This is a genomic window from Bradyrhizobium sp. USDA 241, from assembly GCF_049739505.1.
GTDB lineage: Bacteria > Pseudomonadota > Alphaproteobacteria > Rhizobiales > Xanthobacteraceae > Bradyrhizobium > Bradyrhizobium liaoningense.
The window spans coordinates 3472504-3691916 of sequence record NZ_JBMGPZ010000005.1 but is presented as its reverse complement, the minus strand read 5'-3'; the positions used below and the strand labels follow the sequence as shown (position 1 = coordinate 3691916).

The following is a 219413-nucleotide window of genomic DNA, read 5'->3' as shown; positions in this document are numbered from 1 at the left end:
CTGACCGTGCCCGGTGCCAAGACTGCCGCCGTCGCGGCGCCTGCGGTACCGGCCACAGCTGCGCCCGTTGCGGGGACGCTCCAGCCCGTCGCGGCCGCTCCCGCGCCTGCCACCAAGATGGCGGCGGCCGCGCCGGTGCAGAGCGCGCGCCTGGCCCAGGCCACGGCCAATGTCGAAGAGAAACCCGCCGAGACGCCGGCGAAGGCCGCGGACGCCACCGGCGCGCTGCCGACCTTCCGCTGGCCGGTCCGCGGCAAGGTGGTTACGAGCTACGGCGCCAAGACCAATGGCAAGGCCAATGACGGCATCAATCTCGCGGTGCCCGAAGGGACGCCGGTCAAGGCGGCCGAAGACGGCGTCGTCGCCTATTCCGGCAACGAGCTGAAAGGTTACGGCAATCTGGTCCTGGTTCGGCACTCCAACGGCTACGTCACCGCATATGCCCATGCGAGTGAGCTGTTGGTGAAGCGCGGCGACACCATCAAGCGCGGCCAGGTCATCGCCAAGTCGGGTCAATCCGGAGAGGTGGCGTCGCCGCAGCTCCACTTCGAGATCCGCAAGGGATCGAGCCCGGTTGACCCGCTTCAATTCCTGAACGGGGCGTGAGGCGCACCGCTTCGGTCGGGCACACCCTCGCAAAACACGCTGTCATCGTCCGCCTTGTGCGCACTCGCGCACTGGAGCGGACGATCCAGTATTCCAGAGACGCCAGTTGTGTGAGCCGACAAGCCGCGGCGTACTGGATTCCCCCGCCTGCGCGGGGAATGACAGTTGTGGGTGAGGTGATAGCGAGCCTTTACTCCGCCGTCAGCTTCACGCCGAGCCGTCCCGCCAGCTCCTGCACGAACTGCCAGGCGACGCGGCCCGAGCGCGAGCCGCGTGTCGTTGACCATTCCAGCGCCTCGCGCTCCAGTGCTTCGTCATCGATCCTGATGCCGAAATGGCTGCAATAGCCCCGCACCATGGCGAGATATTCGTCCTGGCTGCAGCGGTGAAAGCCGAGCCAGAGGCCGAAGCGATCCGACAGCGACACCTTCTCCTCGACCGCCTCGCCCGGATTGATCGCGGTCGAGCGCTCGTTCTCGATCATCTCGCGCGCCAGCAGGTGGCGGCGGTTCGAGGTGGCGTAGAGAATGACGTTCTCGGGCCGGCCTTCGATGCCGCCTTCGAGCACGGCCTTGAGCGACTTGTAGGAGGCATCGTTGCCGTCGAAGGAGAGGTCGTCGCAGAACACGATGAAGCGGAAGGACGAGGCCCGCAGCTGCTCCATCAGCGCGGGGAGGCTCTCGATGTCCTCGCGGTGGATCTCGATCAGTTTCAGCTTGTCGGCCGGTTTGCGCTCCGCGTTGATGCTGGCATGCGCTGCCTTCACCAGCGACGACTTGCCCATGCCGCGCGCACCCCAGAGCAGAGCGTTATTGGCCGGCAGGCCATTGGCGAAGCGCTCGGTGTTCTCCATCAGGATGTCGCGCATCCGGTCGACGCCCTTCAGCAGGAACAGCTCGACGCGGCTGACGCGGGGCACGGCCGCAAGGCGCCCGTCGGGATGCCAGACATAAGCATCCGCCCGTTCGAACGATTCGCGCTCGGCGGCCGGCATGCCCTGGGCGGAGAGGTGCGCCGCGATCGTCTCCAGCGCGCGGACGATGCGCTCCTGCGAGAGATCTGGGGTTGCCTTGGCGATGGCTTTGGAGGCTGCCGTGGGGCGTTTTGCCGCGACGCGGGCGCGCTTCTTGGCAGGGGGGCGGGGGCCTTTGCCGGCCGGGCTTTTGCTTGGTTTTTTGGGCATGTCCGAAGTTCCTGAGAACGCAGCCTTATCGGGCCTCACGGCGCGCCGCAAGGTGGCCAAAAGGGCGGTCTGGCAGCGTTGCAATTGGGGCAATGGCCGCTATAGTCCGCGCGAATTTGACCGAACCGGTCGCCTTGAGGGGCTGACCGGCTTTCCCCCGTTCTCACGAGGATCGTCCGAATGCTGATTACCCCTGCGTATGCCCAGGCCGCGGGCGCCGGCGACACCAACAGCATGTTGATGTCGCTGCTGCCGTTCGCCCTGATCTTCGTGATCATGTACTTCCTGATTCTGCGTCCGCAGCAGAAGAAGGTCCGCGACCACGCCGAGCTCGTGAAGAACATCCGCCGCGGCGACACCGTCGTGACCTCGGGAGGCCTCGTCGGCAAGGTCACCAAGGTCGTCGACGACGACCAGATCGAGTTCGAGATTTCCGACGGCGTGCGCGTGCGGCAGATGCGCCAGATGATCTCCGGCGTGCGAGCCAAGGGCGAGCCGGCGAAAGAAAGCTCGAAGGATAGCGCCAAGGACGACACCGCGGCGAAGTGAGCGCTCGCGCGAGTCTCTCAAGTCTCCTGATCTGACAGGTCCAGTCGATGTTGTATTTCACGCGGTGGAAGGCGCTGGGGATTATCCTGACGGCGCTGATCGTGTGCCTCTGCGCGGTCCCCAACTTCTTCCCCGAGGCGCAGGTCAAGACCTGGCCCGCCTGGGCGCAGCGCAGGATCGTGCTCGGCCTCGACCTCCAGGGCGGCTCCTATCTGCTGCTCGAGGTCGATTCCAACTATGTGAAGAAGGAGCGGCTCGACCAGGTCCGCGACGACGTTCGCCGGACGCTGCGCGATGCCAAGATCGGCTTCACCGGCGGCGTCACCGTGCGCAACGACGCGGTCGAGGTTCGGATCACCAAGGAATCCGATGCGCAGGCCGCACTCGCCAAGCTGCGGGAGCTGTCCCAGCCGTTGGGCGGGCTGATGGGATCCAGCGGCCAGCGTGACCTCGAAGTGACCGATGCCGGCGGCGGTGTGATCCGCCTGAGCATCCCGCAGGCCGCGATGCTCGACCGCATGCGCAAGACCATCGAGCAGTCGATCCAGATCGTCGAACGCCGCGTCAACGAGCTCGGCACCGTCGAGCCCGTGATCCAGCGCCAGGGCAATGACCGCATCCTGGTGCAGGTGCCGGGTCTTCAGGATCCGACGCGCCTGAAGGAACTGCTGGGCAAGACCGCGAAGATGGAATTCCGCATGGTCGACACCTCCGTGCCGCCGGACCAGGCGCAGCAGGGGCGGTTGCCGGCGGAATCCGAGCTGCTGATGAGCGCATCGCCGCCGCCCACGCCCTACGTGGTCAAGAAGCAGGTGCTCGTCGCCGGCGGCGACCTGACCGACGCCCAGGCTAGTTTTGACCAGCGCACGGGCGAGCCGGTCGTCAGCTTCAAGTTCAACACCTCGGGCGCGCGCAAGTTCTCGCAGGCCACGACGGAGAACGTTGGACTGCCCTTCGCGATCGTGCTCGACAACAAGGTGATCTCGGCGCCGGTGATCCGCGAGCCGATCACCGGCGGTCAGGGTCAGATCTCCGGCAATTTCACGGTGCAATCCGCCAACGATCTCGCGATCCTCCTGCGCGCCGGCGCGCTGCCGGCGCCGCTCACGGTGGTCGAGGAACGTACCGTCGGTCCGGGCCTCGGCCAGGATTCGATCGAGAAGGGAGAGCTTGCGGCCTATGTCGGCTCGATCCTCGTCATCGTCTTCATGCTGCTGACCTACCGTCTGTTCGGCGTGTTCGCCAACATCGCGGTGGCGATCAACGTCGCGATGATCTTCGGCCTGCTGTCGCTGCTCAATGCCACGCTGACCTTGCCCGGCATCGCCGGCATCGTGCTCACCGTCGGCATCGCGGTGGACTCCAACGTGCTGATCTACGAGCGTATCCGCGAGGAATTGCGCGGCGGCCGCAACGCGATCTCGGCCATCGACGCCGGCTTCAAGCGGGCGCTCGCGACCATCCTCGATTCCAACATCACCACCTTCATTGCCGCCGCGGTGCTGTTCTACATCGGCACCGGCCCGGTGCGCGGCTTTGCCGTGACGCTCGGCATCGGCATCATCACCACGGTGTTCACCGCCTTCACCATGACCCGGCTGATCGTCGCCTGGTGGGTGCGGTGGAAGCGGCCGCAGAGCGTGCCGATCTAGGAGCCTGATAGTGACTCACACTGTTCTCATCGGGCTCGGCGTCCTCATTGCCATTCTCACCGTGGTCTCGGTGTTCGGCTGGCTGCCGTCGCTGCGCATCGTCCCTGACGATACGCATTTCGACTTCACGCGCTTCCGCCGCATCAGTTTCCCGATCTCGGCGGCGCTATCGATCGTCGCGATCACGCTGTTCTTCACCCATGGCCTGAATTTCGGCATCGATTTCAAGGGAGGCACGCTGCTCGAAGTGCGGGCCAAATCCGGCGCCGCCGACATCGCGGCGATGCGCACGACGCTGGATGGCTTGCGTCTTGGCGAAGTCCAGCTGCAGCAGTTTGGCGGACCCGAGAACGTCCTGATCCGCGTCGCGGAGCAACCGGGCGGCGACGCCGCCCAGCAGGAGGCCGTGCAGAAGGTTCGCGCCGCGCTTGGCGATTCCGTCGAATACCGCCGCGTCGAGGTGGTCGGCCCGCGCGTCTCAGGCGAACTGCTGGCCTACGGCATGCTCGGCCTGATGCTCGCGATCCTGGGCATCTTGATCTATCTCTGGTTCCGCTTCGAATGGCAGTTCGCGCTCGGCGCCATGATCGCGAACGTGCATGACATCGTGCTGACCATCGGCTTCATGTCGATCAGCCAGGTCGATTTCGACTTGACCAGTATCGCCGCACTGCTGACGATCCTGGGCTATTCGCTCAACGACACCGTCGTCATCTACGATCGTATCCGTGAAATGCTGCGGCGCTACAAGAAGATGCCGATGCCGCAGCTTCTCAACGAGTCCATCAACTCGACGCTCTCGCGCTCCATCATCACTCACTTCACGGTGACGCTGGCGCTGCTCGCGCTGCTGTTGTTCGGCGGACACGCGATCCACAGCTTTACCGCAGTGATGATGTTCGGCGTGGTGCTGGTCGGCACCTACACCTCGATTTTCATCGCGGCCCCGATCCTGATCTACCTCGGCGTCGGCGAGCATCGCGAAGATGCGGTGGAAGCGACTACGCCGGCGAAGAAAAACAAGGCATGATCCGAACCTCGTGCCCTCGCAGGAGTTTGCGAGGGCAGTAAGCCCATTCGGACGAAGCTCATGGCCGGCGATCCCAATGCTCCGCATTTCCCGCGCTCGGCGCCGATCGATGCCTATGGCAAGGGCGGCTTCGCCTTTGCCGGCATGTCGCATCGGGGCTCGCTGCTCTGCCTGCCGGACGCGATCTGGGCCTGGGACGTGACGGACCCCGCGAAGATCGACCGCTATTCGCTGGATCGGGTCTTCACGGCGGCCAACAGCATCGACACGCTCCTGGTCGGCACCGGAACCGGGCTGTGGCTGCCGCCGCCGGAGCTGCGTCAGGCGCTCAAGGCGGTGAGGGTGGTGCTGGACACGATGCAGACCGGACCCGCCGTACGCACCTACAACATCATGATCGGCGAACGGCGGCGGGTTGCCGCTGCGCTGATCGCCGTGCCATGAGCAGCCCAGCGGCGCCGCCCGATTCCGTTGCCTTCTGCGCCGATCTGGTGCGCAGCCATGACTTTCCGCGTTACGCCGCGACCCTGTTCACGCCGGCCGCCGAGCGCCGCGCGTTGCTGGCCCTGTATGCCTTCAACGTCGAGATCGTCCGCGTCCGCGACCAGGTGAGCCAGCCCTTGCCCGGCGAGATCCGCCTGCAATGGTGGACCGACATGCTGTCGGGCCATGTCCATGGCAGCGCCGAGGGCAATCCCGTGGCAGCCGAGCTGCTCCGCGCGTTTCGTGATTTCAACCTGCCGGTCGAGCCGCTGTCGCTGCTTGCCGACGAGCACCAGTTCGATCTCTACAACGACCCGATGCCGACCATGGCCGCGCTGGAAGGCTATCTGGCCGCGACCTCATCGGCGCTGTTCGGTCTGGCGGCGCAGGTCTTGGGACCGCCGTCGGAGGCGGTCGATCATCTCGCCCGCCATGCCGGGCTGGCGCAGGGCATCGTGCAGGTCGTCGCCAACTTGCCGCGCGATGCCGCACATCGGCAGTTGTTCCTGCCGCAGCAGCTGATGGAGAGGCACAATTGCAGCATCGAGGATGTCTTCGCCGGCAAGGAGACACCCAATCTCCATGCGGTGCTGAAGCAGCTTGCGGGTGAAGCCCGGCAGCATCTGACGACGGCTTCGTCGCTGCTGGCGCAGGTGGCACCGTCCATGCGGCCGGCGTTTCTGCCGCTGAGCCAGGCGCAGGCCGATCTCGAGCGCCTGTCGCGTCCGGGACGCAACCCGTTTACGCTGCAGCCGTCGTCGCGGCTGCGGACGCTCTGGACATTGTGGCGCGCCTCGCGATCGCGTGAATTTACCAAATAGCGGCTGGCTTATCGCCTGAGCCGGCCAAATGCTCTATGCTGTCCTATGGCTGACTTATCCCGAAGCACGTCCGATCTGAGCGGCTTTCCGGTCGCACCAAGCGACATTCTTGCGGCCGCCGAGACCATCCGCGGCGCCGTCGTCGAGACGCCCTGCAGCCACAGCCGAACACTGAGCAGTATCTGCGGCTGCGACATCTGGCTGAAGTTCGAGAACCTCCAGTTCACCTCCTCGTTCAAGGAGCGCGGCGCGCTCAACCGGCTCACCGCGCTGACGCCGGAAGAGCGCGTGCGGGGCGTGATCGCAATGTCCGCGGGCAACCACGCGCAAGGCGTCGCCTACCACGCCAAGCGGCTCGGCATTCCCGCCACCATCGTGATGCCGATCGGCACGCCCATGGTGAAGATCGAGAACACCAGGCACCACGGCGCCGAGGTGGTGGTCACGGGTGCGACGCTGGAAGAGGCGGCCGCCTTCGCGCGCAGCCACGGTGAAGCGCGCGGGATGATCTTCGTCCACCCATATGACGATCCGCTTGTCATCGCGGGACAGGGCACGATCGGGCTGGAAATGCTGAAGGCGGTACCGGATCTCGACACGCTGGTCGTTCCGATCGGCGGCGGCGGGTTGATCAGCGGTATCGCCATCGCCGCGAAATCGATCAAGCCGTCGCTGCGGATATTGGGCGTCGAGGCCTGGCTGTATCCCTCGATGTACAACGCGATCCATGACGGCAATCTGCCGGCGCGCGGCGATACGCTGGCCGAAGGCATCGCGGTGAAATCGCCGGGGAAGATCACCACCGAAATCGTCCGTCGTCTCGTCGACGACATCGCGCTGGTCAACGAAGCCGAGCTCGAGCGTGCGGTCGCAACCCTGATCTCGATCGAGAAGACGGTGGTCGAGGGCGCCGGCGCCGCCTGCCTCGCCGCGCTGATGTCCGATCCGTCCCGCTTTGCCGGCCAGAAGGTCGGCCTGGTGCTGAGCGGAGGCAATATCGACACGCGGCTGATTGCCTCCGTCCTCACCCGAGAGCTGGCGCGCGAGGGGCGGCTGACGCAGTTGTCGCTCGATATTCCTGATCGCCCCGGGCAGCTCGCCGCCGTGGCCGCGCTGCTGGCCGAAGCCGGCGCCAACATCATCGAGGTCTCGCATCAGCGGACCTTCTCAGATCTTCCGGCCAAGGCGACGCTGCTGCAGCTGGTCATCGAGACCCGCGACAGCGCGCATCTCGACGAGGTGATGGCGAGATTGAGCGCATCCGGACTGAGCGCGCGCTGCACCTGAGCGGTGCGCGGGCATGCCGCTATCGCGACGCCAGAGCCGCGAGGTGACCGATCAGCCGATCGATCTCGGCTTCGGTGTTGTAATAGTGCGGGGATGCCAGAGCTGGCCCCGGTTGTTTGGACAGCGCCCCGCTGGATTTAAGTGGATTCCTGCCGGGTTATGCTGAACGCGGGGCTTTACGGTTTTGTCGTTGCGTCGGGAGGGCGTAGCCCGACCAGAGCGACGACAAAACCGTCGGCGACGGTCATGCGGCCATCACCATAGCTTGCGTGCCGAAGTAAGCCTCGTCGGGCGTGCGCCCGTCAAGGCTCGAGTGAGGGCGCCCCGCGGGTCACTTCAAATTCCTCCGGGTGTGGTCAGTCAAATTCCTCCACCCGCGAGGCAGGACAAGGGACTGTTAGTTTGAGTTTGTTTCCCGGGCAAGAGCTTCAGCGGCTTCTTTGAGCCGATAGCTGCGTCCGTCGAACTCAAGCAGATGGCAATGATGCATAAGGCGATCGAGGATCGTCGTGCTCATAGTGTTGTCCCCAAGGTATGCCCCCCAATCCTGCACGACGCGATTGGAGGTGACGATGACGCTGCGGCGCAGTTTGTAACGCTGATGGATCAGGGTCTGCAGCAAAGTGCCGGCGTCGTCGGGGATGGCGCGTGCGAGGAATAGATCGTCCAGCACGAGGAGATCGCAGTCGATGATGGTTCGCAGCCGGACCTCGCGTTGTGCCGGAGAGTTCAGGGCGTAGCGGTGGAAGAAGTCGTCGGTCTCAAGATACTGGACCTTGTGGCTTTGCAGGATCGCCTGATAGGCAATCGCCTTGGCGATGTGCGACTTCCCGGTGCCAGGTTTGCCAACAAGCAGAGCGTTCTCGCCAGCGGCAATGAACGCCAGGGTGTGGAGCTGGAAGCAGGTCTGACGTGGCAGTTTGGGATTGAAGGACCAGTCGAACTCGGCGAGCGTCAGCTTTTCGTCGAGCCCGGATTGCTGGTATCGCCGCTCGATAAGACGGGACTGACGACGGTCCAGTTCATCCTGCAGGATAAGGGAGAAGGTCTCGAGGAAGGGCTGGTTGGCGCCCTGCGCCTGGAGCACGCGCGTCTGCAGCGTGTCGCGGACACCCGACAGGCGCAGCTGTCGTAGGCAACGCTCAATTTCCGGCATGGTCATCATGTGGCTAGGTCTCCAGTTTAAGGTGAGAAGGTGCAGCGGGAGCGCTCGTGGCGCCGGAGTTGGCCGGGGTTGCGCAGGCGACACGAGCGCGGATTGCCGTGGCGTGATCGTCGTGAGCCTCGGCCTGCCGACCATTGTCGTCGGCGTCGCGCCGCACAGCGCGGCTGAAGAGGTCGCCGTATTCCGCGGGGGTACGGATCAGCGGATGATCCTGGGTGAGCGGCGATGCCGGCTGTGGCGTCACTCCAACCTGCTCGATCGCCTGTTCGAACAACCGCTCGACGGTCGCACGCACGTGCTTGTAGCGGTAGATGCGGTTGTCGATGGCGTGCGCGCAGGCCTGCTCGACCAGCCGCGCCGGATACTTCCGGCCCAGCCCGACAATGCCCCACATCGCGCGCTGTCCGGGGCGCCCTTCGGTGTCGAACACCTGCTGGCACAAGGCCCTGGTCTGCGGTCCGATGCGCTCGGCGCTCGCCAGCAGCACGGCGGTTTGCCGCGACGGGTTGAACGGCCGTTCGCTGGTCGGCAGGACGACAGAACCGGGGTGCGCCATCCGGGAATGAACACGCAGCAGCGCACGGGTGTGGCGATCACGGATCTCGATCGTGGTGGTGTAGATGCGCACGACGACCTGGCTGCCGATCGGCGCGGGCCGCGCGGCGTAATAGCTGTTGTCGACGCGTACGGTGGTGTCGTCGCAGACAGTCCGGACGACTTCGGTGAAGATGCGGAAGGGAGCGACAGGCAGCGGCCGCAGGTGCGGCTTCTCTTCCTGGAACATCGCCTCGACCTGACGGCGCGTGCTGCCGTGGATGCGTTTGGAAGCCCAGTTCTCCTCCCAGTGCCTCAAGAACTCGTTTTGCGCCTCCAGCGTCTCGAAGCGCCGTCCGGCCAGCGCAGTGCCCTGGGTATGTTGAATCGCATTCTCGACGCATCCTTTCCGATTTGGATCGGCCACGCGCGCGGGATCGGCGACCACGGCGTAATGAGCCAGCATCGCGCTGTAAATCGGGTTGAGCTGGGGCTCGTACAAATCCGGCTTGAGGACGCCTTCCTTCAGGTTGTCGAGCACGACATAGCTGGGGACCCCGCCAAAATACCGGAACGCCTCTTCGTGGAGCTGCGCCCAGACTTGTTGGCTGGACTTCCAGACTACCCGCCGGAAGCTGCGCCGCGAGTAGCGTAGCGTCATCACGAACAGGCGGGGACGACGGTACCGCCCGCTCTTCGGATCAACCGTCGGCGCGCCCTCGCCATAGTCGACCTGAGCTTCCTCGCCGGGGAGGAACTCAAGACGATCAAACTGCTCAGGATCAGCGTGCCGCAACCGGCGCACAAACCGCTTGACACTCTGGTAGCTGGACGGAAAGCCAAATTGATCAACCAGGTCCTGGTAAATCGCCTGCGCGTTCCGCTTCAGCCGGACCTGTTCTTCGATCCACGTCCGATGCGCTTCGCAAGCCGAACGGGCCAGGCTGCTGGTGACCGTCGCTTCCGATGTCCCAAAAGCCGGTGGTCGGGGTGGAGGAATTTGGCCGTCCGCGCTCACCGAGCCGGTGGTCACTTCCCCGGGGGAATTTGCCTCCGCACCGGCCCGCAGCGCCTGATAACGCCGGATCGTCTTGCGATCGACACCCGTCAGCCGGTGAATCTCGCGCTGGCTGGTGTTGCGATCAAGTAATGTAAGTACGGTGCTTTGCAGATGTCGCTTCAAGACGTTCAACTCCCCGGCCCCTTGCTGGCTAAAGGGGTCGAACATAAACGTCCTGCCTGACCGGCTACTGCTGTTCAGCGGCGCTGACGGCGATCATCAGGTGGGGGAGTTTCAAGTGACCATACCCGGGGGATTTTGACCGACCCACGGGGGGCGTCCCTGATTGTAGAAGGCCAGATACTTGGCAATTGACGCTCGCGCCTCGGACACGCTGTCGTAGGCGCGGAGATATACTTCTTCGTATTTGACCGTGCGCCAGAGCCGCTCGACAAACACGTTGTCGCGCCAGGCGCCCTTGCCGTCCATGCTGATGGCGATCTTCGCGTCCAGCAGCACATCGGTGAACTCGAGGCTGGTGAACTGGCTGCCCTGATCCGTGTTGAAAATCTCGGGCCTGCCGTGCTTCGCCAACGCCTCCTGGACCGCTTCGACGCAGAAGGCCGCCTCCATTGTGATCGAGACGCGATGGGCCAGGACCCGTCGGCTGAACACATCGACGACCGCCGCGAGATAGACGAAGCCACGCCGCATCGGAATGTAGGTGATGTCCATTGCCCACGCATGGTCGGGCCGCTCGATCTTCAATCCGCGCAACAGGTACGGGTAGATCTTGTGACCCGGAGCCGGCTTGCTCGTGTTCGGGCGACGATAGACCGCCTCGATCCCCATGCGCTTCATCAGCGTCGCGATGTGGCGGCGACCGGCGTATACGCCCTCCCGCCGCAGCAACGATCGCAGCATACGCGCTCCCGCGAAGGGATAATCGAGATGCAGCTCATCGAGCCGACGCATCAAGGCAAGGTCCTCGGCCGAAACTGGCCGAGGTTCATAGTAGACCGTGCTGCGAGCCAGCTTCAGGACCTTCGCCTGGCGCACGATAGAAAGATCATGACCGCGGTCGATCATCGCTTTGCGCTCAGCAGGCCCGCCTTGGTGAGCGCGCCGGACAAAAAATCGTTTTCCAACGCCAGCTCGCCGATCTTGGCATGTAACGCCTTCAAATCGACCGGCGTCTCGGCCGATGTCTTGTCATGCCCAAACACGCCGGCGGCGCCTTCCAGGAGCTGGTTTTTCCAGATCGTGATCTGGTTCGGATGAACATCAAACAGTTGCGCCAGCTCCGCCAGTGTCTTGTCGCCTTTGACCGCAGCCAAAGCAACCTTCGCCTTGAATGCCGGAGAATGCGTCCGGCGGCTCTTCTTCGTCATCTTCGCTCCTGATTCGCAGCAAGAATCCTCGCCGCTGTCAGGCAGAAAATCCACTCAAGCTACTGTCCGAATTTGCGGGGCCAGCTCTAATATGCGGTCTGGGCCGCGGGTATTGCGAAGGTCGATGAGCAGCCGTCCAACGAGCGGCTGTCCTATCTCGGCCTCGGACTTGCCGGCGAAGCCGGCGAGGTCGCCGAGCACATCAAGAAGCTCCTGCGCGATGATTGGCTCGACAAGGCGGGTCTCGTCGAAGAGCTCGGCGATGTCGTCTACTACTGGGCCTGCCTGTGTGACGCCACCGGCCAGCAGCCATCCGCGCTGCTCGATGCCAGTGCCGCCAAGATCAAGCGACGTATCAGCGAAGCGGCGAGCCGCTGAGCGGAGTATGCGCCCCGCGAGCGCTGTACCTCTCCCTACGGGAGAGGTGAAGCGGGCCGTCGCTCACGTCGATGTCAGAATATCCACCTTCGCGTTGGCGACGATCAGGCGGTCGGCCAGCAGCTGGGCGAGGTTGCGCATGATGCATTCGCTGGCACGTGGATGCTGCTTGCGGAAGCGTTCGAAATCCTTCAGCGACACCTCGCATGCGGTTGCTGCCATGTCGGCGAACACGTCGGCAGAACGCGTTGCCTCCAGCAGTGCCATCTCGCCGAACGCCATGCCGGCGGTGAGCGTCGCCAGCCGTATGCCGTCTGGCAAGGTGACGTGCACCGCGCCGCTGCGCAGGAAATACAGGGCATCCGCAGGATCGCCGGTCGTGAGAATCTTCGCGCCGGACTGATAGGTCCTGATGGTGCACAGCGAGGCCAGATCGGTCAGTTCTTCCTCGCTCAGCCCTGCCAGCAGGGGCTGCTCGGCGAGCTCTGTGGTCTCGTGAAAATCGATCGAGCCGCCGTAGCGATACACGATCTGATCTTCGGCCCATTCGATCGCGGTGTCGAGCAGGTAGAAATCGCGGACGTTCTTCAACTCGGCGGTCCATTCGCGCAACGTGTTCCACTCCTTCGAGGCACGCCTAACGCCTGACAGCACGACGGTCACGTTCAGCACCGCAAGCTCCTCGAACGCTTCGGCGACCAGCCGCGCGCCGGCACGCGTGGTCGAGGTCACTCGGTGCAGATCGAAGATCACGAATTGCGGCCGCGGCCGGCCGGCAAGGCGCCGCGAGACGTAATCGACCGCGGACAGCGACAGCGTGCCGACCAGCTCGATGATCCGCACCTCCTGCTCGTGTGCCGCCAAAATCTCGCGCTCCTGCGGGCGGCGCACGCGGCGCGACGGGCTCTTGCCGATGTCGTAGTCGGCGATGACGGCGTTGCGCGCGTCGTCGCTGCGGTTGAGCATGTGCAGGTCGTAGTGTGAGGACAGCGCCTCGCACACCTTGATGCCGCGCACGCTGTTGCCATGCTTGTCGAGGCGCGGTGAATAGCTGCCGAGTCCGAGGCGGGCGGGGAGGGCGGCCAAGATGCCGCCGCCGACGCCGCTCTTGGCGGGAATGCCGATCCGGTAGATCCACTCGCCGGCATAGTCGTACATGCCCGACGACGTCATTACCGAGAGCGTGCGCGAGATCGCGTAAGCGCTGAGCACCTGCTCGCCCGTGACAGGGTTGACGCCGCGATTGGCGAGCGTCGCCGCCATCACCGCGATGTCACGCGCGGTGACGAGTACGGCGCATTGGCGGAAATAGACGTCGAGGACGCCGGCGACATTGTCCGAGATGACCGCATTGGTCTTCAGCAGATAGCCGATGGCGCGGTTGCGATCACCGGTCTGGCTTTCGGAAGCATAGACGGCCTCGTCGAGCGCGAGGTCGCGTCCGGCAAAGCGGCTGAGCGCAGTGCGAATCTGCTCGAAGGCCTCCACGCCTTTGCTGTCGTAGATCAGCCCGGTGCAGGCGATCGCGCCGGCATTGACCATTGGGTTGAACGGATGGTTGTCGGAATTGAGCCGGATCGAGTTGAAGGGATCGCCCGAGGGCTCGACGCCGATCGCGCTCTCGACCGTGGCGGCACCGAGCAGGTCCAGCGCCAGTGCGAACACGAAGGGCTTCGACATCGACTGGATGGTGAAGGGTACCCGGCTGTCGCCGACCTCATAGACATGGCCGTCCAGGGTCGCCAAGCTGATGCCAAAATAGGCAGGGTCGGCCTTGCCGAGCTCGGGAATGTAGTCGGCGACATGGCCCGAGGTCTCGGCGGAGAATTCGCTGAGGCAATTGTCCAGGAACCGCAGCAAAGGCGGTTTCGAGCGGGTCCAGGCGGACGCGGCGGGCAGGTGCGGCTTCATCGCCGCACTTGTGCAACGCAATTAAGGCACGCGCAACCCGTCCGGCATCACAGGCTGGCGTCGGACCAGAAGAAGCGCGATCAAGATCGTCGGCAGCAGGATCGCAAGGCCCAGCAAGGTCACCTGCATCTGTGAAAGCGGCATGATCCCGCCGCCGGGGGTCGCCACCACGAAGCCGCCGATCACGAGCAGCACGCGAATGGGCCATTCCAGCGCGCCGGCACCGCGGAGATCGCCGACGAAGGGCTGGTAGCCCTGGATGCCGCCGCAGATGAACAGCGTGCCGAAAGCGGCGAGGCCCATCAGGCCGAGGCCGGCGAGATAGGGGCTCGGCCCTTGCAGCACCAGCGCCGGATTGAGCACGAAGAAGAACGGCAGGAAATAGATGATGCTGCCGACCCACATCGATTCCCAGCCCGTCTTCATCGCCGGCGAACCGGCGATGCCTGCGGCCGCGAAGGAGGTGATCGCAACCGGCGGGGTGATCGACGACAACATGCCCCAGTAGAAGATGAACATGTGCACCGCCATGCGGTTGAGACCGAGCTTCTCCAATGCGGGCGCGACCAGGATGGCGAGGAAGATGTAGCAGGCGGTCGTCGTCAGCCCGAGGCCGAGAATGAGGCTGGTGAGGGCGCACATGCCGAGCAGCAGGAACGGATTGTCGCCGGCGATGTGCAGGAGGTCGTTGGCAAGGCTCGAGACGACGCCGGTCATTGAGAAGGCGCCGATCAGCAGGCCGCAGCCGGCGAGGATGCCGACGAGCTCCACGAAGGTGCGTCCGTTCACTTCCAGGAATTTGCCGATCGTCGCCAATGTCCAGCGCGTGTCCTTGGAGAAGAACTGGTTGAGGACCAGCAGCAGCGCGGTCGCATAGAACGGCGCGTGGCTCTCGCGCTTGAAGTAGAGCAGCATCACGATCAGGAGCGCGATGACGAAGACGTAGTACCAGCCGTCCTTGATCGTATCCATGATCCGCGGCAGCTCGGCGCGCGGAATGCCCTTCAGCTTGTGGCGGGCTGCATAGGCGTCGACCTGCATGAACAGGCCGGCATAGTACAGCACGGCGGGGATGATGGCAGCGATTGCGACGTCCGCATAGCTGACATTGAGGAATTGCGCGATCACGAAGGCGGTCGCGCCCATCACCGGCGGCGCCAGCACCGCGCCTGTGGAGGCGCAGGCCTCGATCGCGGCAGCATAGGAGGCGCGGAAGCCGCTTTTCTTCATGACGGGGATGGTCATGGTGCCGGCGGTCAGCACGTTGGAGATGATCGAGCCCGACATCATGCCGAGCAGGCCGCTGGCAAAGATGCAGACTTTCGCCGCGCCGCCACGGAAAGTGCCGCACAGCGCGAAGGCGAGGTTGATGAAGAATTTTCCGGCCCCGGTCATCATCAGCGCGGTGCCGAATACGAGGAAGCCGATGACGGTGTCGGCAAAGGCCTGGATGGGAATGCCGAGCAGGCTTTCGCCCGACAGCACGTGATAGGCGGTCGCCTGCTCCAGGGTCGATTGCGTGCCGCGGAACGGACCGAGCCAGCGTGCCTCGGCGAACAGCGGATAGACGGTGAAGGGCAAGACGCTCAGCAACAGGCTCCAGCCGCCGGTGCGCCGCAGCGCCTCCATCAGCATCGCCCACATCACGAGGCCGGCGGCGATGACGCCCGTCGGCGCGCGGCCGAATTCCCAGCCGGCCTCCGCCGCCTTGCGCACGTTCGACATCAGCATGAGCGCCGCCGCGAAGGTCGCGAGGAACAGGACGAGGTCGTACCAGGGAATGCGATCGAGCGGGGCACGCCCCGTGCCGGGAAAGATCAGGAAGGTGAAGGGCAGCATCAAGGCGATCAGGAGATAGAAATACTCCGTGTTGAGCTGGGTGTAGCCGATGAAGAAGCGCAGCGAGAATTGCTGATTGATGCAGAGCAGGATCGTCGCAGCGGTCGCTGCCACCAGTGCCCAGCGCCAGGCGCCCCGCAGGGAGCGCACGCGCGTGACCTCCGCCTCCTGCATGTTGGCGGCGGCGCCATGCGGATCGTCGAACACGATCCGCCTGGTCTCGTCTTGCGGGGCGGTGGTGGTGGAAGAAGACATCATCGATCCCGCGCGTGGGCTAGCTAACTAGCGACTAAAGCAGAGAGGCCGTTGGTTGAATCGAGGGCGGCCGCGAACTCGCTTAACCTCTCCCGCTTGCGGGAGAGGTCGCGCCGAAGGCGCGGGTGAGGGCTCTTTCCTCTGGGGGAATCCCACCGTGGAGACACCCTCTCCCCGACCCTCCCCCGCAAGCGGGGGAGGGAGCGCACTTCCTTCTTGGCATCAAGCCTGAGCCCATTGGTTCTATTCCTCGAACCCGTTGGGCATGCCGGCCTTGGCAAGCGCCGTCGCGCGCGCCTTCATCCAGCCGTCCAGGAAGGCCTTGTCGTCGGACGGCGGATTGGACTTGCCGTAATCGGCCCACGCGGCTGCCAGCACCTCCTGGCGCTTGATCAGCTTGTTGTTGTGCGCCTCCTGCGAGTCGCTCCATTGGCCGGCTTCCTTCAGCGCCTTCACCGCGCCGGGATGCACCGGCACCACCCAGTTCTTGGTCTGGCGGTTGGCCGCGAGTCCGCCGGCGCCGGGCGCGGAGTCCTTGTAAGCGTCGTAGTTCACGATCATCGCCTTGGTCACCGCGTAGACCTGATCGGCCGGTTGCGACGCGTAGGCGACGAAGATCGGATAGGGATAGTTGCCGAGCTCGACCGGTTTCTCGGGCGAGATGCCGGCGCCGCAGGTTGCAAGCTGCGGGAAGAAGAACGAACCGACCTTCTGCATCCGCGCCCAGCCTTCCTTGTCCTTGGCGGGCAGCGGTGGCCAGATCAGTCCGCGCGGCGAGGTCTCGGCCTCCTTGGCGGGACCGGTGATGGTGGTGCCAAAGGCGGCATCGACGTCGTTGTTGATCAGCCCTTTCCACATTGCGCCGTAGCTGGCGAACTCGACGACCTTGACGTCCTTCTGCGTTAGTCCGGCGAAAGCGAGCACCGCGAGCGAATTCTGATTCAGCGCGGGCGAGCCGACGACGAAGCCGACACGCTTGCCCTTCAGGTCCTTCAGCTCCTTCACGCCGGTGTCGGCGGCGACCCCGAGCGAGGCGCAATTGCAGTCGACGGTCGAGAGTAGGGTCTGCAGCGGCTGTGGCCCCCATTCCCTAGAGCCGAACTCGAACACACCTTCCTGCGCGAAGTAGGTGCCCGATCCCATCGCCGATGAGGCTGCGCGCTTGGCGCGCAGCGGCGCAAGGCGGGCGACGTCGTTGCCTGCGGGCAGCACGCGCACGTCGGTGCCGTACTTGTCCTTCATCATCTTGCCGACGCCGACCGCGATGTTGAAGCCGGCGGTTCCGGTGTCATAGGCCGTGAAGGTCAATGTCGCCGGCAGCTTGATGTCTTCGGCGAACGAGTAGCGTGTAGACGCAAAAGAAATGCCCGCCACCAAGGCAGGCGCGAGCATGAGCAGCCCACGAAGCATGATTCCCTCCAATGATCCTCGCTTGCTTGCGAGGATTTTCTTTCTTTGTTTGAAACAACGTTTTGTTTGCAACAGATCATGTCACCGCAATCAAGCGATGGCAACGCCGTACCGTGCATTCGGGAATGAGCCTGACAGATTGTCGCGGAAACCGCGAAGAATACAGTCAATTCGCGACGATCGCGATTGCCTGTCCCTCGGCAACGACGTCGTCGAGCTTCACCAGAAGCGATGTGATTGTGCCGCTCGCGGGCGAGGGCACCGGAATCTCCATCTTCATTGCTTCGACAACTACAACGTCATCGCCATCCGCGACGGTTCCTCCAACTTGCACGGGAGTTGCGCAGACGCGTCCCGCGATCTCCGTGACGATCTTAATTTCTGGCATGCCATCGCCTTTTTGTTGTCGCCGCAAAATGCGTGAGGTAGCGTCGTCTGCAAGTGGAATTTAATTCCGCACAGCGGAACAAGTGGTAGGGAACATGGGACGACGATCGGAGCGGTTGAGTAGGCAAGGCGCACTCGCTGGCGATGCCGGCGAGGGAGATGTCATCCAGGTGGTCTCGCGCGCGTTCGACGTGTTGCGGTGCTTCGAGGGCCACGATAGCAGGCTCGGCAATCTCGAGATTTCAAACCGCTGCGGTCTGCCGCGTTCGACGGTGTCGCGGCTCACGCACACGCTGACCCGCATGGGCCAGCTCGTCTATCTGCCGCGCGATCAGAAATATCGCATCGGCCCGAGCGCGGTGGCGATGAGCGCCTCGATGATGAAGGGCGCACAGCTGCGCAGCATGATCCGGCAGCGGCTGCAGGAAGTGGCCGAGCAATTGCCGGGCACCGTCGGCTTCGTCGTCCCCGATCGCTTCCATCTCGTCTATCTCCAGTTCGCGCGCTCGCCCTCTGCACTCGGCTTGCACGAGGGCACCGGCAGCCGCATCGCGATGGCCTCGACCGCAGCAGGCGCGGCCTACACGGCGGCGCTCGCGCCGGAAGTCGGAGATGCCTTCGTCGCCGACATGGCGCGCGAAGCTCCCGAGGCTGCGAAGGTTCTCAAGCCCCGCATCGAGGCCAACCGGCAGATGCTGCGCGAGCGCGGCTATGTCGTCGCCTGCGGCCTGTGGAGCCCGCACATCAACGGCCTCGCGGTGCCGATCTGGTCGCCGCAGTACCAGACCTTCGTGGTCATCACGATCGGTCTTCTGTCGGCGATGTATGACGAGCAGCGTCTGCACGACGAAGTCGCGCCGCTGATGCTCCAGCTTGGCCGCTCGCTCGGCAGCCTGATGGAAGGCGCGGAAGGCGACGCCTTCAACAACCGTATCTCGCGTAAGCCGGTCGCCATGGCCGTGCACAACAATAACAAGCCGATCCATTCGGAGGGAGTGAATGAACTGGAAGCCGGAACTCGACGAGCTCGCCCGGCGCGAAGCCTTCGCGCGGGAGATGGGCGGCGTTGACAAGGTCAAGCGACAGCATGACCAGGGCCGGCTGACTGTTCGGGAACGTATCGACAAGCTGATCGACAAAGGCAGCTTTCACGAGATCGGTGCCATCTCCGGCATCGGTGAGTACGATCCCAGCGGCGAGCTGCAGAAACTGACGCCGGCCAACTGCGTGTTCGGCCGCGCGCGCGTCGAGGCCCGCACCGTCGTCGTGGTCGGCGACGATTTCACGGTGCGCGGCGGCTCGGCCGATGCGTCGATCTCCGCAAAGCCGCTGATGGCGGAAGAGATGGCACACGATTTCCGTCTGCCCATCGTCCGCATCATCGAGGGCTCCGGCGGCGGTGGCTCGGTCAAGACCATCGAGACCAAGGGCGCGGCGAACCTGCCCGGCGGCATCGGCGGCACGCGCTGGTATCGCTTCACGACGGAAAATCTGTCGCGCGTGCCGGTGGTCGCACTCGGCCTCGGCTCGGTGGCGGGCTTGGGTGCGGCGCGTCTTGCCGCCAGCCACTATTCCATCATGACCCGGAAATCCGCGATGTTCGTCGCCGGGCCGCCGGTGGTGAAGGCGCTGGGGCAGGATCTCACGAAGGAGGAGCTCGGCGGCGCCGACATCCAGACCCGCGCCGGCGCGGTCGATCATGCCGTCGACACCGAGGAGGAGGCCTTTGCCTGCGCGCGGCGTTTCCTCTCTTATCTGCCGTCATCGGTCTACGAGCTGCCGCCGACATTGCCCTGCACCGACAATCCGGAGCGCGGCGACGAAGCGCTGATGAATGCGGTGCCGCGCAACCGCAAGCAGGTCTACAAGATGCGGCCGATCATCGAGTCCGTCGTCGACAAGGGCTCGTTCTTCGAAGTTGCCAAGAATTTCGGCAAGCCGATCATTGTCGGCCTCGCCCGGCTCGAGGGCAGGGCGGTGCTGCTGCTGGCCAGCGACAGCTTTCACTATGGCGGCTCCTGGACGGCCGATGCCTGCCAGAAGGTGGTGCGCTGGGTCGATTTTGCCGAAACCTTCCACCTGCCGATCGTCTATCTCATGGACTGCCCCGGCTTCATGATCGGCCTCGACGCCGAGAAGGCGGCCACCATCCGCCACGGCGTCCGTGCCATGGCCGCGGTCAACCAGACCACGGTGCCCTGGTGCACCGTGATCCTGCGCAACGCCTTCGGCGTCGCCGGCGTTGTGCATCAGCCCGCCGACCGATTCTCGATCCGCTATGCCTGGCCGTCGGCCTATTGGGGCTCGCTCCCGCTCGAAGGCGGCATCGAAGCCGCCTACCGCGCCGACATCGACGCGGCAGAAGACAAAGCCGCGAAGCTGAGGGAGATCGAGGAACGGCTCAACAGGCTGCGCTCGCCGTTCCGCTCGGCCGAGAAATTCTGGGTCGAGGAGATCATCGATCCCAGGAAGACGCGGTCGCTGCTGTGCGAGTTCGCCCGGCTGGCGGAGCCCTTGCGCAAGCCGGGGCCGCCGGAGAATTTCTCGATCCGGCCGTAGCAGCCGCCGTCATTGCGAGTGTCGCGAAACAATCCAGAATCTCAAGAACGCGCGACACTCACAGGAAGAGAACAAGAGGAAACGCGAGACGTGTACGACTTCATCATCGTGGGCGGCGGCTCGGCCGGGTCCGTGCTGGCCCATCGACTCTCCGCAAGAAGCGCCAACAAGGTCCTGCTGTGCGAGGCCGGACAGGACACACCGCCCGGCAACGAGCCGGCCGAGATCAGGGACAGCTATCCCGGCACGGCCTATTTCGATCCGCGCTTTCACTGGACCGAGCTCAAGGTCACGACGCAGGTCGTCAGTCACAACAATCCGAACGAATCGCGTCCCCCTTTACGCAAATACGAACAGGCGCGCGTGCTGGGCGGCGGCTCCTCGATCAACGGCCAGATGGCCAATCGCGGCGCGCCGACCGATTACGACGAATGGGAGGCGCGGGGCGCCGAGGGGTGGCGCTGGAACGACGTGCTGCCCTTCTTCAAGAAGGTCGAGCGCGACCTCGACTTCGACGGACCGTATCACGGCAAGGACGGCCGGATCCCGGTGCGCCGTATCCCGCGGGAGCATTGGACGCAGCATTCGCAGGCCTTCGCCGAGGCCTTCCAGCAGGCCGGGCATCAATTCGTGCCCGACAGAATGGCGAGTTCGTCGACGGCTATTTTCCGGTGACGCATTCCAACCAGGCCGAGCAGCGCGTCTCCGCCGCGATGGGCTATCTCGATCGCGACACCCGCAAGCGCGCCAATCTCACCATCTCCACCAACACGCAGGTGCGCGAGCTTTTGTTCGAAGGCACGCAATGCGTCGGCGTGAAGGCTATCGTCGACGGACGCGAGCAGGAATTCCGGGGCCGCGAGATCATCCTCTCCAGCGGAGCCATTCATTCGCCGGCGCATCTGCTTCGCGCCGGCATCGGTCCGGTCGGTCACCTCAAGGATTTGGGGATTCCCGTGCTGATGGGGCTGCCGGGCGTCGGCCAGCGCCTGATGGATCATCCCTCGATCTCGCTGTCGTCCTTCGTCCGCCGCGGCGCCCGCATGAACGGGCACACCAGGCGCCACATGCAGCTCGGCCTGCGCTATTCCTCGGGTCTTGCCGGCGTGCCGAAAGGCGACATGTTCGTGGTCCTGCTCTCCAAGTCGGCCTGGCACGCGGTCGGTGAACAGATCGGCTCGCTCCTGACCTTCGTCAACAAGACCTATTCCGAGACCGGACAGGTCAAGCTGGCCTCGCGCGATCCTGCCGCGGAGCCGATCGTCGAGTTCAACCTGCTGTCCGACCGGCGCGATCTCGACCGCCTGATGAGCGGCTTCCGCAAGATGGCGGCCATTCAAATGAGCGACATCGTGAAGAAGGTGACGGACAAGCCGTTCCCGGCTGCCTACACCGACAAGGTCCGCAAGATCGGCGTGGTCAACACCAGGAACAGGATTTTGACCAAGATCGCCGCGACGCTGATGGACGGGCCGGCAGCGCTACGTCACTACATGATCGACAATTTCGTGGTGGAAGGCTTTACCTTCGATCAGGTGATAAACGACGACGAGGCGCTCGAAGCTTTCGTGCGCAAGGCAACCATCGGCGTGTGGCACGCCTCCTGCTCGTGCCGCATGGGCCGCGCCGATGATCCGATGGCGGTGGTCGACATTCAGGGCCGGGTCAAGGGCATCCAGGGCTTGCGCGTCGTCGACGCCTCGATCTTCCCGGTGGTCCCGTGCGCCAACACCAACTTCCCGGTCCTGATGTCGGCGGAGAAGATCGCGGCCGCGATGATGCAGTGAGCGGCAGCCGGTTTTGCCTTCGCAACGCTCCAAATGCGAATCTGACTTGATTGCATGCCGCAAGATTGACCCGCTGAGCGGGCATTCGTGCGCCGCGAGTTAATCATCTCGGTCGCTACGTGTAGGCTATGACGATTGCCGGCCGTGTCGCGCAATGCAGTCGGGTTTCAGCCGGCCTTTAGCCCGTCCTATTCGTGAGAGTGCGGCTTTTGGGCCCGATTGATGCGGCCGCACATCTTGTCTGACGAGGCGCACAGGATTGCCTTCGGCTTTTCGCCGCCTGACGACCGGTACTTTGCAACGCGCTTGAGGGATGGGTTGGGCGAACGGGGGCGGACGCCCCGCCGGTCAAGGACCGAGCGGCAGCAGCGCGCCGGGCAAGCCGCAGATCAGGTCGGCTTCGGGACATGCCGCGGCAAACGCAAGGCGAATGCGGCTCGTGGTCTCGACGACACGGGCGGCGATTTTCAAGAGCCGAAGACGCAGCGTCGCGAACTCGGCAGCGGCCAATTCCCGGGCTTTGGGAATGGCGTCGCGCACGGTCAGCATCAGCCAATAAGCGGCCGTATGGAGCACGAGACGGACCTGGTTGGCGAGCGCCGAACGGCAGCTGGTGCGATCGGAGGCGAGCTGCGTCTTATGCAGCTTGATCAGATTCTCGGCTTGGCCGCGCGCGCAATACAGGCTGTCGTAGATCCACTCGGCCGAGCCGACATCGAGGCTGGTGACGACGAAACGGATGTCGAGGCCGAGCATCGTCGCCTCAATACGGGCGACGGTGCGCCGTTCGCGATCCCAGGACTTTGCCTTGTGGCGCGTCTCGGTATAGCCACGCAGAACCGGCAGGTTCTCGATGGCGCGTCGCGTGCGGATGTCGTCGGCGACCTCGTCGACTTTTCTGGCGAGAGGCTTGGTGCCGGACAGACCGAAGATGTAGTCGATGCCGTTGGTCTCGCACCACGCCATTGCCTCCGGCCGGGCATAGTGCCCGTCGCCACGGAACGTAATTTGCGTGTTGTGCCATCGCGTCCGGATATGCCGTACCAGGCGGCGCAGATGGGCACGCACCTCGACGCCGCCCGGCGTCTTGCCGGGCCTCAGCACGACCGCCACGGGCCGGCTCTTCTCCGTGTCGTAGACGTGGATCGGCAGGAAGCAGCGTTCGTCATAATGAGCGTTGAACAGCGAGAGCTGCTGATGGCCGTGGACGACGTCGCAGGTATCATCGATGTCGAGCGTGACGGATGCCGGCTCGCGCGGGTAGCTATCCATCCATGCGTCGACCAAAGTGTAGGTCAGCCGGATCACGTCGCGCAGGCGCGGAGCATTCTCCAGCCGCGACAGCGTCGGCTGGGAACACAAATCCCGGCCCGTGTCCGGTAGGCGACCGCAGGCCAGTTTGAATGCCGGATCGGACCTCAGATGATCGAGGTCGTCGGCGTCCTCGTAGCCGCAGCAGATCGCGAACATGCGAGCGCGGAACATATCGACCAGGCTGTGCACGACCCGCGTCGGATCGGAGCTATGCGGGATTTTGGGTGACGAGGCGATCAGGCGGCGTGGTTTTCCGGCACTTGGATGACCTCGATGCCGTTTTCGAATCTGACACCTGCGCTGACCTTCGGCAACTGATTTGTGCCTTTCAGCCGCCGCCAGGTCTTTGATGCGGCGCAGAGCAGCTTGAACACCATCAACTTGGCAGTCGTTGACGATAACGAACCTTTCGTGCGCACCGTTCTGTGCCGGACCGTCGCGAACACGCTTTCGATGGGATTCGTCGTCCGCAAGTGGTCCCAATGCTCGGCGGGGAATTCGTAGAACGCAAGCATTGCGTCGCGATCTTTCGTCAGGCACTCGACCGCCTTGTCGTACTTCGCTCCGTATTTCTCGGCAAAGACATCGATCGCCACTTCGGCCGAAGCTCGGTTGGACGCCAAATAGACCTCGCGCAGATCCTTCTTCATGCTGGCCTGTACCGACACTGCGACTTTGTTCAAGATATTCGCGGTTTTGTGCACCCAGCACCGCTGATGTCGCGTGGCGGGAAAGACCTCGTCGAGCGCCTTCCAGAAGCCGAGCGCGCCGTCACCGACGGCGATTTCCGGGGCGATCTTCAGCCCTCGGGTTTTCGCCTCGACGAGCAGTTCGTGCCAGCTCTGCGTGCTCTCGCGCACGCCGACCTGGAAGCCGATGAGTTCCTTCTTGCCTTCCGGCGTCGCGCCGATCAGCACCAGCATGCATTCGCTGTGGTCTTCCATGCGAGCCTGCAGGAAGACGCCGTCCGCCCACACGTATACGTACCGGCGCGCCGACAGATCGCGCTTCTGCCAACGCTCGTACTCGAGCTGCCACTCCGTCGTCAGTCTGGAAACCACCGCCGGAGAAAGATTCGGCGCATCCTTGCCCAAGAGCGCCGCCAGCGCCTCCTGGAAGTCGCCCGTCGAGATGCCTCGCAGGTACAGAACCGGCAAAAGTGCATCCAAGCTCTTCGTGCGCCGTGCCCACAACGGCAGGATCGCCGAGGTGAAGCGGATCCGCTCGCCATCGCTGGTCACCGCGCGATCGCGAATCTTTACCCGGGCGACTTCGACGGCGCCGATCCCCGTCTGGATCGTCCGCACTGGACCATGGCCGTGTCGCACGAGGCGGTCGCGGCCATCGGGAAGCTTCAAGCCCTTCATCGCGGCGAGAAACGCCTCGGCTTCCATCTCGACAGCCTGCGCAAGCAGCTGCCGAGCTCCAGATCGCAAAATATTCGTCAGTGGATCGTCGATCTCATCGGGCTGACGCAGTGGGACAATGTTGCTATGCTCGTTCATGGCGTATCGCTCTCCTTGAGGTTCTGGCAGGCTCGACACCCGCCTCGATACGCCGCCTATCTCATTCCGTCATCACCCAGTTTCCCGCATAGCTCGTCGGATCGCGCCGATCCGGGAACACCCGGGCCAGATTGTTGGCCAAACCGAGACGCCGCTCGGCCATCGCCAGAAGCATCACGCCCCCGTTCGAGGTTAGGCGCCCACCATCGAAGGCAGCTGTGACTTTCTTGGCGTGAACGGCTGGAAACGAGAAGGGCGGAATCGTATCGTCGGTCATGGCGGGCGTGGCGTTCGCGGTTGGAGGTGATGGGGTTGGCTTCGCAACCGAATCCTACGCCGCATCAGCGCTTTACCCCTCAGGCGCACTCTTACGAATAAGACGGGTTAAGTTGAAGAAAGATTGAGTGACTCCCGATCATTTCTGTGCCGAAACGTGGAGTCGCGGTCGTGCCGCGTCCAAAGAAACCGGCGCGAGCGGCCTATTAGACGCGGTAGGTGCTCAGCCTCCGAAACGAGACTATCAAGCATGAAGAGATCGAGCGCGAGGCAGAGGTTTTATTTGTGTTGAATTCTTGCTTCTCGATAGTGGTCTGAAATCGTATCATCGGTCATGGCGGGCGTGGCGTTCGCGGTTGAAGGTGATGGGGTGGCTTCGCAACCGAATCCTACGCCGCATCAGCGCTTTACACCACGCTCGCCAGCCTCTCAGGCGCCCTCTCGCGAATAAGACGGGTTAGTCCCATTTCAGCCAAACTGTATTTGTTTCTCATGATCCGGGGCAGGTGGTCTGAGCCCCTCGCTTCATCCAGCAATGGAAAGAGTCCCGGTTGAATATGAGCCCAAGGGGCTCGGTGAAGCAACGGGGCGGGGCGCGGAGCCCTCGGCATAGCGCAGCGTCCCGTCCCGTTGCGGCCCAAGAGCGTTGCGTTTGGCGTATTCGGTCGGCGTGAGGTTGCCCAGGGCGCTGTGCGGCCGGGCGTTGTTGTAGTCGTCTTTCCAGGCCGCCAGCACGGCTCGCGCCTGTGCGAGCGAAGTGAACAGCGTCTCATTGAGAAGTTCATCGCGCAGGCGGGCGTTAAAGCTCTCGATGAAGGCATTCTGGGTCGGTTTGCCGGGCGCGATGTAGTGCCACTCGATCTGCCTCTCTTGGCTGAAGCGCAGCACGGCCATTCCGGTCAGCTCAGTGCCGTTGTCGGACAGGCACATCGCCGGCCGGCCGCGCCAGGCAATGATGACATCGAGCTCGCGTGTGACCCGCAGGCCCGACAGCGAAGTATCGGCGACGAGCGCCAGGCATTCGCGAGTGAAGTCGTCGACCACAGCCAGAATCCGGAACCGTCGGCCATCGGCGAACGCATCCGACAGAAAGTCGAGACTCCAGCGCTGGTTGGCGCCTTGCGGGATCGCCATTGGCGCCCTGCTGCCGAGCGCCCGTTTACGGCCGCCACGCCGGCGGACTTGCAGCCGTTCCTCGCGATACAGACGTCGAAACTTCTTGTGGTTCATGACCAGCCCCTCGCGGCGCATCAGCACCAGCAGACGACGGTAGCCGAACCGGCGGCGGATGGCCGCCAGCTCGCGCAGGCGGGCGCGTACGGCCGCATCATCGGCTCGCCCGTTGCGATAGCGCACCGATGCGCGATCTGCCCCCAAGGCTTTGCACGCCCGCCGTTCGCTCACTTCGAAGTTGGTCCGCAGATGAGCGACGGCCTCTCGCCTCGCGGCGGGCGTCACCATTTTTTTGACGCAACGTCCTTGAGCATGGCGTTGTCGAGCATTGCCTCGGCCAGGAGCTTCTTCAGCTTGGCGTTCTCGTCCTCCAATGCCTTCAGCCGCTTGGCATCGGATACCTCCAGGCCACCGTACTTGGCCTTCCATTTGTAGAATGTTGCGCTCGAGATCCCGTGTTTGCGGCAGACATCAGCCGTCGCCACACCCGCCTCCTGCTCCCGCAAAATCCCGATGATCTGCTCTTCCGTGAACCGACTTGGCTTCATGGTCCATCTCCTCAGAGGTGACGGACTCTACCCATTCTTGGAGGAGTTTGCGGGGCTCAGACCACAGGGTCTCTCATTTGGAGTCCTTGCAATGTTCAAGCGAGTATTTTCTGCGTGCCTCTTCATTGTTCTCGGTTCTGTCGCTTCGGAAGCCCGTCCTTATCGCATCCATCAAGCCCCTGAATGTAATGTCACCATGCCCTGCGACTTCTCGTATTCGCAGACGCGACGCGAGCGGACTTCGCGATCCTTATCAGCTTCCAGATCTTCACCGGTTTCCAGGTCCTCGCTGCAGGCCTACCGCTCGACGCAACTGACGGTAACTGAAGAGCTGGCCCCGCAAATTCGGACAGTAGCTTGAGTGGATTTTCTGCCTGACAGCGGCGAGGATTCTTGCTGCGAATCAGGAGCGAAGATGACGAAGAAGAGCCGCCGGACGCATTCTCCGGCATTCAAGGCGAAGGTTGCTTTGGCTGCGGTCAAAGGCGACAAGACACTGGCGGAGCTGGCGCAACTGTTTGATGTTCATCCGAACCAGATCACGATCTGGAAAAACCAGCTCCTGGAAGGCGCCGCCGGCGTGTTTGGGCATGACAAGACATCGGCCGAGACGCCGGTCGATTTGAAGGCGTTACATGCCAAGATCGGCGAGCTGGCGTTGGAAAACGATTTTTTGTCCGGCGCGCTCACCAAGGCGGGCCTGCTGAGCGCAAAGCGATGATCGACCGCGATCATGATCTTTCTATCGTGCGCCAGGCGAAGGTCCTGAAGCTGGCTCGCAGCACGGTCTACTATGAACCTCGGCCAGTTTCGGCCGAGGACCTTGCCTTGATGCGTCGGCTCGATGAGCTGCATCTCGATTATCCCTTCGCGGGAGCGCGTATGCTGCGATCGTTGCTGCGGCGGGAGGGCGTATACGCCGGTCGCCGCCACATCGCGACGCTGATGAAGCGCATGGGGATCGAGGCGGTCTATCGTCGCCCGAACACGAGCAAGCCGGCTCCGGGTCACAAGATCTACCCGTACCTGTTGCGCGGATTGAAGATCGAGCGGCCCGACCATGCGTGGGCAATGGACATCACCTACATTCCGATGCGGCGTGGCTTCGTCTATCTCGCGGCGGTCGTCGATGTGTTCAGCCGACGGGTCCTGGCCCATCGCGTCTCGATCACAATGGAGGCGGCCTTCTGCGTCGAAGCGGTCCAGGAGGCGTTGGCGAAGCACGGCAGGCCCGAGATTTTCAACACGGATCAGGGCAGCCAGTTCACCAGCCTCGAGTTCACCGATGTGCTGCTGGACGCGAAGATCGCCATCAGCATGGACGGCAAGGGCGCCTGGCGCGACAACGTGTTTGTCGAGCGGCTCTGGCGCACGGTCAAATACGAAGAAGTATATCTCCGCGCCTACGACAGCGTGTCCGAGGCGCGAGCGTCAATTGCCAAGTATCTGGCCTTCTACAATCAGGGACGCCCTCACTCGAGCCTTGACGGGCGCACGCCCGACGAGGCTTACTTCGGCACGCAAGCTATGGTGATGGCCGCATGACCGTCGCCGACGGTTTTGTCGTCGCTCTGGTCGGGCTACGCCCTCCCGACGCAACGACAAAACCGTAAAGCCCCGCGTTCAGCATAACCCGGCAGGAATCCACTTAAATCCAGCGGGGCGCTGTCCAAACAACCGGGGCCAGCTCTGACCAGCAATCCCCGCCAATCCGTCACGAATGGCTGTTTACCATGCTGGTCCTCGATCAGGCCCTTCTCGCCGATGATCGCGCGCAGTGAATCGCGTATTCGGGCGGTTAGCGGAGCGGTTGGAATGATGGGTTCGGACGGACCGGCAGCCGGCATTTGCTTAGGGCATTGTCCACGTTTGCGCCGTGGATTCTAACGGCAATAGGGTTCTTGGCCCGGAAAGCCCGGCAAGCAGGGCGTTTTCTGCGTCGACAGCTGTTCTAGGGGGGCGTTTTCGGCGGTTTCGTTTGAGCCGCCGTCCGCGCCAGGCGCGCTTGACGCGCTCTTCGTCTGTCGGTGCACGTCGTGTACCCGCCGGCACCTTGCGCATCATCCCGTTAACCGTCGATCTCTGCGATCGCGTTTAAGCCACGTTAATGATGCTTTCTCAATACGATACATCGCACTTTGTTGCGGTCCATGTTTGTCGATCGCCCGTAAGTGTTGATTAAGAAGGCCAAATCCATATTGCAGCCTGCGATGTGGGGGTGATCGCAGCAATGCTGCGGCCTCTCCCATCACGAGATTTCAGGGAAGTTTTTTGCCGTAACGACGGCAATCAGGATGAAGGTCATGCTCCGCCGCGCAGTGCTCCGTTTCGGGAGTGATCGGAAGGCCAACGTCGCCATCATCTTCGCGCTCATGATGGTTCCGACCATCTTTCTTTTGGGCATGACGCTCGACTACACACTGGCATTGCGTAAGCGCGAGCAGTTGAACGCCGCCGCCGCCGACGCCGCCGCGATCGCAGCCGTACGGCCGGCGATGCTGGTGCAGAGTGACACGGCCGTGGTCAAGGCGACCGCGGAAGCTGTTTTCGCTGCGAAGGCGAATCTTCCCGGCCTGTCTTCGGTCCCGACGCCGACGGTCACCGTCACTGATACCGGTCTTGCTCGCACGATCACGGTGTCCTACACCGCGCAGTCCATCAACAATTTCCCCGGTGTTCTCGGCAAGCAGACCTGGCAGGTCAACGGATCCGCCACGGCGCGGGCGTCCAGCGCGCCCAACATGAATTTCTATCTGCTGATGGATGACTCGCCGTCCATGGGAGAGCTGGCCCCGGTTGTTTGGACAGCGCCCCGCTGGATTTAAGTGGATTCCTGCCGGGTTATGCTGAACGCGGGGCTTTACGGTTTTGTCGTTGCGTCGGGAGGGCGTAGCCCGACCAGAGCGACGACAAAACCGTCGGCGACGGTCATGCGGCCATCACCATAGCTTGCGTGCCGAAGTAAGCCTCGTCGGGCGTGCGCCCGTCAAGGCTCGAGTGAGGGCGTCCCTGATTGTAGAAGGCCAGATACTTGGCAATTGACGCTCGCGCCTCGGACACGCTGTCGTAGGCGCGGAGATATACTTCTTCGTATTTGACCGTGCGCCAGAGCCGCTCGACAAACACGTTGTCGCGCCAGGCGCCCTTGCCGTCCATGCTGATGGCGATCTTCGCGTCCAGCAGCACATCGGTGAACTCGAGGCTGGTGAACTGGCTGCCCTGATCCGTGTTGAAAATCTCGGGCCTGCCGTGCTTCGCCAACGCCTCCTGGACCGCTTCGACGCAGAAGGCCGCCTCCATTGTGATCGAGACGCGATGGGCCAGGACCCGTCGGCTGAACACATCGACGACCGCCGCGAGATAGACGAAGCCACGCCGCATCGGAATGTAGGTGATGTCCATTGCCCACGCATGGTCGGGCCGCTCGATCTTCAATCCGCGCAACAGGTACGGGTAGATCTTGTGACCCGGAGCCGGCTTGCTCGTGTTCGGGCGACGATAGACCGCCTCGATCCCCATGCGCTTCATCAGCGTCGCGATGTGGCGGCGACCGGCGTATACGCCCTCCCGCCGCAGCAACGATCGCAGCATACGCGCTCCCGCGAAGGGATAATCGAGATGCAGCTCATCGAGCCGACGCATCAAGGCAAGGTCCTCGGCCGAAACTGGCCGAGGTTCATAGTAGACCGTGCTGCGAGCCAGCTTCAGGACCTTCGCCTGGCGCACGATAGAAAGATCATGATCGCGGTCGATCATCGCTTTGCGCTCAGCAGGCCCGCCTTGGTGAGCGCGCCGGACAAAAAATCGTTTTCCAACGCCAGCTCGCCGATCTTGGCATGTAACGCCTTCAAATCGACCGGCGTCTCGGCCGATGTCTTGTCATGCCCAAACACGCCGGCGGCGCCTTCCAGGAGCTGGTTTTTCCAGATCGTGATCTGGTTCGGATGAACATCAAACAGTTGCGCCAGCTCCGCCAGTGTCTTGTCGCCTTTGACCGCAGCCAAAGCAACCTTCGCCTTGAATGCCGGAGAATGCGTCCGGCGGCTCTTCTTCGTCATCTTCGCTCCTGATTCGCAGCAAGAATCCTCGCCGCTGTCAGGCAGAAAATCCACTCAAGCTACTGTCCGAATTTGCGGGGCCAGCTCTTGGGGATCGGCGCGACCACTACCGATATCAGCAATCTCATCAAGTATACCGCCTCTGCGTATCAGTCAGCAACGGCCTCGCAGAATTGCGGCTTCGCTTGTCATCAGACCAATATTGCTCACGACGGCGGGACGAAGGATAACCTCACGATCGCGCGAAACAGAAACATTACTTTGCGGATCGACCTCGTGACGAGTGCTGTGAACCAGTTGCTCAATTCGTGGTCGAACTGCCCGCAGTCAGGCATTTCGGGGGGCGTCATGCAGTGCATGGCGGCGTTGAACAACACCACCTACAAAGCGGCGCTCTACACATTCGACTTACGTTTGAACACACTTGCCACGCTGACTACCCCCTCCCTCGCCGGAACCAAGGTTTCCAACATCTCGCTGATGCCGGTCGCCTACCAGAACTGTGTCGTTGTGACGACCAACTGCAAGACCGACAATGGCACAGATATCCTCGGTGCGCTTACAAGCCTCAACACCATCATGCCCACGCCCGGGCTTGGTAGCAACGCGGCGGGAGATACGCCGCAGCAAGTGGTATTCCTCGTCACCGACGGCGTTGAAGACAAGATCTCCACGACTTGCCCGAACGCGAGCTTCGCCTCCAACAATCGATGCCAGCAGCCGCTCGACACGACGATGTGCACGACCATCAAGAACCGCGGTATCAAGATCGCCGTCCTCTACACGGAGTATCTACAGCTCATCGCCGATCCCAATACCGGCATCCAGAAAACCGACAATTGGTATATGAGCTGGATCCACAAGTATAACCAGCCTACTTCCTCAACCGGCAAGATCGCGCAAAACCTCCAGGCGTGCGCCTCGCCCGGTTTCTATGCCCATGTTCAAACAGGCGGCGATATCTCCGAGGCGCTGACGGACCTGTTCATCAAGGTCGCATCCAGCACGGCCAGCCTCGTGAAGTAGAGAAGAAGAGCCATGACCGGCCCCGCCGCAACGACCAAGAGACGCCGCAATCGCTGTGCCGCCTTCGCGCGGGACAAGAGGGGCGCGACGGCCGTGGAATTCGCGCTGGTCGCTGCACCGTTCCTCGCGCTCATTATAGCGCTGATCCAGACGTTCCTCGTTTTCTTCGCCCAGCAGACGCTCGAATCCATCGTGCGCCAGTCGGCGCGCCTCGTCATGACCGGACAGGTTCAATCCGCCCAGATGACGCAGGCGGCTTTCAAGCAGAAGGTCTGCGATCAGATCGTGATCCTGTTCAATTGCAGCGGCCTCATGGTCGACATGCAGGTGGCGACCTCGTGGACGTCCGCGAACACGGGGATGCCGACCCTGACCTTCGACAGCTCGGGCAAGGTCACCAATACCTGGCAGTACGACCCCGGCGATGCCGGCGACATCGTCGTGCTCCGCGTCATGTATGTCTGGCCGGTCGTCCTCGGGCCGCTCGGTTTCAACCTCTCGAACCTCAGCAACGGCAACCGGCTGATCATGTCGTCCGCCGCGTTCCAGAACGAGCCAGGAGCCCCCTGATGATCTCCGCCCTGTCATCTCGCGCCCGGCACCTGCTGGCCGATGACCGCGCCGTTGCAGCGACGGAGTTCGCCATGGTGGTGCCGTTCATGCTGGTGCTCTATGTCGGCGGCGTCGAGCTCGGCAACGGCCTTGCCATGAACGTCAAGGTCAGCGCGACCGCGCACAGTGTCGCCGACATGGTCACGCAGAACACGGCCGTCACCTCGTCTCAGATGGACGGCATTCTCGCGGCTGCGAGCGCCATCATGGCTCCCTATCCGACCAAGAGCGGCAGCACCTCCTTGATGACGATTACGGTTTCGGGCGTGTCGACCGACAGCAACGGCAATGCGACGGTGCAATGGAGCACGTCGACCAGCTCGACGGGCGCGAGACAGAAGGGTGACCCGATGACCTTGTCGAAGTTCACGGGGCCGAGCGGTACCACCAACGCCAACATCTCGCTCGTCCTGAGCGAGGTGACCTATGACTATGCGCCCAACCTCGGCTTCACCATCGCCGGCGCCGTGAAGCTGTCCGACAGCTACTATCTGTTCCCCCGCTGCTCGACCAACAGCCCGGCCACCTCGAGCTTTCCCTATTACGACGTGAAATATCCGGCGACCAAGACCTGCACCTGCGTCGAGCACTTGCAGAAGAAGACCTGTTGATCGACAGTCACAGCCGCAGCACCTTGCCGGGGTTCATGATGTTCTGCGGATCGAGCGCGCGCTTGATGGTGCGCATGATGTCGAGCTCGGTCTTCGACCGGTAGTGGCTGAGCTCGTCGAGCTTGTCGATGCCGATGCCGTGTTCCGCCGAGATCGATCCGCCCATGGATGTGATGAGGTCGTTCACGGCCCGCGTGATGGCGCCCTTGTATTGGGTCAGTGTCTGCTGATCCATGCCGACCGGCCCCATGAACGAGAAATGCAGATTGCCGTCGCCGATGTGTCCCAGGGGGTAGGGGCGGATGGTCGGGAGGATGTCGATCACGGCCTTGGTCCCCTTGTCGATGAAGTCCGGTATCCTGGAGATCGCCACCGACACGTCGTAGCTCAGTCCCGGACCCTCGGCCCGGGAGGCCTCGGCCACACCCTCCCGGATCCGCCACATGTTGCGCGACTGGCCGACCGTGTGAGCGATCGCGGCATCGAGCACGCGGCCGGCCTCGAGCTGGTCGGCAAGGAACTGCTCCAGCTTCTCGGACATGCCCTCGGTCCCATCCCGGCGTGGGCGCGCAGACGACCATTCGAGCAGGAGATACCATGGCGTGTCCGCCTTGAGCGGATCCTGGGTGCCGGGAATGTGGCGCAGCACCATGTCGATGGCGGCGCGGCTCATCAGCTCGCAGGAGCCGACATTGTCCTCGGAGGCGCTATGGGCTTCGGACAGGATCTCCAGCGCCGCGCGTGGATCCCGGATCGCCAGCCACGCGGTGCTGACGTCCTTCGGCGCCGGCCACAGCTTGAGCACGGCCTTGGTGATGATGCCCAGCGTGCCTTCGGCGCCCATGAAGAGGTGCTTGAGGTCGTAGCCCGTATTGTCCTTCTTGAGCGCACGCAATCCGTCCCAGACGTCGCCGTTGGGCAGGACGACCTCGAGCCCCAGCACGAGATTGCGGGCGTTGCCGTAGCGCAGCACCTGCACGCCGCCGGCGTTGGTCGAGAGATTGCCGCCGATCATGCACGAGCCCTGGGCGCCGAGGCTGAGCGGCAGGAACCTGTCGTGCTTGCTGGCGGTCTCCTGCAGCGTCTGCAGCACGCAGCCCGCCTCGACCGTCATCGAATAGCCGACGGGGTCGACATCCAGCACGCGATTCATGCGGCCGAGCGACAGCACAATGCCGGTGTGCGCCGGCCAGGGCGTGGCCCCACCCATCAGGCCGGTGTTGCCGCCCTGCGGCACGATCGCGACGCCGTGCGCGTGGCAAAGCCTGACCACTTTCGACACTTCCTCGGTGCTGCCGGGACGAACGACGGCGCCGGCCCCGCCGACCAGTAGTCCCCGCCAATCGGTCACGAACGGCTGCTTGCCGTGCTCGTCCTCGATAAATCCCTTCTCGCCGACGATCGCGCGCAACGCATCGCGCATCTCGGCGGTCACGGGAGTGGTCGGGATGATGGGTGCGGACGACGGAGCCGGCATTTTGTTTCCCCTGGGGTACATCTTGGCGTGTACTCGATGTGCCGATCCCGGCAACGTTCAGGCAATCTTTGCAACATTTCTAAACAGCTCCGTCAACATCCCGCGGCTGTTGGGGCTTAGGACGCGCCCAGACTTTACAAATCAGGATCGGCAGAATGATATTGAAGTTTCCGGCGGCGCGCATGTGCATCGGCGCGGCCTGCCTCGTGCTTGTCGGCATCAGCCCGTTATGCGCAGAGCCGGTGTTCGACAGCCTGGCCGGCGCATGGTCGGGTATCGGTACGATGAAGCCGTCGGATGGTCCGCGTGAGAAGGTCCGCTGCAAAGTGGCATACAACGTCACCAGGTCGGGACGGTCGTTGACCCTCAATCTGCGCTGCGCAAGCGATGCGTACAAGATGGTCCTGTCCGCGAACATCGAGCAGAGCGGGACGGAGCTTTCCGGCAACTGGTTCGAGAGCGAATATCGACAGGGCGGCAAGGTCTACGGCACGAACAAGGACGGCCTGATCGAGGCGCGAATCGAGGGAAACACGGTGGCCGCGCTGGTGACGATCCAGACCAAGAGCAATCATCAATCCTTCCTGATGGAGGCGCCGGGGTCCTGGATGTCGGAGGTCGCGATCGAATTGAACAAGGATTCGAAGTGACGTTGATCCTCGTGCCGTAACAATCTTCCATACACGGCAATCGCTCTCCGTCTCGGCGCGCCCGGTGCTCGAGGGGTTCACCGGCTCGAGCGGATTGGTGACGCCGCCGTATTCGGCGTCACCAGCACGATCGGATACTACGCCATCGCGGGCTGCGGCTTGGGCTGCCGCGACAGCGCCAGCACGATCAGCGCGGCGAACACGCACAGCGCGCCGGCAATGAAGAACGCAGGCAGGTAGCTCTCATACACCGTGCGAGACAGGCCGGCGCCGAAGGCGGCGGCGCCGGCGCCGAGCTGATGGCCGGCGAAGATCCAGCCGAACACCAGATTGGCGCGCTCCGGTCCGAATTTCTGCGCGGTGATCCGCACCGTCGGCGGCACCGTGGCGATCCAGTCGAGCCCGTAGAACATTGCGAATACGGAGAGGCCGTAGAACGAGAAGTCGCTGAAGGGCAGGAAGATCAGCGAGAGCCCGCGCAGGCCGTAGTACCAGAACAGGAGCCAGCGATTGTCGTAACGGTCCGACAGCCAGCCTGACATGATGGTGCCGAAGAAGTCGAAGATGCCCATCGCAGCCAGCAGGCTCGCCGCCTGAACCTGCGGGATGCCGAAATCGAGGCACATCGGGATCAGGTGCACCTGGACGAGGCCGTTGGTCGAAGCGCCGCAGACGAAGAAGGTCGCGAACAGGATCCAGAACGCCGTCGATTTCGAGGCATCGCGCAACGTGCCGAGCGCAACGCCGGTGATCGTGCCGTGGCTGACCGGCGGGGCGGGCAGGGGCTCACTACCTTCATCGCCGAACGGGCGCAGGCCGACGTCGCTCGGCCGGTCGCGCATCACCAGCAGCACGGCGACCGCGGACACGCCGAGCGCGATGCAGACGAAGCCGAGTGCGAGCCGCCAGCCGTAATGGTCGGTGAGGCTTGCCAAGAGCGGCAGGAACACGAGCTGGCCGGTCGCGACGCTCGCGGTCATGATGCCGACGACGAGGCCGCGCCGTGCTGCGAACCAGCGCGTGGCAATCGTCGCGCCGAGCACCAGGGCGGTCATGCCCGTGCCGATCCCGATCACCACGCCCCACAGCGCGATGAGCTGCCAGACCTCGGTCATGCCCAGCGAGAGCACCAGCGCCGAGACCACGATCAGCTGCGCGACCAGCGTCACGTTGCGCAGGCCGTAGCGGTTGAGCAGGGCCGCCGCAAACGGGGCCATCAGCCCGAACAGGATGAAGCGGATCGACAGTGCGGAGGAGATCTCCGCCGTGCTCCAGCCGAACTCCTTCTGCAGCGGCACGATGAACACGCCGGGGGCGCCGACCGTGCCGGCGCTGATCAGCGCGGCGAGAAAGGTCACGCCGACCATCACCCAGCCGTAGTGAATGTTGTGGCGGGAAAGCGCTGCCGCGAGCCAGTTCGAGATCATTGGGCCTCAATCTTGGTTTGCGAGCCCCGGGAGACTCGCGTCATCGTTACACTCTGGCACAGGCGAGGGAAGGCTGAAATGACAGGCTTCCCTCAGTTTCGGCCCTTGCGGACGGCTAGTGCGCCGGCCGCTCCACTGCGATGGCCGTGGCCTCGCCGCCGCCGATGCAGAGCGCGGCAATCCCGCGTCTGAGGTTTTGCGCCTCGAGCGCATGCAGCAGCGTCACGATCAGCCGCGCGCCGGTGGCGCCGATCGGGTGTCCGAGCGCGCAGGCGCCGCCGTTGATGTTGAGCTTTTCGCGGGGAATGCCGAGATCGCGTTGCGCAGCCATCGCGACCACGGCGAACGCCTCGTTGATCTCGAACAGGTCGACATCGGAGGCAGCCCAGCCGACCTTGTCGAGCAGCTTGCGGATCGCCGGAATCGGCGCCGTGGTGAACCATTGCGGCTCCTGGCTGTGAGTGGCGTGGCCCTTGATCTCGGCGAGAACAGGCAGGCCGCCCCGATCGGCGAGCGAGCGCGTCGTCAGCACCAGCGCTGCGGCGCCGTCGGCATTGGCGGAGGAGGCCGCCGGGGTGATGGTGCCGTTGGCGCGGAACGCCGGCTTCAATCCGGGAATCTTGGCCGGGTCAACCTTCAGCGGATGCTCGTCATTGGCGATGACGCGCGGGCCGGCCTTCTCGGTCAGCGTGATCGGCGCGATCTCCGCCTTGAACGCGCCGCCCTCGACCGCCTTGCGGGCGCGGCTGAGCGTCTCCATGGCATAGGCGTCCTGGTCCTTGCGGGTGAACTGATAGGCTTCAGCCGTGGCCTCGCCGAAATCGCCCATGGAGCGGCCGGTCTCGTAGGCGTCCTCGAGCCCGTCCATCATCATGTGGTCGATGATGCGGTCATGGCCGACGCGATAGCCGCCGCGCGCCTTGGCGAGCAGATAAGGCGCGTTGCTCATGCTCTCCATGCCGCCGGAGACGACGATCTCGGCTGAGCCCGCGCGGATGATGTCGTGCGCCAGCATGGTCGCCTTCATGCCGGAGCCGCAGACCTTGTTCACCGTGGTGGCGCCGGTGGCATCGGGCAGACCCGCGCCACGCGCCGCCTGGCGCGCCGGCGCCTGGCCTTGTCCGGCCGGAAGCACGCAGCCCATGAAGACCTCGTCGACCTTTTCGGGCGCGAGCTTGGCGCGCTCCAGCGCCGCGCCGATCACGTGCGATCCGAGCTTGTGGGCGGCGAGCGGCGACAATTCGCCCATGAAGCGGCCGAGCGGGGTGCGGGCGGCGGAGACGATGACGACGGGATCGGCGGCTTCGGCCATGGCGGAACTCCCTGCGATGACGTAAGATTATGGTCATCATATGATGCGACGCAAAAAATGCAACCGCGCCAGGGATGAGAAAATGTCGTGGTTCAGATGAGATTTGGTCGTTCGATTGGAGGAGTATGGGGCAAATTGTTGTGTAGCGGCCACCCGGCACCTGGCTGTCATTGCCCCGCCTTCGCGGGGCAATGACACGGTTAGCGGAGCCTACCGCTTCCGGTTCACAAATGCCTGCATCAGCCGCGTCGGCTCGTCGGTCAGGAACGACTCGCCGAACACTTTCACACTGAGGTTCACCGACTCCGTCAGCGGCAGTTCCTCCCATTGCCGCAGCAGTGCCTTCTGCGATCGCAGCGCCTCGGGGCCGCATTCGAGCAGCGCCTTCACGGTGTGCTCGATCACGGCATCGAGCTCGCCTTCCGGTGCGACCTTGTCGATCAGTCCCCAGGCCAGCGCGGTCGGGGCGTCGATGTTCTCCGCCGTCATCACCAGCCAGCGCGCGCGGGCCCAGCCGATCAGGCGCGGCAAGAGAGCGGCATGGATCACCGAGGGGATGCCGACGCGCACCTCCGGCATGCCGAAATGCGCATCATGTGCGGCAATGCGGAAGTCGCAGGCCGCCGCCACTTCGAGCCCGCCGCCGAGACACCAGCCGGGCATCCGCGCGATCACCGGGGCAGGGAATTGGCGCACCGCCTCGCAGAGATCGCGCAGGCGGCTGATGAAGGTTTCGGCGGATTTCTGGTCGAGTTTGGCCATCTCCTTGATGTCTGCGCCGCCGATCATGCTCTTCTCGCTCTGGCCGCGTAGCACCACGACCCGAATGCTGCGGTCGGAGGCGAGCTGCTGGAGGCCTTCGCGTACGGCCTCGGTAACGGGCGAGCCGAGAATGTTGAGCGGGCCGGCGTTGCAGATCGCGACATGAACGACGCCGCGCGCATCGCGCGTCACGCCGCAGTGGTTGTTGAGCATTTCCATCGGGGCATCTCGAAGGTTTCGTGGACGCGTGCGAGGCGCACTGGTCGGGATCACTTCCGGGCCGAAACGGCCGGCTTGTCAAGCGGGGCCCATGAGACCGAGTTGCCAGCGTGAAGTCCGTGGCATAGTATGACATATGTCATTCAATGAGGTGGCCATGACCGACATCGATCAAATCGCCCTGTTTTCGCCGGCGCAGCGGCGTGAGCGCGTGGTGGACTGGCAGGTGCCGGCGCCGGTCGCGAAAGCGGCGATGGGCCTGTCGGGCATGGACGCCATGCTCGGCATTCGCGACGGCCGGCTGCCGCCGCCGCCTTTTGCAAAGCTGATCGGGTTCATCATGGCCGTTGTCGAACCGGGCCGGATCGTCATGGAACTGGAGCCGCGCGAAGATCTCGAAAACACCATCGGTCTTCTCCACGGCGCGACCGCAGCGGCGCTGCTCGATACGGCCATGGGATGTGCGATCTCGACCCGGCTCGAGGCCGGGCAAAGCTCGGTGACCCTCGATCTGAAGCTGACCTATCTGCGTCCGCTGTCGGTTCGCTCCGGGCTGATCTCGGCCGAAGGCAAGGTGATCAAGCTGGGGCGCCAGACCAGCTACACCGAGGGCTTTGTCCGCGACGGCAAGGGGGCCCTGGCGGTCCACGCAACTGCAACCTTTTCCATGATCGGCGCAACTTAACGTGAATTAATGCACCGATCCCGGCATTTGCGTGCTATGAGATGACTCTCGACATCCAATGAGATCCGCATGCGCTATTCCCCGGAACACAAGCAGGAAACCCACGACCGCATCGTGAAGAAGGCCTCCGTGCGGCTGCGCGAGAAGGGTGCCCACGGCATCGGCGTCGCCGATCTCATGAAGGAGGCGGGCCTGACCCATGGCGGCTTCTACGCGCATTTCGATTCCCGCGAGGCGCTGGTGATCGAGGCCTTTGGCTATGCCATGGACCGCTCGATGGAGCACTGGCGCAAGCTCACCGGCGAGGCCGCTCCTGAAAAGCGCCTGGCGCTGGTCGCGGAAAGCTATCTGTCCACGCTGCACCGCGACAATCCCGGCCATGGCTGCTCGATCCCCGCTCTGGGCGCCGAGATCGCCCGCGAGAGCCCGAAGACACGCAAGGCCTTTGCCGGCAAGCTCGACCAGATGATCGAGATGATGACCGATTATGTCCCGAACATGCCACGCAAGGCCGCGCGCAAGCAGGCGATCGCGACGCTGGCGACGATGGTCGGCACCATGCTGCTGGCGCGCATCGCCGGATCGAACGAATTGTCGGACGAGGTGCTGAAGGCAGGCCGGGATAGCGCGCTCGATGGCGTGAAGCGCGAGCCGAAGGTGCCTGCTGTGAAGAAGGTGAAGCAAGGCTAGCCAAGCTCGGCAGGGCGTTCACCGTCCCGCAAACAGCGCCCGTTCGCGCTCGACGATCTCGCTGATGTAATCCGCCACCGCCCTGATCCGCGCGAGGTCCTTGCTGTCGGCGTGCATCAGCATCCAGAATGTCCGCATGATCGAGATGTCGTCCGGCAACACTGCGACAAGCTGCGGATGATCGCTCGCCATGAAATGCGGCAGCACCGCAATGCCGAAGCCTGAGAGCGTGGCATTGAGCTGAGCGATCAGATTGGCGCTGCGAAAGCGCGCGGAAATCCGCGGCGACACCTGCGGCAGATAGTCGAGCTCCGGCGTGAACAGCAGCTCCTCGATATAGCCGACGAAGCGGTGCTGCGGCAGGTCTTGCCGTGACGAGATCCTGGGAAAGCGGTCGAGATAGGCTGGCGCGGCATAGAGCCCGAGGCGGTAGTCGAGCAGCTTGCGGCCGACGATGCGGCCTTCCTTCGGCATGGTCAGGCTGATGGCGATATCAGCCTCGCGCTTGGAGAGACTAAACAGCCGCGCGGTTGCCACAAGTTGCAAATCGAGATCGGGGTAGCGGTCGGCGAAGGGGGCGAGCCGTGGCGCCAGGAAGGCAGTGCCGAACCCGTCGGGTGCGCCGATCCGCACGGTGCCGGTCAGCCGTGCGACCGAGCCGCCGACCTGCTCCTGGTTGGCAACGATGGTCGATTCCATCGCTTCCGCACTGTCGGCGACGCGCTGGCCTGCCTCGGTGAGGAGATAGCCGGTCTTGCGCCGGTCAAACAGCTTGGCCGAAAGGTGCTTTTCCAGCCGATCGACGCGGCGGATCACCGTGGCATGGTCGACGCCGAGCTGTTTTGCCGCAGCCGAGACCGAGCCGCCCCGCACGATGGCCAGCACGAAGCGAAAGTCGTCCCAGTCGATAGCGCCTTGATCCAGCATTTTCGCACATCTATGGTGCATTATCTCAGACTTGAATCCTATAAAATGCAGGTCGATAGGATTTGTCAAAGCGACCACGCTCGGCCTAAGGAGATCATCCCATGCGTTCAATCGGACATTTCATCGGTGGCAAGGAGGTCAAGGGCACCTCGGGCCGCACTGCCGACGTCTTCGAGCCGATGACCGGTGACGTCCAGGCCAAGGTCGCGCTGGCCTCCAAGGCCGAGGTGCGCGCCGCCGTCGAGAACGCGCGCGCAGCACAGCCCGAATGGGCCGCAACCAATCCGCAGCGCCGCGCCCGCGTTATGATGAGGTTCGTCGAGCTGGTGCAGCGCGATTACGACAAGCTCGCCGAGTTGCTCGCCCGCGAGCACGGCAAGACCGTGCCCGACGCCAAGGGCGACATCCAGCGTGGCCTCGAGGTCGCGGAATTCGCCTGCGGCATTCCGCATCTGATGAAGGGCGAATACACCGAGGGCGCCGGCCCCGGCATCGACATCTATTCGATGCGCCAGCCGCTCGGCGTCGTCGCCGGCATCACGCCGTTCAATTTCCCGGCGATGATCCCGATGTGGAAGTTTGCGCCGGCGATCGCCTGCGGCAACGCCTTCATCCTGAAGCCGTCGGAGCGCGACCCCGGCGTGCCGATGCTGCTCGCTGAACTCATGATGGAAACGGGCCTGCCGGCCGGTATCCTCAACGTCGTCAACGGCGACAAGGAGGCGGTCGACGCCATCCTCGACGATCCCGACATCAAGGCCATCGGCTTCGTCGGCTCGACTCCGATCGCGCAGTACATCTATGAGCGCGCCGCGCAGACCGGCAAGCGCTGCCAGTGCTTCGGCGGCGCCAAGAACCACGCCATCATCATGCCCGACGCAGACATGGACCAGGCCGTCGACGCGTTGATCGGCGCAGGCTACGGCTCGGCCGGCGAACGCTGCATGGCGGTCTCGGTCGCGGTGCCCGTCGGCAAGTCCACCGCGGATCGGCTGATGGAAAAGCTGATCCCGCGTGTCGAGAGCCTCAAGATCGGCACCTCGATCGATCCGTCGGCCGATTACGGCCCGCTGGTCACGCGCGAGGCGGTCGAGAAGGTCAAGGGCTACATCGACATCGGCATCAAGGAAGGCGCGACGCTCGCCGTCGACGGCCGCGGCTTCAAGATGCAGGGCTACGAGAACGGCTTCTATCTCGGCGGTTCGCTGTTCGACAACGTCACCAAGGACATGCGGATCTACAAGGAAGAGATCTTCGGCCCTGTGCTCTCGGTCGTGCGTGCGCACGATTACAAGGAAGCGCTGGCGCTGCCGTCGGATCATGACTACGGCAACGGCGTTGCCATCTTCACCCGCGACGGCGACGCCGCGCGCGACTTCGCGGCCAAGGTGAACGTCGGCATGGTCGGCATCAACGTGCCGATCCCGGTGCCGATCGCCTATTACACCTTCGGCGGCTGGAAGAAGTCCGGCTTCGGCGATCTCAACCAGCATGGCCCGGACTCGATCCGCTTCTACACCAAGACCAAGACGGTGACCTCGCGCTGGCCGTCCGGCGTCAAGGAAGGTGCGGAGTTCTCGATCCCGCTGATGAAGTGATCCTCTCAGGAGCGAGGCCGGGATGCAGTTCGCTCTGAACGAGGATCAGATCGCGGTTCGCGACATGGCGTTGGCGTTTGCGGCGGAAAAGATCGCGCCGCACGCGCTGCGCTGGGACGAGGAGAAGCATTTCCCCGTCGACGTCATGCGCGAGGCCGCCACGCTCGGCATGGGCGGTATCTACATCCGCGACGATGTCGGCGGCTCCGCCATGACGCGGTTCGACGCCGCGCTGATTTTTGAAGCGTTGGCGACGGGCTGTCCGACCACCTCGGCCTTCATTTCCATCCACAACATGGCGAGCTGGATGATCGATGCCTTCGGCAGCGACACCCAGCGCCACACATGGCTGCCAAAGCTCTGCACCATGGAGCTGATCGCGAGCTACTGCCTGACCGAGCCGGGCGCGGGCTCCGATGCGGCAGCGCTGCGCACCCGCGCGGTACGCGACGGCGACCACTACGTCCTCAACGGCCAGAAGCAATTCATCTCCGGCGCAGGCGGCACCGATCTTCTGGTCGCGATGGTCAGGACCGGCGGCGACGGCCCCGGCGGCATCTCAACCCTCGTCATCGACGGCAAGACGCCGGGCGTCTCCTTCGGTGCCAATGAGCGCAAGATGGGCTGGAACGCGCAGCCGACCCGCGCGGTGATATTCGAGAACGCCCGCGTGCCGGTTGCCAATCGGCTCGGCGAGGAGGGCGTCGGTTTCAAGATCGCGATGGCCGGTCTTGACGGCGGCCGCCTCAACATCACGGCATGCTCGCTCGGTGGCGCGCAGACCGCGCTCGACAAGGCGCGCGCCTACATGAAGGAGCGCAAGGCGTTTGGAAAACGCCTCGACGAATTCCAGGCCCTGCAATTCCGCCTCGCCGACATGGCGATCGAGCTCGAGGCTGCCCGCACCTTCCTGTGGCGCGCCGCTGCGGCACTCGATCGGAAGGACTCCGACGCCACCATGCTGTGCGCGATGGCCAAGCGTTTCGGCACCGATGTCGGCTTCGAGGTCGCCAACCACGCGCTCCAGCTTCACGGCGGCTACGGCTACCTCAGCGAGTACGGCATCGAGAAGATCGTGCGCGACCTGCGCGTGCACCAGATCCTCGAAGGCACCAACGAAATCATGCGGCTCATCGTGGCGCGCAAGCTGATCGAGGGCGCGCGATGAGTTCGGCGGAGGAGGGCGATCTCATCGTTCGCCGCGAGGGCGCAGCGGGCGTGATCCGGCTCAACCGCCCGAAGGCGATCAACGCCATGACGCTGGAGATGTCCATCGGCATCGATGCGGCGCTGGACCGGTTTGAAACCGATCCCGAAGTCGGGTTGATCATCCTGGAAGGCGCCGGCGAGCGCGGCCTCTGCGCCGGCGGCGACATCCGCGGCCTCTGGGAGAGCTCGCGCGAGGGCGGCGATCTCGGCGCGCGGTTCTGGCGCCAGGAATACGTCATGAATGCGCGGATCGCGAAATATCCGAAGCCCTATGTCGCGTTCATGGATGGCCTCGTCATGGGCGGCGGCGTCGGTCTCTCCGGCCATGCCAGCCACCGCGTCGTCACCGACCGCACCAAGCTCGCGATGCCCGAAGTCGGGCTCGGCTTCTTCCCCGATGTCGGGGGCACCTGGCTGCTGTCGCGCTCGCCCGGCGAGATCGGCACTTATTTCGGTCTGACCGGCCAGACCATGAACGGGCCCGACGCGATCCACGCCAAGTTCGCGGATGCCGTGGTGCCGGCAGCCAAATGGCCGGAGCTGCGCGAGGCGCTGACCAAGCTCCGTCAGGGCGCGACCGCAGCCGACGTCAGCAAGCTCATCAATGGCTTTGCGACGGGCGAGACGGGCGGGCCGGTGACCGCAAAGCAGGCGGCCATCGACGCTCTGTTCGGCTTCGACCGCATGGAGGACATCGTCGCGGCGCTGAAGCGTGAGGGCTCCGAATTCGCACAGGCGACGCTGAAGACGCTCAACGAGAAATCGCCGCGCGGCATGGTGGTGACGCTGAAACTGCTGCGGCTCGCGCGCAAGGCGTCGAACCTGGAAGAGTGCCTGGTGCGCGAATACCGCGCCGCGCTGGAGGTCTTCCGCAGTGACGATTTCCGCGAGGGCGTGCGTGCCGCCGTGATCGACAAGGACCGCAATCCGACCTGGTCGCCGCCGCGGATCGAGGATGTGACGCCGGAGATGCTTGCGCCGTATCTCGCCGAGATCGGCGCCGACGAGCTGAAGTTCAACTAACAACGCTACAGCGGAGGAAACGACAATGGCCACGATCGCATTCATCGGTCTCGGCAACATGGGGGGCCCGATGGCCGCCAATCTGGTCAAGGCGAGCCACAAGGTGGTGGCGTTCGACCTCGTCGAGGCCTCCCGCAATCAGGCCAGGGCCGACGGCGCCAGCATTGCCGACAGCGCCGCGGGCGCGGTGAAGGGCGCCGATGTCGTCGTCACCATGCTCCCCGCAGGCAAGCACGTGCTTGGCGTCTGGAACGAGGTCGTTCCAGCCATGACCAAGGGCGCGCTGATCATCGATAGCTCCACCATCGACGTCGAAAGCGCACGGCAGGCGCATGCGCTGGCCGCCAAGCACGGCGTGCTCTCGGTCGATGCGCCGGTCTCCGGCGGGACCGGCGGCGCCAAGGGCGCGACGCTCACCTTCATGTGCGGCGGCGAGGAGAAGGCGTTCGCAGCCGCCAAGCCGGTGCTCGAAAGCATGGGCAAGAAGATCGTGCATTGCGGCGGCGCCGGCGCAGGGCAGGCCGCAAAAATCTGCAACAACATGATCCTCGGCATTTCCATGATCGCGGTGAGCGAGGCCTTCGCGCTCGGTGAAAAGCTTGGGCTCTCGCACCAGGCGCTGTTCGACGTCGCCTCGACCTCGTCCGGCCAGTGCTGGTCGCTGACGACCTATTGCCCGGTGCCGGGCCCGGTGCCGACCTCGCCGGCGAACAACGACTACAAGCCGGGCTTTGCTTCTGCGCTGATGGTGAAGGATCTGACGCTGGCGCAGGACGCCGCGAAGGCTGCGGGCGCGGCGACGCCGCTCGGCAAGCATGCGCAGGAGATCTATCAGTCTTTCGACGCAGCCGGGCAGGGCGGGGTGGATTTTTCCGGAATTATCAAGCACGTTAGGAGTCTGGCCGGGAAAGCTTGATGACGACGACATTCCAGGAAGCGCGCGCGTTTCTGCTAAAGCACCGCACGGAATACGAGGCGGCGGTCAAAGGATTCCGCTGGCCCGATCCGGTTCCCTTCAACTGGGCGCTCGACTGGTTCGACGCCGAGCTGGCCGTAAATGCGGACAGCAGGGACCGTCCCGCGCTCTGGATTGTCGATGCCGCACAGGACAAGCAGACAAAACTGTCCTTCGCGGCGCTCTCGAAGCGCTCGAACCAGGTCGCCAACTTCCTCCGCGCGCAGGGCCTCAAGCGCGGCGACCACCTTTTGCTGCTGCTCGGCAACGTGGTTCCGTTGTGGGAGACGATGCTGGCGGCGATGAAGTTCGGCGTCGTCGTGATTCCAGCGACGACGCTGCTCACCGCCGACGAGCTGCGCGACCGGCTCGACCGCGGCAAGGCGAAAGTGGTGGTCGCCGCCGAGGATCAGGTCACAAAATTCGCGAGCCTTGGCGCCGAGAATGTCGTGCGCATCGTGGTCGGCGCGGCTTCCAACGGCTGGCTGGCCTATGACGAGGCGGCCAAAATGCCGGAGGGCTTCACGCCGGACGGTCCGACCAACGCCGACGACCCGATGCTGCTCTATTTCACCTCGGGCACGACGGCAAAACCAAAGCTGGTGCGGCACAGCCAGCGCAGCTATCCGGTCGGCCATCTCTCGACCATGTACTGGATCGGGCTGAAGCCCGGCGACGTCCACCTCAACATCTCATCGCCCGGTTGGGCCAAGCACGCCTGGAGCTGCTTTTTCGCGCCGTGGAATGCGGGCGCGACCGTGTTCGTGGTGAACCAGCCGCGCTTCGATGCCAAGGCGCTGCTCGCCACCATCGGCCGCTGCGGCGTCACCACGCTGTGTGCGCCGCCGACCGTTTGGCGGCTGTTCATCCAGGAGAACCTTGCATCGTTCAAGGTGGCCTTGCGCGAGGTTTGCGGCGCCGGCGAACCGTTGAACCCCGAGGTGATCGATCAGGTGCGGGCGGCCTGGGGCCTCACGATCCGCGACGGATACGGCCAGACCGAAACCACGGCGCTCGCCGGCAACTCGCCGGGCCAGAAGATCAAGGTCGGCTCGATGGGCCGACCGCTGCCGGGCTACCGCCTCCAGATCAGCGACGCCGATGGGAACCCGGCGAAGGAAGGCGAGGTCACGCTGGTGCTCGGGACTGAGCGCCCGGCCGGCCTGATGCAGGGCTATCAAAGTGATGACGGCAAACTGTCCGGCGCAGAGGGCGAGCTCTATCGCAGCGGCGATGTCGTGTTCGAGGACGACGAGGGCTATCTCACCTTCGTCGGCCGGTCCGACGACGTGTTCAAGTCGTCGGATTACCGCATCAGTCCGTTCGAGCTCGAGAGCGTGCTGCTGGAGCATGAGCTGGTCGCGGAAGCCGCGGTGGTGCCGAGCCCGGATCCGTTCCGGCTCGCCATTCCCAAGGCCTTCGTGCTGCTGACGTCGGGCGCGGAGCGTTCACCCGAGACCGCGTTCTCCATCTTCAAACATCTCCATGCGCGCCTCGCACCATTCAAGCGCATCCGCCGTCTCGAAATCGTCACCGAGCTGCCGAAGACGATCTCTGGAAAAATCCGTCGCGTCCAGCTACGACGGCTGGAACGCGACAATGATCGCGACGATCCGCTGCGCGGCCGGGAATTCCGCGAGGAAGAGTTTCCGGAGCTGGCAAAGACACGGAGCGAGACCTAAGTGAACGAAGTCTGGAAGAAGCCGCCGATTACGCTTCAGGCCTATCAGGCCATGGTCGGCAAGGAGATCGGCGTGTCCTCGTGGCACCTGATCGACCAGCCCCGCATCGACACCTATGCCGACGTGATCGAGGATCACCAGTTCATCCATGTCGACCCTGAAAGAGCCAGGAAGGAAACCGCTTTCGGCGGCACCATCGCGCACGGCTTCCTGACGATGTCGCTGCTGTCGATCATGTCCTACGAGGTGATGCCGGTGATCGCGGGCACCACGATGGGCGTGAACTACGGCTTCGACAAACTGCGCTTCATCTCGCCGGTCCGCTCGGGCAAGCGCGTTCGCGGCCGCTTCGTGCTGGCGGAAGCGAAGCTCCGCAAGCCCAACGAGTTGCAGTCCCGCACCAACGTCACGGTCGAGATCGAAGGCGAGGACAAGCCCGCGCTGGTCGCGGATTGGCTCGGGTTGATCTATTTCGAGTAGTACTGCCGGGACTTGACCCGGTCTCCCATCGCTGCTCAAAAAGCGACCGAACGCGCGATCTCACCCTCTCCCCCTGTGGGAGAGGGTGGCTTCGCGGAGCGAAGCCGGGTGAGGGGTCCCTCTCCGCGGACTCGCCTGTGGAGATAACCCCTCATCCGGCGCTTCGCGCCACCTTCTCCTACAAGGGGAGAAGGAAGAAGAAGCAGGAACTGCAAAATGGCAATCAGGTTCGACGGACGCGTCGCCATCGTCACCGGCGCGGGCAATGGTCTTGGCAAGGCGCACGCGCTGGGATTGGCCAGCCGCGGCGCCAAGGTCGTGGTCAACGATTTCGGCGGCGCGCGTGACGGCAGCGGCGGCTCGCTATCACCGGCCGAAGCTGTGGTTGAGGAGATCCGCAAAGCCGGCGGCACCGCGATGGCCGACGGCGCGGACGTGTCGAATTTCGAGCAGGTCACCGCCATGGTCGAGCGCGCCACCAAGGAGTGGGGCAGCGTCGATCTCCTGTGCGCCAATGCCGGCATTTTGCGCGACAAGTCGTTCGGCAAGATGGAGGTGGCCGATTTCCAGAAGGTGCTCGACGTGCACCTCGTCGGTACCTTCTATTGCTGCAAGGCGGCCTGGGCCGGCATGCGCGACCGCAACTACGGCCGCATCGTGCTGACGACCTCGTCCTCCGGCCTCTACGGCAATTTCGGCCAGGCCAATTACGGCGCCGCAAAATCCGGCATGGTCGGCCTGATGAACGTGCTCGCGGAAGAGGGCCGCAAGAACAACATCCGCGTCAACATCGTCTCGCCGACGGCGGCGACCCGCATGACCGAAGAATTGCTCCCGCCACAGGCTCTGCAGTTGATGAAGCCGAACGCGATCACGCCGGCGGTCGAGTACATGCTCAGCGAGGACGCCCCGACCCGCACCATCATGGGCGCCGGGGCCGGCTCCTTCGCGGTGATCAAGATTCTCGAGAGCGAAGGCATCAACCTGCCGGAGTCCGAATGGACGCCCGATGCGGTCGCCGCGCATTTCGAAGAGATCAGCGACATGTCGAAGGCGAAAGCGTTGCAAGGCGCCTTCGAGCAGACTCAGAAATACGTCGCGCAGGCCGCGGCACGGGCGGGGATCAAGCTCTAGCCACGCCGTCATTCCCGGGTGATGCGAACGGCTGGCCCCGGACGTACCTTCCGTCATGGCCGGGCTTGTCCCGGCCATCCACGTTCTTGGCACCACGCGGGTGGCCTTCGTGGATGGCCGGGACAAGCCCGGCCATGACGACCCGTTCCTTGGCGTCCAGCTTGGCCTAAACTCCCGCCATGACCTCATCTGAACCCCAAGTCGCCATTGTCGGCGCCGGCCCCGCCGGGCTGATGGCGGCGGAGGTGCTGGCGCAGGGCGGTGCCCGCGTCACCGTCTATGACGCGATGCCGTCCGCAGGCCGCAAATTCCTGATGGCCGGCCGCGGTGGCCTCAATCTCACCCATAGCGAGCCGCTGCCGCAGTTCATGGCTCGCTATCGCGAGGCGGCACCGAGGCTGCAAGCGGCGATCGAGGCGTTCGCGCCGGACGCGCTGCGCGGCTGGAGCGAGGCGCTGGGCGAGGCGACCTTCGTCGGCACCAGCGGGCGGGTGTTCCCGAAAGCGTTCAAGGCGTCGCCCTTGCTGCGCGCGTGGCTGCGGCGGCTCGATGCCGCCGGCGTGCGCTTTGCGTTTCGTCATCGCTGGATTGGCTGGGACGAGCACGGCCGGTTGCTGTTTCGCACCGGCGACGGCGAACGGTCGATCGAGGCCAGGGCAGCGGTGCTCGCCCTCGGCGGCGCAAGCTGGCCGCGGCTCGGATCGGACGGCGGCTGGGTCGATCTTCTCGCCGCAAGGGGCATCGCCGTCTCGAAGCTGCGGCCGGCCAATTCCGGCTTCACGGTCGCATGGTCCGATGTGTTCCGCGACCGTTTCGAGGGCCAGCCGCTCAAGGGCGTGGCGCTGACGATTGGTGCGCACACGGTGCGCGGCGAAGCGATGATCACGCGCAGCGGCATCGAAGGCGGTGCGATCTACGCGCTCTCGGCCGAGCTGCGCGAGGCGGTGCTGGATCTCGGGCACGCAACGCTGATGATCGCGCTGCGGCCGGACCTTGCCGTCGCCGACCTGACAACGCGCCTGTCGGGCACGCGCGGCAAGCAATCGCTGGCGAACTTCCTGCGCAAGGCGGCGCAATTGTCGCCGGTCGGCATCGGCCTGATGCAGGAGGCGGCCATCGCATCCGGCAGGCCGCTGGCGTCGTTCTCACCGCCCGAGCTCGCGCACCTGATCAATGCCATTCCGCTTCGGGTCACCGGCGTCGCGCCGATCGATCGGGCGATCTCGACGGCGGGCGGGATCACCTTCGATGAGCTCGACGAACGCCTCATGCTGCGCAAATTGCCCGGCGTGTTCGCGGCCGGCGAGATGCTGGATTGGGAGGCGCCAACGGGCGGCTATCTGCTGCAGGCGTCCTTCGCGACCGGGGCTGCGGCGGGCAGGGGCGTGCTGGGCTGGTTCGCCCAACTGCAGAAATCGTAGGGTGGGCAAAGGCGCGAAGCACCGTGCCCACCATCTATCGCAGGCACGGCGAGAAAGTCGTGGGCACGCTTTGCTTTGCCCACCCTACGGCAGTGCGCTCCCTACCGCAGCTTCCCCCGCGCCGCGACCGGCAGCGTGCCGATGATCTCCTCGCCGCGCACCATCACCACCTCGTCCATCATGTTGACGACGACGCAGACATGGTTCGGCACGATGCGGACGACGTCGCCGACATTCGGCCGCGTGTTGCTGCGGGAAAGGTCGAGGAAGCCGTGCTCCTCGGCGAACTTTGCGATCTTGGCCTCGGGATGCTCCAGGATCAGGCCGTGGCCGTCGAGGCCGCCGGTATCCGACGTCAGCGTCTTCGAGCCGGCATCGAGGATGCCGCGCTCGGGCGCGGCGCGGCTCACCACGGTCGAATAGATGTGCAGCGCGCAATCGTCCCAGGTCGCCGAGCCTGCAGCGACCTGCATGCGGTCGTTGTAGATATAGGTGCCGAAGCGATGCTCGGTGCCGCCCTTGAGCTTGCCGAGATTGACGAGGTTCGGCGTGCCGCCGGTCGAAACGATCTTGGCGTCGAGCCCGTGCGCGCGCACGCCGGCCAGCGCCTCGTCATAGAACTTCTGTGCCTCAGCCCAGCCGGTCTCGGTCGGATACAGCATGAAGCCGGCGAACTCGAGCCCCTTGGAGGCTGCGATCTCACGCGCCAGCGCGATCGCCTCGGCCGGCGTCTCGACACCCGCACGCTTGCGGCCGGTGTCGCATTCGACGACGACCGAAAGGGGACGGCCGGATGCTGCGGCTGCCTTGGGCAACCCGGCGACGACGGTCGAATTGTCGGCCGCCACCGTCATGTTCGCCTTCGCCTGCAGCGCGCCGAGCCGCGCCATCTTCTCCTCGCCGAGCAGGTTGTAGCTGATCAGGATGTCGTCGATGCCGGCATTGGCCATGATCTCGGCTTCGCCCAGCTTCTGGCAGGTGATGCCCTTGGCGCCGGCCGCGACCTGCATCCTGGCGATGGTCGGGTTCTTGTGCGTCTTGATGTGCGGGCGGTTGGCGACGCCCGCGTCATCGCAGGCCTTCTGGATGCGCGCGATGTTGCGCTCGACCCGATCCATGTCGATGACGGCGCAGGGCGTGCCGTATTCGCGGGCGATCTTGGCGGCGAGGGGCGTGGTCATGGAGGTCCTTCAGTTGGCGCGTATTCTGATGGCAAAACCGGTACCCACTTTTGCGGATACGCGCTATGCCTGTTCAATCTCTTCGCGGAGCATTTCGAGTTCGAGCCAGCGCTCTTCGGCAGCAGACAATTCTTCATGCGCCTTGGCGATCGCGGCGGAGGTGTCGTCGAATTTCCTGCGATCCCTGGTGTAGAGATCGGGATCGTCGAGCACGCGCTGCAATCTTGCAATATCCGCCTGCAACGTCTCCATCTTCTTCGGCAGCGTTTCCAGCGCGTGCTTCTCGTTGAAGCTCAGCTTCCGTTTCGGCGCCGAAGCTGGGGCAGCGGAGCGCTCCTCTTTCTTCTCCGCCGGGGCTTGCGCCTTCGCCGTCTCTCGCTTGAGGTCGGCACCGCGCTGCGCCAGCATGTCGCTGTAGCCGCCGGCATATTCGACCCACTTGCCGTTGCCTTCGGGCGCGATCACGGAGGTGACGACGCGGTCGAGAAAATCGCGGTCGTGGCTGATCAGGATCACCGTGCCTTCGTAGTCGCCGAGCATCTCCTCGAGCACGTCGAGCGTCTCGAGATCGAGATCGTTGGTCGGCTCGTCCAGCACCAGGAGGTTCGACGGCTTTGCCAGCGCGCGCGCCAGCATCAGCCGGCCGCGTTCGCCGCCCGAGAGCACTTCGAGCGGCGTGCCGCGCTGCTCCTGCGCGAACAGAAAGTCCTTCATGTAGCCGACGACATGCTTCGGCTTGCCGCCCACCATGATCTGGTCGCCGCGGCCACCGGTCAGCGCTTCCGCCAGCGTCGACTTGGGATCGAGGCTTTCGCGGTGCTGGTCGAGCGTCGCCATCTCCAGATTGGCACCTAGCCGCACCGTACCGGAATCAGGTTGCATGCCGCCGGTGAGCAGGTTGACCAGCGTGGTCTTGCCGGCGCCGTTCGGGCCGATGATGCCGAGCCGGTCGCCGCGCTGGATGCGCGTTGAGAAATTCTCGACGATCTTGCGCTCGCCATAGGCCTTGGTGATGGATTTCGCCTCGATCACCAGCTTGCCGGATTGCTCGGCTTCGGCAGCCGCGAGATTGGCGCTGCCGGCGGTGCCGCGATAGTTGCGGCGCTGGTCGCGTAGCGTATGCAGATTGGCGAGCCGCTTGACGTTGCGCTTGCGGCGGCCGGAGACGCCGTGGCGCAGCCAGTGCTCCTCGTCGACGATCTTGCGGTCGAGCTTGTGCTGGTCGCGCTCTTCTTCCGCGAGCACTTCGTCGCGCCAGCTCTCGAACGAGGCAAAGCCGCGATCGATCTGCTTGATCCTGCCGCGGTCGAGCCAGGCGGTCGAGCGCGAGAGATTGGTGAGGAAGCGGCGGTCGTGGCTGATGATCACCAGCGCGCTGCGGCGGCTGTCGAGCTCCTTTTCCAGCCACTCGATGGTGGAGAGATCGAGATGGTTGGTGGGCTCGTCCAACAGCAGGATGTCGGGCGAGGGCGCGAGCACATACGCCAGCGCCGCGCGGCGGGCCTCGCCGCCGGAGAGATTGTGCGGGTCCTCGTTGCCGGTGAGGCCGAGCTGCTCCAGGAGATAACGCGCCTGGTAAGGATCGTCGCCAGGGGCAAGGCCGGACTCGACATAGGCAAGGATGGTCTTGTGCTCGCCAAAGTCGGGCTCCTGCGGCAGGTAACGAACCGTGGCGCCCGGCTGCACGAAGCGCGTGCCGGAATCGGGCTCGACCAGGCCGGCGGCGATCTTGAGCAGTGTCGATTTGCCGGAGCCGTTGCGGCCGATCAGGCAGACGCGTTCACCCGGCGCGACATTGAGCTCGACGCCGCTCAGGAGCGGCGTGCCGCCAAAGGTCAGCCTGATGTCCTTCAATTGGATCAGCGGCGGCGTCATGATCAGCCCCGACTCGTGGCGGCCGCATCAGTACGGCGGCGCTGGATCCGGCGCAGCGTCTGGTCGAGCGCCGAGAGGAAGGCGGAACGGTCACGCGGCGCGAACGATCGCGGTCCGCCGGTGACCTCGCCGGCCGAGCGCAGATCCGTCATGAGATTGCGCACTGCCAGCGTCATCCCGATCGACTCTTCGGTGAACGGCTTGCCGTTCGGCGCGATCACGTCGGCGCCCGCCTTCACGCACCGGCTCGCCAGCGGAATGTCCGACGTCACGACGACGTCGCCGGGCCTGGCGCGCTCCGCGATCCAGTCGTCCGCTGCGTCCATGCCGGCACCTGCGGCGATCCGCTCGATCAACGGGTCCTGCGGCACGCGAATGAAATTGCCGGCGACGACGCTCACGGGCACGCCGTGCCGGAGCGCGACACGGTAGATCTCGTCCTTCACCGGACAGGCGTCGGCGTCGACATAAATGCGGGTGGGGATGTCAGTCATTCGCCGCGTGGTACCCCATTCGAGCCCTAAAGGCGAGGGGATTGACCCTGGTTCCTCAGGCCCTACGATCGCTCCCGAACAACAAGAAAACAGGGAGGATGCCCATGCCGAACCGGCTCGAAACCTACCGCGTCGAGGCCTACAACACCGCCAAGCAGTCCGAAAACAAGATGCATGACGACACGGTGGCTCGCCGCTTCGGCTTTTCCGGCGGACTGGTCCCCGGCGTCGACGTGTTCGCATACATGATGCACGTGCCGATCGCGCGCTGGGGGCGCGATTTTCTGTCGCGCGGGCTGGTCGAGGCCCGCTTCATCAAGCCGGTCTATGACGGCGAAACCGCCGACGTCGATGCCACCGAGCACAACGGCCTGCTCACGATAGAGGTATTCAGCCGCACCGAGCTTTGCGCCACGGGGACGGCCTCGCTGCCGGCGAAGGCGCCTGCCGTGTCATTGAGCGACTATGTCGAGGTCCCCGCGGTTGCCGAGCGAAAGCCGGTCAGCCCGGCGACGTTCGAAGCAGGCAAATGGCTCGGCACGACGCCCCGACGCTGGGCCGGGCAGGACGCAACGGATTATCTCGCCGACATCAGGGAGACCGACCCGATCTTCACGCGCGAGGGGCTTGGCCATCCCGGCCTGATCCAGCGTGTCATGAACCGCGTCCTCGTCGACAACACCATTCTGGGGCCCTGGATTCATGTCGGCAGCCGCATGCAGTTGCTGTCCGCCGCACGCGCCGGCGACGAGATCACGGCACGGGCGAAGGTCACCGCCAACTACGAGAAGAAAGGCCATCGCTTCGTCGAGCTCGACGCCCTCGTCGTCGCCAACGGCACGACGCCGCTCGCGCACTGCCAGCACACCGCGATCTACCAGCCGCGAGAGCAGGCGGCGGCCTAGGGAACGGGGCACACCATCGCCACATCGTCATGCCCGGGCTTGTCCCGGGCATCCACGTTCTTCATGCCTCGTGGTAAGGCGTGGATGGCCGGGATAAGCCCGGCCATGACGACCGAAAAAGCGCGGCCCTTACGCCGCGTTCCTCCTGGCCTCCTGGATCGCGCGCCACACGCGCTCCGGCGTCAGCGGCATGTCGATATGCTTGATGCCGTACTCGGAGAGAGCATCGATCACCGCGTTCACCACCGTCGACAGGCTGCCGGCGCAGCCGGCCTCGCCGCAGCCCTTGCTGCCGAGCGGGTTGGTCGTGGCCGGCACCGGGTGGTCGCCGACCGCCATGTTCGGCACGTCCTCGGCGCGGGGCAGGGCGTAGTCCATCAGCGAGCCCGTGATCGGCTGGCCGCTCTCGTCGTAGCGGACGTGCTCCATCAGCGCCTGGCCGATGCCCTGGACCACGCCGCCATGGAGCTGGCCCGCGACCAGCATCGGGTTGATCACCGTGCCGAAATCGTTCACCGCGCTATAGCGCACGATCTGCGTCACGCCGGTCTCCGGATCGATCTCGACCTCGGCGACGTGGCAGCCGTTCGGGAAGGCGGACGGGACCGGCTCGCTGGTGTGGTCGACGTCGAGCGAGTCAGGCACGCCCTCCGGTACCTTGCCGTCGTGCAGCTTCTTGGCCAGCTCCATGATGTCGATGCTGCGGTCGGTGCCGGCGATGGTGAAGCTGCCATCGGCGAATTCGATGTCGGCTTCGGAGGCCTCCAGCATATGCGCGGCGGCGCGCTTGCCTTTCTCGATCACGAGCTTGGCGGCGCCCACGATCGCCATGCCGCTCGCGGTGATGGAGCGCGAGCCGCCGGTGCCGTTGCCGGTGTGGACGATGTCGCTGTCGCCCTGCACGAGCTTGACGCTCTCGAACGGGACGCCCAGCTGCTGGCACAGCACCTGCGCGAACGGAGTCGCATGACCCTGCCCGTAGTCGAGCGTGCCGGTGATGAGCTGCACGGTGCCGTCGGGATCGAACACGATCTTGCCGAGCTCGGGGCTTGGCGGCGCAGTGACCTCGAGATAGGAGCCGACCGCGATGCCGCGCAGCTTGCCGGCCTTCCTGCTCTCCTTCTTGCGCTTGGCGAAATTCTCGTGGTCGGAAATCTCGAGCGCCTTGTTGAACACGGCCTGGAAGTCGCCGCTGTCATAGGTGACGCCGGAGGAGGCCGGGAACGGAATCTGGTTCGGCTTGATGAAGTTGCGCCTGCGCAAGGTCAGCCGGTTGATGCCCATCTCGTCGGCGGCGCGGTCGATCAGCCGCTCCATGTAGTAGTTCGCCTCGGGCCGGCCGGCGCCGCGATAGGCGCCCATCAACGTGGTGTTGGTCAGCACCGTCTTGATGTCGACCGCCATCAGCGGCGTGCGATAGACGCTGGAGAAATTCTTGCCGGTGTTGAGCGAGAGCGGCCCCGGCGCGACGCCGGTGATGTAGGCGCCGAGATTGCCGTAACCGGACAGCTTCGCCGCCAGGAAATGCCCCTCGGCGTCGAGCGCGAGCTCGGCGTGGATCTTCTGTGCACGGCCGTGGCTGTCGGAGAGGAAGCTGGTGGAGCGCTCGTCAAGCCACTTCACCGGACGTCCCAGCGCCTTGGCCGCATACAGGATGCACATGTATTCGGGATAGTTGATGTTCTTCATGCCGAAGGAACCGCCGACATTGGCGGTGAGGATGCGCACCTTGTCGTTCGGCACGTTGAGGTTCTTGGCGAGATTGGCGCGGTTGCCGGCCACGCCTTGCGTCGGCACCTGAAGCGTGTAGCGCTCGGACTTCTTGTCGTAGGAGGCTAGGCCAACACGCGGCTCCATCGAAACCACGGCGACGCGGGTGTTCTCGATGTCGAGCTTTGTGACATGGGCCGCGCTGGCAAAGGCCGCGTTGACCTTGTCCATGTCGCCATAATGGTAGTCGAGCGCGACGTTATCAGGGATGTGGTCGTAAAGCTGCGGCGCGCCGGGCTTGGCGGCTTCCTCGGGATCGGTCACCGCGGGCAGCGGCTCGATGTCGAGCTCGACCGCCTCGGCGGCGTCGCGCGCCTGCGCCAGCGTCTCCGCCACCACGAAGGCGACGGGATCGCCGACGAATCGGACCTTGTCGGTCGCGAGCGGCTGGCGGTTGGTCTGGAGCAGGGGCGTGCCGTCGCGGCTCTTCAGCGGCAGGCCGCAGGTGAAGGGGCCGTAGCCGGCGGCATCGAGATCCTTGCCGGTCCACACCCCCAGCACGCCCGGCATCGCCTTGGCGGCCTCGCTGTTGATGCCGCGGATGATGCCATGGGCATGGGTGGAGCGGACGATCACGGCATAGGCCTGGCCGGGCAGGTTGAAATCGTCGGTGTAGCGGCCCTTGCCGCGCACCAGCGTGTCGTCCTCCTTGCGGCGAACCGGTTGCCCGACGCCGTATTTTTGCAGTGCAATAGCGTTCTCGAGCGTGGACGATTTGGTGTGTTCTTGCATGGAATTGACCTGAAAAGCCGGCATTTGCGCATTTTCGCGGCAGCGGGAGACCGGACTCTCCTCAGATAACCCACCACCCCGTTCACGACAACGCACGAATGGGCATGGTCCCATGTGATGCGTTGTTGCGCAGGCCTGCCGCGCTGCTAATGTTTCAGGCGAAAAATCAATTCCAGACCGGCCCGACCGGCCGCGGAAAGACAATTTGTATGAATGACCACACGCGGCTCCGCGCCGGCCATGGGCCGCACGGCGAGCTGGAGGGGTCGATGGCGGCGGTCGCGTTGGCCGCCGATCCGGCCATTGGCGCGCAAGCGCCGGGAACCGGCGTCTATGCGGCGCTGGACCTCGGCACCAACAATTGCAGGCTGCTGATCGCCTGTCCGACCCACGACGGGTTTCGCGTGGTCGATTCCTTCTCGCGCATCATCCGGCTCGGCGAGGGCGTCTCCGCGACCGGGTGCATCAGCGAGGCCGCGATCGAGCGCGCCATCGCGGCGCTCAGCATTTGCCGCGACAAGATCAATCTGCGGAAGGCGCGGCGGCTGCGGCTGATCGCGACCGAAGCCTGCCGCGCCGCCTCGAACGCGGAAGGTTTCCGCAGCCGCGTCGCGGCCGAGACCGGGATCGAGCTCGAGGTGATCGACCGCGAGACCGAGGCCTCGCTCGCCGTGCTCGGCTGCTCGCCGCTGGTCGACCCCAGAGGACGCGGCGCGATCCTGTTCGACATTGGCGGCGGCTCGACCGAGCTGGTGCGGATCGAGCGCGATCCCGCAAATCCGCAGCCGCGCATCAAGGCCTGGATGTCGATCCCGTACGGTGTGGTCACGCTCGCCGAGCAGTTCGGCGGCCGCGACGTGACGCCCGGGATCTATGCCGCGATGGAGCGCGAGGTCGCAAACCATGTCGCCCCGTTCGCTGAGGAGCACGGCCGCGATCTCACCGACATGCACCTGCTCGGCACGTCCGGCACGGTGACGACGCTCGCCGGAATCCATCTCAACCTGCCGCGCTACGACCGCCGCCGTATCGACAGCATCTGGATGAACGATCCGGACATCACCGCGACCATCAGCAGGCTGCTCGGCATGAGCTACGAGGAGCGCGCGAACAACAGCTGCATCAGCGTCGAGCGCGCCGACCTCGTGCTGGCCGGCTGCGCCATCCTCGATGCCATCCGCCGCGCCTTTCCGCTGCCGCGCCTGCGCGTCGCCGACCGCGGCCTGCGCGAGGGCATGCTGGTCGAGATGATGCGCGAGGACGGCGCGCTCAGGAGCTGGTGAGATGGCGAAAGACACCACCGGCCGCTTGCACGTCCAGGTCAAGACCGGCGGCAAGCGCAAATTGTCGTCCAAGCTCTGGCTGGAGCGGCAGCTCAACGATCCCTATGTCGCGAAAGCCAAGGCGGCAGGTTATCGCTCGCGCGCGGCCTTCAAGCTCTTGGAGATCGATGACAAGTATCGGCTGTTGAAACCCGGCATGGCCGTGGTCGACCTCGGCGCCGCGCCCGGCGGCTGGAGCCAGATCGCCGCCAAGCGCGTCGGCTCCGCGGAAGGCAAGGGCAGGGTCGTCGCGATCGACCTGCTGGAGATGCCCGAGATCCCCGGCGTCGATTTCGCGCAGCTCGACTTCATGGACCATGACGCGCCGGAAAAGCTCACCGCGATGCTCGGCGGCAAGGCGGACGTCGTGATGTCCGACATGGCCGCCAACACCACCGGCCACCGCAAGACCGACCAGCTCCGCATCGTCGGCCTGGTCGAGACGGCCGCTGCGTTTGCCTGCGACGTGCTCAAGCCCGGCGGCACGTTCCTCGCAAAGACGTTCCAGAGCGGTGCCGACGCCGAGCTGCTGTCCCAGCTCAAGCGCGACTTTGCGACGGTGCGCCATGTGAAACCGGCCGCGAGCCGGCAGGATTCCTCGGAGCGCTACGTGCTGGCGACGGGATTTCGGGCCGGGACCTGAGCCAATCTCGATGTCGTCCCGGACAAGCGTAACTCCATGCAACGCGAAGCGTTGCCTGGAGCGGAGCGCCGATCCGGGACCCATACCCACAGGGAGGAGTTTGGCGAAAACTCGGAGTGGGAGCCTCGCACTTCGACTCCTTCCTGTGGTTACGGGTCCTGCGTTCGCAGGGACGACACTGAATGCGTGGCGTCATTCGTCGCCAATCACCCCAGCCGCTGATCCCGCACGTCCTGCGTATCCTCGCTTGCCGCCTTGACGGCGGCTTTCGCCGCGCCTTTGCCCGCGCCCTTGCGGCTCGCGATCTCCACGGCCTTGCGGCCGGAGATCTCGTTGCCGGCGTCGGCGGGCATCTGCCAGAAGAACCAGCTCGACGCCGCCGAGGTCAGCGCCACCACGACGAAGGCCGGCGCGAATACGGTCGCGTTGAGCTCGCTGACATGGCTGAACCACATCGTGGTCTCGACACAGGCCGCGCCGACGGCGACGCCGGCCGAGACCGCGAGCTGCTGGTTGACGCTGACGAGGGTGGTGGCACGGCTCATCTGCGCGGTCTCGACCTCGGCATAGGCGACCGTGTTGATCGCGGTGAACTCCAGCGAGCGGAAGAAGCCGCCGACCACCAGGATGACCATGATGATCAGCAGCGGCGTCGACACCGTGAACAGCGCGCAGACGCCGAGGAAGAACGCGCTGACGATCGCGTTCACCGTCATCAGATTGCGGAAGCCGAAGGTGCGGATGATGCGCGCGGCCAGCGTCTTCATGCCCATCGCGCCGAGCGAGGAGGCGAAGGTGACGAGGCCGGAATGGAACGGCGTCAGCCCGAAGCCGATCTGCATCAGGAGCGGCAGCAGGAAAGGCAGCGCGCCGATGCCGAGGCGGAACAGGAAGCCGCCGAACACGGCCGCGCGCAGCGTCGGCAGCTTCAGAAGCGAGAAATCCAGCACCGGCGACCCCGTGCGCCGGGCATGGATGACGTAGAGCGTCATCGAGATCGCACCGCCCGCGATCAAGGCGGCAACGGTGCTCCACGGCAGCAGATTGAGGCCGGCAACCGACAGGCCGAAGGCGATGCCTGCGAGTCCCAGCCCAGCGAGCACCATGCCGTAGAGATCGAACGGCTCGCGTTCCTCGCTCTTGATCGGGTCGATGAAGCGCAAGGCCATGAAGATGCCGAGGAGCCCGATCGGGATGTTGATCAGGAAGATCCAGTGCCAGGACGCGTAGGTGGTGATGAAGCCGCCGAGCGGCGGGCCGATCACGGGGCCTATGAGGGCAGGGACCGTCACCCAGGCCATGGCATTGACCAGCGCGCTCTTGTCGACCGAGCGCAGCAGCACGAGGCGTCCGACCGGCGTCATCATCGCGCCGCCCATGCCTTGCAGGATGCGCGCGAAGACAAAGTCGGTGACCGAGGTCGAGAGCGCGCAGCCGACCGAGCCGACCATGAACACCCCGACCGCGATCGCGAACACCATGCGCGCGCCGAACCGGTCGGCGGTCCAGCCGCTCGCCGGAATGAACACCGCCAGCGACAGCAGATAGGAGGTGATCGCGAGCTTCAGCGTCAGCGGGCTGGTGCCGATGTCGGCCGCGATCGCCGGCAGGGAGGTGGCGATCACCGTCGAGTCCATGTTCTCCATGAAGAGAGCAGTAGCCACGATCAGCGGAATGACGCGTTGTTTGTCGACCATGACGGATTGGTAATGAAATCGGGAGACAGGATGGAGTTGCGGCTTATGATCGCCACCAGGCGGAGACCATTGCGGATCGACGCATGGCACCTAAATCCCGCGTAACAACGGTGTGACCCTGCGTCTCCGTCATTCCGGGGCGCGCCGCTTGGCGCGAGCCCGGAATCCATTGGGCCGCGGGACCTGTCGGGGTGGGCCGCGCACGGGCTATCCCCGCCGAATTTACGTAAAAAGCCTGTGCATGGCTGGCCGGCGGCCCGAATTGCTTTGATTCGTCACGCGGCCGTGCTATCGACCCGCGTCAACCCCACCGATGGGCTCCGATTCTCCGGCGATGCCGCAAGGTACGCCGAGGGCGGCGCTCATCCATAAGCATTTGCGGCAGGGCCGCAGGAAGGAGTTGGCAGATGGCCACGGTGCAACTTCAAGGCATCCGCGAAGCCCTTACGTTCGACGACGTGCTGTTGAAGCCGGGCCTGTCCGACGTCATGCCGGGCGAGGTCGACATCCGTTCCCGCGTCACCCGCGCCATTCCGCTCAACATTCCGATCATGGCCTCCGCCATGGACACGGTCACCGAGGCCCGCATGGCGATCGCCATGGCCCAGGCCGGCGGTCTCGGCGTCATCCACCGCAATTTCGATCCCGAGGGGCAGGCTGCCCAGGTGCGACAGGTCAAGCGCTACGAGTCCGGCATGGTGGTGAACCCGCTCACCATCAGCCCCGAGGCCACGCTCGACGACGCGCTGAAGCTGATGAGCGATCACGGCATCTCCGGCATTCCCGTCGTCACCGGCGCGGGCAAGTCCACGCCCGGCAAGCTGGTCGGCATTCTCACCAACCGTGACGTGCGGTTTGCGACCAATCGCCAGCAAAAAATCTCCGAGCTGATGACGCACGAAAACCTCGTCACGGTCCGTGAGAATGTCAGCCAGGACGAGGCGCGGCGGATGCTGCACCAGCACCGCATCGAGAAGCTGCTCGTCGTCGACGAGCAATATCGCTGCGTCGGTCTCATCACCGTGAAGGACATGGAGAAGGCGGTCGCCCATCCGCTCGCCTGCAAGGACGCGCAAGGGCGCCTGCGCGTCGCTGCGGCTACCACCGTCGGCGATACCGGCTTCGAGCGCACCGAGCGCCTGATCGATGCCGGCGTCGACCTCGTCGTCGTCGACACTGCGCATGGCCATTCCCGTCACGTGCTGCACGCGGTGAATCGCATCAAGCGCCTGTCCAACTCGGTGCAGGTGGTCGCCGGCAACGTCGCCACCACCGAAGGCGCGCAGGCGCTGATCGACGCGGGCGCGGATTGCATCAAGGTCGGCATCGGCCCGGGCTCGATCTGCACCACCCGCATCGTCGCCGGTGTCGGCGTTCCCCAGCTCACCGCGATCATGGATGCGGTGGAAGCGGCGAAGAAGTCCGACATCCCGGTCATCGCCGACGGCGGCATCAAATACTCCGGCGACCTTGCGAAGGCGCTTGCCGCCGGTGCCGACATCGCCATGGTGGGCTCGCTGCTCGCCGGCACCGACGAGACGCCCGGAGAAGTGTTCTTGTGGCAGGGTCGTTCCTATAAGGCCTATCGCGGCATGGGCTCGGTCGGCGCGATGGCGCGCGGATCGGCCGACCGCTATTTCCAGCAGGACATCAAGGACACGCTCAAGCTCGTGCCTGAGGGCATCGAGGGCCAGGTGCCCTACAAGGGCGCGGTCGGCCACGTCATGCACCAGCTTGCCGGCGGCCTGCGCGCCGCGATGGGCTATGTCGGCGCACGCGACATGAAGGAGCTGCACGAGAAGGCCCAGTTCGTCCGCATCACCGGTGCCGGCCTGCGCGAGAGCCACGTCCATGACGTGACGATCACGCGCGAGAGCCCGAATTATCCGGGCGGGGGTTAGTTCTCGGTTTCGTGCCCCGGGCGCTGCGCAGCACCTCTTCGGTGATGCGCCGCAGAGCCGGGCGGGGCCCACGCCTCCGCGTCCTGCCGTGTTGCGTTCCGGGTCCCGGCTCTGCGCAGCAACGTTTCACGTTGCTGCGCGTCCGGGACACGAGAGCTGTGTACGTCTCTACATAACCGCTCCATCGCTTTTATATTGACGCGCTTCTCTCCCTCCGCTTCGCTCGCGCCGACAAAGCAATCCGGAGGAAGTCATGTCCCAAGGCAAACGCATCGTTCTCGCCGCACGTCCAGCCGGCGAACCCAAGCCGTCCGATTTTCGCCTGGAGGAATTTGCCGTTCCGACACCCGGACCGGGTGAAGTCCTGCTGCGCACGATCTGGCTGTCGCTCGATCCCTATATGCGCGGGCGCATGAGCGAGGGGCCGTCCTACGCAGCACCAGTGCCGATCGGCGGGGTGATGGAAGGCGAGGCGGTCAGCGAGGTCGCGGCCTCCAACAATCCCGATTTCGCGGTCGGCGACATCGTGCGCATCCGCTCCGGCTGGCAGACGCATGCGATCTCGAACGGCAAGGGCCTGATCAAGGTCGATCCCAAGCTCGGGCCGATCTCGACCTCGATCGGCGTGCTCGGCATGCCCGGCATGACGGCCTACACGGGCCTGCTCGACATCGGCAAGCCGCAACCCGGCGAGACCGTCGTCGTTGCCGGTGCTTCCGGCGCGGTCGGCTCGGCCGTCGGCCAGATCGCCAGGATCAAGGGCGCACGCGCGGTCGGCATCGCCGGCGGCAAGGACAAGTGCGACTACGTCGTCAAGGAACTCGGCTTCGATGCCTGTATCGATCACCGCGATCCCGATCTCGCCGCCAGGCTCAAGGAGGCCTGCCCGAAGGGGATCGACGTCTATTTCGAGAATGTCGGCGGCGCCGTGTTCGAAGCTGTGTTCCCGCTGCTCAATCCATTCGCGCGCGTGCCCGTCTGCGGCCTGATCGCCCATTACAACGACACCGAGGCCAAGCCGCCGAAATGGGCCGGCGCGATGATGCGCAATATCCTCACCAAGCGGCTGACCTTCCGCGGCTTCATCGTTTCCGACTTCGCCGCACGCCATGGCGACTTCCTGCGGGACATGTCCGCCTGGGTTCGCGACGGCAAGGTCAAGTACAAGGAATTCGTCACCGAGGGCCTGGAGAGTGCGCCCGGCGCCTTCATGGGCCTCCTGAAGGGCGCCAATTTCGGCAAGCAGCTGGTGCGGGTGGGACCGGACAAGGCCTGAGCCGCCGCTTCCGGCCCCCGTAGGGGGCGGAATGGTTAAGAAAGAGTCACCGATCGGCCACACCTGCTGGCAAAAGCCGCAGGTGTGTGCGCCGGTTGATTGACGGGCCGACGAAGGCATTGAATCATCGCGGATATTTTAGGTGCTGCGATGTTAGAGATTGGTATTTTGTGCGTCATTGTCCTGGCGGCCGGCTATTGGGCGACCATGTTCGTCATGGGCCGCCGCGACGACGTCATCCATGGAAAGTTCGTCCACGTCGACGAAGAGCGGGATTTTGCGCAGGCCGTGATGCCGGTGCCGCCACCGCCATTCCCGAGGCGTCCGGTCAAGGTTGCGCAAACTGCCGGGCAACCGCCTGCCCATGATCCGGCGGCCAAGCCGGTGAACAGCGAGGCGCTGCAATCCTTGCTCGCCGCGATCCAGCAGGATCTCAAGAGCGTCGCCTGAGAACCGATCGCGAGCTAATGCTCGCCGCCCATCTGGACGAGCAGCTCCTCGATGTCGACGTCCACTTGGCCCGCCGCGCGGACGTGACGAACCTCGAGACTGTCGGGCTGGAAGCGGTATTCGACGAGCCCGACTTCCTTGCTCGCGATCCGGTCCTGGCGCTGATCGTTGATGACGAAACCGGCCGACGGCGCCCAGACGTGGCGGGTGCGGCGCCAGGTGAAATCGCGGCGCTGGTGCACATGACCGCTGGCGATGAGACGCAGGTCGATAGTCCCGAACATCTCGATCAGCCGCGCCCGCGCCGGCTGCGGCACATAGCGGATCGAGGTCTCCGGCGTCTCGGGGTCTTCAGGCAGGTTGAGAAACAGCGGCTTGTGCAGGAACAGCGCGACCGGCCTGCCGTTCGCGTGCGATAGCTCGGAGGCGAGCCAGTCGAACTGCTCGGCCTCGAAGGCGAGTCCCGAATTCATCACCAGCGAGTTGAGGCCGATGAAGCGCCAGCCCGCGGCGTCGAACGACCAATGGTCTTCGCCGATGATGTCGCAAAATTGCTGGCGGTGAGCCGGGCTGACCGGCGGCTTCGGCGCCGGCCCGATCGCGGTCGGATTGTCGCCGATGTCGTGATTGCCGGGCAGGTAGCGGCAGGCGACGGGCAGGGCGTCATGCAGGCCTTTCGCGAATTCGGCGTCGTCGCGGCTGGACGGCCCGTCGAACGAGACGTCGCCGGTGTTGACGACGAGATCGGGCCTGCCGGCGTCGATGTGCTCGCTGACGCGGTGGAAGTTGGCGATCAGGCCCGGGAAAGCGCCGGCCGAGATGGGTGTCGGAAATCTGGGTCAGGCGAAATTCGGGCATGCGATGATCCTACCCGTCGTCGCGCGTCGGAACGATGACGGCGCGGGCATGGATCGCAACGAACTAAGTTTAAAGCACGCGGTAGCGGATGGTGTAGCCGTCCTGCGGGGCGACGGGGCCGGCGAGCGGCGAGGCGATGCGGTCGGCGAGATGCCAGGGGCCGAACTGCTCGGAGCGACGCGGCTCGGCCGGCAGACGGAGGCGGAACTCGAAGGTGCCCTTGCCTGGCAGGATCACGACCAGAACGCGGTCCGCGGTGCGGTGATTGAGCACCACTGCGCCGCGCAGCACCGCCCGCCCGTCCGAGAGGTCGCGCACCCCGTCGACCAGCGCCAGCGTCTGGTTGCGGTCGGTGTGCAGCTCGATCTGGGTGTCGGCGGTCACCGCCGTCAGCATCTCCCGGGGCATGCGGATCTCGAACGCGACCGCGGGCTTGGACGGATTGAGGCCGAGATAGGCAAGCGCAGCATGGCGCATGTCGTAGGCGGCAAAGGCGAACAGGGCGAGCGCGGCGAAGGCAGCAAGGCCGTGACGGGCCACGTCGCGCCAAGTGCGATAGCTCGAGCGGAGGTACACTGTCATCGCCAGCGCGACCGCGAGCGCCATCGCGATACCTGACAGCGCCGACATCAGGATGCTGAGCCTGCCGTCGGCGGATTCGGTGAAGAGGTTGGACAAGGTCGTCATGGCGCTATCTTGCTTCGGGCCCAAGGGGCCGAAATCGCTTTAGCTGTCGATGGTTGGTCGCAAGGCCGGGAACGCCGGTTCAAGTCGTTCATTGTCAGCGGCAAAAGTCGCGGCTAATGACGGTACGCGGCATTTCGCCTCTCGGGAAAGTTCCGATGTCCGTTCAAATGGTTTTGCTGCCGGTCTTCGTGCAGGTCGCTCTCACCTTCGCGCTCTTGATCGGCATGGTCGTCGCGCGCCGCAAGACGCTGGTCTCCGGCGAAACCAGGATTCGCGACATTGCGCTGGGCGAGCCGAACTGGCCGAAGGGCGCCACACAAATCGCCAATTGCTACCGCAACCAGTTCGAGCTGCCGGTGCTGTTCTACGTCCTGATCGCGCTGGCATTGCCCTTGCGCCGCGCCGATCTCTTCATCGTGCTGATGTCCTGGGTGTTCGTCGTGGCGCGCTTTGCCCATGCCGGGATCTTCGTGAGCTATGGCTGATTTTGGGTGACGCGGCCTGATCAGGCGGCGTGGCTTTCAGTGTTCGGAATGACTTCGATTCCGTCGATGAACTTTACACCGGCGATGACTTTCGGCAACTGGTTCGTGCTCTTCAATCGCCGCCAGGTCTTCGATGCGGCGTCGATGAGCTTGAACACCATCAGCTTCGCAGTTTGTTGCGACAGCGATCCCTTGGTCCGCACCGTTCGGTGGCGCACCGTGGCGAAGACGCTCTCGATCGGGTTCGAGCTGCGTAGGTGGATCCAGTGCTCAGCAGGGAAGTCGAAGAAGGCGAGCAGCGCATGGCGATCCTTGATCAGGCACTCCACCGCACGTCCGTATTTGACGTGGTATTTCTCGACGAAGACGTCGATCGCGGTTTCAGCTTCGGCCCGGTGTGGGGCCAGATAGATGTTCCGCAGGTCGTTCTTCATGGGGCCCTGCACGGATTTGGCGACCTTGTCGAGTACGTTGCTCACTTTATGGCACCAGCATCGTTGGTGCCGCGTGCCGGGAAAGGCCTCGTCCAGTGCCTTCCAGAAGCCGAGGGCGCCGTCGCCGATGGCGAGTTGCGGGGCAATCCGTAACCCGCGTTGCCGCAGGTCGATCAGGAGTTCGCGCCAGCTCTGCGCGCTCTCGCGCACGCCGACCTGGAAGCCGATCAGCTCCTTCTTGCCTTCCGGCGTGGTGCCAATCAGCACCAGCATGCATTCGCTGTGATCTTCCATGCGGGCCTGCAGGTACACGCCATCGGCCCAGATGTAGACATAGCGACGCGCCGACAGATCGCGTCTCTGCCAGCGTTCGTACTCGACCTGCCAATCGGCCTTCAGGCCGGCGATCACCGAAGGCGACAGGTTCGGCGCATCCTTGCCGAGCAGCGCCGAGAGCGCCTCCTGGAAGTCGCCGGTCGAGATGCCGCGCAAATAGAGGACCGGGATCAAGGCATCCAGGCTCTTCGTCCGCCGCGCCCATAGCGGCAGGATTGCCGAACTGAAGCGGAGGCGGTCGCCTGGCCCGCTCGCTCCGCGGTCGCGGACCTTGGGACGAGCGACCTCCACCGGACCGATGCCGGTCGCAATCTCGCGCACCGGACCGTGCCCATGTCGGACCAGGCGCGCTCGACCGTCGGGCAGCGTCAGATTGGCCGTGCTGGCCAGAAACGCGCCAACCTCGATCTCGATCGCCCTGGCAAGCAGGTCCCGCGCGCCGGCACGAACGATATCGGTCAGTGGATCATCAACCGCGGACGGCTGACGGAAAGCAAGAACATTGGTAGTCTCGGTCATGGCGTATCGCTCTCCTCGAGAGGTTCTGGCAGGCTCGTCACCCGCCTCGATACGCCGCCTTCCTCACACCGTCATCACCCAGATTCCGCCATAGCTCGATCTTCGTGTCCTCGAACGATATGGGCCGGCGCTCCACCGTCTGGCTTGCCGGCGTGCTGGTGCTGCTGGCGATGTGGATGTACTTCGCGCTGAAGCTCTTGCTGCTGATCTGATCGCGCACGATCCGGAAAAGTGGATCCCGGTTTTCCGATGAGATCATGCGCTAAACTGAAAGATTTAAATGACCCCCGCTGCCCGGCTGTCCGCAGCCATCGAACTGATCGACACCATCGAGAGGGACCGCGTGCCCGCGGCCAAGGCGCTGAAGGAGTGGGGCACCGCGCACCGCTTCGCCGGCTCGGGCGACCGTGCCGCGATCGCCGGTCTCGTCTGGGACGTGCTGCGCCGCTACGCTTCGAGCGCGTTCCTGATGGATTCCGATACCGCGCGGGCGCGCCTGATCGGCATGCTCCGCCTCGAGCGCAATATGGACACGACCACCATGGCCGCGATGTTCGACGGCAGCCGGTTTGCGCCGGCGCCGCTGACCGAGGCCGAGCAGGCCGCGCTCGCCTCGCGCTCTCTCAAGGACGCGCCTGCCGCCGTGGCCGGCGACTATCCCGAATGGCTGGATCCGTACCTTGAAAAAGTCTTCGGCGATGACCGCGCGGCGGAAGCGGCCGCGATGGCGAGCCGGGCGCCGCTCGATTTGCGCGTCAACACGCTAAAGTCCAATCGCGACAAGGTGCTGCGTGCACTTGCTCATCTTCATGCGAAACCGACGCCGTGGTCGGCAACGGGCCTGCGCATCGAGCTTTCGGCCGATGCGCGCAACCCGGGCATCCAGGCGGAAGAGGATTTCATCAAGGGCGCCATTGAAGTGCAGGATGAAGGATCGCAGCTTGCGGCCCAGCTTACCGCGGCAAAACCCGGCGAGCAGGTGATCGATCTCTGCGCCGGTGCCGGCGGCAAGACACTGGCGCTCGCGGCCATGATGCAGGGCAAGGGACGGCTGATCGCGACCGACAGCGACAAGCGCCAGCTCGCCCCGATCCATGAGCGGCTGTCGCGCGCCGGCGTCCACAATGCCGACGTTCGCACGCCCAAGGGCGAGGCCGATCCGGTGGCAGACATTCGCGCCTCGGCCGACCTCGTCGTGATCGACGCCCCTTGCACGGGGACCGGCACCTGGCGCCGCAACCCCGATGCCAAATGGCGCATGCGCCCGGGCGCGCTGGAGATCCGCCTGCGCGACCAGGCCGAGGTGCTCTCGCGCGCGGTGCCGCTGGTGAAGCCAGGTGGCCGCATCGCCTACATCACCTGCTCGGTGCTGGCGGAGGAGAACGGCGAGCAGGTGAGGGCGTTCGTCGCGCGCCATCCCGAGTTCGGCGTGGTGCCGCCCGAGCAGACCGCGAGCGTGCTCTGGGACAAGGCGGAAGCTTTTGGCGAGGCCGCGCTCCGGTCGCCGGAGGGCTGGCTGATGACACCGCGACGGACCGGGACGGACGGGTTTTTCGTCTCGGTGCTGCGGAAGACGGCCTGATCAAGGCCGTCATTCCGGGGCAAACAAGAGCCCCGCGGACCGGATCCCGGTCGCGGGGCTTTCTAACTCTGGCGTTCTGCCGGTACGTCCGTGGTCAGAACGCTGCGCGGGCGTTAGCCGACGCGGAGATTGTCAGCCGAGGACTTGCCGCTGCGGCGGTCGGCGACGATGTCGAACGAGACCTTCTGGCCCTCGTTGAGGGTCGAAAGGCCGGCGCGCTCGACCGCGCTGATGTGCACGAACACGTCCTTCTGGCCGTCGTCCGGCTGGATGAAACCATAACCCTTTTGGGTGTTGAACCACTTCACGGTGCCCATAGCCATGGGAATTTCCTTTGTTAGAGAGGGTACGCACGCGGACCGGTACGCGTCGCTGCGCCCTTGATCCTGTTCAGTCGATTTTTGGAGAAGTCATCTGAAGCGTGCGCGCCCGTCTGTAACGAAGCGAAGCGGCCCAGTCGTTCGGCCAAGTATCGATGATCACAATATAGCGAGAATTTGGGGCCACTTCAAGGCACCACGCGTGGCTCGGGATGTCGCTCCTCTTTGCTATTTTGCGCTGCAATGAACCGCCCCCCAGGCGCATCAGTCCACGATGAAGAGCGTGGCGCCGGTGGCCGTCGAGGACCGGTGCGCCGCGTCGCCGAAATCCGAGACCTGGTAGCTCATGCCTGCCGTCAGCTTGAATTTCCGCCCGTCGCGCAGCTCGGAGTCGAGCTCGCCCTTCAGCACGTACAGCACGTGGCCGCGAAAGCACCAATGATCGGCGAGATAGCCCGGCGAATATTCCACCATCCGCACCCGGAGATCGCCGATATTGAGCGTGCGCCACTTGGCCTCACCGCTCTCGCCGGGATGCGTGGTCGCCTCGATCCGGCTCCAGTCGGTGACGGTAAAGGGGGAGGTGGGGAGTTTCATGGTAGGATCCTGCCTTGATGCGGTGCATCGCTTGTTAGCCGATGCCGATTTTCGGGTCGTGCACGTTTACCTGGGCGGCGAGGGCGTCAGCGCACAGCCGGCCGCCTCTTGCATCCTGCTCGCATTGATGACCCAGACCAGCAGAGCGGCGGCGCTGATGCCGGAACCCAGCATGCAAACGCCGCTCCACCCCATCATCGCGTACACCAAGGTCGCCGCGATTCCGCCAGCCGCGCTGCCGATCGAGTAGAACACCATGTAGCCGCCGACCAGCCTGCTCGCTGCGTCGGGACGCGCGGCGACAATCAGGCTCTGGCTGGTCACATGCACGGCCTGCAGCCCGAGATCCAGCATGATCACGCCTGCGACGACGAACCAGAGCGAGACATGCAGGCAGGCGATCGCGCCCCAGGCGGCGAGCATCAGCATCAGCGACAGTCCGGTGGTGCGTTGGGCCCAGCCGAGGTCGGCGAGACGGCCGGCATTGCGCGCGCCGAGTGCTCCGGCGAAGCCGGCCACCCCGAGCAGTCCAATCGTCGTGTGCGACAGCACGAAAGGGGGCGCCGAAAGCGGCAGTACGATCGAGGTCCAGAACACGTTGAGATCGGCAAAGATCAGGAACGCAAACAAAGCGCGCTCGCGCAGGATCGGCTCCTCGACGAACAGCGCCGCCGTCGAGCGCAACAGCGACAGATACGAGGAGCCCGCCATTGCCGCGTACGGACCGCGGGGCAGGACGCGCAACAGCAGGACGGCCATGGCCAGCATGAGGCCGGCCGAAACCAGGTAGACCGTGCGCCAGCCGCCGATATCGGCCAGCGCGCCCGAGGCGAAACGCGCGAGCAGGATTCCCCCGACGCCGCCGCTGGTCACCGTCCCGATGGCGCGGCCCCGGCCGTCCGGTGTTGCGAGCGTTGCGGCAAAGGCGACCAGGATTTGCACGACGACGGCAAGCACGCCGACCAGCGTCAGTCCCGCGAGCAGGACCGCGGCGTGCGATGCGGTGCCGACGATCACGAGTCCGGTCGCTGAGCGATCCCAGAGGTCGCCGAGCGGCACGATCAGGATCAGGCCGAACGCGTAGCCGATCTGCGTGAAGGTCACGACCATTCCGATCGCTGCGGGAGCGATGCCGAGGTCCTGGGCCATCGCGTCGAGCAGTGGCTGGGCGAAGTAGATGTTGGCGACGCTGAGGCCGCAAGCCAGCGCGAGCAGCAGCGCCATCGCGGAAGAAAGCCCGTGCCCGGCCGGCCCGGCACTGGTCTTCGGGTTGCTGCTTCTGGCGAGGTCATTGCTCGTCATCAGTCATCTCCGGTACGGTCTTATCTAGTCTTATAATAGGACCAGTTGCGCGCGGCGCTGTCTAGTCTTATTTTAGAACCAGATTGGAGCGAGAGCATGAAGCGGACAGGTTTTTCCGAGGCCGACTGCCCGGTGGCGCGCGCGCTCGATGCAATCGGAGACTGGTGGTCGCTCCTGATCGTGCGCGATGCTTTCGACGGGCTGCGCCGGTTCGGCGATTTCCAGAAGAACCTCGGCATTGCCAAGGGCATGCTCAGCACGCGCCTGCGCAAGCTGGTCGAGCTCGACGTGCTCGAACTGGTCCCGGCTGCCGACGGCAGCGCGTATCAGGAATACGCGCTGACGAGGCGGGGACGCGACTTGTTTCCTGTCATCGTCGGTTTGCGCCAATGGGGCGAGGCGCATCTCTATGCGCGCGGCGAGGCGCATTCCGACCTGGTAGACCAGACAGGCCAGCCGGTTGGGCAGCTGGTGCTGCCGTCGCGAACCGGCCGGCCGCTGACGTGGTCCGACACGAAGGTGCGAAAGGTCGGCGCGCGCAAGCGCTGATGGCGCGGCGCAGACGCATCAATGGGGCAAATGATTCGCCGAGCCCTGCACGATCAGCCCGGTCTCGTTCACCCGCAGGTACTCGCAGATCTTCTTCCCCCGCTCGTTTTCGTAGAACACCACCACGCTGTCCGGACTGACGAACAGATCGATCAGCGAAAAGTGCAGCTCCGGCAGCAGCCCCAGCGCCTTGCCCCAATAGGCGCGCAAGCTGTCCTTGCCGCGCACGGTGCCGCTGGGGTCGAACCCCATCGCGGGGATGCGGTCCGAGGTCATCACGGCCGCCTCGTCATAGAGCGCAAGCACGCGCTCGAGATCGCCAGTATTCCAGGCCTCGACCCAGGTCCGGCCGAGCGCGGCAAGCATTGATGGCTGATGGTGCTGTGACATGGCATTCTCCCTGATCGACCCTTTTCAGAGCGGGTCAATAATGGGTCAATATTACTGACCTATATCCGCTTGTCCATGCCCAAAGAAGCATGTGGGCGCGCAGCGTGCGCGGTTGCGGCCCGGGCCGGGCCAGCGTATCTGCTGGCCATGACAGCAGCACAGAACGACCGCTCCGCGTCGACGCCCTCGGTGGCCTCGGCGCACGACAAGATTCTCATCGTCGACTTCGGCAGCCAGGTAACGCAGCTGATCGCGCGCCGCGTCCGCGAGGACGGCGTCTATTGCGAGATCGTCCCGTTCAACAAGGCCGAAGAGGCCTTCAAGGAGATGAAGCCGAAGGCGGTGATCCTCTCCGGCGGGCCAGAGTCGGTGCACGAGGCCGGCTCGCCCCGCGCGCCGCAATTGATCTTCGCCTCCGGCGTGCCCGTGATGGGCATCTGCTACGGCCAGATGACCATGGCCGCGCAGCTCGGCGGCGAGGTCGAGGGCGGCCATCACCGCGAATTCGGCCGCGCCGACGTCGAGGTCAAGGCCGAGAGCAAGCTGTTCGAGGACGTCTGGTCATCAGGCAGCAAGAACCAGGTCTGGATGAGCCATGGCGACCGCATCACCAGGATGCCGCCGGGCTTCTCCGTCGCCGGCACCTCGCCGAACGCGCCTTTCGCGATCATCCAGGACGAGACGCGCAAATATTACGGCCTGATGTTCCACCCCGAAGTGGTGCACACGCCCGACGGCGCAAAACTCATCCGCAACTTCGTGCGCAAGATCGCCGGCCTCACCGGCGACTGGACCATGCGCGCCTTCCGCGAGGAGGAGATCGCCAAGATCCGCGCGCAGGTCGGCAAGGGCAGGGTGATCTGCGGCCTGTCCGGCGGCGTCGATTCCGCGGTCGCGGCCGTGCTGATTCACGAGGCGATCGGCGACCAGCTCACCTGCGTCTTCGTCGATCACGGATTGATGCGCCTCAACGAGGCCGAGCAGGTCGTCGACCTGTTCCGCCACCACTACAACATCCCGCTCGTGCACGTGGACGCCTCCAGGCAGTTCCTCGGCGAGCTCGAAGGCGTCACTGATCCCGAACAGAAGCGCAAGACCATCGGCCGCCTCTTCATCGAGGTGTTCGAGGCTGAGGCCAAGAAGATCGGCGGCGCCGACTTCCTGGCGCAAGGCACGCTCTATCCCGACGTGATTGAGAGCGTCTCCTTCACCGGCGGACCGTCCGTCACCATCAAGTCGCACCACAATGTCGGCGGCCTGCCTGAGCGCATGAACATGAAGCTCGTCGAGCCACTGCGCGAGCTGTTCAAGGACGAGGTGCGCAAGCTCGGCCGTGAGCTGGGCCTTCCCGAAATCTTCGTCGGCCGCCACCCGTTCCCGGGCCCCGGCCTCGCCATCCGCTGCCCCGGCGAGATCACCAAGGACAAGCTCGACATCCTGCGCAAGGCGGACGCCGTCTACATCGACCAGATCAGGAAGCACGGCCTCTACGACGAGATCTGGCAGGCCTTCGCCGTGCTGCTCCCGGTCAAGACCGTCGGCGTCATGGGCGACGGCCGCACCTACGACTACGTCGTCGGCCTGCGCGCCGTCACCTCCACCGACGGCATGACCGCGGACTTCTACCAGTTCGACATGAAGTTTCTGGGCGAGACCGCCACGCGCATCATCAACGAGGTGAAGGGCGTGAACCGGGTGGTGTACGACGTGACCAGCAAGCCGCCGGGGACGATTGAGTGGGAGTGACGGATCGCAGTGGCGGATAAACGGGGATAGAGCAGCGTATAATCAGCGACTGAGGCGTATCGATAGTAGAGCTGGCCCCGCAAATTCGGACAGTAGCTTGAGTGGATTTTCTGCCTGACAGCGGCGAGGATTCTTGCTGCGAATCAGGAGCGAAGATGACGAAGAAGAGCCGCCGGACGAATTCTCCGGCATTCAAGGCGAAGGTTGCTTTGGCTGCGGTCAAAGGCGACAAGACACTGGCGGAGCTGGCGCAACTGTTTGATGTTCATCCGAACCAGATCACGATCTGGAAAAACCAGCTCCTGGAAGGCGCCGCCGGCGTGTTTGGGCATGACAAGACATCGGCCGAGACGCCGGTCGATTTGAAGGCGTTACATGCCAAGATCGGCGAGCTGGCGTTGGAAAACGATTTTTTGTCCGGCGCGCTCACCAAGGCGGGCCTGCTGAGCGCAAAGCGATGATCGACCGCGGTCATGATCTTTCTATCGTGCGCCAGGCGAAGGTCCTGAAGCTGGCTCGCAGCACGGTCTACTATGAACCTCGGCCAGTTTCGGCCGAGGACCTTGCCTTGATGCGTCGGCTCGATGAGCTGCATCTCGATTATCCCTTCGCGGGAGCGCGTATGCTGCGATCGTTGCTGCGGCGGGAGGGCGTATACGCCGGTCGCCGCCACATCGCGACGCTGATGAAGCGCATGGGGATCGAGGCGGTCTATCGTCGCCCGAACACGAGCAAGCCGGCTCCGGGTCACAAGATCTACCCGTACCTGTTGCGCGGATTGAAGATCGAGCGGCCCGACCATGCGTGGGCAATGGACATCACCTACATTCCGATGCGGCGTGGCTTCGTCTATCTCGCGGCGGTCGTCGATGTGTTCAGCCGACGGGTCCTGGCCCATCGCGTCTCGATCACAATGGAGGCGGCCTTCTGCGTCGAAGCGGTCCAGGAGGCGTTGGCGAAGCACGGCAGGCCCGAGATTTTCAACACGGATCAGGGCAGCCAGTTCACCAGCCTCGAGTTCACCGATGTGCTGCTGGACGCGAAGATCGCCATCAGCATGGACGGCAAGGGCGCCTGGCGCGACAACGTGTTTGTCGAGCGGCTCTGGCGCACGGTCAAATACGAAGAAGTATATCTCCGCGCCTACGACAGCGTGTCCGAGGCGCGAGCGTCAATTGCCAAGTATCTGGCCTTCTACAATCAGGGACGCCCTCACTCGAGCCTTGACGGGCGCACGCCCGACGAGGCTTACTTCGGCACGCAAGCTATGGTGATGGCCGCATGACCGTCGCCGACGGTTTTGTCGTCGCTCTGGTCGGGCTACGCCCTCCCGACGCAACGACAAAACCGTAAAGCCCCGCGTTCAGCATAACCCGGCAGGAATCCACTTAAATCCAGCGGGGCGCTGTCCAAACAACCGGGGCCAGCTCTACCGGCTGGTCGGTGACGGGCATCTCCAGCGCAATGACGATCGGCTTTCTGGCGATGGCCTTCACCAGCATGGCCTGGGGCACGGCGACGGACAGGTTCGGGCCGCTGCCGGTGGTGCTGACGGGATCGATCGTGCTGGCGCTCAGCCTGTTCGCGGCGAGCCACGCGACCTCGCTCCTCGTGTTCCAGGTCGTATTCGGCCTCCTGGTCGGCGCCTCCTGTGCGGCGATCTTCGCGCCGATGATGGCGACCGTCACCGGCTGGTTCGACACAAATCGCAGCCTCGCGGTGTCGCTGGTTTCCGCCGGCATGGGCATGGCGCCGATGACGATGTCGCCGCTGGCGGCCTGGCTCGTCTCCGGCCACGACTGGCGCACCTCGATGCAGATCGTCGCGCTGGTGGTCGGCGCCATCATGATCCCGGTCTCGTTCCTGGTTCGCCGTCCGCCGGCGCTGGAGCATGCCGCGGCCGCACCGGCGGGCGAGGGTGCTGCGCAAGGCGAGATGTCGATGGGCGAGGCGCTGCGCTCGCCGCAATTCCTCATCTTGCTCGCCACCAACTTCTTCTGCTGCGCGACCCATTCCGGCCCGATCATCCACACCGTCAGCTATGCGGTGAGCTGCGGCATCCCGCTGGTCGCGGCGGTGACGATCTACAGCATCGAAGGGTTTGCCGGCCTCGGCGGGCGCATCGCCTTCGGCCTGATGGGCGACCGCTTCGGCGCCAAGCGCGTGCTGGTCTCGGGCCTGCTGCTGCAGGCGTTCGGCGCGCTCGCCTATGTCTTCGCGCACCAGCTCACGACGTTCTATGCGGTCGGCGCCATCTTCGGCTTCATCTACGCCGGCACCATGCCGCTCTACGCCGTGCTCATCCGCGAGAACTTCCCGCTCAAGATGATGGGCACGGTGATCGGCGGCACCGCGATGGCCGGCAGCCTCGGCATGGCAACCGGCCCGCTTGCCGGCGGTCTGATCTATGACGCCTTCTCGAGCTATGCCTGGCTCTATATCGCCTCCTGGGCGATGGGCCTGGGTGCCTTCCTGATGGCGATGACGTTCCGCCCCTTCGCAAAGCCGCAAGGGGAGGTGGCGCCGGCGGCGGCGTGAGCTCCTGATCGAGGCGCGGCGTCAGAGCTGCGCCTCGATCGCGGCCTTGTCGATCACCGACCAGACCTGCCGGATCTTTCGGTCTTGAAATTCGTAGAACACGTTCTCGCAAAAGGACACGCGCCTTCCGTTGACCGCAAGACCCAGGAATGCCCCGGCTGGCGTGCAATCAAACCTCAATCGGGCGGCGATGCGGGGAGGATCGGAGATCAGCATCTCGACGTGGAACTGCAGATCCGGGATCTCCCGAACGTCCCGTTCCAGCATCGCGCGATAACCGGCCAGCCCAAGGGGCCGCGCGTTGTGGACGACCTTCTCATGCACGAAATGTCCGAGGGCCGGCCAGTCCCGCCGGTTCAGGCAGGCGATGTAGTCTCTGTAGATGGCGGCAAGGTCGTCTCTCGTCATGGCAAAGCTCCAGCGGCTTCGATCACAACGCACGAGGATCGCGAACCGGTCCAGCTCAGAGGCGCTTCTCGAAGAACAGGTCCGGATAGGGATCGTCGTTGAAGCGAGGGATCTCGCGCCAGCCCGTGCTGCGATAGAGCTGACCGGCTTCGGGCAGCGCGCTGTTGGTGTCGAGCCGCAGCAGCGTGATGCCGAGTTCCCGCGCCGCGCTCTCGGCCACATCCATCAGGCGCCGGCCGAGCCGCAATCCGCGCGCGGCAGGCGCCACCCACAGCCGCTTGATCTCGGCATAGCCGTGATCGGTTCCCTTCAAGCCGACGCAGCCGATCGGCAGCCTGTCCGACATCGCGACGATGAAGGTGCCGCGCGGACGGCGCATGTCCTCGGCGTCAGGGTCGCGCGACAGCGAGACGTCGAAGCCTTGGCTGAAGCGGCGGCCGAGCTCGGCGTAGTACTCGCCGAGGCAGTAGCGCGCTTCCTTGCATCGCGGATCCATCTCGTCCAGCGCGACCCGCTCGCGCGTCAGTGCGGAGGCGATCAGATCCATCGCCGCCAGCAGCGCCTCGCGCTGCGAATGTTGCGCGAGGAAGCCTTCCGCCTGCGCGTTCGACAGCGCCTCGTAGGCCGCGAACTCGCGACGGCCCGCCCGCGTCAGCTTTGCCATGCGCCGGCGCGCATCGTCTTCGCGCGCGGTGGTCTCGATCAGCCCTTCGTCCTCGAGGCTGCGGAGCAGCCGGCTCATCAACCCGGAATCGAGACCAAGATAGTCGCGGATTTCCGCCACGTCCGAGCGCCCGTGCCCGATCGCATTGAGCACCCGCGCCGCGCCAAGCGGCCGGCTGCGCCCGAGGAACGAATTGTCGAGCGCACCGACGGCAGAAGTGACGGCCCGGTTGAAGCGGCGGACGCGGGAGACGGCATCGAGCATGATGTCTGACTTTAGTCAGATATCATGGTCTGTCAATCGCGCGAGAGCCGATCGAGCTTCCGGTAGCGCGCCTCTTTGTGAGTTGTTCCCGTGCCGCGAGCCGCTACCATGCGCCCGCGCGGGGAGTTTGGGTCTACAACAGGCGGAGGCGACATTGAGCGAGCGGGAACGCAAAGCGAAGGGATCGGACCTGTTCGTCGCGGCCCTGGAGAATGAGGGTGTCGATCGCATCTTCGGCATTCCCGGCGAAGAGAATCTCGATCTTGTCGAATCGCTGCGGGCGTCCAGGATCGAGCTGATCCTGACCCGCCACGAGCAGGCCGCGGCCTTCATGGCTGCCACGCATGGGCGTCTGACCGGCAAGCCCGGCGTTTGTCTGTCGACGCTCGGCCCCGGTGCTCTCAACCTGTCGACGGGCGCCGCCTATGCGCATCTCGGTGCCATGCCGATGATCCTGATCACCGGCCAGAAGCCGATCATGAGCAGCCGGCAGGCCCGCTTCCAGATCGTGGACGTGGTGGCGACCATGAAGCCGCTGACCAAGCTGTCGCGGCAGATCGTCAGCGCCTCCAGCATCCCGACCGTGGTGCGCGACGCCTTCCGCGTCGCGATGGAGGAGCGGCCCGGGCCGGTGCACCTCGAGCTGCCCGAAGACGTTGCCGGCGACGAAGTGCCCGGCGTTCCCGTGGTCCCCGTCCATCCGATCGAAATCCCCGTCGCCCATCGCGCCGCGCTCGACCGCGCCGCCGAGATGATCATGGCCGCACGGCGCCCGCTGGTGATGATGGGAGCGGCGACCAGCCGGCCGCGGTCGACACACGGCATCGCAAGCTTCGTGCGGCGGACCGGCATTCCGTTCTTCACGACGCAGATGGGGAAGGGGACCGTGCCCGGCGGCACCAATCTCTATATGGGGACCGCCGCGCTGTCGGAACGCGACTACGTCCATGACGCGATCGATGCCGCCGATTTGATCGTCGCGATCGGCCACGATCCGATCGAGAAACCGCCCTTCATCATGGGCCCCTCGGGCCCGAAGGTCATTCACGTCAGCTACACGCCGGCGAGCGTCGAGCAGGTCTATTTCCCCGATGCCGAGGTCGTCGGGGACGTCGGCCCGAGCCTGGAACTGCTGGCGGATCGGCTCGAAGGCAAGCTGCCGCAGGCCGCGGCGCTGCTGCCACTGCGGGAAGAGATCCTGAATCACATCGCCGACCGGGCCACCGAGGCGCGTTGGCCGCCGACGCCGCAGCGCATCGTGCACGACATCCGCCAGGTGATCCCCGAGAACGGCATCGTCGCGCTCGACAACGGCATGTACAAGATCTGGTTTGCGCGCAACTACCGCACCCGCGTCGCCAACACGCTGCTGCTCGACAATGCGCTGGCGACCATGGGCGCCGGCCTGCCGTCGGCGATGATGGCTGCGATGCTCTATCCCGACCGCCGCGTGCTTGCGGTTGCCGGCGACGGCGGCTTCATGATGAACAGCCAGGAGATGGAGACGGCGGTCCGCCTCAAGCTCAACCTGGTCGTGCTGGTGCTGGAGGACAACGCCTACGGCATGATCCGCTGGAAGCAGGCCGTCGATCACTTTGCCGATTACGGCATGACGTTTGGCAATCCGGATTTTGCACTGTACGCCAAGGCTTATGGCGCCAAGGGTCATCGCATCGCGACCATCGACAGCTTCGGCCCGACGCTCGATGCCGCCTTCAGGGAGGGCGGCGTGCATCTGGTCTCGATTCCGGTCGATTACTCGGAGAACGTGCGCGTGCTGGTGGACGAGCTGCGCGCTCACGAGAAGGCGAAGGCGTGATTGAACGGCGAGACTGTTCCCACATCGTCATTGCGGGCGCAGCGACGCAATCCAGAGTCTTTCCGCAGAGGCAATCTGGATTGCTTCGTCGCTTCGCTCCTCGCAATGACGGAGTATGCCGATCAACGCGAAATGCGATAACGATTTGCGTCAATGCAACCAACCACAGGAATATGAAATGACCCGCGTTCGTTGTGTCACCGAGATGGGCATGGGTGTCGACGTCCACGGCAGGGACGCCACCAAGGCGGCCAAGCGTGCCGTGTCAGATGCCATCAGGCATTCGAGCCTCGGCTTCTTCCGGATGATCGGCAAGACCGCAAACGACATGTTCGTCGATGTCACGATCGGGGTGCCCAACCCCGAGGCGGTGGACAAGGAAGCCGTTGCCAGGGAGCTGCCTTACGGCACCGTGACCGTCACCGCGGTCAAGGGCGGGCTTGAGATTCCCTCGGCCACGGAAGTGGCCAACGATCCCATCCTCATAGCCAATGCCGCCGTCATCGTCAGCTTCGACAAGGACTAGGCCGATGTCGGCGAGCAATGAGGCGCTGCTGGATCGCCCGATCTGGAGCGCGTTGACGACGAGCCACAAGCATCTGGCCGAGGGCGGCCCGCGGGCTCTGCGCTATCCCGTGGACATGACGCCGTTTGCCGATATGGTCGACATGTCCGCGGCAAGTTTTGCGGCGCTCGGCGATCTCATGTCGGGCTCGCAAATCGCGGTGCTGTTCACGCCCGAGCCGGTCGAAATTCCCGCCGCCTTCAAGGTGCTGCTCGCCGAGCCCGGCGAGCAGATCATCGGCTCGCCCGCCGACACTTCGCTGCGCGATGCCGAGATCGTCCGCCTGGGCGCGGCCGATGTTCCCGCCATGATGGCGCTGACCGAGCTGACCAAGCCCGGGCCGTTCGCGGCGCGGACGCACGAGCTCGGCACCTTCCTCGGCATCCGCGCTCGCGGCGAGCTCGTCGCCATGGCCGGCGAGCGGATGAAGCCGGGTCATTTCACCGAGATGACGGCGGTCTGCGTGCATCCGGATCATCGCGGTCGCGGTTACGCGCAGGCGTTGCTCGCCGCCATCGCGCGCCGGATCGAGGCGCGCGGCGAGATTCCGTTCCTGCATGTGTTTTCCCACAATACGTCCGCGATTGCGCTGTACCAACGGCAGGGCATGCGGATTCGGCGTCGCCTGCACGTCACAGTGCTGATGAAACAGGGATGAGCTGCGCGGCGGGCTTCATATCCCGGCAAATCGCGCTATATCGATGCCAACCACAATTGGGGGGAGCACATGGACGCCAGAACGCCTGATTTTTCCGCCGTACGGACGGCGATGCAGCGCTATGTCGATCAGGAGATCATTCCGGGCGCATCCTGGGTAGTTCTGCGCGGGCGAGAGGTGGTCGACCAGCAATGCGTCGGCTTTGCCGACCGTGAGGCGAACACGACGCTGCGGCCCGACCATATCTTCCGCGCGTTTTCCAACACCAAGATCTTCGTCACCTGCGCGATCATGCTGCTGGTGGAGGAAGGCCGCATCGGGCTCGATGATGCGATCGAGAAATTCCTGCCGCAGCTCGGCAGTCGCAAGGTGCTCAAGCAGGGTGCGGCAAGTCTGTCGGACGCCGAGCCGGCGAGGAGCCCGATCACGATCCGCCAGCTCCTGACCCATACCTCCGGCCTCAGCTACGGCATCTTCGATCCCGGCACGGTGCTGTTCAAAGGCTACAACGAGGCGCGCGTGCTCAATCCGCTGACGCCGCTCGCCGACATGGTCGACAGGCTGGCCGATCTGCCGCTGTCCTATCACCCTGGTACGGCCTGGGAATATTCGGTGGCGACGGACGTGCTCGGCCGTGTCGTGGAGGTCGTCTCCGGCCAGGCGCTCGATGTCTTTCTGAAGTTGCGCATCTTCGATCCCCTCGGCATGACCGATACGGGCTTCCACGTTCCGGAGGCGCAGCAAGGCAGGCTGGTTGCGCTCTACAACGGCGCGGATGTGCTCGATCCCATGAAGCCCGGCCTCACCCGGGCGGACCATCTGCCTTATCCGCAGGCCTATCGGCGGCAATTGCCGCGGCTGTCGGGCGGTGGCGGTCTGGTCTCGACCTTACCCGATATGCTGGCGCTGGTCCGCGCGCTGCTGCCCGGTTCGGACACGCTGCTGAAGCCGGACACGCTGCGGCAGATGATGACGAACCAACTGCCCGGAGGCCAGACCATCCGCTTCGCCAATCTCGGCCCGATCCCCGGCAAGGGGTTCGGCCTCGGCGGCGCCGTCACCTTCGCGCCGACACCGTTCGATCCGCCGAACTCGATCGGCGAATTCCAGTGGGGCGGCCTTGCCGGCACCCATTGGTGGATTTGCCCTGAGGGCAATACCGCCGGCGTGCTGATGGCCCAGCGCTACATGGGCTTCTGGAATCCGTTCTTCTTCGAGTTCAAGCGCCTGGCCTATCAGGCGGTCGGCGCGGGCTGACGCGAAGCGCGGCTTCGCTTCGCGTCCTCCGAACGGGCGGCCGGCGCCCGTGCACGGTCGAGTGGAGCGAGGCCCCGGGCTTCCGAACTGTCGACGCCTTCAGGATGACCGTGTCGTCGCCCATCGAGCCGCCGGGGAGAGCGCGGGACACGTGCCCGCAACTTGCGGACGTCAAGCGACGCGCACGCGGAAGCTGCATTGACGAGCGAACGACGTGCCAAACTATCTCGGCCTCGACGGATTTCGCTTCGGCTGGGTCGCTGCCTGGATCGATGCGCGCGGCAATCACGGCTTCGACTATTCACCTGGCCTGACGCGCCTGCTCGCGATGCCGCACGCGCGTGCGATGATCGACATGCCGATCGGATTGAATCCGAGCGGCTATCGCGCCTGCGATCTGCGCGCGCGCGAACTGATCGGCCCCGCCGTGTTTCTCGGCGCGCGTCGCGACCTCTGGAGATTTCCTGATATGGCGGCGGCCAATCGTCATTACTGGAAGCATGAAGGCAAGGGCAAGGGTGTGTCGGCGCAGCTCTGGAATATCAGGGACAAGATCAAGGAGGTCGACGATGCCATGACGCCGGCGCGGCAGGCGACGATCGGCGAAGCGCATCCGGAATTGATCTTCTGGAATCTGGCCGGGCGCGTGCGGCTCGAGCCGAAGACCTCGCCGCGCGGCCGCGAGCAGCGCATCGCGCTGCTGAGAGACCGGGGCTTCACCAGGATCGAAAAATGGCTGACGCTTCGCCACGGCACCGGCATCGGTCGCGACGACCTCATCGATGCCTGCGCCTGCGCGGTCGCGGCACGCGACAGTACGCAACGTGTCGGCGGAGAGGAGATCGATCCGCGCGGATTGCGGATGGAGATCAATTTTTGAGGTCGATCGGCCCTCCCGAATCGCCTTTGTCCTCGAAGTGACTGCGACTATTGCGGCCCGGATTCGAGGAGACGCCTTCGTCGTCCAGTCTTGTTGCTCTCGCTTGGTACTCGTCGGCCATCGCTCGCAACCGCTGCGCGGCTTCGCTGTGAGCGAGATTGTTCGCGACGCGGCGACAGCGTTCAGCGTGATCGAGCAGGGCGCGTTTCTCGACGTTCATCCAGCGACAACGCTCGAGGGGGGACATCGGTCCCTCCGCGCGCTGCCGGAACAGCGCGACGTCTTCGCAGCAAAATCCGGGAAAAAATAGCAACATTTTCATGTCGCCCCGGAACGTGGCGCCGGAGCCGACGTTTTAGGCCATAGGCTGTCGAGGGACAAAATGCCATGTACGACGTGTGCCAATTGGCGACCGCGATGCTCGCGATCGCCTTTACGGCCCTGCTGTTGATCACGGGTGAACGGTTCATCGAGCATCGACTGCAGCATGAGGCAATGACCCCGATCGTGGTGATGGCGACGCTGCCGCCATAAGCGCAGGTTCGCCGGGACGAAGTGTGACTTGCGCCGCACGGCGCCTCGCCTAGATTGAGCACGCCCCAGTCCATGCACCAAAGGTCCCGATGTCCGATCTGTCCGCCTTTCCCATCACCAAACGTTGGCCGGCCAAACATCCCGAACTGCTCCAGCTTTATTCCTTGCCCACGCCGAACGGCGTCAAGGTCTCGATCATGCTGGAGGAGATCGGACTTCCCTACGAAGTCCACCTGGTCGATTTCGGCAAGGACGATCAGAAGACGCCGGAGTTTCTCTCGCTCAATCCGAACGGCAAGATCCCGGCGATCCTCGATCCCAACGGTCCCGGGAGCAGGCCGCTGCCGCTGTTCGAGTCCGGAGCGATCCTGCAATACCTCGCGGAGAAGTCCGGCAAGCTTCTGCCGGAGGACGCCGCGCGACGCTACCAGACCATCCAGTGGGTGCACTTTCAGATCGCGGCATCGGGCCGATGTTCGGCCAGGTCGGCTTCTTCCACAAATTCGCCGGCAAGGATTTCGAGGACAAGCGGCCGCTCGAGCGTTACGCCAATGAGTCCAAGCGCCTGCTCGGCGTGATGGAGACGCATCTTTCCGGCCGGCGGTGGTTCATGGATGACGACTACACGATCGCCGACATCTCCATGCTCGGCTGGGTGCGGAATCTCATCGGGTTCTACGGCGGCGGCGATCTGGTGGCGTTCAACCAGTTCAAGGCGGTCGGCGGCTGGCTCGAACGCGGGCTGGCTCGTCCGGCGGTGCAACGCGGGCTGAACATTCCGCAGCGGCCCTAGTCCTTCGTTAGAACAGCCGGCCGCCGTTCGGCACAGGCTTGCTCGGCTGCACCAGCACGACCTTGCCCTCTGCATCGGGGAAGCCGAGCGTCAGCACCTCGGAGACGACCGGGCCGATCTGGCGCGGCGGGAAATTGACGACGGCCGCGACCTGTTGCCCCACGAGGATCTCGAGCGGGTGGTTTTCGGTGATCTGGGCCGAGCTCTTGCGCACGCCGATGGCAGGGCCGAAATCGATCCACAGCCGCCAGGCCGGCTTGCGCGCCTCCGGAAACGGCTTGGCGTCGACGATGGTGCCGACACGGACATCGACCGCGAGGAAGCTGTTGAAGTCGATGGTCGGTGAGGCGGCAGCTGCGGGATCGTGGGTAACGTGCATGGGATGTCTGCTCGGAGAGTTGGGTTGGTCCGCAATATTGTCGCGCGAACCGGAGTTTCGTACAACGCCACAACCGAAGCATCACGCATGCGCGAGGAAACGTCTTGCCCAACATCATCTACGGCATCAAGAACTGCGACACCATGAAGAAGGCCCGCGCCTGGCTCGATGCTCATGGCGTGCCTTACGAGTTTCACGACTACAAGGCGGCGGGCGTGGAGAAGGACAAGCTCAAGCAGTGGAGCGACAAGGTCGGCTGGGAGACGCTGCTCAATCGCGCCGGGACGACCTTCAAGAAGCTCCCGGACTCCGACAAGGAGGGCTTGAGCGAGAAGAAGGCGTTGGCTTTGATGCTAGCGCAACCATCGATGATCAAGCGGCCGGTGCTGGAAATCGGCAGCAAGCTGCTGGTCGGCTTCAAGCCGGATATCTATGCCAAGGAGGCCGGCGCCAAAGCGCGCTGACCGCTAGTTCAGCTCGATGGTCTCGGCGGTGATGCCGGGCCCCGGCTGGTCGGAGAACTCGACCGTCTCGGCGGGCGCGATGCGGGCAGGGGCGCGATGAAACAGCTCCCGATCGATCACAGCGCGTAGCTTTGGACGCGGCAGCGCGTCATTTCCGCGCATCAGGTTCTTGATCTCGAAGCCGCCGTCCTCGCAGAACGTCTTGATCGACGCGATGACATGACAGACCTTGCCGTCGGTCTGGAAGGGCAGCAGCAGCCGTTCATAGGCGACGATGCGCCCGTAGATGTCCTCGACATTGGCGACGCTGTAGACGGGCAGCCCGCGCGCGACGCATTCATGATATATCGGCATCACGAACGGGGCGAGCCGCGGCCCGACATAATCATCGAGCAGAACGCCCTTGCCGGTATGTCCATAGGCACGCGAGATGCGCGTGCCTTCGCTCTGGATGACGAGGCGCGGCGTCGGCGTCGAAAATTCGACCGTATAGTAGATGAGATCCGAGAGCTCTTCCTCGAGTCGCGCGGGCTGGTACTCCCAGATCGCCGGCGCGATCTGCTGGCGCGCATAAAGTCGCAGCCACGTGTTCAGGAGATCGCGTTGCCGGATCGATTTGACGACGGAGGGAGCGGCGTTTGCAAAATCCAAAGCAATATTCTCCGCACGTGAAGACGCGCGCATGATCCAGTGCTCCCTTAGTCGGAGATGTCTGGATGTCGTGCCTGCCCGGCCTCCCGGTTCGCAAGGCACCGGCCATCAAGCCGTCGTTAACGGTCTTTCGTTCCGTGCGCCAGCCTTCATCGAAAATTTTCCCACAGGCTCATTTGTTTCCCAGCCGGAGGCCTGACCTGCTCAGCTTTCCGCCTTGCCTAACCCCCGTCACCTCCGGCATATTCCGCGCCCGGAGGCGGCGCTCCGGTGGGCTCCAAGTCCTCCGGACAGCCGAAGTAACAAGGACAGCCACGCGCCTCGCGCGGGCAGGGGGAAATCTGTTTGGCCGATGAGTTCATTCTCGAAACGGAAGGCTTGACCAAGGAGTTTGCGGGCTTCTTCGCCGTCCGCGACGTTGCGCTCAAGGTTCGCCGTGGGAGCATTCACGCGTTGATCGGCCCGAACGGGGCCGGCAAGACGACCTGCTTTAATCTCTTGACCAAGTTCCTCAAACCGTCAGCCGGAAAGATCCTCTACAAGGGGCAGGACATCACGGCGATGGCGCCGGCCGACGTGGCCCGCATGGGCCTCGTGCGTTCGTTCCAGATTTCGGCGGTATTTCCGCATCTCACCGCGCAGGAAAACGTCCGTGTCGCGCTTCAGCGCCAGCACGGCTCTTCGTTCGATTTCTGGCGCTCCAAGTCCGTGCTCAACCGCTTCAACGATCGCGCGCGCGAGCTGCTCAACGATGTCGGCCTCAGCGAGTTTGCAAACACGCCGGCGGTCGAGATGCCCTATGGGCGCAAGCGCGCACTTGAGATAGCAACGACCCTCGCGCTCGACCCAGAGATGATGCTGCTCGACGAGCCGATGGCCGGCATGGGCCACGAGGACATCGACAAGATCGCGGCGCTGATCAAGCGCATTTCGGCGAAATACACCATCCTCATGGTCGAGCATAATCTAAGCGTCGTGGCCAACCTCTCCGACATCATCACCGTGCTGACGCGCGGGCAGGTGCTCGCGCAGGGCCATTACTCTGAGCTCACCAAGGACGAGCGCGTCAAGGAAGCCTATCTGGGAGCCGGTCATGCCTGACACTGCGATCGCCGAGGCCCCGGCCAGGGCTGCGACCGGCGGACCCATCCTCCAAGTCCGCAACCTCGAAGCCTGGTACGGCGAGTCCCACATCCTGCACGGGATCAACTTCGACGTGAACGCGGGCGAGGTCGTCACCCTGCTCGGGCGTAACGGCGCCGGCAAGACGACCACGCTGAAGTCGATCATGGGCATCATCGGCAAGCGCTCCGGCTCGGTGAAGTTCAACAACCAGGAGATCATCCGCGCGACCTCCGACAGGATCGCGCGGATGGGCATCGCGTTCTGCCCGGAAGAGCGGGGCATATTCGCCAGCCTCGACGTGCGGGAGAACTTGATGTTGCCGCCGGTCGTCCGCGAGGGCGGACTGCCGCTCGACCAGATCTTCGATCTGTTTCCGAACCTGAAGGAGCGGCTGGGCAGCCAGGGCACCAAGCTGTCGGGCGGCGAGCAGCAGATGCTCGCGATCGCGCGCATCCTGCGCACCGGCGCGAGCTTCCTGATGCTGGACGAGCCGACCGAGGGCCTTGCGCCCGTCATCATCCAGCAGATCGGTCACACCATTGCGCGGCTCAAGAAGGAGGGCTTCACGATCCTCCTGGTCGAGCAGAATTTCCGCTTCGCATCCACCGTCGCCGACCGCTACTACGTGGTCGAGCACGGCAAGATCATTGACGGATTCTCCAACTCGGAGCTCGCCGCCAACATGGACAAGCTGCACACCTATTTGGGTGTCTAGAGCATGATCAGGACCCGGAGCGCCGCGTCAGCGCAAAGCGTGTAGCGGTTTTCCGAAGAGACCGTGCTCAAGTTGAAGAACTGCCAACGAGAAAATTCAAAAAGGAAGTTGCATGAAGACCAGGTCGATTGCGTCATTGCTGCTGACCACCGCGCTCACCTTCGCCGCACCAGGCGTCGCGTCGGCGCAGGACAAGACGGTCAAGATCGGCGCCCTGTCCGATCAGTCCGGGCTCTACGCCGACCTCGGCGGCCCCGGCTCGACGCTCGCCGCGCAGATGGCGGTCGAGGATTCCGGCCTCGCCGCGAAGGGCTGGAAGATCGACGTGATCTCCGGCGATCACCAGAACAAGCCCGATATCGGCACCGCGATCGCGCGGCAGTGGTTCGACGTCGACAAGGTCGACGTCATCGTCGACGTGCCGAACTCGGGCGTGGCGCTCGCCGTCAACAACGTGATCAAGGAAAAGAACGGCGTCTACATCAATTCGGGTGCGGCGACCTCCGACCTCAGCAACGCGCAGTGCTCGCCCAACACCGTGCACTGGACCTACGACACCTACATGCTGGCCCATACCACCGGCCAGGCGCTGGTGAAGGCCGGTGGCGACACCTGGTTCTTCCTGACCGCGGACTACGCCTTCGGTGCGGCGCTCGAGCGAGATACCAGCGCGGTCGTCACGGCCAACGGAGGCAAGGTGCTCGGCGGCGTCAAGCACCCGCTCAACACGCCGGACTTCTCCTCCTTCCTGCTCCAGGCGCAGGCCTCCAAGGCCAAGATCATCGGCCTCGCCAATGCCGGCGGCGACACCACCAACACGATCAAGCAGGCGGCCGAGTTCGGCATCGGCAAGGGCGGCCAGAAGCTCGCGGCGCTCTTGCTCTTCCTCACCGACGTCAAGGCTATCGGCCTCGAGACGGCGCAGGGACTCAATTTCACCGAGACGTTCTACTGGGACATGAACGACAAGACCCGGGCGTTCTCCAAGCGCTTCGCCGAGAAGATGAAGAACAATGCCCCGCCCACCATGGTGCAGGCCGGGGTCTATGCCGGCGTGCGCCACTATCTCAAGGCCCTCGAGGCGCTCGGCGGCAATCCTCATGACGGCGTCAAGATCGTCGAGAAGATGAAGTCGATGCCGACCGAGGACGACCTGTTCGGCAAGGGTGAGATCCAGCCCAACGGCCGCACCATCCACAACGCCTATCTGTTCGAGGTCAAGAAGCCCTCGGAGTCCAAGGGGCCATGGGACTTCTACAAGCTGGTCGGAACGGTGCCGGGCGACCGGGCTTTCACGCCGCTGTCCGACAGCAAGTGCGCGCTGTTGAAGAAGTAAGATAACGGCCCGCAGGCCTCGAGGCCTGCGGGCGACTTTCAGGGAACGCCGAAGGGACCGGGTGCGGGATCGATGCAGGCTCTATACGCTCAGCTACTGGTGGGACTGATCAACGGCTCGTTCTACGCGCTGCTCAGTCTCGGGCTTGCCGTGATCTTCGGCATGCTCAACATCATCAATTTCGCCCATGGCGCGCTCTACATGATGGGCGCCTTCGTCGCCTATTTCCTGCTGAACCTCGGCGGGATCAACTACTGGTGGGCGTTGCTGCTCGCGCCCATTATCGTCGGCATCTTCGGCATGATCCTGGAGCGGACCATGCTGCAATGGCTGACCGGGCTCGATCATCTCTACGGCCTGCTGCTGACCTTCGGCATCGCGCTGATCGTGCAGGGCGTGTTCCAGAACTATTTCGGCTCCTCCGGCCTGCCTTACGCCATTCCGGACCAGCTCAAGGGCGGCATGAATCTCGGCTTCATGTTCTTACCGGTCTATCGCGGCTGGGTCGTCGTGTTCTCGCTGGTGGTGTGCCTTGCGACCTGGTTCCTGATCGAGAAGACGCAGCTCGGCGCCTACCTGCGCGCCGCCACCGAGAATCCGACGCTGGTGCGCGCCTTCGGCATCAACGTGCCGCGCATGATCACGCTGACCTACGGTCTCGGCGTCGGCCTTGCCGCGCTCGCCGGCGTGCTCTCGGCGCCGATCAACCAGGTGCGGCCGCTGATGGGCGCCGACCTCATCATCGTGGTGTTCGCGGTGGTCGTGATCGGCGGCATGGGATCGATCATGGGCTCCATCATCACCGGCTTCGCGCTCGGTGTGATCGAGGGCCTGACCAAGTATTTCTACCCCGAGGCCTCCAACACCGTCGTGTTCGTGCTGATGGTGCTGGTGCTCTTGGTGAAGCCAACGGGACTGACGGGAAGGGCGGCCTGAGATGACAACCCTGACGGACGACACGCTGCCGGTGACCCCTCGCGCGATGCGCGACGAGATGATCGTGTTCGTGCTGATGGCGCTGCTGCTGGCGGCCGTGCCGTTCACCGGCGTCTATCCCTTCTTCGTGATGCAGGCGCTGTGCTTTGCGCTGCTCGCCTGCGCCTTCAATCTGCTGATCGGCTACGGCGGCCTGCTGTCCTTCGGCCACGCGATGTTCCTGGGCACGGCGGGCTATTGCAGCGCGCATGCGCTGAAGGTGTGGGCTCTGCCGCCCGAGCTCGGCATCCTCGTCGGCATCGCTGCGGCGTTCGTGCTGTCGATCATCACCGGCTACATCTCGATCCGCCGCCAGGGCATCTATTTCTCGATGATCACGCTGGCGCTGTCGCAGCTCCTGTACTTCATCTATCTCCAGGCCCCATTCACCCACGGCGAGGACGGCATCCAGGGCATCCCGCAGGGGCACATGTTCGGCGTCTTCGATCTCGCCAAGCCGACGGTGCTCTATTACGTCGTGCTGGCGGGTTTCCTTGCCGGCTTCCTCCTGATCTTCCGGATCATCAACTCGCCGTTCGGCGAGGTCCTGAAGGCGATCCGCGAGAACGAGCCGCGGGCGATCTCGCTCGGCTACCGCACCGACCAGTACAAGTTCCTGGCCTTCGTCCTGTCGGGCACGCTGGCGGGCTTTGCCGGTTCGCTGAAGGTGTTCGTGGCGCAGAACGCCTCGCTGACCGACGTGCACTGGACGATGTCGGGCGAAGTCGTGCTGATGACGCTGGTCGGCGGTCTCGGCACCATCTTTGGCCCCGTGGTCGGCGCCTTCGTCATTATTGCCATGCAGCAATATCTGGCAGGCTTCGGCCAGTGGGTGACGGTGATCCAGGGCGCGATCTTCGTGGTCTGCGTGCTCACCTTCCGCCGCGGCGTCATCGGCGAAATCGCGCATTACTTCCGCAGGTCCCTTTAAGCGATTGATATTGCATCAATTTCATTGGTGCGTGAAAGCGGTGGATGACCCGGCTCCGCGGGCGTGAGATGACACGCGCGCGGATCGAAAATGGTCTATGACAGTTTCATGACAGCCCTCGGGGCCTGACCATTTCCAGCCGGTAGCCTATCCCCATGATGCGTTGGTTTCGTGCGTTCCTGCCCAAGGAAGAACGGTTCTTCGACCTGTTCGACCGGCATGCCCAGACCGTGATCCAGGGCGCGATCGCGCTCCAGGGCATGCTCAATGGGGGCGAGGAGACGCCGGTCTATTGCCAGCGCGTCAACCAGTTCGAGAACGACGCCGACAACATCACCCGTGAGGTGCTGACGGCCGTGCGGCGCACCTTCATCACCCCGTTCGACCGCGGCGACATCAAGAACCTCATCACGTCGCTTGACGATGCCATCGACCAGATGCAGCAGACGGCCAAGGCCGTCATGCTGTTCGAGGTCCGCACCTTCGAGCCGCCCATGCGTGAGATCGGCGGGCTTCTGATCGAATGCGCCAATCTGGTCGGGCGTGCGCTGCCGCTGATGCAGTCGATCGGCCCGAACGTCGCCATGCTGACCGCCATCACCGAAGAGCTCGGCAAGCTGGAGGGCCGGGTCGACGATCTCCACGACATCGGCATGAAGGAGCTGTTCCTGAAGCATCGCGACGGCAATGCGATGGACTTCATCGTCGGCGTCGAGATCTACGATCATCTCGAGAAGGTGGCCGATCGCTTCGACGACGTCGCGAACGAGATCAACAGCATCGTCATCGAGCAGGTTTAGCGCATGATCCGGAAAAGTGTGCAGCGGTTTTCCGCTCAGATCATGCGCCAACTTTAAGGCAGGGCCGCCGTGGATGCCGCGTTGGGTCTTCCCGTCCTGGTCGGCTTGATCGCCGTCGCGCTGCTGTTCGACTTCCTGAACGGCCTGCACGACGCCGCCAATTCGATCGCGACCATCGTCTCGACCCGCGTGCTGCGGCCGCAATTCGCGGTGTTCTGGGCCGCCTTCTTCAATTTCATCGCCTTCATGGTGTTCGGACTGCACGTCGCCCAGACCATCGGCACCGGCATCATCGATCCCGCGGTCGTCGACGCCCAGGTGATCTTCGCAGCGCTCGTCGGCGCCATCGTCTGGAACCTCGTGACCTGGGCGCTCGGCATCCCGTCCTCGTCGTCGCACGCGTTGATCGGCGGGCTCGTCGGCGGCGGCATGGCCAAGGCGGGGATCTCGGCCGCGGTATGGAGCGGCCTGTCCAAGACGGTGCTGGCGATCGTGCTGTCGCCGCTGGTCGGCTTCCTGCTCGCCATGATGCTGGTGGCGATCGTCTCCTGGGCCTCGGTGCGCTCGACGCCGTTCGCGGTCGATCGCGCCTTCCGCATCCTGCAATTCGCCTCCGCCTCGCTCTATTCGCTCGGCCATGGCGGCAACGACGCGCAGAAGACCATGGGCATCATCGCGGTGCTGCTGTATTCGCAGGGTCATCTCGGCGCCGAGTTCTCGGTGCCGTTCTGGGTGGTGCTGTCCTGCCAGGCGGCGATGGCGCTTGGCACGCTGATGGGCGGCTGGCGCATCGTCCGCACCATGGGCCTGCGCATCACGAAACTGACGCCTATGCAGGGCTTTTGCGCCGAAACGGGGGGCGCCGCGACCCTGTTCATGGCGACCTATCTCGGAGTTCCCGTCTCGACCACCCACACCATCACCGGTGCCATCGTCGGCGTCGGCGCCGCCCGCCGCGTCTCGGCGGTCCGCTGGAACGTCGCGAGCTCGATCGTCTATGCCTGGGTGATCACGATCCCGGCCTCGGCCATCGTCGCGGCGCTGACGTGGTGGCTGGTCCAGATCTTCGTCAGGTGACGAGCTTCAGTCCGATGATCCCGGCGACGATCAGGGCGATGCTGGCAAGGCGCATGGCCGTTGCCGGCTCGCTGAACAGGACGATGCCGAGCGTTGCAGTGCCGACCGCGCCGATGCCGGTCCAGACCGCGTAGGCGGTTCCGACCGGGAGCGATTTGAGCGCAAGTCCCAGCAGGATGACGCTGCCGGCCATGGCAACCAGGGTGATCACCGATGGCACAAGCCTGGTAAATCCCTCAGTGTATTTCAGCCCGATCGCCCAGACGATCTCGAGAAGACCGGCGACGAACAGGATGCTCCAGGCCATGACGACCCTCCATTTCAGGCAGGGTCGTCCCCGCGGCTGAGGTGCTGAGAAACGGAAGGCCGTCCTTCCCGAAAGCCGATATAGGGCTGGCCGAATGGCTCCGCAATCACCAAATGAGGCTTGATCAGGCCCGTTTTCCCTGCCACACGCTCCCGCCATGTCCGACATCGCCATCACCACAGCCGAATCGCCGGCCCGTTCCCCGCTTGCCGCTGAAGTGGCGCGGCGGCGGACCTTTGCGATCATCTCCCACCCTGACGCCGGCAAGACCACGCTGACCGAGAAGCTGCTGCTGTTCGGCGGCGCCATCAATCTCGCTGGCCAGGTCAAGGCCAAGGGCGAGCGGCGCAATACGCGTTCCGACTGGATGAAGATCGAGCGCGAACGCGGCATCTCGGTCGTGACCTCGGTGATGACCTTCGAGTTCGAAGGCCTCGTGTTCAACCTCCTGGACACGCCGGGCCACGAGGATTTTTCGGAAGACACCTATCGCACGCTCACCGCGGTCGATTCCGCCGTGATGGTGATCGACGCCGCCAAGGGCATCGAGGCGCGCACCCGGAAGCTGTTCGAGGTGTGTCGCCTGCGCGACATCCCGATCATTACCTTCATCAACAAGATGGACCGCGAGAGCCGCGACGTTTTCGAGCTGCTCGACGAGATCGAGAAGACGCTGGCGCTCGATACCACGCCGATGACCTGGCCGGTCGGTCGCGGCCGCGACTTCCTCGGCACCTATGACGTCGTCAATGGCGGCGTGCGCCTGCTCGAAGGCGGCGGCGCCAAGACCGGTGCGGCGCAGCAGATCGAGATCGAAGAGCTGGCCAAGCTCAACGCCAATCTCGACGTCGCTGCCGTGAAGGACGAGCTCGAGCTTGTCACGGCGGCATCAAAGCCGTTCGAGCTCGAGGCGTTCCGCGAAGGTCATCTGACGCCGGTCTATTTCGGCAGCGCGCTGCGCAATTTTGGCGTCGGCGACCTCCTGGAAGGCCTCGGCAAGTTCGCGCCCGAGCCGCGCGCGCAGGACAGCGACCAGCGCAAGGTCGAGGCCACCGATCCGCGCATGAGCGCCTTTGTGTTCAAGATCCAGGCCAACATGGATCCGAACCACCGCGACCGCATCGCCTTCGCACGTCTTTGCTCGGGCAAGCTCAGCCGCGGCATGAAGGCGAAACTGGTGCGCACCGGCAAGAGCATGCCGCTGTCGAGCCCGCAATTCTTCTTCGCCCAGGACCGCTCGGTCGCGGACGAAGCCTTCGCGGGTGACGTCGTCGGTATTCCCAACCACGGCACGCTGCGGATCGGCGATACCCTGACGGAAGGGGAGGATTTCAACTTCGTCGGCGTGCCGAGCTTCGCTCCGGAAATCGTCCGCCGCGTCCGTCTCACCGACGCGATGAAGGCGAAGAAGCTGAAGGAAGCGCTGCAGCAGATGTCGGAGGAGGGCGTGGTGCAGGTGTTCCGCCCGCGCGACGGCGCGCCGGCGCTGGTCGGTGTGGTCGGTGCGCTCCAGCTCGACGTGCTGAAGGCGCGGCTCGAGGCGGAGTATTCGCTGCCGGTCGAGTTCGAGGTCAGCGAATTTCAGCTGGCGCGCTGGGTCTCCTCGGAGGACCGCAAGAAGCTCGACACCTTCATCGCCGCCAACACCTCCAGCATCGCCGACGACGTCGACGGCGATCCCGTGTATCTCGCCCGGAACGAATTCTATCTCGGCTACTCCAGGGAGCGCGCCGAGGGCATCGAGTTCAGCAACGTCAAGGACGTCAAGAAGAAGGGGTAGGGCAGCCACGTCCCTCCGCCGTGCAGCCATACCCTCCGCTGTCATGCCCCGGCTTGACCTCAAGAGCGAATTTGAAACGCGTATGTGAACGAGCGCAGGCTTGATACGCGCGCGGCCAGTGCCACTTTCCATCGGGATGGGTACTGTGGTTTCGTGGTCATGTGGCGCTCTCTCCTTGTACTCCTCCTTGTGACGATCCTGCCGTCATCGGCCGATGCGTGGCGCCGCCCTCTCGAAGAGGAGCCGTTCTCGTACGAGCCGTGCGGCGGGCCTTTTCAGGGACCTTGCATCACCGAAATTCCATTTCCATTCGGCGAGACTCTCCAGCTCACGGTCGAAAGCGTTCCATCGCAAGCCGACATTGCGAAGTACCGGCGACCCGATCATGACCTTGATACGATCGGCGATCTCTTCGCCGAACTGCGTTCGTGCTGGTCGCCTCCTCCCGCTGACCATGCGCGGGCGGGCATGCAGATGTCGGTGCGGTTCAGCCTCAACCGATCGGGCGGTCTGATCGGCCCGCCGCGCATGACATTTGCGACCGCGGGCGTTCCCGCCGACACCCGCGCGACCTATCTCAATGCCATCAACGCATCGTTGAAGGCCTGCCTGCCGCTGAAATTCACCAGCGGCTTTGGCGGCGCGCTGGCGGGCAGGCCGATCGCGATCCGCTATGTCGACAATCGCGACCTGGGCAAGTAACCGCGAGGCCTCCTTCATCCCTCATCGACACGGCGCTTTCGCGGCTCTCACCATGATGGACACGAGTTGCGAGCGGCGGCCAATCGATGATACCTCAGAGGCGGGGGCTGTGGCCAAAAGGGGAGGATGCCGTGGGTCTGCTGGTCATGATCCTGGGGCTTGCGCTGTTTTTTGCGGCGCATGTGTTCACCACCAAACGCGAGATGCGCGCCCAGGCGATCGCAAGGCTGGGCGAGGGGTCCTACAAGATCCTCTATTCGCTGGTCTCGTTGGCGGGGCTCGCGATGATCATCTGGGGCTATGCCCAGTATCGCGCCACCGGCTGGATCGACGTCTGGTATCCGCCGAAGGCCATGAAGCACATCGCGCTCGCATTGATGCTGCCCGCGGTCATCCTGGTGGTCGCGTCATATCTGCGCGGCCGTATCTATGCGACATTGAAGCACCCGATGCTGGCCGGCATCAAGCTGTGGGCCGCCGCGCACCTGCTCGCCAACGGCGATCTCGGCTCGATCATCCTGTTCGGCTCGTTCCTGGGCTGGGCGGTCTATGACCGTATTTCGCTCAAGCACCGCACCGACGCCGGCGGCCCGCCGATTCCGGTCGGCGGCATCACCAACGATCTGATCGCAGTTGCGGTCGGCATCGTCGCCTATGTGGCGCTGGCGTTCGCATTCCATCCGGTCGTGATCGGTGTTCCCGTCATCGGCGTCTAGCCGTTCGGCACAAGACAGGAGCTGCTTGCCTATGCGCGGAAGGGAGCAAGAGCAACAACACCGAGGCACGCCGATGGACTGGTCACAATCGCAGCTCCCGCCGATGCGGTACGAGGCGCGTTTTGGTGATCGGGTCGTGCCCGCCTTCCGGGATCGGCCGGCGAGCCTGTGGGCGATGATCGCTGAGGCCTGCGCCCGCAATCCCGACGGTGAAGCGCTGATCGCGGGCAATGTCCGCCTGAGCTGGCAGCAGGCCGTGGAGCAGGCCGCACGGATTGCCGCGGGATTTCGCAGGCTCGGATTGCAGCGCGGCGATCGTATCGCGATCCTGCTCGGTAACCGCGTCGAGTTTCCCCTGCTGCTGTTTGCCGCCGCGCATGAGGGGCTGGTGACGGTGCTGCTCGGCACGCGCCAACAGAAACCGGAAATCGCCTATGTGCTGACCGATTGCGGCGCAAAGATCCTGATCCACGAAGCGGCGCTCGCCGAGCGGCTGCCGGATGCGCAGGATGTGCCCGATGTGATGCACCGTATCGCCGTCGACGATGATCCGGCTCTGTCGCGTTTCGCGGTGCTCGCCGACAACCCGTCGGCAGCGGCGCCTGTCGAGGTCGGCGAGGAGGACACCGCGATGATCCTCTACACCTCGGGGACGACAGGCAAGCCGAAGGGCGCGATGCTGGCCCATTGCAACATCGTGCATTCCTCGATGGTCTTCGTCTCCTGTCTGCAATTGACGGAAACCGACCGTTCCATCGCAGCGGTGCCGCTCGGCCATGTCACCGGCGTCGTCGCCAACATCATGACGATGATCCGCTGCGGCGGCGCGCTGATCATCATGCCGGAGTTCAAGGCGGCCGATTACCTCAAGCTCGCCGCGCGCGAGCGCGTCACCTACACGGTGATGGTGCCAGCGATGTACAATCTCTGCCTGCTGCAGCCCGATTTCGACGGCTACGATCTCTCGAGCTGGCGCATCGGCGGCTTCGGCGGCGCGCCGATGCCGGTCGCGACCATCGAGAAGCTCAAGACGAAGATTCCCGGCCTGAAGCTGATGAACTGCTACGGCGCGACCGAGACGACGTCGCCGTCGACGATCATGCCGGGCGAATTGACGGCGAGCCACATCGACAGCGTCGGCCTGCCGTGTCCCGGCGCGCGCATCATTGCGATGGGATCGGACGGGCGGGAGCTTCCTCCTGGCGAGATCGGCGAGCTCTGGATCCAGAGCGCCTCCGTCATCAAGGGCTATTGGAACAATCCCAGAGCCACGGCCGAAAGCTTCACCAGCGGGTTCTGGCACTCGGGCGATCTCGGTTCGGTCGACGCGGAGGGGTTTGTCCGCGTGTTCGACCGGCAAAAGGACATGATCAACCGTGGCGGCCTGAAGATCTATTCGGCCGAGGTCGAATCCGTGCTGGCGGGACATCCCGCCGTGGTCGAGAGCGCGATCATTGCCAGGGCATGCCCCGTGCTGGGCGAGCGCGTCCACGCGGTCGTGGTGACGCGCAGTCCGGTCGCGGACACCGAGTTGCGGGCCTGGTGCGCGGAACGGCTGTCGGACTACAAGGTGCCCGAAACCATGGCGCTCACGGCAGACCCGTTGCCGCGCAATGCCAACGGCAAGGTGCTGAAGCGCCAGCTCCGGGAGCTTCTGGGGGCTTGAGCCGGGCAGCGGCCATCCCGGGGCTCTCCCGGGTGGTTAACGCCTTGATCGGGCTCGCTTTGCCTTGCCACCGCCATATCGTTAGGGTACCTCGCCGCCAAGCGGGGACGGGATTCCTTGACGCGGACGCTTCGGCGCGCGCACCCGGACGGGTATGGGATTAACATAAGTGTCTGAATTATTTAACGAAGTCGACGAGGAAGTACGTCGCGAACAGCTCAAGAAGCTGTGGGACAAGTATTCGATTGTCTTCATCGCCCTGATGGTGCTGGTCGTGGCCGGCATCGGTGGCTGGCGCGGCTACCAATATCTGGAGGCCAAGAAGGCCGCTGAGGCCGGCGCCGCCTTCGAGAAGGCCGTCGAGCTGTCCGAGCAGGACAAGCACGCCGACGCCGAGAAGGCCTTCACCGAGCTCGCCGCCACGGCTCCGTCCGGCTATCGCACCCTGGCGCGGCTGCGTGCGGCCGCCGAGGCCGCGAGCCGCGATCCCAAGGCCGCCGCGAAGATGTATGACGACATTGCCGCTGATCGCAGCGTCGGTGGGGAGTGGCAGGACCTGGCGAAGATCCGCGCCGCCGGCCTGCTGCTCGACAGCGCCAGCTACGCCGACATGCAGCAGCGGCTGGAGCCGTCCGCCGCGCCGAAATCGACCTTCCGCCACAGCGCCCGTGAGATGCTGGCATTGTCGGCCTGGCGTAATAACGACTTGACCGCAGCCCGCAAATGGCTCGATGCGATTGACGGAGACGGCGAAACGCCGCCCGGCCTGCGCTCGCGCGCCGAGGCGCTCCAGGCCCTGCTGCCGCCCGTCGCCAAGAGCTGATGCCGGCCCTCTGACTTGAGACGAGACACAAGATGCGCCGCACGCCACGCTTGATCGCAGCCGCCGTCCTGATCGCCTTCACGGGCGTTCTGGGCGGCTGCTCCAGCTTCGATCCAAGCGACATGCTCGATTTCCTCGACACCAAGAAGAAGCTGCCGGGCGACCGCAAGCCGGTCTTCCCGGAGGGCGTGCCGGGCCTCGAGCAGGGCGTGCCGAGGGAGCTGTACAAGGGCGCGCAGCAGCAGCCCGATCCGAACGCGCCTGCCGTCGCGGCTCTGCCCGCGGAGCCCCCGCCGGAACCCGCCAGGCCAGCGAAGGGTGCCAAGGCGAAGCAGACGAGGCAGTCAGCCGCAGCGCCTGCTGAAGCGCCCGCCGGCGAGATCGATGGCGAGGCCCAGCCGGAGGCTGCGCCACCCACGGCCGCTCCGCCGCCCAAGCACAAGATCGTCCGCAAGCGCACCACCGCACCGCCGCCGGATCAGCCCGTCCAGCAGGCGCAACCCGCCCAGGCCCCGCAGCAGCAATCGCAGAGCGCTTTCCCGGCGCCGCTGCCGAGTGGCAGCTTCTCGCGCTGATATCCTTCATTTCATTGACAGGCGCAGCCCCGGCAGCGCACGAATGACCGATGTCCTTCACAATCGCCATCATCGGCCGGCCCAATGTCGGCAAATCGACGCTGTTCAACCGCCTGGTTGGACAGAAGCTCGCGCTTGTCGATGACCTGCCGGGCGTCACCCGCGACCGCCGCGAAGGCGAGGCCAGGCTCGGCGACCTCCAGTTCACCATCATCGATACCGCCGGTCTCGACGAAGGCGCCAAGGGCTCGCTGACCGCGCGCATGCAGGAGCAGACCGAAACCGCGATCGCGCAAGCCGACGCGCTGTTCTTCGTCGTCGATGCCCGCATTGGTCTCACGCCCACCGATCGCGCCTTCGCCGATTTCGCCCGCAAGGCCAACAAGCCGGTGCTGCTGATCGCCAACAAGAGCGAGGGCAAGCATGGCGATGCCGGCGCGATGGAGGCCTTTGCGCTCGGCCTCGGCGATCCCATCCAGATTTCGGCCGAGCATGGCGAGGGCATGGGCGAGCTCTATGACGCGCTGGCCGAGCTGATGCCGGAGCCCGTCGACGAGGACGACGACGGCGAGGACGATACGCCGCTCTCGGAGGAGGAGGCCGCGACGCGTCCGATCCGGGTCGCCATCGTCGGCCGGCCCAATGCCGGCAAGTCGACGCTGATCAATCATCTCCTCGGCGAGGAGCGTCTGCTGACGAGCCCGGAGGCCGGCACCACGCGCGATTCCATCGCGGTCGAGATCAGCTGGAAGGGCCGCGATTTTCGCGTTTTCGACACCGCAGGCCTGCGCCGCCGCTCGCGGATCGAGGAGAAGCTGGAGAAGCTTTCGGTCGCCGATGCGCTGCGCGCGGTGCGCTTTGCCGAGGTCGTCGTGCTGATAATGGATACGCAGAACCGCTTCGAGGAGCAGGATCTGCGCATCGCCGATCTCATTGAGCGCGAGGGCAGGGCGGTCGTGCTCGCCGTCAACAAATGGGACCTGATGGAGACCAAGGGCGGCGGCGCGATCTCGGGCCTGCGCCGCGATGCCGACCATTGGCTGCCGCAGCTCAAGGGCGTGCCGATCGTCGCCGTCTCAGGCCTGATGGGCGAGGGCATCGACCGCCTGATGCAGGCGATCCAGGACGCCTACGCGGTCTGGAACAGGCGCGTGCCAACGGCCGCGCTCAATCGCTGGTTCGAGCAGGCGATCCAGGCCAATCCGCCGCCGGCGGTGTCCGGCCGCAGGCTGAAGCTGAACTACATCACGCAGAACAAGGCGCGCCCGCCGAGCTTCGTGCTGTTCTGCTCGCGTGCGGACGCGGTGCCGCAATCCTACTTGCGCTACCTCACCAACTCCATGCGCGAGACCTTCGAGCTGCCGGGCACACCGGTGCGTATCACTCTTCGCGAGAAGGCCAATCCTTTCGCGCACAAGCGCAAGCGGCCGTCGTGAGCGACGGCTCCGGTGAGGCGGCAGCGCAGGGCGCTACGCCAGTCCGGAGCGGCGCGGATCGCCGGCGGCGACGAAGACGGCCTGAACGCCAATGCCCGGGACGAGCCCGGGCATGACGTGTGTGACGTCGCGTAACCGCTACGCGGTCACTTCTTCACCAGCGGGCAGTCGCTGTCCTTGAGCGGCTTGGCCGCGTCGTCAGGCGCGATGGTGGCGACCAGTTTGTAATAGTCCCACGGGCCCTTCGACTCCTCGGGCTTCTTCACCTCGAACAGATAGGCCGGGATGAGGCGGCGGCCGTCGGCGCGCAGCGGTCCCTTGCCGAACAGCGGATCGTCGGTCGGCAGCTCCTTCATCTTGGCGACGACCTTGGCGCCGTCATGCGGATTGCTGCCGAGCGCTTCCATCGCCTTCAGGTAATGCAGGATCTCGGCATAGAGGCCCGCAACCGTCATCGAGGGCATCGAGCCCTTGGGCGAGACCTTCTGGAAGCGCTTCGACCATTCGCGCGTCTGGTCGTTGAGGTCCCAATAGAAGGACTCGGTGAAGGTCAGGCCCTGCGCGGTCTTCAAGCCCAGCGAGTGCACGTCGTTGATGAACAGCAGCAGGGCGGCGAGCTTCTGACCGCCCTGGACGATGCCGAATTCGGCGGCCTGCTTGATCGCGTTGGTGGTGTCGCCGCCCGCATTGGCGAGGCCGATGATCTTGGCCTTGGAGGACTGCGCCTGGAGCAGGAAGGAGGAGAAGTCCGCCGTGTTCAGCGGGTGCTTGACGCCGCCGAGCACCTTGCCGCCGGTGGCGGTGACGACCGCGCCGGTATCACGCTCCAGAGCATGGCCGAAGGCATAGTCCGCGGTGAGGAAGAACCAGCTATCGCCGCCCGCCTTGGTCAGCGCCTTGCCGGTGCCGTTGGCAAGCATGTAGGTATCGTAAGTGAACGAGACGGTATTGGGCGTGCAGGCCTTGCCGGTGAGGTCGGCGGTGGCCGCGCCCGAATTGAGCAGCACCGCGTTCTTTTCCTTGACGAGGTTGCTCACCGCGAGCGCAACGCCGGAGCTCGGCGTGTCCGCGATGGCGTCGACCTTGTCGGCGTCGATCCATTGCCGGGCAATGTTGACGCCGATGTCGGGCTTGTTCTGGTGGTCGCCGGAGAGGACCTCGATGGTCCAGCCCTTGGCCTTGAGGCCGGAGTCTTCGACCGCCATCTTCACCGCCGCGACCGAATTCGGGCCGCCGATGTCGGCGTAGAGGCTCGACATGTCGTTGAGCACGCCGATCTTGACGGTCTTGTCCTGGGCGTAGGCGGATGTGGCAAAACCGAAAGCGGCGCAAGCAAGAAGCGCCGCGGAGCGGCGTGCGAACGTCGTCGTCATGAAAGGTCTCCTCCAATGTCAAATATGCGGACGGCTCTCTTCCGGAGCCTTGTTTCCGGCTGATGGCTCTAACCTGTCCCGCGGCCGGCGGCAATGCACCTAAAGCCGGATGACGCTGCGTCTTAGCGTCATCCGGCGGTTAACTATTGGGCAAGATGCGTTGAGGCGCTATTTGAGCGCGGCCGATGTCAGCCTGAATTTCCGGATGCGCTTTCCGGTGTCGGCCTCGGCGGTATAGACGTTACCCTTGGCGTCAATCGCCATGGTGTCAATCAGGCCGGCGCGCGGAAGCTCATCAGGGTGCGGGACTTGTAGTCGTAGAACTTGCCGGTCTCGGTCCAGTCAGGCGCGCACATCGGCACGATGAATTCGGCGACCTGTTCGGGCGTGTCGAGCGTCGCCCGCTCCTCGCCCGGCATCAGGGTGGCGCGCATGCGGGTGCGGACCGGGCCGGGGTTGAACAGATTGACGCGAAGCTTGGTGTTCGCAGTCTCCTGCGCCCAGGCGCGGGCCAGCGTTTCCAGCGCGGACTTGGACGCGGCGTAGGGGCCGACATAGGCGGTCGCCTTGTTGGCGGCGCCGGAGGTAACGAACACGGCGCGCCCGGCGTCGGACTGCCTCAGCAGCGGCTCCATGCAGCGGATCAGCTGGAAGTTCGCGGAGACGTTCACCGCCATCACGTCGTTGAAGGCCTTGAGCTCGATATGGCCGAGCGGCGAGGACGGGCCGAGCACGCCGGCATTGCCGACGAGGATATCGAGCCTGCCGTAGCGCTCGTGCAGGCTGGCCCCCAGCCGCGCGATGCCGTCGGAATCGGTGAGGTTGAGCGGCACCAGGGTGGCGCTGCCACCGTCCTTGCGGATCTCGTCGTCGAGCTCTTCCAGCCCGCCCTGCGTGCGCGCCACCGCAACGACATGCGCGCCGGCCTTGGCCAGCGCAATTGCGGTGGCGAAGCCGATGCCGCGCGAGGCGCCGGTGACGAGAGCGATGCGATCAGCGAGGGGTTTTGTCATGGCGGGGTTTTACAGCCGTGGATGGCCGGGACAAGCCCCCATGATCCCGTCATTCCGGGGCGGTCCGGAGGACCGAACCCGGAATCTCGAGATCCCGGGCTCGATGCTTCGCATCGCCCCGGGATGACGCCATTGGTGTCAGCTCGCCTCGGCCAGCAGCGACAATTGCCGCGGCTGCGGCTGCGGCTCGGTCTGGGTCTGGTCGGTGAGGTGGGTCGGATAGGCGCCGGTGAAGCAGTGGTCCGAGAATTTCGGGTTGGCGGGGTCGCGGCCGGGCTCGCCCATGGCGCGGTACATGCCGTCGATCGACAGGAAGGCCAGCGAGTCCGCGCCGATGATCTCGCGCATCTCCTCCAGCGAATGCGTCGCCGCCAGGAGGCCACCGCGGTCGGGCAGGTCGATGCCGTAATAGTCGGGATAGAGGATCGGGGGCGAAGCGAGGCGGAAATGGACTTCCTTGGCGCCGGCATCGCGCATCATGCGCACGATCTTCTTCGAGGTGGTGCCGCGCACCAGGGAGTCGTCGATCAGGATGATGCGCTTGCCTTCGATCGCGGCGCGGTTGGCCGAATGCTTCATGCGCACGCCGGATTCGCGGATCGCCTGGGTCGGCTGGATGAAGGTGCGGCCGACATAATGGTTGCGGATGATGCCGAGCTCGAACGGAACGCCGGAATGCTGGCTGTAGCCGACCGCGGCGGGCACGCCGGAATCGGGCACCGGCACGACGACGTCGATCGGCACGTGGCTCTCGCGCGCGAGCTGCGCACCGAAGGCCTTGCGCACTTCGTAGACCGAACGGCCGTGGACGATGGAGTCCGGCCGGGAGAAGTAGATGTATTCGAAGATGCAGGGACGCGGTGCCATCGGCGGGAACGGCTTGTGGATGTCCTGGCCGTTCTCGTCGAACACGATGACTTCGCCGGGTTCGATGTCGCGGACGAAGCGCGCGCCGATGATGTCGAGCGCGCAGGTCTCCGAGGTCAGGATCGGACAGCCGTCGAGATCGCCGAGCACCAGCGGGCGGATACCGCGCGGATCGCGCGCGCCGACCAGCTTCTTGTTGGTCAGCGAAACCAGCGCATAGGCGCCTTCGATCTCGCGCAGCGCGTCGATATAGCGCTCGATGAAGCGGGCGCGCTTGGAGCGCGCGACCAGGTGCAGGATCACCTCAGTGTCGGTGGTCGACTGCATCATCGCGCCGTGCCGCACCAGCTCGCGGCGCAGCGTCAGGCCGTTGGTGAGGTTGCCGTTATGGGCGACGGCGAGGCCGCCGGCATTGAGCTCGGCGAACAGCGGCTGCACGTTGCGCAGGATGGTGGCGCCGGTGGTGGAATAGCGGACATGGCCGACCGCGACATTGCCGGGCAGGCGGTCGATCACCTCGCGGCGGGAGAAGGTGTCGCCGACGAGGCCGAGGCGGCGTTCCGAGTGAAAGCGGCTGCCGTCGTAGGAGACGATGCCGGCGGCTTCCTGGCCGCGGTGCTGAAGGGCGTGAAGGCCGAGCGCGGTGATGGCGGCCGCATCGGGGTGACCGTAGATGCCGAACACGCCGCACTCCTCGCGCAGCGTATCCCCCTCCAGATCGTCCTGAAGCTCCAGCGCGGCCGGGCCCGGACCGGCGTCGGGATCGAGATCAAGTTGGGCGTCCTGGTCAGGGGGTCGCATCTCGTCCGCGCCTCTCTCTAGGGCTCAATCAACGCGCCGCAGGTTTCTCGATCAGCTTTTTCAGGCTGTCACGAGCAGGTTTACTGTATCCGTCGCCACTGCCCGAAGGCTGCTGCTCGGATTCAGCTTGATCATCATCTGGTTTGTTTTTCTTGAATCTCTTCAAGATGGTGTTCTCGGGGTCGTCAGGCAAGAGGGCCATCAGCCAGTCCCCGGTTCCCTGGAGCACCACGCGGGACTTGGCCCCCGTGACCCAGTCCGGGCGCTGCTTGTCCGGAACCAGCCAGGTGAAGAACAGGAAAGCGACCACGACGATCAAAAGCCCGCGAGCCAGGCCAAACAGGAAGCCGAGGGTGCGGTCCAGCGCGCCGATCCGCGAATCCAGGATCATGTCGGAGATCCGGACCGTGATCACGGAGACCACGACGAGAGTGCCCACGAACACGCCAGCGACGACGACCACGCTCGCGACCGTGTCGTTGTTGAAATAGGTCTTGGCGGTCGGCAGCAGTTTCGAGAACGAGTACAAAGTCACGATCGCCGCAGCGCCCCAGGCCGCAATCGACAGGATTTCGCGCATGAAGCCGCGGACCATCGCGAGCAGGCCCGAGATCAGCATCACACCGAGCAGGATCAGGTCGAGGAGTGTTACTGGCATCGGCTGGTCTGGTCCGCTCGTACTCTCAAAGGTGCTCAGCGAATCGGTGTTTGGCCGCTGCCTTAAAAGAGGGGCAGACGGCGTTCCCGGCAAGGCCGCAACCACGCAATCCCATGCTGCTTTTGTGACGGCTGTATAGCGGCGGGGGCCGGGGACGTCACCTCCACCTAACCCTCTCCGCGGCGGAATCTTGCCGGTGTGGCATTTTTCTCTGCCGGGGCGTTCGATTCGCCTCGGCGGGAGCCGCGGGCGGCGATCTCGGCCACCAATGTCGTCAGGCTGTTCACCGCATTCAGCGACAATCCGGCATCGCCGCCGGTCTCGCCGCGTGCCGATTCGGGCAGCACGGCGCGCTGGAAGCCGAGTTTTGCCGCCTCCTTCAGCCGCGCCGGGGTCTGTGCCACCGGACGCACCACGCCGGAGAGCGAGATCTCGCCGAAATAAACGGCATCGGTGGGCAACTGCGCATTAACCAGGGACGACACCAGCGCCGCGGCGGCGGCGAGGTCGGCCGCGGGCTCGTGGATGCGCAGGCCGCCGGCGACGTTCAGATAGACGTCGTGGCCTGACAGCTTGACCCCGCAATGCGCCTCCAGCACCGCCAGCACCATCGACAGCCGGCTCGGGTCCCAGCCGACCACGGCGCGGCGCGGGGTGCCGAGCGAGGTCGGGGCCACCAGCGCCTGCAATTCGACCAGGACGGGCCTTGTGCCCTCGATGCCCGCAAAGACTGCGGTGCCGGGCGTGCCGAGATCGCGCTCGGACAGGAACAGCTCCGAGGGGTTGGTGACCTCGCGCAGCCCGAGGCCCGTCATCTCGAACACGCCGATCTCGTCGGTCGGGCCGAAGCGGTTCTTCACGGCGCGCAGGATGCGGAATTGCTGCGAGCCTTCGCCCTCGAACGACATCACCGCGTCGACCATGTGCTCGACCACGCGGGGACCTGCGATCTGGCCGTCCTTGGTGACGTGGCCGACCAGGATGATGGCGGCCCCCGTTTTCTTCGCAAAGCGGATCAGCGCCTGTGCCGAGGCGCGCACCTGCGTCACCGTGCCGGGCGCGGATTCCACCGTGTCGGTCCACATGGTCTGGATCGAGTCGATCACGATCAGCCGGGGCACCGCGCCCTCCGACAGCGTCGAGACGATGTCCTCCACGGAGGTCTCGGCGGCGAGCTGGACCGGCGCGTCCGACAGCCCGAGCCGCTCGGCGCGCAGGCGCACCTGGGCCACCGCCTCTTCGCCGGAGATGTAGACCACGCGGTGGCCGGCGCGCGCCAGCAGGCTGGTCGCCTGCGTCAGCAGCGTCGACTTGCCGATCCCGGGATCGCCGCCGACCAGCAGCACCGAGCCGCGGACGAAGCCGCCGCCGGTGACGCGGTCGAGCTCGGTCATGCCTGAGGAGAGGCGCGGCGCATCCGGGCTTTTCCCGGCAAGGCTCTCCAGCGCAAACGTTCGGCCCTTGCGTTTGGAGCGGATCGACACCGGCACGCTGCCGCTCGTGTCTTCTTCCGCGAGCGTATTCCACTCGCCGCAGGATTCGCACTTGCCCTGCCAGCGGTTATAGGCAGCGCCGCAGTTCTGGCAGACGAAGGAGAGGGTGCTCTTGGCCATGGGGGGAATAGCGGTCTCGGTGTAGCGGACGAGCAGTTCTTAGCACGAATAAGGGCGATGGGTGCCGATGCATCCACCGCAAGCTTCAAGGGGCGACGTTAGCGCATGTCCAGATGCCGACGGGTCGCTCGAGGCCGCGAATGGTCTGTGCCGGCCGCTCGACGAGCGCTGCAAAATCGGTACTGGAGTGATTCGGTTCGGCGTGGGCCTGTTGTACCAGCGCGTCGCTGACGACGATAGCGCATCCGAATTCGCGGGTCAGCGCTTCGAGGCGGCTCGCCGCATTCACGGTGGTCCCAATCACGGCGAATTCTAGCCGGTTGAGGCCGATATCGCCCAGCACCACTTGCCCGTAGTGCAAGCCGACGCTGACTTGGATCGGCGGTTCGTTGCGATCGCCACGCTCGCTGTTCAACTTGGCGATCGAGGCGATCATGCCCCTCGCGCAACGCAAGGAGTTCAGCGCATCGGAATCGCCGACGAACGGCGTGCCGAAGGTCGCCATGAGTCCATCCCCGAGATATTTGTCGAGCGTTCCGCCGTGCTGGAACACTTCCCGTTCCATTCGCTCATGGAATTGCCGCAGCGTCTCGATGACGTCCTTCGGGTCGCGTCCATCGGCATAGGCGGTGAATCCCACGATATCTGCAAACAGCACCGCGACGTCCTGCGTGCGGACCTTCGCGAGGGGCTCGTCATTGCCGGAGAGTTCATCGACCACATTGGGGGAGAAGTAACGCGCCAGGTTGGCACGTTCGCGCTCGAGTCCGGCATGACTGATCAAGAGCGCATTGGAACGGCGCACCGCCAGCGCCAGGATAGCGGCGACGACGATGAATACGATCACTTGCTGGAAACGCTCGCCGAAACCAATCGAGGAGGGGTCGAGGATGCTGAACATACGAATATCCGCACCGATCGCCTCCCTGACGCGCTCCGACAGCGCGGCATGGGTTTCCGGTTGCAGATAAGCCCAGCCGACGGCGATAGCCCAGAGTGCTCCGGTCCACATGCCAATCGCGAGCACCGTTCGCCAGGAATAAGCGAGCGTGGCAGTGGCGAGGAAGATGAAGAAATAGATGAAGCTGTCGAATCGGAATTGCATTCCGATCGGCCAGTGAACGTTGCTCCAGGGATTGGGCACGACGCTAAGGAAGGCCAATAGCGCCAGGTCGCAAAATATAAGGAAAAGTTCGGGACGCGAACGGCCGACCTTGCCGACCTTCAGTTGCGCCCAGCCGATGACGGCAAAGAAACCAAGCATCAGGATGTAATAGACGACATCCCAGTTCGGGTTGATGAGCGACAGGGTAACGGCAGTAACCGCGAGCGCGACCCAGCGGGCCCGGACGGCCAGCAGCAGGCCATCACGCTTGCTGTCGGCAAGGGCAGCTTCGGCGAATTTGAGGGTGTCTTGTTGGCCGTCGGTTCGTCCGGCCGCTTTGCTTCGGAGACCTGTGATATCGGCCGCTTCCGCCAGTGCGCTCAAGTCACATCTCCCCGGTCGAACATCAGATCGTGCGATCGCGCACGGAGCGTCGATCAAGGTGGCGCGCCTGAGAACTCGCGGCCACCCAGCGATGTCATATCTGATAAACTCGGCAGCGGTCAGGCCTTCGGATAAATTCGGGCGGCCCGCTTGTTCAGCACGGGACGGCGAGGGCGATGCCGCTCTCGCGCGCGTCGCCCTTCCGATGGATAGCGAGTTGCGGGTTTCAGATGGCTGAGGGCACGGAAGGGACGCCTGATCGCCGACGCTTCGATTATCTCAATCCGACACGATAGATATACCGTTCATTAGCTCTATGCCGCTGTGGCCGGGTTGATTTTGCAAAGTGTTAGCCGACGCGCGTCCAATCTCGGAACCGATCGGGTTGGGAATGGAAATGCCGGGATTCCGACGAATATTGCTCGCCGCGGGCATGGCCTGCAGCATTTTCGCGTATGCTGGCGGTAGCCTTGCCAAGCCCCTCGACATCGTCTTCGTCAATCCCGGCAAGACCGGTGAGGTCTACTGGGACATGGTCGCGCAGACCATGCAGGCCGCCGGCCGCAGGCTCGATGCTCATGTCGAGGTGCTGACCAGCCAGCGGAATTACCGCACCATGCAGGAGCTCGGCTTCGGCGTGGTGGCACGTCCCGACAAGCCCGATTTCCTCATCCTGTCGAACGAGGAGTCTGCCGCCGTCCCGATCCTGGAGGCGGCCGAGGCTGCGGGTGTCAAGACGCTGCTGCTCTCGAACACGCTGATCGGCGAGGATGCGGCGCGTCTTGGACCGCCGCGCGAGAAGCTCAAGACCTGGCTCGGCGACATCACGACCGATCTGCAGACTGCGGGTGCACGGATGGCCAATGCGCTGATCGGGGTGGCGCGTGCCGAGAAATCGCAGAGCCCCGACGGCAAGATCCACATTCTCGGAATCGGCGGCGACGAGATCACACCGGCCTCGATTGCCCGCAACGCCGGTCTCAAGCTGGCCGTGGATGCCGCGCCTGACGTCGTGGTGGACCGGCTGCTGTTCGCCAACTGGACGCAGTCGGAGGCCGAGCAGGTCACGGCGAATTATCTGGGCTGGGCTTCTCGTAAGGGAATCCGGCCCGCCGGCATATGGGCCGGAAACGATCCGATGGCGCTCGGCGCGCTCCGCGCGGCGATCGCTGCCGGCCTTGTGCCCGGTCGAAACATCCAGGTGGTGGGTCTCAACTGTCGTCTGCTCCTGACCGACGGCGGGCATTTCCTGCTCGGCGGCTGGTCAATCGTTCTCCTGCGCGATTATGCCGATGGCTGCGATTTCGCAGCCGTTTCCCCTCGCGTCGAGGTCAAGACGTCTGCGATCACGCGCGACAACCTCGCTTCGGTTGGCGACCTCATCAGGACGCGTGCGTTCGACCGGATCGACTTTGCGCGGTTCAGGGCGAAGGCCGGCCGCTGCGGCCAATATGACTTCTCCCTCGATGCGCTCATCTCGTCGCTGCCGCTTCCCGAAGGCGTTGCGGACTGATGCGGAAGGATGAGGCGATGACCGAGCCGGATCGCAACGAGCAGGCGGCGCCAGCACGCCTGGGCTCGGTCGTCCACGCGATGATCTGGGCCACCGTGCCCGTTCTGCTGCTGGTGCAGCTGCTCGCCTCCGCCGGCGTCGAGGCATCGAGCTTCTGGTCGCAGGTCAGGCAGCTCGACGCCCGCATCGCCCGCGTCGCCGAGAGCCGGGCCGAGCTGATCGCCGAGCCGCTGTGGAAGATGCGTTACGACCAGGTCACCGGCGTGCTCAACGAGATCATGCACGACGAGACCATCGCCGCGGCGGCGGTCTATGACGATACCGGCTCCGCCATTGCCCGCGTGGTCGCGCGGGCCGAAGACCAGGCGGTCGCGGAAGTCTCGCGCCCGATCCACTACAGCAATGGCAACATGGCCGTTGAGGCCGGCCGCATCGCCATCGCCTATTCGCGTGCGACGCTGTACGCGGATGCGGGCAGCCGCCTGGTGCTGCTGCTGGTGGTCGGCCTGCTCGCAACGTTTGCGACCCTGATCGCCATGCGGATCTCCGCCAACATCTTCATCGGCCGGCCGCTGGCGGCCATGATGTCGGCGATACAGCGCAGCAAGCAGGATGGCCGCGCCTATCCGGCGGACGTCACGTCCTCGAACGAATTCGGCCAGCTCGCGCGCGCCTTCAACGCCATGCAGCACACGACGTCAGGCGCGCTGGACCGGCTCGGGCACATGGCGACGCACGATCCGCTCACGGGACTGCCGAACCGACGCTCCCTGACCGAGCGCCTGGCCGTGGCGAGCCGGGACGGAGGCTCGCCGGATACGCTGGTCGCATTCTGCTTCATCGATCTCGACGACTTCAAGGGCATCAACGACACCTTCGGTCACGAGGCCGGCGACAAGTTCCTGGTTCAGATTTCGGAGCGTCTTCGTAGCGCGGTCGAAGCGGAGGACTGGGTTGCACGGCTTGGCGGCGACGAGTTCGTCGTCATTCGTCCCGAGGTGAGCCACGAACAGGCAGCGCACGCATTCGCGCAGCAGGTGCTGGACGCCATTTCCGAGTCCATCCGCCTCCACGACAAGCTAGTGGTGCCGCGCGCGAGCATCGGTCTTGCAGTGCGCCGCGCCGACGATCCGGAGTTGTCGCATCTGCCGACGCTCGCCGACATCGCGCTCTATCATGCCAAGAGCAAGGCGCCCGGCACGGTCGCTGTGTTGGACGAGGCGCTTCAGCGTGACTATCGCCGCCGCAGGGATCTCGAGCTCGCCATTCCCACCGGCTTCGCCGAGGAGCAGTTCGAGGTCTGGTACCAGAGCCAGGTCGATCTCGAGACTCACGAGGTTGTCGGTCTGGAAGCGCTGATCCGCTGGCGGCATCCTGAGCATGGCGTGATCGGCCCCGGCGAATTTCTGCCGCTGATCGAGCGCAGCGGCAACAATGCGCGGCTGACCCGCTACGTGCTGACCGATGCCTGCCGGGCGTTGCAACGGTTGGCCGCCGCCGGCAGGCCGCAGATCCGGATCGCGATCAATTTGCCGCCGTCCGAGCTTGCCGACCATTCGCTCGCCGCCGAGCTGCGCGCGACCTGTGCGCGCTTCGACGTTGCGGCCTCATCTCTCGAACTCGAGATCACCGAGGGATCGCTGATCAACAACATCGCCAGCGCCTCCGAGACGCTGCATCGCCTGCGGCGCCTCGGCGCCACGATCGCGCTCGACGATTTCGGCACCGGCTACAGCTCGCTCGCTCACCTCAGGCGCTTCCCGCTCGACAAGGTCAAGATCGACAAGGCATTCATCCGGGAGATTCCCGAGAGCGCGGAGGACAAGGCCATCGTCGGCGTGATCGCGTCGCTCGCCGACACGTTGGGGCTGACCCTGGTCGCAGAAGGCATCGAGCGCGCCGAGCAGGCCGAGGCCATGCGTGATATGGGCGTGAGGTTCGGGCAGGGCTTCCTCTATCAGCGGCCGCAGCCGCTCGAGGCCCTGTTGCAATGGCTCCATACGCAGCCGGCGGCGCCGAGACGCGGCACTACCGGGAGCCCATCGATCGCGCCGGAATCCGCCGCCTGAGCGCCGCCGTGTCACGGCTGAGCCGCGCTCCAGAGCATCGAGAGGCCGGCTGCGATCATGATCGCGTCCATCACCAGGCGGAACACGTCCGGCCTCAGATGCAGCACGAAGCGCTTTGCGATGAAGGCACCTGACATCAGCGAGGAGCCGGCGATCAGGCCCTTCATGAACACGTCGCCCGTTAGCGCGCCGAAACGCTCGAAGGTCACTGATTTCGCGAAGTAGAGGCCGAGCGATGAGGCCGCTTCGGTGGCGAGGAAGGCGCCCTTGCTGAGGCCGTAGAACAGGAACAGCGGCACGCTGAGCGGGCCGGTCGAGACCACGATGCCGGTGAGATAGCCGATGATCGCGCCGCCGACGGCCAGATGCCAGAGATTGGCCTTGAGGTCATGCCGCGCCAGCCAGTGCCGCACCGGCACCATCGCGATCAGGAAGATACCGATGGTGAGATCGACGACGTGCGAAGGCAGCGCCAGCAAGGTCCGTGCACCGAGCGCTGCGGCGGGAATGCCCGTGACCGAATAGGCCGCGCAGGCCCGCCAATCGACCTCGCGCCACCAAGCTAGGATCCGCGAGAAGTTCGCCATCACGGAGGCGACCGCCATGATCGGCACGGCCTCCTTCGGCCCATAGGCATAGACCAGCACCGGCATCAGCATGATCGACGAGCCGGTGCCGATGATGCCTGAGATGGTGCCGGCGACGAGGCCGACGCTGAGGACGAAGAGAAAGGCCAAGACAGTCTCCACGAATCGGGAGAGTTTAGCCCCTGGCAGCGAATCCGGCGATCCGCGCCAGGCAAGGGAACCCGTGCTGCGCCTACCGGTCTGAGCTCCGTCTCTCAGGCGTTCGGTGCAAGCGGCTTCGCAGCGACAATCGTGCGTCGCGGCGACACGCCGTCACGGAGCATGGAGATCAATTTCGCTCTCTTTGGCCACGGCGTGGCTGAATTTCGGTCTGATCTTGCGGCGCGCCGTGCGAGTTGCCATCATCCATGCAAACCGTGATCATGATGCCGTGACCCTCACGTCTCTCAGAAGCAGCGTCCGCCGCCTTTACGAGGGCGCAACGCCGAGCGGCGTGCGCTTCCGCTATGCGCTGCTCGCCTTCGACATCGTGACGGTGCTGTTCATCATCGCAACCTCATTCCTGCAGCCCAGTGAGATCATTGAAACGCTCGATGTCCTGTTCGGCGTCATGCTGCTTGCCGACTTCTCGGCTCGGCTCCTCGTCGATCGGCATCCGTTTCGAAAATTCACTGAGATCGCAACGTGGGCCGACATGGTTGCGATCGTATCCTTCCTGGCGCCGCTTGCCGGCGAGGCGGGCGGTTTTCTCCGGATCCTGCGAACCTTGGGGCTGCTTCGTGACTACCAGATGCTGGTGAGATTGCGCATCGATTCTCCGTTCTTTCGTCGCAACGAAGACGTCATCTTCGCCGTCACGAACCTGGCAGTCTTCATATTCGTCATGACCGGGATCGTTTACGAGACTCAGAAGTTTCGCAACGACGAGATCCGGAACTATGCCGATGCCCTGTATTTCACCGTCACGGCACTGACGACGACCGGCTTTGGCGACATTACCCTGTCGGGCACGGTCGGTCGTTTGATAACCGTCGTGATCATGATCTTCGGCGTAACGCTGTTCTTCAATCTCGCCCGCGCGCTCCTGAGTCCCAACAAGGTGCGATTTCCGTGTCCGGCTTGCGGGCTCCAGAGGCATGACGCCGATGCCGTGCATTGCAAGGCCTGTGGAACTCTTCTCAACATTCCGGATGACGGGGCAGTCTGAAGGGCTCTCGCTGCCGGCGATGCGGGTGGACGTCTTTCGATGGTGACATCATGCCAGTGTTTTGCCCGACGGATCAACGTATATTTCGGAATAGCCGTAAGCCATTGACCGGACAGGGGTCGGCTACTGTGCATGGGGTTGTTTTTCATTTTTTTGTTTTGACCGTCCCGCTGCTGAAAGCATGTCGGCAGCAGGGGCCGGCTACGACGATTTCGATCTGGATGCGGTGCCTGTGAACGTCATCGACGGCAGGAATTTGTGGTGAGGGTCACCGCAACACCACCCATGCCGGCGCGTGATCGCTCGCGCCATCCTCGCCGCGGATCTTCCTGTCGACGCCGGCTTTTGCCAGACTCGGGGCGAGGGCAGGGCTGAGCAGGAGATGATCGAGCCGCAGCCCTGCGTCGCGCGGCCAACGGTTTCGCTTGTAGTCCCAGAACGTGTAGATGCGCTGGGCCGGGTGCAACTCGCGCACCGCGTCGCACCAGCCTTGTTCGACCAGCGACGCAAAGGCCGCGCGGCTCTTCGGCTGGATCAGCGCATCCTTGTCCCATGATCGCGTCGGATAGATGTCGATCTCCGTTGGCGCCACGTTGTAGTCGCCGGCGAGCACCACGGGCAGATCCTGCTTGATGAACGTCTTGGCGTGGCGCTTGAGCCGCGCGAACCAGTCGAGCTTGTAGTCGAATTTCGGCCCCGGCTGCGGATTGCCGTTGGGCAGGTAGATGCTGGTGACGATGATGCCGCGCACGGCGGCTTCGATGTAGCGGGCTTCGAGATCGCCAGGCTTTCCCGGCAAGCGGTCGCGGGTGAGAATGGGCTCGGCATTGCGCGCAAGGATGGCGACGCCGTTCCATGTCTTCTGTCCACACCATACCGCACCGTAGCCGGCCTTTTCGATCGCAGCCGCCGGAAATTCGCCATCACTTGCCTTCAGCTCTTGAAGCGCGACGACATCGGGCTTTGCGACGCGCATCCATGCCAACAGATTGGGCAGGCGGCGGTTGATGTTGTTGATGTTGAATGTCGCGATCTTCATGTAGAGCTACCGGCTCCTGCCTTCCGTCACCGGAGATACAATGTCCAAATCGAGCTTTGTTGCCATCGCACTCGTCGTCGCGTTCTCCGGAGGCGCATCGGCACAATCGTCCGATCCGCGCGGTGCGTGCAAGGCGGACTACGACAAATTCTGCGCCGGCATCGCGCCGGGCGGCGGCCGGGTCGTCGCCTGCCTCAACGGCAAGCGCGACCAGCTCAGCGACACCTGCAAGGCGGCGCTGGATAGCCGGAAGAAGTAAGTCTCGTGTCCCGGACGCGCGTAGCGCGAGCCGGGACCCAACAGAAGGCGACACAGTGCACTGTTGAGATATGGGCCCCGGCTCTGCAGCGCACTACGCCGCGAAGTGCGGCGCATTGCGCTGCGTCCGGGGCACGAGAGCGTTGACTAAGACGGCAGCGGCGGCGGGGCCGCCGGCTGCTCGATCGGCGGTGGGGAAGGCGGCTGCTCGGCTCCCGTCGGCAGCGCCGACCGTTCCAGCGGCTCCACCACATCGCCGCCTTTGTAGACGCGCGCATAGCGGTGGCCGAGGCTCGTCAGCACCTCGTAGCCGATCGTGCCGAAATGGTGCGCGAGTTCGTCGACGGTGATGCCGTCGCCGAGCAGCGTCACCATGTGACCGCGCCGCGCCGCGTTCGGCGGCAGGTCGGTGATGTCGATGGCGATGAGGTCCATCGAGATGCGGCCCGCGATCGGGCAGCGCTTGCCGGCCACGATGACGTCGGCGCCGCGGGTGCCGTCATTGGAGCTGGCCGCACGGAAATAGCCGTCGGCATAGCCGACCGCGATGATCGCAAGTTTCGTAGGCCGCCGCGCGGTCCAGGTGCCGCCATAGCCGACGCTCTCGCCGCGCTCGATATTGCGGATCTGCACGATGCGCGCCTTGAGCTCGACCACCGGCTGCATCGGATTGTCGGCCTCCGGCGTCGGGTTGACGCCGTAGAGCGCGGCCCCCGGTCGGACCAGGTCGAACTGGAATGGCGCACCGAGGAAGATGCCGGAGGAATTCGCGAGCGCCGCCGGGACGCCCGTGAACTCGCTGGCAATGCTGCGGAAGGTCGCGAGCTGCTTGGCATTCATGGGGCTGTTGAGCTGCTCGGCCGAGACCAGATGGCTCATCACCAGCGTGATGCCGTGATCGCCGGCGTTGATGCGGGGGATGATGGCCTGCGCGTCCGCAAGCGTCAGTCCGAGCCGGTTCATGCCGGTGTCGATGTGAACAGCCGCGCCCCCGGTCCAGCCGCTGCGGCGGCAGAATACGTCCCATTCGGCGAGCTCGTTCAGATCGCCGATCACCGGACGGCAATTGATCTTGGCGTAGTGCTCGCCGGTGTTCTGGAAATAGCCGCCGAGCACGTAGATCGTGGGCTCCGGAACGGCGGCGCGCACTTTGCGCGCCTCCTCGAGGGTGGCGACGAAGAAGGTCCTGCAGCCCGCTTTGCTCAGCGCCCGTGACACCTGCTCGGCGCCGCAGCCATAGGCGTCGGCCTTGATCACCGCCGAGCATTCGGCCGGCACCGCCGTCTTCTCGAGCTTGCGCCAATTGGCGATGATGGCATCGAGATCGACGGTCAGCACGCCGCCATAGGCCGCGAGCGCGGCAGCCTGATTGGCCTCTGCGGAGGGAAGACCGGATTGCGGGATCGTTTTCGGGTCGGACGCCATTGTCATGGCGCCGTTTTACGCAAGAGGCAGGTCCGGTTCAACCCAGGGAACAATCTAGTAGTCGCTGCGATCCGGCAGCTGGCCGTCATGCGCGAGGTCGCCGAAGCGCGTGACCGAGGAATCGAAGTGCAGCTCGACCGTGCCGGTCGGGCCGTGGCGCTGCTTGCCGATGATGACTTCGGCCCGGCCCACCGTGCGTTCCATGTCGGCCTGCCATTTTGCGTGTTCCTCGGTGCCGGGACGCGGCTCCTTCATGGCGAGGTAATATTCCTCGCGGAACACGAACAGTACGACGTCGGCGTCCTGCTCGATCGAACCGGATTCGCGCAGGTCCGAGAGCTGGGGCCGCTTGTCGTCGCGCGATTCGACCTGACGCGAGAGCTGCGACAGCGCGATGACGGGGACGTTGAGCTCCTTGGCCAGCGCCTTGAGGCTGGTCGTGATCTCCGTGATTTCCTGTACGCGACTGTCGTTGGCGCGCTTGCTGGAGCCGGACAGAAGCTGGATGTAGTCGATCACGAGGAGGTCGAGGCCCTTCTGGCGCTTCAGCCGGCGCGCGCGCGCCATCAGCTGCGCGATCGAGAGGCCGCCGGTGGCGTCGACGTAGAACGGCAGCGACTGCAGCTCGATCGAGACCTGCCGGATCTTCTCGAAGTCGGCTTCCGAGATGCCGCCGCGCCGGATGTGGGAGGAGGGAATGCCGGTGCGCTCGGCCACGATACGCGTGGCGAGCTGGTCGGCCGACATTTCGCAGGAGAAGAAGCCGATCACGCCGCCATTGGCGGCCTTCATGGTGCCGTCGGCCTGCAGCTCCGGAACATAGGCTTGCGCGACGTTGTAGGCGATGTTGGTCGCCAGCGAGGTCTTGCCCATGCCGGGACGCCCCGCGACGATGATGAGGTCGGAGTGCTGCAGGCCGCCCATCTTGGTGTCGAGGTCGCGCAGGCCCGTCGAGATGCCCGACAGCTTTCCGTCGCGCTGGAACGCCTTTGCCGCGAGATCGACCGCGACCGTCAGCGCCTGCGAGAATTTCTGGAAGCCGCCGTCATAGCGGCCGGATTCGGCGAGTTCATAAAGCTTGCGCTCGGCGTCCTCGATCTGCGCCCGTGGCTGGAAGTCGACCGGTGCGTCGTAGGCGACGTTGACCATGTCCTCGCCGATGCCGATCAGGTCACGCCGCAACGACAGGTCGTAGACGGTGCGGCCATAGTCCTGGGCGTTGATGATGGTGGTGGCTTCGGCGGCGAGCCGCGCCAGATATTGTCCGATGGTCATGCCGCCGACATCGGTATCGGCTGGCAGGAACGTCTTCAGCGTGACGGGCGTCGCGATCTTGCCCATCCGGATCAGGCTGCCGGCGGTCTCGAAGATCGTCTGGTGCAGCGGCTCGAAGAAATGCTTCGCCTCCAGGAAGTCGGAGACACGGTAGAAGGCGTCGTTGTTGACCAGGATCGCACCCAGAAGGCTCTGTTCCGCCTCGATATTGTGCGGCGCGCTCCGATAGGCGGGAGTCCCGGCATCGGGCGCGAGTTTGAGAACGTTCGAATCAGTCAGGGCCATGGTCGGAGGTGCTTAGCAATTTTCTTGGGCGGATGCGGGGCCGGGATAAAGCGCCGCCGCAGGAGAAAGCGGAAGCAAAAGCTGATCGCTATCAACCGCTCAGTTAAAATGGTGGATGATTAGCGGTCGCAGCATGCGCCGCGCTTGACGGATTTCCGCGGAACCCGCGCGGCGCGGCAGCGGCCGCGCCATCGAAAAATACCGGAACCCATGAACCCTATTGACTGGCGGGCAGACGTATTGAGAGCGCGCGAAATGACGCACGCTGGCCGCGTTCGGCTCGGTTCAGACCAGCAGGAGGTAGACCAGCGCAACCAGGGCGGCCCCGACGCCGGTGACGATCAGGGCATAATCGGTACGGAGGTCGTCCGGCACGTCGAATGAGGTTTGGGTCTCTTTGCTCATGGCGACGGTCTAAGACAGCCCTGACCAGACTTATGTGAAGCAGATCACATCTCCCCGGATTCTTTCGGGGATAAGGCGGAACAGCCAGGCCGGTCGGGGATTGTCCCATTCCCGCGCCAACAGAGACGAGGCGAGCGATGCAGCCAGAACGGCAGCACCAGAACTGGCGAAGCGAGGCTGGCAGCCGGCTTTGGCTGTCCGGGTTGATCGCGGCCATGGAGCACGCGGAACGGCCCGACGTCCGTCGCCAGCCGGTCGCACCCGAGATCCTGCTGCAGCTGCGCGCGCAACTGGCGCTAACGGCCTCTTCCCGGACCTCCCTGATGTCGACCCTGCGTCACTAGCCCGTCTTATTCGCGAGAGGGCGCCTGAGAGGCTGGCGAGCGTGGTGTAAAGCGCTGATGCGGCGTAGGATTCGGTTGCGAAGCCACCCCATCACCTTCAACCGCGAACGCCACGCCCGCCATGACCGATGATACGATTTCAGACCACTATCGAGAAGCAAGAATTCAACACAAATAAAACCTCTGCCTCGCGCTCGATCTCTTCATGCTTGATAGTCTCGTTTCGGAGGCTGAGCACCTACCGCGTCTAATAGGCCGCTCGCGCCGGTTTCTTTGGACGCGGCACGACCGCGACTCCACGTTTCGGCACAGAAATGATCGGGAGTCACTCAATCTTTCTTCAACTTAACCCGTCTTATTCGTAAGAGTGCGCCTGAGGGGTAAAGCGCTGATGCGGCGTAGGATTCGGTTGCGAAGCCAACCCCATCACCTCCAACCGCGAACGCCACGCCCGCCATGACCGACGATACGATTCCGCCCTTCTCGTTTCCAGCCGTTCACGCCAAGAAAGTCACAGCTGCCTTCGATGGTGGGCGCCTAACCTCGAACGGGGGCGTGATGCTTCTGGCGATGGCCGAGCGGCGTCTCGGTTTGGCCAACAATCTGGCCCGGGTGTTCCCGGATCGGCGCGATCCGACGCGGGTCGTGCACAGCCTGGTCGATATGTTCCGCGCTCGCATGTTCGCGATCTGCTGCGGCTACGAGGACGCCGACGACCTCGATCATCTGAGGTCCGATCCGGCATTCAAGCTGGCCTGCGGTCGCCTACCGGACACGGGCCGGGATTTGTGTTCCCAGCCGACGCTGTCGCGGCTGGAGAATGCTCCGCGCCTGCGCGACGTGATCCGGCTGACCTACACTTTGGTAGAGCTGGCCCCGCAAATTCGGACAGTAGCTTGAGTGGATTTTCTGCCTGACAGCGGCGAGGATTCTTGCTGCGAATCAGGAGCGAAGATGACGAAGAAGAGCCGCCGGACGCATTCTCCGGCATTCAAGGCGAAGGTTGCTTTGGCTGCGGTCAAAGGCGACAAGACACTGGCGGAGCTGGCGCAACTGTTTGATGTTCATCCGAACCAGATCACGATCTGGAAAAACCAGCTCCTGGAAGGCGCCGCCGGCGTGTTTGGGCATGACAAGACATCGGCCGAGACGCCGGTCGATTTGAAGGCGTTACATGCCAAGATCGGCGAGCTGGCGTTGGAAAACGATTTTTTGTCCGGCGCGCTCACCAAGGCGGGCCTGCTGAGCGCAAAGCGATGATCGACCGCGATCATGATCTTTCTATCGTGCGCCAGGCGAAGGTCCTGAAGCTGGCTCGCAGCACGGTCTACTATGAACCTCGGCCAGTTTCGGCCGAGGACCTTGCCTTGATGCGTCGGCTCGATGAGCTGCATCTCGATTATCCCTTCGCGGGAGCGCGTATGCTGCGATCGTTGCTGCGGCGGGAGGGCGTATACGCCGGTCGCCGCCACATCGCGACGCTGATGAAGCGCATGGGGATCGAGGCGGTCTATCGTCGCCCGAACACGAGCAAGCCGGCTCCGGGTCACAAGATCTACCCGTACCTGTTGCGCGGATTGAAGATCGAGCGGCCCGACCATGCGTGGGCAATGGACATCACCTACATTCCGATGCGGCGTGGCTTCGTCTATCTCGCGGCGGTCGTCGATGTGTTCAGCCGACGGGTCCTGGCCCATCGCGTCTCGATCACAATGGAGGCGGCCTTCTGCGTCGAAGCGGTCCAGGAGGCGTTGGCGAAGCACGGCAGGCCCGAGATTTTCAACACGGATCAGGGCAGCCAGTTCACCAGCCTCGAGTTCACCGATGTGCTGCTGGACGCGAAGATCGCCATCAGCATGGACGGCAAGGGCGCCTGGCGCGACAACGTGTTTGTCGAGCGGCTCTGGCGCACGGTCAAATACGAAGAAGTATATCTCCGCGCCTACGACAGCGTGTCCGAGGCGCGAGCGTCAATTGCCAAGTATCTGGCCTTCTACAATCAGGGACGCCCTCACTCGAGCCTTGACGGACGAGGCTTACTTCGGCACGCAAGCTATGGTGATGGCCGCATGACCGTCGCCGACGGTTTTGTCGTCGCTCTGGTCGGGCTACGCCCTCCCGACGCAACGACAAAACCGTAAAGCCCCGCGTTCAGCATAACCCGGCAGGAATCCACTTAAATCCAGCGGGGCGCTGTCCAAACAACCGGGGCCAGCTCTCGTTAATAGAATCGCAGAATCTTACATGTCAAACGCGATGCTCAAATCCAGCTACGACCTCCCGAATTTACCGCCCCCCAACGCCTTTCCCGAAGACCCCGGGTCGCTGGCTGCCAAAGAGGTCGCGCGACTGAGCATTCTTGACGGCATGCGGGGAATTGCTGCCATCTGCGTCGTCTTTTTACATTTTTATGAACCCTTTCAGTTCGGTCCTCAGAACTGGATTCCTCGCGGTTATCTCGCTGTGGATTTTTTCTTTTGCTTGTCAGGGTATGTAATGGCATTTGCCTACGACCCTTTTCGCGTAGAATTGTCACCCACAGAACTTATTAAACGGCGTCTTATACGACTGCATCCGCTGGTCGTAATTGGCACCTTGTTGGGCTTCGTTGTGGTTGTAATCGGACGATTCTATGCGCCTGTGGCTGCCGCATTATTCAATTTTAGTGTCACGGAGTTTTTTATTCTCCTCACCTGCAGCGCACTTCTATTGCCGCACTTATTTCACAGCGATCCCAGCTTTCCTATTTTTCCTTTAGTCGCTCCCGCCTGGTCATTGCTTTGCGAGTATGTGGCGAACCTAACGTTTGCTCTTTTTCTGCGCCAACTATCGCTTCGATGGTTGCTAGCGATGCTCGCCTTCGCCGCGGTTGCAACGGCATACACGTGCTACGATTTCGGAAGCCTAAACGGCGGTTTCGACCGCAGAACCTTCTGGATTGGCTTTGTACGGGTAGGTTTTTCATTTATCGCGGGCGTTGTTGCTTACCGTATTGGCAGGCAACCGCTGTTGCCACGGGCAGCATATTACCTTCCACTTATTCTGCTTGCGTCCTTCTTTTGGCCCTTCCTTTGGAAGCCCTACGATTTCCTGATCGTCACAATCGTATATCCGCTCCTTGTTTGGCTGGGCGCTAATGCAATCGGGAGTCCGTCGATCAACCGTTTTAGCGAGTTTATCGGAGATCTTTCATATCCGCTTTATATGACCCACTACGTTCTACTCATGCTATTGTTCGGCGGAACTTCGGCAGGTTGGGTTGCGCAGAATCATGCAGCGCTAGCGGTACCAACCATGACGCTAGTTGCAATCGCTTTTAGCTTTCTTGTTAAGCGATATCTCGACGAACCGATCCGAGCCACTTTGCGTCGCAGATCATTTGAGCACCTCAAAGGCTAATGCAGGGCACTGCCGCAGGTATGCACGGATGGCCTCGACGGCCGCTGGAATATCGGCGTAGGCGTTACGCAGAAAGTGCCCGGTTTCGCGGGCCGCTTCGTGGCGGTCCGGGCGGCGGACGGCCCTGATCGTCGCAACAGTGCTGCAGGATGACCTTCGGAACACCATGGCACCCTTCAAGCAGACCACGCTCCCAGCCCACTACAGGGGCGACCAGACCTTCGGCAGGCCGAGTGGGAGCTATCGCTGAAAGTTGGTGACGGCGGGAATCGGGAAGGCGGCATATCGTGGGGGTGCTTGACGCCTCCACTTCTCCACCGAAGGAGCGATATGCCGTGTCCAACGATAACGTCACCAAGCTGATTCAGCCAGGAGTGTTCGACGACCAACTCACCGAAATCTTGCGTAACGGGGCCCGCGCTCTGTTGGCGCAGGCGGTCGAGGCCGAGGTCGCGGACTTTCTCGGCAAGCATGCCGATGTGAAGACCGAGGACGGCCAGCAGCGTGTGGTCCGCCACGGTCACCTGCCGGAGCGCGAGGTGATGACCGGGATCGGTCCAGTCTCCGTCCGCCAGCCGCGTGTGCGCGATCGCGAGGCCGCCGCCGCCGATCCCGACCGTATCCGGTTCTCGCCATCGGTCGTGCCGCCCTACATGCGGCGGTCGAAGTCGATCGAGACGCTGCTGCCGATCCTCTATTTGAAGGGGATCTCGACCGGCGACTTCTCCGAGGCGCTGGCGGCGCTGCTCGGCAAGGATGCTGCCGGGTTGTCGGCATCCGCCGTTGGTCGCCTGAAGGACGGCTGGCTCGACGAGTACGCCGCGTGGCAAAAGCGCGATCTTTCGGCCAGGCGCTATGTCTACATCTGGGCCGATGGCATCCATCTCGAAGCTCGCCTCGAGGACGAGAAGCAGTGCATCCTGGTGCTGATCGGCGCGACGCCGGAAGGCCGCAAGGAACTGGTCGGCTTCACCGATGGCGCCCGCGAGAGCGCGCACGATTGGCGCGATCTGCTGCTCGATCTGAAGCGGCGTGGGCTCGACGTGTCGCCGCGGCTCGTCATTGCCGACGGCGCGCTCGGGTTCTGGAAGGCCGCCGGTGAGGTCTGGCCGACAACGCGCGAGCAGCGCTGCTGGGTGCACAAGACCACCAACGTGCTCGCCAAGCTGCCAAAGAGCCAGCAGCCGAAAGCCAAACGCGCGCTGCAGGAGATTTGGATGGCGGAGTCCAAGGCCACCGCCGAGCTGGCATTCGACGCCTTCATCGAGAGCTACACACCCAAATACGAAAAGGCGGCCGACTGCCTCGGCAAGGATCGGGACACGCTGCTGGCTTTCTACGACTTCCCCGCCGAGCACTGGAAACACCTGCGGACGACCAATCCCATTGAAAGCACCTTCGCCACCGTGCGCCACCGCACGATCCGATCGAAGGGTTGCCTGTCCAACAGGACGGCGCTCGCGATGGTCTTCAAACTGGCCGAGGCCGCGCAGAAAAGTTGGCGTCGACTCGATGGTCACAACCAGTTGCCAAAACTCGTGCTCGGTGTGACATTCAACGACGGGATTGAGGTCATCGCCAAGCACGGCTGTCCGTGAGCCCAAAACCGCCGCCGCCTGACCGGCCCGGCCGTCACCAAAATTTGGCGATAGCTCGCCGAGTGGCTACCGACCGGAATACGGTGACATGCTGATCGATGCGACGAACAACGAGGGCATCAGCCTCACCGCCTTCGCCGGGCTGATCGGGGTGAGCCGGGACACGGTGTACAGGTGGATCAGGGAGCACAGCGACTTCTCCGACGCGGTGTCTCGCGCGCGGCCTGCTCGGGTGCTGTTCCTGGAGCGCAAGCTGTTGCGGGCGCGCAAGGGCGCGGAGACCAGCGCCGCCGTCTTCGCGCTGAAGAACGCAGACCCTGAGGAGTGGCGCGACGTGCGCTCGGTCGATCGTAAACGGTACGAGAGGCCCACGGAGCCACGGACTTGGTGCGGACGGCCTACGCACCGCGCTTGAAGCGTATAGGCATCCAGAACTGCCGGAGGGCCTCGACGGTTGCTGGAATGTTGCGCCAGGCGTTTTGGATGATGGGCTGCGTTCCCAGCGTGCGCCGGGCCGGGGGTAGCAAGGGTCGACCGGCGTCGTCGATGCAATGGACCAAGATCGGCCGCAGCATAAGGTGTTCGGTTCCATTCGGGGGGAGAAGCCGCGACCAGACGAGAAGCCGAAGCTTCATGACGGCGTAGAAGCCCATGCACCAGGGCTGCGGGTCGACTTCGCCGTCCGGTGATCGCACGAACAGCGGCTCGAAGCTCTCCGGTCTCGTCGACAGCGTCTCGCTGATAGCGTTGTGGCGCATCAGCGTGGCGGCGATTGCCGAGAACTCCTCGGTGTCGTGATTGAAGGCGTCGGGATCTACGCCGAGGAGCGGGCACACCCATTCCTCGGACGCCATCGAGACCGGCCCGGCGACGACCGCGGCCACCGCGCCATCGAGCATGGAGAGCGACGTCGCCCGCGGATGCCGAAGCGTCGGCGACCTGGCGCGCTTGCTGATCCATTGCCCGAGCCGTTCGAACGACATGGCATAGTCCGCCATCGTCGTCTTGCGTGCTTTTCGCGTTCCCCGCCCTTGCTTCGGCTTCGTCATGCCACGGCCCGCTTTTCGGCTTCGCGTGTGGCCTTCCAGTTCCAGGCCAGAAGTTCGTGAAGCTGGTTGGTCTTCGTGGCGCCGCTCACCATGCGATCGAGAACGTCGACGAGATACGCCTCGGGGTCGAGGCCATTCAATTTCGCTGTGTTAAGAAGCGAAGCGAGTATCGCCCAGGTCTCGCCCCCGCCTTCGTCACCACTGAACAACGAGTTCTTTTTTCCGATCGCAATTGGCCTGATCGATCGTTCGACCGTGTTGGTGTCCGGCTCGAGCCGCCCGTCATCCAGGAACGTCGTCAGGCCCTGCCAGCGTTCGAGCATGTAGTCGATCGCCTTGATGAGCGTCGAGCGGCGGGAGATCCCGTCCTTCACCGCGATCAGACGGGCCCTCAACGCCTCCATCAGCGGCTTCGTCTCGGCCTGTCGCGTCGCGCGGCGTTCCCCAGCATCGAGACCGCGGATCCTCTCCTCGATCGCGTAGACGGCCGCAATGCGCTCGATGACCTCCGCGGCGAAGGGTGAGTTCGTCGTCTTGTGCACCCTCACGAAGTTGCGGCGCGCGTGAACGAGACAATACAGAGCTGGCCCCGGTTGTTTGGACAGCGCCCCGCTGGATTTAAGTGGATTCCTGCCGGGTTATGCTGAACGCGGGGCTTTACGGTTTTGTCGTTGCGTCGGGAGGGCGTAGCCCGACCAGAGCGACGACAAAACCGTCGGCGACGGTCATGCGGCCATCACCATAGCTTGCGTGCCGAAGTAAGCCTCGTCGGGCGTGCGCCCGTCAAGGCTCGAGTGAGGGCGTCCCTGATTGTAGAAGGCCAGATACTTGGCAATTGACGCTCGCGCCTCGGACACGCTGTCGTAGGCGCGGAGATATACTTCTTCGTATTTGACCGTGCGCCAGAGCCGCTCGACAAACACGTTGTCGCGCCAGGCGCCCTTGCCGTCCATGCTGATGGCGATCTTCGCGTCCAGCAGCACATCGGTGAACTCGAGGCTGGTGAACTGGCTGCCCTGATCCGTGTTGAAAATCTCGGGCCTGCCGTGCTTCGCCAACGCCTCCTGGACCGCTTCGACGCAGAAGGCCGCCTCCATTGTGATCGAGACGCGATGGGCCAGGACCCGTCGGCTGAACACATCGACGACCGCCGCGAGATAGACGAAGCCACGCCGCATCGGAATGTAGGTGATGTCCATTGCCCACGCATGGTCGGGCCGCTCGATCTTCAATCCGCGCAACAGGTACGGGTAGATCTTGTGACCCGGAGCCGGCTTGCTCGTGTTCGGGCGACGATAGACCGCCTCGATCCCCATGCGCTTCATCAGCGTCGCGATGTGGCGGCGACCGGCGTATACGCCCTCCCGCCGCAGCAACGATCGCAGCATACGCGCTCCCGCGAAGGGATAATCGAGATGCAGCTCATCGAGCCGACGCATCAAGGCAAGGTCCTCGGCCGAAACTGGCCGAGGTTCATAGTAGACCGTGCTGCGAGCCAGCTTCAGGACCTTCGCCTGGCGCACGATAGAAAGATCATGATCGCGGTCGATCATCGCTTTGCGCTCAGCAGGCCCGCCTTGGTGAGCGCGCCGGACAAAAAATCGTTTTCCAACGCCAGCTCGCCGATCTTGGCATGTAACGCCTTCAAATCGACCGGCGTCTCGGCCGATGTCTTGTCATGCCCAAACACGCCGGCGGCGCCTTCCTGGAGCTGGTTTTTCCAGATCGTGATCTGGTTCGGATGAACATCAAACAGTTGCGCCAGCTCCGCCAGTGTCTTGTCGCCTTTGACCGCAGCCAAAGCAACCTTCGCCTTGAATGCCGGAGAATGCGTCCGGCGGCTCTTCTTCGTCATCTTCGCTCCTGATTCGCAGCAAGAATCCTCGCCGCTGTCAGGCAGAAAATCCACTCAAGCTACTGTCCGAATTTGCGGGGCCAGCTCTCTTGCTGCCGTTGTCCTGATCCTGCTGCACGGGCCGCAGCACGACATCTACGTCAATCCGCAATCGGTGACGACGATGCGCGCCGCGCCTGGCGGCGACGACAACAGGCTGGTGACGGGCCACGTGCGCTGCGTGCTCAATACCAGCGACGGCAAATTCATTTCCGTGACCGAGACCTGCGAGGAAGTGCGCAGGCTGTTCAGATAGTTCGACCCCCAGCAACTGACGTGCCCCTGCGCCGCAAGGCGTGGGGGCTATTTTTTTGGGTCTCGCGAACGCGGTGAAAGGCCGGGTGTTGCCTGTTCTTGTTCTTGATCCAGTGGTCGCATCGCCCGGCACGGTAGGCGCGGTCGCCGTGCTTCGACACCATCCCCTCCAGCCCGTGCAGGCAGGCGTGCCGGAACAGCTCGGGGCCGATCTCGCCCTGCTCATAGGGGGCGGCGAAGATGCCCTCGGGGCGGCGCGCCAGCAGCCGGGCGAGGTGGGGCTTGCGCAGCTTCAGCGGCAGGCTGCGGTAATCGTCGCCGTCGCCCGCCAGGATGTCGAAGGCGTAGAGCTGGACCTCGTCGTCGTGCCTGCGGGAGTGCAGGGCGTCGAAATCGGGCAGGCCGGTCATGGTCAGCACCACGGCCTCGCCATCGATCACGAAACGCTTCTGCCGGTTCTGCAGGGCCGCCTCGACGATCAGCGGATAGCGCTTGCTCCAGTCATGGCCGCCTTTGGTGAGCAGGCGCACCGACTTGTCCTGCCGCACCACGATCAGGCGGTAGCCGTCATATTTGATTTCATGCAGCCAGTCGGGGCCGAGGGGAACCGTGGCCCCCTTGACCGGCAGGGCTGGCTCAAAGGGCTTTGGCATTACGGTCAGCATATAGGCGGGCTGGGTGCGTTGCCCAGCCGTTTCCGAAAAATTACGAAATGCTCATGCCGCTTCAGACGCGCCGTCGGGCCCCATCATGCTGGGGACAATACGGAGTTGGCGGTGAGGAATCAGCTATGTTAGCGTGGTGCCACGTCAAGGGTGTTGGCGCACCCATGACGTGACTTTCGCGGGGCCTTGGTTGCGTCAGAAGACGAACGGCGGGACGGCCTTAGTCATCCAAGACAAGATCAGGATCACGAGGACAACAAAGCCGCATCCGGTAACACCGGATGCGGTGATGTCCATGGGGCCGACCTTCACGGCGAGAGACTGCATTTAAATCACCATCCTTTCCATTTGACAGTTGCGTTTCAGGTGCATCCGAATCGGCTCGGACCACCATGCCTACATTGAACATCGACGCGCCTACTCGACGCAACGCGCAATGTAGGCACTCATACGCGCCGAGTGACTTACGAACAGGCACCTGCCCGCATTTTGTGCGAGCAACAGCTAATTTCCAGAAAATGTCACCTGGTCGCAACATCCGGGCAAACCGGGGATCACGCGTGGCTGTGGTGCAACAGAAACTGCTGCAGCGACGGCGACGCCTCACTTGACGGCTGCGCGGCGACCGGCTGGAATGTGGGCGCAGCCTCGCGGGAGAAGAGTATGCGTTCCTCGCCTTCGATTGCTCCGGGCGCGGAGCGGGACATCTACATGGTGCTCGATGACTATGGCCAACCGCTCGGCCGGGCGTGGCCCGAGATGGACGAGGCGCACACTGAACGCGAGACCCTGCTGCGCCACCTGATTGAGGGGCAGTACCACAACCCCGCCAGGATCGTCTGTTTCAACCCCGGCGCGGGCTGGGCGCAGGACGCCTCGGACGAGATCGCCGTCGAGCTGCGGCAGCGCTGCACCGACCGCGATGAGGTGCCTCCGTCGCTGGAGACGTTCCTCGCAACGCACGGGCAGGGCGCGGCGATCCAGCTCCTCCTGTTGTAGACGTCAGGCGTCCGACGTCGCGGAGAAAAGAAAAGCGGAGGCGCGTTTCCGGCCTCCGCTTTCATTTCGTTACATCAGCGCCTTGATGATCGCGGCGATGCCGAAGAGGCAGGCCGCGACATTGACGCGAATGAGGATGGTAGTCGTTCTGGGCTTCATAAACTGCTTTCACGAAGCGTGGAGCCCCCTTCAGTTTGTGAGCGGCCGAAACTTACACTGATTCGCGTCAGCGCCGGAACCCGTGAGGTTTCGGGGATGCGGTTATGAACGCCTCCAGTCCCATGCGAGGGCATCGCCATGACAGCCCTCACCAGACGCCGCAGCGACAAAGAGCACCAGGAGACTTGGAACGTCTATTTCGGCGACGTGTGCGTCGGGTCGATTGGTGTGCGTGCGGGCGTGCCGACCAGCGCCGACCAATGGGGCTGGCGCATCGGCTTCTATCCCGGCACGGAGCCGGGCACGCATCGATCCGGCTCGGCCGGGACGTTCGACGAGGCCCGCGTTGCGTTCGAGAGCGCGTGGCGGCAAGTGGAGCCGACGCTCACTGAGGACAATTACGAGGCGTGGCGGCTCAGCCGCGACTACCATGCGTGGAAATATCGCATGTGGGCTGAGGGGTGCCGAATGCCGACGCAGAACCAGAACGGCCAGTCAACGTGCTTCTGCGGCGCGCCGATCTCCATCGGTATCGAGGAGCACATCCACACGGTTCACCGGGGTATTGGCGCATGAGACACGTTGAACAGCGGCCCTACGCCGACCCGGAAGCCGCCGCCCGCAAACTGATCGAGCTGGCTGCCAGCATCCCGCCGGTTCAGGATGGCCGCATCCACATCGAGAAAATCAACGCGCCGTTCCTCTACACGCTCAAGGGTAGGGGTGCGGAGTTCGGGGCTGGCATCGATTACGCCGTCGAGAAGGGCTGGCTCGAATTGCACGAGAGCGGCACCTATGTGCGTCTGCTGGCACCGGGCCAAGACCTGCTCAAATAGTCACGTCGGTCGGCCGATCTTCCAGCCGACAATGAACACGGCGCACTTGGGCGCGTCGTCCCACTCGACCCAGTAGACGTAGTCGGCGCTCATTCGCTTTGCGAAAGCTGCATCGACCTCGCGCGTGTCGATGGAGCCGAGAACGGTGCCGAATGCCCCCACGGCGTTTATGTCGCGCGGCTCGGCCCGCGTCTTCATGATCCGCGAACCGTTGGGGATTGCGCCTCTGGCCTGATGCCGGGAGAAGCCTCCGATCCAGCCCGGCTCGTTCGCCATCTCCAGCTTCATGTCGCGGTGGCTCCGTTGAGGAACGCGGGCACGACGACGGCGCTGCTGGTCTTCGGTCCCTTCTTCTTCGCGGCCACCTTGGCAGGTTTCTTTGCTGCTGCCTTCTCCTTCGCCGCCCGCTCGGCTTCCTCGCGCGCGATCTTCTGCGCGGTCTTCCAGTGGAGTTTCTTCGGCTTCACCTCGTCCTGCTTCGGCGGCTTCAGCTTGACCTGTCCCCGGAAAATCTCAACCTCGTCGTGGGACTTGAGATATTGCAGCTTCAGCTTGATCTGCTCGGGCTTCAACCCGGTGTCGCGCGGCAGGGTGTCGATGTTCGTCCAGCGGTCATGCGCGAGGTACTCGACCAGCTTGATGCTGCGCGACGAGGCTGGTGCCAGTTTGACCTCCACGGGTTTCGGCACGTAGGTCGAGATCGTGTCGCGCACGCCCGTGACGATCTTGACGAGGCGCACGACCAGCTCGGCGAGGTCGGCCATCTCGCCACGCATCGCGGCGACCTGATCGGGGATCGGCAGCACCTCGACCGGCAGCGACAGCGCCTGCTCGACCTTCAGCTTCTCGGGCTTCTTCGGTTTGTCGGTGGACATCTTCAGCGAAACATTGTCGGCGCGTAACAGGCGGCGCACGTCCGCCCGTGTATTCATGCGTGAGCGCCAGTCACTGGTCGTCTTCGCAACGACAATCTTGCGCACCTCCTTCTCGGGGACGACCTGCCACGCGATCTCGATGTGGCCGCCGTTGGTGTCGCGTAGTTGCGGCCGGATGCCGTGCGCCTTCAGCTCGTTGATTGCGACCTCGGTGAGTTCGTTCTGATAGGCCATGGTTCTCATTCCTCGTTCAGGACTGGTAGAGAAGGTGCTGGTGCCGACGCGCCGCCTCGAAGCGTTCGAGGTTCATCAGCTGCGTGCGGAAGTGGTCTGACAGGTTGGCGGTCTTGCCGAACCAGAGCCACTCGATGCTCATGCCGGGGATGCGGTCCATGAGCTGCAGTGCCATCGCGCGGCCCATCGGATAACCCTGCTCGTAATTGTTCCAGCGTGCTGTGCTGACGCCGACGCGGCGGGCGAAGTCTTTCTGGTTCTCGCCGCTGACCATCTCGCGCATGAGGCGCAGGCGGCGGACATAGGCCTCGGTGCCGAACCCGAGAGCCTCGCGTTCTGCTTGCGGCGCGGCAGCGTGCCCATCAGGCATCCTTGGTCTGCGGCAGGAGCGGGCTCATGACTTGCCCCGGATCAGGAGACGCATCGCGTCTTGCCCCTCGGGGCTCTTGGCCCATTCGTCGCTCTCCTCGGCCGAGGCGTCGAAATCCCCGTTCATCGCGCGGTCGCGCAACGCGACGATCTCGCAGAAGCGGGTGGCGTCGTTCGCTTTTCCGGCGTCATCAGCCGCCAGGGCGAGATCACGCATGAGCTGAATCTCGGGCAGATCGAGCGGCGACAGGAAATCGTGGTAATAGCCCGTCGCGGCCTTGTCGGCCATCTTGGCGAGACCAACTTCGCGTAGCGCTGCCGCCAGCTTGTCCTTGGTGTGCTCAGTCATGTGCGTGCTCCGTGTTCTAGCGTTTCGCCCGGCGCAGGGTGACCGAAGGGAGTTCACCAAATTCGTCTTTGTAGTAGTTGGTAAAATCCGGTGCCCGCCTGAAGCCGTATTTGCGCGCGGCGTCTTGGACGAAGACATCGCCGGTCTGGATCATCTTGCGCGCCGCACGTAGGCGGTAGGCGCGCGCCGCTTCGATGGGCGATCTGTCGTAGCGTTCGACGAAGATGTGGAGCAGCGCGCGCCGGTTCAGCTTGAACACGCGGCACAGATACTTGATCGAGGTGGGTTTGGTGATGCGCTCGGCCAGATGCTGGTCGATCTGCTTTGCCAGTTTGCGGTTCTTCTTAGGCTCGTTCATTATTATTCCCCTGTTGTTTGCGAGATGTCACAGCCACGTCTCCACGATCTTGGCGTCGTCCTGGGGGAGCGGCGCAGGCAAGTGAGACCGGCCATGCGCAGCATCATGCGCAGGCTTGTTAGCCCGTCCTATTCGTGAGAGTGCGGCTTTTGGGCCCGATTGATGCGGCCGCACATCTTGTCTGACGAGGCGCACAGGATTGCCTTCGGCTTTTCGCCGCCTGACGACCGGTACTTTGCAACGCGCTTGAGGGATGGGTTGGGCGAACGGGGGCGGACGCCCCGCCGGTCAAGGACCGAGCGGCAGCAGCGCGCCGGGCAAGCCGCAGATCAGGTCGGCTTCGGGACATGCCGCGGCAAACGCAAGGCGAATGCGGCTCGTGGTCTCGACGACACGGGCGGCGATTTTCAAGAGCCGAAGACGCAGCGTCGCGAACTCGGCAGCGGCCAATTCCCGGACTTTGGGAATGGCGTCGCGCACGGTCAGCATCAGCCAATAAGCGGCCGTATGGAGCACGAGACGGACCTGGTTGGCGAGCGCCGAACGGCAGCTGGTGCGGTCGGAGGCGAGCTGCGTCTTATGCAGCTTGATCAGATTCTCGGCTTGGCCGCGCGCGCAATACAGGCTGTCGTAGATCCACTCGGCCGAGCCGACATCGAGGCTGGTGACGACGAAACGGATGTCGAGGCCGAGCATCGTCGCCTCAATACGGGCGACGGTGCGCCGTTCGCGATCCCAGGACTTTGCCTTGTGGCGCGTCTCGGTATAGCCACGCAGAACCGGCAGGTTCTCGATGGCGCGTCGGGTGCGGATGTCGTCGGCGACCTCGTCGACTTTTCTGGCGAGAGGCTTGGTGCCGGACAGACCGAAGATGTAGTCGATGCCGTTGGTCTCGCACCACGCCATGGCCTCCGGCCGGGCATAGTGCCCGTCGCCACGGAACGTAATTCGCGTGTTGTGCCACCGCGTGCGGATATGCCGTACCAGGCGGCGCAGAAGGGCACGCACCTCGACGCCGCCCGGCGTCTTGCCGGGCCTCAGCACGACCGCCACGGGACGGCTCTTCTCCGTGTCGTAGACGTGGATCGGCAGGAAGCAGCGTTCGTCATAATGAGCGTTGAACAGCGAGAGCTGCTGATGGCCGTGGACGACATCGCAGGTATCATCGATGTCGAGCGTGACGGATGCCGGCTCGCGCGGGTAGCTATCCATCCATGCGTCGACCAAAATGTAGGTCAGTCGGATCACGTCGCGCAGGCGCGGAGCATTCTCCAGCCGCGACAGCGTCGGTTGGGAACACAGATCGCGGCCCGTGTCCGGCAGCCGTCCGCAGGCCAGCTTGAATGCGGGATCGGACCGCAGATGATCGAGGTCGTCGGCGTCCTCGTAGCCGCAGCAGATCGCGAACATGCGCGCGCGGAACATATCGACAAGGCTGTGCACGACCCGCGTCGGATCGCGCCGATCCGGGAACACCCGGGCCAGATTGTCGGCCAAGCCGAGACGCCGCTCGGCCATCGCCAGAAGCATCACGCCCCCGTTCGAGGTCAGGCGACCGCCATCGAAGGCAGCTGTGACTTTCTTGGCGTGAACGGCTGGAAACGAGAAGGGCGGAATCGTATCGTCGGTCATGGCGGGCGTGGCGTTCGCGGTTGAAGGTGATGGGGTGGCTTCGCAACCGAATCCTACGCCGCATCAGCGCTTTACACCACGCTCGCCAGCCCTCAGGCGCACTCTTACGAATAAGACGGGTTAGCGTGCTGGCGGTGATCCAGTTGTTGGTCGGCCCGCTTTCGCCCTTCATCACGACGTGGCAGCGCGCGACGAATTTGTCGGGGATGTCGGTCGGGTGGTCGTACACAGTCCACATCGGCAACATGCCTTGCGCTACGGCTTCCTGCTGAATCGTCATCACGTAGATGATCGGGTCGTCATTCTGGTGCTGTTCGGACAAGGCTGTTGCGCTCCTCCTCCAGAACCTAGTCGTTGAGCACGCGCTGCTGGTCGATGAACCCGTGGAGCGCAATCGTCATCAGCCGCATGACCATGATGTGGCGCGCCATCGTGATGATGTTCGCCAGCAGCACGAAGCTGACGAACAGCATCAGCACGATGAACCACATGGTCACGGTCTCGCTCATCAGTGCTTCCCCGCGATGAACACGATCTCGTCCGGTGAGCAGAACCGCAGCATGCGGATGTTGACACCGTTCTCGGTCGCGATCTCGCGTGCGTGCTCGACCATCATTTCGGCGATATGGCGCTTCGCCGTCATCAGCGGCGTGTTCTGCGGGCCGCCCACAACAATTCCGTCGTTGCCCTTGCCGTCGTTCGAAATGAAGACGTACAGCTCGTTGATCGGCCCCTCGTCGGGCTTCATGCGGACGACGTTGCTCACGCGACCAGCTCCACGATGCCGTTGAGCAGCTTCAGCACGAGCGGGCGCAGCAGCGCCGGGATTTGCATGAACACCTGCGCCAGCTTGTAGACCTCGGCGTCGATGATCGCCGCGCTTTCGGTCTTGTCCCAGCCCAGCAGCTGGTGCGGCGTGGTGTCGAGCGCCTTGCTGAACTGGATCAGCCGGGAGCCGGACATGCGGTTGGTGCCCTTCTCGTACTTCTGTATCTGCTGGAAGGAGAGGCCGAACTGAGTAGCCAGTTGTTCCTGGCTCATGTCCTTCGCGAGCCGCGCCAGTCGCAGACGCGTACCAAATTCCCGTTCAGTGTCGGCGTTCACTTTTGTCGGGCCCAGCTTTGCCGCCCGCTTTTTCTTCGTCACGGTCCCCGTCCTCCTGTTGGTGTCGCGATGTTTGCGACACAATCGCCTTCTCAGTTGTCAACCGGGGCGCGATTGTTAATCAACATTCGAATCCCCCCGGAGTCAACAGGGCGTACAGAGTACGACCGAAATGAGGCGAGCGGTACAGGTCGCATTGTCTACGGATTATCGCATAAGGTGCGAAGTAGCGCCGGTCGGAGAACTTCTTCCGCAGAACTCGCGGACACGCAAAAAGATTTTGCTGCATCGCTAAAATCAACTGTCCATTTCGGACAGGATCGGCGCGATCTCCTTGAAGCCCCTTGCCAGGATCAGTGTGAATATGTCCCGGTGTGGCACCTGCGCCGCGCGATGTGGCTCAAGATAATATCTGCCCTTGATCCGCTGCAGCAGGCCCTGCTCCCGCAACACTTTGAGCCGTCGCATAACGGACGTGCGCGGCATGCGGAGGCGGACAGCGATCTCGCTGGCGTTCATCGGACGACCTTCGGCGTGACCCAGCAGCGCAGCAACAGCGACCAACGCGCGGTTGGCATCGGTCTCGCCCGGCTCCTGATCCAGCGGCACCGTGGTGGCGTGAAACGCCAAGCAAAGGTCGATGAACATTTCCGCCAGCGCACGGCGCGCCTGCGACAGTCTTAGCGGGATCGGCATCTCACGCTCTTGCACAGCGCGGAGGTAGTTGTTCTGCGCGGGCGATCCAGTGACAATGTTGCGAGCGGCTGTTGCGCTGGCACGAACTGCATAGTGGAGCAGGGCGCAGCTATGCCCAGTGTTGTGCGTACAGCGGGGTCGAGATGCAATTCGCATTAAAGGAAGACAGCAAACGCCGCGCGATTGCTGTTTAAGCAGGCGGCATCACGTTGGATGGCTAGGACGCGGCTTCATCGCAGCGTTTCGCAATTGTATGGACGCGATCCATACAATCCTGAAAAGAAAGACCCCGCCGTGGCGGGGTCTGGCTGGTGAGCGATTGTTGACGCTTAGGCGGCCTCGACCAATTGCGGCGCTGACGACAGGCCGAGTATTTCGCGCAGAGCGGCATCGAGGTCGTCGAGTGCCTTGACGCGAGGGTCAACGATCTGGCGCTCGATGATCTTGACCGGCACGAGATAGTGCCTGCGGGTGACCGGGGCGGCGTTCTTGTCCGGCGCCTTGTGCGTCATCACCTTGCCGATCTCGGCGTCGCTGTACCCCAACTGCTCAAGGATGCAGGCCCCGGTGCGGCGCAGATCGTGCGGCGACAAGCCTTCGGGCAGGCCGAGATACTGGTTGATCCCGATCTGGCTGCGCTCCTTGTCGCGGCATCCGCGACGGCGTGTCATGATTTGGAGTGAACACTGCGCCATGTAGCGCTTGTTGGTGGTGGCGGCCTTCCTGGACTTCCGGCCGCCGCGCGCTTTCGGGAATGCATACTCCCGCATCGGGTCGCCAATGGAAAAGACCTGACCGAGTATCTCGCGCGCCAGACTGTTGAGCGGCTGCACGAGGTCGCGCGCCTTGGGCGAGCGACGCCCCTTGGTGACGGCGAGCGGGATCGTCACCGTGTCGGGCCCGATCCCTGCGCGCGGGATCGCGCAGCATTCCCCGGTGCGCAGCAGTGTCACCAGCGACAGCTTCAGCGCCAGCTTGGTGAGCGGCGAGCCGGGGCAGTTCGGGTCGTCGAGACCGAACCAGAATTTGCGCAGCTGGTCGGCGGTGAGGACGAGACCATCCTCGATGTCGCCGACTTCGGTCGCGCGGTCGTCACCCCTCAGCGTCGGGACCGGGTTGACAGTCACGAAGGCGCGGTCGGGATGCTTGCCCCATGTGAACATGGTGCCAAGCTGTTGCAGGACGTTGTTGGCTTGGGCCGGGTGCTTCTCCGTGACGTAGCTGCGGTACAGCTCCATGATCTCTTGGCTGGTGATCTCGCTGGCGACCCGGTCGCCCCACCATGCCAGCGGGCGGCTCAGCGCCGAGCGGATGCCGTCGTGGCTCTCCTTGCGGGGCACGGTGCCCCAGCGGCGCAGCACCGGCTCCTCGCAATAGGCCATGTAGGCGTCGTGCATCTGCCGGAAGGTGCGGCCGGTGGCGCGGGACAGGACGAGGTCGCGGGCGCGCTCAGCGGTGATGCTCTTCCCGCTCGCGACCAGCCCGGCGAGGGCGGTGGCTTCAGCGCGGGCGCGTGCAATCGTCCACACCGGATGTTCGCCGATCAGGTGCCACTCGCGCACCGGCTTGCCGGTCTCGGGATGCAGCCGTTTCTTGTTCAGGTACTGGTAGTAGAAGCTGAACACCCCGTTGGGGGTGGTGCGCAGCACGAACCCCTTCTGGCCCTTCACGGGGCAGTCGCTGATGCTCTGGCGGGTGTCGGAGGCCTTGAGATGGAGGTCGGTGATGTACGGCATTTGCCCCTCAAACTTGATAGGTTGGAGCGTAGCCCCGGCTAACCGACTCGCCGGAAAAGTGGGGCCCACGCGTGAAAACGTGGCCCTGAGTGTTTGCCAAAAACCCTTATTTTGTAAGGGCTTCCAACTTTTCTTTACCGAGCCACAATTCCATCATAGACATGGCTCCCAATGTGGTAGCTGGTATAGAGTCTCCGGGTGGGGGTGGGCACCCCCGGGGGTCGATTTTGGGGATCTGATGGTTTCCGACGCAGCAAACGCCGAGAGGCTGTTGTCGCGCCGCCGTGTGGGGCGGGCCGAGGCGATTCTACTGTCTGTGGCAGCGGTCGCGCTGGCGCTTGGCGTCGCCGCGTGGGTTTCTGATAACGGCGATTCGACCCCGCTGGTCTCCGCTGCGTTGCCGCCGGCCAATGCTCCTTCGTTCGAGGACCGTTTCGCGTCGGCTTCCGGCAGCCCGCCGGCCCGCGAGTTCGGCCTGCGGGCGTTCGAGCGCTCCGCCGTGAATGCGGTCCAGCTCAAGCTGAGAGATGCCAAGGCGATGCTCGCCCAGAGGCTTCAGGGCGACGACTGGCGCTCGATGCTGACCGATGACGAACACTCCGCAGCCGAAGAGGCTAGGCCCTCGCAGCGCGCCGACGCCATCCCGATGCCGCGCTCGCGTCCGGTCCAGGCAGATCTGGCCGCCCAGATCGCCTCCAGCCAGGCCTATGCCGACACCGGTTCCAGGGCCGACAACCGCAATTTCTTCGAAAGATTCACCGACAAGATCAAGCTGGCTTCGTTGACGCCGGATAGCGGGCTGCTGACAAAGGCGCCGGACCTCGCCTCCCTCGGCTACGACTCGCGAACCGCGGTCTACGACATCTCGGCCAAGGCGGTCTATCTGCCGAGCGGGGTGGCGCTGGAGGCCCATTCCGGCCTGGGCGCGCTGATGGACGACCCCGACCACGTCGACCGGCGGATGGTCGGCGCGACGCCGCCGGCGACCTACGACCTCAAGCCGCGCGAAAAGCTGTTCCACGGCGTCCGGGCCCTGCGCATGACGCCGACCGAGGGCACCAGTGCGCTTGGCCGCGTCGGTCTGCTCACGCACAACTACTTGCTCGGGCCGCGCGGCGATTCCAACGGCTGCGTCTCGATCAAGGACTATGACCGTTTCCTGAAGGCCTACGACAATGGCGAGTTCAACCGCCTGGTCGTGGTGCCGAGCCTGCGCGGGACGGCCACCGCTTCGCAGCGCGCGAGCACCAATTCCTGACCTTGCCTGCGACGGCGGGGCTGCCGTTTCCTCTTCGTTAAGCCGTCCTCGCCCAGAAGCAGCCCATGAGTGATCCATCAAGTTCCGAAACCCCGCTGCGCACGACGTTCAAGATCAAGCTGAACGGTGACACGTTGGCGATCGCGACCGTCGGTCAGGCCTATCAATTCCTCACCAACTTCAAGTCGGTCGAGTGGATGGAATTTCGCTCCCTGCACGAGGACGCAGTCGCAGCCCTGGAAGGCGCCGCCGGTAACGCCATGCTGGCGGTGCAGGCGACCAACGCCGTGCGCGCGCTGTTCGTCAGCGCCAAGCTGCTCTGAGAGCTCCGTACGGGCCTTCTCCTCGCAACTTGAACTCCGCTATAGGAACGGGCAAACGGTCCGCGAAGACCGTCGCCACAAAGCCCATATGTTCGAAATCTACTTCCAGGGAGAGTCCACATCATGAAACGCCGTACATTTATCCAGGGGGGCGCGGTCGCCGGCGCGACGACGCTGGTTGCTGCACCTGCGATCGCGCAGAGCGCGCCCGAGATCAAATGGCGCCTGACCTCGAGCTTTCCGAGATCGCTCGACACCATCTACGGCACGGCGCAGACCTTCGCGAAATACGTCGCTGAGGCCACCGACAACAAATTCCAGATCCAGACCTTCTCGGCGGGCGAGCTCGTGCCCGGCCTCCAGGCGCTGGATGCCGTCAGCACCGCATCGGTGGAGATGGCGCAGACGCCGCTCTATTTCTACATCGGCAAGGAGCCGGCGCTGGCCTATGCCACCGGCGCGCCGTTCGGCATGAACCATCGCCATCAGGAGTCGTGGTGGTACTTCGGTGGCGGCGCCGACCTCACCAACGAGGCGCTCAAACCCTTCAAGGCGCACGCCATCCTCTGCGGCAATTCCGGCACCCAGATGGGCGGCTGGTTCCGCAAGGAGATCAAGACCGTCGACGATCTCAAGGGTCTCAAATTCCGCATCGCCGGCATGGGTGGCCACGTGCTGGCAAAGCTCGGGGTCGTCCCGCAGCAGATCGCGGGCGGCGATATCTATCCGGCGCTGGAGAAGGGCACGATCGACGCGGTCGAGTTCGTCGGTCCCTATGACGACGAAAAGCTCGGCTTCTACAAGGTCGCCAAATATTACTACTTCCCCGGCTGGTGGGAAGGCGGCGCCATGCTGCACATGGTCGTCAATGACGAGAAGTGGAATTCGCTGCCGAAGCAATACCAGGCGATCGTCAACCAGGCGGGCGCGGCGGCCGGCGCCTGGATGCTCGAGAAATACGACAGCGTCAACCCGGCCGCGCTGAAGCGGCTGATCGCGAGCGGCACTGAGTTGAAAGCGTTCCCGCAGCCGGTGCTGGAAGCCTGCTACAACGCGACCCAGGACCATCTGAACGAGCTCGCCGCCAAGAGCGACCTGTTCAAGCGGACCAAGGAGAGCCACGACGCGTATATGAAGGAGCTGCTCTTCTACACGCAGATCGCGGAGAACTTCTACGACAACTATCTGCTCAGCAAGATGCGCAACAAGAGCTGACGTGAGGGGAGAGCGGCGCTGCGATTGCGCCGCGCTCCCGTAGGGTGGGCAAAGGCGCACTTTCGCCGTGCCCACCATCACGTACTTCACTTGCAATGGTGGGCACGCTCCGCTTTGCCCACCCTACGAGAATTTTCGTGTGGCGACTTACGCCGCGCCCAGCCCCAGTTTCGCATAAATCCGTCTTGCATACGCGCCGAACGCGTCCGTCGTCTTCAGCGGAAGGTCGCGCGGGAAGGGCAGGTCGATCGGGAAATAGTCGGCCATCTTCGCGGGTCCCGCGGTCAGCACCGCGCAATGCGAGGACAGGAACACCGCTTCCTGGATTGAGTGCGTGACGAAGATGATGGTCTTGCCGCTCTCGCGCCAGATCCGCAGCATCTCCAAATTCATCTGCTCGCGCGTCAGCGCATCCAGTGCGCCGAACGGCTCGTCCATCAGGATCAGTTTCGGATCGTGGATGAAGGCGCGCGCGATCGCCGTGCGCTGCTGCATGCCGCCGGACAGTGTTGCGGATATTTCTGCTCGTAGCCGGCGAGCCCGACGAGGTTGAGCAGGTCGCGCGCCCGCTCGCGCGCGGCCTTCATCGCAGGCTGATGAAGGGCTCCGAGCTCATGCCAGCCATTTGTTCAAATTCGCGGCGACGAAAGCATCGTCGCTGAGGTCGGCGTGCTCGCGGCAGACGCGGTCGATCTCCTCCTTCTGGCCGGGGCTGAGCCCCTCGTTTGGATCGTAAACGGTACGAGAGGCCCACGGAGCCACGGACTTGGTGCGGACGGCCTACGCACCGCGCTTGAAGCGTATAGGCATCCAGAACTGCCGGAGGGCCTCGACGGTTGCTGGAATGTTGCGCCAGGCGTTTTGGATGATGGGCTGCGTTCCCAGCGTGCGCCGGGCCGGGGGTAGCAAGGGTCGACCGGCGTCGTCGATGCAATGGACCAAGATCGGCCGCAGCATAAGGTGTTCGGTTCCATTCGGGGGGAGAAGCCGCGACCAGACGAGAAGCCGAAGCTTCATGACGGCGTAGAAGCCCATGCACCAGGGCTGCGGGTCGACTTCGCCGTCCGGTGATCGCACGAACAGCGGCTCGAAGCTCTCCGGTCTCGTCGACAGCGTCTCGCTGATAGCGTTGTGGCGCATCAGCGTGGCGGCGATTGCCGAGAACTCCTCGGTGTCGTGATTGAAGGCGTCGGGATCTACGCCGAGGAGCGGGCACACCCATTCCTCGGACGCCATCGAGACCGGCCCGGCGACGACCGCGGCCACCGCGCCATCGAGCATGGAGAGCGACGTCGCCCGCGGATGCCGAAGCGTCGGCGACCTGGCGCGCTTGCTGATCCATTGCCCGAGCCGTTCGAACGACATGGCATAGTCCGCCATCGTCGTCTTGCGTGCTTTTCGCGTTCCCCGCCCTTGCTTCGGCTTCGTCATGCCACGGCCCGCTTTTCGGCTTCGCGTGCGGCCTTCCAGTTCCAGGCCAGAAGTTCGTGAAGCTGGTTGGTCTTCGTGGCGCCGCTCACCATGCGATCGAGAACGTCGACGAGATACGCCTCGGGGTCGAGGCCATTCAATTTCGCTGTGTTAAGAAGCGAAGCGAGTATCGCCCAGGTCTCGCCCCCGCCTTCGTCACCACTGAACAACGAGTTCTTTTTTCCGATCGCAATTGGCCTGATCGATCGTTCGACCGTGTTGGTGTCCGGCTCGAGCCGCCCGTCATCCAGGAACGTCGTCAGGCCCTGCCAGCGTTCGAGCATGTAGTCGATCGCCTTGATGAGCGTCGAGCGGCGGGAGATCCCGTCCTTCACCGCGATCAGACGGGCCCTCAACGCCTCCATCAGCGGCTTCGTCTCGGCCTGTCGCGTCGCGCGGCGTTCCCCAGCATCGAGACCGCGGATCCTCTCCTCGATCGCGTAGACGGCCGCAATGCGCTCGATGACCTCCGCGGCGAAGGGTGAGTTCGTCGTCTTGTGCACCCTCACGAAGTTGCGGCGCGCGTGAACGAGACAATACGCCAGCTGGATCTGGCCCGACATCATCGCATCGCCCGCCAGCGAGGCGTAGGCGGCATAGCCGTCGACTTGCAGCACGCCTTCGAAGCCGGCTAACTGCGCCACGATCTCCTTTTTGCCGCGACCACCTGCGAACACGTAGGCGACCGCCGGCGGCGCCGGCCCCTTCCACGCCCGATCGTCCGTCGCGTGCGCCCAGAACTGGCAGATCCTCGTGCGGCCGCGTCCCGGATCGAGCACTGGCATCGGCGTCTCGTCGCAGAACAGCCGCTCGAAGCCGTGCATAGTCTTCAGTTGCAGATCGTAGAGGCCCCTGACCAGCCACGCCGCGCTCCCCATCCAGCGCGCCAGCGTCTGACGGTCGACGACGACACCCTGACCCGCCAGGATCTGCGTCTGGCGATAGAGCGTCGATTGCCAGGCATATTTGGCCGCGGCGATATGCGCGATCAGCGCCGTCGTTGCCATGCCGCCCTCGACGAGCCGCGCCGGTGCCGGGGCCTGGACAATCGGGCCCTCACAGGAGCGGCAGGCGTATTTTGGACGGATCGTGCGGAGCACGCGCAGCCACGCGGGAACCCGATCGAGCGCTTCGCTGCTCTCCTCGCCGATCCGATGCATCTGACCCGTGCAGCACGGGCACAGCGTGGACGCCGGCTCGATCACCCGCTCGACCCGAGGCAGATGCGCCGGCAGCGCGCCGATGTTGCGCTTCGCTTTGCGCCGCTCCGGCCGCGGCGCGTCCGGTTTGTCGTCATTGGCCGGGAGCTGTGAGCCGGCGGTCCGTTCCAGATCAAACGCGATCTGTTCGGCGCAGACGATCGCCGCGCGCTCCGATCGTGCGCCGAAGATCAGGCTCTTCAACGTGGCGATCTCTGCGCGCAGATCATCGTTCTCGCCTTCGAAAGCCAGCACCATCTCGGCAAGAGCCGCAGGGTCAGAGGGGAGATCTTCGGGGCGAAGCGCCATATCGCAGAGCTACACGAACGCACTCGCAATCGCCAGCAAAACAAGACGCTTCAGGCAACCTTCGTCGGCCGCTTCGTCACCTTCGGGACCACACGCGACCACTCCGCAAGACCTTCAATCAGCATCGCCAGTTGCGCCCCCGTCACCGGCATCGTACCCTCGCGAACAGGTGGCCAGGCAAAGCCCCGATTCTCCAGCCACTTCGTCGCTAGAACCATTCCCGAGCCGTCAAAAACCAGTAGCTTCAAACGATCCGATCGCTTCGATCGGAAGACATAAACGTCACCGCTGTAGGGCTTGCCGCCTAATCCCTCCGCTACCAGCGCGACAAGGCCATGAACGCCTTTACGAAAGTCAATCGGCTGCGTCGCGACGAACACACGGACCATTGGACCGAAAGAGATCATCGCGTCGATCTCACCGCCGCCAGCACGCGCTCCAGCGTCGCGGCGTCGACGCCGACGGGCACGCGCACCGTCGCGCCCGCGATCATCACCTCGATCCGCTCGGCCGGATCCGTCAGAACATGCGCCTTATCGATCGCGTTCGGCTGCGCCTCGACGGCGGCCTGGAGCCTGACTTGCACGAACTGCGGCGCTTCGCTCGACGCGAGCCGCGCCTGGCGCCGCCACACACTGAGCAGTCCCCGGTTCACCCCGTTGCGTCGAGCCACCTCGGAAATGCTCGTCTCCGGATCGGCACTCTCGGCCACGATCCGCGCCTTCTCCGCATCGCTCCAACTGCGCCGTCGCCTCTCCCCTGTGATCACCTCGATCCGCTGATAGGAGGCGGCATCATGCCCGTCTTGATGTCTGTCTTGATGCATGGAACGAGCGTCCCTCGCGTTGTCAAATCCACGCGCGAGTCTCGCTCATCCCGTCCACCTAAACGAGGTGGGGTCGTCGTACCGCTATCTTTGGATCGAAGCAGCACAGACCTTTCATCAGGCCCTCGCGCCGCAAGACCTCGTGGCAGCCGGCGATGCAGCCGTGGAAATTGTTGGCGACGTCGAAGAACGCGCTGTTGCAGTCGGTGACGCGGGCATCGAGCGCGAGCAGGTCGGCGGGCACGCTGTCCTTGTTCCGGGCCGCCTTGCAGCGTTCGAACTGCTGGATGGCGCTCGCGGTCCAGACCGACCAGTGGCCGAGCAGGCCGCCCTTGAAATAGGTGCGCGTGGTGACGCCCTTGTCGCGGAGATCGAACGGCAGCATCAGGTCGAGCAGGATGTGGTCGTCATTGCCGGTGTAAAGCGCGACGCGGTCGAGCGCGCCGGCGGCTGCGACGCCGCGCAGAACATCGAGGGTACGGTAGCGGTTGAACGGTGCGATCTTGATCGCAATGACGTTGTCGATCGAGGCGAAGCGCTGCCAGAACCGGCTCGACAGGACAACGCCGCCGACGGCCGGCTGAAGGTAGAAGCCAACCAGCGGAATCTCGGCGGCGACCGCCGTGCAATGCGCGATGATCTCGTCCTCGGAGGCGTTCTTCATCGCGGCGAGGCTGAGCAGGCCGGCGTGATAGCCGATGTCGCGTGCGGTGCGGGCCTCTGTGATCGCCTGGCTGGTCGGGCCGGCAAGGCCTGCGACCATTGCGAGCGGACGCCTGGTCCAGTGTGCTGCGGTCTCTGCGGCGAGCTCGAGCACGGGACGGTAGAGGCCGACGTCGCGGATCGCGAATTGCGTGGTGTGCACACCGACGGCAAGGCCGCCCGAGCCGGCGTCGATGTAATAGCGCGTCAGCGCACGCTGATGCGTCTTGTCGAGCTGTCGCTCGGCGGTGAGCGCGAGCGGATGCGCCGGCAGCACGGTGCCGTCGGCGATCAGCTTGCGGACGTCGCTGTTGATCTGGCTGTGGTGCATGATGTCCTATCCGAATTCGGGGCCGGCGACGGCGAATGGCATTTCCCCGGCCATGGCGGTGGCGGGGCCGAGACGCATCCGCTGGAACGGGCGTTCGATGGTCCAGCCGGACCCCGTCAATCCGTCCAGGAATGCGGCTTGCGACGCGACGGCGTCGAGCAGGAGCGGTCCGTCCTGCGACCGCGCGATCGCGTCGACCAGGGTCAGCGCGGCTGTGGTGTGATCGGCGAACAACGGGCCGATATGGCACGCGGCCCGGCCGTTCCGCACCAGTGCGATGGCGCCGTTCGTGGAGACGATGCGCGAGCCGGGTCGCCGCGCGAAAGCGGAGAGCAGGGCGGTGCGGTCGAGGCCGGTCGCGCGCCGGTCCCGATTGCAAAGCGCGTCAAGTGTTGCGGTTGACGGAGCCTGCCCGGGCGCGGACGTGGATTTCACCAGCTTCAGCCGGCGCAATTGCGAGGTCGGGGTGAAGCCGAGCGGGCCATAGACCCGGGCGCCGTCAGGCGTCGCATCGAGCCAGCAGGTCAGCCCGTCCTTGCGCGCCGCCTCGAGGCAGGCATCGACGAGCTGCGTGGCAAGACCGCGGCGGCGGTGGCTTGCCGTCACCAGCACCATGCTGATCCATGCATTGTTGCCGGAATAGGGCAGCAGGGCCGCAGTTGCGACCAGCCGCGCTCCGTCGTGGATGCCGAGGACGAACCCGTCACGCAAGAAGAAGCACCAGTCCTCGATCGTCTGGTTCCAGTGCGCTTCGGTCGAGAGCACAAGGCCCGCCGCGGCGTCTTCGACGCCGAGCCGGACGATGCGCGGACCGTCAGTAGCGGCCATCGCGCACCTCGTATTTGGTAGGCTTGCCGAGGCTCGGCATGGCGCGAGAGACCCAATCCGCGGTCCAGGCGATCAGTTGCTCGGTGTCAACGACGGGCAGGCCGAACAGTTCGACCGCCCTTGACGTGTCGGTCAGCCAGGCCGTCGGCTCTTCCTTGCCCGTCAGCACCGGCGCGCGGCCGAACCTTGCGCCGAACTTCGCCGCGAGATCGCGCACCGCGAGGATCTCGTGGCCGCTGACGTTGATCGGCGAGGTCGGCGTCGTGCAATGCGCCAGGCAGCGCAGTGCCTGGGAGGACGCATCGCCCTGCCAGATGAAATTGACATGGCCGAGGCTGACGTCGATCGGTGCGCCCGTCAGCACTTTCGTCGCGATATCGTGCAGCACGCCGTAGCGCATGTCGATCGCGTAGTTGAGGCGGAAAAGGCGCCCCGGCGTGCCGAATTTGTGCGAGAAATATTCGAACATGCGCTCGCGGCCGACGCAGGACTGGGCGTATTCGCCGGGCGGGTTCGGCGCCATGTCCTCGCTCGAGCCTTTGCCGTCGACCGGCACGAACGGATAGATGCAGCCGGTCGAAAACGCCACGATGCGCGAGGAGGGGAAGGCCTGCGCGACCAGCGCCGGCACATGCGCGTTCATCGCCCAGGTCAGCGACAGATCGCCCTCGGCGCCGAACTTGCGGCCGGCCATGAAGACGATGTTCGGCGCCTTGGGCAGCGCTGCAATCGCCTTCTCGTCCATCAGGTCGCAGTTGATCGTTTCGATCCCGCGCGCGTGCAGCCAGTCCTTCACGCCGGCGTCGCTGAAGCGGGCGACGCCGATGACGCGGCGATCCGGCGCGGCGGCCTTCGCAAGTCCTGCCAGGGTCGGGCCCATCTTGCCGGCGACGCCGAGGATCATGATGTCGCCCTCGACCTTCTTGAGGTCGTCGATCAGGGCCTGGCTCGGCCGGCACAGGAGATCGTCGAGTGCAGCGATGTCGGGAATGGTCTTCGGCAGCGTCTGGCGGGTGAGCAGCATGGGTACGTCGTCCTTGAGAGCTGGCCCCGCAAATTCGGACAGTAGCTTGAGTGGATTTTCTGCCTGACAGCGGCGAGGATTCTTGCTGCGAATCAGGAGCGAAGATGACGAAGAAGAGCCGCCGGACGCATTCTCCGGCATTCAAGGCGAAGGTTGCTTTGGCTGCGGTCAAAGGCGACAAGACACTGGCGGAGCTGGCGCAACTGTTTGATGTTCATCCGAACCAGATCACGATCTGGAAAAACCAGCTCCTGGAAGGCGCCGCCGGCGTGTTTGGGCATGACAAGACATCGGCCGAGACGCCGGTCGATTTGAAGGCGTTACATGCCAAGATCGGCGAGCTGGCGTTGGAAAACGATTTTTTGTCCGGCGCGCTCACCAAGGCGGGCCTGCTGAGCGCAAAGCGATGATCGACCGCGATCATGATCTTTCTATCGTGCGCCAGGCGAAGGTCCTGAAGCTGGCTCGCAGCACGGTCTACTATGAACCTCGGCCAGTTTCGGCCGAGGACCTTGCCTTGATGCGTCGGCTCGATGAGCTGCATCTCGATTATCCCTTCGCGGGAGCGCGTATGCTGCGATCGTTGCTGCGGCGGGAGGGCGTATACGCCGGTCGCCGCCACATCGCGACGCTGATGAAGCGCATGGGGATCGAGGCGGTCTATCGTCGCCCGAACACGAGCAAGCCGGCTCCGGGTCACAAGATCTACCCGTACCTGTTGCGCGGATTGAAGATCGAGCGGCCCGACCATGCGTGGGCAATGGACATCACCTACATTCCGATGCGGCGTGGCTTCGTCTATCTCGCGGCGGTCGTCGATGTGTTCAGCCGACGGGTCCTGGCCCATCGCGTCTCGATCACAATGGAGGCGGCCTTCTGCGTCGAAGCGGTCCAGGAGGCGTTGGCGAAGCACGGCAGGCCCGAGATTTTCAACACGGATCAGGGCAGCCAGTTCACCAGCCTCGAGTTCACCGATGTGCTGCTGGACGCGAAGATCGCCATCAGCATGGACGGCAAGGGCGCCTGGCGCGACAACGTGTTTGTCGAGCGGCTCTGGCGCACGGTCAAATACGAAGAAGTATATCTCCGCGCCTACGACAGCGTGTCCGAGGCGCGAGCGTCAATTGCCAAGTATCTGGCCTTCTACAATCAGGGACGCCCTCACTCGAGCCTTGACGGGCGCACGCCCGACGAGGCTTACTTCGGCACGCAAGCTATGGTGATGGCCGCATGACCGTCGCCGACGGTTTTGTCGTCGCTCTGGTCGGGCTACGCCCTCCCGACGCAACGACAAAACCGTAAAGCCCCGCGTTCAGCATAACCCGGCAGGAATCCACTTAAATCCAGCGGGGCGCTGTCCAAACAACCGGGGCCAGCTCTCTTGGTCTTCAGGTCTGCCTGGCGTCGCCGACCACGAACATGCGTTCGAGGGCGAGGACCAGGCCGTAGAGAGCGACACCAAGCAGCGTCAGCAGCACGACCGCCATCACCATCGCGGGCGTGTCGAGCGAGGACTGCACCTGGATCATGAGGTAGCCGAGCCCGCGCTCGGAGGCGATGAACTCGCCGACGATGGCGCCGGCGACCGCAAGGATTGCGCCGACCTTCATCCCGGAGAAGATGTAGGGCAGCGATCCCGGCAGCTGGATCTTGCGGAACAGTGTCCAGCGCGATCCGCGCAGCGATTTGACGAGATCGAGCAGGTCCGGCTCGACCTCGCGCAGGCCGCGCGCGGTGGTGAGCAGGATCGGGAAGAAGCAGATGCTGAAGGCGATCAGGATGTTCGGCACGATGCCGTAGGAGAACCAGACGATGAAGAGCGGGCCGAGCGCCACTTTCGGAATCATGTTCAGCGTGACGAACAACGGCAGCAGCACGAGGCTGAGCAGCGGTGCCCAGCTGAAGATCACGGCAAGCGCGACGCCGACGAAGGCGCCGAGCGCGAAGCCGCCGAGGATCTCGATCGCCGTCACCAGCGTGTTGGCGCCCCAGGCATAGCCCGTGGTCCCCAACGTCTGAATTGTCGCAAGCGGGGAGGGCAGGATGAATTTCGGGACCTGGAAGGCATCGACCGCGACCTGCCACAGCACGAGCACGGCGAGGTGCACGATCAGGATGATCGCAAAGCTGCGCGAGGTGCGTGCCCCGTCTCCTGCCACCGCATGCTCCCTGTTGCCGACAGCCACCCTGCTGCGTGTCGCGAGCCTAGCCGGACTCGAGGGAAGTTTCAACCAGTTGGTTGATTAGGGCCGGAGTGACTGGAGCACGAGGTCGGCGACGTGCCGGCGGCGGGCGCGCCGTTGGGCCCTGCTCGACAGGTCCTTGCCGAAGATCGCCGACAGCGTCGGCGTGTTGGAGAAGAAGAAATAGCTGAGGCCCGCAATGGAGATGTAGAGCTGGACGGGATCGATCCCCTTGCGGAATACGCCAGATCGCACCCCCTCGTTGAGGATGTGGGAGACGCTTTTGACGAGCGGCGAGTGCATCGCCTCCAGCCGGGTCGAGCCGCGGACATGACGGGCGCCGCCGCGGTTCTCGTCGTTCAGAAGCACGATGAAATCAGGGTTTGCCGCCAGGTGATCGAACGATGCCTCGATCAGCTTGCGGATCGCCTTCTCCGGCGGCAGGCCTTCGAGATTGAGCCTGCGCTCCTGCTCGCGGATGTCCTCATAGACCCATTCGAGCACGGCGAGGTAGAGCGCGTCCTTGTCGCCGAAATAGTGGTAGACGAGCTGCTTGTTGACGCCGGCGCGCTCGGCGATCTCGTCGACCCGCGCGCCCGCAAAGCCGTGCCGGGCGAATTCCTGGCGCGCCGCGGTCAGCAGCTTCCTGCGGGTGGCGACGGGGTCGCGGCGCTGCGGCACGGTGTCGCCAGATCGTTTTGCGGGCATTTCCAACCAAACAGTTGACAAGTGGAGGGCGGGCTTGTTGCATTGGTATCCTCACAAGGGGAGAGCGACAAGCCGGGTCGCGGCAACGAGGAGAGATGCGATGAAGCGTTTGCAGGCGGCGGGCTCGGCCCTGGTGTTGGCTCTGGCGCTCGGTGCGACGGCGATGCCCGCGCATGCGGGAGAGGCCGTCAATCTGATCCTGAACTGGACGCCGACGGCCGACCACTCGCCGTATTATTACGCCAAGGCGCAGGGCTGGTACGAGAAGGCGGGCATCGATCTCACCATCGAGACCGGCAAGGGCTCCGGCGTCTCGCGGCCAAGGTCGGCTCGGGCGGCTCGCCGTTCGGCGTCGCCGATCTCGCCACCATGCTGGTGGCCAAGAGCAAGGGCGCCGACACGGTTGCGGTGATGAGCGTCTATGCCAATACCGGCCAGACCTTCTACTGGCTGAAGAGCTATGGCGTGAACGGGGTGAAGGATTTCGCCGGGCACAAGATCGGCAATCCGCCCGGCGATGCCTCGCGCGTGATGTGGCCGGCCTTCGCCAAGGCGGCAGGGCTTGCGCCCGACTCCGTCGGCTTCGTCAATGTCGGGCCGACCGCCAAGATCGCGGCGCTGAAGAGCCACACGGTCGATATCATCAGCGACTTCTACAACGAGCACGATCTGAAGGTGATCGAGTTCGGTCCCGATCTCGGCTACGTCAACTGGAAGGACATCGGGCTCAACCCTTACGGCAATTCCCTGATCGTCAACGGCGCCTACTTGCAGAAGAACCCGAAGGTCGTCGAGGACTTCGTGCGCGTCACGCAGAAAGCTTTCGCGGCCTGCGTCGCCGACGTGGCCCCGTGCCTGGACGCGCTGCTCGCGCAGGTCTCGGGGCTCGACCGGGCCAACCAGGAACGCCAGTGGGAGCGCATCAAGTTCCTGATGACGGACGAGTTCACGACCACCAAGGGTCTCGGCTGGATCGACGGCGAGCGGATGAAGAAGGACTACGAGCTGGTCCAAACCTATCTCGGCATGGAGAAGCCGTTCGACGTGACCACGGCGTTCACGACCAAGATGCTGGATCCCGCTATCAAGATGGATGCGAGCAAGGTGAAGAAGTAGGGGGGTAGTTGGCCGCTACGCTCGCGCCACACACCGGTGTCATGCCCCGGCTTGACCGGGGCATCCAGTACGCCGCGAACTATCGACTGACTCACGCTCGCCTCGGAGTACTGGGTCGCCCGGTCAAGCCGGGCGGCGACAGTGATGTGCTGGGCGAGGGCGCCCGTCTAACGCTTGCCAGGTGATTGCGCCCGGCCAGCCTACCAAAGAACCGCCCATCCCACCTAACCTCACGGAGGCGTTAACCGGCTGTTAACCATATCCGCCGCATCGTTAACTATTCAATAACAGGGAACGAGTCGGCCGCTATGCAGGCTGCAGCAAAAGTCCAACGTCAAATGGTGCGCCTGCGCGGGCGCTCCTATGTGGCCTTCGTGTTCACGCCGACGGTTCCGATCCAGGACTGGCTGCAGGAGATCGATGCCACCATCGCGCGTTCGCCGGGCTTCTTCGCCGGCCGGCCCGTGGTGATCGACCTGTCCTCGGTCGATCTCAGCCAGTCCGGCATCGGCCATCTGCTCACCAGCCTTCAGGACCGCAACATCCGCGTGCTCGGCATCGAGGGCGTGGAGGAGGGCCGGCTGACCTCCGGGATGCCGCCGCTTTTGTCGGGCGGGCGCAGCTGCGTGGTCGAGCCGAGCGCGCCGAAGAAGGCCGAGGTGAAGGCCGAGACCAAGCCCACATCGTTGCTCCTCGAAAACCCCGTGCGCTCGGGCCAGACCGTGATCTTCCCGGAAGGCGACGTCACCATTCTCGGCTCGGTCGGCTCCGGCGCCGAGGTCGTTGCCGGCGGCTCCATCCACGTCTACGGCGCGCTGCGCGGCCGCGCCATGGCGGGCGTGAACGGTCACACCAGCGCGCGCATCTATTGTCAGAAGATCGAAGCCGAACTGCTTGCAATCGATGGGTTTTATCAGACCGCCGACGACATTGACGAGGCCTTGCGCGGCCGGCCCGCACAGGCCTTCCTGCAAGGCAACACCATGCGAATTACTGCGCTGAACTGACCAGAAGGAGACAATTGAGATGGCCAAAGTACTGGTCGTGACATCAGGCAAGGGCGGGGTCGGCAAGACCACGACGACCGCCGCACTAGGGGCGGCGCTCGCGCAACGCGGCGACAAGGTCGTCGTCGTCGATTTCGACGTCGGCCTGCGCAACCTCGACCTCGTGATGGGCGCCGAACGCCGCGTGGTGTTCGATCTCATCAACGTGGTGCAGGGCGTCGCGAAGCTGCCGCAGGCGTTGATCCGCGACAAGCGGTTGGAGAATCTCTGGCTGCTGCCGGCCTCGCAAACCCGCGACAAGGACGCGTTGACGGAAGAGGGCGTCGGCAAGGTCATCGACGATCTGCGCAGCCGCTTCGACTGGGTGATCTGCGACAGCCCGGCCGGCATCGAGCGCGGCGCCTCCATGGCCATGCGCTTTGCCGACGAGGCCGTGATCGTCACCAATCCGGAAGTCTCCTCGGTGCGCGATTCCGACCGCATCATCGGCATGCTCGATTCCAAGACGGTGCGGGCCGAGAAGGGCGAGCGCGTCGAGAAGCACATCCTCATCACCCGCTACGATCCCTCGCGTGCCGCGCGCGGCGAGATGCTGACCATCGACGACATCCTCGAGATCCTGGCAACGCCATTGCTCGGCATCATCCCGGAGAGCCAGGACGTGCTGCGCGCCTCCAACGTCGGCACGCCCGTGACGCTGTCGAATGCGGACGGCGCGCCCGCGCGGGCCTATATCGACGCGGCGCGGCGGCTGTGCGGCGAGACAATCGCCATGCAGGTGCCGGCGGAGCGCAAGGGCTTCATGGATCGCCTGCTGCGACGGAGGGCTGCATGAGCATGGGTTTGCTTCGGCTTCTCCGCGGCAACAAGGCCACTGCACCGGTCGCGCGCGAACGGTTGCAGATCCTGCTTGCCCATGAACGCGGAATGCGCGGCCAGCCCGATCTGCTCGGCGTGCTGCGTGAGGAAATTCTCGCCGTCGTGTCCAGGCATGTAACGCTGGACCCGACCAAGGTCATCGTCCGGCTCGAGCGCGGCGACGAGGTTTCGACCCTGGAGGTCGATATCGAGGTGCCGAACGATTTCGAGCGCAAGAAGGCGGCGGTGGCGTAGGGAGCCGCGGCCGGAGACTGCCGGTTTTGGGGTGGGTGAGAAGGCGGTCCGCCGGGCATGGCGGGCCGCCTTTGTCTTGGGCTCACATCGACGGGACGGAACGAGCTCGGGGCCTCGATCGTTGTGAGACACCCGCGGTGGCAGTTGTGCGCTGCACCGCAGTTCCCTCAAGCGGGAGAGCGCCCATGATGTCCGAGGTCCAGGTTCATACCGTTGCCCGGCAGATGCTCGAACAGCACGGACTTGCTGCGATTGCGAAAGCCGCCGAGCAGGCCCAGGCCTGCGAGGGCCGCGGCGAGACCGACGAGGCCAGGGAATGGCGTCACATCGTGGACGCCATGAAGATCATGCGCGGCCCGCATGAGCTATGGCTGATTTTGGGTGACGCGGCCTGATCAGGCGGCGTGGCTTTCAGTGTTCGGAATGACTTCGATTCCGTCGATGAACTTTACACCGGCGATGACTTTCGGCAACTGGTTCGTGCTCTTCAATCGCCGCCAGGTCTTCGATGCGGCGTCGATGAGCTTGAACACCATCAGCTTCGCAGTTTGTTGCGACAGCGATCCCTTGGTCCGCACCGTTCGGTGGCGCACCGTGGCGAAGACGCTCTCGATCGGGTTCGAGTTGCGTAGGTGGATCCAGTGCTCAGCAGGGAAGTCGAAGAAGGCGAGCAGCGCATGGCGATCCTTGATCAGGCACTCCACCGCACGTCCGTATTTGACGTGGTATTTCTCGACGAAGACGTCGATCGCGGTTTCAGCTTCGGCCCGGTGTGGGGCCAGATAGATGTTCCGCAGGTCGTTCTTCATGGGGCCCTGCACGGATTTGGCGACCTTGTCGAGTACGTTGCTCACTTTATGGCACCAGCATCGTTGGTGCCGCGTGCCGGGAAAGGCCTCGTCCAGTGCCTTCCAGAAGCCGAGGGCGCCGTCGCCGATGGCGAGTTGCGGGGCAATCCGTAACCCGCGTTGCCGCAGGTCGATCAGGAGTTCGCGCCAGCTCTGCGCGCTCTCGCGCACGCCGACCTGGAAGCCGATCAGCTCCTTCTTGCCTTCCGGCGTGGTGCCAATCAGCACCAGCATGCATTCGCTGTGATCTTCCATGCGGGCCTGCAGGTACACGCCATCGGCCCAGATGTAGACATAGCGACGCGCCGACAGATCGCGTCTCTGCCAGCGTTCGTACTCGACCTGCCAATCGGCCTTCAGGCCGGCGATCACCGAAGGCGACAGGTTCGGCGCATCCTTGCCGAGCAGCGCCGAGAGCGCCTCCTGGAAGTCGCCGGTCGAGATGCCGCGCAAATAGAGGACCGGGATCAAGGCATCCAGGCTCTTCGTCCGCCGCGCCCATAGCGGCAGGATTGCCGAACTGAAGCGGAGGCGGTCGCCTGGCCCGCTCGCTCCGCGGTCGCGGACCTTGGGACGAGCGACCTCCACCGGACCGATGCCGGTCGCAATCTCGCGCACCGGACCGTGCCCATGTCGGACCAGGCGCGCTCGACCGTCGGGCAGCGTCAGATTGGCCGTGCTGGCCAGAAACGCGCCAACCTCGATCTCGATCGCCCTGGCAAGCAGGTCCCGCGCGCCGGCACGAACGATATCGGTCAGTGGATCATCAACCGCGGACGGCTGACGGAAAGCAAGAACATTGGTAGTCTCGGTCATGGCGTATCGCTCTCCTCGAGAGGTTCTGGCAGGCTCGTCACCCGCCTCGATACGCCGCCTTCCTCACACCGTCATCACCCAGATTCCGCCATAGCTCGGCCCGCATCAGAGCTGACATTCGTAAGCGCGAGCGCCTTCAACGCTCCCCACGATCGCTGCCTTGCGGCGACGTGCGGTTCTGTGTCTGCGGCTGCCCGCGCTCGCCTGTCTCCTTGCAGGGGAGTGGCTCCCACGAGCCATCCGGCGCCTGCTGATAGGCACTGCATGAGGATGGGGTGGATTTTTCCTCGCCTTTCTGGGCGTCGGCATTCCTCGCCTGTGCGGGCGCGGTCAGCACCGTGGCGGCCGCAATCGCGCCGGCGAAAACGAAATGGATACTCCGCATCAGGACCTCCTGTTCGAATTCGAAGAGGTCGCATGCTTTCGAGGATTGTGACGATTTTGGGCCGGAGCAGCGGTTCCGTCGCGGAGTGCTTAATGCGGCGATAGCCCCGGCTCGCTAGCCGCCCTTACTGCGGATCAGGCCGGCGAGGTTGGTCTTTTGGGCTTCGCACCAGCCGGGCATGCCGAGCCGGCGCTGGTCCATGTCGGTGGCCTGGGTCGCGACCGCGACCTCGGCCATCAAATCATCGTCCTGCTTCTCGCCCAGCTTGCCGCCGGTGTGCATCCAGGCGATCGCCTTGCGCACCTTCTCGGTGGTGCCGTCGGGCAGGTGCATCTGCTGCGCTCTCTGCACGAGGTCCTGATAGACGAGGTCCGTGTTGGGGCACTCGACCTTGGCGGCGAAGGCCTGCAAGACCATCGTCACATAGGTCGACCGCGGCGGCGCGTCGCCAGCCTGGACTGGCGCAGCCAGCAGCAACAGGCCCGTCATCAGAAAACCGGTGCGCATTCCTGGAACCTCCTCCATTTTTTTGAGAGGCTAGCGCCCGTCGCGCCGCTCCGCAATGGCGCGCGGTGCAATTGTCGTCGGTCCGCGCGGTGGGCTAACCTGCCGCTTCCCGGCCTCGGAGCATGACATGAGCCTCTTCAGTTCGCCGTTCGATCCAGCACGCGACACCGCGCTCGTCACCGGCGCGGGCAATGGCATCGGCCGCGCGATCGCGCAGGCCCTGGTCGGTGAGGGCGTCCGCACCATGTTCGCCGATGTGAGCGCGGAGCGGGTGCGTGCCGCGATCAGCGCCAGCGAGCAGCCCGCTCTGGCCGTGCCCTGGGTCGGCGATCTCGCCAGGCTCGAGGCCTGCGACGAACTGCTGGCTGCCGCACACGCAGCGCTGGGCGAGGTCACCCATTTCGTCCATAGCGCCTCGCCGCCGCGACGGGAGGCCGATCATGCCCTCGCGGTCGATCGCAGGACCTGGCAGGAGATGCATGCCGTCAATCTCGATGCCGGCTTTCACCTGGGGCGCGAACTCGCAAAACGGCTGATCGCGGCGAAACGACCGGGCTCGTTCCTGTTCCTCACCTCGCTGCATGCGGGCACCCCGCGCAACCTGGCGCACTATTCGACGGCGAAGGCTGCAATGGCGATGCTGGTGAAGGAGTTCGCGAAGACGTTGGGGCGTTACAACATCCGCGTCAACGCGCTGGTGCCCGGCGCGATCGCGGCCGGCGGATTCGTTGCGGATCCCGCGCTGGCGCGGCACATTCCGCTCGGGCGTCTCGGCGAGGCCAAGGACCTCGTGCCGATGGCGCTCACGGTGCTGTCGAACAAGCTCTCCGCTTACGTCACCGGCGCGGCCTTCGTCGTCGACGGTGGATTGTCGCTGACGAACTGGTTCGAGCCGCCGACGCTTGAAGAGTAGAGATCGTTCCGATTTCGTCGGAACCAACTTTGGCGTGTTGGTCTGACGCGTTTCTCAACGCGAACTGGCATCCACTTCGCTTGAAGAGACTGTGCTTAGCGCTGCCAGGCCGGCACCGGGTCGAGCGGCGTGCGATAGAGCTCATTGTGGTCGCGATCGGTGACGCGCACCGCGCAACCCTTGTGCTGCAGCTCCGGCTTCACCTGCGACAGCTCGCATGCCAGTTGATCGGCGCGATCGGAGGCAACCTCGATGTCTTCGAGGATGATTCCCCACTGGTTCTTGAACTCCTCACCAACCACAAGATCGAAAGAGTAGTAGGGCATCTGAATTTCCCCGTGTGACGATCTGAGCTTAAGTGCAAGTCTCAACACATCCCGGATGATACCACTGAGTCGATAGTTGCCGAATGAACAGGCCGCGCAATCTCTGAGCTTATGGCGCAGAAATGATGTGCAGCATGTGAGCGTGTTAACATTTTATTAAATATGTCCGCGCGACCATGAGGCATGGAATTGCAGCAGAACCGGGCTCCGGGAACCGGCAGCTGCACGAGAAGGCCGGCGGCATAGATCCCGACGGCCTTTTCTCTTGAATGGAAGACGAGCGATGCATCGCTTCCCGTAGTCGCCCGGACTCAACGCATTACATCGACTCGGACAGCATGCGCGAGATCGCGACGTCGAGCTGTCCCTGGCATTGCCTAAAGCGCGATGAAATCAGGACCAACCGTCATCGCGCTTCAAGTTGTTGTCTTGAGCATGGTCTTTTCGGAAAACCGCTACACACGCTCTTCCGGATCACGCTCTAACGCAGCGGCATTGGCGGGCGGACGATAGGTCCATCGTCATCGGCAACGGCTTGCGTCGTCGTGGCCGGCGCAGCTGGCGGCGGGACCGCGGCGGCCTGCGATGGCGGCGGCGGAGGTGCGAGCGGTGCGGGCGAGGAGGCCGGCATGGAGTTCCGTGCCACGGCCGGCTTGGGCTTGCGAACCGGAGGCGCGGCAGGCTGCGGCGGAAGCGCAGCGGCGCGTGCGCGCGGATCGACCGGTGGCTTCGCTTCGGCTGCCGGCTTCGGTGCAGGCGGCTTCGCCATTTCACGCGCCATCTGCTCCTGCCCGGCCTTCAGCTCGGCGATGCTGGCCTTGAGCTGCTCGATCTGCTGCGCCATCGCGGTGAGATCGCGCGTCATCGATTGCACCGACTGCGTTGTGTCGACGGGCAGTGTCGGGGCAGGCGCGACCGCGGCAACCTGAGCGGCGGGCGGCGTCGCAGATTGGTCGACCACTTGATCCGAAGTAGCTTCCACTGCGGGCGGTGCGGCCTGCGCGGCGACCGGCGCGGTCTGCGATGTCGCAGGTAGCAGCGAGGTCACCGGTAGCAACGAAGTCAGTGCCGGCGTCCATTCTGCCAGCATTTGCGTTGCCGTGTCGCCGTGCTTCTCCCAGGCGATGCTGGCGGCCACGCTGGCGCCGGCAAACAGGAACGCGACGGACGCACCGCGCAGCCACTTGCCGACCGAGGATCGCTTCTGCCTGACAGGAACGTCGCTGGACGTGACGCGGACAGCCGTGTCGACAAATGGTGCCGCGGCGGGCTTTCCGTAGACGACGTTGATGGTGGGCTCGGGCGCGCGCGCCGGCTCCGGCGTGAACTTCGGCTCCAAAGTGAGCTTGGGCTCCGGAGTGAAACTGGGCTCCGGACGCGGCGCGATCTCCGGCGCCAGCGCAGGAGACGCGCTTGTGGACCGCGAGGCCAGTACGATCTCGGGAGAGATCTGAACCGCGTCGTGGGGGTCGTTGTCCTTGACCGTGTCCTTCACGATCTCATCGACGATTTGCTTGGCATTCAGCGTCGCGAGCATCGCAACTCCTTTGAAGCCTGGTGTTTGAAGCCTAGGTCGTCCGCATTGGCGCGGCGCCGATCGGTTGAAGTGAGCCCATCCCGAGCCCCGTGGCTCACGAGTCCAGCCGGGTTTGACCAAAGCAAGGCGAGGTGATGGAGATGATGCGACGGTCCTCCGCCGTTTGTGGTGATGGAACCCGGTCGATCGAACGCGTGCACGTGTTCCTCTCCCGCCTTGTTTTCAGCACGATTTTGGCGATATGTGGCGGTGCTGGGGGTGCTGCTATCCGCTATCGGGGGGCCGGCGGTGCCAAGATCTCTACTCGTTTTGTTCGTCGCAGCCTTGTTGCCGCTGGGCGGCTGCATGCAGACGACACTCTCGCCATCGACGGATGCGAGCATGACGCCGCGCGACCGTCAGTTGCTCGCGCATACGCCTTACGCTCAGGCGAAGGTGCCTGAGCAATATCTCCGCCATATCGTGGACTACCACCGCAAGGAACAGCCGGGCACGATCCTGGTCGATACCGATGCGCGCTATCTCTATTACGTGCTCCCCGAGGGCAAGGCGATCCGTTACGGCGTTGCGGTCGGTGAGGAAGCCATGGCGTTCTCCGGCGTCGCGCGGGTCGGCCGCCTGGCGGAATGGCCGGACTGGGTTCCAACGGCGGACATCCAGGCGCGGCTCGGACCGTATCCGGCGCGCGTTCCAGGCGGTCCCGCCAATCCGCTCGGCGCGCGGGGCATCTATCTGTATGTCGGCAACAAGGACACGCTCTACCGCATCCACGGCACCAACCAGCCCGAATATATCGGCCAGGCGATCTCGTCCGGCTGCATCCGGATGCGCAATGAGGACGTCATCGATCTCTACGACCGGGTAAAGCTCAATTCGACGGTCGTGGTGCTGCCGCCAGGGCAGAACGCGCAGGCCGAGACGGGCACGCGCTGGCGCGGTTGAGGGCCGCGCCGTCGGCTGGCATGATTTCCGCCAGCCGTTACTTGGCTTAGTTCTCAGGCCGCGCAACACGCCATTGCAGCGTCGTGGCAATGCCGTTGGCGTCGCCCGGCGCCTTGTCAGCGGGTGAAGTGTAGAGCGGACGGTAGCGGTACGCCCACATCTTGCTGCCGTCGTCGCGGCTGATCACGGTGAAGTCGCCGACGGCCCTGGCGTCGGCCGTCGCGGCCAGCGGAACCCAGCTCTCGGTGCACTTACCGTTGCAATTCGAGGACTTTCCGGTGGTGTCGCGCTCGTAGATATAAAGCGTCATGCCGTTGAGATCGACGAGCTTGGGGCCCTGTTTGGTCAGGATCACCTTCGCTGGAGCCGTCGGCGTCTCGACCTTCGGCGGAGGAGGGTCGCCGCCCCCGTGGCCGCCTGCGACTGCATGACTGGTCGAGAGCGTCATGGCTGCGGCCATAACGAGGAACCTGAACATTCCGAACTCCGTCCCACAAAGTTAATCGCGCGTTAAGCGCCCAATGTGGCCGAGCTTAGCAGGCGAAGGTTAGTTCCTGGTTTCGTGCGCTGCGACAAATTCGGACGTGACTTGGGATCAGACTTGCGCATCGCGTTGCGGGGCGCGGCTGAGCTCGTTGCCGGCGGCGATGGCCTTGCGCAACAGCCGCATCAGCTCGTCCCCCTCTTTGGCGCTCAGGCCGCGCAGCATGATGCGCTGCGCGGATTCGACGGCCGGCGTGATCCTGCGCAGCGTGCGCCGGCCTTCATCGGTGATTTGGAGCTCCCGCGCGCGGCGGTCGCGGCTGGAGGGGCGGCGCTCCGCGAGACCCTTCTGGACGAGGCGATCGATCACGCCGGTGATGGTGGTGCGATCGTAGGCGATCAATCCCGCGAGCGTTACCTGGTCTAGTCCCGGATTGGCCTTGATGGTCGCGAGCGCGGCGTACTGCACCGGCGTGAGATCGAAGCCGGCGTCTTCGACTTCGGCCAGGAACACCGCGACCGCGATCTGCTGGAAGCGGCGCGCCAGATGCCCGGGCATGTCGTTGTTGTCTTTCACCGACGTCTCCGCGGAGGCAGGGAGGTTTCGAGGTCGTTGACAAGTATACTGACCGTCAGCATACTGAGCAATATCCAGACAGAAATTTGACGGGAGAGGTGCTCATGCAATTCCATCTGAATGGATTTCAGCCGGGCGACCCCGAGATTGCCGATCCCGCCGAGCGCGTTCAGGCACCGGGCGCAACGGGCGCCGTGCCTGACGAGGTCGATGTTCTCATCGTCGGCTGCGGACCTGCCGGCCTGACGCTGGCCGCCCAGCTTGCGCAGTTTCCTGACATCAAGACCTGCATCGTCGAGCAGAAGCCGGGCCGGCTGCTGGTCGGCCAGGCCGACGGCATCGCCTGCCGCACCATGGAGATGTTCCACGCCTATGGCTTCAGCGAGCGGGTGCTGAAGGAGGCCTATTGGGTCAACGAAACGACGTTCTGGAAGCCGGATGACCCGACGCCGGAGAAGATCGCCCGCAGCGGCCGGGTTCAGGACGTCGAGGACGGGCTGTCGGAATTCCCGCACGTCATCCTCAACCAGGCGCGCATCCATGACTGTTTCCTCGACGTCATGCGCAGATCGCCAACGAAGCTCGAGCCGTATTACAGCCGACGCGTGCTTGATCTCCATGTCGATCCTGCCGCCGATGCTGCCGATCACGCCGTGAGCGTGCGCCTCGAACGCGTCGATGCCGCGCACGAGGGCGAGGTCGAGACGATCAGGGCGCGCTACGTCGTCGGCTGCGACGGCGCACGCAGCACGGTGCGCAAATCGATCGGGCGCGAGCTGCATGGCGATTCCGCCAACCACGCCTGGGGCGTGATGGACGTGCTGGCGGTGACGGATTTCCCGGACATCCGATTCAAGTCGCTGATCCAGTCGGCCAGGGACGGCAGCCTGCTGATCATTCCGCGTGAAGGCGGCTACATGGTCCGCATCTATGTCGAGCTCGCAAAACTCGATGTCGGCGAGCGCGTTGCGAGCCGCAACATCACCGCCGACGACGTGATCGCCAAGGCGCAGCGGATCCTGAAGCCGCATACACTGGACGTGAAGGAGATCGCCTGGTGGTCGGTCTACGAGATCGGCCAGCGCCTCACCGACAAGTTCGACGACGTGCCGGAGGCCGAGACCGATACGCGCCTGCCGCGCATCTTCATCGCCGGCGATGCCTGCCATACGCACAGCCCGAAGGCGGGGCAGGGCATGAACGTCTCGATGCAGGATGCCTTCAATCTCGGCTGGAAGCTCGCCGCCGTCCTGCGCAAGCAGTGTGCGCCGAGCCTGCTGCATTCCTATTCGGCGGAGCGCCAGGCGGTCGCGAAAGAGCTGATCGATTTCGACCGCGAATGGGCGGGGATTCTCGCCTCGGCCGCCAAGGCCGGCGGCGCCGATGCCGCCAAAACGCAGGACTATTTCGTCAGGCATGGGCGCTATACCGCGGGCACGGCAACGCATTACAGGCCATCGGTGCTCACCGGCGCGGCTTCGCATCAGCACCTCGCGCAGGGCCTGGTCATCGGCAAGCGCTTCCATTCCGCGCCGGTGATCCGGCTGGCGGACGCCAAGCCGGTCCATCTCGGCCACGCCGCGCAGGCCGACGGCCGTTTCCGCATCTACGCGTTTTCGCCTGCGGAGGATCCTGCGGCTGCCGGCTCGGCCATTCGCGCGCTGTGCGGCTTCCTCACCGAAGCCCGGGAATCACCATTGCGGCGATACACGCCTGTTGGCGCCGACGTCGACAGCGTGATCGACCTGCGTGCCGTCTTCCAGCAGGATCATCGTCAGCTTGCCGTCGCGGCGATGCCGTCGCTGCTGCTCCCGCGCAAGGGCCGCTATGGTCTGATCGACTACGAAAAGATGTTCTGCCCGGATCTCAAGGGCGGCCACGACGTTTTCGCAATGCGAGGGATCGATCGAAAGCGCGGCTGCATGGTCGTGGTGCGGCCCGACCAGTATGTCGCGAATGTGCTGCCGCTCGACGACTATGCCGGGCTTGCCTCGTACTTCGACCGCTTCATGCTGAAGGTGATCTGACGCCCGGTGTCGAGTTCCCTGCACGTACAATTTAAGAAAGTTCTTCGCGGGCAGATTTCATCGATCGTAACATGTGTATCCAAAGATGCAGTCATCCACTCGGGGCAGCGGGGCACGGGAGGATGAAATGAGTCAGAGTCAGGCGGAGACGCGCCGTCAGCAGAATGTCGCTAAGCGGTCGATGACCAAGGAGGCCCAGCAGTTGGCCGGGTTGATTGCCGGACTGCGCAAGTCCCTCGAAGCGATCCACAAGGAACGGACGAGCACAAAGCTCAGCGGCGCCGAGATGGGTTTGCTCGACGAGCGTCGCAACAATCTGTTGCTCACCATTGCAGCCCTCGATGACCGCCTCTCGGCGGTGCAGGGCCTGATCAATCTCGGCCGCCCCCACGTTATCCGCGTGCATTAGCGCCGATCCGGCGCAGCAGGCTTGGCTCCGTTGCCGATGGCACGGGGCGCGCCCATACCGCCTGCGATGGCACCAAATTGCCACGCTCCCGGCGAATTGCCGCCAAAACCCGCTGCCACGAGAAGGCTGGGTGCAGGGCGACGCCAGGGGATGCGAATTGGCCTACAAAATGGTCGCAGAACGCGACAACGAGAAGTACAGCTTCGCCCGCGAGAGCCGGTTGGTCATCGTGGCGAAGGCAAAGGTGTGGGCGAGCGAGGGATGGCGGGTCGTCATCACCGACCAGGATGGCAAGGCCTACGCGCCGCCCGAATTCGATCAGCAGTCGGCGGCGTGATCACGAGACGGGGCGAGGGGACGACAGTTTGACGTCGTTGTTTCGACCTTGGCGCGGCCTGACTGTGCCTCTGATGACTGTCGCAGCCGCCACCGTGCTGACGGTGACGGAGGCGGCCGCGCAAAATCTCGACGCCGGCAAATCGCCCGCGAAGCTCTTTGCTGACGGCTGCGCGACCTGCCATCGCAGTCCGCGCGGTCTCGCCAAGGGCCGCTTCAGCCTGACGCTGTCCTGGTTCCTGAAGGACCACTACGCAACCAGCGTCGACTCGGCCAGGGCACTCGCCGCCTACCTCGTGTCGGTCGATGAATCGCCGCCCCGGGGTGCGGCCAAGCCTGACGCAAAGCGGCCTCGATCCGCGCCGCGTCAGCCCAAGTCGGTGCAGAGCCAGTAGGCGCACCGGCATCGGGCCGGCATCAACGCACCGTGGTCTCCGAGAACAGGTTGATGACCACGACCCCGGACACGATCAGCGCGATGCCGACGAAGGCTGCGGCGTCCAGGATCTGGCGGAACAGCACGAAGGAGACGGTGGCGGTCAGGATGATGCCGACCCCGCCCCAGATCGCGTAGGCGATGCTCAACGGGATGACCCGGATCGCCACCGACAGCGCGTAGAACGAGGCGACGTAGAACAGCACCATCGCCAGCGTCGGCCAGGGACGGGTGAACTGCGCGGACTGCTGCAGGAACGCCGACGCGGTGACCTCGAACACAATGGCGAGGGCAAGAGCCGTATAGGCGTTGAAGACGGAACTCATGCGGAGACCAGGCCGACGATGGCTGACATATGACGGCGCATACCATGCGGGGGTGACGTGCCTGCGACAGCCTGGAGCGCGGCGCAAGGGCTCCGCGGTCGGCCCGGATGACCAAGCCGCCACGCGATGAATCGCGCTGCGGCTCAATGACACAGCGACGGTCGAACGTGGCTTCAATCGATCCGCACCGAAAGCTCGACGTCGTCGGCGAAGGCCGTGGACATATAGCCGCTTCCGGGCTTGCGCATGCGGGAGAGATAGTCCGGGCTGTCGTCGGCGTTGTCGGCGACGATGATCGCGCCCGGCTTGAGACGGTCTTCGAGCAGATCGAGGATATTCGGGTAGAGCGCCTTGGCACCGTCGAGCAGCACGAGATCGATCGTTTCGGGCAGATCGGACTTCAGCGTCGTCAACGCATCGCCTTCGCGAATGTCGACGAGATCGATCACGCCGCCGGCCGAAAGGTTGTCCCGGGCCCGCGCCGCCTTGGACGGCTCGAACTCGCAGGTGATCAGGCGGCCGCCGCCATTGTCGCGCAGAGCTGCGGCCAGGTGCAGGGTCGAGATGCCGAACGAGGTGCCGAACTCGACGATCGCCTTCGCGCGAGAGCTGCGCGCCAGCATATAGAGCAGGCTGCCGGTCTCGCGTGAGACCGCGAGCGGAGCGTCCTTCAGGCGTCCATAGAGGTCGCGGTAAGCGGTCTTGCTTCGCATCATCCGCGCGCGGTCGGCGTCGGACAGATCGGCAACGGCGGCCAGCGTTGCGCCGCTTGCGGCTTCGGCCTCGTAGAACAGTCGATCCAGCAGCGGCGCAAGCGATGTGATGGTTGGGATGCTCATTGGTGTCTCCAGAGTTGGGGGGCGCGTGCTTGCGCGAAGATCGAAATACGACTAATTCGTCGCATTTCCTATTCGCATAGCTCGCAGGCATCATGTCCAATCGTCGAAGCCTTTCAGTTTCCTCGCGAAAACAGCCGCAACAGGCCCGCTCCACGGAGTTGGTGGCGGCCATCCTGGATGCCGCTGTTCAGGTTCTGGCGAAGGAGGGAGCGCAGCGCTTCACGACGGCGCGGGTGGCAGAGCGGGCCGGCGTGAGCGTCGGATCGGTCTATCAATATTTTCCGAACAAGGCGGCGATCCTGTTCCGTCTCCAGAGCGATGAGTGGCGGCGCACCAGTGGGCTGCTCGCAGGCATCCTCGCTGACCGGGCGAGGCCGCCGCGGGCGCGGCTGCGCACACTCGTTCACGCCTTCATCCGCTCCGAGTGCGAGGAAGCTGTCATCCGAATCGCGCTCAATGACGCCGCGCCGCTTTATCGCGATGCGCCCGAGGCGCGGGACGCACGGGCGGCCGGCGAGGGCATCGTCGCCGCCTTCATGCGCGAGGCGCTGCCCAAAGCTTCGGATGCGACGCGCACCCTCGCCGGCGAACTGATCGCGAGGACGCTGAGCGAAGTCGGCAAGAGTTTTTCGGAACAGATGCGGAGTGAGGCGGAGATCGCAGCCTATGCCGACGCCATGGCCGACATGTTCTGCGCCTATCTTGCGAGGTTGTCGCGGCGCTGAGGGATTGCCGGCATCAGCGTTCGAAGGTTGATTGTTATTCAGATTTCGGGGGATTATGGGTTAGCCTCGCCGCGTTCGTCATCCATTCATCGAGTCCCCGCGCCATGCACGTTCTCCGCGCCCAGTTCCGCATCGAGACGCAGCGCGCGCTGGAATTTGCCGCATCTCGCGGCTTCGGCGTGATCGTGGCGGCGGACGAGCGCGGGCCGCGGGCCTCTCACGTGCCATTCGTGCTGACCGAGCGCGGCGGGCACACTGTCGTGCAGATTCACTTCACCGCCAAGAATCCGCTTGTGGCGCTGGCCGATGGCAGCAGACGATTTCTGCTGATCGTTACCGGCGACGATGCCTATGTCTCCAACGACTGGTATGCCTCACGCGACAACGTCTCGACCTGGCTTTACGAAGCGGTGCACCTGTCGGGCGTGGCTCATCTGCGCGGGCTCGACGAGAACCGCGGACACGGCGATGCGCTGCTCGCAGTCTCCGAGGCGCGCTTACCGAAGGAACCCTGGGACCTCGCGCAGATGGAGCCGGGCAAGCGCGAGAGCATGCTGGCTGCGATCCGCGTCGTCGATCTCGTGGTGGATGAGGTCGAAGGGCAGGCCAAGCTCAACCAGCACAAGAGCGATGCTGACCATGTTGCGGTCGCCGATCGATTGGCGCGGTCGGAGGAGTCGGGTCACCGGCGGCTGGCGCGCAAGATGCAGGCGCTGCGGCAGGGGCTTGGATACGAGATGCCGTGACGCTTGCCTCGCGCAACGTTTGACCTTACGGACCTTCCTCATGCTCGTCATCTCCATTCAGAGCCAGGTGGTCCACGGCCATGTCGGCAACAGCGCGGCTGCCTACGCCATGCAGGCGGAGGGCGTGAACGTTGCGGCGGTGCCGACGACGCTGCTGTCAAACCATCCGCGCTACCCCAGCCTGCGCGGGCGGGTGCTGGAGAGCGACCTCGTCGCCGATCTCCTGAAGGGCATCGAGGAGCGCGGCCTGGTCGACGAGGCTGCGGTGCTCGTCACCGGCTATTTGGGCTCGCCGGGCAATGCTGCCGTGATCGCCGATTTCGTCGAGCGGGCGCTCGCGCGGAATGCGAAGCTCGTCTATCTCTGCGATCCCGTGATCGGCGATGACGGCCGCGTCTATGTTGCGGACGGCATCTTGGATGTGGTTCGGCACCGGTTGCTGCCGGCGGCGAACCTCACGACGCCGAACCAGTTCGAGCTCGAGCTGCTCTCCGGTCTCACCATTGCCGATGCCCAGGGCCTCCGCGCGGCCTGCTCCGCGCTCGCAGGGGTGGGCCGCATCGACGTGGTCGCCACCGGCTGCACGCTCGCTGACACGGCGGCGGGGCAGGTGGAGACGATCCTGTGCGCCGACGGGCGATTGTCGCGCTTTGCGACGCCGCGCTTGCCGATCCGCCCCTACGGCACCGGCGACCTCCTCACCGGCTTGATCGCGGCGCATCTGGCCAAGGGCGAAGCGATGGAGTCGGCAGTACGGCTTGCGGTCGACACGATCTTCGCGGTGCTGGTGCGCACGCAGGACGCCGGCTCCGCCGAGATGCGGCTGGTGCCGTTGCCGACGCGCGGGCCCGATGCCTGATTGACGGTTCTCAGGTCGCGGGCTTGACGGCCGATTGCGCCGACTTCTGCTGCTTGGCCGGGGTCTTCTGCTCGCGTGCGGCGTGCGCCTTGGGCGGCTTGGCGCTGGCGGCCCGCGTCTTCTTCGGCTTGACGTTCGCGGCTTCCTTGCTGTCGGTCGCAACGCCGCGGCGCGAGATGTATTCCTTCCCGTCGATCGGTCCGACATGCGGCGGATCGCGGCCGAGATAGGGGCGGCCGATGCCGTACGCCTTGCCGTTGGCATCGACCCACTTCCACAGGATCTCGGTCGAGACCCAGCGCTGCGCGCGGTTGTTGCCCTGGGTGCTGACGATGTCGGCCGCCATGCCGTGGCCATAACCGCCGCGCGTGCTGCCGCCATGATAGGAGCGGTCGGAGGCAGCCTTGAGGCCGCTCGCGATCGACTGGCGATAGTCGTCGCGGAATGCGCTGGTGATGCCCGGCGACAGGCCGGCGGCCTCGGCCGCGAGCAGCGTGCGGAACAGCTTCTTCTTGAAACTCTTGTCCATGCCGCCGATGACGTAGTCCATCATCGACATGCCGGCGCGCTCGGCCGCCTTCGGATCCTTCCAGCCGAAGTCCTGATCGACCAGCTTCGTGAAGCTCCGCATCACCGTGACCGTCTTGCCCTTGCGCTTGACGGTGACGGCGCGCCGCTCCTGAACCTTGATCGTGTCCTCCTTGGCGGTGCGCTGATAGAGCGCCCAGAGGTAGCGGTCGATGCAGGCCTCGATGACGAAGCATTCGTCGAGCACGGCGACGGTGTCCGCCGGCGGAGATGGCTTGGCCGCAGGCGTGACGGGGCCGCTTGCGATCGCCGCAGGTGACAGTGCGTCCGTCGTGACGATCTCGGTGGGATCGGCGGAGGCGAGCTTGACCGGCTCTGGCGCGGGAGCAGCCTCGCTGACGAGTGCTTCCGGTTCAGGCGCAATCTGCGGTGCGGGCGCCGCCTCCGTCGGCAGGATCAGCGCCGGGTCGGCCGAAGCGAGCTTGACGGTTGAGGCATGCTCCTCCGGCGTGTCCTGCGACGTCGTCATCGGGGCAGGCGCCGCAGCGACGGCGGCGATGTCGGCGGTCAAGGCGATGCCGTCCTCGATCGTTGCAGCGCGCGGCACGTCGGCGAGCTCGAGGCGACTGACATCCTTGGCGCGCGAGACGGCAGCCACATTGGCGCCGCTGTTCTCGATGAGGGCAGGCGCATGGGCGGAGAAAGACAACACCAGCCAGCCGGCGAGAACGGCCGAGGGGCACGACACCGCCACCAAAAGAGACCGCCGATCGTTCATGATCCCTGCCTCCAAACGGTTCTGTCCGAACCATCTTGTCCGAACAGTCATGATGCAAACGGTTGACGAAACAGTCTTGCACGGAAAGGCACGCAGTTCGTCGATTGTTCGGGGGATGGCGTGGCGGCGCAATGGCGCAATCGGCGGCTGCGGGCTTTTCGCGGCGGGTGTTGCCGAGCTGCAACGCGAGGGTTCCACGCGGTGCCTTGCCGAGGCCGTGCCGCAACTTTGCGGACGCTGCTGCGTTGGAGGCGCCATGACGCATCCAACGCTTCGTCCCATGGACGCCTTCGATCCGACCGAGCCCGCCATCCTGCACGATCGTCTTTCGGATACGATCATCACCTGGACCGCCGATCAGGCAGATGACTACCGCCGTGCCAGCAGGCCCGGCGGAGATGGAACCGTAGTTTGGAAGACCTATCTCTTCGATGGCTGGGGCGACGTGCTTGGTGGCTGAGTACCACCCGCGGAAAACGCCATGTCGCGGCCAGCGTGATTCGCCCAAGGTCCTGTACGCATTAGGCATATCGCCATGCATCGCGCGCGCTGTTGCGATGCAGCAAAGCATGTCGCAATGCAGCAAGACGCGCCTAAATAGGCTCCGACCTTCACCCTCGGAGCATCACCATGAACAAGAAGACTTTGTCGATCGCCGCCGCCATCCTGACCATCGTGGGCGGCACCGCCGCCGTCGCCGCCGAGCTGCCGACCTACGAGGCCAACGGCCTGCCGGTCTCTCCGCTGCAGGTGCGCGTGCTCGGGGCTGCGCATGTCGAGCAGCAGGTCGCCGCGCCCGCCACGGTCGCCTCGGTCCATCAAGCGAAGGTGCTCGGCCCCCGCAAGGTGACGACCGCGGACGTCACCACGGGCACGGCCCGCTAAGACTGAGGTCGCCTGAGGCAGATGGGACCTCGCGCAGAGCGAGATTTCACCGCCTCGGTGCGGCCACTGACATGATGACGCCGCATGCGCATTGCGCGTGCGGCAATCACGGCCCTGCGGCATCGTCGCTATGCCTGCGTGCCAGCCCTGCAAGCGCGTGGGTTGAGCGGTTCAGCGCGCCGACATATCGCTTGATCCATGGATCAGCGGGCGAGCGGCGCTGACGCTCTCACTCAGAAGAACGATGCAGCGCCGGCACTGCTCGGCGTGGTCTGCGGCCTTGCCGCGGCGCTGTTCTGGGCGCTCGGCTTTGCCGCCACGCGGCACGGCCTCAAGGTCGGCTTCACGCCGGTCGATCTCCTGGTGCATCGCTATGTCTGGTCGGGCATCGTGTTCCTGCCGCTGGTCGCGCGCGCGGGTATCTCCGATCTCTGCGGCATCGGCTGGAGCAGGGGCCTGGTGCTGATGGTGCTCGGCGGCCCCGTGATGTCGCTGATCTCCTACACCGGCTTCCTGTTCGTACCGCTCGGCCACGGCAGCGTGATCCAGCCCTCTTGCGCGACGCTGGGCGGCCTGCTGCTCGCGGCGGTGGTGCTGAAGGAGCGGATCTCCGCCTCGCGGCTTGCCGGCGCGATCGTCATCGTCGGCGGCCTCGGCGTGATCGGCGCGGAATCGATTGGCCATATCGGGACCGACGGCGTGCAGGGCGATCTGATCTTCGTGCTCACCGGATTCATGTTCGCCGGCTTCGGCGCTGCTCTGCGCCGATGGCGCGTCTCGGCCGTGTCGGCTGCGCTGGTGATCAACGTGCTGTCGCTGCTGCTGTTGCCGGTCTACGTCGCGACCGTCGGCCTTGCCCATGTCGCGGCAATCGGCGTGACCGAGAACGCCATCCAGGCGCTGGCGCAGGGCGTCCTCGCCGGCCCCGCCGCGCTCTATCTCTACGCCGTCTCGGTCCAGCGCCTCGGCGTTGCCCGCGCCGCGGTGTTTCCGGCCTGCGTGCCGGCGTTGACGCTGCTCATCGGCTGGCTGCTGCTCGGCGAGCCGCCGACGATGTTGCAGACGGCAGGGCTTGTGACGGTGCTGTGCGGGTTCTACCTGGCACAGCGGCAAAGCTAGCGGATCTCAAGCCTTCCGCACGAACTCCGATTTCAGATTCATCGCGCCGATGCCGTCGATCTTGCAGGCGATGTTGTGGCCGTCGCTGGCATCCTGCAGGCGGATGTTGCGCACCTTGGTGCCGCCTTTGACGACCGAGGACGAGCCCTTGATCTTGAGATCCTTGATCACGATGACGCTGTCACCGTCGGCGAGCACGTTGCCGTTGGCATCGCGCACGCCGGCATCCTGCGCCGTGTCCGCGGCCGCTTCCGCCGTGCCGCTCCATTCATGGCCGCATTCCGGGCAGACCCAGAGATCGCGGTCCTGATAGGCGTGCTCGGAGCTGCAGGCCGGGCATTTCATCGTGTCGGTCATGTCTGTCTCGTCTCAACGGTTCGTTCGCGGCGCGACCGTAGAGGCGGGAACCGGGAAAGCAAGGAAAAGCTGCGAACCGCGCGGGCAGGGCCTCGCCTGCCGGTGCAATGTCACCGAAACAGCGCGACGAAGATCACGTAGAGCCAACCCAGGATGCCGTGGATGATCGCCCACAGGATCGAATGGTTGTTGGTGTAGGAGATCGCGATGGCGAGCGCCGAGCCGAATCCCACGCCGTATTTCGCGCCCTCGACGCGGACGCCGTAGTAGCGGTTGCCGTTCATGGTGATGCCTCCTGAATCGTCGGATGAGCGCCGAGCCTATGCGGTCGCCGTGATCCTGGCGAGCGGCATGATCAATGAGCCAACGTCGCCCGCGCGGGGTTGAGCTGCGTCAACGGCATTGCGCGCGAGGGGCGTATCGTCTTGGCGAAATGACCACCGGAGGCCGCGCGATGGACGACACTCTCAGACAAAAAATCCAGGCTTTGCTGGACCAGCACCGCACGATGCGGATCGCAACCGTTCGCCCGGATGGCTGGCCGCAGGTGACGACCGTCGGCTACGCCAACGTAGGCTTCACCATCTACTTCCTCTGCGGCATCGACAGCCAGAAGGCGCAGAACCTGTCCCGGGACGACCGCGTCTCGCTGGCGATCGACGACGACCCGGCGGAAGTGATGGAGATCACCGGCCTGTCAATGGCGGCGCGGGCGGTGGCCGTGACCGACCCGGCGGAAGCCGAGAAGGCGATCGCGCTGCTGATGGCGCGCTATCCCGAGCAGAAGGCCCTGGGCCTGACGGTGCCGAAGCCATCCGAGGTGCGGCTGATCCGCCTCACGCCGACGGTGATCTCGCTGCTCGATTATTCCAAGGGATTTGGCCACACCGATCTCGTGACGTGCTGATGACGCGCGCGGTGGTCTGCGAAGACGGGCGGTCATCCGCTCCTCCCTTGACGCAGATCAACCCGGCCTTTCCCTGCAAACCTAGGCTCGATCGATGATTCAATCGCGGTGAGGTCAGGCCATGTCGCACACTGTTCGAATCTCCATCGGCATCGTCATCCTGATCGTCTTGTCGCTGCTGTTTCTCTTCAGCGTCGTCCACACCGCCGCAGGGGCCTCCAGGTCCGGCTCGCGCGCGATCGCGGAAGGACATCGCCTGGCGCGGGCCTGGTGCCAGACCTGTCACACCGTCGAACCGCACATGATCGGAGTGTTCGACGAGGCCCCGGGCTTCCAGGCCATCGCGGACCGGCACGGCACCACCGCGCTGTCGCTCAAGGTGTTCTTTAGGACCAGCCACCAGAACATGCCGAACCTCGTGATCTCGCCGGAGCAGGCCGACGCGCTTTCGGCGTATATCCTGAGCCTGAGGGGCGATTGAGGGCCCGGCCAGACGATAATTGCGAAAACAACCCCATGCACAGTAGACATCGCCATGGAATCGTTCGGGATTTGATTTGACTTCGGCGATACCGAATTTCGTTTGCGCGGTCGGGCAAAACAGGCGCATGATGTCACGGTGGAGTCCTCTCGACGTCCCGGCGTTCGGTGCGTAGCTTCCGCTGATCCGGAAACCTCGCCGACGAGCCCGCCATGACCTTCCTCCTCAACATCGACGTCCCGGACGTCGGGACAGCCACGACCTTCTACACCGAAGCCTTCGGCCTGACGGTCGGCCGCCGCTTCGGCGCCGACTTCGTCGAGCTCAACGGCTGGCCGGCGCCGGTGTATCTGCTGACCAAGCAGGCCGGCACGGTCGGCGCTGGCGGCGACCGCCGCCGTTACGAGCGGCATTGGACACCCGTGCATATCGACGTCGTCGTCGACGATGTCGACGCCGCCGTGGCGCGTGCGCTCAGTGCGGGTGCGATCCTGGAGGCGCCGGCGCGCGATGCGCCCTATGGCCGGATCGCGATGCTGGCCGATCCGTTCGGGCACGGGTTCTGTCTGCTGGCGTTCAGCGAGAAGGGGTATGACGCGTTGTTGGAGAGTTCGTAGTCCGCGATCGAGCTCGTAGCCCGGATGAGCGAAGCGACATCCGGGAAATACCTCGGCAGGATGAATCCCGGGTATCGCTGCGCTCACCCGGGCTACGGTCGCCAGCGGAAAGCGACGTCGAAAGCCGGAGCGACATGCCAAAGAAACTGAAGACCTATCAGACCTCGCTCGGCTTCTACGATCAGGCGATCGCCGCGCCCTCGATGAAGGCGGCGCTGCAGGCCTGGGGCGCCAGCTCCAATCTATTCCATCAGGGCGCCGCGAAGGAGACCGACGATCCCGATATCGTCGCGGCGACGATGGCGAAGCCGGGTGTCGTGCTGAGGCGGCCGGTCGGCTCGGACGGCCCGTTCACCGAGAGCGCGGAGCTGCCGACCGATCTCGGCGAAGGCGAGGGCAAGTCCGAGCGCAAGCCCAAGAGGAGGCCCAAGAGCAGGTCCAACGACAAGTCCAAGAACAAGCCCACGAAGCGTCCGGCCAGGACCGCAAAAGAGCCGTCCCGCAAGATCGACGATCAGGCCGCGCGCAAGGCCGCGGCGGCGTTCGAGAAGGAGGAACGGCGGCGCGAAGCCGAGCACCGCAAGGAGGAGGCTGCCCGCGCCAGGGAGCGCGCGCGCCGCGACAAGGCCGTCGCGACCGCGCAGGCGGCGCTCGACAAAGCGAGGCGGGAGCACGAAGCGCGCACCGAGGAGATCGAGGCGGAGCAGGCTGCGCTGGATGCGCGCGCCGAGGCCGAGCAGGGCCGCTGGGACAAGCAGCGGATGAAGCTGGAGCAGGCGCTACGCCGGGCGCGGGAGTAGCTTGCGCAAGGGCTGATCCGCCGTGCATCGTCTCGCTCCGGCGAGATCGCGGTTCCATCCCTATATGAGCTGAAGTCCCATATAGGTCTGCCATGCCTGAAATGCCGTCGAAATCTGCAAGTCCGAAATCCGCAAGTCCGATGATCGCCAGATCGCGCCGCGCGGCGCCGGTTCTGGTGTGCCGGAAGTGCCTCAAGCGCAGCGACGAGGGCCGCGACGTCAGGCGTGCGCTGAAGTCCGAACTGAAGGCGAGCAAGCGCGACGGCACCAAGCCGGCCAAGCTGGTCATGACCGGATGCTTTGGCCTTTGCCCGAAGAATTCGATCGTGCTCGCGAGCGGCGCCAGCCTGACGCGGCAGGAATATGTGCTGGTGGCGGATCGCGATCAGGTGCCGCGGGCGCTCGCGCTGTTGGACGGCGAGCGCGGCGAGTGACGCTCCCAGGCGCTGACGCGGAGCCGCTGCGATCGATTCGAGCAAGCGCCTCGTCCTTCGAGACGACCGCTTCGCGGTCTCCTCAGGATGAGGCTCTTCAGCACCTGTAGGAGGACGCTCGTCAGCATCGGTGCCCGCTGCCGCTGCGCACTCGCTCCTCATCCTGAGGGCCCGCCGAAGGCGGGCGTCTCGAAGGATGGCCGCAGGGAAAAGCTCTCATATGCGATAGCCTCTTTCGGCCGAGGCAGCCTGGATTGCTTCGCTTCGCTCGCAATGACGGAGGGGCTTTGCAAAGGGCCGGCATCGGTCATTCCTGCAAAGGTCGCGCGCAAATTCGCTTGCCTTGCCGCGCGTCCTTTTGCACTCTGGCGGCAGGAGACCAATGCAATGAAGAAACTGACTATCGCCTATGCGCTCGGAACGGCCCTGGTGCTGAGCGGCCTTGCAACATCGGCTGCCGAAGCAAAGCCGCGGAAGCAAGTGGTTCGTGCACCGCAGGAGAGGCTGATCGTTACGGCGCCGGTGCTGCGGCCGACGCCCTGGGATTACAACATCGTTCCGCGCTATCGCTATCGCCCTGAAGACGACAAGGTCGATCCCTACGGTCCGCCGCTGGTGCCGTCTTATGTTCAGTATGAGGGATGGCGCTGGCCGTATTGGTGGTAGAGCCGGCCACTCGCGTGGTCTCGTAGCCCGGATAAGCGAAGCGATATTCGGGGGCTTCGGCAACAGCAGTCCCGGATGTCGATTCGCTCATCCGGGCTACGCCTAACCGCCCTCATTCGCGGCTAGCCGCTGGAACTGCCGCTTCATCGCGTTGACCCTGGCGAGGTAGCCCGCGACGAGGTGATCGCCGCAGCGCTCGCTGGCGATCATCTGAAACTTGCGCCGCGCATAGGCGGCTCCGGGGCCTGCGCCGCAGAGATGGATGAAGGCGGCCAGATCCTGCTTCTGCTGCGCGCTCGCCTTCACATCGCCCGCGAGAGTGAGAACCATGGCCACCTGGCGGTCCAGATACACCGAGGCCAGCTCGGTGGCGTGGCTCGGGATCGCGCGGATGTAGAAGAACGTAGACCCGCAGCCGGTCTGCGTGACCGCATTGCCGCGAACACAGAACCGCGCGGCCTCCGCGAAGGCCGGGTCGGTCATCTGGAACAGGCCGACGGCGCTGGAGGCGGGCCGGTAGATCGCCAGCGGATTGAAGCTCCAGCGCCAGCGCCAATAGGTGCGCGCCACCGGATTGCCTGAGCTCTCCACCTGCGCCAGCGCGGCCAGCAATTCCGGCGTGATCGTCGCGGTGGAATAGGTGCGGAAGAGGGGCCCGTATCTCGCCGACGTCTCGGCCGGCTCCTTGTCGAGGGCGTGTCCGACGACGGCGAAGAGTTCGGTCGGCTTGCGAACGACGTGATAGGCGGTGTTCAGGAGTGCGACGGCTGCAAGCAGAATCGCCACGCTGCCTGCGATGCGAACCATTCGCGGCGCGCGTGCGAACCTCTTTCGCACCCACCGAGCGCCCCGCCGGATGCTGCGAAGGCTTGGCAGGAGGCTCTTGCTTTTCGTTGCCATGGCGTTGTGAGCGTGCAATTGCGGAAACTGTGGACTTGGTCGACGCTGTCTACGAACGTGAACCGAAACCGTAGATTCCGCATCTTGAGAGCGGCTCCAGGGCCATCCTTCGGCGCCCGTTTTGGGTAGCCTCCTCAGGACAAGCCCGTTCTAGAAGAAAACCCGCCGTCGCCGGCGGGTTTTTTGGCTCGTTGTGGAAGGGTATCGCTTCGCTTTGCCCCCGAAGCAACCCGCTCAGATGAGGAAGTCGGTCGGGTGCAGGCTCGCGGCCTGGACGCCGTCGAGCGTGATCGAATCGTTGGCCGAGAGATCGATCACGGCATCGCCGGCGGCATTGTCGCTGATCAGGCTCGACAGCGCCGTCCAGTCCGCAAACCCGTAGTCCTGCACATTGATCAGGTCGTGCTCGGTCGCGGTGCTGCCGACCGCCTTGTTGCCCTGGTCAAAGTCGGTGATCAGGTCGTTGCCGGAGCCGGTGTTGAAGACGAAGGTGTCGCTGTTCCCTCCGCCCGAAAGCTGGTCATCGCCGCCGCCGCCGTTGAGAATATCGCGGCCGCCGGTGATCGAGCCCGGCGTTGCGGGGGCATAGACCTTCGCATCGCCATACAGGAAATCACTGGTTGCCGTGCCGGTGAGAATATCGTTGCCGCCATGGGCATTGCCGGACATGGCCGGTGCATCGCCGTAGAGTGTCGGGTGCGTAAGTTGGAGGGTGTCGGGGCCATCGGCCTTGAGCGTTAGAATATCATCTCCTCCCTGGGCATTGTCGGTCAGTGAGGTCGCCGAATCTCCGTACGCAAACCCGCCGGTCATGACAATTTCGCTGCCGAAGGTGATGGTGATGTTGTCGTTGCCGCCATGCGCATCGCCGCCGATGGAGCCGATGGCATCGCCGCTGGCGTTCGCAGAGCCCTCCCTTGTGTTCACACTGATGTCGAGCGTGTCATTGCCGCCCTGCGCCGTGCCGCTCATGGAATCGCCGGCATCGCCGGCATAGACATTGTCGTAGCTTCGCCAGCCCACGGCACCGGTGATGGTGTCATTGCCACCATGCGAATTGCCCGACATGTCGCCGGCGACGTCGCCGAAGGCATGCACGTTGGTGTACAGCGAATCGGCCTCGACGCTGATCGTGTCGTTGCCGCCCCTGGCGTCGTCGATCATCGCCTGGGCATCGCCGACCACGAGGGCTTCGTTCCAGCCGTAGTTGAAATTGACCGTGAGCGTGTCGTTGCCGCCGTGGGACAGGCCATGCAGAGTCGTGTTGTCGTCGCCGAAGACCGTGATCTCTGCTTCGGGCTGGCTGATGGTCGCTGTGACGGTGTCGTTGCCGCCCCAGGCGTCCGTGGTGGTCGGGAAGTTCGGATCTCCGTTGACGGTTTCGATTTGACCAAACTGGTCGAGCTGGACGTCGATGGTGTCGTTCGGCAGATGCTGCATGGCGTAACTCCCATTTCATTGTCGGAAGCGGGCCTGACGCCTGCAGAATTTCTTGCAAGTCGCGTTGTTGACCACGCTTCAGGGAGAAATCTACCTTTGGTAGATGGCGGAGATTTGCAGGAATTCGGGAGAGACTTTGACTGCATGCGTGGAACCGCGGCGGCGATCATCGAGATCGCCTCCGCAAGTTTGCGCCTCCCATGAAGGTTTGATGATCTACCTGCGGCGCGCAACATAGGTGGAGTGAAGAAAACCCATCATTTTTCCTCGATCGGGTGATGATGGGTATCGTTTCGCTCCACCCTTCCTACGGGCGGTCACAGGAATTCCTGCTTGCCCGCATCTTCAGCCCGGCTTGCGTCCGCTGATCGCGTGCGCGCGGGCGCTGCAGGTGATGCCGCCGTCCACATCAGTGGGGAGATGTGCCCTCACGCGCTGCATGAGCGCGGTGATGTCGGCCGCCGCCATGGCCGCGATCACCGGTGCGATGGAGGGGGACTTCGTCTCCACGGTCCAGAACTCGTCGAAATCGCGGAACGTGCGCTGCACGGTGATGTCGCGGGTCTTGAGCTGCTGCAGCCCGGCCGCGCGCCAAAGGTCCTGAAGCGCAGCAAGGGTGGACACTTCCATATGCGGCGGACGCGTCGGCGACAGTCCCATCGCGTGCATCTCGTCGACGATCGGATCGAGCGGAAATCCGCCGCCCAGCATGTCCCACATGTAGGTCGCAACCAGGCCGCCGGGACGGACGACCCGCGCCAGTTCCGCGACACCTTTCGATGGATCCGGCACGAACACGAGAACCAGTGCCATCACCGCGACATCGAAACTCGCCGCCTCAAAAGGCAGTGCCATGGCGTCGCCGGTTTGAAACACGGCGCCGCGCGCACCGGGGCGCGTGCGGGCAAAGGCGAGCTGTCCCTCGGAGGGATCGATGCCCTGCACGTCGCTGGGGGCGCAGCGTGCCAGGATGAGCTCGGTGAAGGCGCCGCTGCCGCAGCCGACATCGATCCACCGCAGCCCTTGCGCCGGCCTAAGCCAGTCGAGAAAGACCTCGCCGACCGAACGGCTCCAGACTCCCATCATCTGCTCATAGGCGGCGCCGTCATCGAAGCGAAGCTCGGCCATGGAACGGTTCCCTCGGCGTTCATCAACAGGCAATGCGCGGGCAGCGAGGTTAACACATTGGTCATTTCTTTGCGGTCATTTTCACGACCTCAGTCAGCAAAGAGGCACCATGTCCGACATCACCATTCCCGGCGGCAAGATCCGTTCCTTCGTCGAGCGGATCGAGAACCTCGACAGCGAAATGCAGGAGTTGAGCGAACAGAAGAAGGAAGTCTTCGCGGAAGCCAAGGGCGAGGGTTTTGATGTGAAAATCCTCAAGGAGATCATCAAGCTCCGCAAGGAAGACAAGAACGAGCGCGACGAACGCGAAAGCCTGCTCGATCTCTACATGCGCGCGATGGAGACGGCCTCGCCGGAGCAGGCGAAGGCGGCGTGAGAGGATTGGCGTAATCGGGGAGGAGAGGTGGCCGTGGTCGAAGGATTGCGACTATCGCTTCGGCGCGACGAGGCGAGAGCGGCCTGGCCGATCGCCTCGGGCGGAACGACGAAAGGGCGGCTATGGGCCGCCCTTTCTGTTTGTCCGTGAGCCGTCGGACGGCGCTTAGCCCTCGATGATATAGACGATCTCGTGGGTGTGCGGACGAAGGATGACGTACCTGCCGTTGACCAGGATGAACTCGTATCCGCGCCACTGCGGATAGATTTCGACGATACGGCTCGGCAACGCATGATAACGGACGCTTGTCGGGACGACCGTGCCGATCGATACGTTGAAGTTCACGTTGGTGACTTCCTCGACCTTCTCCTGCTTGATGGCCGAAGTGATCTGGGTACGCTTTTCCGCCGGAGGCGCGGCGACTGCCGTGGTAGCGGCATTGCCGGTCGTCTTGCCTTCGGGCGCCGCAGACTTGCTATCGGCGGTCGGCGTCTTCAGGTCCTTCGATGTGGTGGCGGAATCGGTCGCCTTTGTCTTCCCATCGGCCTTCATCTCGCCAGTCGTCTTGCTGTCGGCGGTCGACTTGGTTTCGGAAGACGAATTCTTCACGTCCTTCGACGTGGTCGGCGGGGCCATTCCTTCCGCGGCCTTCGGCCTGCCATCGGCCTTTGCGTCACCGAGGTGCTTTGCATCGGGCGCGCCCTTTGCTGCGGGCGCATTCATCGGTGCCGCGCTGTCAGCTTTCGGCGAAACGGCGGTGGGGGATTCCGAACCCTTTGCTCCGCCTTGAGCCATCGCAAGACCGGTCGCTGCAAACAAGGCCGCGACGGCGACAGAAGCCATCAAAGTATGTTTCATCTGATTTTCCAATTCAATTTGAATATTGATGCCGACGAAGGTCAGCCATGGAGAGCAAACGGCCCCGACCAGCTGAAGTTCCATTTCTATTTCTGGTTTAATCAGGACCGATGCGTCGCTATCGGAAACGCCAGCAAAAGAGCTGGCCCCGGTTGTTTGGACAGCGCCCCGCTGGATTTAAGTGGATTCCTGCCGGGTTATGCTGAACGCGGGGCTTTACGGTTTTGTCGTTGCGTCGGGAGGGCGTAGCCCGACCAGAGCGACGACAAAACCGTCGGCGACGGTCATGCGGCCATCACCATAGCTTGCGTGCCGAAGTAAGCCTCGTCGGGCGTGCGCCCGTCAAGGCTCGAGTGAGGGCGTCCCTGATTGTAGAAGGCCAGATACTTGGCAATTGACGCTCGCGCCTCGGACACGCTGTCGTAGGCGCGGAGATATACTTCTTCGTATTTGACCGTGCGCCAGAGCCGCTCGACAAACACGTTGTCGCGCCAGGCGCCCTTGCCGTCCATGCTGATGGCGATCTTCGCGTCCAGCAGCACATCGGTGAACTCGAGGCTGGTGAACTGGCTGCCCTGATCCGTGTTGAAAATCTCGGGCCTGCCGTGCTTCGCCAACGCCTCCTGGACCGCTTCGACGCAGAAGGCCGCCTCCATTGTGATCGAGACGCGATGGGCCAGGACCCGTCGGCTGAACACATCGACGACCGCCGCGAGATAGACGAAGCCACGCCGCATCGGAATGTAGGTGATGTCCATTGCCCACGCATGGTCGGGCCGCTCGATCTTCAATCCGCGCAACAGGTACGGGTAGATCTTGTGACCCGGAGCCGGCTTGCTCGTGTTCGGGCGACGATAGACCGCCTCGATCCCCATGCGCTTCATCAGCGTCGCGATGTGGCGGCGACCGGCGTATACGCTCTCCCGCCGCAGCAACGATCGCAGCATACGCGCTCCCGCGAAGGGATAATCGAGATGCAGCTCATCGAGCCGACGCATCAAGGCAAGGTCCTCGGCCGAAACTGGCCGAGGTTCATAGTAGACCGTGCTGCGAGCCAGCTTCAGGACCTTCGCCTGGCGCACGATAGAAAGATCATGATCGCGGTCGATCATCGCTTTGCGCTCAGCAGGCCCGCCTTGGTGAGCGCGCCGGACAAAAAATCGTTTTCCAACGCCAGCTCGCCGATCTTGGCATGTAACGCCTTCAAATCGACCGGCGTCTCGGCCGATGTCTTGTCATGCCCAAACACGCCGGCGGCGCCTTCCAGGAGCTGGTTTTTCCAGATCGTGATCTGGTTCGGATGAACATCAAACAGTTGCGCCAGCTCCGCCAGTGTCTTGTCGCCTTTGACCGCAGCCAAAGCAACCTTCGCCTTGAATGCCGGAGAATGCGTCCGGCGGCTCTTCTTCGTCATCTTCGCTCCTGATTCGCAGCAAGAATCCTCGCCGCTGTCAGGCAGAAAATCCACTCAAGCTACTGTCCGAATTTGCGGGGCCAGCTCTCAAAACCGGAAAAACCGTGACGTTCGCGGTCTCGTTTCCGGCGCGGGCTTGGACGCAATCCACATATTCAAATATAAGTTGTGCGCGAGGAACCGTTGGCGCTTGCACCTGTTGAGCCGATGATCCGGTGCGCAGCGGGATCGAACTTTCGATCCTGAATCCCTGCAGCGATAAAAAATCCGTATTCGCCTTGCTGGGGCCGCTCAGGCACCACGCCTTTATCCTCGTGCGTACCAACCGGAAACTGTCCGGACGGCGCGATGCGTCAATGCGATTCAGATCGGCCGCAGACCGGCTTGCGCAGACCCATCGTCATTCAGACCAAACGATTGAGGTAGCAAAATGCACATGTCGAGCGAAAATCTTTTGGTCATCCTGTTTGTAGGTCTCGTCGCCGGCTGGCTTGCGGGCCAGATCGTCCGTGGCACCGGCTTTGGGATCGTCGGTGATATCATCGTCGGAATCCTCGGCGCGTTTGTTGGCAGCTGGTTGATGCCTCAGCTCGGCGTGCATCTTGGCAGCGGAATCATCAGCGCGATCGTCAACGCCACCATCGGCGCGGTGCTGCTGCTCCTCCTGGTCCGGCTGCTCCGCGGTGGCGGTGGATGGGGAAGCAGCTGGCGCGGGAGCTGGGGCCGGCGCTGGTGACCCATGCTGAAGCAGCGACATCGCGCGCCGGCAAGACGCGGGCGCGCGCGATGACCTGCGGAGCGGTGCCACCATGCTAGACTTTTCGAATGCATCATTTTCGCCTGAAACGATCGACGTCATGAAAGCTGCCCTGGAGACGGCGGTGGCGTCTCTGCCTGCCCCGGTCGGCTCCGCGCATGTTCAGGCGATCGCGGAATCGATACTCCGCACCGCGAAGGACGGCGAGCGAGACCCCATGGTCCTACAGCGCATGGCGTTAATGGAGCTTCAGATCTCGACGCGTTGTGATGCCGGTCCCCGAACTTGAGTGCTGGCACCAAGGGCGAGGGTTTTGGCGTGAAAATCCTGAAAGAGATCATCAAGCTGCGCAAGGAACGGAAGAACGAGCGCGACGAGCGCGAAAGCCTGCTTGACCTCTACATGCATGCGATGGAGACCGCATCGCCGGAGCAGGAGCTATGGCGGAATCTGGGTGATGACGGTGTGAGGAAGGCGGCGTATCGAGGCGGGTGACGAGCCTGCCAGAACCTCTCGAGGAGAGCGATACGCCATGACCGAGACTACCAATGTTCTTGCTTTCCGTCAGCCGTCCGCGGTTGATGATCCACTGACCGATATCGTTCGTGCCGGCGCGCGGGACCTGCTTGCCAGGGCGATCGAGATCGAGGTTGGCGCGTTTCTGGCCCCGCGGGTCACTTCAAATTCCTCCGGGTGTGGTCAGTCAAATTCCTCCACCCGCGAGGCAGGACAAGGGACTGTTAGTTTGAGTTTGTTTCCCGGGCAAGAGCTTCAGCGGCTTCTTTGAGCCGATAGCTGCGTCCGTCGAACTCAAGCAGATGGCAATGATGCATAAGGCGATCGAGGATCGTCGTGCTCATAGTGTTGTCCCCAAGGTATGCCCCCCAATCCTGCACGACGCGATTGGAGGTGACGATGACGCTGCGGCGCAGTTTGTAACGCTGATGGATCAGGGTCTGCAGCAAAGTGCCGGCGTCGTCGGGGATGGCGCGTGCGAGGAATAGATCGTCCAGCACGAGGAGATCGCAGTCGATGATGGTTCGCAGCCGGACCTCGCGTTGTGCCGGAGAGTTCAGGGCGTAGCGGTGGAAGAAGTCGTCGGTCTCAAGATACTGGACCTTGTGGCTTTGCAGGATCGCCTGATAGGCAATCGCCTTGGCGATGTGCGACTTCCCGGTGCCAGGTTTGCCAACAAGCAGAGCGTTCTCGCCAGCGGCAATGAACGCCAGGGTGTGGAGCTGGAAGCAGGTCTGACGTGGCAGTTTGGGATTGAAGGACCAGTCGAACTCGGCGAGCGTCAGCTTTTCGTCGAGCCCGGATTGCTGGTATCGCCGCTCGATAAGACGGGACTGACGACGGTCCAGTTCATCCTGCAGGATAAGGGAGAAGGTCTCGAGGAAGGGCTGGTTGGCGCCCTGCGCCTGGAGCACGCGCGTCTGCAGCGTGTCGCGGACACCCGACAGGCGCAGCTGTCGTAGGCAACGCTCAATTTCCGGCATGGTCATCATGTGGCTAGGTCTCCAGTTTAAGGTGAGAAGGTGCAGCGGGAGCGCTCGTGGCGCCGGAGTTGGCCGGGGTTGCGCAGGCGACACGAGCGCGGATTGCCGTGGCGTGATCGTCGTGAGCCTCGGCCTGCCGACCATTGTCGTCGGCGTCGCGCCGCACAGCGCGGCTGAAGAGGTCGCCGTATTCCGCGGGGGTACGGATCAGCGGATGATCCTGGGTGAGCGGCGATGCCGGCTGTGGCGTCACTCCAACCTGCTCGATCGCCTGTTCGAACAACCGCTCGACGGTCGCACGCACGTGCTTGTAGCGGTAGATGCGGTTGTCGATGGCGTGCGCGCAGGCCTGCTCGACCAGCCGCGCCGGATACTTCCGGCCCAGCCCGACAATGCCCCACATCGCGCGCTGTCCGGGGCGCCCTTCGGTGTCGAACACCTGCTGGCACAAGGCCCTGGTCTGCGGTCCGATGCGCTCGGCGCTCGCCAGCAGCACGGCGGTTTGCCGCGACGGGTTGAACGGCCGTTCGCTGGTCGGCAGGACGACAGAACCGGGGTGCGCCATCCGGGAATGAACACGCAGCAGCGCACGGGTGTGGCGATCACGGATCTCGATCGTGGTGGTGTAGATGCGCACGACGACCTGGCTGCCGATCGGCGCGGGCCGCGCGGCGTAATAGCTGTTGTCGACGCGTACGGTGGTGTCGTCGCAGACAGTCCGGACGACTTCGGTGAAGATGCGGAAGGGAGCGACAGGCAGCGGCCGCAGGTGCGGCTTCTCTTCCTGGAACATCGCCTCGACCTGACGGCGCGTGCTGCCGTGGATGCGTTTGGAAGCCCAGTTCTCCTCCCAGTGCCTCAAGAACTCGTTTTGCGCCTCCAGCGTCTCGAAGCGCCGTCCGGCCAGCGCAGTGCCCTGGGTATGTTGAATCGCATTCTCGACGCATCCTTTCCGATTTGGATCGGCCACGCGCGCGGGATCGGCGACCACGGCGTAATGAGCCAGCATCGCGCTGTAAATCGGGTTGAGCTGGGGCTCGTACAAATCCGGCTTGAGGACGCCTTCCTTCAGGTTGTCGAGCACGACATAGCTGGGGACCCCGCCAAAATACCGGAACGCCTCTTCGTGGAGCTGCGCCCAGACTTGTTGGCTGGACTTCCAGACTACCCGCCGGAAGCTGCGCCGCGAGTAGCGTAGCGTCATCACGAACAGGCGGGGACGACGGTACCGCCCGCTCTTCGGATCAACCGTCGGCGCGCCCTCGCCATAGTCGACCTGAGCTTCCTCGCCGGGGAGGAACTCAAGACGATCAAACTGCTCAGGATCAGCGTGCCGCAACCGGCGCACAAACCGCTTGACACTCTGGTAGCTGGACGGAAAGCCAAATTGATCAACCAGGTCCTGGTAAATCGCCTGCGCGTTCCGCTTCAGCCGGACCTGTTCTTCGATCCACGTCCGATGCGCTTCGCAAGCCGAACGGGCCAGGCTGCTGGTGACCGTCGCTTCCGATGTCCCAAAAGCCGGTGGTCGGGGTGGAGGAATTTGGCCGTCCGCGCTCACCGAGCCGGTGGTCACTTCCCCGGGGGAATTTGCCTCCGCACCGGCCCGCAGCGCCTGATAACGCCGGATCGTCTTGCGATCGACACCCGTCAGCCGGTGAATCTCGCGCTGGCTGGTGTTGCGATCAAGTAATGTAAGTACGGTGCTTTGCAGATGTCGCTTCAAGACGTTCAACTCCCCGGCCCCTTGCTGGCTAAAGGGGTCGAACATAAACGTCCTGCCTGACCGGCTACTGCTGTTCAGCGGCGCTGACGGCGATCATCAGGTGGGGGAGTTTCAAGTGACCATACCCGGGGGATTTTGACCGACCCACGGGGTTTCTGGCCAGCACGGCCAATCTGACGCTGCCCGACGGTCGAGCGCGCCTGGTCCGACATGGGCACGGTCCGGTGCGCGAGATTGCGACCGGCATCGGTCCGGTGGAGGTCGCTCGTCCCAAGGTCCGCGACCGCGGAGCGAGCGGGCCAGGCGACCGCCTCCGCTTCAGTTCGGCAATCCTGCCGCTATGGGCGCGGCGGACGAAGAGCCTGGATGCCTTGATCCCGGTCCTCTATTTGCGCGGCATCTCGACCGGCGACTTCCAGGAGGCGCTCTCGGCGCTGCTCGGCAAGGATGCGCCGAACCTGTCGCCTTCGGTGATCGCCGGCCTGAAGGCCGATTGGCAGGTCGAGTACGAACGCTGGCAGAGACGCGATCTGTCGGCGCGTCGCTATGTCTACATCTGGGCCGATGGCGTGTACCTGCAGGCCCGCATGGAAGATCACAGCGAATGCATGCTGGTGCTGATTGGCACCACGCCGGAAGGCAAGAAGGAGCTGATCGGCTTCCAGGTCGGCGTGCGCGAGAGCGCGCAGAGCTGGCGCGAACTCCTGATCGACCTGCGGCAACGCGGGTTACGGATTGCCCCGCAACTCGCCATCGGCGACGGCGCCCTCGGCTTCTGGAAGGCACTGGACGAGGCCTTTCCCGGCACGCGGCACCAACGATGCTGGTGCCATAAAGTGAGCAACGTACTCGACAAGGTCGCCAAATCCGTGCAGGGCCCCATGAAGAACGACCTGCGGAACATCTATCTGGCCCCACACCGGGCCGAAGCTGAAACCGCGATCGACGTCTTCGTCGAGAAATACCACGTCAAATACGGACGTGCGGTGGAGTGCCTGATCAAGGATCGCCATGCGCTGCTCGCCTTCTTCGACTTCCCTGCTGAGCACTGGATCCACCTACGCAGCTCGAACCCGATCGAGAGCGTCTTCGCCACGGTGCGCCACCGAACGGTGCGGACCAAGGGATCGCTGTCGCAACAAACTGCGAAGCTGATGGTGTTCAAGCTCATCGACGCCGCATCGAAGACCTGGCGGCGATTGAAGAGCACGAACCAGTTGCCGAAAGTCATCGCCGGTGTAAAGTTCATCGACGGAATCGAAGTCATTCCGAACACTGAAAGCCACGCCGCCTGATCAGGCCGCGTCACCCAAAATCAGCCATAGCTCCCGGAGCAGGCGAAAGCGGCTTGAGAGGATTGGCGTAATCGGGGAGGAGAGGTGGCCGCGGTCGAAGGATTGCGGCTACCGTTCGGGCGCGAGGCCTGATGGGATATCGTTTTTCGTTCCACGCCGCGGGCTATGGTCCAATGGGGCGTGGCTGATTCGCCGTAGTCCAGCCCGGAGGAAGTGGCTCACTGTAGCCGTCGGCTCTCGAGTAGGCGGTGCCGGAGACGAATTGCCCGGTCGCGCCCTTGAAGCCGAGGATGTACCAGACCTCGATGAGATACCCTCCGGTTCGGTCGCGATCCTCTGTCGCGAGCCAGGAGACGCGGCTGACCGCTTTCCCAATGTGACGGGAGACCTCTCGCGCCTGAACGGGGCCGTCTGGTTGCGCGAGAACGGCGTCAATGACTCCATTAACGGCGTCTGTTGCTTTCATGCGGTCTTCCGGTGTCTCGGCGCCGGTGTAACCCAGGGGCGGAAAGTGATGAGGCTGGAATTTGTTTTCCGCTCGCAGCCGTTCCAGAACGGTGCGCTTCTCGGGTGTGAGCTGCACCACCTCGTTCGAAGGCTCGGGAAAGGGCTGCGCGTATTTCCAGTACAGCATACCTGCGAATGCGAGGCCGCAGACGGCGAGAGCGCCGACGTAGAGGAGGAATTTCATTGACCCGGGTTGGTGGTTTCAAGGGACGATAGGTCGGGCAGTGAGTTGCGCTGCGCTCTACCCATCCTATGGGCTCCAGGCGCCAAATACTGAATCTCCTTAAACACCTGAGTCTCGACGCCGGAAACCTCTACCGTCTGACTCAGTAGTGCCGAGCCACCCTACGTGCTGTATCTCTTTCCACGGCATCCGTCGGATCAATTTCGAGCCTTTATCCTTGCGACCGCGGCAGCTCCGGCAGTCGCATCGAGCGAGTAGAACATGTAGGGCGTGTTATGCCTGTTGCGGCAGGCGACAGGCCGTCCGGTTACGCCCATCGACGCGATATTGAACGTGTCCATGTTGGTATTCACGATCGGCCCCATTTCAAAGTAGTAGGACATGCCGGGCTGCACGCGTATCTCGGCCTCGCACCCCACTGAATCCATCGCCCCAACGACGGTGATCGTGTGTGACCCCGCCGGCCGATCCACGAGGATGTATGTGGCAACGGCGAGCTCGCCCACCACTTTGCCATCGACCCTGATGTCCGGTTTGCCAAGCCGGCTCAAAATGCTGGGGTGCCGGATGAAGTAGATGTGGCCCTGCCGTGCGTCCGATGTCTGGTTTTGAGCATCGAGGGCGGAGGTCTCTGCTGCGTAGGCTTGCAGCAACAGAACCGTGCTCAATGCAAAAATCGATTTGAGAAACGTATAGTACAACCGAGTGGCCCACGCAGGCCAACCCCATTCACGTATCATCACCCCAGCGCCCCGAACCAGTTCTTGCAAGCATGGGTTGAGAGCCTACCAATCATTTCCGCGCGCGGAAAGACTGAAATATGTTTGGAGGATTTGGCGGCCGGCATCGAAATTCTGACGCCGACAATCAATAGCGGCCGCCGCTGCCCTTTTGCTGCGTAATCCAGTCCGACAATGATTTCGGTTTCGATTTCGCAGTCCGGCCCGGCGATGCCTTCGGATTGTCGCGTACGCCTTTGGTCGGACGGAAGCGCTGCGCTTCCGTTGCGCCAGCGCCCTTCAAGGCAGCCGTCGATGCCTCTGCGGCTTCCTTCTCCAGGCGCAACTGTTTCAATCGCGCCATCTTGATGCGCTCTGCCTCGACTTCAGGTCGCTCGGCTAGCTGCGGCTTGTGCTGAGCAATCTCCGCCGGGACCAGGACGCCGAGAATGGTCGTCTCGCCGAGCGCCTTGCAGGCTTCGAGTCGATGCAGTCCCTCGACCAGAACGAGGCGGTCTCCGTCGAGCCGAACGAAAATGGGGGCCTGTTGCCCGATGTCCAGGATGCTTTCAGCGATCTGCGCGACGATCTCGGGCTTGATGGTTTTCTTCTGCTTTGTTGGAACGAAGATCTTCTCGATCGGGAAGCTTTCCGGTGTGGGCATAACTCGACTCCGCTTCTACCGGGCCCGTCGGAACCCATGCCGGTTGGGGGTGGGAGTTTAGGAGGGAAGGGCTCGACCGCAAAGGCAATTCGGCAGCAGGGTATTGATGAGCATCGATGCCGGAACCAATCTGGAATTGCTGTGATAGTGCACTCAATTGCCGCCGCGCATCGTGTCGGCGAGAGACGCCCATGCAATCGCGGACAACATTGTCTAAGAGGTTGAGGCTCTCACGGTAGTCAACGGAAAGTTCTGGAGTTGCACTGCCAGCAGCAAATATTGCCTCATGACTTAGCGTCCGCGAGTTGACGTTGCTTCTACCGAAGTAATTCAAGAGCTTCTCGAAAATGTTCCGCGCCATCGTTGTACCGGTAGCTTGTAGTATGGGTAGAGCAAAGCGAACCCCATCGACGCTGAGCCTGACAGCGCACCTAATTGACGGCTTCCATCAGGCGCGAGCTGAAGCCACGGATCTCCGATAGGAGAGAGTGCAGCGCGCAGTCACTGTAACCGCGGCTACCATCGAGCTGATCAGTTCGCCTACGCCGCGTTTTCGGTCGATCGCGTGACGTCGCCGCGCCCTGCGAGGAGGCCGGCAATCGAAATATCCTCGTCGAGTGCTTCCCAGTGCAGCCCGACGCGGCTCAATTCGACTTGGTCGCGCTCGGCAGAGGTTGCGTGCAGTAGCCGCGGAAACCATGCGAGGGGGACACCGAGCGTCCGGCCGTCCGACAGTTCGACCCACATCGTGTGTTCGTCAAAACGAACGCTAGTTGCCGAAATGGTCATGCCAAGCCTTCAAAAGAAGATCGCGGTTGTCCTCGACGACGCGCAGGATATTCGAAAGTTCCCGCGGATTGAAGCCGTAACTATCCGCAATCGATATCGTGGGTTCAAGCCATATCTTGGCATCCCGGCCGCCGCCCTCGTGAATATGCACCGGCTCGGGCGGCTGCCCCTCGTTCGAGAAGAAGTAGTAGCGCAAGCCGCCCTGGCGTAATGCAACCGGCATCGATGCCTCCGGGTGACTTGCGCTGCTGGTATCAGCTACACCCAGTCGTGCTTCCGCAAGTATCGCACTTCATGCACGTCCCATTCCGCACCAGCGTGAAATTGCCGCACTCCGAGCACATCTCGCCCTCGTAGCCCTTGGCCTTGGCTTCGGCGCGGCGCTCGGCCTTGCTGGGGACCAGGGTCTGTGCGGTGCTGCCGGCCTTGCTCCACTGGAGCTGCTCGAGCTTCTCCGTCGGCGAGAGGTCGTGGCTCACTTCCTGCTTCAGGGCGACGGCGCCTTCGAGGGCGTCGCCGACGCGGGCGCTCGCGCCGTGCGAGGCCATCGCCGTGACCTTGCTGCCGCCGGAGGGAGCGCTGTCGTTGCCTTGGCTGACCGCGGTCGAGCCGCCGCGCATCACGAACAGGTTGTCGGTGCGGGAGCGGGTGAGGCCGCGCGAGACCAGCTTGGTCGCGTGGTGGCCGCCGTCCTCGTCCGGCTCCTTGCCTTCCTCGACGCCCTTGCCGAGCGCGTCGAAACCCGTCTCGTTGGGATCGACGTGGGCGAGGTCGAAGCGGCTGAGGTAGCTCACCGCCAGCTCGCGGAAGACGTAGTCGAGGATCGAGGTCGCATACTTGATGCTGTCGTTGCCCTGCACGGGGCCCGCCGGCTCGAAGCGGGTGAAGGTGAAGGCGTCGACATATTCGTCGAGCGGCACGCCGTATTGCAGGCCGAGCGACACCGCGATGGCGAAGTTGTTGATGAAGGAGCGGAGTGCCGCGCCTTCCTTGTGCATGTCGATGAAGATCTCGCCGAGACGGCCGTCGTCATACTCGCCGGTGCGCAAATAGACCTTGTGGCCGCCGACGACCGCCTTCTGGGTGTAGCCCTTGCGGCGATCCGGCATCTTCTCGCGCTCGCGCATCACGATGATGCGCTCGACAAGCTTCTCGACGATCTTCTCCGAGACCTGGGCGGCGCGCGCCGCCATCGGCTTCTCATAGAGGGTCTCGACCGCATCGTCCTCGTCCTCGTCATCGCTGATGAGCTGCGAGTTGAGCGGCTGGGAGAGCTTCGAGCCGTCGCGATAGAGCGCGTTGGCCTTCAAGGCGAGCTTCCACGACAGCATGTAGGCGGACTTGCAGTCCTCCACCGTGGCGTCGTTCGGCATGTTGATGGTCTTGGAGATCGCACCCGAGATGAAGGGCTGCGCCGCCGCCATCATGCGGATGTGGCTCTCGACCGAGAGGTACCGCTTGCCGATCTTGCCGCAGGGATTGGCGCAGTCGAACACCGGATAGTGCTCGGCCTTGAGGTGCGGGGCACCTTCCACCGTCATCGCGCCGCAGATGTGGACGTTGGCCGCCTCGATCTCGCGCTTGGTGAAGCCGACGGCCTGGAGCAGGTCGAAGCCGGGGGCCGCGATCGCCTCGGCGCCGATGCCGAGCTGGTCGCGGATGAAGTCCTCGCCGAAGGTCCACTTGTTGAAGGCGAACTTGATGTCGAAGGCGGTCGGCAGGGCCTTCTCGACCTTGGCGATCGCCTCATCGGTTGAAGCCCTTGGACTTCAGCGTGGTGACGTTGATGCCGGGGGCATTCGCCAGCGAGCCGTGCCCGACGGCGTAGGCCTCGATCTCGGCGATCTCGCTCTCGCGATAGCCGAGCGCGCGCAGCGCGGCGGGAACGGCGCGGTTGATGATCTTGAAGTAGCCGCCGCCGGCGAGCTTCTTGAACTTCACCAGCGCGAAGTCGGGCTCGATGCCGGTGGTGTCGCAATCCATGACGAGGCCGATCGTGCCGGTCGGCGCGATCACCGTGGTCTGGGCGTTGCGATAGCCATGCGTCTCGCCGAGCTCGAGCGCCGCATCCCAGGCCGCCTGGGCGTGGCTGACGAGGTCTCCTTGCGGGCAGGAGACCAGGTCCATCGGCACCGGGTTGACGCTGAGCGCCTCGTAGCCGTTGGACTGGCCGTGGGCGGCACGGCGGTGGTTGCGGATCACGCGCAGCATGTGCGCCGCGTTCTTCTTGTAGCCGGGGAAGGTGCCGAGCTCGGCGGCCATCTCCGCCGAGGTCTTGTAGGTGATGCCGGTCATAATCGCGGTCAGCGCGCCGGCGATTGCACGGCCTTCCTTCGAGTCATAGGGCAGGCCCATGGTCATCAGGAGGCCGCCGATATTGGCATAGCCGAGGCCCAGCGTGCGGAACTCGTAGGAGAGCTCGGCGATCGCCTTGGACGGGAACTGGGCCATCATCACGGAGATTTCGAGCACGATGGTCCAGAGCCGGCAGAGATGCTCGTAGCCCTCGACGTCGAACCGCTTGGTCTCGGTGTTGTAGAACGTCAGCAGGTTGGCGGAGGCGAGGTTGCACGCCGTGTCGTCCAGGAACATGTATTCCGAGCACGGATTGGACGCGCGGATGTCGCCGGACGCCTTGCAGGTGTGCCAGTCGTTCATCGTGGTGTTGAAGTGCAGGCCCGGATCGGCCGAGGCCCAGGCGGCGTAGCCGATCTTCTCCCAGAGGTCGCGCGCCTTCAGCGTCTTCGTCACCTTCTTGGAGGTGCGGGCGGTGAGATTCCAGTCGCCGTCGGTTTCGACCGCGCGCAGGAAGTCGTCCCGCAGCGAGACCGAGTTGTTGGAGTTCTGCCCGGAAACGGTGAGGTAGGCTTCGCTGTCCCAGTCGGTGTCGTAGGTGTCGAACTGGATGTCCTTGTAGCCTTGCTTCGCGAACTGGATGACGCGCTTGATGTAATTGTCGGGCACGAGGCTGCGGCGCGCGAGCTTGATCTCGCGGCGCAGGGCAGGGTTCTTCTCGGGGTCGAAGCAGTCGTCGCCCGAGCCTTCGCAGTTGACGCAGGCCTTCAGCACCGCCTTCAAGTGCTTCTGGTTGATCTTGGATCCCGTGACGAGGGCGGCGACCTTCTGCTCCTCCTTCACCTTCCAGTCGATATAGGTTTCGATGTCGGGGTGATCGACGTCGACGACGACCATCTTGGCGGCGCGGCGCGTGGTGCCGCCCGACTTGATCGCGCCCGCAGCGCGGTCGCCGATCTTGAGGAAGCTCATCAGGCCGCTCGAGCGGCCGCCGCCGGAGAGCTTTTCGCCTTCGCCGCGCAGGCGCGAGAAGTTGGAGCCGGTGCCGGAGCCATACTTGAACAGGCGCGCCTCGCGGACCCAGAGGTCCATGATGCCGCCCTCGTTGACGAGGTCGTCACCGACGCCCTGGATGAAGCAGGCGTGCGGCTGCGGATGCTCGTAAGCCGACTTGGACTTGGTCAGCTTGCCGGTGAAGGGGTCGACGTAATAATGGCCCTGGCCGGGGCCGTCGATGCCATAGGCCCAGTGCAGGCCGGTGTTGAACCATTGCGGCGAGTTCGGCGCGACCATCTGCCTGGCGAGCATGTAGCGGAGCTCGTCGTAGAAGGTCTGGGCGTCCTCGTCGGAGGAGAAATACTTGCCCTTCCAGCCCCAATAGGTCCAGCAGCCGGCGAGGCGGTCGAACACCTGCTTGGCCGAGAGCTCGCTGACATAGCGCTCCTTCTCGGGGAGTTGGCTGAGGGCCTCGGTGTCGGGCACGGAGCGCCACAGGAAGGAGGGGACGGATTCCTCCTCGACCTTCTTCAGGCGCGCGGCAACGCCCGCTTTCCGGAAATATTTCTGGGCGAGCACGTCGGAGGCGACCTGCGACCACTCGGCCGGCACCTCGACATTCTCCAGCTTGAACACGACCGAGCCGTCGGGATTGCGAATCTCCGACGTGGTCAGGCGGAATTCGATTCCCGCATAAGGTGACTGTCCCGAAGTGGTGTGGCGCCGCTCAATCCGCATGGTCTTGCCCCGTCCTTAATCTTTGACCGGTCCCGCCCCTCGTTGAGGGCGTTCCGGGTCGACATTTCGTTTCGCGGCGCCTTCCGGCCGTCCGGCCTTCGCGCACCGCAGTTCAGCCGGTGGATCCGGCCCTGTTTTTTCCCGGCGCGACGTCGATGCGTGCATCGATCATCCCGCCGGCACGTCCACACCCATCCGCCCCCAAGGGGATGTGCGCGACATGCGTTCAACGCCCCACAACGCCGCAACTTCTCTCACTTCACGCAGGTGTCACTTCGAAACCGCCGTGAAGTCTGCCTTCCGAGCCTGTTGCCGGCCCGTTCCGGCGCCCCCGGGAGTCCGCATTTCGCGGGCAGACAAGCCCTCATGCCGCTGCCTTTGGCTGGCCGGCGGAGCTGAGATTTGCGAGACCCTTTGGGGGAGTGCCGGCGGGACGCAAACTCACTCGCGCCGAACGGACCGAAAGCTAGGACTCTCCGTTGCGCCCGTCAAGAACTAGTGCGAGTTCCTGAATCAAATACTAAATATGGTGGATTGTGGGGGATAACAGGGGTCTTCGCCGCGCCTGTTGTGGAGCCAAGTATCAGTGAGTCCTCAGGGATTCCCAACCGAAAAAATTCGTATCCGGCGAGCTGTGGAGGCTTCATCCCGCTGTTCACAGGGCAGGTATATTTTTCCGGACCGGGATTGCGCCAGGGGGACTCACGTAGCCCTACGGAAGGCGAGGGCAGGCATGCCCGCCGGGACGGTGGTTTGGCCGGCGAATCCGGGCCAAGCTGACCGCAAGATTTTGCCGGATTGCCCACATGCATGATTCGACCCGCCGGGATGCGCGAGCGCGCATCGCCCCGGCCGGCCTGATGTTCCTCGCGATCACCTCGATCGGCTGGGGCTTCAACTGGCCGGTGACGAAATTCCTGCTGGCCGAGCTGCCGCCGCTGACCCTGCGCGGGGTGACCGGCGTGCTCGGGGCGGTGCTGCTGGCGCTGCTCGCGATCATGCGCCGGCAAAGCCTGCGGGTGGAGGGCGCGATCTGGCCGCGCCTGCTGACCGCGGCCGTGCTCAACGTCACCGGCTGGATGGTGCTGATGGGGCTGGCGCTGCTCTGGCTGCCGGCGAGCGAGGCGGCGCTGATCGCCTACACCATGCCGGTCTGGGCCTCGATCATCGCCTGGCCGGTGCTGGGCGAACGGCCGACGGTCTTGCGCACGCTGGGGCTGGTGATGGCCTTTGCCGGCCTTGCCACGATCATGGGCGGCAACGGCATCGCCGCCAGCGCGGAGAAGGCGCCGGGAATCATCATGGCGCTCGCCGGCGCATTCGGCTTCGCCGTCGGCACGGTGTTCTCGAAGAAGTACCCGATCCATCTGCCGCCGATCACGGCTGCGGCCTGGCAGATCGGGATCGGCTGCCTGCCGATCTCGATCGTCGGCCTGCTGGTCGAGACCACGCATCTGTCGAAGGTGACGCCGCTCGGCTGGTGGCTGCTGGTCTATTCGACCGTGGTGCAGTTCTGCATCGCCTATGTCAGCTGGTTCGCAGCGCTGGCGCGCCTGCCGGCCTCCGTCGCCGCGATCGGGACCATGGCGGTGCCCGTCATCGGCGTCGTCGCCTCCGCGATCGCGCTCGGCGAGCCGCTCGGGGCAGGGCAGATCGCCGCGCTGATCTTCACGCTGGCCGCGGTGGTTCTGGCGACGCGGTAGCTCGCTTATTGGCACCGCTGGTATTGAGTACGACTGCCGTCCCGGCCGGTCCAAATAAGCTTGTCGCCCGCAACCACTAACTGAATGGTCGCCTTCCATTTGTCGCCCGCGTTGGAGCACGTTGTGGCGATGCTCCAGATCGATCCCGCGCGCTTGATATTCGAGAATTCGCATACACCGCCAGCTGACGACACCGCGCGACGCGAGTTGATGAGCAGGTCGGGCTTGGAGCTGTCATCGCAGATCGGTTCAGACCAAGAGCCGATGAAAGTTTGGTCGACTCGTAAAATCGGCCCCGAGACCAGAAGCTCTTGCGCTTTCGAATCCCATTTGTCATCTGGTGCGAGATTGTTAGTCGCCTTGAAGTCTCGAAGAGCTGCTCGAGAGAATGAATCCCATCCCTTTGTTGGGCCTTGCAAGAATCCAAGTTCTCTTAGGCGCGATTGTACGGAAAGTGCGCTCTGCGGATCGTTCAGGTCCAAGACTTGCGTCGGGGTGCTCTGCGCGATGTTGCTTGCGGACGCATCAATCGGCGACGACGGCTGGTTCAGATTGAGAGAGATGTTCGGCTTTGGAGGAGGAGGGATGCTGGCAACGGCCTTTGAGGGCGGCTCCGAGGGTTGCTGTAACATTGGCTGCGCTGGCGGACGCTGGCTGTCATTCGCTGTCGAATTGATGCTTGCTAGTTTGATGAGGACATCCCTCTGAAGAAGGCCTGCTTGAATCAATGTCAGGCACGCGAAAGATGAAAGAAGGACGACGCTTGGCCAGCGTTTTGCAGTGCTGATATGTGTGATAGACGCCGGCGTCTCGACCAGCGTGCGCTTTAAGGCGTCGATAACGGGAGTGTCAGAAGTTTTGTGTAAGAGCGTCTCTGTGAGGGGTTTGCGGGGTCAGCGGACTGACCCCATGGGGTCAGTCCGCTGAGCCTGCAAAGCGCTCGCCGAACTGGATGGCAAACTGGCCCATTGCGGCCGTCCATGCAACCGGTCGTCGCCAATGGATGCCGGCATTTCTGATGGCGAGGTAAAGCAGCTTCATCGCCGCCTCGTCGTTGGGGAAGCTGCCGCGTGTTTTGATGATCTTGCGCAGCGAACGGTTCAGCGCCTCGACCGCGTTGGTGGTATAGATCATTTTGCGTATCTCCGGCGCGAAGGCGAAGAACGGAATGACGTGCTCCCACGCCCGGCGCCAGGCCGCCCCGATCGCGGGATAGCGCTTGCCCCACTCGGCTTCGAAGTCCTCGAGCCTGAGCAGAGCGGCGTCGGCATTCTCGGCATGATAGATCGCCTTGATCGAGGGAAGGATCGCCTTGCGATCCTTCCAGGACACGAAGGATAGGCTGTTGCGGATCAAATACACGATGCAGGTCTGGACCATCGCCTTGGGAAAGACGCTGTTGATCGCCTCGGGAAAGCCCTTCAGACCGTCGACGACGGCGATCAGGATGTCGGCGACGCCGCGGTTCCTCAGATCGTTCATGACCTTGAGCCAGAATTTGGCGCCTTCGGTTTGCTCGATCCAAAGCCCGAGCACGTCTTTCTCGAGCTATGGCTGATTTTGGGTGACGCGGCCTGATCAGGCGGCGTGGCTTTCAGTGTTCGGAATGACTTCGATTCCGTCGATGAACTTTACACCGGCGATGACTTTCGGCAACTGGTTCGTGCTCTTCAATCGCCGCCAGGTCTTCGATGCGGCGTCGATGAGCTTGAACACCATCAGCTTCGCAGTTTGTTGCGACAGCGATCCCTTGGTCCGCACCGTTCGGTGGCGCACCGTGGCGAAGACGCTCTCGATCGGGTTCGAGCTGCGTAGGTGGATCCAGTGCTCAGCAGGGAAGTCGAAGAAGGCGAGCAGCGCATGGCGATCCTTGATCAGGCACTCCACCGCACGTCCGTATTTGACGTGGTATTTCTCGACGAAGACGTCGATCGCGGTTTCAGCTTCGGCCCGGTGTGGGGCCAGATAGATGTTCCGCAGGTCGTTCTTCATGGGGCCCTGCACGGATTTGGCGACCTTGTCGAGTACGTTGCTCACTTTATGGCACCAGCATCGTTGGTGCCGCGTGCCGGGAAAGGCCTCGTCCAGTGCCTTCCAGAAGCCGAGGGCGCCGTCGCCGATGGCGAGTTGCGGGGCAATCCGTAACCCGCGTTGCCGCAGGTCGATCAGGAGTTCGCGCCAGCTCTGCGCGCTCTCGCGCACGCCGACCTGGAAGCCGATCAGCTCCTTCTTGCCTTCCGGCGTGGTGCCAATCAGCACCAGCATGCATTCGCTGTGATCTTCCATGCGGGCCTGCAGGTACACGCCATCGGCCCAGATGTAGACATAGCGACGCGCCGACAGATCGCGTCTCTGCCAGCGTTCGTACTCGACCTGCCAATCGGCCTTCAGGCCGGCGATCACCGAAGGCGACAGGTTCGGCGCATCCTTGCCGAGCAGCGCCGAGAGCGCCTCCTGGAAGTCGCCGGTCGAGATGCCGCGCAAATAGAGGACCGGGATCAAGGCATCCAGGCTCTTCGTCCGCCGCGCCCATAGCGGCAGGATTGCCGAACTGAAGCGGAGGCGGTCGCCTGGCCCGCTCGCTCCGCGGTCGCGGACCTTGGGACGAGCGACCTCCACCGGACCGATGCCGGTCGCAATCTCGCGCACCGGACCGTGCCCATGTCGGACCAGGCGCGCTCGACCGTCGGGCAGCGTCAGATTGGCCGTGCTGGCCAGAAACGCGCCAACCTCGATCTCGATCGCCCTGGCAAGCAGGTCCCGCGCGCCGGCACGAACGATATCGGTCAGTGGATCATCAACCGCGGACGGCTGACGGAAAGCAAGAACATTGGTAGTCTCGGTCATGGCGTATCGCTCTCCTCGAGAGGTTCTGGCAGGCTCGTCACCCGCCTCGATACGCCGCCTTCCTCACACCGTCATCACCCAGATTCCGCCATAGCTCGTCTTTCTCGCCCGATGCAGTGATGCCCAGCACGACGTAGACTGCCTTGTTCTTGACCATCCCCTCATCGCGAATCTTGACCCTGAGCGCGTCGAAGAAGACCACCGGATAGATCGCTTCCAGCGGCCGGCTCTGCCATTCGCGGACCTCGTCGAGAATCGCGTCGGTGACCTTGCTGATCAGATCGGGGGACACCTCGGTGCCGTAGAGCTCGGCCAGATGGCCCTGGATCTCCCGTACCGTCATGCCCCGCCCGTAGAGACTGATGATCTTCTCGTCGAAGCCGTCGAAGCGGGTCTGGCCCTTCGCGACGATCACCGGTTCGAACGTGCCGGCGCGGTCGCGCGGCACCTCGATCTCGATCTCGCCGTCGTCCGTCAACAGCGCTTTGCTGCTTGTGCCGTTGCGGCTGTTGCCCGACCCGCGGCCCGCCGGGTCGCCCTTCTCATAGCCAAGGTGGTGGGTCAGCTCCGCACCCAGTGCGCGCTCCAGAAGCGCCTTCTTCAGTCGTCTGAAAAGCCCGTCTTCGCCGGCTAAGTCTTCTGGCTTGAGGCTGCCCCCGGCAAGAAGCTGGTCCAAAATCTCAGGTGAAAAATCCGTAGCCATGTGAGTCTCCTGTCAAAGGTAAACTCACAGAAACCATCTTACACCGAGTTACTGACACCCTCTCGATAACGCGGAAAAGCGAGTCGGCCGCCTGAGATGCCGATACATGTAATTTGCAGTTCAGGCCTCCTGCCGAACGGAACGTCAGTTCGCCATAGAGGCAAACGGGCAATTGCGCGTTGTTGATGAAGCGACGATCAGGTCCGCCGGACTTGTTCACGTAGCGCCACGTATGCGCAACGACCGTTGCATCAGAGGGCAGGCGCTCTTCCTCGATAAATCTCACAACATGTTTCGAAAATTCCAATTCTCCGTAACTCACTGACGCCACTTCGCCCCTCACCACAACCAATGCTGCGTCAGGCAGCAGATATAGTTGATCCGAGCCGACGCGGAAGGCCGGGAAGACTGCCTTTCCCCGGATGCAATCGGGTTTACCAAAAACGAGAGAGGTAGCTTTGCGCTTGTTCAGGCTTGTTGCGCCCGCGTTGCGCTTCCAATCGTTCGTCCGAGCTTCTGCTTCAACGGTCCAAACCGCCGCGCACCGGGTGAGCTCGGTGAATGAGATTGCAAGCGCTTCAGAGATGCGACCCACCAAACCTTCGGAGTCCAATGTAACCCTTGCTGACCGGCGGTATCGGTCCAGAAAGATTGTTGCGGGAACAAAGACAGTTGCAAAGAGCGCCGTCAGTCCCATCCATCGCTGTTGCTCTGTCTGCATAAGGGCGCCCACAAACAGAAGAAGACAGATCGCCAAGACTAGGGGCGCTAGTTGGATGCGTCGGCTGGTTGAGTTCAGAATGAGCGCTAGCTGACTCGTTGATAGTGCGTTGATTTGTGACGCGGCGGCGTTCTGGACGACCCTCAGCTGCTCAGTGGGGCTGGACGAGCCGAGATATTCGTATGACTCCGCCGGTGCAGCATCCCCGCTACTGATTTTCGCCTTTGCATATGGCGTATAACCAGTCCAAGACAGACCTGTCCCCGGAATTCCAGCGGTAACACGGGTCCCTTTCGGTCCAATATTGTAGCGGAAACCCCGCCCGCCCAACGACACAGAGGTCCCGCGGCTACTCAAATTTAGCCTGACGCCTGGCAATAGCTTAAACGACCGGCGGAAGCGAAAACCCATCAGCTGCCCCAATCCAAATGCGTATTGGTAGCAGCGTGAGGGCGCTGCACGCAATAGTCGGCAGGAGGCTGTTCAGTTGGATCGAACCGCCGAGCTATGTCACTCCGCCCAGCGCCTTGCGGATCATCTCGGCGAGCTGGTTGCGGCGGTAGGGCTTGGTCAGCAGCATCACGCCGTCGTCGAGCTTGCCTTGATGGATGATCGCGTTGTCGGTGTAGCCGGAGGTGTAGAGCACCTTCACACCCGGCCGGCGCCTGGCCACTTCTTCGGCGAGCTCGCGGCCGCTCATGCCGCCGGGGATGACGACGTCGGTGAACAGGAGATCGAACTTCTGGCCGGCCCCGATCAATTCCAGCGCGGACTTGGCGTCGGACGCGGCCACCGTCTTGTAACCGAGGCTCTGGAGCTGGGTGGTGACGAAGTTGCGCACCAGCGGGTCGTCCTCGACCACGAAGATGGTCTCGGCACCGCCTTCGGCCTGCGTCGCGATGCTGGCTGCCACCTCCGCCGTGCCTTCGCCCGGCGGCAGATAGAGCTTGATCGTGGTGCCGTGGCCTTCCTCGCTGTAGATCTTGATGTGGCCGCCGGATTGCTTGACGAAGCCGTAGACCATGGAGAGGCCGAGGCCGGATCCCTTGCCGACCTCCTTGGTGGTGAAGAAGGGCTCGAACGCCTTCTGCTGGGTCTCCACCGACATGCCGGTGCCGGTATCGCTTACCGCGAGCATGATATAGGGGCCGGGCGCCACGTCGGCATTTGCCTGCGCATAGGCCTCGTCCAGCACCACGCGGTGCGTTTCCAGCAGCAGCTTGCCGCCGTTCGGCATGGCGTCGCGGGCGTTGATCGCCATGTTGAGCACCGCATTGGTCAGCCTGGACGGATCGATATGCGTCGTCATCGGCCCCTGTTCCAGCACGGTCTCGATCTGGATCTGCTCGCCGAGGGTGGGGCGCAGAAGCTTTGCGATGTCCGCGATCGCGGCGTTGATCTCGACGTTGCGCGGCTCGAGCGGCTGCCGGCGTGCAAACGCCAGCAGATGCTGGATCAGCTCGGCGCAGCGCTCGGCGGCGTCGTCGATCAGCCGTGCCGTGCGCTGAAGCTCGGGCTGGTCCTTCAGGCTCTCCACCAGCGTCTCGGTGTTGCCGGAGATGACGGTCAGCATGTTGTTGAAGTCGTGCGCGACGCCGCCGGTCAGCTTGCCGATCGCATCCAGCTTCTGTGACTGGTGCAGCTGCCGCTCGGTCTCGCGCGAGGTGGTGGCATCGTGATAGACCAGCACCGCGCCCGAGACATTGCCTTGCCCGTCCCGCATCGGCCGGCCGCTGATCATGAGATGGCGGGGAGCATCGCCGCTGTGCGGGCGGACGATCATCTCCAGCTCTTCGAACTGCTCGCCGCGCAGCACGCGCATCGATGGCAGCTCGTCGGCCTCGAGCGGCGTGACGCCGTCGCCGTGAAACACATCGGACAGCACGCGCAGATTGCTCAAATTCATGCCGGCGCGATGCAACAGCATGCGCTCGGCGGCCGGATTGGACAGAAGGACATTGCCCTCGGCGTCGATGACCAGCACGGCCTCCGCCATGCTGCGAAACGTGCTCTGGAGTACGTTGACGGACAGGCGCAGCTCGTCATGTGCGGTGACCAGGTGCTCGGTCCGCTCCGCCACCGCTTCCTCGAGCGCGGCCTTGGCGGCCTGTGTTTGCTCGAGCGAGCTCTGGAGTTCACCCGTGGCGCGCCGGCTTTCTCGCATCACCAGCGCGACCAGGAGCAGGATCAGCACGGCGCCGGCGACGTCGATACCGAGCAGTGCGATGCCGGTGCGCCGCGAATCCCGGGATCGTTCGGCGAGCAGGCGCTCTTCCTCGGCGCTCAGATGGTCGAGATTGGCCATCACCGTGTCCATGAGGCCACGGCCCTCGGCCTTGCTGTTGAGCGCGGCAATGCCGGCCTGGTCGTTCTCGGCACGCAGGCGCATCGCTGTGGCGGCGATCTCCATCCGGCGCAGCGCCAGCGGCTCGGTGCCCTCCAGCAGCGCGACCTGATCGGGACTGTCGCGCACGTCGCGCTTGAGGTCGGCGAGGGCGGGCGCGATGCTGGCTTGCACCGCCCGGAACTCATCGCGGAAGCCCGGCGTGCGATAGAGCTCGTAGCCGCGCGCAGCGCTCTCGGCGCGGCGCAGCAGCACGCGGAGATCGGAGATCTTCTTCTGCACCTGGCCGGTATGGCTGACCCATGCCGCGTCGGAACGCGACTTGACGTCGAGGGCGATCGAGGCCGCGGCGATGATCAGGAGGATGGCAAGTCCAACACCGAAAATGACGCGCTGCGTTGGAATCAAGGGGCTTCTTTCTTGTCCTTCGGCTGTGCGCTCTCGCCCGCGCCGGCGAGGCATTCCCGGATCGTGGTCATCAGCGCTTCCGGCGTGAACGGCTTGCGCAGGCAGCGCGTTGCGCCAAGCTCCAGCGCCATGCGGAGAAAATCGGGAGAGGGCGAGGCGGATGAGGCGAAGGCGTAGCCCGACATCGCGATCAGCGGAGTGGTCGGCGCACGCTCGTGAAAGATGCGGATGGATTCGAAGCCGCGCATATGGGGCATGAAGATGTCAACCAGCATCACGTCGAAGGCCTGCGATTCCAGCGCAGCCAGTCCTGTTTCGCCGCCGTCGGCCAGCGTGACGTCGAAGCCCTGACGTTGCAGGAGGACCTCGATGGTCGCGCCGACCATCGGATCGTCGTCAACCACGAGAATGCGCGGCATGACACTTCCCAGGTGATCGAAGTCCCCACTGCATTTGGTGATATCCGCGAATCGTGTGTCCGGTCAATTTTGGATTGGATCCCCAGCGATATGCACGGCGGAGTGCATAAAGGCCGGCTTGCTCCGGCCGTCGGTGCCCTTCGGGCGGGCGAGCAGGACGGAACTCGAAGCGGGTGAGGATACGCCGGCCGCGAGAAAGGCGCCGCATTGCTGCGGCGCCTTCAGCCTCACGCCTTGGCGGTCTGCTTACGGGCAGGGATGCCGCTGGCCGTCGTACCCGAGATAGGTGCCCGAAGCCGGGTCGTACGATTTGAAGCGCTGCGCGCAATAGGCCGCGGAATCGCCGCCGCCATCCTGCACCACCGCAACCGACGGTTCGTCATAATAGCTGCCGTAATAGTAGGGATCATCGTAATAGCCGTAGCCGCCGCCGTAGCCGCCGTAATAGGCGTACGAGCCGAGGCCGCCGATTGCGGCGCCGGTCGCGAAGCCCGGCCAGAGGCCGCCGCGACGATGATGCCCGTGACGGCCGCTCCAGTTGCTTCCGCCGTGCCAGTTGCCCGCGGTTGCGACGCTACGGGTGCCACCGAAGGCCTGCCGGGGCGTTGCGCCGGCTACGAATCTGCCGCCGCTCGGACGCATCGGAGTGCCGGCCGCGAAGCTGCCTCCGCTCGGACGCATCCCAGTCCCGGCCGCGAAGCCGCCTCCGCTCGGACGTACCGCGGCACCGGCTCCGAAATTGCCGCCACCGCCACGGAACGCAGCGCCGCCGCCACCTCCGCCGCCACCCATGCGCGCGCCGCCACCGAAGTGAGCGCCGCCGCCGACATGGGCGCCACCGCCCCCGCCTCCGCCCACTCCAGGACGCTGGGCAAAGCTCGGTGTCGCAAAGGGAAGAACCAGCGCCACCGCTGCGGCGGCACTCAAGATTTTCAGACTGTTCATAGTTAAACTCCTTTCCCGGAAAGCAAACCCTATGAAAGCGCGGGGGTTCCTTGGGATCACGCCGGTTTGCGCGCGAATGGAGCCTCACGCGCGGCCGCTGTACCGGGCATGTATGGATCGCGACCGCTTTGCGGCAAGGGGTCCTGCTCGGTAGCCGGATTGCGGAGGGAGACCCGCGCACCTGCCGAACTGGACATTTCGCTGCCCGGATGGCATCAGGACCCAACGAAGCAGGGCCCTTGCCGCATGAAACAATTCTTCCTCAAGTTCTTCACCTGGTGGAATGGCCAGACTTTTGGCACCCAGCTCTGGACCAAGCGGTACGGGGAGCTGGTCGGCCAGGACGAGCAGGGCAACCGTTACTACCGCACCCGCGGCGGGGCGATCGATCCGGCCCTCGGTTTCGAGCGGCGCTGGGTCATTTATAACGGCTACGCGGAAGCGAGCCGGATCCCGCCGTCCTGGCATGGCTGGATTCATCACGTCGTCGACGCGCCGCCGACCGAGGCCAATTACCAGCCGCGCGAGTGGGAAAAGCCGCACCAGCCGAACCTCACCGGCACGCCGAAGGCCTATCGTCCCTCCGGCTCGACGCTTGCCAGCGGCCGGCGTCCGAAGGCGACCGGCGACTACCAGCCCTGGACGCCCAGCTAGCCTTTCGGCCCACCCGCGAACTGCCATGGTTCGAAGCGGATGCACATGCATCCGCGCTGCGCTGCTGTGGACAACGGGAACAGCGGGGATGCCGCTTGCGCCAGTGTTGCATTGACGCGGGCGATGCGGCTCAATGATCCCATCTTACGGAGATGGGAGACCATCGCGTTCGGTTCGGGCAACAGTTCGCGACTGTCCCGAGATGCAGCGGCCGCCGACCAGGACTCGATCGGGAGATAGGCCCCCGGTCTGGAAGCTCCGAAATCGCCCGATGTGAATGTGCAGCCGCCGTAAGACAGGAAGGGCCGCTTGGGAAACCGAGCGGCCTTTTTCTTTGGCGCATTCTTCTCCTCGCGTGTCCCGGACGCGGGGTGTAACGCTGCGCCGCTGAGCCGAGAACCCAGAAGGTCACGCAACCCGCTGATTGGTGGGCCCCGGCTCTGCAGCGCACCGCCGAAGAGGCGCTGCGCTGCGTCCGGGGCACGAGAGTTGAGATCGCTCTACGTCACCCTTTCAGCCGCACGCTTCACCGCTTCCAGGCGCCGCGCCTGGTTCTGCGCGCCGCGCTCCTTCAGCAACGCCTTCACCTCGTCGGAAGCGGTGTCGGGCGAGCCGGAATTGAACGGCGGGGCCGGATTGTATTCCATCTGGAGCTGGATCGCTTCCGCCGTCGTGCGATCGACCATGATCGATACCAGCGTCAGCGCGAAATCGATGCCGGCGGTGACGCCGCCGCCGGTGATGCGGTTGCGATCGATGCAGACGCGCGTCTTTGTCGGCGTCGCGCCGAACTGGGCGAGCATGTCCATCGCGCTCCAATGGGTGGCGGCGCGGTAGCCCTTCAACAGACCTGCGGCGCCGAGCGCCAGCGATCCCGTGCAGACCGAGGTGACGTATCTAGCGCCGTCGGCCTGTCTGCGCAGGAAGTCGAGCACCTCCTCGTCGTTGAGCAGGTCGTTGGTGCCGCTGCCGCCGGGCACGCAGATCACGTCGAGTTGAGGGCAGTCCGCAAACGTCGTGGTCGGCGTCAGCGTCATCACGGAATCGCTCGGCACCGGTTCGATCCGCTTCCAGATCAGGTGCAATTTTACGCCGGGGACCATGGCGAACACCTGCAGGGGACCGGTGAAGTCCAGCTGGGTGACGCGCGGAAACACCAAGAGACCAATCTGGAGCGGTGACGACATCGGCAGATCCTCCAATTGCGAGCTTGACGCCGGCACGATGTCATGGTGCCCTCCCGTCCGAAATGGCTTAATTCCCTCACTTTCGGACATGTCGTTTAGGAGCTGGCCCATGATCGGCATCCTGATCTTCCCGGATTTCCAGCTGCTCGATGCGGCAGGCCCGATCTCGGCGTTCGAGATCGCAGCGCGCTGCACCGGCAAGACGCCGGCCATCCGCGTGCTGGCCGTCGAGCCGGGGCTCGTGCGCAGCTCATCCGGGGTCGAGATGATGGCGCGCGACTTCAAGGCGGCGAGCGCGATCACGACGCTGGTCGTGGCCGGCGGCGTGGGCGTAGCCGACGCCGCGCGCTGCGAGGTCACGCGGGCCTTCCTGCAGCGGCTGGCAAAACGCGGCGTTCGGGTCGCGAGCGTTTGCTCGGGCGCCTATGTGCTCGCCGAAGCGGGACTTCTCGACGGCCGCCGCGCCACCACGCATTGGGGGCGGACGCGCGATTTCGTCGCGCGCTTTCCCAATGTGAAATTCGAGCCGGACCAGATCTTCACGCGGGATGACAATGTCTGGACCTCGGCAGGCATCTCCGCGGGCATCGATCTCGCGCTCGCGATGATCACCGAGGACCATGGCGAGGAGATCGCACAGCAGACCGCGCGCCATCTCGTGCTCTATCACCGCCGCAGCGGCGGCCAGTCGCAATTCTCCTCGCTGCTGGAGCTGAAGACGCCGAACGGGCGGTTCGGCGCACTGCTGTCCTGGGCGCGTGAAAATCTCGACGCGCCGCTGACGGTGGAAGATCTCGCCGATCGCGCCGGCATGAGCGCTCGGCATTTTGCCCGTGCCTTTGCGGCCGAGACCGGCACGACGCCATCCAAGGCGATCGAGCGCCTGCGGCTGGAAGTTGCGCGCGAGCGCGTTCAGTCCTCGCGCGAGGCGATCGAGCTCGTTGCGGAAACGACCGGATTCCGCGATCCCGAACGAATGCGGCGCGCCTTCATCCGCGCCTTCGGCCAGCCGCCGCAGGCCCTGCGGCGCGCGGCGCGGGTGGGGTAGCTGCTCCACGGACCTCGTTCGCGACTAGCCTCGAGGAGTTGGGTGGGCCAGTCCGATCACAAAGTCAGCTCGTGCGCGGGGCACCCCGTTCCCGAAACAATCGATTTCATCGATTAGTTAAACAAGAATAATGCGTTGGATCGATTAATTGAATTCTTCGATCCTCAGCTGCGCTGAGACCCCTCAGTGAGTCACTTCAAGCAGCATTGGATCAATCTCATGAACCGCACCACAACGTTTGCAGCCCCCGATCACTGGAGCGAGCCTGATGAATCAGCCCGCAATGGCTGCGCCGGCTCCCGCCAGCGACCCGCGCCTCGATCCCGAGGTTCGTGCATTTCTCGCGGAGATCAACAAGGACAGCGCGCCATTCTGGGAGCTGCCTCAACCCGAGCCGCAAGACGTGCTGACATCGCTGCAGTCTCGGACTGCCGTGGACATGTCCGGCGTCACCACGACCGAGCTGACGATCGAGCAGGACGGGCGCACCGTGAAGCTCTATGTCATGAAGCCCGAGCATCTGACCGGCAGACCCGGCGTCGTGCTTTTCATTCATGGCGGTGTCTGGATCGTCGGCAACTTCCAGAACCATCAGCGCCTGTTGCGGGATCTGGTCGTGGGCTCGGAACAGATCGGCGTGTTCGTGGAATACACGCCGTTGCCGGAAGCGAAGTATCCGACGCAACTCGAGGAATGCTACGCCGCGCTCAAGTGGATCGCGGTGCATGCCGACGAATTCGGTGCCGACGGCCATCGTATTGCGGTTGCAGGTAACTCCGTCGGCGGCAACATGGGTGCGGCACTGGCCTTGATGGCCAAGGACCGCAAGGGGCCGCAGATCAGCTACCAGGCGCTGCTCATCCCTGCGACCGACGCCAGCGTCGATACGGCGTCATATCATGAATACGGAGCCGGCCGTTTCCTCGCCCGCGCCTTCATGAAGTACGGCTGGGATCTCTATGCGCCCGCCGCGACGACCCGGGACAATCCCTACGTATCGCCGCTGCGCGCCAGCAGCGAAGAATTGAAGGGACTACCGCCGGCGCTCGTCATCACCGCGGAGAACGATCCGCTGCGCGATGAGGGCGAGGCCTATGCGAGGAAGCTGAAAGAGGCGGGGGTCAGGGTGGACGCGGTTCGCTACAACGGCACGATCCACGATTTCGTGCTGCTCAACGCACTGCGTCACGTGCCCTCCACCGAAGCCGCGATCGAACAGGTGAACCGGGGTCTGCGTCGGCATCTCGCAGCCGCGACCGATTGACCGATCGATGAGGGATGCGGCGGCTTTTCGCCGTCGCATCCCTCGCTCCCCCCAGAGATACGCCAATGACCATCGTTCAGAATTCCCGCCCATACCCCGCCACGCGTGCCATGCGCGACAACATCCTGTCATATCGGGACTCCGCCCTGGCAATCGTCCCCGGCGTCGCGCTGGCCGCGATCATTGCCGTGGTCGCCAACACGATGCGCAGTATTCCTGCCGTCGCGACGTTCAGTCCCATGATCCTGGCGATCGCGATCGGAATGGCTGTGCGCAACCTCGCCGGAACGCCAGCTCTCGCCCGCGCTGGAATCAGTTTCAGCATGCGCCGGTTGCTTCGGCTCGCGATCGTGCTCCTGGGCTTCCAGATCACGCTGACCCAGCTTGCCAGCGTCGGCACCAAGGGGATCCTCATCGTCGCCAGCACGCTCGTTGCCACGTTCGGATTCACGCTCGCAGCAGGGCGTGCGCTGGGCGTCGAACGCAAGCTCACTCAACTGATCGCCGCGGGCACCTCGATCTGCGGCGCGTCAGCCGTCGTCGCGACCAACAGCGTCACCGAAACTTCCGATGAGGACGTCGCATATGCGATCGCCTGCGTCACGGTCTTCGGCTCGATCGCGATGTTCGTCTATCCCATGCTGCCTCGCCTCCTGCATCTCGATGCCGACGCGTACGGCCTCTGGAGCGGCGCATCCATCCACGAGATCGCCCAGGTGGCTGCCGCCTCCTTCCAGAACAGCCAGCGGGCGGGTGAAATGGCAACCGTTGCCAAGCTTGCCCGTGTCATGCTGCTCGCGCCGGTCGTGCTGACCCTGAGCGTCGTCAGCCGGGCTTCGGCGCAGCCGGCCGGCGGCAAGTCGGCAAGGCCGCCGATCCCCTGGTTCGCGATCGGCTTTGTCGCGATAGTCGCACTCAACAGCGTCGTGTGCATTCCGGCAGGCCTCAGGAGCGCGACGATCACGCTCTCGACGTTCCTGCTCACGATGGCGCTCGCCGCCATGGGCCTTGAGACGGACGTCTCGAAATTGTACGCGGAGGGGCTGCGTCCGGCTATGCTGGGCGGGCTCGCGTTCCTCTTCATCGCAGGCTTCAGCCTGATCCTCATCAAACTCGTTGGATGACCATGACGCTCGAACAGCTCCGCATCTTCGCCGCTGTCGCCGACAAGCAGCACGTCACCCAGGCCGCCCACGAATTGAATCTGACACAATCGGCCACGAGCGCGGCAATCGCCGCGCTCGAAGGACGCTACGGGGTCAAGCTGTTCGATCGGGTGGGACGGGGCATCGTTCTGACGCATATGGGCCGCACGTTTCTCGGGGAAGCGCGTGCGGTGCTGGCGCGTGCGCACGCCGCCGAGCAGGTCCTGCGCGATTTTGCCGGCCTCAAGGCCGGCCGACTGGTGATCGCGGCAAGCCAGACGGTTGGGAGCTACTGGCTTCCGATGAGATTGCTGGCGTTTCAGGCCGTCCATCCCGGCATCGAAATCAACGTCAGGATCGCCAACAGCGAGCAGGTCGCAACCGACGTCCGCGACGGCATGGCGGATGTCGGCTTCATCGAGGGCGACATTGACGACGCCGCATTGTCCGCCCGCCGGGTCGACGGCGATGCGCTGGTCGCCGTCGTGGGAGAGCTGGCCCCGCAAATTCGGACAGTAGCTTGAGTGGATTTTCTGCCTGACAGCGGCGAGGATTCTTGCTGCGAATCAGGAGCGAAGATGACGAAGAAGAGCCGCCGGACGCATTCTCCGGCATTCAAGGCGAAGGTTGCTTTGGCTGCGGTCAAAGGCGACAAGACACTGGCGGAGCTGGCGCAACTGTTTGATGTTCATCCGAACCAGATCACGATCTGGAAAAACCAGCTCCTGGAAGGCGCCGCCGGCGTGTTTGGGCATGACAAGACATCGGCCGAGACGCCGGTCGATTTGAAGGCGTTACATGCCAAGATCGGCGAGCTGGCGTTGGAAAACGATTTTTTGTCCGGCGCGCTCACCAAGGCGGGCCTGCTGAGCGCAAAGCGATGATCGACCGCGATCATGATCTTTCTATCGTGCGCCAGGCGAAGGTCCTGAAGCTGGCTCGCAGCACGGTCTACTATGAACCTCGGCCAGTTTCGGCCGAGGACCTTGCCTTGATGCGTCGGCTCGATGAGCTGCATCTCGATTATCCCTTCGCGGGAGCGCGTATGCTGCGATCGTTGCTGCGGCGGGAGGGCGTATACGCCGGTCGCCGCCACATCGCGACGCTGATGAAGCGCATGGGGATCGAGGCGGTCTATCGTCGCCCGAACACGAGCAAGCCGGCTCCGGGTCACAAGATCTACCCGTACCTGTTGCGCGGATTGAAGATCGAGCGGCCCGACCATGCGTGGGCAATGGACATCACCTACATTCCGATGCGGCGTGGCTTCGTCTATCTCGCGGCGGTCGTCGATGTGTTCAGCCGACGGGTCCTGGCCCATCGCGTCTCGATCACAATGGAGGCGGCCTTCTGCGTCGAAGCGGTCCAGGAGGCGTTGGCGAAGCACGGCAGGCCCGAGATTTTCAACACGGATCAGGGCAGCCAGTTCACCAGCCTCGAGTTCACCGATGTGCTGCTGGACGCGAAGATCGCCATCAGCATGGACGGCAAGGGCGCCTGGCGCGACAACGTGTTTGTCGAGCGGCTCTGGCGCACGGTCAAATACGAAGAAGTATATCTCCGCGCCTACGACAGCGTGTCCGAGGCGCGAGCGTCAATTGCCAAGTATCTGGCCTTCTACAATCAGGGACGCCCTCACTCGAGCCTTGACGGGCGCACGCCCGACGAGGCTTACTTCGGCACGCAAGCTATGGTGATGGCCGCATGACCGTCGCCGACGGTTTTGTCGTCGCTCTGGTCGGGCTACGCCCTCCCGACGCAACGACAAAACCGTAAAGCCCCGCGTTCAGCATAACCCGGCAGGAATCCACTTAAATCCAGCGGGGCGCTGTCCAAACAACCGGGGCCAGCTCTCAGCTTCCGCCGCTGGCAGGTCGACATTCCACAGCTGATGAAGGGCAGCCATTCGTTGATGGTCCGCTGCACGAACACCGCCGGCGACAGTCAACCGGCAGCATCGAACTGGAACACCAGCGGCTTCATGCGCAACGTCGTCGAGACGGTCCAACTCACCGCGATCTAGGAGCAACACCATGCGTCACCTCATCTTCGTCGTCGGCACCTCGTTCGCCGCTCTGCTGGCATCCACGCCGGCGTGGCCGGCCCCCGCAATTTCCTCCACGACCGTGGAGCTTCCGGCGGGCGACGCGCTTTTTCCCGGTGGACCCGAAGCGGATGCCATCAACAACAACTGCCTGGCTTGCCATTCGGCAGACATGGTGCTGAACCAGCCGGCCTTGCCCAGGTCCACCTGGGAATCCGAGGTGCACAAGATGATCAAGGTCTATGGAGCTCCCGTCGAGGACAGCGACGTGCCCGCGATCGTCGACTATCTTGCCAAGGTCAAAGGAAGCGGCCAGTGAATCTCGGCGGCGCTGACAAGCGCTGCTGAACGGATGAGATCAGGACGTTCTTTCAAGCCGACCACCGCTGAATCTCCCGCCTGAGAAGCGGGCTTCAGCGATTCTCATCGATCGGGCTTCTCGCGCACGATCGCGCCAGTCTTGGGATCGGCACGGAATTCCATCTTCTGTCCGTTCTTGACGCCTTCGCCCTCCCACTGGCCATCGTCGGCTTCAAGCTTGGTGACCTCCGAATAGCCCGACTCCATGACTTTGGCCTTCACTTGCTCCATCGGCATCCAGTCGGGTCCGGGTTGATCGGCTCTCGCTGCCGAGCCCATGGCGAGCGAGCCGAGAACCAGAATTGTGGCAAACTTCATCGCGAACCTCCTTTTCGATGAGAGGCTTCAACGGGGGCCATGAATTGATGTTCCTCCACTGCGTCGGTGCGACGCAAACGAGTGAACATCAGCCTTGTTTTCCCCGCTGGACGCATCTGCGCGTGCCGTCAGGCGCCGCGCGATCGGCATCAGCATGTATGGCGCAAGATGAATCGGGAACTGCGTCATCGCGAAATAGAGCCAGGTGGTCGGCGGCAGCGCGCCGGCCGTTGCCGCCAGCATCAGGCCGAGATTGCGCTGTGACACCATCAGGCCGAGCGCCAGCGCGCGCTCATAGCCGATGCGACGGAACAGCAGCGTGGTGATGGCGAGCAGTGTGAAATAGATCGCGAAGGACAGCAGCGCGAGGCCGATGGTGAACACCGGCTGACTCACCAGCTCGCTCGCGACATCCCCCATGACTGCGGACGCGAACACAAACAGGATGATGATGTTGAAGCCATCGATCGGCCGCTTCCGGCGCTGGATCGCCTTCGCGCCGAAGATCCAGCGGATGACGGTCGCGGCCAGCAGCGATGCGGCGAGAATGCCGAGCAGCTTCAGCCCGAGTGCAAGCGGCGAGATGCTGAGCATTCCGTCGAGGAACAGGCCTGCGAACATCGACGCCGTGAAGGGAACGAGCGCGGTCGAGGTCACCAGCGTGACCAGCACCAAGGTGGCATCGAGCCCCATCAGCGCGGCGAGTGCCGGCGAGGCCATCATCGGCGAGGCCATGCCCTGGAGCATCAGCGCGAGAGCAAGGCCGGGCGAGTGGCTCGCCAATCCCGTTGCATGGGCGATCAATCCGACGATCAGCGGCACGCCGATCGTGGTCCAGGCCGTGGCCGCCGCGACCAGCGCCGGCCTGCGGAGATGGCTGTAGAGCGCCGCCAGATCGACCCGCATGAAGGAGATGCAGAGCAGAAGGAAAATCGCCTCGGTGACATAGGGGCGCAGCAGCGCGCCGAGCGGCGGCACCGCGACTGCGATGAAGACGACGGCGGCGACCGCGCGGGTGCCCTGGCTGCCGAGCCATGTCAGTCCGCGCAGGGGAAGAGCGAGGATGGGTTGAAGAACGGAAGGCATGCGGGAGGGGTCAGCCCAATCCCTTCAACCAGACGCCGATCTCGCTCACCGCGACGTTCGCCTGTCGTAACAGCCTTCCCATGGTGAAGAAGCCGTGGAACTGGCCGGGGAAGTGCTTGTAGGTCACGGGCACGCCGGCCTGCCTGAGGCGCTCGGCATATTCGTCGCCCTCGTCGCGCAGGGGATCGGCGCCGGCGGTCAGCACGTAGGCGGGGGGCAGGCCGGCAAGGTTCTGCGCGCGCGCCGGCGAGGCGCGCCAGTCGTGGATGTCGGCGGCGCCATTGAGGTAGTGGTCGCGGAACCATCGGATCACCGAATGGGTCAGCAGCACGCTGGTCTCGGGCTCGCTGTGGGAGTCGTGCGTCATGGCGAAATCGGTCGCCGGATAGATCAACACCTGGCCCGCGAGCGCGGGGCCGCCAGCGTCACGCGCGGCGAGCGCCACGACCGCGGCGAGATTGCCGCCGGCGCTGTCGCCGCCGATGGACAGGCGCGAGGCGTCGACGCCGAGGTCGCGCGCATGCGCGGCGATCCATTTGGTCGCGGCGATCGCGTCATCGGCGGCGGCGGGAAACTTGTGCTCGGGCGCGAGGCGGTAGTCGACCGAGATCACGATTAGTGCGCCTTCGGCCGCGAGCTGGCGGCAGACGACGTCGTGGGAATCGAGATCGCCGATCACCCAGCCGCCGCCATGGAAGAACACCAGCGCCGGCGACAGGCCGTCGTTCTGGCGCGGTTCCTTGGGCACGTAGAGGCGGGCGGGGATCGTCCCGTGCGGTGCCGGTATCGCCAGCGGCGTGACGCGTGCGAGCTCCGGCGCGTCAGGGTTGGTGGCAAATCGCGCCTGCGAATAATAGGCGCGTGCTTCGTCCGCGGTCAGGGTCTCGTAGGCGGGGCGGCCGGCCTCCTGGAAGGCCTTATAGACGGCGACGGCGTCTGGATCGAGCACAACGGGCATGAAGGGGGACCTTGGAGTTTCCGGTTATCGTTGGATGGTATTTTCGGGGCAATGCCCGCGTTCGGCCCTGGGAGGGCTCATGACTATCCCATCCGGGAGCTGGCCTGGCCAGACCGCGCCGGGAAGGGCAGGGATGCCGCCCTTCCCCCGCCGTATTCCCCGTGTTAACCGGAGGCCTGCGAGCGGCGGTATCCCCTGTAAAATGTCCAACGAGCCCGATTCGCTGTTGAAGCCGCGCGAGATGTTCAAAACCTTTTCCCTGACAGGCCTTGCGGCACTGCTGGCTGCCACCGCGCTGACCGTTGCGACGCCGGCCCAGGCGCAGATCGGCACGATCTTTTCGGATCCGCCGCCGCTGCGGCCGCCCGGCAGCATTCCGCGCGGCCAGCCGCAGCCGCAGGTCCCCGAGGACGACGAAGAGGTACCGGAGCTGCCGCCGCAGGGCCGCGTGCTGCCGTCGCGGCCGATGGCGCCGCCGCCGGGCCGCCAAGGTAACGTGATGCCGGGGCCGGTCGAGAGCCAGCCGCTGGCGCCGCCGCCCGGCTCGACCGTGGCGCCGCCAAACCAGCTGCCGTCCACCGCGATCGCGCCGCCCAGTCCGCAAGGTGCGCCTGGTCAGCGCCAGCCCCAGCAGAAGGGTGCGCCGGGCACGGTCCCGCAGACCCCGGCAAGCCTCCAGCCGGGCGACGAGGTCGTGACCGAGCCGCCGGCCCAGAAGATCGTGAACAAGAAGGCGACCTTCTCCGGCCTCGACAAGATCACCGGGCGCATCATCAATTTCGACGAGGAGATCGGCGAGACCGTCCAGTTCGGTGCGCTGAGGGTCAAGACCGACGCCTGCTATACGCGGCCGGCGACGGAGGCCACCAACACCGACGCCTTCGTCGAGGTCGACGAGATCACCTTGCAGGGCGAGGTGAAGCGCATCTTCTCGGGCTGGATGTATGCGGCAAGCCCGGGCCTGCACGGCGTCGAGCATCCGATCTACGACATCTGGCTGACCGACTGCAAAGAGCCGCAGCAGACCATTGCAACCGCGGCACCGGATCCTGCGACCAAGCCGGCAGCTCCGCCGCCCGCGCAGAAGAAGGCTGCGCCCAAGCAGGCCGTGCAGCAGCGTCCGCCGCAGCCCTTGCCGCCACCGCCGCAGCAGCAACCGGCTCCGCCACCACCGCCGCCGGAGCAGCGGCCAGGTCTGTTCGGTATCCCCGGGTTCGGCCGCTAAGATCGAGCCCTGCTGTCGATCATTGCCGCGAGGCGATGATCTCGAGCGCGCGTGCGCCGGGGATCGCTTCGCGTTCGGAGAGCCTCAGGAAATCGCCGGGTTCGCCCGCCAGCGCCTTGTCGAGCAGCGCCGTATAGCGGCGCCGCGAAATCTCGACCGCGCCGAAGCTCTTCAGATGCTCGGTGACATATTGGGTGTCGAGCAGCTCGAAGCCGCCATAGATGAGCCGCGCGACCAGATGCACCAGCGCGACCTTCGAGGCATCGCGCGCGGTGTGGAACATGCTCTCGCCGAAGAAGGCCCGTCCGAGGCTCACGCCGTACAGCCCGCCGACGAGGTCGTCGCCCTGCCAGGCCTCGACGCTGTGGCAATGGCCGAGCTCGAAGAGGCCGCCATAGAGGTCGCGGATTCGCTTGTTGATCCAGGTGTCCTCGCGTCCGGCCTGCGGCGCGGCGCAGCCGGCGATCGTCGCCTTGAAGGCGGTGTTGACGGTCACGCGAAAGGCGTCGGACCGTATGGTGCGCGCGAGCCGCGAGGCGACGCGAAAACCATCGAGCGGGATGACGCCGCGCAATTCCGGCTCGACCCAGAACAGGGTCGGATCATCGGCGCTTTCCGCCATCGGGAAGATGCCGCAGGCATAAGCGCGCAGCAGCACGGCCGGCGTGATTTCAGACGGGGCGGAGTCGCGCGAAGTCATGGCTTGCCATCATAGCAGGATCGCAATGCGGTTGCGATGGGTGGCGCAACCCGGCGCGAGGTCAGCTCGCGGCGGCGGTGCTGGTCTTGCCGGGGGCTGCGGGCACGCGGCCGAACTTCAGCACGACCCGGGTTCCGGTATGCGCGGGATCGCGCTCGACCGAGGCATCGAGCTTGGAGGCCATGGCGGCGACGATGCGCTGGCCCATGCCGGTGGAGCGCGGATCGGCCTTGACGTTGTCGCCGACGCCATCGTCGGTGATCGAGAGCAGGAGATCGTCGCCCTCCGAGACCAGCTCGACATGGATCGGGCCGGCGCCGTCGGGATAGGCGTATTTCACCGCGTTCATCACCAGCTCGTTGACGATGATGCCGACGGCGACCGCACGGTCCGGATCGATCTCGATCGGCTCGGCCTTCAGCGTCAGGCGCGACATCCGGTTGCCTTCGGCCGAGCGGCGGAGATCCTCGAGCAGCGAGTCCAGATACTGATTCAGGACCACGCTTTTCAGGTCCTGCGAGGTGTAGAGGCGGCGGTGCACCTGCGCGACCGCGGCGACGCGGCCCATCGCATTGGTCAGCGCCGCCTTGACCTCGTCCTGCGCGGCGGAGCTCGCCTGAAGGTGCAGCAACGAGGCGATGATCTGGAGCGAATTGCCGACGCGGTGGTTGACCTCGCGCAGCAGGAGCTCGCGTTCGGCGGCGAGCGCCGCGTAGCGGTCGCGCGAGGCGTGGATCTCGGCTTCGGCTTCCTCGCGCGCCCTCTGCAGCGCGGCCTGGCGCAGCGCGCCTTCGGCGGCGACGTGGAGGAGCGGGATGAAGTCGCCCTGGACGTCCTTCACCAGATAGTCGGCCGCACCCGCCTTCAGCGCGGTGACCGCGATGCTGGAGTCCTGCGAGGCGGTGACGAATACGACCGGCGGCGCGTCCGGGATCGCCATGATCTGCTCGAGCGTCTCCAGCCCGTCGAGGCCCGGCATGTACTGGTCGAGTGCAACGACGTCGATTCCGCCTTCGGCGCTGGCACGGCGGATGCGCTCGAGACCTTCCTCGCCGCTCGCGGCGTGAACGACCCTGTAGCCGCGCCGCGTCAGGCCGCGGTCGACTAGGCGCGCCAGCGCGCCGTCGTCGTCGATGTAGAGCAGTGTCGGCGTGGGCTGGTTCATGTGGCGGCGGGCGGGACCTGGATGACCGAGAAGAACAGCCCGAGCTGCCGGATGGCGTTGGCGAAATTCTCGTAGTTGACGGGCTTGGTGATGTAGACGTTGCAGCCGAGCTCGTAGCAGCGCTTGATTTCCTGGGAATCGTCGGTGGTGGTCAGCACCACCACGGGCGAGGCCTTCAGATATTTGTTCTCCTTGATCTGCTTCAGGATGTCGATCCCGGTCATGTCGGGGAGGTTGAGATCGAGCAGGATCAAGAGCGCATTGCCCTTCTGAACCAGCCCGGAGCGGTCGGCACCAAACAGGTGCATCATCGCGTCCGTGCCGTTCTGGAAGGAGACGATCTCGTTGTTGACGCCGGAGCGGCGGATATTGCGCTCGATCAGGCGGGCGTGGCCCTCGTCGTCCTCGATCATGATGATGGTGACAGGCTGGGTCATCGATCTGTGTTCCGGTTGCTCACATTCCAGGCGATCGGCAGCGTGATCGTGAAGGTGCTGCCTGCGTTCAGTTCCGATGATACCGACATGGTGCCGCCGAGGCGACGCACAAGTGCACGGACATGCGCAAGACCGATGCCCTGGCCGGGCTTGTCCTGGGTTCCCGCGCGGCGGAACAGGTCGAATATCCGCTGGTGATCCTTCGGATCGATCCCGCGGCCGTTGTCGCTGATCTCGAAGATAGCGTAGCCGAGCTTGGTGCGCCCGCGGATTCTGATCTCGCCGGGCATGCCGGGCTTGAGATATTTGACCGCATTGTCGATCAGGTTCGAGAAGATCTGCTCGAGGGCGAGACGGTCGCTCACGAAGTCTGGCAGGGGCTCGAGGTGGATCTCGGCCTGCGCCTCGGCCGCCTGGTGCGCCAACGTCGAGACGATGGCCTCGATCAGCTCGCGCGTGTCGATCTTCACCGGCTGGAATTCGCGCCGGCCCTCGCGCGTGAGGTTGAGGATGGCCGAGATCAGCCGGTCCATCTTGGCGATCGACGTCTTGATAAAGGCGAGCGCTTCGGAAAAATCCTCCGAAAGCTGCTTGTCGGCGCCATCGAGCGCGATCTCGCCCGGCCCGGCGGGGGCCAGCGGTGCGCCCTCCGCAGAGACATGAGTGAGGCTGCTGATGCGGCGGAAGATGTCGCCGCCGAGCTCCTCAAGTTCGCTGGTGAAGCCCATGATGTTGACGAGCGGCGAGCGCAGATCGTGGCTGACGATATAGGCAAAGCGCTGGATCTCGTCGTTGGCTTCGCGCAGGTCTGCCGTGCGTTCGTCGACGACGGCCTCCAGATTGACGTTGGCATCGCGCAGGCGTGCTTCGGCTTCGTCCCGGGCGCGGGCCGACCGCCGCACCAGCCAGATCGAGAGCATCGCCAGCACCACCACGAGGCCGGAGCCGATGCCGGTCATCGACGCGGCGAGGGTCTGGCTGCGGTCGGAATTGGCAGTGCGGAGGCGGAACAGGCGCTCCTCCTCCTGGATCATCGCGTTCGCGACGGTGGCGATCCTCGTCGTGGTGTCCTGGGCTGCGGCCTCGCGCACCATTGCCGCGGCCTTGTCCGGCTGGCCCTGCTGGATGAAGACCATTTCCTGCGCGAACTGGCTGAGGCGGATTTCGATCGCCGCGCTCAGCTTTTCGACGTTCTCGCGTTGCGCTGGATTGTCGCCGCTCAGGCGCGTCAGCTTGTCGAGGGCGGGGATGATCGCCGACACGGCCTTTTCATGGTCGACCCTGAAATTCTCCCCCTGCGTCAGGAGGTAGCCGCGAGCGCCGCTCTCTGCGCGCCGGACCTCGAGCAACAGGGTGTTGACCTGGTTCTCCACCTCGATGGTGTGAACCACCCATTTGCTGTCTTCCCGCGCCTTGTTGACGAGATAGACGGAGCCGGCGCTGATCACGGTCAGCACCGAAAGGCCCGCCGCGAACAGCAGGATCTGCCAGAATGCGCGCCGTCGCTGGCCTTCAGCCGTCACGGCGGTTCACCTGTCTGCGTTCAATGGAATTCAAGACGCCCCCTTTGGAACTAGCCCCAACCGTCCAGAACGCGATTGGGGCCAAAGGGTTCCATAAGAGGAGGACTAACCCGCTTCGGGTTCCGGCTTGCCGGCGAGGTACTGCTCCAGCCAATGGATGTGGTAGTCGCCGTTGATGATGTCGTCTTCGCGCACCAGTGCACGGAACAGCGGCAGCGTGGTCTCGATGCCTTCAACCACCATCTCGTCCAGCGCCCGGCGCAGCCGCATCAGGCATTCGGCGCGGGTCTTGCCGTGCACGATCAGCTTGCCGACGAGTGAATCGTAATAAGGCGGGATCGTGTAGCCCTGATAGACGGCGGAATCGATCCGGACGCCGAGGCCG

The 219413-nt window shown here is 64.2% G+C and carries 211 protein-coding genes and 23 pseudogenes (2 of these 234 only partly in view); 118 read left to right on the top strand and 116 right to left on the bottom strand.

Annotated elements, in window-relative coordinates; genetic code table 11:
• Positions 1-606, top strand: the 3' portion of a protein-coding gene (locus ABIF91_RS39765) for a LysM peptidoglycan-binding domain-containing M23 family metallopeptidase (protein WP_028179500.1). Its footprint begins 777 nt before the window's first position; 606 of the gene's 1383 nt are visible here — the last part of the coding sequence; its start codon lies beyond the left edge, outside the window; it ends in the stop codon at positions 604-606.
• A gap of 190 nt (positions 607-796) precedes the next feature.
• Here the strand turns inward: ABIF91_RS39765 and ABIF91_RS39760 are convergent, their stop codons facing one another.
• Positions 797-1789, bottom strand: coding sequence for an ATP-binding protein (locus ABIF91_RS39760; protein ID WP_028179501.1), 993 nt, complete (start codon positions 1787-1789; stop codon positions 797-799).
• Positions 1790-1969: 180 nt separating this feature from the next.
• On the opposite strand from ABIF91_RS39760, the gene yajC reads away from it, so the two are divergent.
• Genes yajC through ABIF91_RS39730 form a run of 6 tightly spaced genes read left to right on the top strand, consistent with a single transcriptional unit; the run spans position 1970 to position 7611 of the window.
• Positions 1970-2338 (top strand): preprotein translocase subunit YajC, encoded by a 369-nt coding sequence (yajC, locus tag ABIF91_RS39755; protein ID WP_028179502.1) that lies wholly within the window; start codon positions 1970-1972, stop codon positions 2336-2338.
• Between the two features lie 47 nt (positions 2339-2385).
• Entirely contained in the window at positions 2386-3990 is a 1605-nt protein-coding gene (gene secD, locus ABIF91_RS39750) for a protein translocase subunit SecD (protein WP_028179503.1), read from the top strand.
• A gap of 10 nt (positions 3991-4000) precedes the next feature.
• The gene (secF, locus tag ABIF91_RS39745) at positions 4001-5020 is read left to right on the top strand and encodes a protein translocase subunit SecF (protein WP_028179504.1); all 1020 of its coding nucleotides are present in this window, start codon (positions 4001-4003) and stop codon (positions 5018-5020) included.
• Positions 5021-5080: 60 nt separating this feature from the next.
• Entirely contained in the window at positions 5081-5464 is a 384-nt protein-coding gene (locus tag ABIF91_RS39740) for an Mth938-like domain-containing protein (RefSeq protein ID WP_028179505.1), read from the top strand.
• The gene (locus ABIF91_RS39735; RefSeq protein ID WP_028179506.1) at positions 5461-6324 is read left to right on the top strand and encodes a phytoene/squalene synthase family protein; all 864 of its coding nucleotides are present in this window, start codon (positions 5461-5463) and stop codon (positions 6322-6324) included. Before ABIF91_RS39740 ends, ABIF91_RS39735 begins: the two co-directional genes overlap by 4 nt.
• A gap of 45 nt (positions 6325-6369) precedes the next feature.
• Positions 6370-7611: a threonine ammonia-lyase gene (locus tag ABIF91_RS39730; RefSeq protein ID WP_028179507.1), complete on the top strand. Its 1242-nt coding sequence runs from the start codon at positions 6370-6372 to the stop codon at positions 7609-7611.
• Positions 7612-8008: 397 nt separating this feature from the next.
• On the opposite strand, the gene istB (ABIF91_RS39725) is transcribed toward ABIF91_RS39730, so the two are convergent.
• From istB (ABIF91_RS39725) to ABIF91_RS39715, 3 genes and pseudogenes are all read right to left on the bottom strand, one after another.
• Positions 8009-8776 (bottom strand): IS21-like element IS1631 family helper ATPase IstB, encoded by a 768-nt coding sequence (gene istB, locus ABIF91_RS39725; protein WP_038952109.1) that lies wholly within the window; start codon positions 8774-8776, stop codon positions 8009-8011.
• 4 nt (positions 8777-8780) lie between these two features.
• On the bottom strand, positions 8781-10538 hold the full coding sequence (gene istA, locus ABIF91_RS39720) for an IS21-like element IS1631 family transposase (protein WP_100214066.1): 1758 nt from the start codon (positions 10536-10538) through the stop codon (positions 8781-8783).
• A gap of 105 nt (positions 10539-10643) precedes the next feature.
• Positions 10644-11701: pseudogene (locus tag ABIF91_RS39715) on the bottom strand (IS3-like element ISRj2 family transposase); the annotation flags it as partial.
• Positions 11702-11812: 111 nt separating this feature from the next.
• Here ABIF91_RS39715 and ABIF91_RS39710 point away from each other — a divergent pair.
• Positions 11813-12079: a MazG nucleotide pyrophosphohydrolase domain-containing protein gene (locus tag ABIF91_RS39710; RefSeq protein ID WP_051393985.1), complete on the top strand. Its 267-nt coding sequence runs from the start codon at positions 11813-11815 to the stop codon at positions 12077-12079.
• 63 nt (positions 12080-12142) lie between these two features.
• Here ABIF91_RS39710 and glsA read toward each other — a convergent pair whose 3' ends face one another.
• The 4 genes from glsA to ABIF91_RS39690 all read right to left on the bottom strand — a co-directional run bounded on the left by glsA (position 12143) and on the right by ABIF91_RS39690 (position 17882).
• The gene (glsA, locus tag ABIF91_RS39705; RefSeq protein WP_028181348.1) at positions 12143-13990 is read right to left on the bottom strand and encodes a glutaminase A; all 1848 of its coding nucleotides are present in this window, start codon (positions 13988-13990) and stop codon (positions 12143-12145) included.
• Positions 13991-14011: 21 nt separating this feature from the next.
• Positions 14012-16087 (bottom strand): TRAP transporter permease, encoded by a 2076-nt coding sequence (locus tag ABIF91_RS39700; RefSeq protein ID WP_424579737.1) that lies wholly within the window; start codon positions 16085-16087, stop codon positions 14012-14014.
• A gap of 240 nt (positions 16088-16327) precedes the next feature.
• A complete protein-coding gene (locus tag ABIF91_RS39695; RefSeq protein ID WP_028181346.1) occupies positions 16328-17494 on the bottom strand; it encodes a TAXI family TRAP transporter solute-binding subunit in 1167 nt (388 codons plus the stop codon).
• 166 nt (positions 17495-17660) lie between these two features.
• Positions 17661-17882, bottom strand: coding sequence for an acetyl-CoA carboxylase biotin carboxyl carrier protein subunit (locus ABIF91_RS39690; RefSeq protein WP_028181345.1), 222 nt, complete (start codon positions 17880-17882; stop codon positions 17661-17663).
• Positions 17883-17976: 94 nt separating this feature from the next.
• On the opposite strand from ABIF91_RS39690, the gene ABIF91_RS39685 reads away from it, so the two are divergent.
• The 3 genes and pseudogenes from ABIF91_RS39685 to ABIF91_RS39675 all read left to right on the top strand — a co-directional run bounded on the left by ABIF91_RS39685 (position 17977) and on the right by ABIF91_RS39675 (position 22227).
• Positions 17977-18951, top strand: a complete 975-nt coding sequence (locus tag ABIF91_RS39685; protein ID WP_028181344.1) for an IclR family transcriptional regulator — start codon at positions 17977-17979, stop codon at positions 18949-18951.
• Complete coding sequence (locus tag ABIF91_RS39680; RefSeq protein WP_028181343.1) at positions 18881-20440, top strand: acyl-CoA carboxylase subunit beta; 1560 nt, start codon at positions 18881-18883, stop codon at positions 20438-20440. Before ABIF91_RS39685 ends, ABIF91_RS39680 begins: the two co-directional genes overlap by 71 nt.
• A 90-nt stretch (positions 20441-20530) precedes the next feature.
• A pseudogene (locus ABIF91_RS39675) lies at positions 20531-22227 on the top strand (GMC family oxidoreductase).
• A gap of 348 nt (positions 22228-22575) precedes the next feature.
• Here the strand turns inward: ABIF91_RS39675 and ABIF91_RS39670 are convergent.
• From ABIF91_RS39670 to ABIF91_RS39655, 4 genes and pseudogenes are all read right to left on the bottom strand, one after another.
• Positions 22576-23892, bottom strand: a complete 1317-nt coding sequence (locus ABIF91_RS39670; RefSeq protein WP_424579857.1) for an IS1380 family transposase — start codon at positions 23890-23892, stop codon at positions 22576-22578.
• Positions 23778-25046: an IS256 family transposase gene (locus ABIF91_RS39665; RefSeq protein WP_014497957.1), complete on the bottom strand. Its 1269-nt coding sequence runs from the start codon at positions 25044-25046 to the stop codon at positions 23778-23780. Before ABIF91_RS39665 ends, ABIF91_RS39670 begins: the two co-directional genes overlap by 115 nt.
• A gap of 94 nt (positions 25047-25140) precedes the next feature.
• Positions 25141-25323: pseudogene (locus ABIF91_RS39660) on the bottom strand (transposase); the annotation flags it as partial.
• Positions 25324-25847: 524 nt separating this feature from the next.
• A protein-coding gene (locus tag ABIF91_RS39655; RefSeq protein ID WP_424578816.1) for an IS3 family transposase occupies positions 25848-27043 on the bottom strand; the annotation gives its coding sequence in 2 pieces (ribosomal slippage) (positions 25848-26792 and positions 26795-27043; 1194 coding nt in all).
• Between the two features lie 415 nt (positions 27044-27458).
• On the opposite strand from ABIF91_RS39655, the gene ABIF91_RS39650 reads away from it, so the two are divergent.
• A protein-coding gene (locus ABIF91_RS39650) for an IS3-like element ISRj2 family transposase (RefSeq protein ID WP_129557670.1) occupies positions 27459-28588 on the top strand; the annotation gives its coding sequence in 2 pieces (ribosomal slippage) (positions 27459-27711 and positions 27711-28588; 1131 coding nt in all).
• A gap of 758 nt (positions 28589-29346) precedes the next feature.
• Positions 29347-29826: pseudogene (locus ABIF91_RS39645) on the top strand (TadE/TadG family type IV pilus assembly protein); the annotation flags it as partial.
• A 145-nt stretch (positions 29827-29971) separates the two neighbouring features.
• On the opposite strand, the gene ABIF91_RS39640 reads toward ABIF91_RS39645, so the two are convergent.
• A protein-coding gene (locus tag ABIF91_RS39640) for an IS3-like element ISRj2 family transposase (protein WP_129557670.1) occupies positions 29972-31101 on the bottom strand; the annotation gives its coding sequence in 2 pieces (ribosomal slippage) (positions 29972-30849 and positions 30849-31101; 1131 coding nt in all).
• Positions 31102-31191: 90 nt separating this feature from the next.
• Here ABIF91_RS39640 and ABIF91_RS39635 point away from each other — a divergent pair.
• The 3 genes and pseudogenes from ABIF91_RS39635 to ABIF91_RS39625 form a co-directional block, all read left to right on the top strand.
• Positions 31192-32127: pseudogene (locus ABIF91_RS39635) on the top strand (TadE/TadG family type IV pilus assembly protein); the annotation flags it as partial.
• 12 nt (positions 32128-32139) lie between these two features.
• The gene (locus tag ABIF91_RS39630) at positions 32140-32697 is read left to right on the top strand and encodes a TadE/TadG family type IV pilus assembly protein (protein ID WP_028178421.1); all 558 of its coding nucleotides are present in this window, start codon (positions 32140-32142) and stop codon (positions 32695-32697) included.
• Complete coding sequence (locus tag ABIF91_RS39625) at positions 32697-33350, top strand: TadE/TadG family type IV pilus assembly protein (protein WP_028178422.1); 654 nt, start codon at positions 32697-32699, stop codon at positions 33348-33350. Before ABIF91_RS39630 ends, ABIF91_RS39625 begins: the two co-directional genes overlap by 1 nt.
• A 7-nt stretch (positions 33351-33357) precedes the next feature.
• Here ABIF91_RS39625 and ABIF91_RS39620 read toward each other — a convergent pair whose 3' ends face one another.
• Positions 33358-34827, bottom strand: a complete 1470-nt coding sequence (locus tag ABIF91_RS39620) for an FAD-binding oxidoreductase (protein ID WP_028178423.1) — start codon at positions 34825-34827, stop codon at positions 33358-33360.
• A gap of 155 nt (positions 34828-34982) precedes the next feature.
• Between ABIF91_RS39620 and ABIF91_RS39615 the strand changes: the two genes are divergently transcribed.
• Complete coding sequence (locus ABIF91_RS39615) at positions 34983-35477, top strand: hypothetical protein (protein WP_028178424.1); 495 nt, start codon at positions 34983-34985, stop codon at positions 35475-35477.
• Positions 35478-35614: 137 nt separating this feature from the next.
• Here the strand turns inward: ABIF91_RS39615 and ABIF91_RS39610 are convergent, their stop codons facing one another.
• The 3 genes from ABIF91_RS39610 to ABIF91_RS39600 form a co-directional block, all read right to left on the bottom strand.
• Positions 35615-36904: an MFS transporter gene (locus tag ABIF91_RS39610; RefSeq protein WP_028178425.1), complete on the bottom strand. Its 1290-nt coding sequence runs from the start codon at positions 36902-36904 to the stop codon at positions 35615-35617.
• Between the two features lie 115 nt (positions 36905-37019).
• Entirely contained in the window at positions 37020-38216 is a 1197-nt protein-coding gene (locus ABIF91_RS39605) for an acetyl-CoA C-acyltransferase (protein ID WP_035675744.1), read from the bottom strand.
• A 210-nt stretch (positions 38217-38426) separates the two neighbouring features.
• The gene (locus ABIF91_RS39600; RefSeq protein ID WP_028178427.1) at positions 38427-39197 is read right to left on the bottom strand and encodes an enoyl-CoA hydratase; all 771 of its coding nucleotides are present in this window, start codon (positions 39195-39197) and stop codon (positions 38427-38429) included.
• Positions 39198-39354: 157 nt separating this feature from the next.
• On the opposite strand from ABIF91_RS39600, the gene ABIF91_RS39595 reads away from it, so the two are divergent.
• Both ABIF91_RS39595 and ABIF91_RS39590 read left to right on the top strand, forming a co-directional pair.
• Entirely contained in the window at positions 39355-39882 is a 528-nt protein-coding gene (locus ABIF91_RS39595) for a PaaI family thioesterase (RefSeq protein WP_028178428.1), read from the top strand.
• A gap of 69 nt (positions 39883-39951) precedes the next feature.
• Positions 39952-40572: a TetR/AcrR family transcriptional regulator gene (locus tag ABIF91_RS39590; protein ID WP_035675742.1), complete on the top strand. Its 621-nt coding sequence runs from the start codon at positions 39952-39954 to the stop codon at positions 40570-40572.
• A gap of 18 nt (positions 40573-40590) precedes the next feature.
• On the opposite strand, the gene ABIF91_RS39585 is transcribed toward ABIF91_RS39590, so the two are convergent.
• Positions 40591-41499: a LysR family transcriptional regulator gene (locus tag ABIF91_RS39585; RefSeq protein WP_028178430.1), complete on the bottom strand. Its 909-nt coding sequence runs from the start codon at positions 41497-41499 to the stop codon at positions 40591-40593.
• 101 nt (positions 41500-41600) lie between these two features.
• Between ABIF91_RS39585 and ABIF91_RS39580 the strand changes: the two genes are divergently transcribed.
• The 8 genes from ABIF91_RS39580 to ABIF91_RS39545 all read left to right on the top strand — a co-directional run bounded on the left by ABIF91_RS39580 (position 41601) and on the right by ABIF91_RS39545 (position 51001).
• Positions 41601-43097: a CoA-acylating methylmalonate-semialdehyde dehydrogenase gene (locus ABIF91_RS39580; RefSeq protein ID WP_424579736.1), complete on the top strand. Its 1497-nt coding sequence runs from the start codon at positions 41601-41603 to the stop codon at positions 43095-43097.
• 22 nt (positions 43098-43119) lie between these two features.
• Positions 43120-44265: an isobutyryl-CoA dehydrogenase gene (locus ABIF91_RS39575; RefSeq protein WP_028178432.1), complete on the top strand. Its 1146-nt coding sequence runs from the start codon at positions 43120-43122 to the stop codon at positions 44263-44265.
• Entirely contained in the window at positions 44262-45329 is a 1068-nt protein-coding gene (locus tag ABIF91_RS39570) for an enoyl-CoA hydratase/isomerase family protein (protein WP_028178433.1), read from the top strand. The genes ABIF91_RS39575 and ABIF91_RS39570 overlap by 4 nt, the downstream gene beginning before the upstream one ends.
• 25 nt (positions 45330-45354) lie before the next feature.
• Entirely contained in the window at positions 45355-46245 is an 891-nt protein-coding gene (gene mmsB, locus ABIF91_RS39565; protein WP_028178434.1) for a 3-hydroxyisobutyrate dehydrogenase, read from the top strand.
• The gene (locus ABIF91_RS39560; RefSeq protein WP_424579735.1) at positions 46245-47966 is read left to right on the top strand and encodes an AMP-binding protein; all 1722 of its coding nucleotides are present in this window, start codon (positions 46245-46247) and stop codon (positions 47964-47966) included. Before mmsB ends, ABIF91_RS39560 begins: the two co-directional genes overlap by 1 nt.
• Positions 47967-48446 carry a MaoC family dehydratase gene (locus ABIF91_RS39555; protein ID WP_028178436.1) on the top strand — a complete coding sequence of 160 codons (480 nt, stop codon included), beginning with the start codon at positions 47967-47969 and terminating at the stop codon, positions 48444-48446.
• 216 nt (positions 48447-48662) lie between these two features.
• Positions 48663-49580 carry an SDR family NAD(P)-dependent oxidoreductase gene (locus ABIF91_RS39550; protein ID WP_028178437.1) on the top strand — a complete coding sequence of 306 codons (918 nt, stop codon included), beginning with the start codon at positions 48663-48665 and terminating at the stop codon, positions 49578-49580.
• Positions 49581-49759: 179 nt separating this feature from the next.
• Entirely contained in the window at positions 49760-51001 is a 1242-nt protein-coding gene (locus ABIF91_RS39545; RefSeq protein ID WP_028178438.1) for an NAD(P)/FAD-dependent oxidoreductase, read from the top strand.
• A 101-nt stretch (positions 51002-51102) separates the two neighbouring features.
• On the opposite strand, the gene ABIF91_RS39540 is transcribed toward ABIF91_RS39545, so the two are convergent.
• The 3 genes from ABIF91_RS39540 to ABIF91_RS39530 all read right to left on the bottom strand — a co-directional run bounded on the left by ABIF91_RS39540 (position 51103) and on the right by ABIF91_RS39530 (position 54551).
• Positions 51103-52182 (bottom strand): D-TA family PLP-dependent enzyme, encoded by a 1080-nt coding sequence (locus ABIF91_RS39540; RefSeq protein ID WP_028178439.1) that lies wholly within the window; start codon positions 52180-52182, stop codon positions 51103-51105.
• Between the two features lie 63 nt (positions 52183-52245).
• Positions 52246-54057 carry an ABC-F family ATP-binding cassette domain-containing protein gene (locus ABIF91_RS39535; RefSeq protein ID WP_028178440.1) on the bottom strand — a complete coding sequence of 604 codons (1812 nt, stop codon included), beginning with the start codon at positions 54055-54057 and terminating at the stop codon, positions 52246-52248.
• A gap of 2 nt (positions 54058-54059) precedes the next feature.
• Entirely contained in the window at positions 54060-54551 is a 492-nt protein-coding gene (locus tag ABIF91_RS39530) for a YaiI/YqxD family protein (protein WP_028178441.1), read from the bottom strand.
• A 104-nt stretch (positions 54552-54655) separates the two neighbouring features.
• Between ABIF91_RS39530 and ABIF91_RS39525 the strand changes: the two genes are divergently transcribed.
• Positions 54656-55456 (top strand): hypothetical protein, encoded by an 801-nt coding sequence (locus ABIF91_RS39525; protein WP_028178442.1) that lies wholly within the window; start codon positions 54656-54658, stop codon positions 55454-55456.
• Positions 55457-55585: 129 nt separating this feature from the next.
• Here the strand turns inward: ABIF91_RS39525 and ABIF91_RS39520 are convergent, their stop codons facing one another.
• The gene (locus ABIF91_RS39520; protein WP_028178443.1) at positions 55586-57958 is read right to left on the bottom strand and encodes a xanthine dehydrogenase family protein molybdopterin-binding subunit; all 2373 of its coding nucleotides are present in this window, start codon (positions 57956-57958) and stop codon (positions 55586-55588) included.
• A gap of 209 nt (positions 57959-58167) precedes the next feature.
• Here ABIF91_RS39520 and ABIF91_RS39515 point away from each other — a divergent pair, with 209 nt between their 5' ends.
• Complete coding sequence (locus tag ABIF91_RS39515) at positions 58168-59241, top strand: Ppx/GppA phosphatase family protein (protein WP_028178444.1); 1074 nt, start codon at positions 58168-58170, stop codon at positions 59239-59241.
• A 1-nt stretch (position 59242) separates the two neighbouring features.
• The gene (locus tag ABIF91_RS39510; protein ID WP_028178445.1) at positions 59243-59923 is read left to right on the top strand and encodes an RlmE family RNA methyltransferase; all 681 of its coding nucleotides are present in this window, start codon (positions 59243-59245) and stop codon (positions 59921-59923) included.
• 206 nt (positions 59924-60129) lie between these two features.
• Here the strand turns inward: ABIF91_RS39510 and ABIF91_RS39505 are convergent, their stop codons facing one another.
• Positions 60130-61620, bottom strand: a complete 1491-nt coding sequence (locus ABIF91_RS39505) for an MFS transporter (protein WP_035675453.1) — start codon at positions 61618-61620, stop codon at positions 60130-60132.
• A 407-nt stretch (positions 61621-62027) separates the two neighbouring features.
• On the opposite strand from ABIF91_RS39505, the gene guaB reads away from it, so the two are divergent.
• The 3 genes from guaB (at position 62028) to ABIF91_RS39490 (ending at position 65247) form a co-directional block, all read left to right on the top strand.
• On the top strand, positions 62028-63521 hold the full coding sequence (gene guaB, locus ABIF91_RS39500; RefSeq protein ID WP_028178447.1) for an IMP dehydrogenase: 1494 nt from the start codon (positions 62028-62030) through the stop codon (positions 63519-63521).
• A gap of 253 nt (positions 63522-63774) precedes the next feature.
• Positions 63775-64797, top strand: coding sequence for an NADP-dependent oxidoreductase (locus ABIF91_RS39495; protein WP_028178448.1), 1023 nt, complete (start codon positions 63775-63777; stop codon positions 64795-64797).
• Between the two features lie 150 nt (positions 64798-64947).
• Complete coding sequence (locus ABIF91_RS39490; RefSeq protein ID WP_028178449.1) at positions 64948-65247, top strand: hypothetical protein; 300 nt, start codon at positions 64948-64950, stop codon at positions 65245-65247.
• A gap of 14 nt (positions 65248-65261) precedes the next feature.
• On the opposite strand, the gene ABIF91_RS39485 is transcribed toward ABIF91_RS39490, so the two are convergent.
• A complete protein-coding gene (locus tag ABIF91_RS39485; RefSeq protein WP_424579856.1) occupies positions 65262-66011 on the bottom strand; it encodes a metallophosphoesterase family protein in 750 nt (249 codons plus the stop codon).
• A 163-nt stretch (positions 66012-66174) separates the two neighbouring features.
• Positions 66175-66792 carry a hypothetical protein gene (locus tag ABIF91_RS39480; protein WP_028178451.1) on the bottom strand — a complete coding sequence of 206 codons (618 nt, stop codon included), beginning with the start codon at positions 66790-66792 and terminating at the stop codon, positions 66175-66177.
• Positions 66793-66947: 155 nt separating this feature from the next.
• Here ABIF91_RS39480 and ABIF91_RS39475 point away from each other — a divergent pair.
• Positions 66948-67268: pseudogene (locus ABIF91_RS39475) on the top strand (MAPEG family protein); the annotation flags it as partial.
• A gap of 29 nt (positions 67269-67297) precedes the next feature.
• Here ABIF91_RS39475 and ABIF91_RS39470 read toward each other — a convergent pair.
• Positions 67298-68566: an IS256 family transposase gene (locus ABIF91_RS39470; protein ID WP_038952271.1), complete on the bottom strand. Its 1269-nt coding sequence runs from the start codon at positions 68564-68566 to the stop codon at positions 67298-67300.
• Between the two features lie 280 nt (positions 68567-68846).
• On the opposite strand from ABIF91_RS39470, the gene ABIF91_RS39465 reads away from it, so the two are divergent.
• Positions 68847-70148: an RsmB/NOP family class I SAM-dependent RNA methyltransferase gene (locus ABIF91_RS39465; protein ID WP_028182250.1), complete on the top strand. Its 1302-nt coding sequence runs from the start codon at positions 68847-68849 to the stop codon at positions 70146-70148.
• Positions 70149-70261: 113 nt separating this feature from the next.
• Here the strand turns inward: ABIF91_RS39465 and ABIF91_RS39460 are convergent, their stop codons facing one another.
• The 3 genes from ABIF91_RS39460 to ABIF91_RS39450 form a co-directional block, all read right to left on the bottom strand.
• A complete protein-coding gene (locus ABIF91_RS39460) occupies positions 70262-70471 on the bottom strand; it encodes a cold-shock protein (RefSeq protein WP_015686739.1) in 210 nt (69 codons plus the stop codon).
• A gap of 261 nt (positions 70472-70732) precedes the next feature.
• Complete coding sequence (locus ABIF91_RS39455) at positions 70733-71065, bottom strand: DHCW motif cupin fold protein (protein WP_028182251.1); 333 nt, start codon at positions 71063-71065, stop codon at positions 70733-70735.
• Positions 71066-71131: 66 nt separating this feature from the next.
• Positions 71132-72367 (bottom strand): MFS transporter, encoded by a 1236-nt coding sequence (locus tag ABIF91_RS39450; RefSeq protein WP_284282689.1) that lies wholly within the window; start codon positions 72365-72367, stop codon positions 71132-71134.
• A gap of 96 nt (positions 72368-72463) precedes the next feature.
• On the opposite strand from ABIF91_RS39450, the gene ABIF91_RS39445 reads away from it, so the two are divergent.
• Positions 72464-72916 carry a winged helix-turn-helix transcriptional regulator gene (locus tag ABIF91_RS39445; protein WP_028182312.1) on the top strand — a complete coding sequence of 151 codons (453 nt, stop codon included), beginning with the start codon at positions 72464-72466 and terminating at the stop codon, positions 72914-72916.
• 18 nt (positions 72917-72934) lie between these two features.
• On the opposite strand, the gene ABIF91_RS39440 is transcribed toward ABIF91_RS39445, so the two are convergent.
• Positions 72935-73306 (bottom strand): nuclear transport factor 2 family protein, encoded by a 372-nt coding sequence (locus tag ABIF91_RS39440; protein WP_028182313.1) that lies wholly within the window; start codon positions 73304-73306, stop codon positions 72935-72937.
• A 147-nt stretch (positions 73307-73453) separates the two neighbouring features.
• On the opposite strand from ABIF91_RS39440, the gene guaA reads away from it, so the two are divergent.
• The 3 genes and pseudogenes from guaA to ABIF91_RS39425 all read left to right on the top strand — a co-directional run.
• Complete coding sequence (gene guaA / locus ABIF91_RS39435) at positions 73454-75052, top strand: glutamine-hydrolyzing GMP synthase (protein WP_028182314.1); 1599 nt, start codon at positions 73454-73456, stop codon at positions 75050-75052.
• Between the two features lie 155 nt (positions 75053-75207).
• Positions 75208-76337, top strand: a protein-coding gene (locus tag ABIF91_RS39430; RefSeq protein ID WP_424579855.1) for an IS3-like element ISRj2 family transposase whose coding sequence is annotated in 2 segments (ribosomal slippage) — positions 75208-75460 and positions 75460-76337 — 1131 coding nt in all. Because the reading frame shifts where the segments join, the coding sequence is not laid out codon by codon here.
• 137 nt (positions 76338-76474) lie between these two features.
• A pseudogene (locus tag ABIF91_RS39425) lies at positions 76475-77590 on the top strand (MFS transporter); the annotation flags it as partial.
• A 21-nt stretch (positions 77591-77611) separates the two neighbouring features.
• Here ABIF91_RS39425 and ABIF91_RS39420 read toward each other — a convergent pair.
• Positions 77612-77998: an ester cyclase gene (locus ABIF91_RS39420; protein ID WP_028178013.1), complete on the bottom strand. Its 387-nt coding sequence runs from the start codon at positions 77996-77998 to the stop codon at positions 77612-77614.
• A 55-nt stretch (positions 77999-78053) separates the two neighbouring features.
• Complete coding sequence (locus ABIF91_RS39415; RefSeq protein WP_028178014.1) at positions 78054-78926, bottom strand: bifunctional helix-turn-helix transcriptional regulator/GNAT family N-acetyltransferase; 873 nt, start codon at positions 78924-78926, stop codon at positions 78054-78056.
• A gap of 154 nt (positions 78927-79080) precedes the next feature.
• Here ABIF91_RS39415 and ABIF91_RS39410 point away from each other — a divergent pair, with 154 nt between their 5' ends.
• The 5 genes from ABIF91_RS39410 to ABIF91_RS39390 all read left to right on the top strand — a co-directional run bounded on the left by ABIF91_RS39410 (position 79081) and on the right by ABIF91_RS39390 (position 84105).
• The gene (locus tag ABIF91_RS39410; RefSeq protein WP_028178015.1) at positions 79081-80745 is read left to right on the top strand and encodes an acetolactate synthase large subunit; all 1665 of its coding nucleotides are present in this window, start codon (positions 79081-79083) and stop codon (positions 80743-80745) included.
• A 178-nt stretch (positions 80746-80923) separates the two neighbouring features.
• Positions 80924-81271, top strand: coding sequence for a Lin0512 family protein (locus tag ABIF91_RS39405; protein WP_028178016.1), 348 nt, complete (start codon positions 80924-80926; stop codon positions 81269-81271).
• Positions 81272-81275: 4 nt separating this feature from the next.
• Positions 81276-81968, top strand: a complete 693-nt coding sequence (locus ABIF91_RS39400; protein ID WP_028178017.1) for a GNAT family N-acetyltransferase — start codon at positions 81276-81278, stop codon at positions 81966-81968.
• 69 nt (positions 81969-82037) lie between these two features.
• On the top strand, positions 82038-83225 hold the full coding sequence (locus ABIF91_RS39395; protein ID WP_028178018.1) for a serine hydrolase domain-containing protein: 1188 nt from the start codon (positions 82038-82040) through the stop codon (positions 83223-83225).
• 214 nt (positions 83226-83439) lie between these two features.
• A complete protein-coding gene (locus ABIF91_RS39390; protein ID WP_028178019.1) occupies positions 83440-84105 on the top strand; it encodes a DUF429 domain-containing protein in 666 nt (221 codons plus the stop codon).
• On the opposite strand, the gene ABIF91_RS39385 is transcribed toward ABIF91_RS39390, so the two are convergent.
• Positions 84095-84421 (bottom strand): hypothetical protein, encoded by a 327-nt coding sequence (locus ABIF91_RS39385; protein ID WP_155251823.1) that lies wholly within the window; start codon positions 84419-84421, stop codon positions 84095-84097. The genes ABIF91_RS39390 and ABIF91_RS39385 overlap by 11 nt on opposite strands.
• 71 nt (positions 84422-84492) lie before the next feature.
• Between ABIF91_RS39385 and ABIF91_RS39380 the strand changes: the two genes are divergently transcribed.
• Both ABIF91_RS39380 and ABIF91_RS39375 read left to right on the top strand, forming a co-directional pair.
• Entirely contained in the window at positions 84493-84639 is a 147-nt protein-coding gene (locus ABIF91_RS39380; protein WP_162832004.1) for a hypothetical protein, read from the top strand.
• An 89-nt stretch (positions 84640-84728) separates the two neighbouring features.
• Positions 84729-85432: pseudogene (locus tag ABIF91_RS39375) on the top strand (glutathione S-transferase family protein).
• Between the two features lie 7 nt (positions 85433-85439).
• Here ABIF91_RS39375 and ABIF91_RS39370 read toward each other — a convergent pair.
• On the bottom strand, positions 85440-85811 hold the full coding sequence (locus ABIF91_RS39370; RefSeq protein WP_028178022.1) for a tRNA-binding protein: 372 nt from the start codon (positions 85809-85811) through the stop codon (positions 85440-85442).
• A 104-nt stretch (positions 85812-85915) separates the two neighbouring features.
• On the opposite strand from ABIF91_RS39370, the gene ABIF91_RS39365 reads away from it, so the two are divergent.
• On the top strand, positions 85916-86275 hold the full coding sequence (locus ABIF91_RS39365; protein ID WP_035671131.1) for an ArsC family reductase: 360 nt from the start codon (positions 85916-85918) through the stop codon (positions 86273-86275).
• A 3-nt stretch (positions 86276-86278) separates the two neighbouring features.
• On the opposite strand, the gene ABIF91_RS39360 is transcribed toward ABIF91_RS39365, so the two are convergent.
• Positions 86279-86959, bottom strand: a complete 681-nt coding sequence (locus ABIF91_RS39360; RefSeq protein ID WP_028178024.1) for a hypothetical protein — start codon at positions 86957-86959, stop codon at positions 86279-86281.
• 312 nt (positions 86960-87271) lie between these two features.
• On the opposite strand from ABIF91_RS39360, the gene ABIF91_RS39355 reads away from it, so the two are divergent.
• The 7 genes from ABIF91_RS39355 (at position 87272) to ABIF91_RS39325 (ending at position 93885) form a co-directional block, all read left to right on the top strand.
• Positions 87272-88027: an ABC transporter ATP-binding protein gene (locus tag ABIF91_RS39355; RefSeq protein WP_028178025.1), complete on the top strand. Its 756-nt coding sequence runs from the start codon at positions 87272-87274 to the stop codon at positions 88025-88027.
• Positions 88020-88766 (top strand): ABC transporter ATP-binding protein, encoded by a 747-nt coding sequence (locus ABIF91_RS39350; RefSeq protein WP_028178026.1) that lies wholly within the window; start codon positions 88020-88022, stop codon positions 88764-88766. The genes ABIF91_RS39355 and ABIF91_RS39350 overlap by 8 nt, the downstream gene beginning before the upstream one ends.
• Before the next feature lie 112 nt (positions 88767-88878).
• Positions 88879-90102: an ABC transporter substrate-binding protein gene (locus ABIF91_RS39345; RefSeq protein ID WP_424579734.1), complete on the top strand. Its 1224-nt coding sequence runs from the start codon at positions 88879-88881 to the stop codon at positions 90100-90102.
• Positions 90103-90174: 72 nt separating this feature from the next.
• Entirely contained in the window at positions 90175-91038 is an 864-nt protein-coding gene (locus tag ABIF91_RS39340) for a branched-chain amino acid ABC transporter permease (RefSeq protein ID WP_028178028.1), read from the top strand.
• 1 nt (position 91039) lies between these two features.
• Entirely contained in the window at positions 91040-92008 is a 969-nt protein-coding gene (locus ABIF91_RS39335; protein ID WP_424579733.1) for a branched-chain amino acid ABC transporter permease, read from the top strand.
• Positions 92009-92163: 155 nt separating this feature from the next.
• Positions 92164-92808: a DUF47 domain-containing protein gene (locus ABIF91_RS39330; protein ID WP_028178030.1), complete on the top strand. Its 645-nt coding sequence runs from the start codon at positions 92164-92166 to the stop codon at positions 92806-92808.
• Positions 92809-92877: 69 nt separating this feature from the next.
• Positions 92878-93885, top strand: a complete 1008-nt coding sequence (locus ABIF91_RS39325) for an inorganic phosphate transporter (protein ID WP_028178031.1) — start codon at positions 92878-92880, stop codon at positions 93883-93885.
• On the opposite strand, the gene sugE is transcribed toward ABIF91_RS39325, so the two are convergent.
• Positions 93878-94192 (bottom strand): quaternary ammonium compound efflux SMR transporter SugE, encoded by a 315-nt coding sequence (gene sugE, locus ABIF91_RS39320; protein WP_028178032.1) that lies wholly within the window; start codon positions 94190-94192, stop codon positions 93878-93880. The two genes, ABIF91_RS39325 and sugE, sit on opposite strands and share 8 nt — an antisense overlap.
• Positions 94193-94349: 157 nt before the next feature.
• Here sugE and ABIF91_RS39315 point away from each other — a divergent pair, with 157 nt between their 5' ends.
• The 7 genes from ABIF91_RS39315 (at position 94350) to der (ending at position 101890) form a co-directional block, all read left to right on the top strand.
• Positions 94350-95972 (top strand): peptide chain release factor 3, encoded by a 1623-nt coding sequence (locus ABIF91_RS39315; RefSeq protein WP_028178033.1) that lies wholly within the window; start codon positions 94350-94352, stop codon positions 95970-95972.
• 159 nt (positions 95973-96131) lie between these two features.
• Positions 96132-96674: a hypothetical protein gene (locus tag ABIF91_RS39310; RefSeq protein WP_028178034.1), complete on the top strand. Its 543-nt coding sequence runs from the start codon at positions 96132-96134 to the stop codon at positions 96672-96674.
• 131 nt (positions 96675-96805) lie between these two features.
• Positions 96806-97390, top strand: a complete 585-nt coding sequence (locus ABIF91_RS39305) for an NnrU family protein (RefSeq protein ID WP_028178035.1) — start codon at positions 96806-96808, stop codon at positions 97388-97390.
• A gap of 73 nt (positions 97391-97463) precedes the next feature.
• Positions 97464-99056 (top strand): class I adenylate-forming enzyme family protein, encoded by a 1593-nt coding sequence (locus ABIF91_RS39300; protein WP_284282830.1) that lies wholly within the window; start codon positions 97464-97466, stop codon positions 99054-99056.
• A gap of 169 nt (positions 99057-99225) precedes the next feature.
• The gene (locus ABIF91_RS39295) at positions 99226-99879 is read left to right on the top strand and encodes a tetratricopeptide repeat protein (RefSeq protein WP_028178037.1); all 654 of its coding nucleotides are present in this window, start codon (positions 99226-99228) and stop codon (positions 99877-99879) included.
• Positions 99880-99911: 32 nt separating this feature from the next.
• Positions 99912-100454 carry a hypothetical protein gene (locus ABIF91_RS39290; protein ID WP_028178038.1) on the top strand — a complete coding sequence of 181 codons (543 nt, stop codon included), beginning with the start codon at positions 99912-99914 and terminating at the stop codon, positions 100452-100454.
• A 50-nt stretch (positions 100455-100504) separates the two neighbouring features.
• Positions 100505-101890, top strand: a complete 1386-nt coding sequence (der, locus tag ABIF91_RS39285; protein WP_028178039.1) for a ribosome biogenesis GTPase Der — start codon at positions 100505-100507, stop codon at positions 101888-101890.
• 146 nt (positions 101891-102036) lie between these two features.
• Here the strand turns inward: der and ABIF91_RS39280 are convergent, their stop codons facing one another.
• The 6 genes from ABIF91_RS39280 to ABIF91_RS39255 form a co-directional block, all read right to left on the bottom strand.
• Positions 102037-103263 carry an ABC transporter substrate-binding protein gene (locus tag ABIF91_RS39280; RefSeq protein ID WP_028178040.1) on the bottom strand — a complete coding sequence of 409 codons (1227 nt, stop codon included), beginning with the start codon at positions 103261-103263 and terminating at the stop codon, positions 102037-102039.
• Positions 103264-103535: 272 nt separating this feature from the next.
• The gene (locus ABIF91_RS39275; RefSeq protein WP_028178041.1) at positions 103536-104276 is read right to left on the bottom strand and encodes an SDR family NAD(P)-dependent oxidoreductase; all 741 of its coding nucleotides are present in this window, start codon (positions 104274-104276) and stop codon (positions 103536-103538) included.
• A gap of 138 nt (positions 104277-104414) precedes the next feature.
• Positions 104415-105944, bottom strand: a complete 1530-nt coding sequence (gene purF / locus ABIF91_RS39270; protein ID WP_028178042.1) for an amidophosphoribosyltransferase — start codon at positions 105942-105944, stop codon at positions 104415-104417.
• Between the two features lie 28 nt (positions 105945-105972).
• Complete coding sequence (locus ABIF91_RS39265; protein WP_018317599.1) at positions 105973-106602, bottom strand: CvpA family protein; 630 nt, start codon at positions 106600-106602, stop codon at positions 105973-105975.
• Positions 106603-106769: 167 nt separating this feature from the next.
• On the bottom strand, positions 106770-108215 hold the full coding sequence (gene radA, locus ABIF91_RS39260) for a DNA repair protein RadA (protein WP_028178043.1): 1446 nt from the start codon (positions 108213-108215) through the stop codon (positions 106770-106772).
• A gap of 85 nt (positions 108216-108300) precedes the next feature.
• Positions 108301-109704 carry an adenylate/guanylate cyclase domain-containing protein gene (locus ABIF91_RS39255; protein ID WP_051393896.1) on the bottom strand — a complete coding sequence of 468 codons (1404 nt, stop codon included), beginning with the start codon at positions 109702-109704 and terminating at the stop codon, positions 108301-108303.
• Between the two features lie 397 nt (positions 109705-110101).
• Between ABIF91_RS39255 and ABIF91_RS39250 the strand changes: the two genes are divergently transcribed.
• Together ABIF91_RS39250 and ABIF91_RS39245 are read left to right on the top strand one after the other, a co-directional pair.
• Positions 110102-111217, top strand: a complete 1116-nt coding sequence (locus tag ABIF91_RS39250) for an ABC transporter substrate-binding protein (RefSeq protein ID WP_035717595.1) — start codon at positions 110102-110104, stop codon at positions 111215-111217.
• Positions 111218-111234: 17 nt separating this feature from the next.
• Entirely contained in the window at positions 111235-113286 is a 2052-nt protein-coding gene (locus tag ABIF91_RS39245; protein ID WP_424579732.1) for a putative bifunctional diguanylate cyclase/phosphodiesterase, read from the top strand.
• 11 nt (positions 113287-113297) lie between these two features.
• On the opposite strand, the gene ABIF91_RS39240 is transcribed toward ABIF91_RS39245, so the two are convergent.
• On the bottom strand, positions 113298-114023 hold the full coding sequence (locus ABIF91_RS39240) for a sulfite exporter TauE/SafE family protein (RefSeq protein ID WP_028178046.1): 726 nt from the start codon (positions 114021-114023) through the stop codon (positions 113298-113300).
• Positions 114024-114303: 280 nt separating this feature from the next.
• Between ABIF91_RS39240 and ABIF91_RS39235 the strand changes: the two genes are divergently transcribed.
• Positions 114304-115080 carry a potassium channel family protein gene (locus ABIF91_RS39235; protein WP_028178047.1) on the top strand — a complete coding sequence of 259 codons (777 nt, stop codon included), beginning with the start codon at positions 114304-114306 and terminating at the stop codon, positions 115078-115080.
• Positions 115081-115348: 268 nt separating this feature from the next.
• Here ABIF91_RS39235 and ABIF91_RS39230 read toward each other — a convergent pair whose 3' ends face one another.
• Positions 115349-116119, bottom strand: a complete 771-nt coding sequence (locus ABIF91_RS39230; RefSeq protein ID WP_028178048.1) for an exodeoxyribonuclease III — start codon at positions 116117-116119, stop codon at positions 115349-115351.
• 40 nt (positions 116120-116159) lie between these two features.
• On the opposite strand from ABIF91_RS39230, the gene ABIF91_RS39225 reads away from it, so the two are divergent.
• Positions 116160-116378 (top strand): cysteine rich repeat-containing protein, encoded by a 219-nt coding sequence (locus ABIF91_RS39225; protein ID WP_028178049.1) that lies wholly within the window; start codon positions 116160-116162, stop codon positions 116376-116378.
• A gap of 146 nt (positions 116379-116524) precedes the next feature.
• Here ABIF91_RS39225 and alr read toward each other — a convergent pair whose 3' ends face one another.
• Together alr and ABIF91_RS39215 are read right to left on the bottom strand one after the other, a co-directional pair.
• Positions 116525-117802: an alanine racemase gene (alr, locus tag ABIF91_RS39220; protein ID WP_028178050.1), complete on the bottom strand. Its 1278-nt coding sequence runs from the start codon at positions 117800-117802 to the stop codon at positions 116525-116527.
• A 54-nt stretch (positions 117803-117856) separates the two neighbouring features.
• Positions 117857-119362 carry a replicative DNA helicase gene (locus ABIF91_RS39215; RefSeq protein ID WP_028178051.1) on the bottom strand — a complete coding sequence of 502 codons (1506 nt, stop codon included), beginning with the start codon at positions 119360-119362 and terminating at the stop codon, positions 117857-117859.
• Between the two features lie 542 nt (positions 119363-119904).
• Here ABIF91_RS39215 and ABIF91_RS39210 point away from each other — a divergent pair.
• The 6 genes and pseudogenes from ABIF91_RS39210 to ABIF91_RS39185 all read left to right on the top strand — a co-directional run bounded on the left by ABIF91_RS39210 (position 119905) and on the right by ABIF91_RS39185 (position 125523).
• A complete protein-coding gene (locus ABIF91_RS39210) occupies positions 119905-120111 on the top strand; it encodes a hypothetical protein (RefSeq protein ID WP_028178053.1) in 207 nt (68 codons plus the stop codon).
• Positions 120112-120567: 456 nt separating this feature from the next.
• Positions 120568-120981 (top strand): annotated as a pseudogene (locus tag ABIF91_RS39205) (transposase); the annotation flags it as partial.
• An 84-nt stretch (positions 120982-121065) separates the two neighbouring features.
• Positions 121066-122184: pseudogene (locus ABIF91_RS39200) on the top strand (IS3-like element ISRj2 family transposase).
• Positions 122185-122355: 171 nt separating this feature from the next.
• Positions 122356-123510, top strand: coding sequence for an acyltransferase family protein (locus ABIF91_RS39195; protein ID WP_245285615.1), 1155 nt, complete (start codon positions 122356-122358; stop codon positions 123508-123510).
• A gap of 335 nt (positions 123511-123845) precedes the next feature.
• A pseudogene (locus ABIF91_RS39190) lies at positions 123846-125130 on the top strand (IS256 family transposase).
• Positions 125131-125196: 66 nt separating this feature from the next.
• Entirely contained in the window at positions 125197-125523 is a 327-nt protein-coding gene (locus ABIF91_RS39185; protein ID WP_424579731.1) for a hypothetical protein, read from the top strand.
• Here the strand turns inward: ABIF91_RS39185 and ABIF91_RS39180 are convergent.
• The 3 genes from ABIF91_RS39180 to ABIF91_RS39170 all read right to left on the bottom strand — a co-directional run bounded on the left by ABIF91_RS39180 (position 125507) and on the right by ABIF91_RS39170 (position 128012).
• Positions 125507-126157 carry a UPF0149 family protein gene (locus ABIF91_RS39180; RefSeq protein ID WP_063712394.1) on the bottom strand — a complete coding sequence of 217 codons (651 nt, stop codon included), beginning with the start codon at positions 126155-126157 and terminating at the stop codon, positions 125507-125509. The two genes, ABIF91_RS39185 and ABIF91_RS39180, sit on opposite strands and share 17 nt — an antisense overlap.
• On the bottom strand, positions 126154-126738 hold the full coding sequence (gene tnpC / locus ABIF91_RS39175; RefSeq protein ID WP_424579854.1) for an IS66 family transposase: 585 nt from the start codon (positions 126736-126738) through the stop codon (positions 126154-126156). Before tnpC (ABIF91_RS39175) ends, ABIF91_RS39180 begins: the two co-directional genes overlap by 4 nt.
• Positions 126739-126882: 144 nt before the next feature.
• A protein-coding gene (locus ABIF91_RS39170) for an IS3-like element ISRj2 family transposase (protein ID WP_424579845.1) occupies positions 126883-128012 on the bottom strand; the annotation gives its coding sequence in 2 pieces (ribosomal slippage) (positions 126883-127760 and positions 127760-128012; 1131 coding nt in all).
• A gap of 163 nt (positions 128013-128175) precedes the next feature.
• On the opposite strand from ABIF91_RS39170, the gene ABIF91_RS39165 reads away from it, so the two are divergent.
• Positions 128176-128307 (top strand): hypothetical protein, encoded by a 132-nt coding sequence (locus ABIF91_RS39165; protein WP_424579730.1) that lies wholly within the window; start codon positions 128176-128178, stop codon positions 128305-128307.
• On the opposite strand, the gene ABIF91_RS39160 is transcribed toward ABIF91_RS39165, so the two are convergent.
• Together ABIF91_RS39160 and ABIF91_RS39155 are read right to left on the bottom strand one after the other, a co-directional pair.
• Positions 128300-128971 carry a DNA ligase gene (locus ABIF91_RS39160; protein WP_424579729.1) on the bottom strand — a complete coding sequence of 224 codons (672 nt, stop codon included), beginning with the start codon at positions 128969-128971 and terminating at the stop codon, positions 128300-128302. The two genes, ABIF91_RS39165 and ABIF91_RS39160, sit on opposite strands and share 8 nt — an antisense overlap.
• Before the next feature lie 195 nt (positions 128972-129166).
• A complete protein-coding gene (locus ABIF91_RS39155; protein ID WP_283805430.1) occupies positions 129167-129298 on the bottom strand; it encodes a hypothetical protein in 132 nt (43 codons plus the stop codon).
• Positions 129299-129634: 336 nt separating this feature from the next.
• Here ABIF91_RS39155 and ABIF91_RS39150 point away from each other — a divergent pair, with 336 nt between their 5' ends.
• The 3 genes from ABIF91_RS39150 (at position 129635) to ABIF91_RS39140 (ending at position 130965) form a co-directional block, all read left to right on the top strand.
• Positions 129635-129970 carry a hypothetical protein gene (locus ABIF91_RS39150; RefSeq protein WP_028182105.1) on the top strand — a complete coding sequence of 112 codons (336 nt, stop codon included), beginning with the start codon at positions 129635-129637 and terminating at the stop codon, positions 129968-129970.
• Positions 129971-130267: 297 nt separating this feature from the next.
• Positions 130268-130705, top strand: a complete 438-nt coding sequence (locus ABIF91_RS39145; RefSeq protein ID WP_028182106.1) for a hypothetical protein — start codon at positions 130268-130270, stop codon at positions 130703-130705.
• A complete protein-coding gene (locus ABIF91_RS39140; protein ID WP_028182107.1) occupies positions 130702-130965 on the top strand; it encodes a hypothetical protein in 264 nt (87 codons plus the stop codon). The genes ABIF91_RS39145 and ABIF91_RS39140 overlap by 4 nt, the downstream gene beginning before the upstream one ends.
• Here the strand turns inward: ABIF91_RS39140 and ABIF91_RS39135 are convergent, their stop codons facing one another.
• From ABIF91_RS39135 to ABIF91_RS39085, 11 genes are all read right to left on the bottom strand, one after another.
• Positions 130966-131253, bottom strand: coding sequence for a hypothetical protein (locus ABIF91_RS39135; protein WP_028182108.1), 288 nt, complete (start codon positions 131251-131253; stop codon positions 130966-130968).
• Entirely contained in the window at positions 131250-132074 is an 825-nt protein-coding gene (locus tag ABIF91_RS39130) for a hypothetical protein (RefSeq protein WP_028182109.1), read from the bottom strand. Before ABIF91_RS39130 ends, ABIF91_RS39135 begins: the two co-directional genes overlap by 4 nt.
• A gap of 16 nt (positions 132075-132090) precedes the next feature.
• On the bottom strand, positions 132091-132444 hold the full coding sequence (locus ABIF91_RS39125) for a helix-turn-helix domain-containing protein (protein ID WP_028182110.1): 354 nt from the start codon (positions 132442-132444) through the stop codon (positions 132091-132093).
• A gap of 24 nt (positions 132445-132468) precedes the next feature.
• On the bottom strand, positions 132469-132792 hold the full coding sequence (locus ABIF91_RS39120; RefSeq protein ID WP_028182111.1) for a hypothetical protein: 324 nt from the start codon (positions 132790-132792) through the stop codon (positions 132469-132471).
• 16 nt (positions 132793-132808) lie between these two features.
• The gene (locus ABIF91_RS39115) at positions 132809-133150 is read right to left on the bottom strand and encodes a helix-turn-helix domain-containing protein (protein ID WP_028182112.1); all 342 of its coding nucleotides are present in this window, start codon (positions 133148-133150) and stop codon (positions 132809-132811) included.
• Between the two features lie 288 nt (positions 133151-133438).
• Positions 133439-134782 carry an IS1380-like element ISBdi2 family transposase gene (locus tag ABIF91_RS39110; RefSeq protein ID WP_424578699.1) on the bottom strand — a complete coding sequence of 448 codons (1344 nt, stop codon included), beginning with the start codon at positions 134780-134782 and terminating at the stop codon, positions 133439-133441.
• A gap of 347 nt (positions 134783-135129) precedes the next feature.
• Complete coding sequence (locus ABIF91_RS39105) at positions 135130-135291, bottom strand: hypothetical protein (protein ID WP_424579728.1); 162 nt, start codon at positions 135289-135291, stop codon at positions 135130-135132.
• Entirely contained in the window at positions 135291-135548 is a 258-nt protein-coding gene (locus tag ABIF91_RS39100; protein WP_028180805.1) for a hypothetical protein, read from the bottom strand. The genes ABIF91_RS39105 and ABIF91_RS39100 overlap by 1 nt, the downstream gene beginning before the upstream one ends.
• The gene (locus ABIF91_RS39095) at positions 135545-135928 is read right to left on the bottom strand and encodes a helix-turn-helix domain-containing protein (RefSeq protein ID WP_050995243.1); all 384 of its coding nucleotides are present in this window, start codon (positions 135926-135928) and stop codon (positions 135545-135547) included. Before ABIF91_RS39095 ends, ABIF91_RS39100 begins: the two co-directional genes overlap by 4 nt.
• A gap of 255 nt (positions 135929-136183) precedes the next feature.
• Positions 136184-136582, bottom strand: coding sequence for a helix-turn-helix domain-containing protein (locus ABIF91_RS39090; protein ID WP_035696243.1), 399 nt, complete (start codon positions 136580-136582; stop codon positions 136184-136186).
• 329 nt (positions 136583-136911) lie between these two features.
• Positions 136912-138318 carry a tyrosine-type recombinase/integrase gene (locus ABIF91_RS39085; protein ID WP_028180807.1) on the bottom strand — a complete coding sequence of 469 codons (1407 nt, stop codon included), beginning with the start codon at positions 138316-138318 and terminating at the stop codon, positions 136912-136914.
• A gap of 238 nt (positions 138319-138556) precedes the next feature.
• Here ABIF91_RS39085 and ABIF91_RS39080 point away from each other — a divergent pair, with 238 nt between their 5' ends.
• From ABIF91_RS39080 to ABIF91_RS39070, 3 genes are all read left to right on the top strand, one after another.
• On the top strand, positions 138557-139576 hold the full coding sequence (locus ABIF91_RS39080) for a DUF2778 domain-containing protein (RefSeq protein ID WP_028180808.1): 1020 nt from the start codon (positions 138557-138559) through the stop codon (positions 139574-139576).
• Positions 139577-139641: 65 nt separating this feature from the next.
• Positions 139642-139899: a hypothetical protein gene (locus ABIF91_RS39075; RefSeq protein WP_024338019.1), complete on the top strand. Its 258-nt coding sequence runs from the start codon at positions 139642-139644 to the stop codon at positions 139897-139899.
• 123 nt (positions 139900-140022) lie between these two features.
• The gene (locus ABIF91_RS39070; protein WP_028180809.1) at positions 140023-141114 is read left to right on the top strand and encodes a TRAP transporter substrate-binding protein; all 1092 of its coding nucleotides are present in this window, start codon (positions 140023-140025) and stop codon (positions 141112-141114) included.
• A 147-nt stretch (positions 141115-141261) separates the two neighbouring features.
• Here ABIF91_RS39070 and ABIF91_RS39065 read toward each other — a convergent pair.
• The 9 genes and pseudogenes from ABIF91_RS39065 to ABIF91_RS39025 form a co-directional block, all read right to left on the bottom strand.
• Positions 141262-141701: pseudogene (locus ABIF91_RS39065) on the bottom strand (ABC transporter ATP-binding protein); the annotation flags it as partial.
• A 25-nt stretch (positions 141702-141726) separates the two neighbouring features.
• Positions 141727-141846 (bottom strand): annotated as a pseudogene (locus ABIF91_RS39060) (dihydrodipicolinate synthase family protein); the annotation flags it as partial.
• Positions 141847-141894: 48 nt separating this feature from the next.
• Positions 141895-142545, bottom strand: coding sequence for a UPF0149 family protein (locus ABIF91_RS39055; protein ID WP_063712394.1), 651 nt, complete (start codon positions 142543-142545; stop codon positions 141895-141897).
• The gene (gene tnpC / locus ABIF91_RS39050) at positions 142542-144092 is read right to left on the bottom strand and encodes an IS66 family transposase (protein WP_035681142.1); all 1551 of its coding nucleotides are present in this window, start codon (positions 144090-144092) and stop codon (positions 142542-142544) included. Before tnpC (ABIF91_RS39050) ends, ABIF91_RS39055 begins: the two co-directional genes overlap by 4 nt.
• 50 nt (positions 144093-144142) lie before the next feature.
• Entirely contained in the window at positions 144143-144499 is a 357-nt protein-coding gene (gene tnpB, locus ABIF91_RS39045; protein WP_424579727.1) for an IS66 family insertion sequence element accessory protein TnpB, read from the bottom strand.
• A complete protein-coding gene (tnpA, locus tag ABIF91_RS39040) occupies positions 144496-144918 on the bottom strand; it encodes an IS66-like element accessory protein TnpA (RefSeq protein WP_424578819.1) in 423 nt (140 codons plus the stop codon). Before tnpA ends, tnpB begins: the two co-directional genes overlap by 4 nt.
• Positions 144919-145009: 91 nt before the next feature.
• Positions 145010-145951: pseudogene (locus ABIF91_RS39035) on the bottom strand (dihydrodipicolinate synthase family protein); the annotation flags it as partial.
• Between the two features lie 6 nt (positions 145952-145957).
• A complete protein-coding gene (locus ABIF91_RS39030) occupies positions 145958-146779 on the bottom strand; it encodes a GNAT family N-acetyltransferase (protein ID WP_424579726.1) in 822 nt (273 codons plus the stop codon).
• The gene (locus ABIF91_RS39025; protein WP_028180812.1) at positions 146766-147803 is read right to left on the bottom strand and encodes an NAD-dependent epimerase/dehydratase family protein; all 1038 of its coding nucleotides are present in this window, start codon (positions 147801-147803) and stop codon (positions 146766-146768) included. Before ABIF91_RS39025 ends, ABIF91_RS39030 begins: the two co-directional genes overlap by 14 nt.
• Before the next feature lie 104 nt (positions 147804-147907).
• Here ABIF91_RS39025 and ABIF91_RS39020 point away from each other — a divergent pair.
• Positions 147908-149037, top strand: a protein-coding gene (locus ABIF91_RS39020; protein ID WP_129557670.1) for an IS3-like element ISRj2 family transposase whose coding sequence is annotated in 2 segments (ribosomal slippage) — positions 147908-148160 and positions 148160-149037 — 1131 coding nt in all. Because the reading frame shifts where the segments join, the coding sequence is not laid out codon by codon here.
• A gap of 154 nt (positions 149038-149191) precedes the next feature.
• Here ABIF91_RS39020 and ABIF91_RS39015 read toward each other — a convergent pair.
• Positions 149192-149962: an ABC transporter permease gene (locus tag ABIF91_RS39015; protein ID WP_028180813.1), complete on the bottom strand. Its 771-nt coding sequence runs from the start codon at positions 149960-149962 to the stop codon at positions 149192-149194.
• An 84-nt stretch (positions 149963-150046) separates the two neighbouring features.
• A complete protein-coding gene (locus ABIF91_RS39010; protein ID WP_028180814.1) occupies positions 150047-150694 on the bottom strand; it encodes a TetR/AcrR family transcriptional regulator in 648 nt (215 codons plus the stop codon).
• Between the two features lie 100 nt (positions 150695-150794).
• Here ABIF91_RS39010 and ABIF91_RS39005 point away from each other — a divergent pair.
• From ABIF91_RS39005 to ABIF91_RS38985, 5 genes and pseudogenes are all read left to right on the top strand, one after another.
• Positions 150795-151810: pseudogene (locus ABIF91_RS39005) on the top strand (ABC transporter substrate-binding protein).
• A 308-nt stretch (positions 151811-152118) separates the two neighbouring features.
• Positions 152119-152817 (top strand): septum site-determining protein MinC, encoded by a 699-nt coding sequence (gene minC, locus ABIF91_RS39000; RefSeq protein ID WP_028180815.1) that lies wholly within the window; start codon positions 152119-152121, stop codon positions 152815-152817.
• Positions 152818-152836: 19 nt separating this feature from the next.
• Positions 152837-153652, top strand: a complete 816-nt coding sequence (minD, locus tag ABIF91_RS38995; RefSeq protein WP_028180816.1) for a septum site-determining protein MinD — start codon at positions 152837-152839, stop codon at positions 153650-153652.
• Positions 153649-153930 carry a cell division topological specificity factor MinE gene (gene minE, locus ABIF91_RS38990; protein WP_028180817.1) on the top strand — a complete coding sequence of 94 codons (282 nt, stop codon included), beginning with the start codon at positions 153649-153651 and terminating at the stop codon, positions 153928-153930. Before minD ends, minE begins: the two co-directional genes overlap by 4 nt.
• Positions 153931-154115: 185 nt before the next feature.
• A complete protein-coding gene (locus ABIF91_RS38985; protein WP_028180818.1) occupies positions 154116-154325 on the top strand; it encodes a hypothetical protein in 210 nt (69 codons plus the stop codon).
• Here the strand turns inward: ABIF91_RS38985 and ABIF91_RS38980 are convergent, their stop codons facing one another.
• From ABIF91_RS38980 to ABIF91_RS38970, 3 genes are all read right to left on the bottom strand, one after another.
• A complete protein-coding gene (locus ABIF91_RS38980; RefSeq protein ID WP_424579725.1) occupies positions 154326-155594 on the bottom strand; it encodes an IS256 family transposase in 1269 nt (422 codons plus the stop codon).
• A gap of 136 nt (positions 155595-155730) precedes the next feature.
• Positions 155731-155979: a hypothetical protein gene (locus ABIF91_RS38975; protein ID WP_028179801.1), complete on the bottom strand. Its 249-nt coding sequence runs from the start codon at positions 155977-155979 to the stop codon at positions 155731-155733.
• Between the two features lie 114 nt (positions 155980-156093).
• Positions 156094-156486: a hypothetical protein gene (locus ABIF91_RS38970; RefSeq protein WP_028179800.1), complete on the bottom strand. Its 393-nt coding sequence runs from the start codon at positions 156484-156486 to the stop codon at positions 156094-156096.
• Between the two features lie 127 nt (positions 156487-156613).
• Here ABIF91_RS38970 and ABIF91_RS38965 point away from each other — a divergent pair, with 127 nt between their 5' ends.
• Positions 156614-157399: an SDR family NAD(P)-dependent oxidoreductase gene (locus ABIF91_RS38965; RefSeq protein ID WP_028179799.1), complete on the top strand. Its 786-nt coding sequence runs from the start codon at positions 156614-156616 to the stop codon at positions 157397-157399.
• Between the two features lie 95 nt (positions 157400-157494).
• On the opposite strand, the gene ABIF91_RS38960 is transcribed toward ABIF91_RS38965, so the two are convergent.
• Together ABIF91_RS38960 and ABIF91_RS38955 are read right to left on the bottom strand one after the other, a co-directional pair.
• Positions 157495-157725, bottom strand: a complete 231-nt coding sequence (locus tag ABIF91_RS38960; protein WP_028179798.1) for a DUF6894 family protein — start codon at positions 157723-157725, stop codon at positions 157495-157497.
• A 481-nt stretch (positions 157726-158206) separates the two neighbouring features.
• Entirely contained in the window at positions 158207-159262 is a 1056-nt protein-coding gene (locus tag ABIF91_RS38955) for a hypothetical protein (RefSeq protein WP_028179797.1), read from the bottom strand.
• A 345-nt stretch (positions 159263-159607) separates the two neighbouring features.
• Here ABIF91_RS38955 and ABIF91_RS38950 point away from each other — a divergent pair, with 345 nt between their 5' ends.
• Entirely contained in the window at positions 159608-160204 is a 597-nt protein-coding gene (locus tag ABIF91_RS38950) for a L,D-transpeptidase (RefSeq protein WP_162832043.1), read from the top strand.
• A gap of 46 nt (positions 160205-160250) precedes the next feature.
• On the opposite strand, the gene ABIF91_RS38945 is transcribed toward ABIF91_RS38950, so the two are convergent.
• Positions 160251-160682, bottom strand: coding sequence for a COG4315 family predicted lipoprotein (locus tag ABIF91_RS38945; protein WP_028179795.1), 432 nt, complete (start codon positions 160680-160682; stop codon positions 160251-160253).
• Positions 160683-160799: 117 nt separating this feature from the next.
• Positions 160800-161264, bottom strand: coding sequence for a MarR family winged helix-turn-helix transcriptional regulator (locus ABIF91_RS38940; RefSeq protein WP_028179794.1), 465 nt, complete (start codon positions 161262-161264; stop codon positions 160800-160802).
• 104 nt (positions 161265-161368) lie between these two features.
• Between ABIF91_RS38940 and ABIF91_RS38935 the strand changes: the two genes are divergently transcribed.
• The 4 genes from ABIF91_RS38935 (at position 161369) to ABIF91_RS38920 (ending at position 164431) form a co-directional block, all read left to right on the top strand.
• Complete coding sequence (locus ABIF91_RS38935; RefSeq protein WP_028179793.1) at positions 161369-163291, top strand: FAD-binding monooxygenase; 1923 nt, start codon at positions 161369-161371, stop codon at positions 163289-163291.
• A gap of 127 nt (positions 163292-163418) precedes the next feature.
• Positions 163419-163700, top strand: coding sequence for a hypothetical protein (locus ABIF91_RS38930; RefSeq protein WP_028179792.1), 282 nt, complete (start codon positions 163419-163421; stop codon positions 163698-163700).
• A 130-nt stretch (positions 163701-163830) separates the two neighbouring features.
• Positions 163831-164037 carry a hypothetical protein gene (locus ABIF91_RS38925; protein WP_028179791.1) on the top strand — a complete coding sequence of 69 codons (207 nt, stop codon included), beginning with the start codon at positions 163831-163833 and terminating at the stop codon, positions 164035-164037.
• Positions 164038-164110: 73 nt separating this feature from the next.
• On the top strand, positions 164111-164431 hold the full coding sequence (locus ABIF91_RS38920) for a hypothetical protein (protein WP_028179790.1): 321 nt from the start codon (positions 164111-164113) through the stop codon (positions 164429-164431).
• A gap of 22 nt (positions 164432-164453) precedes the next feature.
• On the opposite strand, the gene ABIF91_RS38915 is transcribed toward ABIF91_RS38920, so the two are convergent.
• Positions 164454-164798 carry a DMT family transporter gene (locus ABIF91_RS38915; RefSeq protein WP_028179789.1) on the bottom strand — a complete coding sequence of 115 codons (345 nt, stop codon included), beginning with the start codon at positions 164796-164798 and terminating at the stop codon, positions 164454-164456.
• Between the two features lie 173 nt (positions 164799-164971).
• The gene (locus tag ABIF91_RS38910; RefSeq protein WP_035676235.1) at positions 164972-165637 is read right to left on the bottom strand and encodes an O-methyltransferase; all 666 of its coding nucleotides are present in this window, start codon (positions 165635-165637) and stop codon (positions 164972-164974) included.
• A gap of 92 nt (positions 165638-165729) precedes the next feature.
• Here ABIF91_RS38910 and ABIF91_RS38905 point away from each other — a divergent pair, with 92 nt between their 5' ends.
• The 3 genes from ABIF91_RS38905 (at position 165730) to pdxY (ending at position 167967) form a co-directional block, all read left to right on the top strand.
• Positions 165730-166362, top strand: a complete 633-nt coding sequence (locus ABIF91_RS38905; RefSeq protein WP_028179787.1) for a TetR family transcriptional regulator — start codon at positions 165730-165732, stop codon at positions 166360-166362.
• Between the two features lie 104 nt (positions 166363-166466).
• Positions 166467-167108 carry an FMN-binding negative transcriptional regulator gene (locus ABIF91_RS38900; RefSeq protein WP_028179786.1) on the top strand — a complete coding sequence of 214 codons (642 nt, stop codon included), beginning with the start codon at positions 166467-166469 and terminating at the stop codon, positions 167106-167108.
• A gap of 40 nt (positions 167109-167148) precedes the next feature.
• Complete coding sequence (gene pdxY, locus ABIF91_RS38895; RefSeq protein ID WP_028179785.1) at positions 167149-167967, top strand: pyridoxal kinase; 819 nt, start codon at positions 167149-167151, stop codon at positions 167965-167967.
• 10 nt (positions 167968-167977) lie between these two features.
• On the opposite strand, the gene ABIF91_RS38890 is transcribed toward pdxY, so the two are convergent.
• A complete protein-coding gene (locus tag ABIF91_RS38890) occupies positions 167978-169249 on the bottom strand; it encodes a hypothetical protein (protein WP_424579853.1) in 1272 nt (423 codons plus the stop codon).
• On the opposite strand from ABIF91_RS38890, the gene ABIF91_RS38885 reads away from it, so the two are divergent.
• From ABIF91_RS38885 to ABIF91_RS38875, 3 genes are all read left to right on the top strand, one after another.
• A complete protein-coding gene (locus ABIF91_RS38885) occupies positions 169131-169733 on the top strand; it encodes a hypothetical protein (RefSeq protein WP_424579872.1) in 603 nt (200 codons plus the stop codon). The two genes, ABIF91_RS38890 and ABIF91_RS38885, sit on opposite strands and share 119 nt — an antisense overlap.
• A gap of 170 nt (positions 169734-169903) precedes the next feature.
• Positions 169904-170158 (top strand): hypothetical protein, encoded by a 255-nt coding sequence (locus ABIF91_RS38880; protein WP_028179782.1) that lies wholly within the window; start codon positions 169904-169906, stop codon positions 170156-170158.
• A gap of 198 nt (positions 170159-170356) precedes the next feature.
• Entirely contained in the window at positions 170357-171277 is a 921-nt protein-coding gene (locus tag ABIF91_RS38875) for a DMT family transporter (protein WP_028179781.1), read from the top strand.
• Between the two features lie 6 nt (positions 171278-171283).
• Here the strand turns inward: ABIF91_RS38875 and ABIF91_RS38870 are convergent, their stop codons facing one another.
• Entirely contained in the window at positions 171284-171634 is a 351-nt protein-coding gene (locus ABIF91_RS38870) for a zinc ribbon domain-containing protein YjdM (RefSeq protein ID WP_028179780.1), read from the bottom strand.
• A gap of 110 nt (positions 171635-171744) precedes the next feature.
• The gene (locus ABIF91_RS38865) at positions 171745-171918 is read right to left on the bottom strand and encodes a hypothetical protein (protein WP_018644642.1); all 174 of its coding nucleotides are present in this window, start codon (positions 171916-171918) and stop codon (positions 171745-171747) included.
• Between the two features lie 170 nt (positions 171919-172088).
• Between ABIF91_RS38865 and ABIF91_RS38860 the strand changes: the two genes are divergently transcribed.
• The 6 genes from ABIF91_RS38860 (at position 172089) to ABIF91_RS38835 (ending at position 175539) form a co-directional block, all read left to right on the top strand.
• Complete coding sequence (locus ABIF91_RS38860; RefSeq protein WP_028179779.1) at positions 172089-172541, top strand: pyridoxamine 5'-phosphate oxidase family protein; 453 nt, start codon at positions 172089-172091, stop codon at positions 172539-172541.
• Positions 172542-172662: 121 nt separating this feature from the next.
• Positions 172663-173022 carry a c-type cytochrome gene (locus ABIF91_RS38855; protein WP_028179778.1) on the top strand — a complete coding sequence of 120 codons (360 nt, stop codon included), beginning with the start codon at positions 172663-172665 and terminating at the stop codon, positions 173020-173022.
• A 212-nt stretch (positions 173023-173234) separates the two neighbouring features.
• A complete protein-coding gene (locus ABIF91_RS38850) occupies positions 173235-173639 on the top strand; it encodes a VOC family protein (RefSeq protein ID WP_028179777.1) in 405 nt (134 codons plus the stop codon).
• 134 nt (positions 173640-173773) lie between these two features.
• Positions 173774-174439: a hypothetical protein gene (locus ABIF91_RS38845; protein WP_028179776.1), complete on the top strand. Its 666-nt coding sequence runs from the start codon at positions 173774-173776 to the stop codon at positions 174437-174439.
• A 140-nt stretch (positions 174440-174579) separates the two neighbouring features.
• Positions 174580-174873: a hypothetical protein gene (locus ABIF91_RS38840; RefSeq protein ID WP_244430142.1), complete on the top strand. Its 294-nt coding sequence runs from the start codon at positions 174580-174582 to the stop codon at positions 174871-174873.
• A gap of 387 nt (positions 174874-175260) precedes the next feature.
• The gene (locus tag ABIF91_RS38835; RefSeq protein ID WP_028179774.1) at positions 175261-175539 is read left to right on the top strand and encodes a hypothetical protein; all 279 of its coding nucleotides are present in this window, start codon (positions 175261-175263) and stop codon (positions 175537-175539) included.
• Positions 175540-175641: 102 nt separating this feature from the next.
• On the opposite strand, the gene ABIF91_RS38830 is transcribed toward ABIF91_RS38835, so the two are convergent.
• The 3 genes from ABIF91_RS38830 to ABIF91_RS38820 all read right to left on the bottom strand — a co-directional run bounded on the left by ABIF91_RS38830 (position 175642) and on the right by ABIF91_RS38820 (position 179007).
• Complete coding sequence (locus ABIF91_RS38830; RefSeq protein WP_424579724.1) at positions 175642-176439, bottom strand: transglycosylase SLT domain-containing protein; 798 nt, start codon at positions 176437-176439, stop codon at positions 175642-175644.
• Between the two features lie 234 nt (positions 176440-176673).
• A complete protein-coding gene (locus ABIF91_RS38825) occupies positions 176674-177879 on the bottom strand; it encodes a calcium-binding protein (RefSeq protein WP_424579723.1) in 1206 nt (401 codons plus the stop codon).
• Between the two features lie 345 nt (positions 177880-178224).
• Entirely contained in the window at positions 178225-179007 is a 783-nt protein-coding gene (locus ABIF91_RS38820) for a class I SAM-dependent methyltransferase (protein ID WP_035680068.1), read from the bottom strand.
• 109 nt (positions 179008-179116) lie between these two features.
• Between ABIF91_RS38820 and ABIF91_RS38815 the strand changes: the two genes are divergently transcribed.
• Entirely contained in the window at positions 179117-179383 is a 267-nt protein-coding gene (locus ABIF91_RS38815) for a DUF2312 domain-containing protein (RefSeq protein WP_025575662.1), read from the top strand.
• Between the two features lie 165 nt (positions 179384-179548).
• Here the strand turns inward: ABIF91_RS38815 and ABIF91_RS38810 are convergent, their stop codons facing one another.
• Together ABIF91_RS38810 and ABIF91_RS38805 are read right to left on the bottom strand one after the other, a co-directional pair.
• The gene (locus ABIF91_RS38810) at positions 179549-180325 is read right to left on the bottom strand and encodes a DUF1236 domain-containing protein (RefSeq protein WP_244430144.1); all 777 of its coding nucleotides are present in this window, start codon (positions 180323-180325) and stop codon (positions 179549-179551) included.
• A gap of 200 nt (positions 180326-180525) precedes the next feature.
• A protein-coding gene (locus ABIF91_RS38805; RefSeq protein WP_424579852.1) for an IS3-like element ISRj2 family transposase occupies positions 180526-181655 on the bottom strand; the annotation gives its coding sequence in 2 pieces (ribosomal slippage) (positions 180526-181403 and positions 181403-181655; 1131 coding nt in all).
• A 430-nt stretch (positions 181656-182085) separates the two neighbouring features.
• Between ABIF91_RS38805 and ABIF91_RS38800 the strand changes: the two genes are divergently transcribed.
• From ABIF91_RS38800 to ABIF91_RS38785, 4 genes and pseudogenes are all read left to right on the top strand, one after another.
• Positions 182086-182391 (top strand): GlsB/YeaQ/YmgE family stress response membrane protein, encoded by a 306-nt coding sequence (locus ABIF91_RS38800; RefSeq protein ID WP_028182446.1) that lies wholly within the window; start codon positions 182086-182088, stop codon positions 182389-182391.
• A gap of 73 nt (positions 182392-182464) precedes the next feature.
• The gene (locus tag ABIF91_RS38795) at positions 182465-182701 is read left to right on the top strand and encodes a hypothetical protein (RefSeq protein ID WP_028182447.1); all 237 of its coding nucleotides are present in this window, start codon (positions 182465-182467) and stop codon (positions 182699-182701) included.
• Positions 182702-182703: 2 nt separating this feature from the next.
• Positions 182704-182907: pseudogene (locus ABIF91_RS38790) on the top strand (GapR family DNA-binding domain-containing protein); the annotation flags it as partial.
• 37 nt (positions 182908-182944) lie between these two features.
• A pseudogene (locus tag ABIF91_RS38785) lies at positions 182945-183079 on the top strand (IS256 family transposase); the annotation flags it as partial.
• A 73-nt stretch (positions 183080-183152) separates the two neighbouring features.
• Here ABIF91_RS38785 and istB (ABIF91_RS38780) read toward each other — a convergent pair.
• Together istB (ABIF91_RS38780) and istA (ABIF91_RS38775) are read right to left on the bottom strand one after the other, a co-directional pair.
• Positions 183153-183920: an IS21-like element IS1631 family helper ATPase IstB gene (gene istB / locus ABIF91_RS38780; protein WP_038952109.1), complete on the bottom strand. Its 768-nt coding sequence runs from the start codon at positions 183918-183920 to the stop codon at positions 183153-183155.
• A gap of 4 nt (positions 183921-183924) precedes the next feature.
• A complete protein-coding gene (istA, locus tag ABIF91_RS38775; RefSeq protein WP_100214066.1) occupies positions 183925-185682 on the bottom strand; it encodes an IS21-like element IS1631 family transposase in 1758 nt (585 codons plus the stop codon).
• Positions 185683-185810: 128 nt separating this feature from the next.
• Here istA (ABIF91_RS38775) and ABIF91_RS38770 point away from each other — a divergent pair.
• Positions 185811-186932, top strand: a pseudogene (locus ABIF91_RS38770) (IS256 family transposase); the annotation flags it as partial.
• 163 nt (positions 186933-187095) lie between these two features.
• On the opposite strand, the gene ABIF91_RS38765 reads toward ABIF91_RS38770, so the two are convergent.
• The 6 genes and pseudogenes from ABIF91_RS38765 to ABIF91_RS38740 all read right to left on the bottom strand — a co-directional run bounded on the left by ABIF91_RS38765 (position 187096) and on the right by ABIF91_RS38740 (position 193824).
• On the bottom strand, positions 187096-187623 hold the full coding sequence (locus ABIF91_RS38765; RefSeq protein WP_035679044.1) for a DUF4844 domain-containing protein: 528 nt from the start codon (positions 187621-187623) through the stop codon (positions 187096-187098).
• 197 nt (positions 187624-187820) lie between these two features.
• Positions 187821-188324 (bottom strand): DUF2846 domain-containing protein, encoded by a 504-nt coding sequence (locus ABIF91_RS38760; RefSeq protein WP_424579722.1) that lies wholly within the window; start codon positions 188322-188324, stop codon positions 187821-187823.
• 166 nt (positions 188325-188490) lie between these two features.
• Positions 188491-189006, bottom strand: coding sequence for a ParB N-terminal domain-containing protein (locus ABIF91_RS38755; protein ID WP_028182426.1), 516 nt, complete (start codon positions 189004-189006; stop codon positions 188491-188493).
• A gap of 540 nt (positions 189007-189546) precedes the next feature.
• Positions 189547-189795, bottom strand: coding sequence for a DUF2442 domain-containing protein (locus ABIF91_RS38750; RefSeq protein ID WP_028181882.1), 249 nt, complete (start codon positions 189793-189795; stop codon positions 189547-189549).
• A complete protein-coding gene (locus ABIF91_RS38745) occupies positions 189776-190018 on the bottom strand; it encodes a DUF4160 domain-containing protein (protein ID WP_028181881.1) in 243 nt (80 codons plus the stop codon). Before ABIF91_RS38745 ends, ABIF91_RS38750 begins: the two co-directional genes overlap by 20 nt.
• Positions 190019-190049: 31 nt before the next feature.
• Positions 190050-193824: pseudogene (locus tag ABIF91_RS38740) on the bottom strand (vitamin B12-dependent ribonucleotide reductase).
• An 806-nt stretch (positions 193825-194630) separates the two neighbouring features.
• Between ABIF91_RS38740 and ABIF91_RS38735 the strand changes: the two are divergent.
• Positions 194631-195527 (top strand): DMT family transporter, encoded by an 897-nt coding sequence (locus tag ABIF91_RS38735; protein WP_028181879.1) that lies wholly within the window; start codon positions 194631-194633, stop codon positions 195525-195527.
• A gap of 5 nt (positions 195528-195532) precedes the next feature.
• Here the strand turns inward: ABIF91_RS38735 and ABIF91_RS38730 are convergent, their stop codons facing one another.
• From ABIF91_RS38730 to ABIF91_RS38690, 9 genes and pseudogenes are all read right to left on the bottom strand, one after another.
• The gene (locus ABIF91_RS38730; RefSeq protein WP_210164000.1) at positions 195533-196009 is read right to left on the bottom strand and encodes a hypothetical protein; all 477 of its coding nucleotides are present in this window, start codon (positions 196007-196009) and stop codon (positions 195533-195535) included.
• 433 nt (positions 196010-196442) lie between these two features.
• Positions 196443-197069: pseudogene (locus ABIF91_RS38725) on the bottom strand (IS256 family transposase); the annotation flags it as partial.
• Between the two features lie 36 nt (positions 197070-197105).
• Positions 197106-198374 (bottom strand): IS256 family transposase, encoded by a 1269-nt coding sequence (locus tag ABIF91_RS38720; RefSeq protein WP_038952271.1) that lies wholly within the window; start codon positions 198372-198374, stop codon positions 197106-197108.
• Between the two features lie 91 nt (positions 198375-198465).
• A pseudogene (locus ABIF91_RS38715) lies at positions 198466-199077 on the bottom strand (IS256 family transposase); the annotation flags it as partial.
• Positions 199055-199774, bottom strand: coding sequence for a hypothetical protein (locus ABIF91_RS38710; RefSeq protein WP_424579871.1), 720 nt, complete (start codon positions 199772-199774; stop codon positions 199055-199057). The pseudogene ABIF91_RS38715 and the gene ABIF91_RS38710, both read right to left, overlap by 23 nt.
• 279 nt (positions 199775-200053) lie before the next feature.
• Positions 200054-200209, bottom strand: a pseudogene (locus tag ABIF91_RS38705) (DUF4236 domain-containing protein); the annotation flags it as partial.
• A gap of 94 nt (positions 200210-200303) precedes the next feature.
• Positions 200304-202550 (bottom strand): CHASE3 domain-containing protein, encoded by a 2247-nt coding sequence (locus tag ABIF91_RS38700; RefSeq protein ID WP_028181349.1) that lies wholly within the window; start codon positions 202548-202550, stop codon positions 200304-200306.
• A complete protein-coding gene (locus tag ABIF91_RS38695; protein ID WP_028181350.1) occupies positions 202547-202969 on the bottom strand; it encodes a response regulator in 423 nt (140 codons plus the stop codon). Before ABIF91_RS38695 ends, ABIF91_RS38700 begins: the two co-directional genes overlap by 4 nt.
• A gap of 246 nt (positions 202970-203215) precedes the next feature.
• Positions 203216-203914, bottom strand: coding sequence for a BA14K family protein (locus ABIF91_RS38690; RefSeq protein WP_424579721.1), 699 nt, complete (start codon positions 203912-203914; stop codon positions 203216-203218).
• A gap of 246 nt (positions 203915-204160) precedes the next feature.
• On the opposite strand from ABIF91_RS38690, the gene ABIF91_RS38685 reads away from it, so the two are divergent.
• A complete protein-coding gene (locus tag ABIF91_RS38685; RefSeq protein WP_028181352.1) occupies positions 204161-204568 on the top strand; it encodes an NADH:ubiquinone oxidoreductase subunit NDUFA12 in 408 nt (135 codons plus the stop codon).
• Between the two features lie 500 nt (positions 204569-205068).
• On the opposite strand, the gene ABIF91_RS38680 is transcribed toward ABIF91_RS38685, so the two are convergent.
• On the bottom strand, positions 205069-205755 hold the full coding sequence (locus ABIF91_RS38680) for a DJ-1/PfpI family protein (protein ID WP_028181353.1): 687 nt from the start codon (positions 205753-205755) through the stop codon (positions 205069-205071).
• Between the two features lie 109 nt (positions 205756-205864).
• On the opposite strand from ABIF91_RS38680, the gene ABIF91_RS38675 reads away from it, so the two are divergent.
• The 7 genes and pseudogenes from ABIF91_RS38675 to ABIF91_RS38645 all read left to right on the top strand — a co-directional run bounded on the left by ABIF91_RS38675 (position 205865) and on the right by ABIF91_RS38645 (position 211575).
• A complete protein-coding gene (locus ABIF91_RS38675) occupies positions 205865-206803 on the top strand; it encodes a GlxA family transcriptional regulator (protein ID WP_028181354.1) in 939 nt (312 codons plus the stop codon).
• A gap of 268 nt (positions 206804-207071) precedes the next feature.
• Positions 207072-208067 (top strand): alpha/beta hydrolase, encoded by a 996-nt coding sequence (locus ABIF91_RS38670; RefSeq protein WP_245285528.1) that lies wholly within the window; start codon positions 207072-207074, stop codon positions 208065-208067.
• Positions 208068-208132: 65 nt separating this feature from the next.
• Positions 208133-209191, top strand: coding sequence for a YeiH family protein (locus ABIF91_RS38665; RefSeq protein ID WP_284283039.1), 1059 nt, complete (start codon positions 208133-208135; stop codon positions 209189-209191).
• Positions 209192-209193: 2 nt separating this feature from the next.
• Positions 209194-209715: pseudogene (locus ABIF91_RS38660) on the top strand (LysR family transcriptional regulator); the annotation flags it as partial.
• Positions 209716-209790: 75 nt separating this feature from the next.
• Positions 209791-210920 (top strand): IS3-like element ISRj2 family transposase gene (locus tag ABIF91_RS38655; RefSeq protein WP_129557670.1). Its coding sequence is split into 2 segments (ribosomal slippage): positions 209791-210043 and positions 210043-210920, totalling 1131 coding nucleotides; the frame shifts between segments, so codons are not numbered across the junction.
• A gap of 183 nt (positions 210921-211103) precedes the next feature.
• On the top strand, positions 211104-211235 hold the full coding sequence (locus ABIF91_RS38650; protein ID WP_283805370.1) for a hypothetical protein: 132 nt from the start codon (positions 211104-211106) through the stop codon (positions 211233-211235).
• Positions 211236-211245: 10 nt separating this feature from the next.
• Positions 211246-211575 (top strand): hypothetical protein, encoded by a 330-nt coding sequence (locus ABIF91_RS38645; RefSeq protein ID WP_050995205.1) that lies wholly within the window; start codon positions 211246-211248, stop codon positions 211573-211575.
• 104 nt (positions 211576-211679) lie between these two features.
• Here ABIF91_RS38645 and ABIF91_RS38640 read toward each other — a convergent pair whose 3' ends face one another.
• From ABIF91_RS38640 to ABIF91_RS38630, 3 genes are read right to left on the bottom strand one after another with little or no spacing between them, the layout of a single operon-like run.
• Positions 211680-211934: a PepSY domain-containing protein gene (locus ABIF91_RS38640; protein ID WP_028177204.1), complete on the bottom strand. Its 255-nt coding sequence runs from the start codon at positions 211932-211934 to the stop codon at positions 211680-211682.
• Positions 211935-211961: 27 nt separating this feature from the next.
• A complete protein-coding gene (locus ABIF91_RS38635) occupies positions 211962-213020 on the bottom strand; it encodes a Na+-dependent transporter (protein ID WP_051393877.1) in 1059 nt (352 codons plus the stop codon).
• A 10-nt stretch (positions 213021-213030) separates the two neighbouring features.
• Positions 213031-213978, bottom strand: coding sequence for an alpha/beta hydrolase (locus tag ABIF91_RS38630; protein ID WP_028177205.1), 948 nt, complete (start codon positions 213976-213978; stop codon positions 213031-213033).
• A 202-nt stretch (positions 213979-214180) separates the two neighbouring features.
• Here ABIF91_RS38630 and ABIF91_RS38625 point away from each other — a divergent pair, with 202 nt between their 5' ends.
• Complete coding sequence (locus tag ABIF91_RS38625; RefSeq protein WP_035695661.1) at positions 214181-215203, top strand: DUF2155 domain-containing protein; 1023 nt, start codon at positions 214181-214183, stop codon at positions 215201-215203.
• 19 nt (positions 215204-215222) lie between these two features.
• Here ABIF91_RS38625 and aat read toward each other — a convergent pair whose 3' ends face one another.
• From aat to accC, 5 genes are all read right to left on the bottom strand, one after another.
• Positions 215223-215903 (bottom strand): leucyl/phenylalanyl-tRNA--protein transferase, encoded by a 681-nt coding sequence (gene aat, locus ABIF91_RS38620; protein WP_028177207.1) that lies wholly within the window; start codon positions 215901-215903, stop codon positions 215223-215225.
• 61 nt (positions 215904-215964) lie between these two features.
• Complete coding sequence (locus ABIF91_RS38615) at positions 215965-217068, bottom strand: sensor histidine kinase (RefSeq protein WP_028177208.1); 1104 nt, start codon at positions 217066-217068, stop codon at positions 215965-215967.
• Positions 217065-217505 (bottom strand): response regulator, encoded by a 441-nt coding sequence (locus ABIF91_RS38610; protein ID WP_028177209.1) that lies wholly within the window; start codon positions 217503-217505, stop codon positions 217065-217067. The genes ABIF91_RS38615 and ABIF91_RS38610 overlap by 4 nt, the downstream gene beginning before the upstream one ends.
• A complete protein-coding gene (locus ABIF91_RS38605) occupies positions 217502-219028 on the bottom strand; it encodes a sensor histidine kinase (RefSeq protein WP_028177210.1) in 1527 nt (508 codons plus the stop codon). The genes ABIF91_RS38610 and ABIF91_RS38605 overlap by 4 nt, the downstream gene beginning before the upstream one ends.
• Positions 219029-219133: 105 nt before the next feature.
• Positions 219134-219413, bottom strand: the 3' portion of a protein-coding gene (accC, locus tag ABIF91_RS38600) for an acetyl-CoA carboxylase biotin carboxylase subunit (RefSeq protein WP_028177211.1). It continues 1079 nt past the right edge of the window; 280 of the gene's 1359 nt are visible here — the last part of the coding sequence; the start codon falls outside the window, past its right edge; the stop codon is at positions 219134-219136.

What these genes read in the sequence shown, in the direction of transcription:
- ABIF91_RS39760 (WP_028179501.1), bottom strand. Translation starts at nt 1,789, where the DNA reads ATGCCCAAAAAACCAAGCAAAAGCCCGGCCGGCAAAGGCCCCCGCCCC.
- yajC (WP_028179502.1), top strand. Translation starts at nt 1,970, where the DNA reads ATGCTGATTACCCCTGCGTATGCCCAGGCCGCGGGCGCCGGCGACACC.
- secD (WP_028179503.1), top strand. Translation starts at nt 2,386, where the DNA reads ATGTTGTATTTCACGCGGTGGAAGGCGCTGGGGATTATCCTGACGGCG.
- ABIF91_RS39740 (WP_028179505.1), top strand. Translation starts at nt 5,081, where the DNA reads ATGGCCGGCGATCCCAATGCTCCGCATTTCCCGCGCTCGGCGCCGATC.
- ABIF91_RS39735 (WP_028179506.1), top strand. Translation starts at nt 5,461, where the DNA reads ATGAGCAGCCCAGCGGCGCCGCCCGATTCCGTTGCCTTCTGCGCCGAT.
- ABIF91_RS39730 (WP_028179507.1), top strand. Translation starts at nt 6,370, where the DNA reads ATGGCTGACTTATCCCGAAGCACGTCCGATCTGAGCGGCTTTCCGGTC.
- istB (WP_038952109.1), bottom strand. Translation starts at nt 8,776, where the DNA reads ATGATGACCATGCCGGAAATTGAGCGTTGCCTACGACAGCTGCGCCTG.
- istA (WP_100214066.1), bottom strand. Translation starts at nt 10,538, where the DNA reads ATGTTCGACCCCTTTAGCCAGCAAGGGGCCGGGGAGTTGAACGTCTTG.
- glsA (WP_028181348.1), bottom strand. Translation starts at nt 13,990, where the DNA reads ATGAAGCCGCACCTGCCCGCCGCGTCCGCCTGGACCCGCTCGAAACCG.
- ABIF91_RS39700 (WP_424579737.1), bottom strand. Translation starts at nt 16,087, where the DNA reads ATGATGTCTTCTTCCACCACCACCGCCCCGCAAGACGAGACCAGGCGG.
- ABIF91_RS39695 (WP_028181346.1), bottom strand. Translation starts at nt 17,494, where the DNA reads ATGCTTCGTGGGCTGCTCATGCTCGCGCCTGCCTTGGTGGCGGGCATT.
- ABIF91_RS39690 (WP_028181345.1), bottom strand. Translation starts at nt 17,882, where the DNA reads ATGCCAGAAATTAAGATCGTCACGGAGATCGCGGGACGCGTCTGCGCA.
- ABIF91_RS39685 (WP_028181344.1), top strand. Translation starts at nt 17,977, where the DNA reads ATGGGACGACGATCGGAGCGGTTGAGTAGGCAAGGCGCACTCGCTGGC.
- ABIF91_RS39680 (WP_028181343.1), top strand. Translation starts at nt 18,881, where the DNA reads ATGAACTGGAAGCCGGAACTCGACGAGCTCGCCCGGCGCGAAGCCTTC.
- ABIF91_RS39665 (WP_014497957.1), bottom strand. Translation starts at nt 25,046, where the DNA reads ATGAACGAGCATAGCAACATTGTCCCACTGCGTCAGCCCGATGAGATC.
- ABIF91_RS39630 (WP_028178421.1), top strand. Translation starts at nt 32,140, where the DNA reads ATGACCGGCCCCGCCGCAACGACCAAGAGACGCCGCAATCGCTGTGCC.
- ABIF91_RS39625 (WP_028178422.1), top strand. Translation starts at nt 32,697, where the DNA reads ATGATCTCCGCCCTGTCATCTCGCGCCCGGCACCTGCTGGCCGATGAC.
- ABIF91_RS39620 (WP_028178423.1), bottom strand. Translation starts at nt 34,827, where the DNA reads ATGCCGGCTCCGTCGTCCGCACCCATCATCCCGACCACTCCCGTGACC.
- ABIF91_RS39615 (WP_028178424.1), top strand. Translation starts at nt 34,983, where the DNA reads ATGATATTGAAGTTTCCGGCGGCGCGCATGTGCATCGGCGCGGCCTGC.
- ABIF91_RS39610 (WP_028178425.1), bottom strand. Translation starts at nt 36,904, where the DNA reads ATGATCTCGAACTGGCTCGCGGCAGCGCTTTCCCGCCACAACATTCAC.
- ABIF91_RS39605 (WP_035675744.1), bottom strand. Translation starts at nt 38,216, where the DNA reads ATGGCCGAAGCCGCCGATCCCGTCGTCATCGTCTCCGCCGCCCGCACC.
- ABIF91_RS39600 (WP_028178427.1), bottom strand. Translation starts at nt 39,197, where the DNA reads ATGGAAATGCTCAACAACCACTGCGGCGTGACGCGCGATGCGCGCGGC.
- ABIF91_RS39595 (WP_028178428.1), top strand. Translation starts at nt 39,355, where the DNA reads ATGACCGACATCGATCAAATCGCCCTGTTTTCGCCGGCGCAGCGGCGT.
- ABIF91_RS39590 (WP_035675742.1), top strand. Translation starts at nt 39,952, where the DNA reads ATGCGCTATTCCCCGGAACACAAGCAGGAAACCCACGACCGCATCGTG.
- ABIF91_RS39585 (WP_028178430.1), bottom strand. Translation starts at nt 41,499, where the DNA reads ATGCTGGATCAAGGCGCTATCGACTGGGACGACTTTCGCTTCGTGCTG.
- ABIF91_RS39580 (WP_424579736.1), top strand. Translation starts at nt 41,601, where the DNA reads ATGCGTTCAATCGGACATTTCATCGGTGGCAAGGAGGTCAAGGGCACC.
- ABIF91_RS39575 (WP_028178432.1), top strand. Translation starts at nt 43,120, where the DNA reads ATGCAGTTCGCTCTGAACGAGGATCAGATCGCGGTTCGCGACATGGCG.
- ABIF91_RS39570 (WP_028178433.1), top strand. Translation starts at nt 44,262, where the DNA reads ATGAGTTCGGCGGAGGAGGGCGATCTCATCGTTCGCCGCGAGGGCGCA.
- mmsB (WP_028178434.1), top strand. Translation starts at nt 45,355, where the DNA reads ATGGCCACGATCGCATTCATCGGTCTCGGCAACATGGGGGGCCCGATG.
- ABIF91_RS39560 (WP_424579735.1), top strand. Translation starts at nt 46,245, where the DNA reads ATGACGACGACATTCCAGGAAGCGCGCGCGTTTCTGCTAAAGCACCGC.
- ABIF91_RS39550 (WP_028178437.1), top strand. Translation starts at nt 48,663, where the DNA reads ATGGCAATCAGGTTCGACGGACGCGTCGCCATCGTCACCGGCGCGGGC.
- ABIF91_RS39545 (WP_028178438.1), top strand. Translation starts at nt 49,760, where the DNA reads ATGACCTCATCTGAACCCCAAGTCGCCATTGTCGGCGCCGGCCCCGCC.
- ABIF91_RS39540 (WP_028178439.1), bottom strand. Translation starts at nt 52,182, where the DNA reads ATGACCACGCCCCTCGCCGCCAAGATCGCCCGCGAATACGGCACGCCC.
- ABIF91_RS39535 (WP_028178440.1), bottom strand. Translation starts at nt 54,057, where the DNA reads ATGACGCCGCCGCTGATCCAATTGAAGGACATCAGGCTGACCTTTGGC.
- ABIF91_RS39530 (WP_028178441.1), bottom strand. Translation starts at nt 54,551, where the DNA reads ATGACTGACATCCCCACCCGCATTTATGTCGACGCCGACGCCTGTCCG.
- ABIF91_RS39525 (WP_028178442.1), top strand. Translation starts at nt 54,656, where the DNA reads ATGCCGAACCGGCTCGAAACCTACCGCGTCGAGGCCTACAACACCGCC.
- ABIF91_RS39520 (WP_028178443.1), bottom strand. Translation starts at nt 57,958, where the DNA reads ATGCAAGAACACACCAAATCGTCCACGCTCGAGAACGCTATTGCACTG.
- ABIF91_RS39515 (WP_028178444.1), top strand. Translation starts at nt 58,168, where the DNA reads ATGAATGACCACACGCGGCTCCGCGCCGGCCATGGGCCGCACGGCGAG.
- ABIF91_RS39510 (WP_028178445.1), top strand. Translation starts at nt 59,243, where the DNA reads ATGGCGAAAGACACCACCGGCCGCTTGCACGTCCAGGTCAAGACCGGC.
- ABIF91_RS39505 (WP_035675453.1), bottom strand. Translation starts at nt 61,620, where the DNA reads ATGGTCGACAAACAACGCGTCATTCCGCTGATCGTGGCTACTGCTCTC.
- guaB (WP_028178447.1), top strand. Translation starts at nt 62,028, where the DNA reads ATGGCCACGGTGCAACTTCAAGGCATCCGCGAAGCCCTTACGTTCGAC.
- ABIF91_RS39495 (WP_028178448.1), top strand. Translation starts at nt 63,775, where the DNA reads ATGTCCCAAGGCAAACGCATCGTTCTCGCCGCACGTCCAGCCGGCGAA.
- ABIF91_RS39490 (WP_028178449.1), top strand. Translation starts at nt 64,948, where the DNA reads ATGTTAGAGATTGGTATTTTGTGCGTCATTGTCCTGGCGGCCGGCTAT.
- ABIF91_RS39480 (WP_028178451.1), bottom strand. Translation starts at nt 66,792, where the DNA reads ATGACGACCTTGTCCAACCTCTTCACCGAATCCGCCGACGGCAGGCTC.
- ABIF91_RS39470 (WP_038952271.1), bottom strand. Translation starts at nt 68,566, where the DNA reads ATGACCGAGACTACCAATGTTCTTGCTTTCCGTCAGCCGTCCGCGGTT.
- ABIF91_RS39465 (WP_028182250.1), top strand. Translation starts at nt 68,847, where the DNA reads ATGACCCCCGCTGCCCGGCTGTCCGCAGCCATCGAACTGATCGACACC.
- ABIF91_RS39460 (WP_015686739.1), bottom strand. Translation starts at nt 70,471, where the DNA reads ATGGCTATGGGCACCGTGAAGTGGTTCAACACCCAAAAGGGTTATGGT.
- ABIF91_RS39455 (WP_028182251.1), bottom strand. Translation starts at nt 71,065, where the DNA reads ATGAAACTCCCCACCTCCCCCTTTACCGTCACCGACTGGAGCCGGATC.
- ABIF91_RS39450 (WP_284282689.1), bottom strand. Translation starts at nt 72,367, where the DNA reads ATGACGAGCAATGACCTCGCCAGAAGCAGCAACCCGAAGACCAGTGCC.
- ABIF91_RS39445 (WP_028182312.1), top strand. Translation starts at nt 72,464, where the DNA reads ATGAAGCGGACAGGTTTTTCCGAGGCCGACTGCCCGGTGGCGCGCGCG.
- ABIF91_RS39440 (WP_028182313.1), bottom strand. Translation starts at nt 73,306, where the DNA reads ATGTCACAGCACCATCAGCCATCAATGCTTGCCGCGCTCGGCCGGACC.
- guaA (WP_028182314.1), top strand. Translation starts at nt 73,454, where the DNA reads ATGACAGCAGCACAGAACGACCGCTCCGCGTCGACGCCCTCGGTGGCC.
- ABIF91_RS39420 (WP_028178013.1), bottom strand. Translation starts at nt 77,998, where the DNA reads ATGACGAGAGACGACCTTGCCGCCATCTACAGAGACTACATCGCCTGC.
- ABIF91_RS39415 (WP_028178014.1), bottom strand. Translation starts at nt 78,926, where the DNA reads ATGCTCGATGCCGTCTCCCGCGTCCGCCGCTTCAACCGGGCCGTCACT.
- ABIF91_RS39405 (WP_028178016.1), top strand. Translation starts at nt 80,924, where the DNA reads ATGACCCGCGTTCGTTGTGTCACCGAGATGGGCATGGGTGTCGACGTC.
- ABIF91_RS39400 (WP_028178017.1), top strand. Translation starts at nt 81,276, where the DNA reads ATGTCGGCGAGCAATGAGGCGCTGCTGGATCGCCCGATCTGGAGCGCG.
- ABIF91_RS39395 (WP_028178018.1), top strand. Translation starts at nt 82,038, where the DNA reads ATGGACGCCAGAACGCCTGATTTTTCCGCCGTACGGACGGCGATGCAG.
- ABIF91_RS39385 (WP_155251823.1), bottom strand. Translation starts at nt 84,421, where the DNA reads ATGTTGCTATTTTTTCCCGGATTTTGCTGCGAAGACGTCGCGCTGTTC.
- ABIF91_RS39380 (WP_162832004.1), top strand. Translation starts at nt 84,493, where the DNA reads ATGTACGACGTGTGCCAATTGGCGACCGCGATGCTCGCGATCGCCTTT.
- ABIF91_RS39370 (WP_028178022.1), bottom strand. Translation starts at nt 85,811, where the DNA reads ATGCACGTTACCCACGATCCCGCAGCTGCCGCCTCACCGACCATCGAC.
- ABIF91_RS39360 (WP_028178024.1), bottom strand. Translation starts at nt 86,959, where the DNA reads ATGCGCGCGTCTTCACGTGCGGAGAATATTGCTTTGGATTTTGCAAAC.
- ABIF91_RS39350 (WP_028178026.1), top strand. Translation starts at nt 88,020, where the DNA reads ATGCCTGACACTGCGATCGCCGAGGCCCCGGCCAGGGCTGCGACCGGC.
- ABIF91_RS39345 (WP_424579734.1), top strand. Translation starts at nt 88,879, where the DNA reads ATGAAGACCAGGTCGATTGCGTCATTGCTGCTGACCACCGCGCTCACC.
- ABIF91_RS39340 (WP_028178028.1), top strand. Translation starts at nt 90,175, where the DNA reads ATGCAGGCTCTATACGCTCAGCTACTGGTGGGACTGATCAACGGCTCG.
- ABIF91_RS39335 (WP_424579733.1), top strand. Translation starts at nt 91,040, where the DNA reads ATGACAACCCTGACGGACGACACGCTGCCGGTGACCCCTCGCGCGATG.
- ABIF91_RS39330 (WP_028178030.1), top strand. Translation starts at nt 92,164, where the DNA reads ATGATGCGTTGGTTTCGTGCGTTCCTGCCCAAGGAAGAACGGTTCTTC.
- sugE (WP_028178032.1), bottom strand. Translation starts at nt 94,192, where the DNA reads ATGGCCTGGAGCATCCTGTTCGTCGCCGGTCTTCTCGAGATCGTCTGG.
- ABIF91_RS39315 (WP_028178033.1), top strand. Translation starts at nt 94,350, where the DNA reads ATGTCCGACATCGCCATCACCACAGCCGAATCGCCGGCCCGTTCCCCG.
- ABIF91_RS39310 (WP_028178034.1), top strand. Translation starts at nt 96,132, where the DNA reads ATGTGGCGCTCTCTCCTTGTACTCCTCCTTGTGACGATCCTGCCGTCA.
- ABIF91_RS39300 (WP_284282830.1), top strand. Translation starts at nt 97,464, where the DNA reads ATGGACTGGTCACAATCGCAGCTCCCGCCGATGCGGTACGAGGCGCGT.
- ABIF91_RS39290 (WP_028178038.1), top strand. Translation starts at nt 99,912, where the DNA reads ATGCGCCGCACGCCACGCTTGATCGCAGCCGCCGTCCTGATCGCCTTC.
- der (WP_028178039.1), top strand. Translation starts at nt 100,505, where the DNA reads ATGTCCTTCACAATCGCCATCATCGGCCGGCCCAATGTCGGCAAATCG.
- ABIF91_RS39280 (WP_028178040.1), bottom strand. Translation starts at nt 103,263, where the DNA reads ATGACGACGACGTTCGCACGCCGCTCCGCGGCGCTTCTTGCTTGCGCC.
- ABIF91_RS39275 (WP_028178041.1), bottom strand. Translation starts at nt 104,276, where the DNA reads ATGACAAAACCCCTCGCTGATCGCATCGCTCTCGTCACCGGCGCCTCG.
- purF (WP_028178042.1), bottom strand. Translation starts at nt 105,944, where the DNA reads ATGCGACCCCCTGACCAGGACGCCCAACTTGATCTCGATCCCGACGCC.
- ABIF91_RS39265 (WP_018317599.1), bottom strand. Translation starts at nt 106,602, where the DNA reads ATGCCAGTAACACTCCTCGACCTGATCCTGCTCGGTGTGATGCTGATC.
- radA (WP_028178043.1), bottom strand. Translation starts at nt 108,215, where the DNA reads ATGGCCAAGAGCACCCTCTCCTTCGTCTGCCAGAACTGCGGCGCTGCC.
- ABIF91_RS39250 (WP_035717595.1), top strand. Translation starts at nt 110,102, where the DNA reads ATGCCGGGATTCCGACGAATATTGCTCGCCGCGGGCATGGCCTGCAGC.
- ABIF91_RS39245 (WP_424579732.1), top strand. Translation starts at nt 111,235, where the DNA reads ATGACCGAGCCGGATCGCAACGAGCAGGCGGCGCCAGCACGCCTGGGC.
- ABIF91_RS39230 (WP_028178048.1), bottom strand. Translation starts at nt 116,119, where the DNA reads ATGAAGATCGCGACATTCAACATCAACAACATCAACCGCCGCCTGCCC.
- ABIF91_RS39225 (WP_028178049.1), top strand. Translation starts at nt 116,160, where the DNA reads ATGTCCAAATCGAGCTTTGTTGCCATCGCACTCGTCGTCGCGTTCTCC.
- alr (WP_028178050.1), bottom strand. Translation starts at nt 117,802, where the DNA reads ATGGCGTCCGACCCGAAAACGATCCCGCAATCCGGTCTTCCCTCCGCA.
- ABIF91_RS39215 (WP_028178051.1), bottom strand. Translation starts at nt 119,362, where the DNA reads ATGGCCCTGACTGATTCGAACGTTCTCAAACTCGCGCCCGATGCCGGG.
- ABIF91_RS39210 (WP_028178053.1), top strand. Translation starts at nt 119,905, where the DNA reads ATGCAGCCAGAACGGCAGCACCAGAACTGGCGAAGCGAGGCTGGCAGC.
- ABIF91_RS39195 (WP_245285615.1), top strand. Translation starts at nt 122,356, where the DNA reads ATGTCAAACGCGATGCTCAAATCCAGCTACGACCTCCCGAATTTACCG.
- ABIF91_RS39185 (WP_424579731.1), top strand. Translation starts at nt 125,197, where the DNA reads ATGCTGATCGATGCGACGAACAACGAGGGCATCAGCCTCACCGCCTTC.
- ABIF91_RS39180 (WP_063712394.1), bottom strand. Translation starts at nt 126,157, where the DNA reads ATGACGAAGCCGAAGCAAGGGCGGGGAACGCGAAAAGCACGCAAGACG.
- ABIF91_RS39165 (WP_424579730.1), top strand. Translation starts at nt 128,176, where the DNA reads ATGCGCGCCGCGCCTGGCGGCGACGACAACAGGCTGGTGACGGGCCAC.
- ABIF91_RS39160 (WP_424579729.1), bottom strand. Translation starts at nt 128,971, where the DNA reads ATGCTGACCGTAATGCCAAAGCCCTTTGAGCCAGCCCTGCCGGTCAAG.
- ABIF91_RS39155 (WP_283805430.1), bottom strand. Translation starts at nt 129,298, where the DNA reads ATGCAGTCTCTCGCCGTGAAGGTCGGCCCCATGGACATCACCGCATCC.
- ABIF91_RS39150 (WP_028182105.1), top strand. Translation starts at nt 129,635, where the DNA reads ATGCGTTCCTCGCCTTCGATTGCTCCGGGCGCGGAGCGGGACATCTAC.
- ABIF91_RS39145 (WP_028182106.1), top strand. Translation starts at nt 130,268, where the DNA reads ATGACAGCCCTCACCAGACGCCGCAGCGACAAAGAGCACCAGGAGACT.
- ABIF91_RS39140 (WP_028182107.1), top strand. Translation starts at nt 130,702, where the DNA reads ATGAGACACGTTGAACAGCGGCCCTACGCCGACCCGGAAGCCGCCGCC.
- ABIF91_RS39135 (WP_028182108.1), bottom strand. Translation starts at nt 131,253, where the DNA reads ATGAAGCTGGAGATGGCGAACGAGCCGGGCTGGATCGGAGGCTTCTCC.
- ABIF91_RS39130 (WP_028182109.1), bottom strand. Translation starts at nt 132,074, where the DNA reads ATGGCCTATCAGAACGAACTCACCGAGGTCGCAATCAACGAGCTGAAG.
- ABIF91_RS39125 (WP_028182110.1), bottom strand. Translation starts at nt 132,444, where the DNA reads ATGCCTGATGGGCACGCTGCCGCGCCGCAAGCAGAACGCGAGGCTCTC.
- ABIF91_RS39120 (WP_028182111.1), bottom strand. Translation starts at nt 132,792, where the DNA reads ATGACTGAGCACACCAAGGACAAGCTGGCGGCAGCGCTACGCGAAGTT.
- ABIF91_RS39115 (WP_028182112.1), bottom strand. Translation starts at nt 133,150, where the DNA reads ATGAACGAGCCTAAGAAGAACCGCAAACTGGCAAAGCAGATCGACCAG.
- ABIF91_RS39110 (WP_424578699.1), bottom strand. Translation starts at nt 134,782, where the DNA reads ATGACCGACGATACGATTCCGCCCTTCTCGTTTCCAGCCGTTCACGCC.
- ABIF91_RS39105 (WP_424579728.1), bottom strand. Translation starts at nt 135,291, where the DNA reads ATGAGCGAGACCGTGACCATGTGGTTCATCGTGCTGATGCTGTTCGTC.
- ABIF91_RS39090 (WP_035696243.1), bottom strand. Translation starts at nt 136,582, where the DNA reads ATGCCGATCCCGCTAAGACTGTCGCAGGCGCGCCGTGCGCTGGCGGAA.
- ABIF91_RS39085 (WP_028180807.1), bottom strand. Translation starts at nt 138,318, where the DNA reads ATGCCGTACATCACCGACCTCCATCTCAAGGCCTCCGACACCCGCCAG.
- ABIF91_RS39080 (WP_028180808.1), top strand. Translation starts at nt 138,557, where the DNA reads ATGGTTTCCGACGCAGCAAACGCCGAGAGGCTGTTGTCGCGCCGCCGT.
- ABIF91_RS39075 (WP_024338019.1), top strand. Translation starts at nt 139,642, where the DNA reads ATGAGTGATCCATCAAGTTCCGAAACCCCGCTGCGCACGACGTTCAAG.
- ABIF91_RS39070 (WP_028180809.1), top strand. Translation starts at nt 140,023, where the DNA reads ATGAAACGCCGTACATTTATCCAGGGGGGCGCGGTCGCCGGCGCGACG.
- ABIF91_RS39055 (WP_063712394.1), bottom strand. Translation starts at nt 142,545, where the DNA reads ATGACGAAGCCGAAGCAAGGGCGGGGAACGCGAAAAGCACGCAAGACG.
- tnpC (WP_035681142.1), bottom strand. Translation starts at nt 144,092, where the DNA reads ATGGCGCTTCGCCCCGAAGATCTCCCCTCTGACCCTGCGGCTCTTGCC.
- tnpB (WP_424579727.1), bottom strand. Translation starts at nt 144,499, where the DNA reads ATGATCTCTTTCGGTCCAATGGTCCGTGTGTTCGTCGCGACGCAGCCG.
- tnpA (WP_424578819.1), bottom strand. Translation starts at nt 144,918, where the DNA reads ATGCATCAAGACAGACATCAAGACGGGCATGATGCCGCCTCCTATCAG.
- ABIF91_RS39030 (WP_424579726.1), bottom strand. Translation starts at nt 146,779, where the DNA reads ATGGCCGCTACTGACGGTCCGCGCATCGTCCGGCTCGGCGTCGAAGAC.
- ABIF91_RS39025 (WP_028180812.1), bottom strand. Translation starts at nt 147,803, where the DNA reads ATGCTGCTCACCCGCCAGACGCTGCCGAAGACCATTCCCGACATCGCT.
- ABIF91_RS39010 (WP_028180814.1), bottom strand. Translation starts at nt 150,694, where the DNA reads ATGCCCGCAAAACGATCTGGCGACACCGTGCCGCAGCGCCGCGACCCC.
- minC (WP_028180815.1), top strand. Translation starts at nt 152,119, where the DNA reads ATGCAGGCTGCAGCAAAAGTCCAACGTCAAATGGTGCGCCTGCGCGGG.
- minD (WP_028180816.1), top strand. Translation starts at nt 152,837, where the DNA reads ATGGCCAAAGTACTGGTCGTGACATCAGGCAAGGGCGGGGTCGGCAAG.
- minE (WP_028180817.1), top strand. Translation starts at nt 153,649, where the DNA reads ATGAGCATGGGTTTGCTTCGGCTTCTCCGCGGCAACAAGGCCACTGCA.
- ABIF91_RS38985 (WP_028180818.1), top strand. Translation starts at nt 154,116, where the DNA reads ATGATGTCCGAGGTCCAGGTTCATACCGTTGCCCGGCAGATGCTCGAA.
- ABIF91_RS38980 (WP_424579725.1), bottom strand. Translation starts at nt 155,594, where the DNA reads ATGACCGAGACTACCAATGTTCTTGCTTTCCGTCAGCCGTCCGCGGTT.
- ABIF91_RS38975 (WP_028179801.1), bottom strand. Translation starts at nt 155,979, where the DNA reads ATGCGGAGTATCCATTTCGTTTTCGCCGGCGCGATTGCGGCCGCCACG.
- ABIF91_RS38970 (WP_028179800.1), bottom strand. Translation starts at nt 156,486, where the DNA reads ATGCGCACCGGTTTTCTGATGACGGGCCTGTTGCTGCTGGCTGCGCCA.
- ABIF91_RS38965 (WP_028179799.1), top strand. Translation starts at nt 156,614, where the DNA reads ATGAGCCTCTTCAGTTCGCCGTTCGATCCAGCACGCGACACCGCGCTC.
- ABIF91_RS38960 (WP_028179798.1), bottom strand. Translation starts at nt 157,725, where the DNA reads ATGCCCTACTACTCTTTCGATCTTGTGGTTGGTGAGGAGTTCAAGAAC.
- ABIF91_RS38955 (WP_028179797.1), bottom strand. Translation starts at nt 159,262, where the DNA reads ATGCTCGCGACGCTGAATGCCAAGCAAATCGTCGATGAGATCGTGAAG.
- ABIF91_RS38950 (WP_162832043.1), top strand. Translation starts at nt 159,608, where the DNA reads ATGCAGACGACACTCTCGCCATCGACGGATGCGAGCATGACGCCGCGC.
- ABIF91_RS38945 (WP_028179795.1), bottom strand. Translation starts at nt 160,682, where the DNA reads ATGTTCAGGTTCCTCGTTATGGCCGCAGCCATGACGCTCTCGACCAGT.
- ABIF91_RS38935 (WP_028179793.1), top strand. Translation starts at nt 161,369, where the DNA reads ATGCAATTCCATCTGAATGGATTTCAGCCGGGCGACCCCGAGATTGCC.
- ABIF91_RS38930 (WP_028179792.1), top strand. Translation starts at nt 163,419, where the DNA reads ATGAGTCAGAGTCAGGCGGAGACGCGCCGTCAGCAGAATGTCGCTAAG.
- ABIF91_RS38920 (WP_028179790.1), top strand. Translation starts at nt 164,111, where the DNA reads ATGACTGTCGCAGCCGCCACCGTGCTGACGGTGACGGAGGCGGCCGCG.
- ABIF91_RS38915 (WP_028179789.1), bottom strand. Translation starts at nt 164,798, where the DNA reads ATGAGTTCCGTCTTCAACGCCTATACGGCTCTTGCCCTCGCCATTGTG.
- ABIF91_RS38910 (WP_035676235.1), bottom strand. Translation starts at nt 165,637, where the DNA reads ATGAGCATCCCAACCATCACATCGCTTGCGCCGCTGCTGGATCGACTG.
- ABIF91_RS38905 (WP_028179787.1), top strand. Translation starts at nt 165,730, where the DNA reads ATGTCCAATCGTCGAAGCCTTTCAGTTTCCTCGCGAAAACAGCCGCAA.
- ABIF91_RS38900 (WP_028179786.1), top strand. Translation starts at nt 166,467, where the DNA reads ATGCACGTTCTCCGCGCCCAGTTCCGCATCGAGACGCAGCGCGCGCTG.
- pdxY (WP_028179785.1), top strand. Translation starts at nt 167,149, where the DNA reads ATGCTCGTCATCTCCATTCAGAGCCAGGTGGTCCACGGCCATGTCGGC.
- ABIF91_RS38880 (WP_028179782.1), top strand. Translation starts at nt 169,904, where the DNA reads ATGAACAAGAAGACTTTGTCGATCGCCGCCGCCATCCTGACCATCGTG.
- ABIF91_RS38875 (WP_028179781.1), top strand. Translation starts at nt 170,357, where the DNA reads ATGGATCAGCGGGCGAGCGGCGCTGACGCTCTCACTCAGAAGAACGAT.
- ABIF91_RS38870 (WP_028179780.1), bottom strand. Translation starts at nt 171,634, where the DNA reads ATGACCGACACGATGAAATGCCCGGCCTGCAGCTCCGAGCACGCCTAT.
- ABIF91_RS38865 (WP_018644642.1), bottom strand. Translation starts at nt 171,918, where the DNA reads ATGAACGGCAACCGCTACTACGGCGTCCGCGTCGAGGGCGCGAAATAC.
- ABIF91_RS38860 (WP_028179779.1), top strand. Translation starts at nt 172,089, where the DNA reads ATGGACGACACTCTCAGACAAAAAATCCAGGCTTTGCTGGACCAGCAC.
- ABIF91_RS38855 (WP_028179778.1), top strand. Translation starts at nt 172,663, where the DNA reads ATGTCGCACACTGTTCGAATCTCCATCGGCATCGTCATCCTGATCGTC.
- ABIF91_RS38850 (WP_028179777.1), top strand. Translation starts at nt 173,235, where the DNA reads ATGACCTTCCTCCTCAACATCGACGTCCCGGACGTCGGGACAGCCACG.
- ABIF91_RS38845 (WP_028179776.1), top strand. Translation starts at nt 173,774, where the DNA reads ATGCCAAAGAAACTGAAGACCTATCAGACCTCGCTCGGCTTCTACGAT.
- ABIF91_RS38840 (WP_244430142.1), top strand. Translation starts at nt 174,580, where the DNA reads ATGATCGCCAGATCGCGCCGCGCGGCGCCGGTTCTGGTGTGCCGGAAG.
- ABIF91_RS38835 (WP_028179774.1), top strand. Translation starts at nt 175,261, where the DNA reads ATGAAGAAACTGACTATCGCCTATGCGCTCGGAACGGCCCTGGTGCTG.
- ABIF91_RS38830 (WP_424579724.1), bottom strand. Translation starts at nt 176,439, where the DNA reads ATGGCAACGAAAAGCAAGAGCCTCCTGCCAAGCCTTCGCAGCATCCGG.
- ABIF91_RS38825 (WP_424579723.1), bottom strand. Translation starts at nt 177,879, where the DNA reads ATGCAGCATCTGCCGAACGACACCATCGACGTCCAGCTCGACCAGTTT.
- ABIF91_RS38820 (WP_035680068.1), bottom strand. Translation starts at nt 179,007, where the DNA reads ATGGCCGAGCTTCGCTTCGATGACGGCGCCGCCTATGAGCAGATGATG.
- ABIF91_RS38815 (WP_025575662.1), top strand. Translation starts at nt 179,117, where the DNA reads ATGTCCGACATCACCATTCCCGGCGGCAAGATCCGTTCCTTCGTCGAG.
- ABIF91_RS38810 (WP_244430144.1), bottom strand. Translation starts at nt 180,325, where the DNA reads ATGGAACTTCAGCTGGTCGGGGCCGTTTGCTCTCCATGGCTGACCTTC.
- ABIF91_RS38800 (WP_028182446.1), top strand. Translation starts at nt 182,086, where the DNA reads ATGCACATGTCGAGCGAAAATCTTTTGGTCATCCTGTTTGTAGGTCTC.
- ABIF91_RS38795 (WP_028182447.1), top strand. Translation starts at nt 182,465, where the DNA reads ATGCTAGACTTTTCGAATGCATCATTTTCGCCTGAAACGATCGACGTC.
- istB (WP_038952109.1), bottom strand. Translation starts at nt 183,920, where the DNA reads ATGATGACCATGCCGGAAATTGAGCGTTGCCTACGACAGCTGCGCCTG.
- istA (WP_100214066.1), bottom strand. Translation starts at nt 185,682, where the DNA reads ATGTTCGACCCCTTTAGCCAGCAAGGGGCCGGGGAGTTGAACGTCTTG.
- ABIF91_RS38765 (WP_035679044.1), bottom strand. Translation starts at nt 187,623, where the DNA reads ATGAAATTCCTCCTCTACGTCGGCGCTCTCGCCGTCTGCGGCCTCGCA.
- ABIF91_RS38755 (WP_028182426.1), bottom strand. Translation starts at nt 189,006, where the DNA reads ATGCCCACACCGGAAAGCTTCCCGATCGAGAAGATCTTCGTTCCAACA.
- ABIF91_RS38750 (WP_028181882.1), bottom strand. Translation starts at nt 189,795, where the DNA reads ATGACCATTTCGGCAACTAGCGTTCGTTTTGACGAACACACGATGTGG.
- ABIF91_RS38745 (WP_028181881.1), bottom strand. Translation starts at nt 190,018, where the DNA reads ATGCCGGTTGCATTACGCCAGGGCGGCTTGCGCTACTACTTCTTCTCG.
- ABIF91_RS38735 (WP_028181879.1), top strand. Translation starts at nt 194,631, where the DNA reads ATGCATGATTCGACCCGCCGGGATGCGCGAGCGCGCATCGCCCCGGCC.
- ABIF91_RS38720 (WP_038952271.1), bottom strand. Translation starts at nt 198,374, where the DNA reads ATGACCGAGACTACCAATGTTCTTGCTTTCCGTCAGCCGTCCGCGGTT.
- ABIF91_RS38710 (WP_424579871.1), bottom strand. Translation starts at nt 199,774, where the DNA reads ATGGGACTGACGGCGCTCTTTGCAACTGTCTTTGTTCCCGCAACAATC.
- ABIF91_RS38695 (WP_028181350.1), bottom strand. Translation starts at nt 202,969, where the DNA reads ATGCCGCGCATTCTCGTGGTTGACGACGATCCGATGGTCGGCGCGACC.
- ABIF91_RS38690 (WP_424579721.1), bottom strand. Translation starts at nt 203,914, where the DNA reads ATGAACAGTCTGAAAATCTTGAGTGCCGCCGCAGCGGTGGCGCTGGTT.
- ABIF91_RS38685 (WP_028181352.1), top strand. Translation starts at nt 204,161, where the DNA reads ATGAAACAATTCTTCCTCAAGTTCTTCACCTGGTGGAATGGCCAGACT.
- ABIF91_RS38680 (WP_028181353.1), bottom strand. Translation starts at nt 205,755, where the DNA reads ATGTCGTCACCGCTCCAGATTGGTCTCTTGGTGTTTCCGCGCGTCACC.
- ABIF91_RS38675 (WP_028181354.1), top strand. Translation starts at nt 205,865, where the DNA reads ATGATCGGCATCCTGATCTTCCCGGATTTCCAGCTGCTCGATGCGGCA.
- ABIF91_RS38670 (WP_245285528.1), top strand. Translation starts at nt 207,072, where the DNA reads ATGAATCAGCCCGCAATGGCTGCGCCGGCTCCCGCCAGCGACCCGCGC.
- ABIF91_RS38665 (WP_284283039.1), top strand. Translation starts at nt 208,133, where the DNA reads ATGACCATCGTTCAGAATTCCCGCCCATACCCCGCCACGCGTGCCATG.
- ABIF91_RS38650 (WP_283805370.1), top strand. Translation starts at nt 211,104, where the DNA reads ATGAAGGGCAGCCATTCGTTGATGGTCCGCTGCACGAACACCGCCGGC.
- ABIF91_RS38645 (WP_050995205.1), top strand. Translation starts at nt 211,246, where the DNA reads ATGCGTCACCTCATCTTCGTCGTCGGCACCTCGTTCGCCGCTCTGCTG.
- ABIF91_RS38640 (WP_028177204.1), bottom strand. Translation starts at nt 211,934, where the DNA reads ATGAAGTTTGCCACAATTCTGGTTCTCGGCTCGCTCGCCATGGGCTCG.
- ABIF91_RS38635 (WP_051393877.1), bottom strand. Translation starts at nt 213,020, where the DNA reads ATGCCTTCCGTTCTTCAACCCATCCTCGCTCTTCCCCTGCGCGGACTG.
- ABIF91_RS38630 (WP_028177205.1), bottom strand. Translation starts at nt 213,978, where the DNA reads ATGCCCGTTGTGCTCGATCCAGACGCCGTCGCCGTCTATAAGGCCTTC.
- ABIF91_RS38625 (WP_035695661.1), top strand. Translation starts at nt 214,181, where the DNA reads ATGTCCAACGAGCCCGATTCGCTGTTGAAGCCGCGCGAGATGTTCAAA.
- aat (WP_028177207.1), bottom strand. Translation starts at nt 215,903, where the DNA reads ATGACTTCGCGCGACTCCGCCCCGTCTGAAATCACGCCGGCCGTGCTG.
- ABIF91_RS38615 (WP_028177208.1), bottom strand. Translation starts at nt 217,068, where the DNA reads ATGAACCAGCCCACGCCGACACTGCTCTACATCGACGACGACGGCGCG.
- ABIF91_RS38610 (WP_028177209.1), bottom strand. Translation starts at nt 217,505, where the DNA reads ATGACCCAGCCTGTCACCATCATCATGATCGAGGACGACGAGGGCCAC.